This window comes from Stutzerimonas stutzeri (assembly GCF_000219605.1).
Classification (GTDB): domain Bacteria; phylum Pseudomonadota; class Gammaproteobacteria; order Pseudomonadales; family Pseudomonadaceae; genus Stutzerimonas; species Stutzerimonas stutzeri.
Genome location: NC_015740.1, coordinates 2,782,872 through 3,007,177, shown reverse-complemented (window position 1 = coordinate 3,007,177; position 224,306 = coordinate 2,782,872). Strand labels below are relative to the sequence as shown.

Annotated in this window: 206 protein-coding genes, 2 tRNA genes and 4 pseudogenes (2 of these 212 cut by a window edge); 138 read left to right on the top strand and 74 right to left on the bottom strand. The window is 63.6% G+C overall.

Translation table 11 applies throughout. The annotated features are described in order from the left end of the window. The 4 genes and pseudogenes from PSTAB_RS13895 to PSTAB_RS22150 form a co-directional block, all read left to right on the top strand. Nucleotides 1–111 carry the 3' portion of a ZIP family metal transporter gene (locus PSTAB_RS13895; protein ID WP_013983411.1) on the top strand. 648 nt of this gene lie to the left of the window's left edge, so 111 of the gene's 759 nt are visible here — the last part of the coding sequence; the start codon falls outside the window, past its left edge; the stop codon is at nucleotides 109–111. Between the two features lie 294 nt (nucleotides 112–405). Then, nucleotides 406–1,845, top strand: coding sequence for an apolipoprotein N-acyltransferase (lnt, locus tag PSTAB_RS13890; protein WP_009686176.1), 1,440 nt, complete (start codon nucleotides 406–408; stop codon nucleotides 1,843–1,845). 53 nt (nucleotides 1,846–1,898) lie between these two features. Then, complete coding sequence (gene lspA / locus PSTAB_RS13885) at nucleotides 1,899–2,420, top strand: signal peptidase II (RefSeq protein WP_008930575.1); 522 nt, start codon at nucleotides 1,899–1,901, stop codon at nucleotides 2,418–2,420. A 128-nt stretch (nucleotides 2,421–2,548) separates the two neighbouring features. Then, nucleotides 2,549–3,360, top strand: a pseudogene (locus PSTAB_RS22150) (ISL3 family transposase); the annotation flags it as partial. A 115-nt stretch (nucleotides 3,361–3,475) separates the two neighbouring features. Here PSTAB_RS22150 and PSTAB_RS21940 read toward each other — a convergent pair. Continuing rightward, complete coding sequence (locus tag PSTAB_RS21940) at nucleotides 3,476–3,673, bottom strand: DNA-binding protein (RefSeq protein ID WP_148263441.1); 198 nt, start codon at nucleotides 3,671–3,673, stop codon at nucleotides 3,476–3,478. Between the two features lie 39 nt (nucleotides 3,674–3,712). Here PSTAB_RS21940 and PSTAB_RS13870 point away from each other — a divergent pair, with 39 nt between their 5' ends. Further along, on the top strand, nucleotides 3,713–4,693 hold the full coding sequence (locus tag PSTAB_RS13870) for an IS5-like element ISPst7 family transposase (RefSeq protein WP_013983409.1): 981 nt from the start codon (nucleotides 3,713–3,715) through the stop codon (nucleotides 4,691–4,693). A gap of 35 nt (nucleotides 4,694–4,728) precedes the next feature. Here PSTAB_RS13870 and PSTAB_RS21725 read toward each other — a convergent pair whose 3' ends face one another. Beyond that, nucleotides 4,729–4,884, bottom strand: a complete 156-nt coding sequence (locus tag PSTAB_RS21725; RefSeq protein WP_158307521.1) for a hypothetical protein — start codon at nucleotides 4,882–4,884, stop codon at nucleotides 4,729–4,731. 389 nt (nucleotides 4,885–5,273) lie between these two features. Next, nucleotides 5,274–6,023, bottom strand: a complete 750-nt coding sequence (locus PSTAB_RS13865) for an SOS response-associated peptidase family protein (protein ID WP_013983407.1) — start codon at nucleotides 6,021–6,023, stop codon at nucleotides 5,274–5,276. A gap of 82 nt (nucleotides 6,024–6,105) precedes the next feature. Between PSTAB_RS13865 and PSTAB_RS13860 the strand changes: the two genes are divergently transcribed. Beyond that, complete coding sequence (locus tag PSTAB_RS13860) at nucleotides 6,106–6,537, top strand: LexA family protein (RefSeq protein ID WP_011914412.1); 432 nt, start codon at nucleotides 6,106–6,108, stop codon at nucleotides 6,535–6,537. After that, nucleotides 6,524–7,804, top strand: a complete 1,281-nt coding sequence (umuC, locus tag PSTAB_RS13855) for a translesion error-prone DNA polymerase V subunit UmuC (RefSeq protein WP_041771793.1) — start codon at nucleotides 6,524–6,526, stop codon at nucleotides 7,802–7,804. The genes PSTAB_RS13860 and umuC overlap by 14 nt, the downstream gene beginning before the upstream one ends. A 40-nt stretch (nucleotides 7,805–7,844) precedes the next feature. On the opposite strand, the gene PSTAB_RS13850 is transcribed toward umuC, so the two are convergent. Beyond that, a complete protein-coding gene (locus PSTAB_RS13850; protein WP_013983404.1) occupies nucleotides 7,845–8,198 on the bottom strand; it encodes a hypothetical protein in 354 nt (117 codons plus the stop codon). After that, complete coding sequence (locus PSTAB_RS13845) at nucleotides 8,195–9,139, bottom strand: integrase domain-containing protein (protein ID WP_068982038.1); 945 nt, start codon at nucleotides 9,137–9,139, stop codon at nucleotides 8,195–8,197. The genes PSTAB_RS13850 and PSTAB_RS13845 overlap by 4 nt, the downstream gene beginning before the upstream one ends. A gap of 45 nt (nucleotides 9,140–9,184) precedes the next feature. Between PSTAB_RS13845 and istA the strand changes: the two genes are divergently transcribed. The 18 genes from istA (at nucleotide 9,185) to brxL (ending at nucleotide 36,080) form a co-directional block, all read left to right on the top strand. Further along, nucleotides 9,185–10,684, top strand: a complete 1,500-nt coding sequence (gene istA / locus PSTAB_RS13840; protein WP_148263440.1) for an IS21-like element ISPst3 family transposase — start codon at nucleotides 9,185–9,187, stop codon at nucleotides 10,682–10,684. Then, nucleotides 10,677–11,480, top strand: a complete 804-nt coding sequence (gene istB, locus PSTAB_RS13835) for an IS21-like element ISPst3 family helper ATPase IstB (protein WP_011911830.1) — start codon at nucleotides 10,677–10,679, stop codon at nucleotides 11,478–11,480. Before istA ends, istB begins: the two co-directional genes overlap by 8 nt. A 166-nt stretch (nucleotides 11,481–11,646) precedes the next feature. Beyond that, the gene (locus PSTAB_RS13830) at nucleotides 11,647–12,921 is read left to right on the top strand and encodes a hypothetical protein (RefSeq protein WP_013983401.1); all 1,275 of its coding nucleotides are present in this window, start codon (nucleotides 11,647–11,649) and stop codon (nucleotides 12,919–12,921) included. A 26-nt stretch (nucleotides 12,922–12,947) separates the two neighbouring features. Continuing rightward, complete coding sequence (locus tag PSTAB_RS13825) at nucleotides 12,948–13,646, top strand: hypothetical protein (RefSeq protein WP_013983400.1); 699 nt, start codon at nucleotides 12,948–12,950, stop codon at nucleotides 13,644–13,646. Continuing rightward, the gene (locus PSTAB_RS13820; protein WP_013983399.1) at nucleotides 13,639–14,625 is read left to right on the top strand and encodes a hypothetical protein; all 987 of its coding nucleotides are present in this window, start codon (nucleotides 13,639–13,641) and stop codon (nucleotides 14,623–14,625) included. Before PSTAB_RS13825 ends, PSTAB_RS13820 begins: the two co-directional genes overlap by 8 nt. Before the next feature lie 183 nt (nucleotides 14,626–14,808). Beyond that, a complete protein-coding gene (locus PSTAB_RS13815; RefSeq protein WP_013983398.1) occupies nucleotides 14,809–16,287 on the top strand; it encodes a Fic family protein in 1,479 nt (492 codons plus the stop codon). A 138-nt stretch (nucleotides 16,288–16,425) separates the two neighbouring features. Continuing rightward, nucleotides 16,426–18,399: a BREX-1 system adenine-specific DNA-methyltransferase PglX gene (gene pglX, locus PSTAB_RS13810; RefSeq protein WP_013983397.1), complete on the top strand. Its 1,974-nt coding sequence runs from the start codon at nucleotides 16,426–16,428 to the stop codon at nucleotides 18,397–18,399. Then, nucleotides 18,396–20,015 carry an AAA family ATPase gene (locus PSTAB_RS13805; protein WP_013983396.1) on the top strand — a complete coding sequence of 540 codons (1,620 nt, stop codon included), beginning with the start codon at nucleotides 18,396–18,398 and terminating at the stop codon, nucleotides 20,013–20,015. The genes pglX (PSTAB_RS13810) and PSTAB_RS13805 overlap by 4 nt, the downstream gene beginning before the upstream one ends. Then, entirely contained in the window at nucleotides 20,012–20,215 is a 204-nt protein-coding gene (locus tag PSTAB_RS13800; RefSeq protein ID WP_013983395.1) for a hypothetical protein, read from the top strand. The genes PSTAB_RS13805 and PSTAB_RS13800 overlap by 4 nt, the downstream gene beginning before the upstream one ends. After that, nucleotides 20,212–23,208 carry an RNA-directed DNA polymerase gene (locus PSTAB_RS13795; RefSeq protein WP_013983394.1) on the top strand — a complete coding sequence of 999 codons (2,997 nt, stop codon included), beginning with the start codon at nucleotides 20,212–20,214 and terminating at the stop codon, nucleotides 23,206–23,208. The genes PSTAB_RS13800 and PSTAB_RS13795 overlap by 4 nt, the downstream gene beginning before the upstream one ends. Next, nucleotides 23,205–24,995 carry a BREX-1 system adenine-specific DNA-methyltransferase PglX gene (gene pglX, locus PSTAB_RS21600; RefSeq protein ID WP_148263417.1) on the top strand — a complete coding sequence of 597 codons (1,791 nt, stop codon included), beginning with the start codon at nucleotides 23,205–23,207 and terminating at the stop codon, nucleotides 24,993–24,995. Before PSTAB_RS13795 ends, pglX (PSTAB_RS21600) begins: the two co-directional genes overlap by 4 nt. 4 nt (nucleotides 24,996–24,999) lie before the next feature. Further along, entirely contained in the window at nucleotides 25,000–26,832 is a 1,833-nt protein-coding gene (locus tag PSTAB_RS21855; protein ID WP_013983392.1) for a cold-shock protein, read from the top strand. A 123-nt stretch (nucleotides 26,833–26,955) separates the two neighbouring features. Then, entirely contained in the window at nucleotides 26,956–29,166 is a 2,211-nt protein-coding gene (locus tag PSTAB_RS13785; protein WP_148263416.1) for an ankyrin repeat domain-containing protein, read from the top strand. A gap of 97 nt (nucleotides 29,167–29,263) precedes the next feature. Continuing rightward, complete coding sequence (locus PSTAB_RS13780; protein WP_013983390.1) at nucleotides 29,264–29,503, top strand: hypothetical protein; 240 nt, start codon at nucleotides 29,264–29,266, stop codon at nucleotides 29,501–29,503. Then, nucleotides 29,500–30,726: a B12-binding domain-containing radical SAM protein gene (locus PSTAB_RS13775; protein ID WP_013983389.1), complete on the top strand. Its 1,227-nt coding sequence runs from the start codon at nucleotides 29,500–29,502 to the stop codon at nucleotides 30,724–30,726. Before PSTAB_RS13780 ends, PSTAB_RS13775 begins: the two co-directional genes overlap by 4 nt. Nucleotide 30,727: 1 nt before the next feature. Beyond that, on the top strand, nucleotides 30,728–31,300 hold the full coding sequence (locus PSTAB_RS13770; protein WP_013983388.1) for a dTMP kinase: 573 nt from the start codon (nucleotides 30,728–30,730) through the stop codon (nucleotides 31,298–31,300). 98 nt (nucleotides 31,301–31,398) lie between these two features. Continuing rightward, nucleotides 31,399–34,026: a BREX-1 system phosphatase PglZ type A gene (pglZ, locus tag PSTAB_RS13765; RefSeq protein WP_013983387.1), complete on the top strand. Its 2,628-nt coding sequence runs from the start codon at nucleotides 31,399–31,401 to the stop codon at nucleotides 34,024–34,026. A gap of 14 nt (nucleotides 34,027–34,040) precedes the next feature. Further along, a complete protein-coding gene (gene brxL / locus PSTAB_RS13760; RefSeq protein ID WP_013983386.1) occupies nucleotides 34,041–36,080 on the top strand; it encodes a protease Lon-related BREX system protein BrxL in 2,040 nt (679 codons plus the stop codon). Nucleotides 36,081–36,533: 453 nt separating this feature from the next. Here the strand turns inward: brxL and PSTAB_RS13755 are convergent, their stop codons facing one another. Continuing rightward, nucleotides 36,534–37,223: a hypothetical protein gene (locus PSTAB_RS13755; RefSeq protein ID WP_041771791.1), complete on the bottom strand. Its 690-nt coding sequence runs from the start codon at nucleotides 37,221–37,223 to the stop codon at nucleotides 36,534–36,536. Between the two features lie 627 nt (nucleotides 37,224–37,850). Here PSTAB_RS13755 and PSTAB_RS13750 point away from each other — a divergent pair. Both PSTAB_RS13750 and PSTAB_RS13745 read left to right on the top strand, forming a co-directional pair. Further along, on the top strand, nucleotides 37,851–40,214 hold the full coding sequence (locus PSTAB_RS13750) for a DNA polymerase II (RefSeq protein ID WP_041771965.1): 2,364 nt from the start codon (nucleotides 37,851–37,853) through the stop codon (nucleotides 40,212–40,214). A 72-nt stretch (nucleotides 40,215–40,286) separates the two neighbouring features. Then, the gene (locus tag PSTAB_RS13745; RefSeq protein WP_013983384.1) at nucleotides 40,287–40,595 is read left to right on the top strand and encodes a hypothetical protein; all 309 of its coding nucleotides are present in this window, start codon (nucleotides 40,287–40,289) and stop codon (nucleotides 40,593–40,595) included. Nucleotides 40,596–40,649: 54 nt separating this feature from the next. On the opposite strand, the gene PSTAB_RS13740 is transcribed toward PSTAB_RS13745, so the two are convergent. The 3 genes from PSTAB_RS13740 to PSTAB_RS13730 are packed head-to-tail and all read right to left on the bottom strand — an operon-like array spanning nucleotide 40,650 to nucleotide 43,797. After that, entirely contained in the window at nucleotides 40,650–40,994 is a 345-nt protein-coding gene (locus PSTAB_RS13740) for a YdbL family probable chaperone protein (protein WP_013983383.1), read from the bottom strand. An 8-nt stretch (nucleotides 40,995–41,002) separates the two neighbouring features. Further along, nucleotides 41,003–41,194 carry a YnbE family lipoprotein gene (locus tag PSTAB_RS13735; RefSeq protein WP_013983382.1) on the bottom strand — a complete coding sequence of 64 codons (192 nt, stop codon included), beginning with the start codon at nucleotides 41,192–41,194 and terminating at the stop codon, nucleotides 41,003–41,005. A gap of 38 nt (nucleotides 41,195–41,232) precedes the next feature. Further along, complete coding sequence (locus PSTAB_RS13730; protein WP_013983381.1) at nucleotides 41,233–43,797, bottom strand: intermembrane phospholipid transport YdbH family protein; 2,565 nt, start codon at nucleotides 43,795–43,797, stop codon at nucleotides 41,233–41,235. A 545-nt stretch (nucleotides 43,798–44,342) separates the two neighbouring features. On the opposite strand from PSTAB_RS13730, the gene PSTAB_RS13725 reads away from it, so the two are divergent. Together PSTAB_RS13725 and PSTAB_RS13720 are read left to right on the top strand one after the other, a co-directional pair. Continuing rightward, the gene (locus PSTAB_RS13725) at nucleotides 44,343–44,690 is read left to right on the top strand and encodes a tetratricopeptide repeat protein (RefSeq protein ID WP_017244955.1); all 348 of its coding nucleotides are present in this window, start codon (nucleotides 44,343–44,345) and stop codon (nucleotides 44,688–44,690) included. A gap of 68 nt (nucleotides 44,691–44,758) precedes the next feature. After that, the gene (locus PSTAB_RS13720; RefSeq protein ID WP_013983379.1) at nucleotides 44,759–46,231 is read left to right on the top strand and encodes a DNA recombination protein RmuC; all 1,473 of its coding nucleotides are present in this window, start codon (nucleotides 44,759–44,761) and stop codon (nucleotides 46,229–46,231) included. 15 nt (nucleotides 46,232–46,246) lie between these two features. Here the strand turns inward: PSTAB_RS13720 and PSTAB_RS13715 are convergent, their stop codons facing one another. Then, nucleotides 46,247–47,494 carry an MgtC/SapB family protein gene (locus tag PSTAB_RS13715; RefSeq protein WP_013983378.1) on the bottom strand — a complete coding sequence of 416 codons (1,248 nt, stop codon included), beginning with the start codon at nucleotides 47,492–47,494 and terminating at the stop codon, nucleotides 46,247–46,249. A 292-nt stretch (nucleotides 47,495–47,786) separates the two neighbouring features. Next, nucleotides 47,787–51,254, bottom strand: a complete 3,468-nt coding sequence (locus PSTAB_RS13710) for a hybrid sensor histidine kinase/response regulator (RefSeq protein ID WP_013983376.1) — start codon at nucleotides 51,252–51,254, stop codon at nucleotides 47,787–47,789. A 277-nt stretch (nucleotides 51,255–51,531) separates the two neighbouring features. Between PSTAB_RS13710 and PSTAB_RS13705 the strand changes: the two genes are divergently transcribed. The 4 genes from PSTAB_RS13705 to PSTAB_RS13690 all read left to right on the top strand — a co-directional run bounded on the left by PSTAB_RS13705 (nucleotide 51,532) and on the right by PSTAB_RS13690 (nucleotide 54,691). Continuing rightward, nucleotides 51,532–52,092 (top strand): GNAT family N-acetyltransferase, encoded by a 561-nt coding sequence (locus PSTAB_RS13705; protein ID WP_013983375.1) that lies wholly within the window; start codon nucleotides 51,532–51,534, stop codon nucleotides 52,090–52,092. A gap of 153 nt (nucleotides 52,093–52,245) precedes the next feature. Then, complete coding sequence (locus PSTAB_RS13700) at nucleotides 52,246–52,962, top strand: AzlC family ABC transporter permease (protein WP_011913881.1); 717 nt, start codon at nucleotides 52,246–52,248, stop codon at nucleotides 52,960–52,962. After that, entirely contained in the window at nucleotides 52,959–53,285 is a 327-nt protein-coding gene (locus tag PSTAB_RS13695; RefSeq protein ID WP_011913880.1) for an AzlD domain-containing protein, read from the top strand. Before PSTAB_RS13700 ends, PSTAB_RS13695 begins: the two co-directional genes overlap by 4 nt. After that, on the top strand, nucleotides 53,282–54,691 hold the full coding sequence (locus PSTAB_RS13690) for an MFS transporter (protein WP_011913879.1): 1,410 nt from the start codon (nucleotides 53,282–53,284) through the stop codon (nucleotides 54,689–54,691). The genes PSTAB_RS13695 and PSTAB_RS13690 overlap by 4 nt, the downstream gene beginning before the upstream one ends. 40 nt (nucleotides 54,692–54,731) lie before the next feature. Here PSTAB_RS13690 and rdgC read toward each other — a convergent pair whose 3' ends face one another. Next, a complete protein-coding gene (gene rdgC, locus PSTAB_RS13685) occupies nucleotides 54,732–55,652 on the bottom strand; it encodes a recombination-associated protein RdgC (RefSeq protein WP_013983374.1) in 921 nt (306 codons plus the stop codon). 215 nt (nucleotides 55,653–55,867) lie between these two features. On the opposite strand from rdgC, the gene PSTAB_RS13680 reads away from it, so the two are divergent. The 3 genes from PSTAB_RS13680 (at nucleotide 55,868) to PSTAB_RS13670 (ending at nucleotide 57,024) form a co-directional block, all read left to right on the top strand. Then, nucleotides 55,868–55,943, top strand: a tRNA-Val gene (locus PSTAB_RS13680). A gap of 13 nt (nucleotides 55,944–55,956) precedes the next feature. Beyond that, nucleotides 55,957–56,033 (top strand) — tRNA-Asp (locus PSTAB_RS13675). Between the two features lie 256 nt (nucleotides 56,034–56,289). After that, on the top strand, nucleotides 56,290–57,024 hold the full coding sequence (locus PSTAB_RS13670) for an FKBP-type peptidyl-prolyl cis-trans isomerase (protein ID WP_011913877.1): 735 nt from the start codon (nucleotides 56,290–56,292) through the stop codon (nucleotides 57,022–57,024). Between the two features lie 70 nt (nucleotides 57,025–57,094). On the opposite strand, the gene bfr is transcribed toward PSTAB_RS13670, so the two are convergent. After that, complete coding sequence (gene bfr, locus PSTAB_RS13665; RefSeq protein ID WP_011913876.1) at nucleotides 57,095–57,565, bottom strand: bacterioferritin; 471 nt, start codon at nucleotides 57,563–57,565, stop codon at nucleotides 57,095–57,097. Nucleotides 57,566–57,758: 193 nt separating this feature from the next. Next, nucleotides 57,759–57,977 (bottom strand): bacterioferritin-associated ferredoxin, encoded by a 219-nt coding sequence (locus PSTAB_RS13660; protein WP_013983373.1) that lies wholly within the window; start codon nucleotides 57,975–57,977, stop codon nucleotides 57,759–57,761. Nucleotides 57,978–58,235: 258 nt separating this feature from the next. On the opposite strand from PSTAB_RS13660, the gene PSTAB_RS13655 reads away from it, so the two are divergent. Further along, nucleotides 58,236–59,426 carry a GGDEF domain-containing protein gene (locus PSTAB_RS13655; RefSeq protein WP_013983372.1) on the top strand — a complete coding sequence of 397 codons (1,191 nt, stop codon included), beginning with the start codon at nucleotides 58,236–58,238 and terminating at the stop codon, nucleotides 59,424–59,426. Between the two features lie 41 nt (nucleotides 59,427–59,467). Further along, nucleotides 59,468–60,007, top strand: a complete 540-nt coding sequence (locus PSTAB_RS13650) for a YaeQ family protein (protein WP_013983371.1) — start codon at nucleotides 59,468–59,470, stop codon at nucleotides 60,005–60,007. A gap of 21 nt (nucleotides 60,008–60,028) precedes the next feature. Here PSTAB_RS13650 and PSTAB_RS13645 read toward each other — a convergent pair whose 3' ends face one another. From PSTAB_RS13645 to PSTAB_RS13625, 5 genes are all read right to left on the bottom strand, one after another. Beyond that, nucleotides 60,029–61,249 (bottom strand): NRAMP family divalent metal transporter, encoded by a 1,221-nt coding sequence (locus PSTAB_RS13645; RefSeq protein WP_013983370.1) that lies wholly within the window; start codon nucleotides 61,247–61,249, stop codon nucleotides 60,029–60,031. A 107-nt stretch (nucleotides 61,250–61,356) separates the two neighbouring features. Then, nucleotides 61,357–62,154 carry a putative hydro-lyase gene (locus tag PSTAB_RS13640; protein ID WP_013983369.1) on the bottom strand — a complete coding sequence of 266 codons (798 nt, stop codon included), beginning with the start codon at nucleotides 62,152–62,154 and terminating at the stop codon, nucleotides 61,357–61,359. 5 nt (nucleotides 62,155–62,159) lie between these two features. Next, nucleotides 62,160–63,086: a 5-oxoprolinase subunit C family protein gene (locus PSTAB_RS13635; RefSeq protein ID WP_013983368.1), complete on the bottom strand. Its 927-nt coding sequence runs from the start codon at nucleotides 63,084–63,086 to the stop codon at nucleotides 62,160–62,162. Then, the gene (pxpB, locus tag PSTAB_RS13630; RefSeq protein WP_013983367.1) at nucleotides 63,083–63,790 is read right to left on the bottom strand and encodes a 5-oxoprolinase subunit PxpB; all 708 of its coding nucleotides are present in this window, start codon (nucleotides 63,788–63,790) and stop codon (nucleotides 63,083–63,085) included. The genes PSTAB_RS13635 and pxpB overlap by 4 nt, the downstream gene beginning before the upstream one ends. Further along, nucleotides 63,787–64,536: a 5-oxoprolinase subunit PxpA gene (locus PSTAB_RS13625; protein ID WP_013983366.1), complete on the bottom strand. Its 750-nt coding sequence runs from the start codon at nucleotides 64,534–64,536 to the stop codon at nucleotides 63,787–63,789. Before PSTAB_RS13625 ends, pxpB begins: the two co-directional genes overlap by 4 nt. Before the next feature lie 180 nt (nucleotides 64,537–64,716). Between PSTAB_RS13625 and PSTAB_RS13620 the strand changes: the two genes are divergently transcribed. The 11 genes and pseudogenes from PSTAB_RS13620 to PSTAB_RS13570 all read left to right on the top strand — a co-directional run bounded on the left by PSTAB_RS13620 (nucleotide 64,717) and on the right by PSTAB_RS13570 (nucleotide 76,836). Continuing rightward, nucleotides 64,717–65,244, top strand: a complete 528-nt coding sequence (locus PSTAB_RS13620; protein ID WP_013983365.1) for a winged helix DNA-binding protein — start codon at nucleotides 64,717–64,719, stop codon at nucleotides 65,242–65,244. Nucleotides 65,245–65,270: 26 nt separating this feature from the next. Next, nucleotides 65,271–66,986, top strand: a complete 1,716-nt coding sequence (recJ, locus tag PSTAB_RS13615; protein ID WP_013983364.1) for a single-stranded-DNA-specific exonuclease RecJ — start codon at nucleotides 65,271–65,273, stop codon at nucleotides 66,984–66,986. Between the two features lie 128 nt (nucleotides 66,987–67,114). After that, nucleotides 67,115–69,208: a molybdopterin oxidoreductase family protein gene (locus PSTAB_RS13610; RefSeq protein WP_013983363.1), complete on the top strand. Its 2,094-nt coding sequence runs from the start codon at nucleotides 67,115–67,117 to the stop codon at nucleotides 69,206–69,208. Between the two features lie 93 nt (nucleotides 69,209–69,301). Further along, nucleotides 69,302–70,411: an NADH:flavin oxidoreductase/NADH oxidase gene (locus PSTAB_RS13605; RefSeq protein ID WP_013983362.1), complete on the top strand. Its 1,110-nt coding sequence runs from the start codon at nucleotides 69,302–69,304 to the stop codon at nucleotides 70,409–70,411. 34 nt (nucleotides 70,412–70,445) lie between these two features. After that, nucleotides 70,446–71,162, top strand: a complete 717-nt coding sequence (locus PSTAB_RS13600; protein ID WP_013983361.1) for a tellurite resistance TerB family protein — start codon at nucleotides 70,446–70,448, stop codon at nucleotides 71,160–71,162. Nucleotides 71,163–71,286: 124 nt separating this feature from the next. After that, a protein-coding gene (prfB, locus tag PSTAB_RS21325; RefSeq protein WP_100218733.1) for a peptide chain release factor 2 occupies nucleotides 71,287–72,382 on the top strand; the annotation gives its coding sequence in 2 pieces (ribosomal slippage) (nucleotides 71,287–71,358 and nucleotides 71,360–72,382; 1,095 coding nt in all). A gap of 63 nt (nucleotides 72,383–72,445) precedes the next feature. Further along, nucleotides 72,446–73,948 (top strand): lysine--tRNA ligase, encoded by a 1,503-nt coding sequence (lysS, locus tag PSTAB_RS13590; RefSeq protein WP_013983359.1) that lies wholly within the window; start codon nucleotides 72,446–72,448, stop codon nucleotides 73,946–73,948. A 90-nt stretch (nucleotides 73,949–74,038) separates the two neighbouring features. Further along, on the top strand, nucleotides 74,039–75,334 hold the full coding sequence (locus PSTAB_RS13585; RefSeq protein ID WP_011913860.1) for a flavohemoglobin expression-modulating QEGLA motif protein: 1,296 nt from the start codon (nucleotides 74,039–74,041) through the stop codon (nucleotides 75,332–75,334). An 8-nt stretch (nucleotides 75,335–75,342) separates the two neighbouring features. Next, nucleotides 75,343–75,645: pseudogene (locus tag PSTAB_RS13580) on the top strand (Bax inhibitor-1 family protein); the annotation flags it as partial. A gap of 57 nt (nucleotides 75,646–75,702) precedes the next feature. Then, nucleotides 75,703–76,449, top strand: coding sequence for a TIGR00266 family protein (locus tag PSTAB_RS13575; protein ID WP_013983357.1), 747 nt, complete (start codon nucleotides 75,703–75,705; stop codon nucleotides 76,447–76,449). Between the two features lie 60 nt (nucleotides 76,450–76,509). Next, nucleotides 76,510–76,836, top strand: coding sequence for a hypothetical protein (locus PSTAB_RS13570; RefSeq protein WP_013983356.1), 327 nt, complete (start codon nucleotides 76,510–76,512; stop codon nucleotides 76,834–76,836). An 85-nt stretch (nucleotides 76,837–76,921) separates the two neighbouring features. On the opposite strand, the gene PSTAB_RS13565 is transcribed toward PSTAB_RS13570, so the two are convergent. The 3 genes from PSTAB_RS13565 to PSTAB_RS13555 form a co-directional block, all read right to left on the bottom strand. Beyond that, nucleotides 76,922–77,704: a lipotoxin F family OmpA-related lipoprotein LptF gene (locus tag PSTAB_RS13565; protein WP_011913855.1), complete on the bottom strand. Its 783-nt coding sequence runs from the start codon at nucleotides 77,702–77,704 to the stop codon at nucleotides 76,922–76,924. A 50-nt stretch (nucleotides 77,705–77,754) separates the two neighbouring features. Next, the gene (locus tag PSTAB_RS13560; RefSeq protein WP_011913854.1) at nucleotides 77,755–78,147 is read right to left on the bottom strand and encodes a DUF4398 domain-containing protein; all 393 of its coding nucleotides are present in this window, start codon (nucleotides 78,145–78,147) and stop codon (nucleotides 77,755–77,757) included. A 279-nt stretch (nucleotides 78,148–78,426) separates the two neighbouring features. Beyond that, a complete protein-coding gene (locus tag PSTAB_RS13555; RefSeq protein ID WP_011913853.1) occupies nucleotides 78,427–78,768 on the bottom strand; it encodes a hypothetical protein in 342 nt (113 codons plus the stop codon). Nucleotides 78,769–79,024: 256 nt separating this feature from the next. Between PSTAB_RS13555 and ppc the strand changes: the two genes are divergently transcribed. From ppc to PSTAB_RS13520, 7 genes are all read left to right on the top strand, one after another. Continuing rightward, nucleotides 79,025–81,664, top strand: coding sequence for a phosphoenolpyruvate carboxylase (ppc, locus tag PSTAB_RS13550; protein WP_011913852.1), 2,640 nt, complete (start codon nucleotides 79,025–79,027; stop codon nucleotides 81,662–81,664). 242 nt (nucleotides 81,665–81,906) lie between these two features. Beyond that, the gene (gene adk / locus PSTAB_RS13545; RefSeq protein WP_011913851.1) at nucleotides 81,907–82,554 is read left to right on the top strand and encodes an adenylate kinase; all 648 of its coding nucleotides are present in this window, start codon (nucleotides 81,907–81,909) and stop codon (nucleotides 82,552–82,554) included. A gap of 131 nt (nucleotides 82,555–82,685) precedes the next feature. Beyond that, entirely contained in the window at nucleotides 82,686–83,363 is a 678-nt protein-coding gene (gene tsaB / locus PSTAB_RS13540; protein WP_013983355.1) for a tRNA (adenosine(37)-N6)-threonylcarbamoyltransferase complex dimerization subunit type 1 TsaB, read from the top strand. Between the two features lie 64 nt (nucleotides 83,364–83,427). Continuing rightward, on the top strand, nucleotides 83,428–83,772 hold the full coding sequence (locus PSTAB_RS13535; RefSeq protein ID WP_041771789.1) for a hypothetical protein: 345 nt from the start codon (nucleotides 83,428–83,430) through the stop codon (nucleotides 83,770–83,772). Nucleotides 83,773–83,783: 11 nt separating this feature from the next. Beyond that, nucleotides 83,784–84,641 carry a DUF72 domain-containing protein gene (locus PSTAB_RS13530; RefSeq protein WP_080564992.1) on the top strand — a complete coding sequence of 286 codons (858 nt, stop codon included), beginning with the start codon at nucleotides 83,784–83,786 and terminating at the stop codon, nucleotides 84,639–84,641. Nucleotides 84,642–84,709: 68 nt separating this feature from the next. Beyond that, complete coding sequence (locus PSTAB_RS13525; protein ID WP_013983352.1) at nucleotides 84,710–85,402, top strand: extensin-like domain-containing protein; 693 nt, start codon at nucleotides 84,710–84,712, stop codon at nucleotides 85,400–85,402. A 71-nt stretch (nucleotides 85,403–85,473) separates the two neighbouring features. Further along, nucleotides 85,474–86,250, top strand: coding sequence for a class I SAM-dependent methyltransferase (locus tag PSTAB_RS13520; RefSeq protein WP_013983351.1), 777 nt, complete (start codon nucleotides 85,474–85,476; stop codon nucleotides 86,248–86,250). A gap of 30 nt (nucleotides 86,251–86,280) precedes the next feature. On the opposite strand, the gene PSTAB_RS13515 is transcribed toward PSTAB_RS13520, so the two are convergent. Then, entirely contained in the window at nucleotides 86,281–86,916 is a 636-nt protein-coding gene (locus PSTAB_RS13515) for a TetR/AcrR family transcriptional regulator (RefSeq protein ID WP_011913845.1), read from the bottom strand. A gap of 94 nt (nucleotides 86,917–87,010) precedes the next feature. On the opposite strand from PSTAB_RS13515, the gene PSTAB_RS13510 reads away from it, so the two are divergent. Then, nucleotides 87,011–88,111: an efflux RND transporter periplasmic adaptor subunit gene (locus tag PSTAB_RS13510; protein ID WP_041771963.1), complete on the top strand. Its 1,101-nt coding sequence runs from the start codon at nucleotides 87,011–87,013 to the stop codon at nucleotides 88,109–88,111. A gap of 5 nt (nucleotides 88,112–88,116) precedes the next feature. Continuing rightward, complete coding sequence (locus PSTAB_RS13505) at nucleotides 88,117–91,188, top strand: efflux RND transporter permease subunit (protein WP_013983348.1); 3,072 nt, start codon at nucleotides 88,117–88,119, stop codon at nucleotides 91,186–91,188. Nucleotides 91,189–91,220: 32 nt separating this feature from the next. Here the strand turns inward: PSTAB_RS13505 and PSTAB_RS13500 are convergent, their stop codons facing one another. Beyond that, nucleotides 91,221–91,781: a TetR/AcrR family transcriptional regulator gene (locus tag PSTAB_RS13500; protein WP_013983347.1), complete on the bottom strand. Its 561-nt coding sequence runs from the start codon at nucleotides 91,779–91,781 to the stop codon at nucleotides 91,221–91,223. 133 nt (nucleotides 91,782–91,914) lie between these two features. Here PSTAB_RS13500 and PSTAB_RS13495 point away from each other — a divergent pair, with 133 nt between their 5' ends. From PSTAB_RS13495 to PSTAB_RS13485, 3 genes are all read left to right on the top strand, one after another. Continuing rightward, entirely contained in the window at nucleotides 91,915–92,508 is a 594-nt protein-coding gene (locus PSTAB_RS13495) for a glutathione S-transferase family protein (protein WP_013983346.1), read from the top strand. 5 nt (nucleotides 92,509–92,513) lie between these two features. After that, nucleotides 92,514–93,296, top strand: a complete 783-nt coding sequence (locus PSTAB_RS13490) for an MBL fold metallo-hydrolase (RefSeq protein ID WP_193384067.1) — start codon at nucleotides 92,514–92,516, stop codon at nucleotides 93,294–93,296. Between the two features lie 132 nt (nucleotides 93,297–93,428). Continuing rightward, a complete protein-coding gene (locus PSTAB_RS13485; protein WP_013983344.1) occupies nucleotides 93,429–94,769 on the top strand; it encodes a sensor domain-containing protein in 1,341 nt (446 codons plus the stop codon). Between the two features lie 9 nt (nucleotides 94,770–94,778). Here the strand turns inward: PSTAB_RS13485 and mapR are convergent, their stop codons facing one another. Together mapR and ccoG are read right to left on the bottom strand one after the other, a co-directional pair. Beyond that, nucleotides 94,779–96,188, bottom strand: coding sequence for a GntR family transcriptional regulator MpaR (gene mapR / locus PSTAB_RS13480; RefSeq protein ID WP_013983343.1), 1,410 nt, complete (start codon nucleotides 96,186–96,188; stop codon nucleotides 94,779–94,781). Between the two features lie 34 nt (nucleotides 96,189–96,222). Further along, the gene (gene ccoG, locus PSTAB_RS13475) at nucleotides 96,223–97,641 is read right to left on the bottom strand and encodes a cytochrome c oxidase accessory protein CcoG (protein WP_013983342.1); all 1,419 of its coding nucleotides are present in this window, start codon (nucleotides 97,639–97,641) and stop codon (nucleotides 96,223–96,225) included. Between the two features lie 301 nt (nucleotides 97,642–97,942). Between ccoG and PSTAB_RS13470 the strand changes: the two genes are divergently transcribed. The 6 genes from PSTAB_RS13470 (at nucleotide 97,943) to mdoH (ending at nucleotide 106,606) form a co-directional block, all read left to right on the top strand. Further along, on the top strand, nucleotides 97,943–98,308 hold the full coding sequence (locus PSTAB_RS13470; RefSeq protein WP_013983340.1) for a CidA/LrgA family protein: 366 nt from the start codon (nucleotides 97,943–97,945) through the stop codon (nucleotides 98,306–98,308). Continuing rightward, on the top strand, nucleotides 98,305–99,015 hold the full coding sequence (locus tag PSTAB_RS13465) for an LrgB family protein (protein WP_013983339.1): 711 nt from the start codon (nucleotides 98,305–98,307) through the stop codon (nucleotides 99,013–99,015). The genes PSTAB_RS13470 and PSTAB_RS13465 overlap by 4 nt, the downstream gene beginning before the upstream one ends. Nucleotides 99,016–99,159: 144 nt before the next feature. Then, nucleotides 99,160–99,939 (top strand): PhzF family phenazine biosynthesis protein, encoded by a 780-nt coding sequence (locus PSTAB_RS13460; RefSeq protein ID WP_013983338.1) that lies wholly within the window; start codon nucleotides 99,160–99,162, stop codon nucleotides 99,937–99,939. Between the two features lie 96 nt (nucleotides 99,940–100,035). Next, nucleotides 100,036–102,327, top strand: a complete 2,292-nt coding sequence (bglX, locus tag PSTAB_RS13455) for a beta-glucosidase BglX (protein WP_041771962.1) — start codon at nucleotides 100,036–100,038, stop codon at nucleotides 102,325–102,327. A 183-nt stretch (nucleotides 102,328–102,510) separates the two neighbouring features. After that, entirely contained in the window at nucleotides 102,511–104,037 is a 1,527-nt protein-coding gene (locus PSTAB_RS13450; protein WP_014597168.1) for a glucan biosynthesis protein G, read from the top strand. A 10-nt stretch (nucleotides 104,038–104,047) separates the two neighbouring features. Beyond that, a complete protein-coding gene (gene mdoH, locus PSTAB_RS13445; RefSeq protein WP_013983334.1) occupies nucleotides 104,048–106,606 on the top strand; it encodes a glucans biosynthesis glucosyltransferase MdoH in 2,559 nt (852 codons plus the stop codon). A 43-nt stretch (nucleotides 106,607–106,649) separates the two neighbouring features. Here mdoH and PSTAB_RS13440 read toward each other — a convergent pair whose 3' ends face one another. Continuing rightward, entirely contained in the window at nucleotides 106,650–106,991 is a 342-nt protein-coding gene (locus PSTAB_RS13440) for an FKBP-type peptidyl-prolyl cis-trans isomerase (RefSeq protein ID WP_013983333.1), read from the bottom strand. Nucleotides 106,992–107,220: 229 nt separating this feature from the next. On the opposite strand from PSTAB_RS13440, the gene PSTAB_RS13435 reads away from it, so the two are divergent. Continuing rightward, nucleotides 107,221–107,919 carry a pirin family protein gene (locus PSTAB_RS13435; RefSeq protein ID WP_013983332.1) on the top strand — a complete coding sequence of 233 codons (699 nt, stop codon included), beginning with the start codon at nucleotides 107,221–107,223 and terminating at the stop codon, nucleotides 107,917–107,919. A 70-nt stretch (nucleotides 107,920–107,989) separates the two neighbouring features. Continuing rightward, on the top strand, nucleotides 107,990–108,589 hold the full coding sequence (wrbA, locus tag PSTAB_RS13430; protein ID WP_011913828.1) for an NAD(P)H:quinone oxidoreductase: 600 nt from the start codon (nucleotides 107,990–107,992) through the stop codon (nucleotides 108,587–108,589). 38 nt (nucleotides 108,590–108,627) lie between these two features. Here the strand turns inward: wrbA and PSTAB_RS13425 are convergent, their stop codons facing one another. After that, on the bottom strand, nucleotides 108,628–109,113 hold the full coding sequence (locus PSTAB_RS13425; RefSeq protein ID WP_011913827.1) for a GNAT family N-acetyltransferase: 486 nt from the start codon (nucleotides 109,111–109,113) through the stop codon (nucleotides 108,628–108,630). A 177-nt stretch (nucleotides 109,114–109,290) separates the two neighbouring features. On the opposite strand from PSTAB_RS13425, the gene PSTAB_RS13420 reads away from it, so the two are divergent. Further along, a complete protein-coding gene (locus PSTAB_RS13420; RefSeq protein WP_011913826.1) occupies nucleotides 109,291–109,830 on the top strand; it encodes a DUF3087 domain-containing protein in 540 nt (179 codons plus the stop codon). A gap of 12 nt (nucleotides 109,831–109,842) precedes the next feature. Here PSTAB_RS13420 and PSTAB_RS13415 read toward each other — a convergent pair whose 3' ends face one another. The 6 genes from PSTAB_RS13415 to PSTAB_RS13390 all read right to left on the bottom strand — a co-directional run bounded on the left by PSTAB_RS13415 (nucleotide 109,843) and on the right by PSTAB_RS13390 (nucleotide 114,525). Next, nucleotides 109,843–110,499, bottom strand: coding sequence for a c-type cytochrome (locus PSTAB_RS13415; RefSeq protein ID WP_011913825.1), 657 nt, complete (start codon nucleotides 110,497–110,499; stop codon nucleotides 109,843–109,845). Nucleotides 110,500–110,509: 10 nt separating this feature from the next. Next, nucleotides 110,510–111,412: a copper resistance protein B gene (locus PSTAB_RS13410; RefSeq protein WP_041771786.1), complete on the bottom strand. Its 903-nt coding sequence runs from the start codon at nucleotides 111,410–111,412 to the stop codon at nucleotides 110,510–110,512. Continuing rightward, nucleotides 111,402–111,719, bottom strand: coding sequence for a hypothetical protein (locus tag PSTAB_RS13405; protein ID WP_013983330.1), 318 nt, complete (start codon nucleotides 111,717–111,719; stop codon nucleotides 111,402–111,404). The genes PSTAB_RS13410 and PSTAB_RS13405 overlap by 11 nt, the downstream gene beginning before the upstream one ends. Nucleotides 111,720–111,730: 11 nt before the next feature. Next, nucleotides 111,731–113,515: a copper resistance system multicopper oxidase gene (locus PSTAB_RS13400; protein WP_013983329.1), complete on the bottom strand. Its 1,785-nt coding sequence runs from the start codon at nucleotides 113,513–113,515 to the stop codon at nucleotides 111,731–111,733. A 279-nt stretch (nucleotides 113,516–113,794) separates the two neighbouring features. Then, complete coding sequence (locus PSTAB_RS13395; RefSeq protein ID WP_011913821.1) at nucleotides 113,795–114,241, bottom strand: DUF411 domain-containing protein; 447 nt, start codon at nucleotides 114,239–114,241, stop codon at nucleotides 113,795–113,797. 20 nt (nucleotides 114,242–114,261) lie between these two features. Continuing rightward, nucleotides 114,262–114,525 carry a heavy-metal-associated domain-containing protein gene (locus PSTAB_RS13390; protein ID WP_013983328.1) on the bottom strand — a complete coding sequence of 88 codons (264 nt, stop codon included), beginning with the start codon at nucleotides 114,523–114,525 and terminating at the stop codon, nucleotides 114,262–114,264. Between the two features lie 209 nt (nucleotides 114,526–114,734). On the opposite strand from PSTAB_RS13390, the gene PSTAB_RS13385 reads away from it, so the two are divergent. Both PSTAB_RS13385 and PSTAB_RS13380 read left to right on the top strand, forming a co-directional pair. Next, nucleotides 114,735–115,418, top strand: a complete 684-nt coding sequence (locus PSTAB_RS13385) for a heavy metal response regulator transcription factor (RefSeq protein ID WP_013983327.1) — start codon at nucleotides 114,735–114,737, stop codon at nucleotides 115,416–115,418. Next, nucleotides 115,415–116,779 carry a heavy metal sensor histidine kinase gene (locus PSTAB_RS13380; protein WP_013983326.1) on the top strand — a complete coding sequence of 455 codons (1,365 nt, stop codon included), beginning with the start codon at nucleotides 115,415–115,417 and terminating at the stop codon, nucleotides 116,777–116,779. The genes PSTAB_RS13385 and PSTAB_RS13380 overlap by 4 nt, the downstream gene beginning before the upstream one ends. Here the strand turns inward: PSTAB_RS13380 and PSTAB_RS13375 are convergent, their stop codons facing one another. Together PSTAB_RS13375 and PSTAB_RS13370 are read right to left on the bottom strand one after the other, a co-directional pair. After that, on the bottom strand, nucleotides 116,780–118,102 hold the full coding sequence (locus PSTAB_RS13375; RefSeq protein WP_013983325.1) for a sensor histidine kinase: 1,323 nt from the start codon (nucleotides 118,100–118,102) through the stop codon (nucleotides 116,780–116,782). Further along, nucleotides 118,099–118,776 carry a response regulator gene (locus tag PSTAB_RS13370; protein WP_013983324.1) on the bottom strand — a complete coding sequence of 226 codons (678 nt, stop codon included), beginning with the start codon at nucleotides 118,774–118,776 and terminating at the stop codon, nucleotides 118,099–118,101. Before PSTAB_RS13370 ends, PSTAB_RS13375 begins: the two co-directional genes overlap by 4 nt. Before the next feature lie 138 nt (nucleotides 118,777–118,914). Between PSTAB_RS13370 and dsbD the strand changes: the two genes are divergently transcribed. From dsbD to dsbG, 3 genes are read left to right on the top strand one after another with little or no spacing between them, the layout of a single operon-like run. Continuing rightward, nucleotides 118,915–120,651, top strand: a complete 1,737-nt coding sequence (gene dsbD / locus PSTAB_RS13365) for a protein-disulfide reductase DsbD (protein WP_013983323.1) — start codon at nucleotides 118,915–118,917, stop codon at nucleotides 120,649–120,651. Then, on the top strand, nucleotides 120,651–121,466 hold the full coding sequence (locus PSTAB_RS13360; RefSeq protein ID WP_013983322.1) for a TlpA family protein disulfide reductase: 816 nt from the start codon (nucleotides 120,651–120,653) through the stop codon (nucleotides 121,464–121,466). The genes dsbD and PSTAB_RS13360 overlap by 1 nt, the downstream gene beginning before the upstream one ends. Further along, on the top strand, nucleotides 121,463–122,230 hold the full coding sequence (dsbG, locus tag PSTAB_RS13355; RefSeq protein ID WP_013983321.1) for a thiol:disulfide interchange protein DsbG: 768 nt from the start codon (nucleotides 121,463–121,465) through the stop codon (nucleotides 122,228–122,230). Before PSTAB_RS13360 ends, dsbG begins: the two co-directional genes overlap by 4 nt. A gap of 106 nt (nucleotides 122,231–122,336) precedes the next feature. On the opposite strand, the gene PSTAB_RS13350 is transcribed toward dsbG, so the two are convergent. Continuing rightward, nucleotides 122,337–123,008, bottom strand: a complete 672-nt coding sequence (locus PSTAB_RS13350) for a DUF4197 domain-containing protein (RefSeq protein ID WP_013983320.1) — start codon at nucleotides 123,006–123,008, stop codon at nucleotides 122,337–122,339. 145 nt (nucleotides 123,009–123,153) lie between these two features. Between PSTAB_RS13350 and PSTAB_RS13345 the strand changes: the two genes are divergently transcribed. Next, entirely contained in the window at nucleotides 123,154–123,618 is a 465-nt protein-coding gene (locus PSTAB_RS13345; RefSeq protein WP_013983319.1) for an N-acetyltransferase, read from the top strand. Here PSTAB_RS13345 and plsB read toward each other — a convergent pair. The 6 genes from plsB to PSTAB_RS22145 form a co-directional block, all read right to left on the bottom strand. After that, a complete protein-coding gene (gene plsB / locus PSTAB_RS13340; RefSeq protein ID WP_013983318.1) occupies nucleotides 123,576–126,077 on the bottom strand; it encodes a glycerol-3-phosphate 1-O-acyltransferase PlsB in 2,502 nt (833 codons plus the stop codon). The genes PSTAB_RS13345 and plsB overlap by 43 nt on opposite strands. A gap of 165 nt (nucleotides 126,078–126,242) precedes the next feature. Next, nucleotides 126,243–126,611, bottom strand: coding sequence for a hypothetical protein (locus PSTAB_RS13335; RefSeq protein WP_041771785.1), 369 nt, complete (start codon nucleotides 126,609–126,611; stop codon nucleotides 126,243–126,245). After that, complete coding sequence (locus PSTAB_RS13330; RefSeq protein WP_013983316.1) at nucleotides 126,577–127,281, bottom strand: class I SAM-dependent methyltransferase; 705 nt, start codon at nucleotides 127,279–127,281, stop codon at nucleotides 126,577–126,579. Before PSTAB_RS13330 ends, PSTAB_RS13335 begins: the two co-directional genes overlap by 35 nt. Before the next feature lie 67 nt (nucleotides 127,282–127,348). Beyond that, nucleotides 127,349–128,137, bottom strand: coding sequence for a class D beta-lactamase (blaOXA, locus tag PSTAB_RS13325; RefSeq protein WP_068982036.1), 789 nt, complete (start codon nucleotides 128,135–128,137; stop codon nucleotides 127,349–127,351). 36 nt (nucleotides 128,138–128,173) lie between these two features. Further along, nucleotides 128,174–128,743, bottom strand: coding sequence for a GNAT family N-acetyltransferase (locus tag PSTAB_RS13320; protein ID WP_013983314.1), 570 nt, complete (start codon nucleotides 128,741–128,743; stop codon nucleotides 128,174–128,176). A 77-nt stretch (nucleotides 128,744–128,820) separates the two neighbouring features. After that, nucleotides 128,821–129,519, bottom strand: coding sequence for a GNAT family N-acetyltransferase (locus tag PSTAB_RS22145; protein ID WP_418080425.1), 699 nt, complete (start codon nucleotides 129,517–129,519; stop codon nucleotides 128,821–128,823). A gap of 30 nt (nucleotides 129,520–129,549) precedes the next feature. Here PSTAB_RS22145 and PSTAB_RS13310 point away from each other — a divergent pair, with 30 nt between their 5' ends. From PSTAB_RS13310 to PSTAB_RS13295, 4 genes are all read left to right on the top strand, one after another. After that, entirely contained in the window at nucleotides 129,550–130,473 is a 924-nt protein-coding gene (locus PSTAB_RS13310) for an ABC transporter ATP-binding protein (RefSeq protein ID WP_013983312.1), read from the top strand. Then, nucleotides 130,470–131,201 (top strand): ABC transporter permease subunit, encoded by a 732-nt coding sequence (locus PSTAB_RS13305; protein WP_013983311.1) that lies wholly within the window; start codon nucleotides 130,470–130,472, stop codon nucleotides 131,199–131,201. The genes PSTAB_RS13310 and PSTAB_RS13305 overlap by 4 nt, the downstream gene beginning before the upstream one ends. A 10-nt stretch (nucleotides 131,202–131,211) precedes the next feature. Beyond that, on the top strand, nucleotides 131,212–133,047 hold the full coding sequence (locus tag PSTAB_RS13300; RefSeq protein WP_013983310.1) for a Gldg family protein: 1,836 nt from the start codon (nucleotides 131,212–131,214) through the stop codon (nucleotides 133,045–133,047). A gap of 198 nt (nucleotides 133,048–133,245) precedes the next feature. Beyond that, nucleotides 133,246–133,455, top strand: coding sequence for a cold-shock protein (locus PSTAB_RS13295; RefSeq protein WP_003293422.1), 210 nt, complete (start codon nucleotides 133,246–133,248; stop codon nucleotides 133,453–133,455). A 123-nt stretch (nucleotides 133,456–133,578) separates the two neighbouring features. Here the strand turns inward: PSTAB_RS13295 and PSTAB_RS13290 are convergent, their stop codons facing one another. Genes PSTAB_RS13290 through dapE form a run of 3 tightly spaced genes read right to left on the bottom strand, consistent with a single transcriptional unit; the run spans nucleotide 133,579 to nucleotide 135,958 of the window. Then, nucleotides 133,579–133,950 (bottom strand): hypothetical protein, encoded by a 372-nt coding sequence (locus tag PSTAB_RS13290; protein WP_013983309.1) that lies wholly within the window; start codon nucleotides 133,948–133,950, stop codon nucleotides 133,579–133,581. A 59-nt stretch (nucleotides 133,951–134,009) separates the two neighbouring features. After that, a complete protein-coding gene (locus tag PSTAB_RS13285; RefSeq protein WP_013983308.1) occupies nucleotides 134,010–134,816 on the bottom strand; it encodes a putative RNA methyltransferase in 807 nt (268 codons plus the stop codon). Further along, nucleotides 134,810–135,958 carry a succinyl-diaminopimelate desuccinylase gene (gene dapE / locus PSTAB_RS13280; protein WP_013983307.1) on the bottom strand — a complete coding sequence of 383 codons (1,149 nt, stop codon included), beginning with the start codon at nucleotides 135,956–135,958 and terminating at the stop codon, nucleotides 134,810–134,812. The genes PSTAB_RS13285 and dapE overlap by 7 nt, the downstream gene beginning before the upstream one ends. A 128-nt stretch (nucleotides 135,959–136,086) precedes the next feature. Here dapE and tcdA point away from each other — a divergent pair, with 128 nt between their 5' ends. The 4 genes from tcdA (at nucleotide 136,087) to PSTAB_RS13260 (ending at nucleotide 140,472) form a co-directional block, all read left to right on the top strand. Continuing rightward, nucleotides 136,087–136,920 carry a tRNA cyclic N6-threonylcarbamoyladenosine(37) synthase TcdA gene (gene tcdA, locus PSTAB_RS13275; protein WP_013983306.1) on the top strand — a complete coding sequence of 278 codons (834 nt, stop codon included), beginning with the start codon at nucleotides 136,087–136,089 and terminating at the stop codon, nucleotides 136,918–136,920. Between the two features lie 309 nt (nucleotides 136,921–137,229). Further along, entirely contained in the window at nucleotides 137,230–138,312 is a 1,083-nt protein-coding gene (locus PSTAB_RS13270) for a porin (RefSeq protein WP_019405778.1), read from the top strand. A gap of 175 nt (nucleotides 138,313–138,487) precedes the next feature. Next, nucleotides 138,488–139,183: a DUF2057 family protein gene (locus PSTAB_RS13265; protein ID WP_013983304.1), complete on the top strand. Its 696-nt coding sequence runs from the start codon at nucleotides 138,488–138,490 to the stop codon at nucleotides 139,181–139,183. 158 nt (nucleotides 139,184–139,341) lie between these two features. After that, on the top strand, nucleotides 139,342–140,472 hold the full coding sequence (locus PSTAB_RS13260) for a GNAT family N-acetyltransferase (protein ID WP_013983303.1): 1,131 nt from the start codon (nucleotides 139,342–139,344) through the stop codon (nucleotides 140,470–140,472). 9 nt (nucleotides 140,473–140,481) lie between these two features. Here PSTAB_RS13260 and PSTAB_RS13255 read toward each other — a convergent pair whose 3' ends face one another. The 3 genes from PSTAB_RS13255 to PSTAB_RS13245 all read right to left on the bottom strand — a co-directional run bounded on the left by PSTAB_RS13255 (nucleotide 140,482) and on the right by PSTAB_RS13245 (nucleotide 142,492). Further along, on the bottom strand, nucleotides 140,482–140,904 hold the full coding sequence (locus PSTAB_RS13255; protein ID WP_013983302.1) for a DUF6306 domain-containing protein: 423 nt from the start codon (nucleotides 140,902–140,904) through the stop codon (nucleotides 140,482–140,484). Between the two features lie 97 nt (nucleotides 140,905–141,001). Then, a complete protein-coding gene (locus PSTAB_RS13250) occupies nucleotides 141,002–141,556 on the bottom strand; it encodes a peptidylprolyl isomerase A (RefSeq protein ID WP_013983301.1) in 555 nt (184 codons plus the stop codon). A 27-nt stretch (nucleotides 141,557–141,583) separates the two neighbouring features. Then, nucleotides 141,584–142,492, bottom strand: a complete 909-nt coding sequence (locus tag PSTAB_RS13245) for a LysR family transcriptional regulator (protein ID WP_013983300.1) — start codon at nucleotides 142,490–142,492, stop codon at nucleotides 141,584–141,586. A 60-nt stretch (nucleotides 142,493–142,552) separates the two neighbouring features. Here PSTAB_RS13245 and PSTAB_RS13240 point away from each other — a divergent pair, with 60 nt between their 5' ends. Then, entirely contained in the window at nucleotides 142,553–142,873 is a 321-nt protein-coding gene (locus tag PSTAB_RS13240; RefSeq protein ID WP_013983299.1) for a hypothetical protein, read from the top strand. 43 nt (nucleotides 142,874–142,916) lie between these two features. Here the strand turns inward: PSTAB_RS13240 and PSTAB_RS13235 are convergent, their stop codons facing one another. After that, on the bottom strand, nucleotides 142,917–143,345 hold the full coding sequence (locus PSTAB_RS13235) for an anti-virulence regulator CigR family protein (RefSeq protein ID WP_013983298.1): 429 nt from the start codon (nucleotides 143,343–143,345) through the stop codon (nucleotides 142,917–142,919). A 150-nt stretch (nucleotides 143,346–143,495) separates the two neighbouring features. Here PSTAB_RS13235 and PSTAB_RS13230 point away from each other — a divergent pair, with 150 nt between their 5' ends. After that, the gene (locus PSTAB_RS13230; protein ID WP_013983296.1) at nucleotides 143,496–144,827 is read left to right on the top strand and encodes a DEAD/DEAH box helicase; all 1,332 of its coding nucleotides are present in this window, start codon (nucleotides 143,496–143,498) and stop codon (nucleotides 144,825–144,827) included. Nucleotides 144,828–144,843: 16 nt separating this feature from the next. Here PSTAB_RS13230 and PSTAB_RS13225 read toward each other — a convergent pair whose 3' ends face one another. After that, nucleotides 144,844–145,140, bottom strand: a complete 297-nt coding sequence (locus PSTAB_RS13225) for a hypothetical protein (RefSeq protein WP_013983295.1) — start codon at nucleotides 145,138–145,140, stop codon at nucleotides 144,844–144,846. A gap of 142 nt (nucleotides 145,141–145,282) precedes the next feature. On the opposite strand from PSTAB_RS13225, the gene PSTAB_RS13220 reads away from it, so the two are divergent. Further along, nucleotides 145,283–145,663 (top strand): hypothetical protein, encoded by a 381-nt coding sequence (locus tag PSTAB_RS13220; RefSeq protein WP_011913787.1) that lies wholly within the window; start codon nucleotides 145,283–145,285, stop codon nucleotides 145,661–145,663. A 5-nt stretch (nucleotides 145,664–145,668) separates the two neighbouring features. Here PSTAB_RS13220 and PSTAB_RS13215 read toward each other — a convergent pair whose 3' ends face one another. Continuing rightward, entirely contained in the window at nucleotides 145,669–146,523 is an 855-nt protein-coding gene (locus PSTAB_RS13215) for a LysR substrate-binding domain-containing protein (protein WP_013983294.1), read from the bottom strand. A gap of 97 nt (nucleotides 146,524–146,620) precedes the next feature. On the opposite strand from PSTAB_RS13215, the gene PSTAB_RS13210 reads away from it, so the two are divergent. After that, complete coding sequence (locus PSTAB_RS13210; protein WP_013983293.1) at nucleotides 146,621–146,851, top strand: DUF1127 domain-containing protein; 231 nt, start codon at nucleotides 146,621–146,623, stop codon at nucleotides 146,849–146,851. 8 nt (nucleotides 146,852–146,859) lie between these two features. Here the strand turns inward: PSTAB_RS13210 and PSTAB_RS13205 are convergent, their stop codons facing one another. The 5 genes and pseudogenes from PSTAB_RS13205 to PSTAB_RS13185 form a co-directional block, all read right to left on the bottom strand. Next, nucleotides 146,860–147,615: a sulfite exporter TauE/SafE family protein gene (locus PSTAB_RS13205; RefSeq protein ID WP_013983292.1), complete on the bottom strand. Its 756-nt coding sequence runs from the start codon at nucleotides 147,613–147,615 to the stop codon at nucleotides 146,860–146,862. Between the two features lie 168 nt (nucleotides 147,616–147,783). Beyond that, on the bottom strand, nucleotides 147,784–148,341 hold the full coding sequence (locus tag PSTAB_RS13200; protein WP_013983291.1) for a Tll0287-like domain-containing protein: 558 nt from the start codon (nucleotides 148,339–148,341) through the stop codon (nucleotides 147,784–147,786). A gap of 103 nt (nucleotides 148,342–148,444) precedes the next feature. Next, nucleotides 148,445–150,427 (bottom strand): bifunctional tRNA (5-methylaminomethyl-2-thiouridine)(34)-methyltransferase MnmC2/FAD-dependent 5-carboxymethylaminomethyl-2-thiouridine(34) oxidoreductase MnmC1, encoded by a 1,983-nt coding sequence (gene mnmC / locus PSTAB_RS13195; protein WP_013983290.1) that lies wholly within the window; start codon nucleotides 150,425–150,427, stop codon nucleotides 148,445–148,447. Nucleotides 150,428–150,493: 66 nt separating this feature from the next. Next, nucleotides 150,494–153,246, bottom strand: a pseudogene (locus tag PSTAB_RS13190) (response regulator). A gap of 96 nt (nucleotides 153,247–153,342) precedes the next feature. Beyond that, nucleotides 153,343–153,969: a trimeric intracellular cation channel family protein gene (locus tag PSTAB_RS13185; RefSeq protein ID WP_013983289.1), complete on the bottom strand. Its 627-nt coding sequence runs from the start codon at nucleotides 153,967–153,969 to the stop codon at nucleotides 153,343–153,345. Nucleotides 153,970–154,106: 137 nt separating this feature from the next. On the opposite strand from PSTAB_RS13185, the gene PSTAB_RS13180 reads away from it, so the two are divergent. The 7 genes and pseudogenes from PSTAB_RS13180 to PSTAB_RS21745 all read left to right on the top strand — a co-directional run bounded on the left by PSTAB_RS13180 (nucleotide 154,107) and on the right by PSTAB_RS21745 (nucleotide 161,673). Then, nucleotides 154,107–155,000 (top strand): HTH-type transcriptional regulator ArgP, encoded by an 894-nt coding sequence (locus PSTAB_RS13180; RefSeq protein WP_011913779.1) that lies wholly within the window; start codon nucleotides 154,107–154,109, stop codon nucleotides 154,998–155,000. A gap of 103 nt (nucleotides 155,001–155,103) precedes the next feature. Further along, on the top strand, nucleotides 155,104–156,006 hold the full coding sequence (cysM, locus tag PSTAB_RS13175) for a cysteine synthase CysM (RefSeq protein ID WP_013983288.1): 903 nt from the start codon (nucleotides 155,104–155,106) through the stop codon (nucleotides 156,004–156,006). A 42-nt stretch (nucleotides 156,007–156,048) separates the two neighbouring features. Beyond that, the gene (gene rlmD / locus PSTAB_RS13170; RefSeq protein ID WP_013983287.1) at nucleotides 156,049–157,401 is read left to right on the top strand and encodes a 23S rRNA (uracil(1939)-C(5))-methyltransferase RlmD; all 1,353 of its coding nucleotides are present in this window, start codon (nucleotides 156,049–156,051) and stop codon (nucleotides 157,399–157,401) included. Nucleotides 157,402–157,506: 105 nt separating this feature from the next. Continuing rightward, nucleotides 157,507–159,750 (top strand): annotated as a pseudogene (relA, locus tag PSTAB_RS13165) (GTP diphosphokinase). Nucleotides 159,751–159,918: 168 nt separating this feature from the next. Further along, nucleotides 159,919–160,749 (top strand): nucleoside triphosphate pyrophosphohydrolase, encoded by an 831-nt coding sequence (gene mazG / locus PSTAB_RS13160; protein WP_013983285.1) that lies wholly within the window; start codon nucleotides 159,919–159,921, stop codon nucleotides 160,747–160,749. A 114-nt stretch (nucleotides 160,750–160,863) separates the two neighbouring features. After that, nucleotides 160,864–161,403, top strand: coding sequence for a DUF2058 domain-containing protein (locus PSTAB_RS13155; RefSeq protein WP_013983284.1), 540 nt, complete (start codon nucleotides 160,864–160,866; stop codon nucleotides 161,401–161,403). A 108-nt stretch (nucleotides 161,404–161,511) separates the two neighbouring features. Beyond that, nucleotides 161,512–161,673, top strand: coding sequence for a hypothetical protein (locus tag PSTAB_RS21745; RefSeq protein ID WP_162470521.1), 162 nt, complete (start codon nucleotides 161,512–161,514; stop codon nucleotides 161,671–161,673). 61 nt (nucleotides 161,674–161,734) lie between these two features. Here the strand turns inward: PSTAB_RS21745 and PSTAB_RS13150 are convergent, their stop codons facing one another. Beyond that, the gene (locus PSTAB_RS13150) at nucleotides 161,735–163,069 is read right to left on the bottom strand and encodes an erythromycin esterase family protein (RefSeq protein ID WP_013983282.1); all 1,335 of its coding nucleotides are present in this window, start codon (nucleotides 163,067–163,069) and stop codon (nucleotides 161,735–161,737) included. 202 nt (nucleotides 163,070–163,271) lie between these two features. On the opposite strand from PSTAB_RS13150, the gene PSTAB_RS13145 reads away from it, so the two are divergent. Beyond that, on the top strand, nucleotides 163,272–163,505 hold the full coding sequence (locus PSTAB_RS13145) for a hypothetical protein (protein ID WP_011913772.1): 234 nt from the start codon (nucleotides 163,272–163,274) through the stop codon (nucleotides 163,503–163,505). Here the strand turns inward: PSTAB_RS13145 and pdeM are convergent. The 8 genes from pdeM to mfd all read right to left on the bottom strand — a co-directional run bounded on the left by pdeM (nucleotide 163,483) and on the right by mfd (nucleotide 177,046). After that, on the bottom strand, nucleotides 163,483–164,172 hold the full coding sequence (pdeM, locus tag PSTAB_RS13140) for a ligase-associated DNA damage response endonuclease PdeM (RefSeq protein ID WP_013983281.1): 690 nt from the start codon (nucleotides 164,170–164,172) through the stop codon (nucleotides 163,483–163,485). The two genes, PSTAB_RS13145 and pdeM, sit on opposite strands and share 23 nt — an antisense overlap. Before the next feature lie 31 nt (nucleotides 164,173–164,203). Next, nucleotides 164,204–166,852 (bottom strand): ligase-associated DNA damage response DEXH box helicase, encoded by a 2,649-nt coding sequence (locus PSTAB_RS13135; protein WP_080564991.1) that lies wholly within the window; start codon nucleotides 166,850–166,852, stop codon nucleotides 164,204–164,206. Between the two features lie 224 nt (nucleotides 166,853–167,076). Next, nucleotides 167,077–168,783, bottom strand: coding sequence for an ATP-dependent DNA ligase (locus PSTAB_RS13130; RefSeq protein WP_013983278.1), 1,707 nt, complete (start codon nucleotides 168,781–168,783; stop codon nucleotides 167,077–167,079). A gap of 55 nt (nucleotides 168,784–168,838) precedes the next feature. Beyond that, nucleotides 168,839–169,855: a ligase-associated DNA damage response exonuclease gene (locus PSTAB_RS13125; RefSeq protein ID WP_013983277.1), complete on the bottom strand. Its 1,017-nt coding sequence runs from the start codon at nucleotides 169,853–169,855 to the stop codon at nucleotides 168,839–168,841. A 141-nt stretch (nucleotides 169,856–169,996) separates the two neighbouring features. Then, nucleotides 169,997–170,566, bottom strand: a complete 570-nt coding sequence (locus PSTAB_RS13120; protein ID WP_011913767.1) for a hypothetical protein — start codon at nucleotides 170,564–170,566, stop codon at nucleotides 169,997–169,999. 133 nt (nucleotides 170,567–170,699) lie between these two features. Further along, a complete protein-coding gene (locus PSTAB_RS13115; protein ID WP_013983276.1) occupies nucleotides 170,700–173,021 on the bottom strand; it encodes a DEAD/DEAH box helicase in 2,322 nt (773 codons plus the stop codon). Between the two features lie 59 nt (nucleotides 173,022–173,080). After that, the gene (locus PSTAB_RS13110) at nucleotides 173,081–173,599 is read right to left on the bottom strand and encodes a peptidoglycan binding protein CsiV (RefSeq protein ID WP_013983275.1); all 519 of its coding nucleotides are present in this window, start codon (nucleotides 173,597–173,599) and stop codon (nucleotides 173,081–173,083) included. After that, nucleotides 173,600–177,046, bottom strand: a complete 3,447-nt coding sequence (mfd, locus tag PSTAB_RS13105) for a transcription-repair coupling factor (RefSeq protein WP_013983274.1) — start codon at nucleotides 177,044–177,046, stop codon at nucleotides 173,600–173,602. A gap of 159 nt (nucleotides 177,047–177,205) precedes the next feature. Here mfd and PSTAB_RS13100 point away from each other — a divergent pair, with 159 nt between their 5' ends. The 10 genes from PSTAB_RS13100 to sthA all read left to right on the top strand — a co-directional run bounded on the left by PSTAB_RS13100 (nucleotide 177,206) and on the right by sthA (nucleotide 187,648). Then, nucleotides 177,206–178,657: a glyceraldehyde-3-phosphate dehydrogenase gene (locus PSTAB_RS13100; protein WP_011913763.1), complete on the top strand. Its 1,452-nt coding sequence runs from the start codon at nucleotides 177,206–177,208 to the stop codon at nucleotides 178,655–178,657. Nucleotides 178,658–178,992: 335 nt separating this feature from the next. Further along, the gene (locus PSTAB_RS13095) at nucleotides 178,993–180,330 is read left to right on the top strand and encodes a Na(+)-translocating NADH-quinone reductase subunit A (RefSeq protein WP_013983273.1); all 1,338 of its coding nucleotides are present in this window, start codon (nucleotides 178,993–178,995) and stop codon (nucleotides 180,328–180,330) included. 3 nt (nucleotides 180,331–180,333) lie between these two features. Continuing rightward, nucleotides 180,334–181,545 carry an NADH:ubiquinone reductase (Na(+)-transporting) subunit B gene (locus PSTAB_RS13090; RefSeq protein WP_013983272.1) on the top strand — a complete coding sequence of 404 codons (1,212 nt, stop codon included), beginning with the start codon at nucleotides 180,334–180,336 and terminating at the stop codon, nucleotides 181,543–181,545. After that, nucleotides 181,538–182,326, top strand: a complete 789-nt coding sequence (locus PSTAB_RS13085; RefSeq protein ID WP_013983271.1) for a Na(+)-translocating NADH-quinone reductase subunit C — start codon at nucleotides 181,538–181,540, stop codon at nucleotides 182,324–182,326. Before PSTAB_RS13090 ends, PSTAB_RS13085 begins: the two co-directional genes overlap by 8 nt. Next, nucleotides 182,323–182,997, top strand: a complete 675-nt coding sequence (locus PSTAB_RS13080; protein WP_170910719.1) for an NADH:ubiquinone reductase (Na(+)-transporting) subunit D — start codon at nucleotides 182,323–182,325, stop codon at nucleotides 182,995–182,997. The genes PSTAB_RS13085 and PSTAB_RS13080 overlap by 4 nt, the downstream gene beginning before the upstream one ends. After that, nucleotides 182,997–183,605, top strand: coding sequence for an NADH:ubiquinone reductase (Na(+)-transporting) subunit E (gene nqrE, locus PSTAB_RS13075; protein ID WP_013983269.1), 609 nt, complete (start codon nucleotides 182,997–182,999; stop codon nucleotides 183,603–183,605). The genes PSTAB_RS13080 and nqrE overlap by 1 nt, the downstream gene beginning before the upstream one ends. A gap of 12 nt (nucleotides 183,606–183,617) precedes the next feature. After that, the gene (gene nqrF / locus PSTAB_RS13070; RefSeq protein ID WP_026006610.1) at nucleotides 183,618–184,844 is read left to right on the top strand and encodes an NADH:ubiquinone reductase (Na(+)-transporting) subunit F; all 1,227 of its coding nucleotides are present in this window, start codon (nucleotides 183,618–183,620) and stop codon (nucleotides 184,842–184,844) included. A 127-nt stretch (nucleotides 184,845–184,971) separates the two neighbouring features. Then, nucleotides 184,972–185,895, top strand: a complete 924-nt coding sequence (locus PSTAB_RS13065; RefSeq protein WP_013983268.1) for an FAD:protein FMN transferase — start codon at nucleotides 184,972–184,974, stop codon at nucleotides 185,893–185,895. Beyond that, complete coding sequence (gene nqrM, locus PSTAB_RS13060) at nucleotides 185,892–186,119, top strand: (Na+)-NQR maturation NqrM (protein ID WP_041771783.1); 228 nt, start codon at nucleotides 185,892–185,894, stop codon at nucleotides 186,117–186,119. Before PSTAB_RS13065 ends, nqrM begins: the two co-directional genes overlap by 4 nt. Nucleotides 186,120–186,253: 134 nt before the next feature. Then, entirely contained in the window at nucleotides 186,254–187,648 is a 1,395-nt protein-coding gene (gene sthA / locus PSTAB_RS13055) for a Si-specific NAD(P)(+) transhydrogenase (protein ID WP_011913755.1), read from the top strand. A 144-nt stretch (nucleotides 187,649–187,792) separates the two neighbouring features. Here the strand turns inward: sthA and PSTAB_RS13050 are convergent, their stop codons facing one another. From PSTAB_RS13050 to PSTAB_RS13040, 3 genes are read right to left on the bottom strand one after another with little or no spacing between them, the layout of a single operon-like run. Beyond that, complete coding sequence (locus tag PSTAB_RS13050) at nucleotides 187,793–188,515, bottom strand: glycerophosphodiester phosphodiesterase (protein ID WP_013983266.1); 723 nt, start codon at nucleotides 188,513–188,515, stop codon at nucleotides 187,793–187,795. Further along, complete coding sequence (locus tag PSTAB_RS13045; protein ID WP_011913753.1) at nucleotides 188,512–188,820, bottom strand: hypothetical protein; 309 nt, start codon at nucleotides 188,818–188,820, stop codon at nucleotides 188,512–188,514. Before PSTAB_RS13045 ends, PSTAB_RS13050 begins: the two co-directional genes overlap by 4 nt. A 3-nt stretch (nucleotides 188,821–188,823) precedes the next feature. Next, nucleotides 188,824–189,459, bottom strand: a complete 636-nt coding sequence (locus PSTAB_RS13040) for a PilZ domain-containing protein (RefSeq protein WP_013983265.1) — start codon at nucleotides 189,457–189,459, stop codon at nucleotides 188,824–188,826. A 32-nt stretch (nucleotides 189,460–189,491) separates the two neighbouring features. Here PSTAB_RS13040 and PSTAB_RS13035 point away from each other — a divergent pair, with 32 nt between their 5' ends. Genes PSTAB_RS13035 through PSTAB_RS13025 form a run of 3 tightly spaced genes read left to right on the top strand, consistent with a single transcriptional unit; the run spans nucleotide 189,492 to nucleotide 192,689 of the window. After that, a complete protein-coding gene (locus PSTAB_RS13035) occupies nucleotides 189,492–190,739 on the top strand; it encodes a lipoprotein-releasing ABC transporter permease subunit (protein ID WP_041771782.1) in 1,248 nt (415 codons plus the stop codon). 7 nt (nucleotides 190,740–190,746) lie between these two features. Continuing rightward, entirely contained in the window at nucleotides 190,747–191,445 is a 699-nt protein-coding gene (gene lolD, locus PSTAB_RS13030; RefSeq protein WP_013983263.1) for a lipoprotein-releasing ABC transporter ATP-binding protein LolD, read from the top strand. Further along, a complete protein-coding gene (locus tag PSTAB_RS13025) occupies nucleotides 191,445–192,689 on the top strand; it encodes a lipoprotein-releasing ABC transporter permease subunit (protein WP_026012454.1) in 1,245 nt (414 codons plus the stop codon). Before lolD ends, PSTAB_RS13025 begins: the two co-directional genes overlap by 1 nt. A gap of 12 nt (nucleotides 192,690–192,701) precedes the next feature. Here the strand turns inward: PSTAB_RS13025 and PSTAB_RS13020 are convergent, their stop codons facing one another. Further along, on the bottom strand, nucleotides 192,702–193,217 hold the full coding sequence (locus PSTAB_RS13020) for a DUF2062 domain-containing protein (protein ID WP_011913748.1): 516 nt from the start codon (nucleotides 193,215–193,217) through the stop codon (nucleotides 192,702–192,704). 145 nt (nucleotides 193,218–193,362) lie between these two features. Here PSTAB_RS13020 and PSTAB_RS13015 point away from each other — a divergent pair, with 145 nt between their 5' ends. The 8 genes from PSTAB_RS13015 (at nucleotide 193,363) to murB (ending at nucleotide 200,198) form a co-directional block, all read left to right on the top strand. Continuing rightward, entirely contained in the window at nucleotides 193,363–195,588 is a 2,226-nt protein-coding gene (locus tag PSTAB_RS13015; RefSeq protein WP_013983261.1) for a DNA internalization-related competence protein ComEC/Rec2, read from the top strand. 71 nt (nucleotides 195,589–195,659) lie between these two features. Further along, nucleotides 195,660–196,292 (top strand): MotA/TolQ/ExbB proton channel family protein, encoded by a 633-nt coding sequence (locus tag PSTAB_RS13010; protein ID WP_013983260.1) that lies wholly within the window; start codon nucleotides 195,660–195,662, stop codon nucleotides 196,290–196,292. Further along, the gene (locus PSTAB_RS13005) at nucleotides 196,289–196,717 is read left to right on the top strand and encodes an ExbD/TolR family protein (protein ID WP_013983259.1); all 429 of its coding nucleotides are present in this window, start codon (nucleotides 196,289–196,291) and stop codon (nucleotides 196,715–196,717) included. Before PSTAB_RS13010 ends, PSTAB_RS13005 begins: the two co-directional genes overlap by 4 nt. Further along, nucleotides 196,717–197,721 carry a tetraacyldisaccharide 4'-kinase gene (gene lpxK / locus PSTAB_RS13000; protein WP_013983258.1) on the top strand — a complete coding sequence of 335 codons (1,005 nt, stop codon included), beginning with the start codon at nucleotides 196,717–196,719 and terminating at the stop codon, nucleotides 197,719–197,721. Before PSTAB_RS13005 ends, lpxK begins: the two co-directional genes overlap by 1 nt. Nucleotides 197,722–197,766: 45 nt before the next feature. After that, nucleotides 197,767–197,952: a Trm112 family protein gene (locus tag PSTAB_RS12995; RefSeq protein ID WP_011913743.1), complete on the top strand. Its 186-nt coding sequence runs from the start codon at nucleotides 197,767–197,769 to the stop codon at nucleotides 197,950–197,952. Further along, nucleotides 197,949–198,713 (top strand): 3-deoxy-manno-octulosonate cytidylyltransferase, encoded by a 765-nt coding sequence (kdsB, locus tag PSTAB_RS12990; protein WP_013983257.1) that lies wholly within the window; start codon nucleotides 197,949–197,951, stop codon nucleotides 198,711–198,713. Before PSTAB_RS12995 ends, kdsB begins: the two co-directional genes overlap by 4 nt. Nucleotide 198,714: 1 nt before the next feature. Next, nucleotides 198,715–199,182 carry a low molecular weight protein-tyrosine-phosphatase gene (locus PSTAB_RS12985; protein ID WP_013983256.1) on the top strand — a complete coding sequence of 156 codons (468 nt, stop codon included), beginning with the start codon at nucleotides 198,715–198,717 and terminating at the stop codon, nucleotides 199,180–199,182. After that, the gene (gene murB / locus PSTAB_RS12980; protein ID WP_013983255.1) at nucleotides 199,179–200,198 is read left to right on the top strand and encodes a UDP-N-acetylmuramate dehydrogenase; all 1,020 of its coding nucleotides are present in this window, start codon (nucleotides 199,179–199,181) and stop codon (nucleotides 200,196–200,198) included. Before PSTAB_RS12985 ends, murB begins: the two co-directional genes overlap by 4 nt. A gap of 221 nt (nucleotides 200,199–200,419) precedes the next feature. Here murB and rne read toward each other — a convergent pair whose 3' ends face one another. After that, nucleotides 200,420–203,587, bottom strand: coding sequence for a ribonuclease E (gene rne / locus PSTAB_RS12975; RefSeq protein ID WP_193384073.1), 3,168 nt, complete (start codon nucleotides 203,585–203,587; stop codon nucleotides 200,420–200,422). Nucleotides 203,588–204,138: 551 nt separating this feature from the next. On the opposite strand from rne, the gene rluC reads away from it, so the two are divergent. Genes rluC through sppA form a run of 3 tightly spaced genes read left to right on the top strand, consistent with a single transcriptional unit; the run spans nucleotide 204,139 to nucleotide 206,744 of the window. Then, nucleotides 204,139–205,092 (top strand): 23S rRNA pseudouridine(955/2504/2580) synthase RluC, encoded by a 954-nt coding sequence (gene rluC / locus PSTAB_RS12970; RefSeq protein WP_013983253.1) that lies wholly within the window; start codon nucleotides 204,139–204,141, stop codon nucleotides 205,090–205,092. Beyond that, on the top strand, nucleotides 205,085–205,771 hold the full coding sequence (locus PSTAB_RS12965) for an HAD-IA family hydrolase (protein ID WP_013983252.1): 687 nt from the start codon (nucleotides 205,085–205,087) through the stop codon (nucleotides 205,769–205,771). Before rluC ends, PSTAB_RS12965 begins: the two co-directional genes overlap by 8 nt. Continuing rightward, a complete protein-coding gene (gene sppA, locus PSTAB_RS12960; RefSeq protein WP_011913736.1) occupies nucleotides 205,761–206,744 on the top strand; it encodes a signal peptide peptidase SppA in 984 nt (327 codons plus the stop codon). The genes PSTAB_RS12965 and sppA overlap by 11 nt, the downstream gene beginning before the upstream one ends. Nucleotides 206,745–206,760: 16 nt before the next feature. Here sppA and PSTAB_RS12955 read toward each other — a convergent pair whose 3' ends face one another. Continuing rightward, nucleotides 206,761–207,339 (bottom strand): Maf family protein, encoded by a 579-nt coding sequence (locus PSTAB_RS12955; RefSeq protein WP_013983251.1) that lies wholly within the window; start codon nucleotides 207,337–207,339, stop codon nucleotides 206,761–206,763. A 104-nt stretch (nucleotides 207,340–207,443) separates the two neighbouring features. On the opposite strand from PSTAB_RS12955, the gene PSTAB_RS12950 reads away from it, so the two are divergent. From PSTAB_RS12950 to PSTAB_RS12885, 14 genes are all read left to right on the top strand, one after another. Further along, the gene (locus PSTAB_RS12950; protein WP_011913734.1) at nucleotides 207,444–207,971 is read left to right on the top strand and encodes a YceD family protein; all 528 of its coding nucleotides are present in this window, start codon (nucleotides 207,444–207,446) and stop codon (nucleotides 207,969–207,971) included. 12 nt (nucleotides 207,972–207,983) lie between these two features. Then, nucleotides 207,984–208,166 carry a 50S ribosomal protein L32 gene (gene rpmF / locus PSTAB_RS12945; RefSeq protein ID WP_003293518.1) on the top strand — a complete coding sequence of 61 codons (183 nt, stop codon included), beginning with the start codon at nucleotides 207,984–207,986 and terminating at the stop codon, nucleotides 208,164–208,166. Nucleotides 208,167–208,169: 3 nt separating this feature from the next. Beyond that, nucleotides 208,170–209,240, top strand: coding sequence for a phosphate acyltransferase PlsX (plsX, locus tag PSTAB_RS12940; RefSeq protein ID WP_013983249.1), 1,071 nt, complete (start codon nucleotides 208,170–208,172; stop codon nucleotides 209,238–209,240). 61 nt (nucleotides 209,241–209,301) lie between these two features. Beyond that, complete coding sequence (gene fabD, locus PSTAB_RS12935; RefSeq protein ID WP_013983248.1) at nucleotides 209,302–210,240, top strand: ACP S-malonyltransferase; 939 nt, start codon at nucleotides 209,302–209,304, stop codon at nucleotides 210,238–210,240. A 14-nt stretch (nucleotides 210,241–210,254) separates the two neighbouring features. Then, a complete protein-coding gene (gene fabG / locus PSTAB_RS12930) occupies nucleotides 210,255–210,998 on the top strand; it encodes a 3-oxoacyl-ACP reductase FabG (RefSeq protein WP_011913731.1) in 744 nt (247 codons plus the stop codon). 193 nt (nucleotides 210,999–211,191) lie between these two features. Continuing rightward, nucleotides 211,192–211,428 (top strand): acyl carrier protein, encoded by a 237-nt coding sequence (gene acpP, locus PSTAB_RS12925; RefSeq protein ID WP_003283670.1) that lies wholly within the window; start codon nucleotides 211,192–211,194, stop codon nucleotides 211,426–211,428. A 164-nt stretch (nucleotides 211,429–211,592) separates the two neighbouring features. Further along, nucleotides 211,593–212,837 carry a beta-ketoacyl-ACP synthase II gene (fabF, locus tag PSTAB_RS12920; RefSeq protein ID WP_011913730.1) on the top strand — a complete coding sequence of 415 codons (1,245 nt, stop codon included), beginning with the start codon at nucleotides 211,593–211,595 and terminating at the stop codon, nucleotides 212,835–212,837. Between the two features lie 2 nt (nucleotides 212,838–212,839). Beyond that, nucleotides 212,840–213,655: an aminodeoxychorismate lyase gene (gene pabC / locus PSTAB_RS12915; protein WP_041771781.1), complete on the top strand. Its 816-nt coding sequence runs from the start codon at nucleotides 212,840–212,842 to the stop codon at nucleotides 213,653–213,655. Then, nucleotides 213,652–214,722, top strand: coding sequence for an endolytic transglycosylase MltG (gene mltG / locus PSTAB_RS12910; RefSeq protein ID WP_011913728.1), 1,071 nt, complete (start codon nucleotides 213,652–213,654; stop codon nucleotides 214,720–214,722). The genes pabC and mltG overlap by 4 nt, the downstream gene beginning before the upstream one ends. Continuing rightward, a complete protein-coding gene (gene tmk / locus PSTAB_RS12905) occupies nucleotides 214,719–215,351 on the top strand; it encodes a dTMP kinase (protein WP_011913727.1) in 633 nt (210 codons plus the stop codon). The genes mltG and tmk overlap by 4 nt, the downstream gene beginning before the upstream one ends. Then, nucleotides 215,344–216,330, top strand: a complete 987-nt coding sequence (locus tag PSTAB_RS12900; protein WP_011913726.1) for a DNA polymerase III subunit delta' — start codon at nucleotides 215,344–215,346, stop codon at nucleotides 216,328–216,330. Before tmk ends, PSTAB_RS12900 begins: the two co-directional genes overlap by 8 nt. A 31-nt stretch (nucleotides 216,331–216,361) precedes the next feature. Beyond that, nucleotides 216,362–216,718: a PilZ domain-containing protein gene (locus PSTAB_RS12895; protein WP_011913725.1), complete on the top strand. Its 357-nt coding sequence runs from the start codon at nucleotides 216,362–216,364 to the stop codon at nucleotides 216,716–216,718. A 113-nt stretch (nucleotides 216,719–216,831) separates the two neighbouring features. After that, nucleotides 216,832–217,617: a TatD family hydrolase gene (locus PSTAB_RS12890; RefSeq protein WP_013983245.1), complete on the top strand. Its 786-nt coding sequence runs from the start codon at nucleotides 216,832–216,834 to the stop codon at nucleotides 217,615–217,617. 80 nt (nucleotides 217,618–217,697) lie between these two features. Next, nucleotides 217,698–219,092 carry an amino acid permease gene (locus tag PSTAB_RS12885; RefSeq protein WP_013983244.1) on the top strand — a complete coding sequence of 465 codons (1,395 nt, stop codon included), beginning with the start codon at nucleotides 217,698–217,700 and terminating at the stop codon, nucleotides 219,090–219,092. A gap of 217 nt (nucleotides 219,093–219,309) precedes the next feature. Here the strand turns inward: PSTAB_RS12885 and PSTAB_RS12880 are convergent, their stop codons facing one another. Further along, nucleotides 219,310–220,443, bottom strand: a complete 1,134-nt coding sequence (locus PSTAB_RS12880; protein ID WP_013983243.1) for an aminotransferase class V-fold PLP-dependent enzyme — start codon at nucleotides 220,441–220,443, stop codon at nucleotides 219,310–219,312. 74 nt (nucleotides 220,444–220,517) lie between these two features. Between PSTAB_RS12880 and PSTAB_RS12875 the strand changes: the two genes are divergently transcribed. The 4 genes from PSTAB_RS12875 (at nucleotide 220,518) to PSTAB_RS12860 (ending at nucleotide 223,397) form a co-directional block, all read left to right on the top strand. Further along, the gene (locus PSTAB_RS12875) at nucleotides 220,518–221,138 is read left to right on the top strand and encodes a TetR/AcrR family transcriptional regulator (RefSeq protein ID WP_011913721.1); all 621 of its coding nucleotides are present in this window, start codon (nucleotides 220,518–220,520) and stop codon (nucleotides 221,136–221,138) included. A gap of 21 nt (nucleotides 221,139–221,159) precedes the next feature. Then, nucleotides 221,160–222,056, top strand: coding sequence for a radical SAM protein (locus tag PSTAB_RS12870; protein WP_011913720.1), 897 nt, complete (start codon nucleotides 221,160–221,162; stop codon nucleotides 222,054–222,056). A gap of 109 nt (nucleotides 222,057–222,165) precedes the next feature. Continuing rightward, nucleotides 222,166–222,780: a DUF4823 domain-containing protein gene (locus PSTAB_RS12865; RefSeq protein ID WP_013983242.1), complete on the top strand. Its 615-nt coding sequence runs from the start codon at nucleotides 222,166–222,168 to the stop codon at nucleotides 222,778–222,780. Between the two features lie 50 nt (nucleotides 222,781–222,830). Next, a complete protein-coding gene (locus PSTAB_RS12860; protein ID WP_013983241.1) occupies nucleotides 222,831–223,397 on the top strand; it encodes a DUF1285 domain-containing protein in 567 nt (188 codons plus the stop codon). Nucleotides 223,398–223,458: 61 nt separating this feature from the next. Here the strand turns inward: PSTAB_RS12860 and PSTAB_RS12855 are convergent, their stop codons facing one another. Then, nucleotides 223,459–224,306, bottom strand: partial view of an electron transfer flavoprotein-ubiquinone oxidoreductase gene (locus PSTAB_RS12855; protein WP_011913717.1) — the 3' portion only. The gene runs 808 nt beyond the window's last position; 848 of the gene's 1,656 nt are visible here — the last part of the coding sequence; its start codon lies off the right edge, out of view; it ends in the stop codon at nucleotides 223,459–223,461.

Below are 224,306 nucleotides of genomic sequence, written 5' to 3'. Positions count from 1 at the left end.
GCTCACGAGAGCGGTGACGATACGCACATCTCACCGCTGGCTTTCATAGGCGGCTTCGTCCTGTTCGTTCTGGTATCAGCGGGCTTGGAAGGGGTGGTATCGCAAAGCTAACGTACTGCTCCCCAACACAGCCACTGTCGTGCTGGCCGAATACGAAGCAGCTCCCAGCTTACGGCGCACCTAGTCGAGTCCAGAAACATTCACTTTGCCACCCTGGCCAGCCGGCCGAATGAATTGACGCAGCTTGATTAAGCGGAGCAAGAAAGCATGAGCCACAGGGTTGATCCTGGATTCGGAGGCGAGAGAGCATTGGGTGATAAGTGCGCGCTACCCTCTAGCCTATACACGGGCGTGCGCTATAAGCCGCTTCTGACAGGGGGGATGGCTCTACTTGCTGGAGGCGCCATGCCGCTTGCCTTTGCCCCTGTGGGCTGGGCATGGCTTGCGGTGATCGCTCTGGCAACATTTTTTGTCCTGACCGCGCAGTCTTCAAGGCGTCAGGCGCTGTGGTCGGCCTACCTCTTTGGCCTTGGCTACTTCGGCGTGGGTGTCTCCTGGGTCTTTATCAGCATTAGCCAGTACGGCAATGGCCCCGTGGTGGCGGTGTTAGTCACGGCGGCCTTTGTCTCGCTGCTCGCCCTCTTTCCATGGGGCGTCGCGTACCTCGTGCGCTGCCTGCGCCCTGAGATGGATGCAATGGCACTCTGGCTAGGGCTACCTGCGGCATGGGTGCTGAGTGAATGGATGCGAACCTGGTTCTTGACCGGCTTTCCCTGGCTCTTCATTGGCTACAGCCAGACCGACACCACACTTGCCACTATCGCTCCCGTCTTTGGCGTGCTTGGCGTGAGTTTACTGGTGGCACTTCTCGCTGGCGGGCTTGCCTGGGTTGTCCAGGGGCCAAGCCTGCGCCGTGCTGCGGTAGTCGGTGCCGTGTTAGTCGCTACCCTCGCCGGCTTGCAACTGCTGGATCGTGAATGGACGCAGCCAGCCGCTGACCCGATCGATGTCGTCCTCTTGCAAGGAAACATCGCGCAAGACAAGAAATGGGACCCGAGATACCGGGACATCACACTTGAGCGCTATCAGGCGCTTACCGCGCAGCATCTCGGAGCCGATATCGTGATCTGGCCAGAAGCGGCAATCCCGATGTGGCATGACCAGGCCAAAGCATATCTTGCTGAGCTTGAGGCGTTAGCCGATCAGGCAGGCACATCGTTAATGATTGGCGTCCCGGTACGCGAGGCGGAGGGCCGTACCTACAACGCCGTGGTAAGCCTCTCCGATCCCTCAGGCTTCTACTACAAACGCCACCTGGTGCCCTTCGGTGAATATGTTCCGTTTCGGGATCTTTTGGGGTCGGCCCTCGACGTGCTCGGGGCGCCCATGTCCGACTTCACACCGGGACGGGAAGCGCACGTCCTGAATGCAGCAGGGGTGCCCGTAGGGGCACTCATCTGCTACGAGGCGGTCTTTGGTGCCGAAGTCACTGAGCTTCTGCCCGAAGCGCAGTTACTGGTGAATGTCAGCAACGATGCCTGGTTCGGCAGCTCGCTCGGCCCCCTCCAGCATTTCCAGATGGCACGCATGCGTGCCATCGAAACCGGACGTGACCTTCTTCGAGCCACGAACACCGGTATCACAGCAGCCATCAATCATGAGGGCAAAGTGCTCAAGCGTGCTCCGCAGTTCGAAGTGGCCACCCTCAGCGCCGAAGTGACACCGCGAACTGGCGCGCCCCCTTATGTGCGCTGGCGGGATTGGCCTGTTCTTGGCCTGACCGCACTCGGACTCGGCCTGCTCCTGCTCCGTCGAATTCGTCGGCATCATCGGTTGGGTACATGACGCTTGTTATTTAGCAGCGAGCAAATTCTAGATTGGGTCAGGAGGAAGGGGATATGTCTACTTATGGCAGTCGGCTCGCAGAGAAAGCCCACGAGCCGGGAAAGGCGATGCGCTGGCTGTGGCTCTCGCTCCTGTTACTGTTTGTCGATCAGGCGAGCAAGTACCTTGCCAGCACCATGCTAGCGCATGGTGAAAGCGTGCCTGCCGCACCCTTCTTCAATTGGGTCCACCGCCACAATACGGGGGCGGCCTTCAGCTTTCTCGCGGATGTCGGCGGTTGGCAGCAGCCGCTTTTCATCGGACTGGCCCTGGTTATCTCGATATTACTGGTGTACTGGCTTTGGCGTTCACCACGCGTACTGAGTTATCGGCTCGCCCTCAGTGCGATCCTCGGCGGCGCGTTGGGCAATGTCGCAGATCGCTTGCGGTTAGGCTACGTAGAGGATTTTCTCGATTTTCACTATGCCCAGTGGCACTGGCCATCGTTCAACCTAGCGGACGTATGGATCTTCCTCGGTGTCGCCCTCTTTATTTGGGCGGAAATACGACATCAACCAGGCAGCCGCCGCCGCTGAATCGCCTAGCGTCTTCGCTATCGCATGCTTGACTTCCGGAATAGGCGCGTCCTGGGCCTTGATAAGGCGGCACGCCTTCATGAGCCAGCTGTACGTTCCTGATGCACGACTGCTGCCAAGGGCTCTGCTGCATCCTAACCAATCTGGAAGAGCTCACCCTGCTGGACCTGCTACCCGGTCGTCAGCAAGAGAGGGTGACAAGACGCCTCATGAGCATGGCCAACCGCCACCAGGTCGAGATCGTCAGCATGGACATGTGGAAGCCCTACCGCCGCGCCTTCCAGACGGTGCTGCCACAGGCCCGTATCGTGGTCGATAAGTTCCACGTCGTGCGCATGGCCAACGAGGCCTTAGAGAAGATCCGCAAAGGCCTAAGGAAGGAGTTGAAGCCCAATCAGCGCCGGACCCTCAAAGGTGACCGGAAAATCCTGCTGAAGCGCGCTCACGACGTTTCAGACCGCGAACGGCTCATCATGGAGACCTGGACAGGAGCATTCCCCCCAGCTCTTGGCGGCTTACGAGCACAAGGAGCGCTTCTACCATATCTGGGACTGTACCAATCGGCGTGGTGCCGAACAGGCTCTCGCCACCTGGATTGACAACATCCCTCCAGGGGCAGAAGGAGGTTTGGAAGGATCTCGTCAGCGCCGTCAGTGGCTGGCGTGAAGAGATGCTGACCTACTTTGAGACCGACATCCCGATCACCAACGCTTTCACGTAGTCGATAAACCGCCTAGCCAAGGACAAAAACCGTGATGGCCGGGGCTATTCGTTCGAGGTAATGCGAGCCCGGATGCTCTATACCACCAAGCACAAGAAGAAGGCGCCACAAGTCAAGGAATCCCCGTTTCTGGGCAGAGCCACCATGACCTACAACATGGGACTCCCCGAGCCTGAGAAGAACTTCGGTGTCGATCTATCAACCTTCTGGAAGGACTAAGGGTTGGATGGGGCTGGAAGGCCCATCAACCACTTAATCCGGATACCCGATATGCGAAGCCGCTTCCCGTTGAGCTCTACTCCGGGCGGCAGCTTCGCGTCAGTCGGGAGCGGCTTCAAGAGTGGCCGCCCAGCCAGTTTTCGATCTCCACACGGTTATAAACGATTCGGTTGGCCGGATCGGTTCGCCAGTGCTTCCCCTCCAGCCAGAGGCCGTTGGACCGATACTTTCGGGCTGCTTCCTTGCTAATGTCAAAAGTTGACTCCAACAGGTTCTGACGGAACCAGGGAAACTCTGAAGAAGACTTCCTGATTTTGGCAAGATCCCCGGACTCCACTCACCGAGTTTTCCGATGAAGCAGATGACCTTCGCCGATGCCGAGTACGCCGGCAAGCGCAAGCAGACCCGCAAAGAGCTGTTCCTGATCGAGATGGATCGGGTGGTGCCCTGGAAGGGGCTGATAGCCCTGATCGAACCGCACTACCCCAAGGGTGAAGGCGGCCGTCCGGCCTATCCGCTGATGGCGATGCTGCGGGTGCATCTGCTGCAGAACTGGTTTGGCTACAGCGATCCGGCGATGGAAGAGGCGCTGTACGAGACCACTATCCTGCGCCAGTTCGCTGGGCTGAACCTGGAGCGTATCCCCGACGAAACCACCATCCTGAACTTCCGTCGCCTGCTGGAGAAACACGAACTGGCTGCCGGCATCCTGGCCGTGATCAATGGCTACCTGGGCGACCGAGGTTTGTCGCTGCGCCAAGGCACCATCGTCGATGCCACGCTGATCAATGCGCCGAGTTCGACCAAGAATAAAGACGGCAAACGCGACCCGGAAATGCACCAGACCAAGAAGGGTAACCAGTACTACTTCGGCATGAAGGCGCACATCGGCGTGGATGACGAGTCGGGTTTGGTGCACAGCGTAGTAGGCACTGCCGCCAACGTGGCGGACGTTACCCAAGTCGACAAGTTGTTGCATGGCGAGGAAAACGTGGTCTGCGCTGATGCCGGTTATACCGGTGTCGAGAAGCGTGCCGAACATGATGGTCGTGAGGTGATCTGGCAGGTGGCGGCACGGCGCAGCACTTACAAGAAACTGGGCAAGAGCAGCCCGCTTTACAAAGCCAGGCGCAAGATCGAGAAGGCCAAAGCCCAGGTGCGGGCCAAGGTCGAACACCCGTTCCGGGTGATCAAGCGCCAATTTGGCTATGTGAAGACGCGCTTCCGTGGCCTGGCAAAGAACACCGCGCAACTGGTGACACTCTTCGCGCTGTCGAATCTGTGGATGGCTCGACGACATTTACTGACGAATGCAGGAGAGGTGCGCCTGTAATGTGGAAAATGGCTGCTGCGAGGTGCTCGCGGCGGCTAAAAACACAGAAATAAGCGGGCGATCTGATCGTTTTTGATCGGTTGACCGCTTTCAAAATCGGCGGAGGCTGAAGTCAGCCAGAAATACAGGGCTACTTCAGACCATCCCCAGAGGCCCGGCACAACCCAGGACTGATGTTTGTAAGTGTTCATATTTACCTCGTTAGTTAGGCTGACGAGATATTTATATCACCGGCATTGGCTGCTGGAAGTTGTCTAATTGAGGGAAAATTGGATTTGGAAGAATGAGCGTGGAGATCCGATGTTTTATGATGATTTGCTGTCTGAATAGGACTGGGAATTCATGCCCTCTAGCCTGGTCGCTGTATAATGCGCTTTGGGGCAGTAAGTCAGCTGTTTTGTAAGTGACTGTATTTCTCTAGTTTTCAAAATAAAAACGCCTGATGCGTGCAGAAGCTGAATGAGTTACCACTGGCTGCTGAGGTTTGGAAAGGGTGATCTGTCTGCTGGCAGCAATTGAATAGCCCCAGCGCTCCAATAGACCCTGCGTCCTAATAGCTGACTCTCGTATGAGTAGCCGGTTAATCACTACTATCATCTAATGTTGGCCGATCGATAAGTTCGGGCCCCTCATTTCGCACGTTCCCGACGTCCTTTCCCACCGGACGCCACTCGAACTCCTCCACGCACAAACCATGCTTTAGTGCGAGCTCTTCAGCCTCGCGCGGCGGTAAATCCGAGGACATCCAGTGAGCCGCGTACTCCGGCGTTAGAACCAGTGGACGCCGATCGTGAATATCGAGCATGCCGGCAGCGCTGGATGACGTAATGACAACAAAGCCGTCGCCGTCTCGCGGTTCCAGCGAGCCGCCTCGCTGAAACCGCCCGAGCGCAGCGAAAAACATCGGCTCGCCGCTACGGAGCGTGATGTAGTAGGGCTGTTTGATCTTCGGATTCTCCGCGTCCTTCTTCCACTCGTACCAACCATCAGCGGGCACTATTGCACGGCCTGTTTGCCAGATATCGCGAAAGAATCTGCTAGTCGCGGCCGTTTCCACTCTGGCATTTATCGCTGGTGGTCTCTTCCCCTGTGCCCACAATGGAGCGTAACCCCACTTGACCGGCTCCATGCGCAGGCCATCATCGTCCTGGTGCAGGAGCTGAACCAGTGATTGCGGACACACGTTGTAGCGTCCGATTGGCTCAGGATTCACGCTGCCACGCAATGGCAATGGCAATGGCAATGGCAATGGCAATGGCAAGGGCAGCTGCATCGCGATCTTGTCCAGGTACTCATAGGCGATTCGGTACTGAGCGAAACGTCCACACATGGGTGCCCCCGCACATCTGGTTCAATTGACCGGACTCTAGCTTCAGAATACTGTATATGCATACAGTTATGAGGTCTGTGCCATGCCCGTCCATATGTTGGGACCTGCTGCTCCCGCCACAATTGCACTGCCGTTTTTCAGTTTCTGCGTGCCCGCCGGATTCCCGAGCCCAGCGCAGGACCACATGGAGGGGAGCATCTCGCTCGACGAGCTGATGAACATCCGAGCTCCGCATACCTACCTGGCGCGCGCAGACGGGGAGAGCATGATCCAGGTCGGCATTTTCGACCGAGACATTCTGATCATCGACCGGGGACGGGAGGCAGAAAAAGGGGAGGTGATCATCGCAGCGCTGAATAACGAGCCTCTGGTCAAGATTTTCGACCGAGCCGGCAGCCAGGTCATTCTGCGCTCGGCTAATCCGAAGTTCCCGCCGCGGTACCTCCTCGAAAGCGAAGAACTCTACGTATGGGGCGTGGTGTCATACAGCATCCGAATCCATGGCAAGTACTGAGCGGGCCATCGCCCTCATTGATTGCAACTCGTTCTACGCCAGCTGCGAGCGTGTCTTTCGACCAGACTTGCGCCGTACGCCTATCGTCGTGCTTTCGAACAATGACGGCTGCGTGATCGCGCGCTCGGCCGAGGCAAAGCAGCTCGGTATCAAAATGGGCGTGCCGTATTTTCAGATCCGGCGCGACCTGGAGCGTTGGGGCGTTGTGGTGTTTTCCAGCAATTACGCGCTGTACGGCGACATGAGCGAGCGCGTCATGACGGTCATCGAGAGCCTGGTGCCTGCGGTTGAGGTGTACTCAATCGACGAGTCGTTTGCCGACCTTACCGGTGTGCCAGACGTCGAAGTGCTCGGCAGGCGGATCCGCGCTGAGGTACTGCGCAGCACAGGTATCCCGGTCGGGGTGGGCATTGGGGGGACCAAGACGCTCGCCAAGTTGGCGAACCATTCAGCGAAGCGCTGGCAGAAGCAGACGGGTGGGGTAGTGGACCTTCTCGACCCGGTGCGGCGCGACAAGGTGCTGCGCGTGACTGACGTCGGCGATGTATGGGGTGTCGGTCGCCGGATGACCGAGCACCTGAACAGGTTGGGCATACGTACTGCTTGGGATCTAGCTAGCGCGGATGCCTGGACCCTGCGCAAAAAATTCAGCGTGGTCATCGAGAAAACCGCACGCGAACTGCGCGGGACGCCGTGCCTCGATCTGGAGGAGGTCGCGTCACCCAAACAGGAGATCTGCTGCTCGCGGATGTTCGGCAAGCGCCTGCGCGAGCTTGAGCCAATCAAGGACGCAGTGGCGGCATATGCCGCTCGGGCCAGCGAGAAGCTGAGGGCACAGCAGTCCATGTGCAAGCGCGTCCGAATCAGCATCCGTACCGGCATGTTTAATCCCGACGAGCCCAAGTTCGCGAAAGGCGTCGTGTGTGAGCTGCCGTATCCCACCAACGACACCCGCTACATCATCCGGGCGGCGATCGCTGGGTTGGAACACATCTATCGCGATGGCTTTTCGTTCAGCAAGGCAGAGGTCCTGCTGATGGACCTCTGCCAGCGCGGCGAGTACACCGACGATCTATTCGCCCAAACCCAGCCCGCCGCGTCGGAGCGCGTTATGGGCGTGCTCGATGCAATAAACGCCAAGTGGGGCCGCAACACCCTCCGGCCCGGCCGGGTAACCACCGCGCCAGACTGGGGCATGCGACGGGAGATGATGAGCCAGAGTTTCACTACCAGGCTGGATCAGTTGTGGGTGGTGCGGTGCGACTAGGCGAGCCTCACGTCAGACGGCTAGGTTTACACACGGCCTGTTAACTGCGTCGCTTGGTTTTGATCGCCTTACAAGTCTCCGGGCGACCACCTTTCCTCGAATCCTTTGTCATGTTCAGCGCGCTTTGCCAGTGAAGGCTACCGCCTAGCGCAGCTACCAGTAGGGCCATGCTTCGCTTGTAGTCCGACCGAGTGGCATCCGCAAAGCCTTGTTTGATGAGCCACATGTCGTGTAGCCAGCAGAGATGCTTCAGTTTTACCTGTTCGGGATGTTTGAGATGCGGGAAACGCTCCGCCATGGCGTTGAGCATCACTTTGATTCTGGTCGAGTGACGCCGCTGATGGAGCGGTGACAGGCCGTTCCAGCGAATCCTGGCCAGAATATGGCTGATCACGATGACGACTCCACAGCTCTTCTGTACGGCTTCCTGCCGATATAAGCGACACTGGTTCGGTGCTCGCCGTGTCCTGACTGGAGTGCGACCTGGGCTCTCGCTTCTGTGTCTCGCCCAGCGTCAAGACTTAGCCCGCGTACGGGCGCTGGTTGGCCAGAAATCGATTCGTATACCTCAATCATTCGAGCTGCCCGGAGATCGTGAAAGCAACGAATACCGCATGCCTTCAGCACAGGGCGTGCCGTTTTTGCCACGGTATCCAAGAAGCCCTTGAAGGTCTCGTCTTCCGCCAGCAAATTGGCCGATCCGTCCGGTCGCACTTTGAGCGCGAAATAGAGAGCATGTAGTTGGCGATCGCCGATCGGAATGCGTCGGGAGGCGCATCGTCGCCCGCCTTTTGTCCCTTCTAGGATTGCCACATTGCCCGAGTTCGCTTCGCGCTTCATACGGTTTAGGTCGCCCAGGACCGCCTCGCGATACCGCATGCCAAACGCTCGGGCTAGCAGAACGACTGCAGCTGCACGCTCGTTGCCCCCGGATTTCAACTTCTCTACAACTTCTTCCACTTGGCTCCAGTTTCCACCAGGCATAACGGTTCTTACCTGACTGCGGAGGCCCACAGCTTCTGCCGGAGCGATCCAGACTGCGTGATCCCTGCGAAATCCGTGCATCACTGTATTCACGGAGGAGAGCAGGTTCTGTGCGTAGCTCAATTTCATCTGGCCAGTGGAAGCAAGGCCGTACAGTATTTCCGCATAGCTTTCGAGGTGAGGCTGTTGAATATGCCTGGCATCCACGATTTGAAAGTCGGTACGCAGAAAAGCGACGAAGCGGCAAAAACGAACATGGTGTGCATGCCTGGTTTGATGGTTGTTGCCGCTGACCGAAAACTGACCCAGTAGAGGCTGTTCTGCCGACTGAAAACTGACCCAGGTGTTCAACTGCTTCTGCTCAATTTTTGAGCAGGAGAACACAGGGTGATCAGTATGGAAATGATGGGCAAAATCCGCCGGATGTATTTCCGCGACAAGCTGTCGCTGCATGAGATAGCCAAGCGCACCGGGTTGGCGCGCAACACGATTCGCAAGTGGGTCAGAGCACCTGAGGCCAAGCCGCCGGTCTACCAACGCCGCGCGATCTTCAACAAACTCAGCCCTTTTCACACCACGCTGGAGCAGGCGCTAAAGGCCGATTCGCTGCGGCCCAAGCAACAGCGGCGCAGTGCCAAGGCGCTGTTGGCGCAAATCAAAGCCGAAGGTTATGACGGTGGCTACAGCCAGCTCACCGCGTTTATCCGTGCCTGGCGAGGGGGACAGGACAAGGCGTCGCAGGCCTTTGTGCCACTGACCTTTGCTCTTGGCGAGGCGTTTCAGTTTGACTGGAGCGAGGAAGGCTTGCTGGTCGGCGGCATTTACCGGCGTATGCAGGTGGCACATCTGAAGCTGTGTGCCAGCCGTGCGTTCTGGCTTGTGGCGTATCCGAGCCAGGGCCATGAGATGTTATTTGACGCCCATACACGCTCGTTCGGCGCCTTGGGCGGCGTGCCGCGCCGGGGCATCTACGACAACATGAAGACCGCCGTCGACAAGGTCAATAAGGGCAAAGGCCGGGCGGTGAATGCACGCTTTGCGGTGATGTGCGCGCATTACCTGCTTGATCCGGACTTCTGCAACGTCGCCGCTGGTTGGGAAAAGGGCATCGTTGAAAAGAACGTGCAAGACAGCCGCAGGCGTATCTGGCTAGACGCCCAGGACTGCCAGTTTCACTCCTTCGAGGAACTCAATGCCTGGCTGGGCCAGCGCTGCCGCGCGCTTTGGAACGAGCTGACGCACCCTCAATACAGCGGTCTGAGTGTGGCCGAAGTGCTGGAGTTGGAGCACGCTGAACTGATGCCTGTGCCAGCGCCATTCGACGGTTACGTCGAGCGGCCTGCGCGGGTCTCCAGCACCTGCCTGGTCAGCGTCGGGCGCAACCGCTACTCGGTGCCGTGTGAGTACGCGGGTAAGTGGGTCAGCAGCCGTTTGTATCCGACGCGAATCGAGGTGGTGGCTGACGACGCGCTGATCGCCAGCCATGTCCGCTTGCTGGATCGCGACCAGGTCAGCTATGACTGGCAGCACTACCTCCCGCTGATCGAACGCAAGCCCGGTGCGCTGCGCAACGGCGCGCCCTTTGCTGATCTGCCGGCGCCGCTGCGTCAGCTTAAGCACGGTCTGGGGCGTCATGCCGGCGGTGACCGGATCATGGCGCAAGTTCTGGCTGCCGTACCAGTCGCCGGGCTCGATGCGGTGCTGGTGGCTGTTGAGCTGGTACTGGAAAGCGGCAGCCTGAGCGCCGAACACATCCTCAATGTCGTGGCGCGCCTGGCCGCGACCGAACCACCACCCAGCGTCGAAACCCACTTGTCGCTCAAGGAAGCCCCCGTCGCTAACACGGCGCGCTACGACCGCCTGCGTGGCCAGGCCGAGGAGGTCGGTCATGCGTGATTTGATGGCGGAACTCAAGGAGCTGCGCCTGCACGGCATGGCCACGGCCTGGGCGGAGTTAACTGCACAGGGTGAGTCGAACACAGCCTCGTCCAAGTGGCTGCTCGAACACCTGCTGGAACAAGAGCACACAGATCGCGCCATGCGCTCGGTGAGCCACCAGATGAACATGGCCAAGCTGCCGATGCACCGCGATCTGGCCAGCTTCGATTTCAACGCCTCTAGCGCCGACGCACGCCTGATCAGCGAGCTGGCCAGCCTGGCCTTTACCGACACCGCGCAGAACGTGGTGCTGATCGGTGGGCCAGGCACCGGTAAAACCCACCTAGCCACCGCGCTGGCCGTGTCCGGCATCACCCGGCACGGTAAGCGCGTGCGCTTCTACTCCACGGTCGATCTGGTCAATCTGCTGGAGCGCGAAAAACACGACGGCAAAGCCGGGCGGATCGCCCAGGCACTGCTGCGCATGGATCTGGTCATCCTCGACGAACTGGGTTATCTGCCGTTCAGCCAGGCTGGCGGTGCGTTGCTGTTTCACCTGCTGTCCAAGCTGTACGAACACACCAGCGTGGTGATCACCACCAACCTGAGCTTCGCCGAATGGTCGAGCGTGTTCGGCGACGCCAAGATGACCACCGCCCTGCTGGATCGGCTGACCCACCACTGCCACATCGTCGAAACCGGTAACGAGTCCTATCGCCTGCAACACAGTAGCTTGGCGGCCCAGGCCAAGATCAAATCACGGGAGCGAAAGCGTAAGGGCGGCCAGGAACCGGAGGACGATGAGCCGTTCTGATTTCATGGCGACGACGGCCTGCTGCATGGCTGCATGTGGCAGGTCTTCAACAGCTGAACTGGGACAGCGAGGGAGTGGGTTCAAAAGCAGCTGCGCTGGTAGACTTATCCACAGTTGCTGGTAACAAAATCAGCAATCCGCCCTGGGTCAAATTTCAATCGGCAGGGTGGGTCAATTTTCCATCAGCGCCAACATGTCAGACATCGTCGAGCGCTTCAACAAGCGTCCGTTCGGCTGGCCTGATGGCGAAATCCTCCTGTTGATCGGCCGCCTCGCTGCCGCCGGGCGGATTTCCTTCCATGTTGCTGGCCCCAGCCTCGCATTGCCGGATGCTTTCGAATACCTGACCAACAGCCGCAAGCGTCGGGAAATCTCGGTGCAGAAAAAGCGCCAGACCGATGAGGTATTGCTCAAGAAAGCCCGCAATCTCAGTCAGGATCTGTTCAACGCCCTAGGCCCGGCCGGTGAGAAAGAGCTCTATGCCTTCTACCGCAGCCGCCTGGAAACCTGGCTCTCCGAACTCAAGAGTTACAAGAGCAAGGTTGATGTCGGTCGCTTCCCAGGCAAAAGCACAATCGAGAAGTCTCTGCTGACCCTACAGCGTCTGCTGGGCAACAGCGATAGCGTCGACTTCTTCAAGGAGGTGGTCGACAACCAGAACGACTACCTCGACCTCGAAGAGGATTACCGCGACCTCAACGAATTTTTCACCAACCAGTTGCACAGCTGGCAGCAGCTGCAACAGGCCCTGCGTCGCTTCGAAAAAAACCGCAACGCCCTGGAGAAGAATGACAGTGCCCGCAAGGCAATGGCCGAACTTCAGGCCATCGAAAGCCATGCCAGCCCATACAACCAGCTGCACAAAATCTCTGGTTTGGTAGAAACCGTTGAGACAGTCAACGTCAGCATCCTCACCGAACAGCGCGAGCAGGCGCTGGCAGCGATAGACCAGAAGATCGCCCTGCTGCAGGCCGAAATCGCCAAGAGCGGCATCGAAAGCGCTGAGCTAAGCAATCGCCTACTGCGCCCACTGCAGCTGCTTAAAGCCGAAGCCGAGACTGAAACCAGCCTGGCCCACATTTACCAACTGGAAAGCCAAACCGCCGAAGAGCGCCTGCAAGACGGCATCTTCGAGCTGGAGCGCGCCATTCAAGCCGAGGTGGATCGCCAGCAAAAGCTGCAGCAGCAAGCTGAAAAAGCCGCGCAGCAAGCGGCCCAAGGTAGCAACCAGGTCAAGGAAGAGCGCACGCCGCCTCCCGTTCCGGTCAAGCCTGTCGCCCCACCCAAGCCAGTGGTCGAAATTGCGGCCACCAGCGTTTTCAACAAGCTGGGTAATGGCGTCTACCTTGAGGCCCAGGCCGACGTGGATCGTTTCCTCAGCGCCTTGAAAGCAGAGCTAGATGCACAGATTCAACAAGGCAAACGTATTCGGCTGCGCTAGCCAGACACCAAGGATTGGAGCGTTGTATGGACAGACTGGAAAAGATAGAAGCCCGCCGACTGATTCTGAGTTGGAAGGACCGCTGGACGCAGACAACACAGCAGCGCCTCGAAGTCGAGTCGCGGCAGCTGCAGGGCGAGCTGCACGCCAAAATCGACCAAATCAGTTTTTGGGATGCACTTTTTTCCGGCCGGTATCTGCGCAACACCATTCAGCCGCTCTTTACCGAGTGGTGCCAAACCAAAGCCACGGAATTGAGAATGGCGGCAGAGCAAGACCTGCAATCAGTCGTAGCGCGAGCCATCCCCGAAGAGGATTTCACCCCCTCTCTGGACGGACATAGCAGCAAGAGCACACTGCTGGATGTAGGCACTGCAGCTATTTCAACCGGCGTTGCTGCAGCAACTATTCCAGCGGTTGTCGCCTTTTCTACAGCCACTGTATCGGTAGGTGGTCTGCTTGGGTTTCTGGGCGTCACCACGACGGTACTCGTGACACGTAACTTAATCGCCGGCCTGGTAGTCCTGGGGTTCCTATTCCTGATAGCCCTACTGCGCTTCAAAAGCATCAAGCGCAATGCCCGCAGCCGCCTGAAGGCCAGGGTCGACAAACAGATCATCAAGAAAATCCACTTCAGCAAAAAAGAACGATCACTGGCGATGGGTATGACCAAAATGCTCGAAAACACCGCGGACACGTTGATCAAGGAGCTGCGCCATGGTTGAGCAGATCCTGTTTGAGGTGCCCACAAAGTTTGCCAGCGGTATTGCCGATGGCAGCATCGTACGCATCGGTACGCTGCTCAAGGACAGTATGTCCGGTCAGATTATCAGCCACGTTCAGGAAACCGGCTTGGCGCAGAAGCTTCTCAGCAACGCCAGCCTCTTGCCGTTTTCCCCATTGAGCGCCCTGGACCTGGCGTCCTCTGGTTACGCCAACGTCCAGTTGCACCAACTCAAAACCATGGTGGAAGGGCTGCAGATGCTGCAGTACGCCAACATCGGCCTTGCCGCCACCGGGCTTGGGGTAAGCGTGTTGGGCTTTATGCTGATCAACCAAAAGCTCAAAGGGCTCGAAAGCGCCATCGCTCAGCTATCCAGCCAGATGGACAAGCACTTCCAAGAGCTGGCAGAAAAACACCTGCGGCATAAGTTCGCCAATATCTACGTGCTGTTTGAGCGGGCCGAACAGGCCTCGTTTTTACGCAGCCCAGCTCAGGAATGGCTGACCATTGAAGGCCTGCTCGCCATGGAAAGCGGCTTCCTAAGAAGCGAGATCGGCCATCACCTGACCCAGAACAGCTTCCACTACGACTGGTTCAATAAAATGACCAGCGCGCTGGCAATGTGTAATGCCGCTCGCATTCAGTGCCTGCTGCAAGCCAACGAGATGAGCGCCGCTCAGCATGCCTCCACGGTTATTGCCGATAACTACAGCGACCTGTTTGACCCGCTCAGCGCCACACAACTTGCGGCAAGAATGACCGAAGCGGAACAAGACTCGCGAGAGGATGACCTGCACCTGTTCAAGTCCAACCAAGCCAAAGCAGCGCAGGTAATGTTGGGCCTACGCGAGATGACCGATGCCGCGATGACGCAACCGTTGCTGCTCGAACATCTCGGAAGCAGAGAAATCAGTGGCCAGGCTTACCTGAACGCAGTCAACGCTCAGGATCAACATCCCATCATTCTGTTGACCCCATAATGCCGCTCTAAGGCCAAGGCATGGCGCACTCCAAAGCGCCTGCCTTATGCCAGTAAACACATCAGGATTCGTGAAATAGGCCGCCGCACAAAAAAAATGGTAATAATGCCAATCTGCGCAATAAAAAAAGGATTCGCACAAAGTTTCCTAAGCGCAAAACGGTATTCAAGAAGGAACTGAGCCATGCAACCGGTCGGGTACAACCGCCTGCTTCAGGAGTCGACAGTCAAGGCGCTGCCACCTGCGCGCCTGGCGGAAGTCCGTGCGGTCACCCGCAAGGAAGTCATCGGCCAAACCCTGGCAGTGCCCGCCAGCATGGCACCGGCCGACGACAATCTGCTCGGTCATATCCTGTTCGCTCTAAAGCACGAGGGCGTTGACCTGGCCATCCTGGCCCAGTGCCTGCCGCTGATTACTGAACCCGAGCTCCGCGCCGCTATTGAGGCCAGCCCAACCAGCCAGTACCTGCGTAAAGCTGCGTACTTGTGGGAGCACTTCACCGGTCAGTGCATCCAGCATCAGGCGGGCAACCTGCGCACCGCCTACGTGCCACTCTTTGATCCCGCTCAGTACATCACAGTTACAGGGGCGAAGAATAACCGTTGGCGCGTGCTGTTCAACGGCATCGGTAGCCTCGACTACTGCATCACCCTGCGCCGTACCGATGCGCTGCAGACGCTGCTGAATCGCAACCTGCTGCAACAAGCCACCGAGTTCAGTGAATCGCTGCCCCGCGACATCCTCAACCGCGCCCTGGCTTGGGCCTACCTGCACGAAACCCGCGATTCCTACGCAATCGAGAACGAAACCCCCAGCGAAGACAAAGCTGGCCGCTTCGTTGACTTGCTCAAGCAGGCCCACCAGCCCCGCCAGCTAGATGAAGACTATTTCGTCGAGCTGCAAAACGCCGTCATCAGTAACCCTTATGCCCAGGCTGCTGCATTTCGTCATCAGCAGAACTACCTCAGCAACGGCCTGCGCGGCACACTCGGCGTCACCTATCTACCGCCACCGCCCGAGCTCGGCCGCGAGTTGATGGAGCAGCTGATTCAACTGGCCAACCAGCCGCCCGAAGACCTCGACCCGCTGTTGCTGGCCAGCATTGTCTCGTTTGGCTTTGTGTTTATTCACCCTTTTATGGATGGCAACGGCCGCCTGTCACGCTTTCTCTTCCATCAGGTGCTCTGCCAGCGCGGCGCGCTCAAGCACGGCCTGCTGCTGCCGGTATCCGTAGCCCTGCGCCAGAACGAGGCCGACTACCTGGCCACCCTGCAGGCGTTCTCCGAACCGGCGCGGCGTTTCTGGGACGTGACCTTTATCGACGAGGGCCAGTTCGCCTTCGACTTCACCGGCCACGAAGCGCTTTACCGTTACTGGGACGGCACCGCCTGCGCCGAATTTATGCTGCGCGCCACCGAACAGGCGCTCGAACGCCACCTCAAGGAAGAAACCCAGTTTCTTAATCGCTACGACGCCATCTACCGCCGTATCGATCAGCAATTCGACATACCCAACAGCACCCTCGCGCGGCTGGTGATGTTCTGCCTCGACCAAAACGGCACGCTCTCGCAAAACCGCCGCAAGCAATACCAGCATCAGGTACCGGAAGCCGTCTTCGATGCCCTGGAATCCGCCTGGCGCGAGGTCATCAACCATGACTAAACCCGCAGAGCACCCGCAGGCCAATCAGGCAATTGGCCGCAACCGAATCAGGCAATCAGCCACCCGCCGGCCGCTTGAACAGCGGTCCGCCCAAATACCATTCAGCGCACTGAACAGCTGCCCTATTCAGGACACCCCATGAACACCAACGCCATCAAACGCTACGCCCCCAAAGCCAGGACGGCGTTCATAGCTGCCATGAGCAAGCGTGCTGCCCTGTTCGGCATTCGCGAATCCACTGTGCCGTCGCTCGGCATTGCTCCGCTGGAGATCAAGGGTGACTTGGCCCTGATCACCGATAGCACCGGTACCCAGCGAGCATTTCCTGCCAGCATCGCCCGACCGCGTGCCGCACTGGCGCAGAAGGTCGAACAGCTCGGCTTCGCCCAGACCATGGAGCAGGCCGCCTACAGCTGGTTCAACCGTCTCTGTGCACTGCGTTACATGGAGATCAAGGGTTACCTCGATCATGGTCGCCGTGTGCTCAGTGCCGCCGATGGCAATGCCGGCATGCCGCAGATCCTCGAAGACTGCCTGGACATCGAACTGGAAGGCCTCGACAAGGCCCACATCACCGAACTCAAGCTCGACGGCAATAAGGACGAGGAACTCTACCGCGAACTGCTGCTGGCCCAATGTCAGGCCCTGCATCAGGCCATGCCCTTCCTGTTCGAAGCCGTGGACGATGCCCTCGAACTGCTGCTGCCGGACAACCTGACCAAGACCGACTCGCTGATCCGCGAGCTGGTTGCTGCCATTCCTGAGGAGGACTGGCAGGACGTCGAGATCATTGGCTGGCTCTATCAGTTCTACATCAGCGAGAAGAAGGACCAGGTGATCGGCAAGGTGGTGAAGAGCGAGGACATCCCCGCCGCCACCCAACTGTTCACCCCCAACTGGATCGTCCAGTACTTGGTGCAGAACAGCCTCGGTCGCCAGTGGCTGCAGACCTACCCGGACTCGCCGCTCAAGGACAAGATGCCCTACTACGTGGCCACCGGCGAGCAGCCGCCCGAAGTGCAGGCGCAACTGGCCGCCAGCACCCCGGAGAGCATCGACCCGCTGAGTCTTAAGGTGCTCGACCCGGCCTGCGGCTCCGGCCACATCCTGGTCGAGGCCTACCAGCTGCTCAAGGAGATCTACACCGAGCGCGGTTTCCGCAGCCGCGACATTCCGCAATTGATCCTCGAAAACAACCTATGTGGTCTCGATATCGACGACCGCGCCGGCCAGCTCGCCGGCTTCGCGCTGATGATGCTGGCCCGCGAGGACGACCGCCGCATCTTCAGCCGCGAACTTAAGCTCAACGTGCTGGCCCTGCAGGAAAGCCGCCACCTCGACCTCGACGCCCTCTGGCGCGCCCTCAACCTGACCAGTGACTGGCAGCGCGGCCAGTCGCAGAACCTGTTCGACAGCGAGCAGAGCAACCTCGCCGCCGCCCAGGCCGACAACCGCTACCAACTGCTCAGGTCCACCTTGGGGCGCTTTACCCAGGCCAAGACCTTCGGCTCGCTGATCGACGTGCCCGCCGAGGATGCCCAGCCGCTCGGCGAGCTGCTGCAGAAGCTGCGCCAACTGGCCGGGGAGGGCGACTCCATGCAGAGGCCCGCCGCACAGACGCTGCTGCCCTATGTGCAGCAGGCCTGGATCCTGGCGCAACGTTACGATGCCGTGTTCGCCAACCCGCCTTATATGGGCAGCAAGGGCATGAACGCCGACCTCAAGGAGTTTGCCAAAAAGGCCTACCCCAACAGCAAGTCGGATCTGTTTGCCATTTTCATCGAGCGAGGTTTTGAGCTGCTCAAAGATTACGGCTTCAACGCGATGGTCACGATGCAGAGCTGGATGTTCTTGTCCTCATACGAGGGCTTGCGTATGAAGCTGCTGCGTGAATCGTCCATCGAGTGCATGGCGCACATGGCCAACATGGTCATGGGCATCGCCTTTGGTACCGCAGCCACCGTGTGCAAGAAAAACGGACATTCCGCGACGCTTGGAGCCTATTGCTACGTCGAGTACGAGGACATTGGTGATGACGGCAGGCCGGTCAGCTTTCCTCCTTTGAACGAGCGCAACCTCAGGGCAGCTAAAAGCGCGGACGCCACCCAATGACCATCTCAACACCGCAATTGCAGGATTGCCTGGGAGCCAGTCGCCAGCGTTTGCAGCAGGCGCTGCTGCTTTCGCTGTTGGGGCTGTTAATGCTGCTGGCGATGCAATGGCTGCCCACGCACTCCATCCTGCTGGCTGGCCAGCAGGTCGAATCCCGCTGGCTGTATGCACTCTTGCCGGCTCTGGTTCTTGTGGTCGGGCTGGTCGCATGGGGCGGCTACCTTTTCCATCGACGCCAGCGGCGCGCTTATGCGCAGGTGCTTGCCGCGCTCAACGAAGTACTGCAAGCCCAGGAGCTGTCCGCGGCCCGGCACGCGCTGGCTGCCGCCCTGCCGCAGGCCCGCAAAAGCCCGCTGACCCGGAGCGTGCTGAACGCGCTGCAGCCCAAGCTGGACCAGCACCTGGACGAGTTAACCCGCCAACATCTGTACCGGCGGCTTGTGGCCGAGGTGGCGCGCACCCGCCGCCAATGCCAGCAACGCCTGGAAGATATCAAGAGCCGGATTCCACTCATCAAGGCTGAAACCACCCTTCGCGAAACGCATAACCGTCTGCAAAAGCGGCGTGAGCAACTCAGCGACCTGTGGGAAGAGACCTACGAGAAGTTCTCCTGGTGGAACAAGATGAAGTATTCCGGTGGTCCCGATTTTAGTGGGATCGATCAGGCGATTAACCAGCTGAATTTCATGCACAGAAAGCTGAAAACGCAGCACACCGAGGATTTTGCTCGACTCAATGCACATTTTTCCGAACTCAAGAGCCGTGCCGAAGCGCGGATCACTGCCAGTCAAAAGCAGATCGAGCAATTCATCGCGCAGGAAGTGACGCGGGAACAGGACAACGAGCTACCGCTCAAGGCGGCACTCTGGCTTTCGGCCTTGTCGGTTCCGGTTTCCCTGTGGGATGACTTCACTACTGCGGGCAACATTTACGACGCGCTGCGTAGCGTCAACGGCAACTATGCGGGCATGAGTGATGCCGAAATCTGGCTGGAGACCCTGTTCCTGCCTGCCGAACAGCTGGCCGGGCTTGCCTCCCTGACCAAGGGCGCCTATTTCGAGCAGCTGGTGGCGGCGGATACCGGCGGCACCCTGTTCGAGCACTTCAACAATCCGGGCACCGACATCATCATCGACGGGCAGGCCTTCCAGCTCAAGGCCACTGCCAGTGCGGCCTACGTCAACAGCGTAGATGCCGACATCCCGGTGATCGCCACCTCGGAAGTCGCCGAACAGACCCGCGCCATCGATTCGGGCTACAGCAATATCGAGTTGGAGAACTCGGTCGATCTCACGCTCGGCGGCTCGATAGTAGATGTCAAGGATACTGGCGTTGATGCGCTGCTCGCTGGCGTCGGCGGGCTGGGCTTCTTCGCCACCATCCAGGGCATCAACCATGCCGGTGAGCGCTACAAGAACGGTGGCGATGGCGTGGAAGCTCTCTTCGAAGGCGCTGGTGTGGCCATCGAAGGCACCGCGCGAGCCCTGGTGGGCACGGCAGAGCTGGGCTACAAGGTGCTGAGCTCCAGGCCCAGTCGCTTTATCGGCCGCACCCTGCTGGCTGGACTGAAAAAACTCGATGACAAGATGATGGAGGCTGGCAAGAAGCCTGAATGAATAGCGTCAGCCCTGAAAATCACAACCATGGCCCACCTGGGGCGCGGGCCTTCGACAGCATCAGTGGTGAGGTGGTCTCGACCACTGCCTTCGTGATCGAAAATGCCGCCTACCCGAACTATGCGGGTGCCTATATCCGGCTGGTGGATGGCAAATCCGAGGCAGAGAAGAAGGCCATGTTGCTGGAGGCCATTCAGTGACGGTTTTGCTGAAGGATCTCGGCCTCGCTTACCGCAAGGCCAAGGTCGATCTCTACTACTCGACCAACCCGTCGCTGCTCGAAATTGCCGACTATGAAGACCAGTTGGCGGGCAACTTGGAGCATCTGCGGGGGTTAATCAATGGCGCAGATGAGGCCTGGGTCGAGGATGCCGAGTTTCTAGGTGGCTGGATGCTGACACCCAAAGCCATCCAGTACGATAAAGGCGAGCTGGATTCGGGGCTGATCCTCTCTTCGCCAGAAGCCGAGTGGCGCAACGTGCTTGAGGCCAATAAAAAGCCTGTAGCTCAGTTCCGCCTGATGGCTAACTGCAGCATGAACTTTCATGTGCTGTCAGCGCTATGGATGCTGGAGGTCGGCGACCTTTTCGATAAGCAGTTGAGTGCCAATGTCTATGGCAGCCGCTTGCGTCGTAACCGTCACGACCACATCAACGAGCTGGCACTGGGCTCGTTCAAGCCCTACCTGAAGCCCTTCCGAGACTGGCGTGATGGTGGCATCGAGGCCATGCGCACCGCCCTGGCGGGCAAGAAGAATGTGCTGGCCCTTACCGCCGATGTCAGCAGCTTCTATCACGAGCTGAACCCCGGCTTCATGCTGTACAAGGGCTTTCTCAAACTGGCTGGTATCAACCTGAACAAGGCTCAGACCAAGCTCCATCGCTTGTTTATCCGCGCCATGGAGGCCTGGGCAAAGGCAACGCCATTACAGAAGGGCCTGCCCGTCGGCCTGCCCGCGTCCGCCGTGGTTGCCAATGCTGCGCTGCTCAAGCTCGATCAGTTCATCGAGCAGCAAGTGGTGCCGCTGTATTACGGGCGCTACGTGGATGACATTTTGCTGGTGATGGAAAACACCAGCGGCATCAAAAGCACGGAGCAGTTCTGGGAGTGGATCTTCAGCCGAGAGGGTGGCAATGCCCTGCTCAAGAGTGACCCGGGCAAAAAGAGCATCTTGTTCGCGCCAAGCTACCTCAAAGGCAGCCGCATTGCGTTTGAAAACAGCAAGAACAAGCTGTTCATTCTCTCCGGTGCGTCCGGTGTAGCACTGGTCAACGCCATTTCCGAGCAGATCAATCGGCGTGCTAGTGAGTGGCGTGCTCTGCCGGATCTGCCGGACTCGCCCGCTAGCGTAGCCACCGATCTGCTCAAGGCCACCAATCATGCAGGTGAGCAGGCCGACAACCTGCGCAAGACCGATGCCTTGACCCTGCACCGTGCCGGTTTTGCCCTCAATCTGCGCGACTACGAAGCTTATGAGCGTGATCTACCGCCGGAGGCCTGGCAGCAGCACCGCCATGCTTTTCTCAGGGCGGTCATTAACCACTTGCTGACGCCAGCCAAATTCTTCGAGCTGGCTCAGTATCTGCCACGCATTATTCGCATGGCCATGGCCTGCGAGGACTTCGAGCAGCTCGGTCAACTCATCAGGGCGCTGGATACTCTGGTGGTAACGGTGGAGAGGGACTGCAAATTCGAGATCAAGGCGCAGTCTAATGAGGCGCCCCTAGTTGAGTGCTCGGAACGCTGGCGCCTAGCACTGGCCTTGTCAGTGTACGAAAGCATTCTGTCGGCGTTCCCATCACGGCTGAGCAAGACCGGCGCTGCAGGCTGGAAGAAACTTCTGACTGGACTCGAAGCCAGCCTGCATTATGTGGGCTCGGCACTGGGCGGTTTGCTGGACAACGTGCGCGAGCTGCAAAAAGACCAGGCGCGCCTCTTCAGTTACGACCTGGCACACATGCCCTTGCGCTTCGCTAGCCTGCCCAAGGAGATGATTAGTCAGCGCGGTATTCCGTCACGCAAGAGACTCACCAGTTCAGACACTCTGGGTCTGCTGCCTGACGAAGTAGTCGATGGCATCAGTACGCTCTCTGGTTGGCTCAACTTCAAGCACGGCACACCGAATGGTCTCATCTTCGCCACCCGACCCTTCAGCCTCAACGAGCTGTACCTGATCGCCCCCGATCCATTCAACACCCGACACTGTGACGCGTTGGGCAAGGTAGTCCGGGCTCTGCGTGGCTTCGATCTGTCTGAGGACAAGATGCCGCGCTGGGACAAGCACCCGGTACTGCATATACCAGACGGAGAGCCCAAGGCCAGACAGACCATTGCCGTGGCCAGCTGGGAAACCAGCGATCAGAGCTTTGTCGCTGCCGTCATGCGTGAACCTGAGCCGGCTAGCCGCCGCCGCTACCGGCGCCTCAATCGCCTGATCAACGAGCTGATTTCTAGGCCCGATGGTGCAGGCTACCTAGTCATGCCCGAGCTTGCCCTGCCACCGCAGTGGTTCATGCGCATCGCCGACAAGCTCAAGGGCCGTGGTATCTCCCTGATTACTGGCGTGGAATACCTTCACGTACCTAAAAGGCGCGTGCGCAATCAGGTCTGGGCCTCTCTCACCCATGATGGCCTCGGCTTCCCGTCACTGATGCTCTACCGCCAGGACAAGCAGTATCCGGCCTTGCACGAAGAGCAGGAGCTGTTCCGCCTCGCTTGCCTGGAAATGCGCCCAGCCAGCGCTTGGCAAAAGCCGCCTATCATCCAGCACGGCGACTTCCGCTTTGCCCTGATGATCTGCAGCGAGCTGACCAACATCCGCTACCGTGCAGACCTGCGCGGCAAGATCGACGCCCTGTTCGTCCCCGAGTGGAACAGCGATACCGACACCTTCAATGCACTGGTGGAGTCCGCCGCCCTGGATATCCACGCCTACATCATCCAGTGCAACAACCGCCAGTACGGCGACAGCCGCATCCGCGCACCTTACAAGGATCGCTGGAAACGCGATCTGCTGCGCGTCAAGGGCGGCAACCACGACTACTGCATCACCGGCGAGATCGACGTGCTGGCCCTGCGTCAATTCCAGTCCAGCCACCGTTCGCCCGCCAGAGACTTCAAGCCCGTCCCGGACGGGTTCAACCAGGATATGGCGCACGCGCGCAAAGCATTACCCAAGGGGAAATTGACATGAGTCAGGAACAAAGCAAGGACATGAGCCAGTATTTTTACCGGGCTTCAGCGGCGGATTTTATGAAGATTCCAGGGAGTCCGGTGGCTTATTGGGTATCTCATGAACTCAGAGCAGCATTTTCAAATGGAGAGCCATTAAAGAAAAATGGCGACACAAGACAGGGAATGGCTACGAGTGATAATGGCCGATTTCTCCGTAGCTGGTGGGAAGTGGCAATGACAAAGCTGCATACCTCCGCATCTAGTCGCGAAGAAGCAGCGCAGTGTGGTGCCAAATGGTTTCCCTACAACAAAGGGGGTGACTTTAGAAAGTGGTATGGAAATATCGAGCATGTACTAAATTGGGAAAACGATGGAGAGGAAGTAATTGGTCATGCTGCATCACTCTATGGAAGCCCCACTAGAACAATAAAAAGCATCTCAGAGTACTTCAAGCCTAGTATTAGCTGGTCGAAAATTTCCAGCGGCAACCTTGCATTACGGTACTACCCCAGCGGGTTTATTTTTGATGTGGCCGGATGCTGTATCTTCACACCAGATCATGAGTACAGATTAAAGCTAACAGGTTTCATGAACTCGTTAGTCTCTCGTCGCCTTCTTACAGCAATATCACCAACTCTTAACTTTGAAGTTGGCCACATTGCCTCTATGCCAATCATAGATTCTTTATCTCAGATTACACCCAACACAATTGAGCAGCTAATTGACCAAGCAAAATCTGACTGGGACTCCTATGAAACTTCCTGGGACTTTGTCACCCCACCCCTATTAGACACTGATGTTTTTCACCCAGTATTAAGTCGTGTTTACCAAGAAACTCGATGCAAATGGAGAAAAGAAACTCTCAAGACGCAGCTACTAGAAGAAGAAAACAATCGCGCCTTCATCACTAGTTATAGCTTACAGGCTGAGTTAGCACCTGAAGTACCATCGAATGAAGTCACCCTCACTTGTAACCCACAATACCGTTACGGGGGCAACCGCAGCGAGGAAGAGCTCGAAACCCTGCTGCAATGCGACACCCTGCGCGAACTGGTGTCCTACGCCATCGGCTGCATGATGGGCCGCTATTCGCTGGACAAGCCCGGCCTGATCCTCGCCAGCCAGGGCGAAACCCTGCAGGACTACCTGCGTCAGATCCCCTCGCCGCGCTTTGCCCCGGACGACGACGCCATCCTGCCGCTCACCGATCAGGAATGGTTCTCCGACGACGCCACCCACCGCTTTCGCGAATTCATCCGCGTGGTCTGGGGTGACGAAAACCTGCAGCAAAACCTAGACTTCGTCGCCGAGAGCCTATGCCTGCACGCCATCAAGCCCAAGAAGGGCGAGAACAGCCTCGATACCATCCGCCGCTACCTGAGCACCCAGTTCTTCAAGGACCACCTGCGCACCTACAAAAAGCGCCCGATCTATTGGCTGTTCAGCTCCGGCAAACACAAAGCCTTCGAGTGCCTGGTCTACCTGCACCGCTACAACGAAGGCACCCTGGCGCGCATGCGCACCGAGTATGTCATCCCCCTCACCGCCAAGCTTGCCAACTATGCTGCCAAGCTGGAAAAAGACCTCGAAGCCAGCACCAGCACCGCCGAGAAAAAGCGCCTAGAAAAAGAACTCACTACCCTGCACAACCAGCAGGCCGAACTCGCCGCCTTCGACGAAAAACTCCGCCACTACGCCGACCAGCGCATCAGCCTCGATCTAGATGACGGCGTGAAGCTGAACTACGGAAAGTTTGGCGATCTGCTGGCCGAAGTGAAGGCCGTAACCGGCGGAGCTTCGGAGTAAAGCAATGACAGCAAGTGCGGGAGTCGTCAAATGGTTCGGCGGTTACAATAGTGCCAAAAATACTGAAAATAAATTTGGCTTCGTGGAGTCTATAGACGGATTCGATGTATTTCTACATGAGAGTGGATGGCTTGGCCAAGGAAGGCCAACTGCAGGTCAGCTCATTCATTTTCATCTTGAAGATCATAAAGGAAAATGGATCGCAACCAGTGCCAACGACTTGGGGGAACTCCCCCTCGATGAGCTAATTGGATTGATAACCCAGAAAAGTGGTCAATCACACGTTGCGGTGTACATTAGAATTAGAGATATCATAGCCTCTTCCATCAGTCGTAATCTATCGACCCGTACAAGGTGGCAAACAGAAAGAATCATTGATCTGATGGGGCTTGATGAACTTCTATCCATGCTGTCTGACAAGCAGGATTGGTCAAAGAATATCGAGTTTCTTGCCACAAATGGCCATATTTCTCCTCTGAAGGATATTGACTGGTTATCCTTGCCAGCAGAATACATTGCTAGAAACGTTGAAGAGGCTGCAAATCATCTGCAGTCAATCGATAATAGCGAGGCTGCACGGCTTTTTAACTCGTCTCTGGGAAAATTACCCCCTGACTTGAAGCTCTTTGGCCTACTAGCGGGCTACTTGGGGAAATATGCGCGTGGTAGGGATAAAGAACTCGAATCTATCAATGAGTATGTAAAAGATATTTATTCCGGTAAAGATTTCCCGCCTGATTATATAAAAACAAAAATCAGGAGTCTTGCTCACCTAGACGGTGGCATCATGATGCACCCTGTCATCGGTCCGACGTTCAGTTACTATCAGTTCAAAAAATACCTCTATGAAAAGGACCTGAAGTTTGTCAATCTTTACGAGCGTACCGAAAGTCTTCGATCAAGAGCTGATATTTTTATACTGAAGGAAATTTTTAGCTTGGTGCTAGCTGGGAACACGCTGGACAATGTATACGACCTGTTCATGGCGAGCTTGTGGGAAGCCATTATATCCGAAAAAATCAATCCTGAGCAGGATATAGGCGAGATACTTGAACTGTTTCCGGCATGCAGCACTCTGGAAAATCCATATCAAAAAAGCCAAAAACTTTCTTGCGAAGCTGTCTACTGGAAAAAGCAGGAAATTTATCTATGTCGTGGCAAGTCTTGTCATTATCCGAAAGTGATTCCAAATACTGGCAAAAACTATACTGAATTTAATATTTATGACTGGTTTGCTCATTACGATATAAACTATTTGCATTCCGCAGAGCCGACCGAACAAGACTTCCCCATAAAGGTTGCGGGCTACCTGAACAGGTTGAGGGAGATTTTCAAAGTAATTCATTGTCGCTGCTGCTCTTCTCTGATGATTCCAGATCTGCGCTATGCGCGTGTGGAATATATGGCAGTCGAAAATGGCAAGCTGGTCAAAAAAGACATGGCACCGGCGTATCGGCTCACGGTTTTCAAATGTCCAAATCCAAATTGCGTTGAATTCCGAAAAGGTCACTATATAAATCACTGCATGGGTCAAGGATGCTACGATATTATTGATTCGCGTGATAGCTCATTGAAGTGTGATGCTGGTCGCTACATCTGCAGGAGTTGTGCGAGTTGCTGCGGAGACCACGCAAAGAGCAATCCGATTGGCCTATGTCCCGATTGTGCTGCTCCGCTTAAACTGTACGAGTCAAAAACATATGACGCCCTACGGAACAGATACAACCGCTTCGTGAAGTGCAGTGATAATAATTGTAGTTTTACAATTGAATCAGATGACTTGGTCAGGCGTTTCTATCTACCAAGTTGCGGGCCTTTAAATCGCCAACATCAATAAGTTTGGAGCTCGGGCTAGCTTGTTCGGCGTCCCGAGGGGCCAGACTTTGTGGCTGTTCAGCGCAGACAGCGGCTGACGTATTGCATATGGCTTGAATTGTGTCGCACTTAACAAGGATGTTCGATGAGCCGCGAAATAGTTCTTTTAACACCAGGCGCAGCCCTACGCATATTGATTACAGCATCTGGCTATCGTCCTTGCTTCAACAGCAGGGGTCTTGACAAGGATCTGGATGATCTGGGCCTTGAAAAGCGACCGGGCAGCAACTTCGAGTTGCTACAGGATTGCCAAGCGCAATGGCTACGAGCCATCCGAGAAGACTGCGGAGCTGACTGGAGCAACCTAATCGATTCGGCTTGGCATCGACATAGCAGTCTTTTGCGCTTATTCGCGCGCGATACCGATACAACAGCAATGATTCCAGAGCGCGCCCGCGAGGCGCTGCTCCCGCTGCTGATAATCCCCGAGTTGTCCGGCTTCATTCGTCGCGCCAGCCGTGAAATCCCTCTTCTCGACTTGAAGACCTGGTGGGAGGTGCCTTTTGTGACCTGGCTGCAGGTGGCGGCAAGCCAGAGCGGCTTGCCAGCAGCCCAGCTGCGACAGCGAGTTGTCAATCATCTCGATATTGATGAGCGCACCCTAGACCGTTGGCAGCAGGGTGAGTCGATTGGCTTAAACCTGTGGCCCTACCGGGTATCGGTACAGGCTCTGCTCACAGGCAGCAGCTTGACTGCCAAGCAGGTGGAGCGACTCACGGGCTGGCTGGTCATGGCCGTGGCGCTGCAATCCTTGTCAGCGGAGCTGCGCGACAGCATCAAGCGTGACTTTCATATGCATGACCACCGACCGCTGAAGTCCGAGCAGCAGGTTCGTGAGCAGTTGAAGCGGGAGGCTGCCGACCGCAGCAGCCTGCCTTTGCGTGATCAGGTCGCTCCTGTGCTGGCAGATCTTGATCGAATGTTTGCCGATGCCCGGGGCAATCAGCGGCAGATTCGTGATCGTCTCGATTGGCTGCAGGCTCTGTATGAGCGCGGTAGCCCGTTGGTGCGGGCGGCCCATGAGTATCTGTGGTCATGGCTATCGGCACGGTTGGCAGCCAATCTTGGTGAGAAGGACAAAGCGCTTGAGTTGTATGCCACCGCCTGCAAGCAGGCCTGGTGGCGAGCCGGCCCCAATCAGCATGCGATTCTTCGAGAGGCGCTGTGTTATGCCGTGGGTGTAGGCGATAAGGTTGGCGCCAAGCATTACTGGGACAAATGCTACCTGCTCGGATTGAACAACCCGCCGCAGCTGGAACTGGACGAGCAGGTACTGCGCCGCCTGTCCTTTGAGTTCGAGCGGCTGTTTGCGCCACAGAAGGCGGCGCAGCGTATTCCTCCCGCGATGCGTGTCGAGATGCCGGACAAGCCATTCTCCCCGTCATCCACGGATCTGAAAAAGCCCAACGCACTGCGCAAGTACGCCGATGGGCGAGTCCGTTATACGCCGCTGATGAATGCGGTGCTGTGGGGTGAGCTGGAGCACGTCAAAAGGCTCGTACAGGCCGGGGGTGACCCGAATGTGTTCATTCCCGAGTCAGGTGAGAATGCGCTGATCATGGCGCTGCGCCGAGCATATGAGCGCAAGGATCCGGAGATCTTTCAGTATCTGCTGACGCTGGATATCAGCCCGGAAACAGCCAATCGTCCAGCCTCGACCAAGCGGGAAACACCGCTGCAGATCGCCATGAATATGGCCGATTCCGTAGTTGTCGACAGGCTGATCGCGCTGGGTGCAAATGTCGAACAGGCCTGCTTTACGTCGCCCAGCGCGCTGGTTTATGCCATGGCGCTGCTGCATGACAGCATCCATGTGAGCGATCCAGCACAGTTGAAGGCCTATCTTGAGGGCCGTGTTCCGGCTGACGCCTTCGATGCCAAATGCGGTACCATTTTGGATTGCGAGCTGTCAGCCCAGCGTCAGGGCTGGCATGCGATGCTCGCTGAACCACGGAAGAAGCTGATCTTCGAGGCTGTCCGCAAGCACTTCAGTGGGTCCGCCAATGCACTCCGTGAGGTGGTCACGACGCTGCTGGCAAAGGGGGCCGATCCGAATCGACGCTATGCGGACTTCAACGGCCACCGCGACCGTTGGACGCCAACCTTGTTCGCTGCCCAGCTTGGCGATCTGGATGTACTCAAGGCGATGATTGCCGCGGGTGGGGACCCTTGGGCCTCGCTGGAAGAGGACGATTCTTTGAGCGAAAAGAATGCACTGTGGGTTGCCGTCGCCTATCAGCGGCACACCGTGGTCGAGCATCTGCTGACGCTGCTGCCACAGCGCCTCTGGCACTGACCGTGCATTTTCTGATTTTTCTTTCGGCTGGCTGTCGGGCTTCGACAGCCACCTCTGTTGCATCGTGCGCAAAACGCCACGTAACCGAGGAACCGCCATGTATTTCAGCAGGGACAAGGACATCAATCAGCTCGTGCTAGGACTTATCCAGCTTGGCTGGACCTATGCCAAGGGACGGCACTACAAGCTTTTCCCACCCAATGGCTGCGGCATGGTCATCGTGCCAACCACACCGGGCGACCGGCGTGCCTTCCAGAACTTTCGTCGTGACGTGCGACAGCGCCTGCGTGGCCACTCGGAGCGATATCGGCACGCCGGGCTGGAGGTGATGACATGAGTCTGGTCATTCTGGTATCGCTGGACTGGCGGCGCCCGCAGGATGGCAAGACCGGCCTGGGCATCGGTTCGATTGCGGCGGCCTTGCAGGCTGCGGATGTGCCGTGGCGGATAGTTGAGGCTCAGGTCAACAGCCCGAACTTCTCACTGCAGCAGGTATCCACCGAGCTGTTGCAGGCCATTGTCGAGGCTGGCCCCGGTTGCCTGGTCGGCTTCGGTACCTATGTGTGGAACGATGCTGAGGTACAGAGTCTGATCCGCCAGATCAAAGGCACTGGCATAAGGATCGTGCTCGGCGGTCCGCAGATTTCCTTTATGAGCAAAGGGCAGCTGGAAGGAACGTACCCTGGTGTGGACTATTTCGTCCGTGGCCAGGGCGAGCTGGCAATGGTCGCGCTGGCCTGCGGGGAATTGCCCGATGACTGCGGTATCCATGTCGCTGGCACGCCCGATCAGGGCAGCAAGGCAGACCACGATCTGCTCGCATTGCCCTCGCCGTACCTGCTGGGCACGGTGGCTCCACAGGCCAGCATTCGCTGGGAAACTCAGCGCGGCTGTCCTTTCAAGTGCTCCTTCTGCCAGCATCGTCAACCGGGCAATCGGCTCAGGACCCAGTGCTTTGATGCGAAGCGCCTGGAGCGTGAGCTGGCCCTGTTTGCCGCTACAGGAGTAAAGCGCATCTCGGTGCTGGATCCGATCTTTCACGCCAATCCTGGGCGGGCCGTCGAGACCCTGAACAGCATCAAGGCCGCAGGTGTGAGAGCTCAGTTCTCGTTGCAGTGCCGTTTCGAAACCTGCACCCCAGAGTTTCTGGAGGCGCTCGATGGGCTCGATGTGACGCTGGAGTTCGGTCTGCAGACGACCGTGGACGCCGAGTATCGAGCGATCGACCGGCCCAACCATATGGAAATTGTTCGTAGCAGAATTCGCGAACTGCATGAGCGGCAGATCGACTTCGAGGTTTCGCTGATCTATGGCTTGCCACATCAGACGCTGGACAGCTTCCGCTCCAGCGTGGATTGGTGCCTGCAACAGCGGGTGCCGCGCGTGCGAGCCTGGCCGCTGATGTTGCTGCGTGGCACACCGCTCCATGAGCAGAAAGCACGTTACGGATTCAGGGAAAGCGTCGACCAGCGCATCCCCATCGTGGTTGCCAGTAACAGCTTTTCGGAGGCGGAACATGCCGAAATGGCCCGAATGGCTCTGGAACTAGAGGCGAATTGATATGGGCGGTTTTATTGCAGTCGAGGGGCTGGATGGGGTCGGCAAGTCTACGGTGGTCCAGCAGCTAGCAGGGTGTTTTTCCGGCCATGCAATGAGTACGCCGGGGGCGGCACTGCGCGAGTGTCGTCAGGCCGTGCTGCACGCCTTTGCAGAGGACGAACTGGCCAAGGCGTTGTTCTATACGGCCAGCGTATCCAGCCAAGGACGGCAGGCTCGCAAAAAGGCTGAGCGTGGCGAATGGGTATTCATGGATCGCTACTGGGCTTCGACGTTCGCCTATGCCAAGGCTCGCGGTGTCACGGCTGAAATCGAGACATTGAGCCTGAGCCTGATCCAACCTGACCTGACGGTGTTGTTGCTGCTCAATGAATCGGAGCGACAACGTCGCCTGCATGCTCGCGGCGCCACGGTGGAGGACATGGAGACCCTGGATCCAATTTTTCGCCAATGCGTACTCGACGAGTTGCAGGCTCGCGCCAATCTTGTGATCGATATCACTGGCCTTAACGTGGCCGAGGTTGCAAACAGCGTCTCTGGCGCCATAAGGGCCAATGGACCTCGGACAGTCGCCTGAGTCGGGACGCAGTTCTTAGGTTGCTTCCGGTAAACTGTAGCCCCGCTCGGCGCTTCCTGCGGGGCTTTCCCTTTTGTGCGACCAAGGAATTTTCCTGGATGGACTCCAAGCAGCTGACCCAGGGCCTGCAGCAGGCTTTTTTCGCGGAAAACCACCGCATCGTGTTCTGGTACGACCCGGAGCAGAGCTTTGCCGAGGTGCTGGGCGAGCTCGACCTGCCAGAAGTGCGGGTGCTGAACATGGGGGGGGAGTCCACACTGGGCGTCAAGTTGAAGCTGGAGCTGGAGGACACCGAGGGCCGCTACCTGCTGTATTTTCCCTGTTCCGAGCCGGATGCCGAGGATGACTGGCTGCTCGACATCAAGCTGTACTCGCGCAGTTTCTATGCCGACAAGGTGTCGATGATCTTCAACGAGCTGGGCCTGCAGCAGATGAGCCTGCGCGAGCACCTGGCTCACCGGGAAAGCTTCCTCAGAAGCGCTGCGCGGGTCGCGGCGCTCAAGCGCCTGATCCAGCCGACAGCTACTGCCGAGGAGCTGGATCAGGCAATGATCGCCGTACTGCTGGGCGCGTCGGCCTGCGATATCGCCAACTTGCTCTTCACGCTGGCCGAACTGGCCGTGCGTGATGATCTGGGCCTGGAAACCAATCCGGCGGTCATTGATGAGTTGTATCAGCATCAGTTGATGCCGGCGCTGCTTCAGGCGCTGCGCGATGAAGTGGGTTATCCCGCCAGCGTGGAGGAGCTCAGTGGCGAGAAGCCGTTCAGCTTCGGCCACGTCCTTATTCGCCTGCTGGCCACCGGTTTCTGCGAAAGCATTTCCGACATCCCGAGCTGGGCGTCGGCGATTGCCATCTCGTCGGCCGGCGCGCGTGCGACCTCGCGTGCCCTGCTGTCGCGCTGGCGGGACAGTTCGCGGTTCTACAAGAGTTATGACGAGGTTTCGTCCTGGGTCGCCGATGCCCTGCGGATCCGCGAGAAGCTCGGCGAGCTGTCGCTGGAAACCCTGGCCAATGTCGCCACCTTCGAGGCGGTGGAGCGACAGATCATCATCGATCTGACCCAGTCGATTCCCGGTGCCGCGCCACGCGATCTTCAGCTGTTCTCGCGAATCATCTCGGATCGCCTGGACAACTACTGGGCCTCGCGCCACAAGGATGACGAGATCCGCCGCAAGTATGGGCTGCTGTACGGTGCCTTGATGGCGGCCATCGAGCTGTTCGGCCTACGCCTGCAGTTTGCTGCCGGCTTCCACTACGCCGACACCGAGGCGCTGTACAAGGCCTATGAAGACGAGCTCTACCGTTTCGACAGTGCTTACCGACACTACGTCGCTGCCTCGCAGCGTGCCCATGTCGAGCTGCTGAAGAGGCTCGATGAGGAAGTCGAGCAGTGTTACGCCTATTGGTATCTCGACCAGTTGGGCCGTAACTGGAGCGATTGTGTCGAGGCCGAACAGCGGCTGGAGCACTGGAAGATTGCCGGTGTGCCCAACCAGCAGGACTTCTACGAGCGTTGGGTGCGTCCGCAGTTCGAGAAACACCGCAGCAAGCGCCTGGTGGTGATCATCAGTGACGCCTTCCGTTACGAGTGTGCAGTGGAGCTGCGCGAGCGCATCAATGAAAAGCGCTATAGCGAGGCGACGCTGGCCAGCCAGTTGGGCGTGGTGCCCAGCTACACCGCGCTGGGCATGGCCTCGCTATTGCCGCACAAGACGCTCGAATACCGTGAGGGTGCAGGTGATACCGTGTTCGTCGATGGTCAGTCCACGGCCGGCACCGCGCAGCGCGACAAGATTCTGGCCCAGTACCAGGGCATGGCAGTCACCGCCGACGAGGTGAAGGGCTGGTCGCGTGATGAGGGGCGCGAGAAGCTCAAGGACAAACAGCTGGTCTATGTCTATCACGACGTGATCGACGACCGCAGCGACGGCGGCGGCCCGTCCGAGTCGGACACCTTTCTACATGTGGAAATCGCCATCGAGGAGCTGACCGAGCTGACCCGCAAGATCCTCATGCACTTCAATACCAGCACGGTACTGGTGACGGCCGACCATGGCTTCCTGTTCCAGCGCAGCCGGCTGGAGGCTGCCGACCGCACCGCGTTAGTCGACAAGCCCGAGGGGGCCTTCAAGAGCAAGAAGCGCTATGTGTTGGGGCACGTACTCCCGGAGGCCAAGGAGGTCTGGCACGGTTCGACACGCCATACGGCGGGCACCGAATCCGATACCCGCTTCTGGATTCCCAAGGGGGCCAACCGCTTCCACTTCGTCGGTGGCGCCCGCTTCGTGCATGGCGGAGCCATGCCTCAGGAGATCGTCGTGCCGGTGCTGACGGTCAACCAGCTGCGCGGCGAGAAAGCCGAGAGGCGCACCAAGCGCAAGGTCGGTGTGATTTCCCCGAAGTCGGTGCTGAAGATGGTTAACAGCATCCAGCGCTTCGATCTGATGCAAACCGAGGCAGTCAGTGAACAGGTGCTGCCGGTGACCGTGGCGGTGGCCATCTACGAGGGCGATCAGATGATCTCCAGCGAGGAGGTGGTGACCTTTGATTGCGCCACTGACTCGATGAGCGAACGCCTCAAGCAGGTACGGTTGTCGCTGTCGGGAAGCGACTTTGACCGCAAGAAGGACTACTTCCTGGTCATTCGCGACAAGGATCTGAATACCGAACTGGAGCGTTACCGCGTCACCATCGATCTGGCCTTCACCGACGACTTCTTCTGAGAGCGGACAAACGGATGACTATCGAGCTGGATAAAGACCTCGACCAGTTGCTCAACGAGCATTTCGCCGGTCGCGTGGTGCGCAAGGACCTGACCAAGCTGATTAAGGAAGGGGCGAACGTCCCCGTCTATGTGCTGGAGTACCTGCTCGGCATGTACTGCGCCTCGGACGATCCCGAAGTGATCGAGCAGGGGCTGCGCAATGTGAAGACGGTGCTGGCGGAGAACTATGTGCGCCCGGATGAGGCCGAGAAGGTCAAATCCCTGGTGCGAGAGCGCGGCAGCTACAAGGTCATCGACCGGGTGACTGTGCGTCTGAACGAGAAGAAGGACCGCTACGAGGCGTCTTTCAGCAACCTGGGCATCAAGGATGCGGAAATCTCCGCAGGGATCGTCAAGGAGTACGAAAAGCTGCTGGTCGGCGGGATCTGGGTGATTGCCACGCTGAGCTACTACCACGAGGAAGGCCAGTCCGGCTCGCCCTTCGGTGTGAATCTGCTAAAGCCGATCCAGATGCCGAACATGAACATGCAGGAGCTGTTCGCCGGCCGTGCTGCGCTGAGCACCGATCAGTGGCGCGAAACGCTGATCCGTTCGATTGGTATGGAGCCGTCGACCTTGGATGAGTCGGTGCAGTGGCACCTGCTCGCGCGCATGGTTCCCTTCGTTGAGAACAACTACAACGTCTGCGAGCTGGGCCCGCGGGGCACAGGCAAGAGCCACATCTACAAGGAATGTTCGCCCAACAGCATGCTGGTGTCGGGCGGGCAGACCACGGTGGCCAACCTGTTCTACAACATGAGCAGCCGGCGCATCGGCCTGGTTGGGCTCTGGGATGTGGTGGCCTTCGACGAAGTTGCCGGGATCAACTTCAAGGACAAGGACGGCGTGCAGATCATGAAGGACTACATGGCGTCCGGTTCCTTCGGTCGTGGCCGGGAACAGATGGAGGCCTCGGCTTCGATGGTCTTCGTCGGCAACATCAACCAGAGTGTCGAGTCTCTGGTGAAGACTAGCCACCTGCTGGCTCCCTTCCCGGAGCAAATGATCGATTCAGCGTTCTTCGACCGTTTCCACGCCTACATCCCTGGCTGGGAAATCCCGAAGATGCGTCCGGAGTTTTTCACCAACAGGTACGGTCTGATCGTCGATTACCTGGCGGAGTTCTTCCGCGAAATGCGCAAGCGCAGCTTCGCCGACGCCATCGACAGGCACTTCAAACTGGGTAACAACCTCAACCAGCGTGACGTGATTGCGGTGCGCAAGACCGTTTCCGGTCTGCTCAAGCTGCTCTATCCCCATGACCAGTTCACCAAGGAGGACGTGCGCAAGTGCCTGGAGTACGCCCTGCAGGTCCGTCGCCGGGTGAAGGAGCAGTTGAAGAAGATCGGCGGCATGGAGTTCTACGATGTGCATTTCAGCTACATCGACAACGAGACCCTCGAAGAGCGCTTCGTGACAGTGACAGAGCAGGGCGGTGGTGGTTTGATTCCCGAAGGGCGTGGTAAGCCGGGCTTCATCCATACCATCGGCCTGAGCAGCAAGGGCATGCCAGGGGTTTACCGGATCGAGCTGCAGGTCACTAAGGGCAGCGGCAAACTGGCCACCTCCGGCCTTTGGAATTCAGCCCAGGCCAGGGAGCAGGTGAAGATCGCCTTCGATTACTTCAGGGCCAATGCTTCAAGGATCAGCGCCTCAGCCAAGGTGCTAGAACACGACTTCCATCTGCACGTGGTAGAGCTGCAGAACACCGGGCCACTCACCCACATGGCATTACCCAGCCTGGTGGCCTTCGCCTCCGGCCTCCTTGGGAGACCAGCCCAGCCACAGATGGTGGTGCTGGGGGATATGAGCCTGGGCGGCAGCATCACTCCGGTGGAAAGCATCGCCGAGTGCTTGCAAGTCACCTTAGACGCAGGCGGTAAACGCGTTGCCCTGCCAATGAGTAGCGCAATGGATATCCCGACCATCCCGGCCGAGCTGTTCACTAAATTTCAGACCAGTTTCTATGCTGATCCGGTGGATGCAGTCTTCAAGGCACTGGGGGTGGATTGAATCGCCACAAACAAAGCCGATGCTTGAACTGCGGTGTGCGGAATGCATCCGTACTTTCATACTGCTTCGTCGTTGAAGGGTAGAGCGGTCCCTTCCAGGAAGTGGTGGCCGGATGTAATGGTGGAGTCGTTGCGCGAGGTGGATTGATTCCTTTCCTGGCCGGGATGCTCTTGAGTCCAGGCGACACGATTGGGTCAGAGCTAGTACGTCCTGTCAGACAACGTATATATATTTTCTTTAAAGTATTTATAGCGGATCATCGATGATCTCTAGCTAGGGATCACACGTGATCCCTAGCGGAATAACTGAAAAAAGCTGCCTGCTTTGGCACATTGCCATGACATACCCCGTTGAGCAAAAAAGTTCGCGGACGCCGAACCAGGGTACGCTTTCTGCAGTCTGAAGCCGACCCTAAGCAGGCGGCTACTTTTCAGACGATCACAGCGTGCGGCTTTATAGTTCTGGCATGTCGTAGGGGGTGTGCCACCGGTTACATTTGAACCGTTTGAGACACATGTTGAGAGTCTTCCGGGCAGATTCACCAGAGTCTATTTTCTTGTGTATTACCCAAAGCATCTCTCCCATGATCCGATCCAAGGCGCTTCCGCTCAGCCGTTCGGAAAGCTTTTCACGAAGCTGATTCCTGATGTAGTCGTAGTACCCTATGTTGGAGTGGCCTTTCGCAGATCTGAGCGTCTCTATTGGCACCTTATCTTCCCTTTCACCTTGCGGTGATTCGGGTGCAGGTGCGGAATATCCAGTTTCAGGCTGTGGTTTGGCTCTAACAGGTGCAGAGAGCAGCTCCGCCGCGACATCAGCCGGGATCAGCACCTCTGTAATGGTCACGTTAGGGCGGTTCGTATCAGCGTTGAAGCCCGTTTTGATGCGTCGGATCAGTCCAAGCTTTATTAGCGTGGCGTATGAACGTTTGACCGAGGGCGCACTGATGTGAAGCAAGCGTGCAACGTGTTCAACCGACACTTGCGACTTCCAGTTTCCAGCCATGTAGCCTTTTGCCCAGTGAAACTGGAAAACAGCCTCTGCGGTTTGGGTCAGCTTGAGGCTGCGGATGTAGAAATGCAGTGGAAAAGGCATGGACATGTAAGGCTTTGTGTCGGCTAGGGTTCGGCGGGGGTCGGGCATGACGGTGGCTCCAGATTGATATGATCAGAGCATCTCGCATGTTTCGCTTTCTGCAAGGCTGGGCCTTTTGCTATCGGAATGCCATTTGGATGCTGAGGCCAGCCAGACATCGCAAACCGGTTTCAACTAGGTTGTTATCTGGTTAGCGTTCTGCCCTTTTGATTGGCCAAGCTCCAAGAGCTACGAAAAATAATTCCCGGCGCGATTGAGCGCGTAAGGCAGAAAACCGGAGGGATGAGGTGGTGAAGTGACACGTCGGCGGCCGTGCCAGCTATGGCACGTTGATAGTATGTTGCGGCAATGACTAGGAGGGCACTGGTCAGAGATTTTAGCGCTGGATGTTTAGGGCAAATTTAGGACAAAACGCTGACCTTTGTAGGCCGTCGTAGCCCAGTTCGAATGGTAAGAAATCCCAAATATAGCGGCCTCCGCCGGTGTAGGATGTTGAGTCATAGCCTTCAAATCCCTATCTCTCCGCCATTACATATAGCCTGAACCCCTGTACTCGCGAGAGTGCGGGGGTTTTTGCTTTTCTGGGTTGGCGTTTACCGTGCGGTGCATCGGTATGCGATACGACCTGCCCGGGAGAGGACGGGCTTGCTGTTCATTCAGGTGCCGGGGACGCTGATGTCGCAGCTGCAGCAGGGTTTTATCCTGACCCGCCACTGGCGAGAGACGCCTGCGGGTACCGAGGTGAGTTTCTGGCTCGCCACCGACAATGGGCCGCGGCGGGTGTGCGTGCCTTACCGGCATTCGGTCGCCTTCTTTGCGCAGGAGCGGCGCGCTTTCGTCGAGTCCTTGCTGCGACAGGAGCCTGACGTCGAGCTGCGGCCGCTCGACCTGCACGACTTCCATCATCGCCCGGTCATGGGGCTGTACTGCCGGTCGCATCGCCGACTGATGGACTGCGCGCGGCGGCTGCGCGATGTCGGCGTGGATGTCTACGAGGCGGATATCAGGCCGCCCGAGCGTTACCTCATGGAGCGCTTCATCACCGCACCGGTGTGCTTCGTCGATGGCGCCGAGCACAGTGGCGCCTCGTTCGTGCAGCTCAAACCCGCGGCGGACTATCGTCCGAGGCTCAGGCTGGTCTCGCTGGACATCGAGACCACGGCCCGCGGCGATCTGTATTCCATTGCTCTGGAGGGCTGCGGCCAGCGTCAGGTCTATATGCTCGGTCCGGAAAACGGCGATGCTTCGGCCGTCGATTTTTCCCTGGAGTACTGCGAAAGCCGAGGGCAACTGCTGGAACGGCTTAACGCCTGGTTCGCCGAGCACGACCCGGACGCGATCATCGGCTGGAATCTGGTGCAGTTCGACCTGCGTGTACTGCATGAACATGCGCAGCGCTTGCAGGTGCCGCTGCGGCTCGGGCGCACCGGGGCGACGATGGAATGGCGCGAGCATGGCGCTCGCAGCAATCACTTTTTCGCCGCGGCCGAGGGCCGGCTGATCATCGACGGTATCGAGGCGCTACGCTCGGCGACCTGGAGCTTTTCCTCGTTCAGTCTGGAGAATGTCGCCCAGACCTTGCTGGGGGAGGGCAAGGCGATCGACAACCCCTACCAGCGCATGGCGGAGATCGACCGCATGTTCGCCGAGGACAAGCCGGCGCTGGCCCGATACAACCTCAAGGATTGCGAGCTGGTGACGCGCATCTTCGCCCATACCGAGCTGCTGACCTTTCTCCTCGAGCGGGCCACTGTCACCGGTCTAGCGGCTGACCGCAGCGGTGGTTCGGTGGCAGCGTTCGAGCATCTCTATCTGCCTTTGATGCACCGACAGGGCTTCGTTGCGCCTAATCTGGGCGAGCGCCAGGCCGAGGCGAGCCCGGGCGGTTTCGTCATGGACTCGCAGCCGGGGTTGTACGAATCGGTGCTGGTGCTGGACTACAAGAGCCTGTACCCGTCGATCATCCGCACCTTCCTCATCGACCCCGTGGGGCTGATCGAGGGGCTGCGCCAGCCGACCGATGAGGCATCGGTTGCAGGCTTTCGCGGGGCGCGCTTCTCGCGCACCCGGCATTGCCTGCCGGCCATCGTTGAACGCGTCTGGGAAGGCCGCGAGGCGGCGAAGCGCGAGCACAACAAGCCGTTGTCACAGGCGCTGAAGATCATCATGAATGCCTTCTACGGGGTGCTCGGCTCCAGTGGTTGCCGCTTCTTCGACCCCCGGCTGGCATCGTCGATCACTCTGCGTGGCCACGAGATCATGCGCCGCACGCGGGAACTGATAGAGGCCCAGGGCCATGTGGTGATCTACGGCGACACCGACTCGACGTTCGTCTGGCTGGGCCGGGCGCATTCGGACGAGGCGGCCGAACGCATCGGTCGCGACCTGGTACAGCGGATCAACGACTGGTGGCGTCGGCATCTGCGTGACGAGTATGGCCTGAGCAGTGCCTTGGAGCTGCAGTACGAAACGCACTTCCGGCGCTTCCTGATGCCGACGATCCGTGGCGCCGAGGAGGGTAGCAAGAAGCGTTATGCCGGCCTGGTCACGCGCGCGGATGGCAGCGACGGGATGGTATTCAAGGGGCTGGAAACCGTGCGCACGGACTGGTCGCCGCTGGCGCAGCGCTTTCAGCAGGAGCTGTACCTGCGCATCTTCCACCGTCAGCCGCACCAGGATTACGTGCGTGAGTATGTGCGCCGAACCCTGGCTGGCGAGTTCGACGAGCTGCTGGTTTACCGCAAGCGCCTGCGTCGCCGGCTGGACGACTACCAGCGCAACGTGCCGCCGCATGTGCGGGCGGCGCGCCTGGCCGACGAGTGCAATGACCGCCTTGGTCGTCCGCGGCAGTATCAGAACGGCGGCTGGATCAGCTACCTGATCACCGTCGCCGGCCCTGAGCCACTGGAGGCGCGTACCTCTGCCGTCGACTACGACCACTACGTGACGCGCCAGCTGCAGCCAGTGGCGGACGCGATCCTGCCCTTTGTCGGCGACGACTTCGCCTCGCTGATCGACGGGCAGCTGGGGCTGTTCTGACCGCCAGCCGGGCGTCATCTCCGGCAGGGCGGGGTCGAATGCTTGCTCCCACTTTCCTCGCCGAGGTCGCGTATGTTCCTTGTCCAGTTGCTGTTGCCGCTTTACGACAACGATCAACAGGCGTTGCCGAGGTCGCTCTTTCGCACCGTGAGCGAGGAGCTGATCGAGCGCTTCGGCGGTTTGACCACCTACAGCCGTGCGCCGGCCAACGGCTACTGGCTGGAGGACGGCGAGAACGCGGTGCGGGACGAGACGGTGGTCTACGAAGTGATGGTAGAAGAGCTGGAGCGGGACTGGTGGGCGCAGTATCGCGTCGATCTGGAGTGCAGGTTTCGGCAGAAGTCGCTGGTGGTCAGGGCGCACGGCCTGACGCTGCTGTAGGCGCTAATGGGGCGGTGGGCGCGATGGCCAGGCAGGCCCGACCATCGCCTCGGGTCACTTGCGGACCCAGTTGCCGTTGAGCTGGATGATCTGGCCGGGCGGCGTCTTTTCGATGGCCTTCTTGCCGGCGATGGCTTCGACGTCGCTGACGCTGATGCCGTTCTGCTTGGCTACGCGGTGGTACTCGGCGCGGCGAGCCTGGTTGATCTGGCTGGCAATCTCCTCGGCGTTCTTGCTGGAGCGAACCACGCCCAGATAGCCGTCGGGCTTCTCGCCGAGCATGCCGCTGGCCTTGGCTTCACCCAGGGCGGACATGGCTTCGTTGAGGGTCATCGCTGCGGCGGGCAGGGCCAGCAGGAGTGCCAGGAGCAGGCTGGTCAGTTTCAGATAGGCTTTCATGGTCGTCCTCAGAACAGTCCGCTGTCTTGGTTGATGATCGAGTCGAGCTGCTTGTCCACGCGGATATAAATCTCGTGTTCGATCTTCACGTTCAGGTTGATGTTGATCGGCTCGTTCGGCACGGCCAGTTCCACCCGCGGTGTACAGGCGCTGGCGAAGAGACCCAGCAACACGATGGTCAGCGTATGGCGCAACCGCATGGCGGTTTCTCCTGTGTCGATTTCGCGGCTGCATCGCCTTATCTGAGGCGTTCCTGCACCCGCCGTTGAATGGTTTCGCTTACCCGGTCGCTCAGCTGCAAGCTGGTCAACAGCGCCGGAATGTCCTCTTCCAGATTGATCGAGAAGTTGATCGGCCGACCACCTTCCAGGGCCGGGTTGCGGCCGTTCAGACGCAGCCCGAGGTTCAGCTTGCCGCGCTCATCATAGCGGACGTCGCTGGTGAGCAGATCATAGTGAAAATTGTGCAGGGCTTCGGTGACGATCTTCATGGCCGGATTCGCCTGGCCGAGGGCCTCGATCTTCGGCGAACGAAAGCGCAGCACGCCGCCCGGTCCTCGCGCGGCGAGCTTGCCATCCTGCACGCTCAGCCCTGCGGCGCTGCGCTGCACGTCGAAGCTGCCATCGATCAGGCCGCTGCCGCTGAGGCCTTCGGTCGGATAGGCGGCGAGCACGTCGCCCAGCTGCACGCCTTCCAGCCGGGCGCTGAGCCGTTGCTGTGGCGCCGCGAGGTCAAGGGTGCCGGCCGGCAACCAGAATCGCCCGCCAAGAATCCGGGTTTCGGCGGTCTGCCAGGTCAGGCGTCCCTGTGTCGGCTGGTCGACGGCTGCCTCGTAGTAACCGCGCAGCAGCAGCGGGCCGAAGGTGAAGCCGGGATTGATCTCGGCCAGCCGCAGCTCGCCGATGTCCAGACGAAGGCGGTCGCGCTGCAGGCCGGCTGCCAGGCGTGCGTCGAGGCCGGATATCTCGCTGCGGTCGAAGATGCCGGCCAGGCCCCGCGCATCGAGTGTCAGGCTCGCCGTTGGGTTGCCGCCGCCGGCGGGCTGCGTCAACTTGCCTTCGCCCGACAGGCGTCCGCTGCTGAGCTCAAGCGCCGCGGGCCACGCGGAGAGGCTGCGGGCGAGCGGATTGCCGGCGCGCAGGAAGATTTCCTGCAGCTTTGCGCCGACGTGCAATGGCCCGTTCCAGTGCTGCTCGACGTTCAGCGCAAGCGTCAGCCCGACGTCATTGCTTGCGGGGCCGGTGGCGTTCAGAGCTGTAGCGTCGGCTTTGAGCTGGCCGTTCCAGCGCCAGCCTTGGCTGAGCAGCTGCGGATGCTCGAGGCGACCCAGGCGTAGTTCCAGCGGCCCTTCGGTACGCCAGGCAGTTGGCTGCTCGACGTTGCGCTCGATCTGCAGTGCCAGTGTGCGCGGCAACGCCGCGCTCAGCTGACTGGCGACGAGCTCGCCGGTGGCAAGGCGTGCCAGGCTGACACGGGATGACGGCTGCAGCTGCAGTTCGAGTTTGCGGAGGTCGGCGCGTCCGGAGAAATCCAGTCTGGCGTCGAGGTTCTGCAGCGTCAGGCCATCCAGCTGCAAGCGCGTGCTGCGTGTGTGCAGACGGGCCTGCTCGATGTCCAGTGCATAAGGGGGGGAGGTCGCCAGTCGCATGCGCGCCTGCAGGTTGGACGGCGTGCCGCCCTGGGCCTCCACGCGAAGTTGCACGGGTAGCTGCCCAGGCGTCATCTCAGTGGCTACCGGCTCGACGCTTATATTCAGCTGACTCGGGCGTAGCGCGGCCGGCACGTCCGTCAGCAGGGTGGACGATGGACGCAGCTGTAGGTTTGCTTTCAGCTCCGTGGGCAACCACAGTCCATCCTGCCCTCGAGCGGCCAGGTCGAGGTCGCCCTGCAGCTCCCCGAGACCTATGACCGGCCAGGCGGCAGGAATGTGGGTGGAGAGGCGCAGTTCGCCCGCAGCGTTGCGCCAGGCATAAACGCCGTCATCGTTCTGTATCAGGGTCAGTGCCCAGCCTGCGCCGATGCGCATGTCCGTAGGCATGTCGGGGAGGGCGGCGGTTGGCGTGGCCGTCCACTCGCTGAGCCAAGCCAGCAGCCAGGGCGCCTCCGGCAGGCTGCCCATGGAAAGCGTGCCATTCCAGCGCAACGTCCTGTCGGAATGTTCCAGCTGGTGGCGGGTTTCCAGTCGTGGTTGTTCGTCGATAGCCACCGTGGCCAGTACGAGGCTTTCGCCGAGCGCGGAACCCTGCGCGTCGATGGTCAGTGACAGCCTGTGCTCGTTGCGTCGCAGGTCCAGGCGGCCGTCCAGCGGCAGCAACGATTCGCCCTTCCGCTCGAACCTCAGCGCCCCCCGTTCGTCGCAGCGTCCCTTGGCGCAGGGCAGGCTGATCCGCAGATCGGCTATGGTCAGTCGCTGCGGGAGCCAGGCGGCCCACCGTTCGTACTGTTCCAGATCCGTTGCTGGCGGCTCGCTGTCGCCGGCGGGCGGATACGAGCGAATCTCCAGCTCAAGCTGGTCGATTTGCAGCGAACGAGGCGGCAACGGGCGAAAAAAGCTGGGTAACCGCAGGGTGATGCCGGAGGCACTAGCAGCCAGATGGAGGCCGTTCTCGGGGTTCTGCGCATAGCGCACGCGCTCTGCCGAGATACCGCCTGAGGAAAGCCGTAGCCCCTGCCATTCCAGTAGTTCGATGCCCTGCTCATGCTTGAACCCTTGCCACTGGCTCCAGGCAACGGCACTCAGCACCATCAGTAGGGCGAGCAGCCCGGCGGCCAGCACGGAAACGGTTCTCCACGGTTTGGTCATGGCTGCGTCCATAAAGCGAGGGCTACAGCATAGCCGTAGAACGGGCCTGGGCGACGTGCGCCAGCGAGGTGCGATGCACGACAGCAGAGTTGCTTCGAAGTTCACCGGAACTCCGCACCAGCCCTTGTGGCCAGGCACTTTGCGACCCGTGCGCCGAACTTGTGCACATTTCCGCAATGGCTCTGTCAAGGCCTTATGACAAACAGTCGCAAACCAACGAAGCCCATAGATCGTTACTAACCAATTGAAAAATAAGCATTTTTGGCATTGGCGAAAAAACCGCCAGTTTAAGCGCAGCCCCCATGAGACGTGGCATTCGACGATTTGTCTGCTGCTTGTCCACTGACTTATCCACAGCTTCTGTGGATTACTGTCTGGTGTGATTCAGATCTAATTTTTTCGCTTTTGACAAGACTTTAACTCTCGGAAAAAAGGAGTAGAGTGCGCGACCTTATTCACCAGCCCCCCTGATGTGCATGAGAACGCGTACTTCGGCTCCCGCCTCATTTGCCTCCTCGACTCCAACGGCGCGCCTGCCCTTGCGCATGGCGCTGTGGTTGCTGGACAGCCAGCACCTGGGCCGGAACCAGGGCGTCAAGCGGATTGCCGGACGCCTCCTCAAGCAGCCTGCGCGCGAGGGTGTGGTCGAAGCGCAGAGCCGCCTTGGCCGCCTGCTGTGCTGCGAGTGCGACAGCCAGCGCGACCGTCGCATCGGATTCGAGCTGCTGCGCCAGGCGGCCCGGGCAGGTGATAGCCAGGCGCAGCTGGAGCTCGGCCGCCTGTGCGGTGAACCGGATCACCCCGAGCCGGCGAAGGCACGGCTCTGGCTGGAGCAGGCCGCGGCGCAGGGTTCGCATGAGGCGGCACGGGTTCTGCGGCAGGTCCGGGGCTGACCGGCATCCCTGCCTGACCGGCGTACAGCGGGTCGCTATACTGCCCGGCAACTTCGCCGGAGCCCTTCATGTCCCTTGATCCCCTCCATCTATTGCTCGGTCTGGCAGTCGGCCTGATCGCCCTGGCAGGGCTGTGCCTTTATCTCCAGCGCCGCCTGGTCACTGGCGAGGCCGAGCAGGCTCTGCTCGAAGAACGGCTCAGGCAGGCGATTTCGGCGCAGCAGGGCCTGACCACACAGCTGGACGGCTATCGGGTCGAGCTCGCCGAGCTGAGCGGTATCAAGTCCGAGCAGCAGGCCGAACTGGCCGCGCTGCGACGCGAGACCGAGCTGCTGCGCACGCAGCGTGGCCACGACACCGAAATCATTGCCGATCTGCAGGCCGAGCGCGACGCGCAACAGGCGGAGCTACGTCGGCTGAGCGCCGCCCATGCCGCGCTGGACGCCGAGCTGCGCGAGCAGCACAACGCGCATCAGCAGCGCCTCTCCGACCTTCAGGCCGCGCGCGACGAACTGCGTGCGCAATTCGCCGAGCTCGCCGGCCGGATCTTCGACGAGCGTGAGCAACGCTTCAGCGAGTCCAGCCATGAGCGGTTGGGACAGCTGCTCGAGCCGTTGAAAGAGCGCATCCAGGCCTTCGAGAAGCGCGTCGAAGAAAGCTATCAGCACGAGGCCCGCGAGCGCTTTTCCCTGGCCCGAGAGCTGGAGCGGCTGCAGCAGCTGAACCAGCGTCTGGGCGACGAAGCGACCAATCTGACCCGTGCCCTGCAGGGCCAGAAGACCCAGGGCAACTGGGGCGAACTGGTACTGGAGAAGGTTCTGGAGCATGCCGGTCTGGAGAAAGGCCGCGAATACCACACCCAGGTGAGTCTCAAGAGTGCCGACGGCGTGCGCTTCCAGCCGGACGTGCTCATTCACCTGCCGGGCGACAAGCAGGTCGTGGTCGATGCGAAGGTCAGCCTGACCGCTTACCAGGCGCTGACCTGCGCCGAGGACGAAGGCAGCCGTGCGCTGGCGCTCAAGCAGCATGTGCAATCGCTGCGCAACCACCTCAAGGGGCTTTCGCTCAAGGACTACCAGCATCTGGAGGGGCTGCAGAGCCTCGATTTCGTACTGCTGTTCGTACCCATCGAAGCGGCATTCGCGGCGGCCCTGCAGGCCGATCCCGAGCTCTTCCAAGAGGCCTACGGTCGGCACATCGTGATCGTCAGCCCGACCACGCTGTTGGCCACGCTGCGGGTCATCGACAGCCTCTGGCGGCAGGAGCGGCAAAGCCAGAACGCTCGGGAAATCGCGGAAAAGGCCGGTGCGCTTTACGACAAGTTCGTCGCATTCATCCAGGATCTCGACGAGATCGGCAATCGTTTGCAGCAGGTGGATCGGGCCTACCTTTCTGCGCGCAACAAGCTCAGCGACGGGCGTGGCAACCTGGTCGGCCGCGCCGAGCAGTTGAAGTCCCTCGGCGCGCGGGCCAGCAAGCGACTGCCGGGTGACTGGCTGGAGCGGGCAGGGGCCGAAGCCTTCAGCGAAGCCGGCGAGTGACGCGCGGCTGAACGTTTAACGCAACAGCAGCAGCGCAAGCCCGGTCAGCAGGCCGGCAAACATGATCGGCAGCGTGCGCACGGCCAGCTCTCGGCCGCCGATCAGAACGATCAGCATCGCCTTGACCAGGCTGTTGCTCAACGCGGCGAAGACGATGCCGCGTGCCGCTACCTCATGGGCCAGGCCGTCGCGGGCCTTGCTGGCCAGCGACAGGGTGATGGCATCGACGTCGGTCAGGCCCGCCAGCAGCGAAACCAGATAGATACCGGCGTCGCCGAACCAGCGTCGCGCGCCTTCCACCAGCAGGAGAATCAGCACCAGCAGCGCGGCGAAGCGAAGCGCCGGACCCAGCTCGAACGGGTTCTTCAGCAGGGGCTCGGCATCGCTGTCGGCAGCGCTGGCAGCGCGCAGGTAGTAAAACAACGCGCCGGCCGCGTAGATCGCACCGGCTGCGGCCAGGGGCAGGCTCAGCCCAGGCAGCAGGGCAGGATTGACGATGCCCACCTCCAGCAGCACGCGCGGGAACATCAGCGCCGAGGTCGCCAGCAGGCCGGCCGCGAGTGCGGCGCGCAGCTGTGGCGCATTCAGTCGGGCCAGGGTGATGGTCATCGCGGTGGACGAAACGATGCCGCCGAGCAGCGCCGTCACCAGCAGCCCATGGCGCGCACCGAAAGCGCGGATGGCCACGTAGGCGGCGAAGCCAATGCCGGCGATCAGCACCACCATCATCCAGGTGGTGTAGGGGTTGAGCGCCTGCCAGGGGCCGTAGCCCTGATTGGGCAGCGCCGGCAATAGCACCACCGAGATGAACAGCATCTTCAACGCGCCGCCCAGTTCGGCTTCGCTGAGGCGCTTCAGCGCCTGGTGCAGGCGGGTCTTGAGGCTCAGCAGCAGCGCCACCGCGATGGCGCAGGCGGCTGCCAGCTGACGGCTCTCCGCAACCGCCAGGCTGCCGAGCAGGAAGGTCAGCAGCAGGGCGACCTCGGTGGTCATGCCATGATCGCCGCTGCGCCGCGCATCAATCAGGTAGCCGGCGATCACCAGCAGACCCAGCACGATGAACATCGCGACCCAGGCAAACGCGCCGAGATGGGTGACGCTCACCGCAGCAAGACCGCCGAACAGGCCCGCCAGGCCGAAGGTGCGGATGCCGGCCACCAGCTCCTGGCCGGGGCTTTCACGCCCGCTCCAGCTACGCTCGGTGCCGATCAGCAGCCCGACGCCCAGCGCCGTGGCAAGGTTGAGAAAAAATTCCAGGGTCATTGGCCACCATGGTGAAGGGTGCAGTTGGCCATCAGTTTAACGGTGTCGCCGCGCGACGGTTGGCTTGGAGCAGCTGATTCGTCCCCAGGTCTTCATACCGGACTGGCTGCTTTGTGTCGCTGGCATCGGTCCGGGCCGGCCGCTTGGTGAGCAGGGCTTGCCAGGCGTGCTGATGCTCCGCGTTTCGGCGTCCCGGGCGAGCCGCTTTTCCCTTCGCCCCGGCTCGCTGGCCGGCGCGAAAGAGAAGGTCACCAGGCAAGCAGAGCCTGCCTGCCAATAAGGCCCGAGGCCATTACCTCAACGTCAGATGGCGGCTCATCAACGCTCGCAACGCCGCAGGCTTCACCGGCTTGGCGAGGAAGTCCAGGCCGCTGGCGTGAATGGCCGCCACCAGCTCAGGGCGCGCGTCGGCGCTGATCACCACACCTGGCACCGGTTCACCGAGGCGGGTACGCAGCCAGGCCATCAGCTCGGTGCCGGTCTGGCCCTCGTCCAGGTGATAGTCCACCAATACCAGCTGCGGACGGATGTCGTCCGCCAGCAGCGCTTCGCAGTCGGCGCGGTTGCTGGCGGTCCAGACCTGGCAGCCCCAGCGCGTGAGCAGGCTGTTCATGCCCACCAGAATGCTGTCCTCGTTGTCGATGCACAGCACCTGGGCGCCGGTCAGAGCGCTGTGCTGCGGCTCGCCACGCTTGACCGCCGGGCGTGGCTGGCTGACGGCGCGGGCGATCGGCACGGTGACACTGAAGACGCTACCCTTGCCCGGCCAGGAACGCACCTCCAGCGGGTGGTCGAGGACGTGGCAGAGGCCGTCGGCGATGGCCAGGCCTAGCCCCAGGCCCTTTTCGGCGCGGGTCTGGTGGCTGTCCAGGCGCTTGAACTCTTCGAAGATGACCTTGAGCTTGTCCTGCGGAATGCCCGGGCCGCGGTCCCACACCTCCAGGCGCAGCGACGAGCCCTGCCGGCGCACACCGAGCACCACTCGGCCCTTGGCATAGCGGAAGGCGTTGGTAAGGAAGTTCTGCAGTACCCGGCGCAACAGGCGGATGTCACTGTCCACGCGCAGCTTGCTGCCGTGCACGCGGAAGTTGACGCCCTGTTCGCGGGCCAGTGCGGTGAACTCGGTGCCGAGGGTGTCGAACAGCGTCGCCAGCGGGAAGGGGTTGCGATCCGGGGTGACCCGGCCGCTTTCCAGGCGCGAGATGTCCAGCAGGTCGGTGATGAGGTCCTCGGCCGAACGCAGCGCGCTGTCCAGGTGCTGTACCAGTTCCTGGGCTTCCTTGGGCAGGGCGCTCTGCTGGTGCGACAACGCGGCGGAGAAAAGGCGAGCCGCGTTGAGCGGCTGCATCAGGTCATGGCTGACCGCGGCGAGGAAACGGGTCTTGGACTGGTTCGCCGCCTCGGCGGTGCTCTTGGCCTCGATCAGTGCCTGGTTCAGTTGCGACAGCTCCTGGGTGCGTTCGCTGACGCGTTGTTCCAGGCCTTCGTTGGCGTCCTTCAGGGCACGTTCGGCCTCGCGGTACGCGGTGATGTCACTGAAACTCATGACGAAGCCGCCGCCGGGCATCGGGTTGCCGATCAGCTCGACGACCCGGCCGTTGGGGAACAGCCGCTCGGAGGTGTGGGCACGGCCCTGGCGCATCCAGTACAGGCGCTTGGCCACATGGGTATCGGGGTCGCCCGGCCCGCACAGGCCGCGTTCGGCGTTGTAGCGGATGATGTCGGCGATCGGCCGGCCGATGTAGACCAGCCCGTCCGGATACTCGAAAAGCTCCAGATAGCGGTGGTTCCACGCCACCAGGCGCAGCGACTGGTCGACCACGCTGATGCCCTGGGTGATGTTCTCGATCGCTCCTTGCAGCAGCGCACGGTTGAACTGCAGCACCTCGGAGGCTTCGCCGACGATGCGCACCACGTCGTCGACCTGCATGTCGCGGCCTTCCAGCGCCGCCTTGACCACCGCACGGGTGGAGGACGCACCGAGTACGCCGGCGAGCAGGCGCTCGGTATGCGCAATCCACTGGCCGTCGGCCTGCAGTTTGGGCGAGAAGTCCTGGCCGTGGCGGCGGGCGAAGCGCTGGAAGCTCTGCTCGGCGCGCTCGGCGCCGACGAAGCGCGATGCCAGGGTCAGCAGGTCCTCGACGCGCACGGCGAGCAGGCGCCGCGCGCCGGTGGGGGAGGTGATTTCCTGGCCGATGAAGCGGCTGGCCTGCCAGTGCTCCGCCACGTGGGTCTGAGTCAGGATCGAGACCCAGAAGAACAGCGTGGCGTTGCCGATCAGCGACAGGGTGACCCCGAGGGTCAGGCCGCTTAGGCCGAATCCGAGGCCGCCGTTGTACATCCAGCTGAGGCCCGGGAACATGTCCAGCGGCCAGCCGAGCAACGGCAGGATCAGCGTGTAGAACCAGATGGCCGCACCGGCGGTGAGGCCGGCGAACACGCCACGGCGGTTTGCCTGTTTCCAGTACAGCGCGCCGACCATGGCCGGCGCCAGCTGCGTGATGGCGGCGAAGGCGATCTGGCCGATGGTGGCCAGGGAGGCGGTGGAACCGAGCAGGCGGTAGCTGACGTAGGCCAGCAGGAGGATCGCCACGATGGTGATGCGGCGTACCGAGAGCATCCAGTGGCGGAAGGCCTCGAAGGGGCGTTCGGCTTCCTGGCGGCGCAGCAGCCACGGCAGCAGCATGTCGTTGGAAACCATGGTGGAAAGCGCCACGCTGGCGACGATCACCATGCCGGTCGCCGCCGAAGCACCGCCGATGAAGGCCAGCAGCGCGAGCCAGGGATGCAGCTCGGCCAGCGGCAGGCTGATGACGAACGAGTCCGGAGTGACGTCCGCCGGCAGCAGCATCTGACCGGCGAGGGCGATCGGCACGACGAACACGGCGGCCAGCACGAGATATAGAGGGAACACCCAGCGAGCCAGGCGGAAGTCGCGCGGCTCGATGTTTTCCACTACCGCGACGTGGAACTGCCGCGGCAGGCAGACGATCGCCATCATCGCCACGGTGGTCTGAACCAGCATCGCTGCCCAGTTGACGTTCTCGCTCCAGAAATCGGCGAGTTCAGGCGCGTCGTGGGCGCGGTTGAACAGGTCGCCGAAGCCGTTGTAAAGGCCGAAGGTGACGAATGCGCCGACCGCGAGAAAGGCCAGCAGCTTGATCAGCGATTCGAAGGCGATCGCCAGGACCATGCCGCGGTGGTGCTCGGTGACGTCGAGATTGCGCGTGCCGAAGAGAATGGTGAACAGTGCCAGGACGATCGAGACGATCAAGGCCGTGTCCCGGGTGCCGGTGCCGGCCGCCTCGATGTTGATGCCGCTCAGCACGTTCACCCCCAGCACGATGCCCTTGAGCTGCAGCGCGATGTACGGCAATACACCGACCAGGCAGATCAGCGTGACCACCACCGCCAGCAGCTGCGACTTGCCGTAGCGCGCGGCGATGAAGTCGGCGATGGAGGTGATGTTTTCCTGCTTGCTGATCATGATCATCTTCTGGATCACGTGCGGCGCGAACAGCATGAGCAGGATCGGACCCAGATAGATCGGCAGGAACGCCCACAGCTGCTCGGTGGACTGGCCGACGGCACCGAAGAAGGTCCAGCTGGTGCAGTACACCGCCAGAGAGAGGCTGTAGACCCAGGGCCGCAGGCGCGGCGACATGGAGGCGCTGTTACGGTCACCATAGAAGGCGATGGCGAACAGAATGGCCATATAGACGAGGGCGACCGCGGCGATCAGCCCGCCTGACAGCGTCATGCAAACTCCAGAAAGCGAAGGTAGATGCCAGGAGGATGGCTTCGGTTGACCGGTAAGGCGCCGAATTCAATCAGCTCTGGCGACTCTTTAATATGAGGATTGGCGAAGTTTCGCAGCAATGGCACGCCCCGTGTGCAGGGTTGCGACCAAGGTCGCATGTGTCTAGCACGGGCCTGCCAGCACCATCACCGGCTGTCCGCCGGCCACGGCATCGCGTCCACCCTGGGTTACTGTCTCGGCATCGCCGGTCCGTACCTACCGATCACAGGAGAATGTCATGCTTACCCCGCGCCCGGTAACCCTGCAGCGTGGTGCGCTGCGCCTGGAGCCGCTGATGGAGGCGGATATCCCTGAACTCGTCGCGCTGGCAGAACGCAACCGTGCAGAGCTGGTTTACATGAACGGGCCGTTGCGCCCGGACTGGTATCGCCACGCGCTGGCCGAGCAGCGCGAGGGGCGAGCGGTGGTGTTCAGCGTGCGGATGGCTGACCGACTGATCGGCACCACGCGCTTCGCCGACTTCAACATCGGCCTGCCAGCCGCCGAGCTGGGCTGGACCTGGCTGGACCAGGCGGAGCATGGCACCGGCCTGAACACCTCGATCAAGTTCCTCCTGCTGCGGCACGCCTTCGAGGAGTGGCAGCTGGTGCGTCTGCAGCTGAAGACCGCCGCCAGCAACCTGCGCTCGCAGCGGGCCATCGAGAAGCTCGGTGCCGAGCGCGAGGGGCTGCTGCGCAACCATCGGCGGCTGGCCGACGGTCGGCTGGATGACACCGTGCTGTACAGCATCACTGACCGCGACTGGCCGCAGGTCCGGCAGCGCCTGGCGGCCGACTGACTGCCCGGGCGGAGCTTCGCCTGGCGCCATCAGTTCGGTTATCGTGCGCTGCTTTGCCGCACAGCGGCTCGAATCATGCGGGGTTCCTTGGCTGTCATGCCGTCGTCTGACGAGGCGTGTAGGATTCTCGCCATGAGGTCTACAGGAGTTCCGATGTCCCGCTCGCAAGAGTTCGTCCATGGTTGCCGTGACATATTGCCCTTGATCCTCGGTGCGATCCCGTTCGGCATCATCTTCGGCACCCTGGCGGTGGGCGCCGGCCTGTCCGGCTGGCAGACCATGGGCATGTCGGCGCTGGTCTTCGCCGGCTCGGCGCAGTTCATCGCCATTACCCTGATCACCGGTGGGGTCGGTGCGGCGGTGGTGCTGCTGACGACCTTCGTGGTGAACCTGCGGCATGCGCTGTACAGCGCGGCGCTGCAGCCGTTCGTGAGGCACCTGCCTGGGCGTTGGCGCGTGCCCCTGGCCTTCTGGCTGACGGACGAAGCGTTCGCCGTGGTGCAGAACCGCTATGCCAGGGACGATGCGTCGCCGTACAAGCACTGGTACTTTCTCGGCGCCGCGCTGACGATGTATCTCAACTGGCAGCTTTCCACACTGGTCGGCGTCGCCTTCGGCCAGGCCGTGCCGGATATCGCCCGTTGGGGACTGGACTTCGCCATGATCGCCACCTTCATTGGCATCGCTGTGCCGATGATGCGAACGCGCCCACAGGTGGCGTCGGCAGTGGTCGCTGGCGGCGTGGCGCTGCTGACCTGGGAACTGCCCTACAAGCTAGGGCTAATAGCCGCCGCGCTGGCGGGAATCGTCATCGGTGTATGGCTGGAGCGCCGGGCCGAAACCGCTGCGCGACTGCAGGGGGCGCTATGAATACCTGGCTGCTGATCCTCGGCATGCTGGCAATCACCTTCGTGATCCGCTACAGCTTCTTCGCCTGGCCTGATCTGCGCTTTCCGCGCGCCATCGAACAGGGCCTGCATTACGTGCCGGTGGCGGTACTGACCGCCATCGTGGTGCCCGGAATGCTGCTGCCGGACGGGCAGTGGGCACTGAGCTGGGACAACGCTTACCTGCTGGCCGGGCTGCTGGCTATCGCCATCGCCGCGGTCAGTCGCAACCTGCTGGCGACCATTGCCGGCGGTCTGCTGAGCTTCTTCGCGCTGCGCTGGGCGCTCGGGCAGTTGCCGATATGAGCGGCGAGTCGTCGAGAACTGCTGCGCGAACGGCGCCGGTCGGAAGTGCCCAGGCGCCACGCTCGCAGTTCCGTCTGCTTGGCAAACGCCGGTTTCTGCCGTTCTTCTGTACCCAGCTGCTGGGTGCATTCAACGACAACGTGTTCAAGCAAGCCCTGATCCTGGCGATTCTGTTCAAGCTCGGTACGACCGCCGACAAGAGCCTGCTGATCAATCTCTGTGCTCTGCTGTTCATTCTGCCGTTCTTTCTCTTTTCCGCGCTGGGCGGGCAGTTGGGTGAACGCTTCGAGAAGGCCGTGCTGATCCGTCGGATCAAGTTCGCCGAAATCCTCATCATGCTGGCCGGTGCCCTGGGGATGCTGCTGGGCAACCTGCCGCTGCTGCTGGTGGTGCTGTTCTGCATGGGCACCCAGTCGGCGCTGTTCGGCCCGGTCAAGTATTCGATACTGCCGCAGCAACTGACGGAGGACGAACTGGTCGGCGGCAACGCGCTGGTTGAAATGGGGACGTTCCTGGCCATTCTCGGCGGCACCATCGGTGCGGGTGTGCTGATGGCGAGCGACGCCTATGCCGAGTGGGTGGCACTCAGCGTGGTGCTGATCGCCCTGGTCGGGTACCTGGCCAGTCTCGCGATTCCCGCCGCGACGGCCGCCTTGCCAACCTTACATATGGACTGGCGCGTGCTGCGCCAGTCGTGGCGGATTCTGCGGCTGGGCTTCGGCCAGCAGCGCGCCGTGTCACGGGCCATGCTGGGCAATTCCTGGTTCTGGTTTCTCGGTGCCACCTACCTGACCCAGATCCCGGCCTTCTCCAAGGACTACCTGGGTGGCGATGAAAGCGTGGTGACGCTGATCCTCACCCTGTTCTCGGTAGGCATCGCGCTGGGCTCCCTGCTGTGCGAGCGGCTGTCACGGCATCACGTTGAAATCGGCCTGGTTCCGTTCGGGGCGATCGGCCTGAGCCTGTGTGGTGGGCTGCTCTGGTGGCATGCCGGCGCGCATCCACAGCCTGCAGCCAGTGTGGACTGGCTGGCACTGCTGGGCGAGCCGTCGGCCTGGTGGGTATTGATGGACATCCTCGGGCTGGGAATCTTCGGCGGCCTGTACATCGTCCCGCTGTATGCGCTGATTCAGTCGCGCAGCGTGGCGCACGAGCGTTCGCGGGTGGTGGCGGCGAACAATATTCTCAACGCGCTGTTCATGGTCGGCTCGGCGATCATCGCGATCGTGCTGCTGGTCGTGCTGAAACTGTCGATACCGCAGCTGTTCCTGGTCGTCTCGCTGCTCAGCGTGCTGGTCTGCGGTGCGCTGTTCATCGATGCACCGGAGTTCATCGAGCGCTTCCTGCTCTGGGCGCTGGGCCAGCGGCTGGGCGGGATCCTGCTGACGCAGATCGGCCTGCGCTGAGGCGGAAGGGGGGAGGGGCGCCGCGCGGCGCCCCGTGCGGTCAGATGCCCTGCGGAACCTCTTCGCCGCCGAAGGCCTCGAACAGCGCCGGCAGGAACTCGCGGAAGGTCATCATCATCAGCAGGAAACTGGCGTCCTGCTGGGCGAGCGCGTCGTCACCACCGTCCTGTTCGGCCTGGTCCTGCAGCAGTTCCTCGAAGCGCAGGCGCTTGATGATCAGCTTGTCGTCCAGTACGAAGGACAGCTTGTCCTGCCATGCCAGGGACAGCTGGGTGACCTGCTTGCCGGCTTCCATATGCTGCTGTATCTCGTCGCTGGTCAGGTCCTGGCGCTTGCAGCGCACCACACCGCCGTCTTCGTGGGTGTCACGCAGTTCGCATTCGTCCAGCACGAAGAAGTCGTCCGCCGCCTTCTGAGTCTTCACCCAGTCGGTAAGCGTGGCGCTGGGCGCGATCTTCACCGTCAGCGGGCGCACCGGCAGCGAGCCGATCGCTTCACGCAGGGTGGACAGCAGGTCTTCGGCCTTCTTCGGGCTGGCCGAGTTGACCAGGATCAGACCGCGCTCGGCATCGATCGCGGCGAAGGTGCCGGACTTGCGGATGAAGGCACGCGGAAGGAAGGCCTGGATGATCTCGTCCTTGATCTGGTCGCGTTCCTTCTTGTAGACCTTGCGCATCTGCTCGGCCTCGATTTCGTCGACCTTCTCCTTCACTGCATCCTTGACCACGCTGCCGGGCAGGATACGTTCTTCCTTGCGCGTGGCGATCAGCAGAAAGCCCTGGCTGGCGTGCACCAGCGGGGCGTCTTCACCCTTGCCGAACGGCGCGACGAAACCATAGGTGCTCAGTTCCTGGCTGGCGCAGGGGCGGGCGGGTTTGGCGGCCAGTGCAGCTTCGAGAGTCTCGGCATCTAGAGCGACGTTCTGGGTGAGACGGTATACGAGCAGATTGCGAAACCACATGGCGGGGTAGATCTCCGGGGAAACAAAGGAGCGCATTATTCCTGCCTGGCTGGCTGAGGCCAACCCTGAAGCAAGTTAATGCGCAGCGGGCCGGATAAAATGGCTGGCAAACCAGGGTTTTCCTAAGTCCTTGGAACTTCTGCAAATTTTTTTTCAAAAGGGGGTTGCCAAGGTTCGGAACCCTCTCTAGAATGCGCCCCACTTCGAGAGCAAACGGGTGATTAGCTCAGCTGGGAGAGCATCTGCCTTACAAGCAGAGGGTCGGCGGTTCGATCCCGTCATCACCCACCACTCGAGGTTTAGCGCAGCGGTAGTTCAGTCGGTTAGAATACCGGCCTGTCACGCCGGGGGTCGCGGGTTCGAGTCCCGTCCGCTGCGCCATATTAGCTTCACGGGAACACTGAACGCCCTGAAGCATCGAAGAAAACGGCCTTATAGGCCGTTTTTTTTTGCCTGCTTTTCCGGGATGCCACGCCGTCCCTGTTCATGCCCCCCTGCGGCAAAATGCTACGCGCTTCCTTTCTTTGCCATCTCTTTACGATCCTAGCCGGGAGGCGCGGTAGCCAGTGCCTGGATGCGCTGCTAAGCTCGGCCATCCGCTTTCGGTAAGTCCCAACTGCGTAATTAAGGAAACAGCATGAGACTGAGACATCAACGTTTGGCACCTGCGATTGCCCTGGTCGGCCTGGTACTGGCCGGCTGCGACTCGCAGACCAGTGTCAAACTGGACACTCCGGCGCAGAAGGCGTCCTACGGCATCGGCCTGAACATGGGCAAGAGCCTTGCGCAGGAGGGCATGGATGATCTCGATTCCAAGGCTGTGGCGCAGGGCATCGAAGATGCCATCGGTAACAAGGAGCAGAAGCTGACCGACGAGCAGCTGATGGAGGCCTTCACCTTCCTGCAGACCCGCGCTGAAGAACGCATGGCCGAGATGAATGCCAAGGCGGTCGAGGCGGGCAAGAAGTTCCTCGAGGAGAACGCCAAGCGCGAAGGCGTGAAAACCACCGAGTCCGGCCTGCAGTACGAAGTCGTCAAGTCGGCCGAAGGTCGTCAGCCGACCGAGAACGACGTGGTGACCGTTCACTACGAAGGCAGTCTGACCGATGGCACCGTCTTCGACAGTTCGATCAAGCGCGGCAGTCCGATCGATCTGCCGGTTGGCGGCGTGATTCCTGGCTGGGTCGAAGGCCTGCAGCTGATGCACGTCGGTGAAAAGTTCAAGCTGTACATCCCGAGCGAGCTGGCTTACGGCGAGCAGAGCCCGAGCCCGCTGATTCCGGCGAATTCGGTGCTGGTGTTCGATCTCGAGCTGCTGGATATCAAGGGCGACGAAGCCGAGCAGCCTGCCGAGGCCGCCGAGCAGCAATAAACGGAACCGCTGGAAACGAAAACGCCCCGATCTGATCGGGGCGTTTTGCTTTGCGTCGGTTTCCGACGGATCAGTCGTCCATCTGCGACTGCAGGTAGTTCTCCAGGCCCACCTTGTCGATCAGGCCCAGCTGCGTTTCCAGCCAGTCGATGTGCTCTTCCTCGGACTCGAGGATGTCTTCCAGCAGCTCGCGGCTGCCGTAGTCGCCGACGCTCTCGCAGTAGGCAATGGCCACCTTCAGGTCCTGTACGCCACCCTGTTCCAGCTTGAGGTCGCACTCAAGCATTTCGCGGGTATTCTCGCCGATCAGCAGCTTGCCGAGATCCTGCAGGTTCGGCAGGCCTTCCAGGAAGAGGATGCGCTTGATCAGCTTGTCGGCATGCTTCATCTCGTCGATGGATTCGTCGTACTCGTGCTTGCCGAGCTTGCCGAGACCCCAGTCTTCATACATGCGCGCATGGAGGAAATACTGGTTGATGGCTACCAGCTCGTTGCCGAGGATCTTGTTGAGATGCTGAATGACCAGCTTGTCGCCTTTCATGAAGTTAGCCTGCCTGGAACGGTGGTGATTGATGCAGTCTGGCCAGCGTCGGGCGAGCTGTCAAACCTAAGTCCTTGAATGCAAAAGCCTAAATCTAGTGAGAATGGTTGCGTTCTGCATCCTGGTGTGGCAACTGGCTGATTTGCAGGCAAAAAAAAGCCGGGCAGGGCCCGGCCTTCAAGGCTTCAGTCTGTCAAGCCTGAACAAAGCTCGCGGGGTAGGCCAGGGCCGCCTGGGCGTTCTGCACGTCGCTGAGCGTTTCGCGAACGACCTGCTTGGCGACGCATGCGCATTTGCCGCACCGGGTGGCGACGCCGGTCGCTTCGCGAACCTCACGATAGCTGCAGCAGCCCTCGTAGATGGCATCGCGAATCTGGCCGTCGGTGACACCCTGGCAAAGACAGACGTACATAGAGCACTACCCGTTGAATTCGTTGACGGGAGTGATGCTAATCAGAATGAGAATAATTGTCAAAGATCGTTCGTCGGCTGGCCGATGACAGGCACTCGAACAATGTGCCGCCGCCGCGATTGCCATGCCCTGCCAGGGCCGGCGTCCGTCGGCGTCAGCTGGCTCCGCGTAGGGCGGGGGCGTAAACTGCCTGCCTTTCTGAACCTGCCTGTTGCCCGCGCCTGACGCGGGACAAGGCCGTCCCTACGGAGCCGCGCTGTGCATCTGAGCGTTCCCACCCTGACGCTGGTGGATATATATGTGCTGCTCCTGCTTGGCGTGCTGATGTTCTTCGCCTGGCGCAGCGGGCAGCGTGATGCGACGCTGGGCTTCACCTGCCTGATGCTGCTGTTCGGGACGGTTTCGACCGTGCTCGGCTGTCTGCGCGGAATGGGGATCGACGTGGTGCCGATCGTGCTCGGCAACATCGCCCTCCAGCTCGCGCTGGCCATGAACTGGACGGCGATGCGCACGTTCGTCGGTCGACCGCCGCACCTGCCCGGAATATTGGCCGGGGCGCTGCTATGGGGCGGGCTGTGCCTGGTGCCTGCGTTTTATTCATCCCTGACCGCGCGGCTATTGCTGGCTTCGGCGCTGACGGTCGTCTACACCCTGCTTGCGATGTCCGAGCTCTGGCGCAGCCGGCAGCGCCTATCGGTTTCGCTGCGGCCGGCCATGGGCCTGATGCTGCTTCACGTATCGTTCTATCTGCTGCGCATGGTGGTCGACCGCGGTCAGCCGTTCGGTGACGCCGATCAGGTGAGCTTCTCTGCCTTCGTGATCTTCGAGACGTTGCTCTATGCCATCGGCATTTCCTTCGTCACCCTGGCGATGGTTCGCGAGCGTGCCGAGCAGCAGTATCGGCACGCCTCGCTCAGTGATCCGCTCACCGGCATCGGCAACCGACGCTCTTTCATCGATGCCGGGCAGGCCCTGCTGCAGCGCTGTCGTGCGCGCGGCGAGCCGGTGACGCTGCTGCTCTGCGATCTGGACTTCTTCAAGCGGCTCAACGACACCTTCGGTCATCAGGCCGGCGATCGTGCGCTGATCGACTTCGGCCAGGTGATTGCCCGGCGAATGCGACGTCAGGACGTGTTCGGGCGGATCGGCGGAGAGGAATTCGCCTGTCTGCTGGCCGATGCCGATGCGCTTGTCGGCCGCGAGGTAGCCGAGCGTATTCGCGGCGAGTTCGCCGCCATGCCCTTCGCCGAGCAGGGGCAGCTGAGTGTCAGCATCGGCGTGGCGACCACCACCTCCCGCTACGAACTCGACGAGCTGATGTCGCAGGCGGACCGGGCGCTCTATGCCGCCAAGGCGGCCGGGCGCAACTGCACTCGCCTGGCGAATGGTGACGCCGAGGCCCAGGACGGCGCAGCGCTTACCCGCGGTGCGCCCGGGTTCGGGCTTTGAGTTAGACTGCCTGCCTTTTTTCCGACCAAGAAGCCCGCCTCATGGCCCTGCAAGCGACACCCTACAAAGTCGAGTTGAATCTCACGGACCTGGACCGTGGCGTCTATGAAAACCTGCGCTTCACGGTAGCCAGGCACCCCTCGGAAACCGAGGAGCGTCTGGGTGTGCGTCTGATCTCCTATGCATTGTGGTACAGCGAACAGTTGGCGTTCGGCCGCGGGTTGTCCGATGTGGACGAGCCGGCACTGTGGGAGAAGAGCCTGGATGGCCGCATCCTCCACTGGATCGAGGTCGGCCAGCCGGATGCCGAGCGTCTGACCTGGTGTTCGCGACGTGCCGAGCGCGTCAGCCTGCTGGCGTACGGCAACCTGCGGGTCTGGCAGAGCAAGGTGATCGATGCGGTGAAGGGGCTGAAGAACCTGTCCATCGCCAGCATCGACTCCGAGGCGCTGGCCGCGCTGGTCAAGGACCTGCCGCGTAGCCTGCAGTGGGGCGTGATGATCAGCGACGGCACCTTGTTCATCACCGACGAACGCGGCCAGTTCGAGGTATCGCTCGGCTGGCTGCTCGGCGAGCGCTGATCGCGCTCGCGTACGTGGCGGTCAGGACTGCCAGAATTCCAGCAGGGCGTTGAACGACATCACCACCCCGACCGCCGTGGCCACCATCGCCAGCAGGCCGAACACCAGCATCCAGGTCGGGTGGCGATAGCGGTCGCCGACGATTGCCGGCTTGCGCGACGCCAGCAGCACGCAGCCCAGCGCCAGCGGCAGCACCAGGGCATTCAGCGTGCCCGCCACCACCAGCACCTTCACCGGCTGTCCGACCAGGCTGTAGATGAGCGTCGAGCAGGCGATGAAGCCGATCACCATACGCTGGTTGTGGCGGCGGATGCTGTCGTGCAACGAGTACATGAAGGTGACGCTGGTGTAGGCGGCGCCGATCACCGATGACACCGAGGCGGCCAGCAGTACCACGCCGAAGATCTTGTAGCCGACCGTGCCCATCGAGTGGGAGAACACCGAAGCGGCAGGGTTGCTCGGGTCGAGGCTGAGCCCCTGGCTGACGACTCCGAGCGCGGCCAGGAACAGGCAGATGCGCACAACGCCGGTAGTGGCGATGCCGGTGACCGCCGCTCGGGTGACCAGCCTGACGTTCTCGACGCCAGTGATGCCGGCTTCCACCAACCGGTGCCCGCCGGAGAACGAGATGTAGCCGCCAACGGTACCGCCCACCAGTGTCACGATTGGCAGCAACAGGATCAGCGGATCGTCCGGGTTGAAGCTGCGATTGACCGCCTCGAGCAGCGGTGGGCTCGACTGCAGCATGGCGTAGCCGATCATGCAGAGCATCACCAGACCCAGCACCTGCATCACCGAATCCATTACGCCCTTGGCATTGCGCAGCAGGAAGATGCCGATGATCAGCACCGCGGCGATCAGCGAGCCGATCACCGGCGGGATGCCGAAGATGACGTTCATGGCCAGCCCGGCACCGCCGATGTTGCCGATGTTGAAGGCGATGCCGCCAAGCACGATGAAGGCCGAGATCAGGTGGCCGACGCCGGGGATCACCCGGTTGGCGACATCCTGGCCGCGCAGGTTGGCGACGGTGATGATCCGCCAGATGTTGAGCTGGGCGCCGATATCGATCAGCAGCGAGACCAGAATGGCGAAGGCGAAGCTCGCCAGGTATTTCTCGGTGAACAGCGAGGTCTGGGTCAGAAAGGCCGGCCCGATGGACGACGTCGCCATGATGAAGATGGCGCCGCGAAGCACGTTGCGCTGGGAGGGTGTGGCTCTTTCGGCTTGCGTAGGTTGCATTGGATACCTTCTTTTTTCTTGGCGTTGGGGCAGGTAGGGAAATGCAGCCGTGCAGCGAGTGCCCGGCAAGATTGTTGTTGTTTGGTGATGCGCAAAACCGTGTCGGGTCAGATCACCCCCAGCTGTTCGTCGCGCAGGTCGGTGATGAACATGTGCCCTGGCGCGTGGGTGATGACCAGCTCCGGCCGGGCCTGCATCGCCACCGCCTGGGGCGTCACGCCACAGGCCCAGAACACCGGGACCTCACCTTCGCGTAGCTCGGATGGCTCACCGAAATCCGGTTTGGCCAGGTCTGCGATGCCCAGCAGTCGCGGGTCGCCGACATGCACGGGGGCGCCATGCACGGAGGGAAATCGCGATGTGACCTGCACGGCGCGCACCACCTTGTTCGCAGGCATCGGCCGCATGCTCACCACCATCGGCCCGCTCAGGCGGCCGGCGGGCTGGCAGGCGATGGTGGTGCGGTACATCGGGACGTTGTGGCCGTCCTCGATGTGCCTGACTGGCACGCCGTTGGCCAGCAGCGCAGCCTCGAAACTGAAGCTGCAGCCGATGAGGAAGGCCACCATGTCGTCCTCCCAGAAGGGCGTGATGTCCTGCACCTCCTGATCGAGCTCGCCATTGCGGTAGATGCGGTAGCGCGGGAAGTCCGTGCGGATATCGGCGCCTGGCGCCGCGTGCCGTGGCTCGAAGCTCCCCGGGTCGGTGACGTCCAGCAGCGGGCAGGGTTTGGGGTTGCGCTGGCAGAACAGCAGGAAGTCGTAGGCCAGCTCACGCCGCACGATCATGAGATTGGCCTGGGCATAGCCATTGGCCAGTCCGGCGGTCGGGCCGTCGAATTCGCCCTGGCGAATCCGCTCGCGCAGTGCGGCGGGTGACAGGTCTCGGTAGGCGGTCAGGTTCATATCCATCACTCCGTGGTGGTCCGTTGCCAGCTGGCGAGCAGCCGCCGCTGCTCGCGTTGTGCGCGTTCCAACGCCACCGGCTTCAGGCGCAACACGGTGCCGGGCATGCATTGGGCCAGCTGCGCGACTGCCAATGGCGTGAGTGCGCCAAGGCGCGGGTAACCGCCGATGGTCTGGCGGTCATTGAGCAGGATGATCGGCTGACCGTCCGCCGGAACCTGAATAGCACCCAGCGGAACGCCTTCGGAGATCATGGCCGAGCGCGCGCAGCGCAGGGTCGGTCCCTGCAGGCGAACACCCATGCGGTCGGCGCGCTGGTCGACGGTCCAGTCGCTGTTGAACGCATCGAACAGGCTCTGCCCGGTGAAATCGCCGATCTGCGCCCCCAGTACCACCGATAGCCCGGCGCCGGGCAGCGGCACCAGCGCCTGCTCGGGCAGGTTGCGCATCGTCGTGGCGTGGCCGCGCCAGTGCAGTAGGTCGCCCTTGGCCAGGGGCTGGCCGTCGCCGTTCAGCCCACCGAGCTGCTCACGGCGTACCGTGGCACAGCTGCCCAGCACGGCCGGTGCGCTGAAACCGCCGGGTGCGGCGAGATAGGCACGAACACCCTGGCGCGGTTGACTGAAGATCAGTGTCTGACCTTCCCGGATGCGAAAGGCGCGCCCGGGCATGAGAGGCTCGCCATCGAGCGTCGCGCCGAGATCGGCGCCGCAGAGTGCGAGGCAGGCATCGGTCTGAGCGCGCAGGCTGAAATTGCCGAGAGTGATCTCCACCGTGGGGGCCTGCAGCGGGTTGCCCAGCAGCCAGTTGGCCCAGCCGTGGGACAGCCAGTCAACGGCACCGCCCAGGGTCACGCCGAGGTGGCGAACGCCGCTGCGGCCGGCGTCCTGCAGAGTGGCCAGGGCCCCGGCCTGTTCGATCAGCAGGCTCATGCGGAGGCCTCCTGGAAGGGCGTGTCGTCGCCGCCGAGACGGATGAACTCGGCCCGCTCGATGGGCACAAAGCGCACGCGGTCGCCGGGTTGCCAGAGGCTGAAGCCGTCCAGTTCGCGGTCGAACAGGCGAACCGGGCTGCGGCCGATCAGGTTCCAGCCGCCCGGTGACACCAGCGGATAGATGGCGGTCTGGCGGTCGGCGATGCCCAGACTGCCGGCCGGCACCTGCTTGCGCGGCGTCGCCAGGCGTGGGCTGGCGAGGCGCTCGTCGACCAGCCCGAGAAAGGCGAAGCCGGGCGCGAAGCCGAGGGCGAAGACTTGATAGATGTGCGTGCTGTGTCGCTCGATGACCCCCGCGACACCGAGGCCGCTGCGCTCGCCCAGCGCTTGCAGTTCCGGGCCGACGCTCGGGTCGTACCACACCGGTATGTCGTGCTGACGGGCACTCGTGGCCCCTGCCGGTTCCAGCCCATCGAGAGCCTGCCGTACATACTGGCGGGCCTGGTGATCGTCCAGTTGCGCCAGGTCGTACTGCACCAGCAGGGTCGTGTAGGAGGGCACCAGATCGATGAGTGCAGCACCGAACGCATCCCGCACACGCTGAGTGGCGGCCAGCATCCACGGCATATTGTCCTCGTCGATCTGATCGAACAGGCGCAGCACCAGGCTATCGATGCCGACCACCTCGATCCGCGGCGTCATGCGGGGAGTGCCTGCAGTGCGTGACGAATGCGCTGCACAGCGGCGATGGAGCCGGCGTTGTCGCCATGCACGCAGAGCGTATCGGCCTGCAGGATCAGCGCGCTGCCATCGCTGGCGGTCAATGCTTCCCCCTTGGCCAGGCGCAGGGCCTGGTCGGCCACCGTTTCGGCATCGTGGTGCACGGCACCCGGCAGGTTGCGCGAGACCAGCATGCCGGCGGCGTCGTAGGCGCGGTCGGCGAACACCTCGAACCACAGGGTGATGCCGATTTCCGCCGCCATCGCCTGGCTTTCGCTGTTGTCGCGGGTAGACATGAGCATCAGCGGCAGGCTGGCACTGTAGGCCTTTACGGCGGTCATGACCGCGCGCAGCAGCTGTGGCTGGCGCATCATGTCGTTGTAGAGCGCGCCGTGGGGTTTGACGTAGCGGACCTGCGTGCCTTCGGCGCGGCAGATGCCGTCGAGCGCACCGATCTGATAGAGCAGCATGTTCTCCACTTCGGCCGGGCTGCAGGCCATGGAGCGCCGACCGAAGCCGACCAGGTCCGGATAGGCCGGGTGCGCGCCGATGCGCACGTCGTGCTGGCGCGCCAGCGCGACGGTGCGCCGCATGATCTGCGGATCGGAGGCATGGAAGCCACAGGCGATATTGGCGCAGTCGATAAACGGCATCACCTCGGCGTCCAGGCCCATAGTCCAGGCGCCGAAGCTTTCCCCTATGTCGCAATTGAGTAACAGACGACTCACGATGGCTGCTCCTTTCGAGATGGGCCGGTGCGGCGGTCGAAGTCGATACACTGATAAAGTATCGATAAATTATCAACGTATTTTTCCTGTTGACCTCCGAAGTGACCGCGCGGACATTGCTGTATCCTTGCCGCCCACCTCGATACGATCGACTGCCGCTTCTTCAATCAGGAACTCAGAATGGTTGACGCCAAAAGCTCCCGTCCGTTGCGATCCTCGATCGTCGCCTCGGCGCATCTTGCCGAGCAGTCCCAGGAGCTGTCCGAGCTCGAGTACGGCATCATCGTCGCCAGCGCCGCGCTGATGCGCTGGATGGAGCGCTGCATGCAGGCCTGCGGCACGGTGGAAATGAATGCACTGGACGTCATGGTGCTGCACAACCTCACCAGCCGGGGGCGGGCCAAGCGACAGGCGGATATCTGCCTGCTGCTCAACGTGGAAGATACTCACACGGTCACCTATGCCTTGAAGAAGCTCGGCAAGCTGGGTCTGGTGGAAGGCGCCAAGCAGGGCAAGGAAATGTTCTATCGCACCACTGACAAGGGGCGCGCGCTCTGTCAGGAGTACGCCGACATCCGCCGCGAATGCCTGATCGCCTCGTTCGAGAACCTCAACATCGACCCCGATGAAATCCATCGTCTGGCCGGCATGCTGCGTGCCATGTCCGGGCTGTACGACCAGGCCGCTCGCGCCGCCACCTCCCTGTAAACGACCTTCACCGAGCCCGGAATTCCATGCGTATCGAACCCCGCCCCCTGCCCGAGCAGCTGCCCAACCTCGGCGAGCTGCCGCCGCTGCTGCAGCGCCTCTACGCGGCCCGTGGCGTGACTTGCGCGGAGGAACTGGACAAGGGGTTGGCGCGGTTGATTCCTTATAAGCAGCTCAAGGGCATCGATGCCGCGGTCGAGCTGCTGGTCGAGGCGCTGGAAAAGCGCCAGCGCATCCTGTTCGTCGGCGACTTCGATGCCGACGGCGCCACCGCGAGCAGCGTCGGCGTGCTCGGCCTGCGTCAGCTTGGGGCGGCGCATGTCGATTATCTGGTGCCCAATCGCTTCGAATACGGCTACGGGCTGACGCCCGAAATCGTTGCCGTCGCCTTGCAGCGCGAACCCGACCTGCTGGTGACCGTCGACAACGGCATCTCCAGCGTCGATGGCGTCGCGACGGCCAAGGCGGCCGGGTTGCGGGTGCTGGTCACCGACCATCACCTGCCCGGTCACGAGCTGCCGGCGGCCGATGCCATCGTCAATCCCAACCAGCCGGAATGTACCTTCCCGAGCAAGTGCATCGCGGGTGTCGGGGTGATCTTCTACGTGCTGCTGGCCCTGCGCGCACGGCTGCGTGACCTCGGCTGGTTCGCCCGTCAGGGCTGGCCCGAGCCGAACCTGGCCGAGCTGCTCGATCTGGTGGCGCTGGGCAGTGTCGCCGACGTGGTGCCGCTGGACGCCAACAACCGCATTCTGGTCCACCAGGGCCTGGCGCGAATTCGCGCTGGGCGGGCTCGGCCGGGGCTGCGGGCGATTCTCGAGGTCGCCGGGCGCGATCATCGGCGTATCACCTCCACTGACCTTGGCTTCATCCTCGGCCCTCGATTGAACGCGGCCGGTCGGCTGGATGACATGTCGCTGGGCATCGAATGCCTGCTCTGCGAGGACGAGGCGCTGGCGCGCGACATGGCGACCCAGCTCGACGAACTGAACAAGGATCGCAAGGCCATCGAGCAGGGCATGCAACGCGAGGCGCTGGCGCAGCTCAAGGATCTGCCCCTGGAGGACCTGCCGTTCGGCCTGTGCCTGTTCGAGCCGGACTGGCACCAGGGGGTGATCGGCATCCTCGCCTCGCGCCTCAAGGAGCGCTACCACCGCCCGACCATCGCCTTCGCCGATGCTGGCGACGGGCTGCTCAAAGGGTCGGCGCGCTCGGTGTCGGGCTTTCATATCCGCGATGCACTGGATGCGGTTGCCGCCAGGCATCCCGGCCTGATCAGCAAGTTCGGCGGGCACGCCATGGCGGCCGGGCTGTCGCTGCCACAAGCCAACTTCGGCGCCTTCGCCGCGGCCTTCGATGCCGAAGTGCGCCGCCAGCTGTGCGAGGAGGATCTCACCGGTCGGCTACTCACCGACGGCCAGCTCAGCGTCGAGGAATTCCATCTGGAGCTGGCGCGTGCGCTGCGCAACGCCGGGCCCTGGGGCCAGCATTTTCCCGAGCCGATGTTCCATGGCGTGTTCCAGCTGGTGCAGCAACGTATCGTCGGCGAGCGCCATCTCAAGCTTGTGCTCAAGAGCGAATGCGGATCGCTGACGTTGGACGGCATCGCCTTCAACGTCGACCGCGAGATCTGGCCGAACCCGACGGTGCGCTGGGCGGAGCTGGCCTACAAACTGGACGTCAACGAGTATCGCGGCCAGGAAAGCGTGCAGCTGATGGTGGCGCATATCGCCCCGCGCTGACCGATGCATGCCGGCCGACGATAGGCTGGCTGAATCGGCTGGCATTCCCCGGCGGAACGTTCGATTGTTGCCTGCGGCCGCGGCGCCTAGAGTGGCGGGACAACAACAGCGCCATGCGGGAACCCGAAATGAGCGACATCAGCGTCCATCACCGTGCCTGTCACCTGTGCGAAGCCATCTGCGGCCTGACCATCCAGACCGAAGGCGAGCGCATCCTTTCGATCAAGGGCGACCCCCTCGACAGCTTCAGCCGCGGCCATATCTGTCCGAAGGCAGTGGCGCTGCAGGACATCCAGAACGACCCTGATCGCCTGCGCCACCCGATGCGCCGCTGCGGCGATGAGTGGCAGGCCATCAGCTGGGAGGAGGCCTACGAACTGGTCGCCGAGCGCCTGGCTGAGATCCGCGAGCGCCACGGTAGTAATGCCGTGGCGATCTACCAAGGCAACCCGAGTGTGCACAACTACGGGCTGACGACCCACAGCAATTACTTCCTCGGCTTGCTGAAAACGCGCAACCGCTTCTCCGCGACCTCGGTCGACCAGCTGCCGCACCACCTGACCAGCCACCTGATGTACGGCCATGGCCTGCTGCTGCCGGTGCCGGATATCGATCACACCGATTTCATGCTGATCCTTGGCGGCAACCCACTGGCCTCCAATGGCAGCATCATGACCGTGCCCGATGTAGAGAAGCGGCTGAAGGCGATCCGCGCCCGCGGCGGCAAACTGGTGGTGGTCGACCCGCGGCGCAGCGAGACTGCAGCGATCGCCGATCAGCACTTGTTCGTGCGCCCCGGACAGGACGCGGCGCTGTTGTTCGGCCTGCTCAACACCCTGTTCGAGGAAGGGCTGACGCGTGCCAGCGAACTGCCGCTGGACGGCATCGAGGAGGTGCGCACGGCGATCGCCGCCTTCAGCGCCGAGGCGATGAGCGCCCGTTGCGGTGTTCCGGCCGAGCAGATCCGCCAGTTGGCGCGGGACTTCGCGGCGGCGGACAGGGCGGTCTGCTACGGACGCATGGGCGTTTCGACCCAGGCCTTCGGCACGCTCTGCCAGTGGCTGGTGCAGCTGATCAACCTGGTCACCGGCAACCTGGACCGGGTCGGCGGCGCGCTGTGCACCGAGCCGGCGGTGGATCTGGTGGAGACCACCAAGGGCGGCCATTTTGACGCCTGGCGTAGTCGGGTGTCGCAACTGCCCGAATATGGCGGCGAACTACCGGTAGCGGCATTGGCCGAAGAGATGCTCGAGCCTGGGGAGGGGCAGGTGCGTGCGCTGATCACCGTGGCTGGCAACCCGGTGCTTTCCACACCCAACGGGCGCAAGCTGGAGCAGGCGCTGGATGGACTAGAGTTCATGCTCAGCGTGGACTTCTACATCAACGAGACGACCCGCTATGCCGATGTGATCCTGCCGCCGACCGCACCGCTGGAGCACGACCATTACGACGCGACATTCAATCTGCTCGCCGTGCGCAACGTCACCCGCTTCAACCTGCCGGTGCTGCCCAAGCCCGAGGGCGCGCTGCATGACTGGGAAATCTTTATCGGCCTGGCCGAGGCCTACGCCGGGCGGGTGGGCGTCGAGCTCAAGCCGACCATGCCGCCGCAGCAGATGATGGACCTGGCGCTGCGCCATGGGCCATACGGCGACAAGTCCGAGCGCAAGCTGAGCCTGGCAGCGCTGGAGGATTATCCCCACGGGCTGGATCTCGGGCCGCTCAAGCCGAATCTGGCGCGGCGCCTGAAAACGCCGAACAAGCGCATCCAGGCCGCGCCGGCGCTGATGCTGGACGATCTGCAGCGTTTCGCTGCGCAGCCCCAGGCGGGTGCCGACGAGCTGTTGCTGATCGGCCGCCGCCATGTACGCAGCAACAACTCCTGGATGCACAACTACCAGCGCCTGGTGAAGGGTAAGCCGCGTCATCAGTTGCTGATGCACCCGACCGACATGGCGGCGCGGGCGCTGCAGGATGGCCAGCGGGTGCGCGTGCATTCGCGGGTCGGCGTGGTCGAGGTGGAGGCGCTGGCCAGCGAGGAGATGATGCCCGGCGTGGTCAGCCTGCCGCACGGCTGGGGCCATGCGCGGCCGGGCGTGCAGCTGGATATCGCGCGACAGCAACCGGGCGCCAGCAGCAACGACCTGACCGACGAGCGCCAGCTGGATGTCTCCGGCAACGCGGCGCTCAACGGTGTGCCGGTGCAGGTCAGCGCCGCCTGACGAGCGACTCTGCCCGCCGCGGGCTGGGCACGGGCGCGGAAACGGTCTCTACTGATGGGTGTCCAACCCGCATCCACGACAGTAGAGGCCGACATGTCCCAGCTTTTCCAGCCGCTTACCCTGCGCCAGCTCAAACTGCCCAACCGGATTGCCGTATCGCCCATGTGCCAGTACTCGGCGAAGGCGGGGATGGCAAACGACTGGCATCTGGTGCATCTGGGCAGTCGAGCCGTCGGTGGCGCCGGACTGGTGATCGTCGAGGCGACGGCGGTCAGCCCTGAGGGGCGTATTTCGCCGGACGACCTGGGTATCTGGTCCGACGAGCATGTCGAGCCATTGCGGCGGATCACCCGCTTCATCGAGGCGCAGGGCGCATTCGCCGGTGTGCAGCTGGCCCATGCCGGGCGCAAGGCGAGCACCTGGCGGCCCTGGCTCGGCAAGCATGGCAGCGTGCCGATCGCTGCCGGCGGCTGGACGCCGGTGGGGCCGTCCGCCATCGCCTTCTCGCCGGAGCATGCCGTGCCCACTGCGCTGGACGCTGCCGGTATCGCGGCGGTCGTGCAGGCGTTCGTCGAGGCGGCCGAGCGCTCATTGGCTGCCGGTTTCAAGATCGCCGAAGTGCATGCGGCCCATGGCTACCTGCTGCATCAGTTTCTTTCACCGCTCTCCAACCAGCGTCAGGATCGCTATGGCGGCTCGTTCGACAATCGCATCCGTCTGCTGCTGGAGGTCACCGCTGCGGTGCGCCAGGTCTGGCCCGAGGAGTTGCCGCTGTTCGTCCGCCTCTCGGCGACCGACTGGGTCGATGATGGCTGGAATGCAGACGAAACGGTCGAGCTTGCACGGCGGCTCAAGGATGTCGGCGTCGACCTGATCGACGTCTCATCCGGTGGCACTGCGGCCAACGCCGATATTCCGGTCGGGCCGGGCTACCAAACGCAGTTCGCCGAACGCGTGCGCAAGGAGGCGGGTATCGCCACCGGCACGGTCGGGATGATCACCGAGGCGGTGCAGGCCGAACACATCCTGCGTACCGGCCAGGCCGACCTGATCCTGCTCGCCCGCGAACTGCTGCGCGACCCGTACTGGCCGCTGCATGCCGCCGAATACCTGCGCGACGGGTCCGTGGCCTGGCCGGCGCAGTACGTACGTGCCGCCCATCGCGACACGCCGATCCGCCAGGTGCCCGAGTCGTTCGACTAGTAATCCTTTACGTCCTTCGTGTGGAGAGAATCCGATGAAAACCAGTGGCCTTCTCGATCAGCTGCTCAAGTCAGGACAGGACCTGCTACAGAAGCAGCAATCCGGCATGGGCGGCAAACCCGGCGGTGGGGGTTTGAGTGACCTGCTCTCCGGTGTCGGCGGCGGTTCGCTCGGCAAGGCGCTTTCCGGTAGTGGCAACAGCGCGCTGGCCGCCGGTGCCATGGGTCTGCTGCTGGGCAATCGCAAGATGCGCAAGATGGGCGGCAAGGCGGTGACCTACGGTGGGCTGGCGGCACTCGGCGTGCTCGCCTACAAGGCTTACAGCAATTGGCAGGCGCAGCAGGGCGCGGCGGCGCAGCAGACGCCGCAGACCATCGATCGGCTGCCGCCGGCCGAGGTCGAGGTGCACAGCGAGGGCATTCTCAAGGCACTGGTGGCAGCAGCCAAGGCCGACGGCCATGTCGATGCCCGCGAGCGTCAGCTGATCGAGGCGGAGCTGGGCAAGCTGGCCGATGCTGATCTGCAGCAGTGGCTGGAGGCCGAACTGAACAAGCCGCTGGACCCGGCCGACGTGGCCAGTGCCGCCAGCACCCCGGAGATGGCTGCCGAGATGTACCTGGCCAGCGTACTGATGGTCGACGAGGAGCATTTCATGGAGCGTGCCTACCTCGACGAACTGGCTCGCTGCCTGCAGCTCGATCCGCAACTCAAAGGCGAACTGGAAAGCCAGGTACGTGGTGTCAGTGCCTGACCAGCCATCATGAGGGCAAATCCGTTTCCTGACCGTCCGCCGGCACGCCCAGCGGGCTGTCAGCACGGGTTGGCTGAGTTATAATCGCCGGCTTTTGCACCGTCCGATTGAGAGCTGCCTACCTATGGAAATCAACCCGATCCTCAACAGCATCAAGGACCTGTCCGAGCGCACCCAGTCAATTCGGGGGTATCTTTGACTACGATCAGAAGCATGATCGTCTCGTCGAAGTAAACCGCGAACTCGAAGACCCGAACGTCTGGAACAAGCCCGAATACGCCCAGAGCCTGGGCCGTGAACGCGCTACCCTGGCGCAGATCGTCGAAACCATCGACGACCTGACCGGTAGCCTGGCCGATTCGCGCGACCTGCTGGAAATGGCCGCCGAAGAAAACGACGAAGGCGCCGTGAACGACATCGTGGCCGAAGTCGAGCGCCTGCGCGAAATTCTCGAGAAGCTCGAGTTCCGCCGCATGTTCAGCCACGAGATGGACCCCAACAACTGCTACCTCGATATCCAGGCTGGCTCCGGCGGTACCGAGGCCCAGGACTGGGCCAACATCCTGCTGCGCATGTACCTGCGCTGGGCCGACAAGCGCGGCTTCAGCGCCGAGATCGTCGAGCTGTCCGAGGGTGAGGTCGCCGGCATCAAGGGCGCCACCGTACACATCAAGGGCGAATACGCTTTCGGCTGGCTGCGCACCGAGATCGGCGTGCACCGCCTGGTGCGCAAGAGTCCGTTCGACTCCGGCGCCCGTCGCCACACCTCGTTCTCGGCGGTATTCGTATCGCCCGAGATCGACGACAAGGTGGAGATCGAGATCAACCCGGCCGACCTGCGCATCGACACCTACCGCTCCTCGGGCGCTGGTGGTCAGCACGTCAACACCACCGATTCGGCAGTGCGTATCACCCACGTGCCGACCAATACCGTGGTGGCCTGCCAGAACGAACGTTCCCAGCACGCCAACAAGGACACCGCCATGAAGATGCTGCGGGCCAAGTTGTACGAGCTGGAAATGCAGAAGCGCAACGCCGCCTCTCAGGCGCTGGAAGACAGCAAGTCGGACATCGGCTGGGGCCACCAGATCCGTTCCTACGTGCTCGACGACTCGCGCATCAAGGATCTGCGTACCGGCGTGGAACGCAGCGATTGCCAGAAGGTGCTCGACGGCGACCTCGACGGGTACCTCGAAGCCAGCCTCAAACAGGGGCTCTGAGAGCAGCCGCACGCCTCAAGCCTCAAGCACCCTATTGAACCGATTTGACCGGGACGACCCGCAATGAGCGAACAACCGCTGAACCAGCACGCCATCCAAGAGGAAGAAAACAAGCTGATCGCCCAGCGCAAGGAAAAGCTTGCCGCCGTGCGCGAGCAGGGCAATGCCTTTCCTAACGACTTCCGTCGCGACCGCTATGCAGGCGACCTGCAGAAACAGTACGCCGAGAAGACCAAGGAAGAGCTGGAAGCGGCCGCCATTCCGGTCAAGGTCGCCGGACGCATCATGCTCAACCGCGGGCCGTTCATGGTGCTGCAGGACATGAGCGGGCGCATCCAGGTCTATGTCGATCGCAAGACGCTGCCGGCCGAGCAGGTCGAGGCGGTCAAGCACTTCGACCTGGGCGACATCATCGCCGCCGAGGGCACCCTGGCGCGCTCCGGCAAGGGTGACCTGTACGTCTACATGAACAACGTGCGGCTGCTGACCAAGTCGCTGCGCCCGCTGCCGGACAAGTTCCACGGCCTGACCGACACCGAGCAGCGCTATCGCCAGCGCTACGTCGACCTGATGGTGAACGAGGAGGTGCGCGAAACGTTCCGCGTGCGCTCGAAGGTCATCGCCCACATCCGCAAGTTCCTCGCCGAGCGTGACTTCCTCGAAGTGGAAACGCCGATGCTGCAGACCATCCCTGGCGGCGCCGCGGCCAAGCCGTTCGAAACCCACCACAACGCGCTGGACATGCCGATGTTCCTGCGCATCGCGCCGGAGCTCTACCTCAAACGTCTGGTGGTCGGTGGCTTCGAGCGCGTGTTCGAGATCAACCGCAACTTCCGTAACGAAGGCGTCTCGACCCGGCACAACCCCGAGTTCACCATGCTCGAGTTCTACCAGGCCTATGCCGATTACGAAGACAACATGGACCTGACCGAGGAGCTGTTCCGCGAGCTGGCCCAGGCCGTGCTCGGCAGCACCGACGTGCCCTATGGCGACAAGGTGTTCCACTTCGGCGAGCCCTTTGCGCGCCTGTCGGTGTTCGACTCCATCCTCAAGTTCAACCCGGAAATCTCGGCCTCCGATCTCAATGACCTGGAAAAGGCCCGTGCCATCGCCAAGAAGGCGGGCGCCAAGCTGCTCGGTCACGAAGGCCTGGGCAAGCTGCAGGTGATGATTTTCGAGGAGCTGGTCGAGCACAAGCTGGAACAGCCGACCTTCATCACCGAGTATCCGTTCGAGGTCTCGCCGCTGGCCCGGCGCAACGATCGCAACCCCAACGTCACCGACCGCTTCGAGCTGTTCATTGGCGGCCGCGAGATCGCCAACGCCTATTCCGAGCTCAACGATGCCGAGGATCAGGCCGAGCGCTTCCACGCCCAGGTGGCCGACAAGGACGCCGGCGATGACGAGGCCATGCACTTCGACGCCGACTTCGTTCGTGCGCTGGAATACGGCATGCCGCCGACCGCCGGCGAGGGCATCGGCATCGACCGTCTGGTGATGCTGCTGACCAACTCGCCGTCGATCCGCGACGTGATCCTCTTCCCGCACATGCGCCCGGAACTCTGATCCATTGAGCCTCGACCCACCCGCAGTGTGCCGACTCCGGCCGTTGCGGGTATAACCTCAAGGGTACGGGGCATCCGTGAAGAGGGACTGATGAACAGCCGTAACAATCTGGACGAGTATCAGACCATCGTACGCGGGCTGTCCGACCGCATCGTCGAGGCGCAGACGCCGGTGCGCGTGCTGGACGCGGTGAAGTGGGACGACGCGACCCGCCAGGCGTTCTTCGCCGCCAAGGGCCGCGAGCTGCCCCAGATCGACCGCGCCTACTACGAAGGCCGTCCGCTGGCCTTCGACTCCAGTGCGAAGAAGCAGGAATTCCAGGACATCGAGCGCGACATCACCCGTCAGCTCGGCCAGTTCAACCCGGTCGGGCAGATCATGCGGCGCATGTGCAAGGAATACCGTATGGTCATCCGTATGCTCGAGGCGCGTGGTACGCCGGACTTCGGAATGATCTCCCAGGAGCTCTACGGCGCGGCGTCCGACGCTTTCCATGCCGGCGACCCAACCCTGGCCGACCTTGGCCTGATGCTCTCCGACTACCTGAACAACATTGCCGATCGCGGTGACCTGCGCGACGAGCCGAAGAATCTCACCGCGCCGCAGGCCGTCGAGCTGCTGCAAAAGCGCCTGGACGTGGTGTTTGGCGAAGGCGAGGGCGTGATCCGCGTCTTCGAGTCCGACGGCATCCTCGCCGATGCGGCCGCCGGGGCCGACTACATCAAGATCCGCAGCGACGCGCTGTTCAACGAGCGTGACGTGCGCGCGCTGGAGGTCCACGAAGGGCTGGTGCATGTCGGCACCACCCTCAACGGCCAGAACCAGCCGATCTGCACCTTCCTCGCCAAGGGACCGCCGTCCTCCACGGTCACTCAGGAAGGCCTGGCGATCCTGATGGAGGTGATCGCCTTCGCCTCCTATCCGACACGTCTGCGCAAGCTGACCAACCGCACCCGCGCCATTCACATGGCCGAGGAGGGCGCCGACTTCCTGGAGGTGTTTGCCTTCTTCCGCGAGCAGGGCTATGGCGACGACGAGAGCTACAGCAACGCCAGCCGCGTGTTCCGTGGCTCGACGCCCGCTGGCCTGCCTTTCACAAAGGACCTGTCCTACCTGAAGGGCTTCATCATGATCTACAACTACATCCAGCTCGCCGTGCGCAAGGGCCAGCTCGAGCAGATCCCGCTGCTGTTCTGCGGCAAGACCACCCTGGAAGACATGCGCACCCTGCGCCAGCTGGTGGACGAGGGCATGGTGGTGCCGCCCAAGTACCTGCCACCGCAGTTCCAGGACCTCAACGCGCTGTCGGCCTGGATGTGCTTCTCCAACTTCCTCAATCACCTGAGCCTGGATCGCATCGAAGCCGATTACGCCAATATTCTCTGATCCCGAACATCGGCATGATGCTGCTCGGCACGCTGTTTCCGCGCTTTTTCGCCAGCATCGCCAGCGCACTGACGATCGCGTTGCTGCTGGTGATCGTCGTCGAGCTGGTCGAGGTGTTCATCCTCGGCATCCACCACGGCGTCATCGACTGGATCGTGGTGCTGATCTTCTGCGGCTATGTGGGCGTCGACTGGGGGCGGGCTAACCAGATTCCCAAGACGCTGGACAACGCCATCGACAGTGCGGCCGCGCTCTATATGGACATCATCAACCTGTTCCTGCGTATCCTGCGCATTCTCGGGCGCAAGTAGGCGAGGCCAGCCGAGGCCGCTGTCGCCGCGCTGCAATCACAGGATCAGGAGCTCGCCGTGGCCAGTCACGAACTCGAATACGAAATCCTCGGACAGTCCGCGCAGAGCGTGGAAATCATCCTCGATCCCGGCGAGACGGTGATCGCCGAGGCTGGTGCGATGAACTACATGACCGATGGCGTGCGCTTCGAAGCACGCATGGGCGATGGGTCGGCGAGCGGTGTGCTCGGCAAGCTGTGGGGCATGGGCAAGCGGATGATCACCGGCGAATCGCTGTTCCTTACCCATTTCACCAACCAGGGCAAGGGCCGCGCGCGGGTTGCCTTTGCTGCGCCCTATCCCGGTACCGTGGTGCCAGTGGACCTTGCCAGGCTGGGCGGCGAGCTGATCTGCCAGAAGGATGCCTTTCTTTGCGCGGCCTACGGCACGCGGATCGGCATCAGTTTCAGCAAGCGTATCGGCGCCGGCTTCTTCGGTGGCGAGGGCTTCATTCTGCAGCGCCTGCAGGGCGATGGCCTGGCCTTCATTCATGCCGGCGGCACGGTGATCCGCAAGGAGCTGAACAACGAAACCCTGCGCCTGGATACCGGCTGCCTGGTGGCCTTCACGCCGGGCATCGACTACGACATCCAGCTGGCCGGTGGGCTGCGCAGCATGCTGTTCGGCGGCGAAGGACTGCTGTTGACGACGCTGAAGGGCACCGGCAGCGTCTGGATCCAGAGCCTGCCGTTCTCGCGGCTGGCCGAACGGGTCTACGAGGCGACCTACCAGGCTCGCGGCGAAACCCGTGCCGGCGGCAAATGAGCCGCCTGCGTCGCCGTCGAATTTGCCACAATGGCGCTCTTTGCCCTGATGAGATCGTCCATGTCCGAACGCAATCCCATTCCGCTCATCCTCACCGCCATCGGCAGCGTCGTCGGCACGGTCGCCGTGCTGTCGTACTACGGCTATCTGCATATCGCCAAGCCAGAGGACGCATTGCTGCTCGCCGACTACACCATGCTCAAGACCGTTCCCGGTGAGGATTACCGCGTGTCGTTGCAGCCAGCATCGCAAGTGGCGCAGTGCATCGACGGCGTGCTGGTGCTGTTCGATACCGAGCAGAAGGGGCTTACCGGCGTCCTGGTGGACAACAAGAAGCGCGCGGTGCGCTGCATGGAAGAGCCGGTGCCTGGCGGGCTGCTGCGCTGAGCGGACGGCTCTGCCCGCGGGCGCGGGCATAAGAAAACGCTCCCGACGCAGCGCTGCGTCGGGAGCGTTCGTTACGCGGGGCTGATCAGCGCATCGACGAGCGGGGCGCCACCGGCTTGTTGTCGTCGGAGATCGTCACCTCGACCCGGCGGTTCATGGCACGACCGGCCGAATCGCTGTTGCTGGCCACCGGATACTCCTTGCCGTAGCCCTGGGAGACGATGCGCTGCGGGTCCACACCCATCTTCACCAGCGCCATGCGAACCGCATCGGCACGGCGCTCGGACAGACGCTGGTTGTACTCGGCCGAACCGGTACTGTCGGTGTAGCCCTCGACGATCACCTTGCGCTCCGGGTTGTCGTTGAGGAAGTCGGCGAGCTTCTGCACGCTGCGCATGCCGCCAGGCTTGAGCTCGGCGCGGTCGTAGTCGAACAGCACGTCGCCAAAGGTCACTAGGGTGCCGCGTTCGGTCTGCTTGGCCTGCATGTCTTCCTGCAACTTGCGGATCTGCGCCTCGCGCGCCTCCAGACGTGCCTCGGCGCGCTGTGCCGAGGTCTTGCCCAGTTCCTCTTCGGCGCTGCGCAGGGCAATGGTCTGTTCGGCCAGCTCGATGCGGCGCTTGGTCAGGTAGGCCAGTTGGTCCACGGTCTTCTCGTCGGCATCGTTCAGATAGGCCTTGTTGGCCTTGTCCAGCATGTTGCCGGCGTCCTGGGTCTCCAGCGCGGCCAGCTTGCTGGCGCGAGAGTCAGCCTGCAGTGCGGAGTAGCTGCTGCGAGCGTCTTCGAGGTTCTGATTGGGCTGATTGGCGCAGGCCACCAGGCCAATGCTCAGAGCCAGAAGAGTCGGTAGGGTTACGAGCTTGTGCATGACGAATTCATCCTTTGTGCAATAAATGGAATGTCGAACCTGATGCGGGCTCAGCGAACGTTGCGCATGCCTTCTTCGCGCAGCTCACGGATTCCCTGCTGTGCGTCCTCGACGGCCTTCTGCGCCTTGGCCGCTTCGGCCTTGCGCTCGGCGACGCGGGCATCCCATTCGGCCTGTTCGGCCAGCTTGCGGGCTTGTTCGTAGTTTTCCTTCTGCATGGCCAGTTCGGCCTCTTTCCATTTTTCCTGCGCGGCACGCATCTCCACGGCGGCGTACTCGGGGCCGCCCGCGCTGACAGCGCTGCGCACAGCCGATTCGGTCACCGCAAACTGCTCGGTCGGTGGGTTGCCCGCACAGGCCGTCAGCAGCAGGCCGCCCAGTGCGATGGCTGCAAGCTTGGGTAGCTGGAATCTCGAAGCGTGGGTTGCGACAGCTTTGTTCATGGTCAGTCTCCAGTTCGAATTGCTTAACGGATAGCTACCGTCCCTGGCCGGGCAGTGGGCTGATTAGGGCACTACCGATGTCGGGACATATTTTTGTGAGGCCGGACGGCGCCAAACGTTCCGTCGAAATGGCGGGCTAGAGCGGTCGTCAGCGAAACGGAGGGGAAGCGAGGGTGCAGCGAGGGCAGTGCCACGCGGAATTCCGCGCGGCATCACGATAAGGGGAGGGCGGGCACCGCCGGCGCTGCCCGACCGCGGTCGACAACGGCGGGCGATGACTCAGCTGGCGGCGTCTGGCTCGTCCAGCATGCGCTTGAGGTGCTTGCGCGACAGCTCGAGAAAGCGCGGGGTGGGTCCCACGTCTTCATAAACCGGATCGCCCTGTTCGTCGGTCGCGATCACGTGTGTGCCGCGCACGTAGGGCAGGCTGGTTTCGACTGCTTCGAGAGCGGCGCCGACCAGTTCGCCGAGCAGCGCCTCGGTGCTGCGCTTGGGGTACATCTCGGCCAGGGCGGCCAGCCGTGCCGCGCTTTCGACATCCAGCGGGATGCTGTAGGTGGTATGGCTCATGCGGCCCTTGGCGTCGCGTTCCCAATGGCTGACAAGCTCGGAAATTCTCATGGTTACTCCTTAATGCCCGCGCACACGAGCGGTGATGGCGGTGATGACTGTGGCTTGCGTGCCGCTGCCCACGCGCGTTAGCCATCGATGCCTTGTCATGGCGGTGCGCGGTGGGCACTCTGATTGGAGATAATTTCAGCGTAGCCGTTCAGGATCGTTTGCCCAGCGAAGCGTCTGATGCATAGCGGCGAAACGGTCGTGCAAGCCTGGCGAGGCTCGCGAAACTCATGGGCTACTGGCGGGAGGAGCAAAGGTCATGGCGAAAATCATCGATGCGCGCCTGCGCGACAACGTACACCTGCTCGGCGAACTGCTGGGCAATACCATCCGCGCGCAGCATGGCGATCAGTTCTTCGACAAGATCGAGCGCATCCGCAAGGGCGCCAAGGCTGCCCGCAAGGGCTCGGCAGAGGGCGCACAGCTGCTGGCCGAAACGCTCGACAGTCTCGACGAGAGCGAACTGCTGCCCATGACCCGGGCGTTCAACCAGTTTCTCAATCTGGCCAATATCGCCGAGCAGTACCATCAGGTGCGCCGGCGCGCCGCAGGCGAGCCGGCGCCGTTCGAGATCGGGGTGTTCGCCGATCTCATCGAGCGTCTCAAGGCGGCCGGGCACGACAACGAGTTCATCGCGCGGCAGGTCAGCCGCCTGGAAATCGAACTGGTACTGACCGCGCATCCCACCGAGGTATCGCGCCGCACGTTGATCCAGAAGTACGACGCCATCGCCCAGCAGCTGGCGGCACGGGATCACACCGATCTCTCCGACGCCGAGCGGGCGAGCATCGAGTTGAGCCTGCAGCGCCTGATCGCCGAGGTGTGGCACACCGAGGAGATACGCCGCAACCGGCCGACCCCGGTGGAGGAGGCCAAATGGGGTTTCGCTGCCATCGAGAATTCGCTGTGGAAGGCGGTGCCCAACGTGCTGCGCCAGACCGACGCGACCCTGCACCGCCTCACCGGCCTGCACCTGCCATTGGAGGCCGCGCCGATCCGCTTCGCCTCCTGGATGGGGGGCGACCGCGACGGCAACCCGAACGTCACCGCGATGGTGTCGCGCGAGGTGCTGCTGACCGCCCGTTGGGTGGCCGCCGATCTCTACCTGCGCGAGATAGAAGGGCTGATTACCGCGCTGTCCATGCGCGAGGCCAGTGACGAACTGCTGCGCCAGAGCGGCGACTCGGCCGAGCCCTATCGCGTCTTGCTCAAGCCGCTGCGCCAGCGCCTGCGGGCGACACGTGAGTGGGCCCGCGCGGCCATCGAGCACGGCCAGCCAGCGCCGGCGGAAGTCCTGCAGGATTGCGCCGAGCTGCGTCGTCCGCTGGAGCTGTGCTACCGCTCCCTGCACGCTTGCGGCATGGGGGTGATCGCCGATGGCGCTCTGCTCGACTGCCTGCGTCGCCTGGCCGTGTTCGGCCTGTTCCTGGTGCGGCTGGACATTCGCCAGGATGCGGCCCGTCATGCCGCCGCGCTGGCCGAGATCACCGATTACCTCGGGCTAGGCGACTATCAGCAGTGGGATGAGCAGAAGCGCCTGGACTGGCTACAGCACGAGCTGGCCAATCGGCGCCCGCTGCTGCCGGCGCATTACCACCCATCCGCCGATACCGCCGAAGTGCTCGCCACCTGTGCGGTGATCGCCGAAGCGCCAGCGGCGTCGCTGGGTTCCTATGTCATCTCCATGGCTCACGCGGCCTCCGATGTGCTCGCCGTGCAACTGTTGCTCAAGGAGGCCGGCCTGCAGCGACCGATGCGCGTGGTGCCGCTGTTCGAGACCCTCGATGACCTGAACAACGCGGCACCGACCATCGACCGTCTGCTTTCCCTGCCGGGCTATCGCCAGCGCCTGCATGGCCCCCAGGAAGTGATGATTGGCTACTCCGATTCAGCGAAGGACGCCGGTACCACGGCGGCGGCCTGGGCCCAGTACCGGGCCCAGGAACAACTGGTGGAGGTCTGTCGCGAGCACGGCGTCGAACTGCTGCTGTTCCACGGCCGCGGCGGCACCGTCGGGCGCGGCGGCGGTCCGGCCCATGCAGCGATCCTGTCGCAGCCGCCGGGCTCGGTCGCCGGGCGCTTCCGCACCACCGAGCAGGGCGAGATGATCCGCTTCAAGTTCGGCCTGCCGGATATCGCCGAGCAGAACCTCAACCTGTACCTCGCGGCGGTGCTCGAAGCGACGCTGCTGCCGCCACCGCCCCCTGAACCCGGCTGGCGCGAGACGATGGATCGGCTTGCCGCCGAGGGTGTTGCGGCCTACCGCGGCGTGGTGCGCGAGCATCCGCTGTTCGTCGACTACTTCCGGCAGGCGACGCCGGAGCTGGAGTTGGGGCGCCTGCCGCTGGGCAGCCGGCCGGCCAAGCGCCGCGAAGGCGGCGTCGAGAGCCTGCGGGCGATTCCCTGGATCTTCGCCTGGACCCAGACTCGCCTGATGTTGCCGGCCTGGCTGGGCTGGGAGCAGGCGCTGCACGGGGCGCTGCAGCGCGGGGAGGGCGAGCGGCTGGCCGAGATGCGTGCGCGCTGGCCATTCTTCAGTACGCGCATCGACATGCTGGAGATGGTGCTGGCCAAGGCTGACGCCGACATCGCGCGGCGCTACGACGAGCGTCTGGTGCAGCCTGAGCTGCTTTCGCTGGGTAGCGATTTGCGTGACCGATTGTCGCAGGTCATCGAGGCGGTGTTGAGCCTGACCGGCCAGTCGGATCTGCTCGATCACAGCCCCAAGACCCAGGAGGCATTCAGTTTGCGCAATACCTACCTGGACCCGCTGCACCTGATGCAGATCGAGTTGCTGGCGCGTTCCAGGCAGCGGCAAGGCCCGGCGGAGAGCCCCCTCGAGCAGGCCCTGCTGGTCAGCGTGGCGGGCATCGCGGCCGGTCTGCGCAATACCGGCTGAGCGCAGCACGGGGCGCTGGCGGCGGCGTCGTTGCACGCCGCCGTTGTGCGCAACTCGCGTCGAATCGCCGCATTTATGAGGGCCGATAGACCTTTTCGGGACGGCTTGTGCCGCCCCGGTGCGCTGTGTATCGTGTTCAACCTTTTGTCGCATGGCGGCAAACCAGAATTTTTGATTCGCCAGCGACGAGCCGGAACGGCCCGCTGGCAATCGCCCCTTCCAAGAAACTCGAGGATTCATCCATGCGTGTGATTCTGCTGGGAGCGCCCGGTGCCGGCAAAGGTACCCAGGCAGGCTTCATTACCAAAAAATTCGGTATTCCGCAGATCTCCACGGGCGACATGCTGCGTGCGGCTGTCAAGGCTGGCACCGAACTCGGCCTCAAGGCCAAGAGCGTGATGGATGCAGGTGGACTGGTATCCGATGACCTGATCATCAACCTGGTCAAGGAGCGCATCGCTCAGCCCGATTGCGCCAACGGTTTTCTCTTCGACGGTTTCCCGCGCACCATTCCCCAGGCCGAGGCGCTGAAGGAAGCGGGCGTGCGCATCGACAACGTGATCGAGATCGCCGTCGATGACGAGGAAATCGTCGGCCGTATCGCCGGTCGTCGTGTACACCCGGCCTCGGGTCGCGTCTATCACACCGAGCACAACCCGCCGAAGGTTGCCGGCAAGGACGATGAGACCGGCGAAGAGCTGATCCAGCGCGAAGACGACAAGGAAGAGACCGTGCGTCATCGCCTGTCCGTCTACCATGCGCAGACCAAGCCGCTGGTGGACTTCTACCAGAGCCTGGCCGCCGCCGAAGGCACGCCGAAGTACAGCCGTATCGAAGGTGTCGGTTCCGTGGAAGAGATCACCGCCAAGGTCTTTGCTGCCCTGAGCTGATCATTTCGAGCGACACGCGTCGATGATGCCCGTATCCCCGGATACGGGCATTTTCGTTTCCGGCTGCGCGACGCAACCCGGTGCGTGAATACGTTAGAATCGGCGCCTTTTTCACCGACCGGAACGCCCTGATGACCACTCTGCTGGCCCTGGATACCGCCACCGAAGCCTGCTCAGTCGCGCTTTTGCATGACGGCAAGGTAGCGAGTCACTACGAGGTGATCCCGCGCCTGCACGCCCAGCGTCTGCTGCCGATGGTGCAGGCGTTGCTCGGCGAAGCCGGCGTCGCGCTGTCGGCTGTGGATGCCATCGCCTTTGGCCGCGGGCCGGGCGCCTTCACTGGCGTACGCATTGCCATCGGGGTGGTGCAAGGGCTGGCGTTCGCCCTGCAGCGCCCGGTGTTGCCGGTGTCCACCCTGGCGACCATCGCGCAGCGGGCCTGGCGCGAACAGGGCACGACGCAGGTCGCCGCGGCCATCGACGCACGCATGGACGAGGTCTACTGGGGCTGTTACCGCGAGCAGCGCGGGGAGATGCGGCTGGTCGGCAGCGAGGCCGTGTTGCCACCGGAGCAGGCCGTTCTGCCGCGCGCTGCGGACGGCGACTGGTTCGGCGCCGGCACCGGCTGGGGCTACTCCGAGCGCATACCGGTAGTGGTGCAGGGCTGCGATGCTGACCTGTTGCCCCACGCGGAAGACCTGCTGCGCCTGGCTGCGTTTGCCTGGCAGCGTGGCGAGGCGCTGGAGGCCGATCAGGCCCAGCCGGTGTACCTGCGCGACAACGTCGCGACGCCGAAAGGGATCAAATGACGCGAGCCGTTGCCAAAGCCATGGCCGCCCGTTAGAGTCGCCGGGCCTCTGATCGAGTTCAATGATGCGCGTCGATAGCTTCCTCCCTGTCCCCTATGCAACGGATCGTTCTGCCCGTACCGGCAGGGCGGCGGATAGCTATGGGGAAACGCAGCGGGCCGCACAGGCTCAGCGCGGTGTCGATTCGCGCACCGGGCAGGACTATCAGCCGCAGGCCGATCGCCCGCAGCAGCGGGTCAATTCCAGCGCGCTGGTCGAGCGCTACGCCGCCTTCCGCTATGACGAGCCGCAACCCGAGCGGCCGCTTTCCAGTCGGGTTGCCCTGGCCCTGGCCAGCTATACCAGCACCGCCAGCATGCGTATCGACCTCGATGACACCGAGGTGCTCGGGCTCGATCTCTACGCCTGAGGCGCTTCGCTCTGCTACAGCTTCCCTATTTTCTCGGTTGCCCCTCCTGGAACGAGAGCGCCTGGCTCGGCTCGCTCTACCCGCCGGGTACGCCGGCGTCCGAATTCCTGGCTGGCTATTGCGCGGTATTCAATACGGTCGAGGGCAATACCACGCTCTATGCGTGGCCGTCGGACGACAAGGTTCAGCGCTGGGCCAGCCAGATGCCGGACGATTTTCGCTTCTGCGCCAAGTTTCCCCGGGAGATCAGCCAGGCCGAGAATCTGCATGCAGCGCTGGATACGGCGCACTCCTTCCGGCGCCTGTTGCAGCCGCTGGGGCGGCGGGTAACGCCATTCTGGCTGCAGCTGCCGGCCAGCGTCGGTCCGGCCCGGCTGGCGGAGCTGGTCGCCTTCATCGAAGGCTTCGCGGCGCCGCTGGCCATCGAGGTGCGCCATCCGGCCTTCTTCGACAAGGGTGAGGGCGAGCGAGCACTCAATCGTCTGCTGCGCGATCGCGGCGTGGAGCGCATCTGTCTCGACAGTCGGGCGCTGTTCAGCTGCCAATCCCGTGATCCGGCTGTGCTGCATGCGCAGAGCAAGAAGCCACGTTTGCCGGTGCGGCCGGTGGCATTTAGTGATTCGCCGCAGCTGCGCTTCGTTGGCCACCCGCAGCTGGAAACCAACGATCCTTTTCTCGCACCCTGGCTGGACAAGGTGGCGGGCTGGATCGAGGCGGGCAAGACGCCGCACGTCTATCTGCATACGCCGGACAACCACCGCGCACCGGAACTGGCCATGCGCTTCCACCAGCTGCTGAGCGAGCGGCTGCCCGGCATGCCAGCGCTTGCCGCCGTCCGTCAGGCGCCGCAGCTGTCGCTGTTGGACTGAACGGGCCGCCTGACCAGTTTTGTAAAACACCGCGTTCAACTTCGCCGCTGCGTCGTTGCCCATAGGGTATGACCTTCGGCCGATTCTTCCTTGTTCTGCTGATGCTGCTGGCCGGCTTCGTGCTGGCGGTGCGGCAGGAACTGATCGATATCCCGCCGCGCTGGAATCCCTGGGCACCGCTGGATATTCGCGAGCCGCCGAACCTGCTGACCTCGCTCAAGCTTCGCCGCCTGCAACAGGATCGCTCCCTCTGCGAACAGGCGCTGGCCACGGCACCGCTGCGTTACACCGCTGTGCCGGACAGTACGCCGGAACCTGGCTGCCCGGTGGAGAACAGTGTGCGGGTGCAGGGTTCGGACGTGCGTTTCAACGGGCCGTTTCTGGCGACCTGCCCACTGGCGGCCGCCTATGCGATGTTCGAGATGCATGGTCTGCAGCCGGCCGCGCAGGCTGTGTTCGGCCAGCCGGTGGTGCGTATCGATCATTTCGGTAGCTTCGCCTGCCGCAACATCGCCCGCAGCAATCGTCGCAGCCAGCACGCCAGCGCCAACGCGCTTGACCTGGCCGGCTTTCATCTGCAGGACGGCACGCGCATCACGGTGGCCAGGGATTGGCAGGGCGAGGGCGACAAGGCGCGTTTCCTGCGTCAGGTGCGTGATGCGGCCTGCAAGGCCTTCAACGTGACGCTGGGGCCGGAATACAACGCGGCCCATCACGATCACTTCCATGTGGATATGGGCGGTTTCGGCATGTGCCGTTAGGTGTGCCAGCCCGGACGCCCGCAGGCCTGCTCTGGCACAATGCGCCGCTTTGAATCGATCTCGGGTGCCCCATGTCCGCAAGCAATCCTCTGGTTCGGGTCGAGCCGCTCGCGCCGTCATTCGCCGCAGTCGCTGGCCAATGGGCGCAGCGCCTGGGTTTGCCGCAGGAGCTGGCCGAGGCCGAGTTCGCGCTGCAGGTGGGCGAGGCCGGTCTGCAGCTGCAGCTGCTCGAGGCACAGGCGCCGGGGCCGGTGCGGGTGGACTTCGTAGAGGGTGCGGCGGCGCATCGGCGTCAGTTCGGTGGGGGCAGCGGGCAGATGATCGCCAAGGCAGTGGGCATTCAGCCCGGTATCCGACCTCGGGTGCTGGACGCCACCGCCGGGCTCGGGCGTGATGCTTTCGTACTGGCGACGCTGGGCTGCGAGGTCAGTCTGATCGAGCGTCAACCGTTGATCGCGGCGCTGCTGGACGACGGCCTCAGCCGCGCGGCGGCGGACGCCGACGTGGCCGCCATCGCCGCGCGGATGAGGCTGCTCGAGGGCAACGCCATCGATCTGATGCAGCAGTGGCGGGGCGAGCCGCCCCAGGTGATCTATCTCGACCCGATGTTCCCGCACCGCGACAAGAGTGCGCTGGTAAAGAAGGAGATGCGCCTTTTCCGTCCCTTTGTCGGCGACGATCTGGATGCGCCGGCGTTGCTCTCCGCTGCCCTGGAACTGGCCAGCCATCGGGTGGTGGTCAAGCGACCACGCAAGGCGCCGGCCATCGACGGCAGCAAGCCCGGCTACAGTCTGGAAGGCAAGTCCAGTCGCTACGACATCTACCCGAAGAAGAAGCTGCAGGCCTGATCCCGGCGGGCAGATGACGCAGCGCCGGATTCAGCCGCGGTAGGCGCGCAGAAAGAGGCCCACCGCATCCGCCACATGCTGATCGCTTTCCGCCTGGCTCGGTGCCTCGGCATAGCCGATCAGCAGGCGGAAATGTTGCGCGCCCTTGATCAGCGAACAGTAGTGTTCTGCGGCGCGCAGCGGGTCGTCGATGCGCAGCAGGCCCAGGCTGTCGGCCTGGCCGAACAGCTGCTGCAAATCCAATAGCAGCTGCTGCGGACCGGCGTCGAAGAACATCTTCACCAAGCCTGCGTTCTGCGTCGCCATCGCCACCATCACCCGATGCAGGCCAATGGATTCTGGGCTGTTGACCAGCTCATGGAAGGCACGGCCGATCTCCAGCAGCAGCTTCTCGATGTCGCAATCGGCCTCCACCTGAAACAGGCGCCTCGGCAGTCGCGTTTCGCAGGTGGCTTTCACCGCGGCGCAGAACAGCGCTTCCTTGTCCTTGAAATGACTGTACAGCGTGAGCTTGGAGACACCGGCTTCGCTGGCGATGGCCTCCATGCTGCTGCCTTCGTAGCCGTTGCCGAGGAACAAGACTTGCGCCGCAGCAAGGATCGCCTCGCGCTTGGCAGGGTCCTTCGGGCGGCCGGGGCCGGGCGAGGGTGAATGATTCTCTATCATGGGCGTTTTAATACTGGACTGGCTGGTACGCTATTTTTACTATACCGCGCAGTATAAGTATTCCAATCCGCTTCGCGACAGAGAGACCTTCATCGTGTTCCGACATGTCCTGTCCTTCGCCTCCGTGCTTGGCTTAGCGCTCACTCTGACCGCCTGTGGTAACGGCGAGCCGCCGCAGCAACTGCCGCGGCCGGTCATGGTCGTGCATCCGCAACCGGCCAGCGAAGCGCGCGAGAGCTACCCCGGCGAAGTGCACGCGCGCTACGAGCCTGAACTGGCGTTCCGCATCGGCGGCAAGGTCGTCGAACGCCTGGTCGAAGCGGGCGACCGTGTGCGCAAGGACCAACCTCTGGCACGCCTCGATCCGCAGGACGTGCGCCTGCAGCTGGACGGCATGCGTGCCCAGGTGGCCGCAGCGGAAGCCAACCTGCGGGTGGCCAAGGCGGAGTACGACCGCTATCAGGCGCTGCTCGGTCGTCAGCTGGTCAGCCAGTCGCAGTTCGACAATGCCGACAATGCCTACCGCGCCGCGACGGCCCGACTGCAGCAGGCGCGGGCTGAGTTCGACGTGGCCAGCAACCAGGTCGATTATGCGGTGCTGCGGGCCACCCGCGATGGGCTGATCGCCCAGCGCCGCATCGAGGTCGGCCAGGTGGTGGCGGCCGGTCAGACGGCCTTCGTGCTGGCGGCCGATGGTGAGCGCGAGGTCGCCATCGACCTGCCGGAGCAGTCGCTGGAGCGCTACCGGGTCGGTCAGGAAGTGGAGGTCGAACTCTGGTCGCAGCCGGGCCGGCAATACCGCGGCCAGATTCGCGAGCTTTCGCCGGCGGCGGACGCGCAGTCGCGGACCTATTCCGCCCGCGTCGCCTTCACCGAACAGGAAGTGCCCGCCGAGCTGGGGCAGAGCGCGCTGGTGAGCATCCGCCGTGACGGCGACGTTGCGCTGGCGGTGCCGCTCTCCGCACTCAGCGCCGAACAGGGCAGGGCGTACGTCTGGCGGCTCAGACCCGACTCCACCGTGGAGCGTGTCGAGGTCCGTACCGGTGCGTTCGGTGAGCAGCTGGTGCCGGTGCTTGATGGGCTCGCTGCCGCTGACTGGATCGTGCTGGCCGGAGGGCAGATGCTCAGCGACAACCAGCCGGTGCGGCCGGTCGATCGCCACAACCGCCCCGTCGAGCTGGCTGCCCAGGAGTAACCGCGATGCGCTTCAATCTTTCCGCCTGGGCGCTGCAGAACCGACAGATCGTCGTCTACCTGATGCTGCTGCTGGCCCTCGTCGGTGCGCTGTCCTACAGCAAGCTCGGGCAGAGCGAGGACCCGCCGTTCACCTTCAAGGCCATGGTCATCCAGACCCAGTGGCCGGGCGCGACGGCCGAAGAGGTTTCACGCCAGGTCACCGAACGCATCGAGAAGAAGCTGATGGAGACCGGCGAGTACGAGCGCATTGTCTCCTTCTCACGGCCGGGCGAGTCCAACGTCACCTTCATGGCGCGCGACTCGATGCGCTCGAAGGACATTCCCGACCTCTGGTACCAGATCCGCAAGAAGATCGGCGACATTCGCCACACGCTGCCGCCGGGCGTACAGGGACCGTTCTTCAATGACGAGTTCGGCACTACCTTCGGCAACATCTACGCGCTGACTGGCGAAGGGTTCGACTACGCGATCCTCAAGGACTATGCCGATCGCATTCAGCTGCAACTGCAGCGGGTGAAGAACGTCGGCAAGGTCGAGCTGATCGGCCTGCAGGACGAGAAGATCTGGATCGAGCTTTCCAACGTCAAGCTGGCGACCCTCGGCGTTCCGCTGGAAGCCGTGCGTCAGGCGCTGGAGGCCCAGAACGCGGTGAGCGCCGCCGGTTTCGTCGAGACCATCAGCGACCGAGTGCAGTTGCGCGTGACCGGTAGTTTCGAGACGGTCAAGGAGATTCGCGACTTCCCCATTCGCGTCGCCGGTCGCACGTTCCGCATCGGTGATGTGGCCGAGGTGCATCGCGGTTTCAACGACCCGCCTGCGCCGCGGATGCGCTTCATGGGCGAGCCGGCCATCGGCCTGGCGGTGTCGATGAAGAGTGGCGGCGACATCCTGATACTGGGCGAGGCGCTGCAGCAGGAGTTCGCCCGGCTGCAGCAGGAACTGCCGGCCGGCATGCAGCTGCGCAAGGTCTCGGACCAGCCGGCGGCGGTGAAGACCAGCGTCGGCGAGTTCGTCAAGGTGCTGATCGAGGCGCTGGTGATCGTACTGCTGGTGAGCTTCTTCTCGCTCGGGGTGCGCACCGGTCTGGTGGTGGCGCTGTCGATTCCGCTGGTGCTGGCCATGACCTTCGCCGCCATGAACTACCTCGACATCGGCCTGCACAAGATTTCCCTCGGCGCGCTGGTGCTGGCGCTGGGGTTGATGGTGGACGACGCGATCATCGCGGTGGAGATGATGGCCATCAAGATGGAGCAGGGCTATGACCGGCTCCGCGCCGCCAGCTTCGCCTGGACCAGCACTGCGTTCCCGATGCTGACCGGCACGCTGATCACCGCCGCCGGTTTCCTGCCCATCGCCACCGCCAACTCCAGTACTGGCGAGTACACCCGTTCGATCTTCCAGGTCGTGGCGATCTCGCTGATCGCCTCCTGGATCGCTGCGGTGATGTTCGTGCCGCTGATCGGGGAGAAGCTGCTGCCGGACATGGCCAAGGCGCACAAGCAGAGCGGCGGCGACGGCCACGATCCGTACGCCACGCCGTTCTACCAGCGCGTGCGGCGCGTGGTGACGTTCTGCGTGCGCCGCCGCAAGACCGTCATCCTGCTCACCCTGGTGATCTTTGCCGCCGCCGTGGTGCTGTTCCGCCTGGTGCCGCAACAGTTCTTCCCCGCGTCCGGCCGTCTGGAGCTGATGGTGGACCTCAAGCTGGCCGAAGGCGCCTCGCTGAAGGCGACCGAAGCGGAGGTGGCGCGGCTGGAGCAGATGCTCAAGGAGCGGGCCGGCATCGACAACTACGTGGCCTATGTCGGCACCGGCTCGCCGCGTTTCTATTTGCCGCTGGATCAGCAGCTACCGGCGACCAGCTTCGCCCAGTTCGTCGTGCTGGCCGACAGCATCGAGTCCCGCGAGGCATTGCGCAGCTGGCTGATCGAGCGCATGCGCGAGGACTTCCCGAGCCTGCGCGGCCGCGTGACGCGGCTGGAGAACGGCCCGCCGGTGGGTTACCCGGTGCAGTTCCGTGTCACCGGCGAGCACATCGATGTGGTGCGCGGGCTGGCGCGGCAGGTCGCCGCCAAGGTCGGCGAGAACCCGCACGTGGCCAACGTCCATCTGGACTGGCAGGAGCCAAGCAAGATGGTGCGCCTGAACGTCGATCAGGATCGCGCCCGTGCGCTGGGCGTGAGCACCGCGGAGCTGTCCGGCTTCCTGCGGCGAACCTTCATCGGCAACAGTGTCAGCCAGTTCCGTGAAGACAACGAGCTGATCGAGATCCTCCTGCGCGGCACCGAGCGTGAACGGCTCGAGCTGTCCATGCTGCCGAGCCTGGCGATCCCCACCGAGAGCGGCCGCAGCGTACCGCTGTCGCAGGTGGCGACGCTGGAGTACGGCTTCGAGGAAGGTGTGATCTGGCACCGCAACCGCCTGCCGACGGTCACCGTGCGTGCCGATGTCTACGGCGACGAGCAGCCGGCGGCATTGGTGCGGCAGATCGAGCCGACCCTGGCGGACGTCCGTGCGCAGTTGCCTGGCGGCTATCTGTTGGAGGTCGGCGGCACGGTGGAGGATTCCGAGCGCGGCCAGCGTTCGGTGAACGCCGGCCTGCCGCTGTTCGTCATCGTCGTGATGACCCTGCTGATGGCGCAGCTCAAGAGCTTCTCGCGCTCGGCCATGGTCTTTCTCACCGCGCCGCTGGGCATCATCGGTGTTGCATTGTTCCTGCTGCTGTTCGGCCAGCCGTTCGGCTTCGTGGCGATGCTCGGTACCATCGCGCTGTCGGGAATGATCATGCGCAACTCGGTGATCCTGGTGGATCAGATCGAGCAGGACATCGGTGCCGGGCAGGCGCGCTTCAGCGCCATCGTCGAGGCCACCGTGCGCCGCTTCCGGCCGATTGTGCTCACCGCGCTGGCGTCGGTACTGGCGATGATCCCGTTATCGCGCAGCATCTTCTTCGGGCCGATGGCGGTGGCGATCATGGGCGGGCTGATCGTCGCCACCGCGCTGACGTTGCTCTTCCTGCCGGCGCTGTACGCGGCCTGGTTCCGGGTTCGCGAAGGCGAGGCCAGCGCCCACTGACGGCGCCTATCGGGCGCGCCCGACAGGCGCGCTCAGATGTCTGCGGCGTTCAGCAGGCATTCGGCGGCGGCCTTGGCGTTCAGGGCCTGCTCGCCGGGCCCCTCGATGTGCGCCATGCTCAATGCCCCTTCGAGCAGGTACTGCAGCTGCCGCGCCAGCTGCAGCGGCTGCGGCGCGTCCAGACGCTCCAGCAGCTCGCGCAGATAGTCGAGCAACTCCGCCTTGTAGGCCGACGAGCGACGATGGATCGGATGATCCCGATCGTGATACTCCGCCGCAGCGTTGATGAACAGGCAGCCGCAGAACGCATCGTTGCCGTGAATCATCCCGTGCAGCCCATCGAAAATGCCCAGTAGCGCTTCGCGCGGCGGCAGCCTGGCGGCCCGTTCCCGCAGGCGCGTCAGCATCAGTTCGTGACGGGCGTCCAGCACGGCGAGAATCAGCTCGTCCTTGGACTTGAAGTGCTTGTACAGGGTCATCTTGGCCACTCCGGCCTCGGCCAGGATGCGGTCGATGCCGGTGGCGTGATAACCCTCGCGATAGAACAGATTCTCTGCGGTGTTGAGCAGCTGGTCGCGCTTGTTCGATGCCATGGTTACCTCCTGCGGTTCGACCATTATGCGGGGGCGTTCGTCGCACGCTCCAGCTGTCGTTCCTTCGTGGTGCTTGCAGTGTACAGACAGGTCTGTCTATTATCCAGTCACACCCATCGCAGAGGGCAACACCATGAAGCTCCATGACCTGACGCTGTCCGGCAATTGCCACAAGGTTCGCCTGTTCCTGAGCCTGATCGGCCAGCCGGTCGAGCGGGTGCCGGTGAACCTGCTGGCCGGCGAGCACAAGCAGCCGGCGTTTCGCGAGATCAACCCGCGCGGGCAGATTCCGGTGCTCGAAGACGGCGAATTTCGACTGGGAGACTCCCAGGCGATCCTGGTCTATCTGGCCCAGCGTTATGCCCCTGAGTGGTACCCGCAGGACGCCGAGACCCAGGGCCGCATCGCCAGCTGGCTGAGCTTCGCTGCCAACGAGGTGCAGCACGGTCCGGCTACCCTGCGTCTGGGCAAGCTGTTCGGTCGGCCCATCGACGAGTCGCTGGCCCAGGCGCGTGCCGCCAGCGCCTTGCGCTTGCTCGAACGGCATCTCGCGCAGCACGCCTGGCTGGCGCAGACGAGCGCGCCGACCATCGCCGATATCGCCGTCTACCCGAACGTTGCGCTCGGAGGCGATGGCGGGCTCGATCTGCAGGCATATCCGGCGCTGCAGGCGTGGTTCGCGCGCATTCGCGCGTTGCCCGGCTATGCCGGCATGCCGGGGTTGTAGCCGCCATGAACGCACATAAGGTGTGGATGCTCGGTGGGCGCATCCGGCGGCTCGGCGCATTGCTGTTGCTTGCGCTGCTGGCGGCAGTGGCGTCGGCCAACGCCGTAGCGGAAGGGTTGCGCTTCAGTCTGGTGAGGACGGCGCAGAGCGAGAGTGGCGACTTCCTGCTGCGCCGCGGCGGTTGGCAGCCTCAGCCACAGACCCAGCACATCGCCATTCTGATCGAACATCGAGGTACCCGTCTGCTGTTCGGCACCGGGCTGGGGCGGCAGATCGACGAGCAGCTGGACGCCGAACTGCCGTGGCGATCCAAGCGCTACGGCGAGGTACAGCCGGTACGCGACCAGCTGGAGCGAGATGGCCTGGCGGTCGACCGCATCGTGCTGGGCTGCGTGCGCTGGGAGCATGCCTCCGGATTGGTCGACTTTCCGGGCGTGCCGGTGCTCGCCAGTCCGGACAGTCTCGACTACCTGCAGACGGCGACGCCACCAGCGGTACTGCCGAGCCAGTTCCGCCATCCGATCGACTGGCAGCCCCTGCAGTTCGATCCACGGCCTTATTTCGGGCACGCGCAGAGCCTGGACCTGTTCGGCGACGGACAGCTGGTGCTGGTACCGCTGGCCGGACACGGCGCGGTTGGCCTGTACCTGACCCTTGCCGATGGTCGTCGCTTTTTCTTCCGCGGCGACCGGCCCGAGCAGGACGTCGGCGGTGCGCAAGGCATTGCGACGTTGCGCGATGCCGACACCCAGGCATCGCTCGGCTACTACCCGCACTGGGTGCAGTGAGATGGAGGGCTGAAAAAATCAGCACGGCCAGGGAAATATGGGCGATGCTTGAAGCAGGGCAATGGGCGATCACTCGATCCACGAAGTGTCGATCGCCCGGCCCGTGCCCAATGGCCGAGTAGGTTCGCCGCCGTGAAGACAGATAGCTGCGCGCCCCTGGCAAGTGTCGTCGATCTGCTGCTGGACGCGATCTGCGTCGTCGATGCGCAAGGCAACTTCGTTTACGCCAGCGCCGCGTGTGAGCGCATCTTCGGCTATACGCCGCAGGAGATGCTCGGCAAGCGGATGATCGAGATGGTCTATCCCGAAGACCGTGAACGGACCATGGCCGCGGCCCGCTCGGTCATGGCCGATCAGCCGCTGCTGCACTTCGAGAACCGTTACGTGCGCAAGGACGGCGGCGTAGTGCACATCATGTGGTCGGCCTGCTGGTCGACCGATAACAAACTGCGCATCGGCGTGGCGCGCGACATCACCCAGCGCAAGCAATCCGAAGCGATGCAGGCGGCGCTCTATTCCATTTCCGAAGCGGCGCATGGCGCGAAAGATCTGGCCGCGCTGTATCAGCAGATTCATCAGACCATTGCGCAGCTGCTGCCGGTGGACGATTTTATCGTTGCCATCCGCAATACTGCCAGCGGCGAACTCGCCTATCCCTACCAGGCGCTGGCGCTCGACGCGACTGCTCTGCCGGCGGAGCCTGCGGCGTCTCTGTGCTTTTCCGTTCTGCATGGCGCACAAGCGTTGCGCTTCAACGCCGACTCAATGCGTGCGCTGGCGCTCCCGCTCGGTGACGGGGATCTCCACGCCTGGTGGTTGGGTGTGCCGCTCAACTCTAGCGAGGGCGTGATCGGCGTCCTGTTGCTCAAGAGCACCGCGGCGCCCTACACCGAGAAGGATCAGGAGCTGTTGCAGTTCGTTTCCACCCAGGTGGTCACGGCAATCGAGCGCAAGCAGCTCTATGCGCGTCTGGAGCGCATGGCGCAGTACGACGAGCTCACCGGTCTGCCGAACCGCGCGTGCTTCCGCGATCGACTGAGCACGGCGCTGGCACGGGTGCGGCGCAACGGCGGGCGCATCGCCTTGCTCTACCTGGACCTGGACCGGTTCAAGCAGGTCAACGACACCTACGGGCATGGCGGCGGTGATCGGCTGCTGCAGACCGTCGCCGAACGCCTCGGCGGTTGCGTGCGGGACACCGATACGGTGGCGCGGCTGGGCGGTGACGAGTTCGTGGTATTGCTGGAAAGCATCATCGACGCGGAGGACGCCCAGCGGGTGGTGGCCAAGATCCGCGACGCCTTTGAGGCGCCGTTGCCGATTGCCGGACACAGCCTGGAGATCGGCATGAGCATTGGTATCGCCCTCTACCCGGAGGACGGCGAAGTGGAGGCGCAGCTGCTCAAGCAGGCCGATGAGCGCATGTACCTGATGAAGAGCGGCCGCGGGCAGCTACCGGTGGATTGCGCCTGAGTCAGACGCTCAGAAGGACTTCAGCATCCTGCCCAGCAGCTCCATCGCCTGCTCGCTGCGGGCGTCCCATGGATGGCCATGGTTCAGCCGCGCGCAGTTGCGAAAGCGCTGGGTGGCCGAGAAGATCGGCCCCGGCGCCAGGCTGATGCCCTGGGCCAGCGCCAGTTGCAGCAGCTGCAGCGAGTCCACCTGCTCGGGAAATTCGAACCAGAGAAAGTAGCCCCCAGAAGGGCGCGTAACCCGCGTGCTCGCCGGGAAATGGCGCGCGGCGGAGGCGAGCATCGCGCCCTGCTGCATCTCCAGTGCGTGGCGCAGCTTGCGCAAGTGGCGGTCGTAGCCGCCATGTTGCAGATAGTCGGCAATGGCGGCTTGCGCCGGCACGGAAGGGGAGATGGTGGTCATCAGCTTCAGCCGGGTGGTCTGCTCGGCGTAGCGGCCGCCGGCGACCCAGCCGACCCGGTAGCCGGGCGCCAGGCTCTTGGAAAACGAACCGCAATGCATCACCAGGCCTTCGCGATCATGGCTCTTCACCGGCTTTGGGGGCTCCCGGGTGAAGTACAGCTCGGCGTAGACGTCGTCCTCGATCAGCGGCACCTGATGGCGCTGCAACAGCTCATACAGCTGCTGTTTCTTCGCCTCGCCCATGCTCGCACCCAGCGGGTTCTGCAGGCTGCTCATGAACCAGCAGGCCTTGATCGGCAGATGCGCGAGGCGGTCGGCGAGAATCTCCAGATCGATGCCTTCGCGCGGGTGGACGGGAATCTCCACCGCTTTGAGCTTGAGCCGTTCCAGCACCTGCAGCGTGGCGTAGAACGCCGGCGACTCGATCGCTACCAGGTCGCCCGGTTCGGTTACCACCTGCAGGCAGAGGTTCAGCGCTTCCATCGCACCTGTGGTGATCACCAGCTCGTCCATCGGCAGCATCACGCCGCTGACCATGTAGCGCAGGGCGATCTGCCGGCGCAGGTCCGGGTTGCCCGCTGTCATCTCGGCGATCACTTCGCGTGCCGGCATGTCGCGCACGCTTTGCGCCATCGAGCGTGCGAGCCGTTGCAGGGGAAACAGCTCGGGGCTGGGAAAGGCCGAACCGAAGGGTACGGTGGCCGGATCGCGCAGCGAGGCGAGCACGGAGAAGACCAGTTCGCTGACGCCCACCTCGGTGGTTTCCGCCGGGCGGGTGCTGATGTCCGGTTCGTGAAGCGGGCGCTTGACATGTTCGCGAACGAAATAGCCCGAACGCGCCCGCGCCTGGATCAGCCCGCGGTCTTCCAGCAGGTAGTAGGCCTGGAACACGGTGGACGGGCTGACGCCATAGGTGCGGCTGGCGTGGCGCACCGAGGGCACCTTTTCCCCGGGGGCGAGCACGCCGCTGCGGATCAGTTCGGCAATCTCATCGGCGAATTTCTCGTAGCGCTTCATCGTGTCCGGGCCGTGGCGGTTGGGCATGGCCAGTCTACTGGCGTAGCGCCGCGATGGGGGCGACGAAGGTGCTCGGTGTGCTCACCCGACTGTCCGGCTTGACCAGGTCGCTGACCTCGAAGCGCAGCTCGCGGCTGAAGTCGCGGGCGTTGTCGAGCAGTGCCACGCTGACCGGCAGATCGGCGATTTCGCCCGGAGCCAGCGCGATCTCGCGCGGGCCCTGCAGCTCGAAGGGGCCGCCGTCCAATGCCAGCGCGTAGCGGCGCGGCTGCTGCGTCTTGTTGATCAGCTTGAGGCGATACATGTTCTCGATCTGGCCCTGCATGTTCTCGCGGTACAGCGTGCGGTCGCGGGTGACGTCCAGCTGCAGCTGTGGCCGCGCGTCCAGTGCCCAGATGAAGGCTGCGATCATGGCGGTCAGCGCCACGGCATAGCCGACCAGCCTTGGACGAAAGAAGCGGGTGATGCCGCCCTTGAGCGCACGTTCGGAGGTGTAGCGCAGCAGGCCGCGGGCGTAACCCATCCGGTCCATGACGCTGTCGCAGACGTCGATGCAGGCGCCACAGCTGATGCAGTCCAGCTGCAGGCCGTCGCGGATATCGATGCCGGTGGGGCAGACCTGCACGCACAGCGTGCAGTCGACGCAGTCACCGAGGCCCTGGGCTTGCGGATCACTGCCCTTGCGCCGGGCGCCGCGGTTCTCGCCGCGGGCTGTGTCGTAGGAGACGAGAAGGGTGTCGGCGTCGAACATCACGCTCTGGAAGCGCGAGTAGGGGCACATGTGCAGGCACACCTGTTCACGCAGCCAGCCGGCATTGATGTAGGTCGCGGCGGTGAAGAACAGCAGCCAGAAGGCGGTGGTGGCACCGATCTCGAAGCGGGCAAGGCCGGCCACCAGTTCGCGTACCGGGGTGAAATAGCCGACGAAGGCCAGCGCCGTGGCCAGGCTGATGGCCAGCCACAGCGTGTGCTTGGCGGCACGGCGCAGCAGCTTGGCGGCGGACCAGGGTGCAGCATCGAGCTTGATGCGCTGCAGGCGGTCGCCTTCGGTGATCTTTTCCACCCACATGAACATCCAGGTCCAGGTGCTCTGCGGGCAGGCGTAGCCGCACCAGATGCGCCCGGCCAGCACGGTGATAAAGAACAGGCCGAACGCGGCGATGATCAGGATCGCCGAGAGCAGGATGAAATCCTGCGGCCAAAAGGTGGCGCCGAAGATGTGGAACTGCTGCCGGTCCAGGTCCCACAGCACCGCCTGACGCCCGTTCCAATTCAGCCAGACGGTGCCGAAGTAGAGCAGCATCAGCAGGGCGCCGCCCAACAGGCGCAGGTTGCGGAAACGTCCGCTGAAACTGCGCGTGTGGATGGGCCCGCCGCTCTGGGCGGGGGTCAGGCGGATCGGTTGGCTGGGATCAACGGTTTCGATGATCTGCGCGGGTATGCGGTCGGTCATTAGGCTTCGCCCCATAGGCATTTCAGGCGAGGCGGATGATCCCTGCCGGTGGTGCTGCATAACAGACTCAGATGAACAGCCAAAATACAGATCAGATGAGCATCGGTTGCCTGCCCTGCAACGACTTCGGACAATGGGTTGACCTGTATCAGTGGAACGTTTCGGGATCGGCTGATCTGCTTTTTTAGTGCCAATCTGCATCTGTTGCGCCGCTGCCAACGCAGCCATAGTCGAAACCTTTTGCCACGCACTGAGGAGCTGTCGTCATGATTTCTGACCTGCCGCCAATGGAGCACCGCCGATGATTCTCAAGGGCCTGATCTGGCTGGTGTTGCTGCAACTGCTCGGCAACCTGATCAATCTGGTGCTGCTTCCGGCATTGCCTGGGCCGATCATCGGCATGCTGTTGCTGTTCGGCCTGTTGCTGCTGCGCCGCAGCATTCCGGAGTCTCTGGAGAAGACCGCGGCCTTGCTGCTGCAGTATCTGCCGCTGCTGCTGATCGTGCCGGCCGCCGGCATCATGACCAGCGCCGGTGCGCTGCGGGATGACCTGCCGGCCATCGCCGCCGGGCTGGTGCTGTCGTTGCTGATTACCGTGCCGTTCTGCGGCTGGCTGATGCAGCGTCTGATTAGCCGGCTCGACGGCCAGCGGGAGGATCAGGCATGAGCGTATTCGACTGGCGCACCGCCTGGGCGGCCGTCGTGGTGCATCCGCTGTTCGCCGTGGCGCTAACGCTGATCGCTTTCCAACTCGCGCTGATGCTCTACCGGCGCAGCGGCTGGCTGGTGCTGCAACCGGTCATGGTGGGCATGCTGCTGGTGGTCGGCACACTGACCCTGGTGGACCTCGACTATGTGCGCTACCGCGACGGCGCTGCGCTGGTCGCCATGCTGCTGGGGCCTGCCACCGTGGCGCTGGCGGTGCCGCTGCATCGTCACCTCAAACGGATTCAGCAATTGTTCTGGCCGATCGTCATTACCCTGGCGGTCGGCGGCGTGCTCAGCGTGGTACTGACGCTGGCGATCGCCTGGGCATTGGGCGCAGAGCTGCCGGTGCTGATGAGCCTGGCGCCGAAGTCCGCGACCATGCCCATCGCCATGCTGGTGGCCGAGCAGCTCGGCGGCCTGGCCTCGCTGGCGGCAGTGTTCGTCATGCTGACCGGCGTCATCGGCACCGCGTTGGGACCGCTGCTGCTGCGCTGGGCCGGGGTCGAGCATCCCGCGGCGCGGGGCCTGAGTTATGGCCTCAACGCCCATGCCATCGGTACCGCAAGGGCGCTGGAGGAGGGTGATGAGTGCGGCGCCTTCGCTGCGCTGGGCATGAGCCTGCTGGGCATTCTGATCGCGCTGCTGCTGCCGTTCGCCCTCGGTTGACGCCGCCTGCCGGGCATTCCCGTGCAGGCCGCGGCGGTGGCGGCGTTGCGACCCTCACGCGCCACTGGCTAGCACCCCGTCAGACCCGTTAGAGTAGGCGGCGGTCGCTTGACCGTGCACAGGGTGCAAACCATGAAATTGCGGATGTTCCAGGTCGATGCTTTCACCGCTGAACGTTTCCGGGGCAATCCCGCGGCGGTGATACCCTTGCAAGCCTGGCTGCCGGACGAGCTGATGCAAGCCATCGCCGCCGAGAACAACCTTTCCGAGACGGCCTTTTTCGTTCGCGAGGCGGACGGGGCCTTTCACATCCGCTGGTTCTCGCCGCTCACCGAAATCGATTTCTGTGGCCATGCCACGCTGGCCAGCGCCTTCGTGCTGCTGGAACAGGGGCTGGCCCGCGCGCCGCTGACCTTTCGTGCCGCTGCCGTGGGCGATCTGGCCGTGCAGCGGCGTGCTGACGGGCTGCTGGAAATGAGTTTTCCCAATCGCGCGCCGGAGCCGGTCGCCGAGCCGCCGGCCGCGTTGCTGCAGGGGCTCGGGCTCGCGCCGGAAGCGGTGCTGCGCAATCGCCAGGCATGGTTCGCCGTCTACCGCGACGAGCAGCAGGTGCGCGCTCTGGCGCCAGATCTGCAGGCGTTGCGCACGCTGGCACCGCTGGATGTGGTGGTGACCGCGCCAGGGCGCGAGCAGGATTTCGCCTCCCGCTATTTCTGGCCGGCCAATGGCGGCGCCGAGGACCCGGTCACCGGTTCCATCCATGCCGGGCTCGCGCCGTACTGGGCCGAGCGGCTGGGGCGCAACGAACTGGTGGCGCTGCAGGCATCGGCGCGCACGGGCATCCTGCACTGCCGGGTCGAAGCGGACCGTGTGATGGTGGCCGGGCAGGCGGTGCTCTACCTCGACGGCACCATCGAACTCTAAGACGAATTCAAGGGCGCATTGCGTACGGTCCGTGACCTGCGCGATGGGTGTGCCTGTGTGTGGCTGGTCGGTTGAAACGAGAATGGGGTTGTGATGATGAAAAGGCTGTTGCCGTTTGTCCTGCTTGCCGGCGCGATGAGTCCGTTCGCCTGCGCGGCGGCGCCGGCCCTGCCGCTGGACGACCGACAGGCACTGATCGAGACCCTGCTCGAGCGCATGACCCTGGCGGAGAAGATCGGCCAGCTGCGGCTGATCAGCATTGGTGGCGACATGCCGCGCGAGCGCATCGTCGAGGAGATCGCGGCCGGCCGCATCGGTGCCACTTTCAATTCGGTGACCCGAGCCGACAACCGCCCCATGCAGGACGCGGCCTTGCGCAGCCGACTGGGCATTCCGATCTTCTTCGCCTATGACGTGGTTCATGGCCATCGCACCATCTTCCCCATCAGCCTGGCCCTGGCTTCAAGCTGGGACCTCGACGCCATCGCCCTGAGCGGTCGGGTTTCGGCCATCGAGGCCAGTGCCGACGGCCTCGATCTGACCTTCGCGCCCATGGTGGACATCACCCGCGACCCGCGCTGGGGGCGGACGTCCGAGGGCTTCGGCGAAGATCCGTACCTGGTCTCGCAGATCGCCGGCACGCTGGTGCGCGCCTATCAGGGCGAGCGCCTGAGCGCCGCGGACAGCGTGATGGCCAGCGTCAAGCACTTCGCCCTGTACGGTGCGGTGGAGGGCGGGCGTGATTACAACGTGGTCGACATGAGCCCGCAGCGCATGTACCAGGATTACCTGCCGCCCTACCGTGCGGCGGTGGACGCCGGCGCCGGTGGCGTGATGGTGGCGCTGAACACCGTCAACGGCGTGCCGGCCAGTGCCAACCGCTGGCTGTTGCGTGACCTGCTGCGCGACGACTGGGGCTTCCGCGGGCTGAACATCAGCGATCACGGCGCCATCGATGAACTGCTGCGCCATGGCGTGGCCCGCGATGGCCGCGAGGCCGCGCGCCTGGCGATCGAGGCCGGCATCGACCTGAGCATGCACGACTCGCTCTATCTGCAGGAGCTGCCCGGCCTGGTCGAACGCGGCGAAGTGCCCCTCGAGCTGATCGACCAGGCGGTCGGCCGTGTGCTCGGCGCCAAGTACGACCTGGGTCTGTTCCATGATCCCTATCGCCGCATCGGCCGGGCGGTGGACGATCCCGCCGAGGTCAACGCCGAAAGCCGCCTGCACCGCGAGGCGGCACGCCAGGTCGCGCGCGAGTCCCTGGTGCTGCTGGAAAACCGCGGGCAGACGCTGCCACTGCGCAGGGATGCACGCATCGCGCTGGTCGGGCCGCTAGCCGATTCCCCCGTCGACATGCTCGGCAGCTGGTCGGCAGCCGGCGTGGCAGCGCAGGGCGTGACGCTGCGCCAGGGCCTCGAACGAGCGCTTGGCAAGGACGGCCGGATCATCCACGCGCGCGGCGCCAATGTTACCGACGATGCCGGCATGATCAAGTACCTGAACTTCCTCAACTGGGACCGCCCGGAGGTGGTCCAGGACCCGCGTCCGCCGCAGGCGATGATCGACGAAGCGGTGCGTGCGGCGCGCGAGGCCGATGTGATCGTCGCGGCTCTGGGCGAGGCCCGTGGCATGTCCCACGAATCGTCCAGCCGGACCAGTCTGACCTTGCCGGCCAGCCAGCAGGCGCTGCTCGAAGCCCTGGTCGCCACCGGCAAGCCACTGGTGGTGGTGCTGATGAATGGTCGCCCGCTGCAGCTGGGGTGGGTCAGGGAGCATGCCGATGCGCTGCTGGAAACCTGGTTCACCGGAACCGAGGGCGGCAATGCCATCGCCGATGTGCTGTTCGGCGCGCACAACCCTTCGGGCAAGTTGCCGATCTCCTTTCCGCGTTCGGTGGGGCAGATTCCCACCTACTACAACCATCCACGGTTGGGCCGCCCCTATGTCGAGGGGCGTCCGGGCAACTACACCTCGCAATATTTCGAAGAGCCCAACGGCGCGCTGTACCCATTCGGCTACGGCCTGAGCTATACCGAGTTCGAACTGTCCAAACCGCAACTTTCCCAGCGCGAATTGAAACGTGGGCAGCGCCTGGAGGTCAGCGTAACGGTAAAGAACAGCGGAGCGCGCGCCGGCGCGACGGTCGTGCAGCTTTATCTGCAGGACTTGGTCGGCTCCAGTGTGCGACCGGTGAAGGAGCTCAAACGCTTCGAAAAGATCCGGCTCGAGCCGGGCGAGACGCGGGTGGTGCGCTTCACTCTGGGCGAGGACGACCTCAGGTTCCACGACGCCCGGCTCGACTACGTGGCCGAGCCAGGTGAATTCGAAGTGCAGCTGGGGCTCGATTCGCGAGCCGTGCAGAGCGAGCGCTTCGAGCTGTTGTAAGAAAATTTCTGTATGGAGAAACGCCTGCAGTCCGGCAACGCCGTCGCACCTGTCGCGCGCGGCACAGCGGCTGGGCTCGGGTGGTTCACCACAGCGAAGCAGAGCGAACTCTGCACAAACGTGTAATTCGGAGGCGGTGTGTTACGCATTTTTCAACGGAAGACGGGTACCCATCCGGCGCGCATGCTGGCAGGGCTGGCAGGTGGGTTGTACATGCTGATGGCCGGCAGTGCGCTGGCGTTCAGCCTGGATGATGTGGCCAAGCAGGCGCAGGAACTGGCGTCCCGCGGCTATGAGGAACCGGCGAGCAACCTGCCGGAAGAGTTTCGCCGAATGGCCTTTGCCGATTACCAACGGCTGCGCTTCGACCCCGAACATGCCTACTGGAAGGATGCCGATACACCGTTCCACCTGCAGTTCTACCATCAGGGCATGCACTTCGACACGCCGGTACGCATCAACGAGATCACCGCAACGGACGTCCGCGAGATCCGCTATGACCCGGCCATGTTCCAGTTCGACGGCGTCGAGGTCGATCCCGCCGCGCTGGAAGGTCTGGGCTTCGCCGGTTTCAAGGTGCTCTATCCGCTGAACAAGAAGGACAAGCAGGACGAGGTGATGACGCTGCTCGGTGCGAGCTATTTCCGCATCGTTGGCAAGGGCCAGTGGTATGGCCTGTCCGCACGCGGGCTGGCGATCGACACGGCGCTGCCGGTGGGTGAGGAGTTTCCCCGCTTCCGCGAGTTCTGGGTGGAACGGCCGCAGCCCGACCGGCGCAACCTGGTCATCTACGCGCTGCTCGACTCGCCGCGTGCCACCGGCGCCTACCGCATGGTGCTGACGCCGGGCAAGGACAGTACGCTGGACGTGCAGGCCCGGGTGTACCTGCGCGAGCCGGTGGGCAAGCTGGGCATCGCGCCGCTGACCAGCATGTACCTGTTCGGGGCGAACCAGCCCAGCGATTCGCTGAATTTCCGCCCGCAGCTGCACGACTCCGAGGGGCTGGCGATCCACGCCGGCAACGGCGAGTGGCTCTGGCGCCCGCTGAACAACCCGCGTCGCCTGGCGGTCAGCGCGTTCAGCGTGGAGAATCCGCGTGGCTTCGGCCTGATGCAGCGCACCCGGGAGTTCAACCGCTACGAGGACCTGGACGACCGCTACGAGCTGCGCCCGAGTGGCTGGGTGGAGACGCGCGGTGACTGGGGCAAGGGGCATGTCGAGCTGGTGGAGATCCCGACGCCCGACGAAACCAACGACAACATCGTCGCCTTCTGGTCGCCCGAGAAGCAGCCGGAGCCCGGTCAGCCGCTGGACCTGGAGTATCGCCTGCACTTCTCCATGGACGAACCGAGTCTGCACGATCCGCAACTGGCCTGGGCACAGCAGACCCGCGTGTCGGCCGGGGACGTCAAGCAGGCCAACCTGATTCGCCAGGCCGATGGCAGCACCGCTCTGGTGGTGGACTTCGTCGGGCCGGTGCTGGCCAAGCTGCCCGAGGATGCGCCGGTCACCACTCGCGTCAGCGTCGATGACAACGCCGAGCTGGTGGAGAACAACCTGCGCTACAACCCGGTCAGCAAGGGCTGGCGCATGACTCTGCGGCTCAAGGTGCGTGATCCGCGCCGGCCGGTGGAAATGCGTGCGGCGCTGGTCGATGGTGAAAAGACCCTTTCCGAAACCTGGACCTACCAGATTCCTCCCCATGAATAAGCAGGACGCAATGAACCGCATGGCTGAAGGCTATTGCGATGGCCTGGCGCTGAACGACGTCGAGGACCCGGCCAGATACCGGCAGGCCGCGGAGCAGGGCGGTCTGCTCGCCCTGCATGACGAAATGTCCGCCGCGACGACCGCCGAGCGCGGCCCGTCGCGGCGTCTGCTGGACTCCGTGGTGACCCGGCTGCGCATGGGCTGGGGCGATCTGTTCGACCGCGCCGGCATCATCCGTGAGGACCATCAGGGCCGCCCCTATCTGCAATCCACCCCGCCGATCGTTCGCACGCGGATGGTGCCGGAGCCCTGGCACACCAACATCCTACGTCGCGGTTGGCGCCGGCTGCTGGGGCGCAAGACTCCGCGGCGCACCTTCGAACCCAGCCCGCAGCCGCTCGACGAAGCACGCTGGCGGCGCGTCGCGGCGCTGCGGCGCAGCGCATTGCTGATTCTGATGCTCGGCCAGACCGCGTTCGCCACCTGGCAGATGAAGGCGGTGCTGCCGTACCAGGGCTGGTCGCTGGTGGACCTGCAGGACGTTTTCGTGCAGCCGCTGGCCGAATCGGCACGGCAGATCCTGCCCTACGTGGTGCAGACCAGCATCCTGCTGCTGTTCGCGCTGCTGTTCTGCTGGGTATCGGTGGGCTTCTGGACCGCGCTGATGGGCTTCTTCCAGCTGCTGCGTGGCAAGGACCGCTATAGCATCTCGGCCAGCAGTCCGGGCAACGAGCCGATTCCAGCCGAGGCGCGCACCGCGCTGGTGATGCCGATCGCCAACGAGGACGTGCCGCGGGTCTTCGCCGGTCTGCGCGCGACTTACGAGTCGCTCAAGGCCACCGGTGAGCTGGAGCATTTCGATATCTTCGTGCTCAGCGACAGCAACGACCCGGACACCTGTGTCGCCGAGCAGCAGGCCTGGGTCGAGCTGTGTCGCGCGGTGGATGGTTTCGGCCATATCTTCTATCGCCGCCGCCGGCGTCGGGTGAAGCGCAAGAGCGGCAACATCGACGACTTCTGCCGGCGCTGGGGCAGCAGCTACCGCTACATGGTGGTGCTCGATGCCGACAGCGTGATGAGTGGCGAATGTCTGACCAGCCTGGTGCGGCTGATGGAGGCCAACCCCAACGCCGGCATCATCCAGACCGCTCCCAAGGCCTCGGGCATGGACACCCTCTATGCGCGCCTGCAGCAGTTCGCTACCCGCGTTTACGGGCCGCTGTTCACCGCCGGGCTCAATTTCTGGCAGTTGGGCGAGTCGCACTACTGGGGTCACAACGCGATCATCCGGGTCAAACCCTTCATCGAGCATTGTGCGCTGGCGCCGCTGCCCGGCACCGGCTCCTTCGCCGGCGCGATCCTCTCGCACGATTTCGTCGAGGCGGCGCTGATGCGACGTGCCGGCTGGGGCGTGTGGATCGCCTACGATCTGCCGGGCAGTTACGAAGAGCTGCCGCCCAACCTGCTCGACGAGCTCAAGCGCGACCGCCGCTGGTGCCATGGCAACCTGATGAACTTCCGTCTGTTCATGGTGCGCGGCGTGCACACGGTGCATCGTCTGGTGTTTCTGACCGGAGTGATGTCCTACCTGTCGGCGCCGCTGTGGTTCCTCTTCCTGCTGCTGTCCACCGGCCTGCTGGCCATCCATACGCTGATGGAACCGGAGTATTTCCTGCAGCCCAACCAGCTCTATCCATTGTGGCCACGCTGGCATCCGGAGGAGGCTATCGCGCTGTTCTCGGCGACCATGACGCTGCTGTTCCTGCCCAAGCTGCTCAGCGTGCTGCTGGTCTGCATCCAGGGCGCGCAGGCCTATGGCGGTCGGTTGCGGGTGGTGCTGTCGATGCTGATCGAGACGCTGTTTTCGGTGCTGTTGGCGCCGGTGCGCATGCTCTTTCACAGCGTGTTCGTCACCGCGGCATTCCTCGGCTGGTCGGTGCAGTGGAAATCGCCGCAGCGCGGCGATGACGCGACGCCCTGGGGTGAGGCGCTGCGCCGGCATGGTTCGCAGATCGTCATCGGCGTGCTCTGGACGGCACTGGTCGCCTGGCTGGATGCGGCCTTCCTCTGGTGGCTGGCGCCGATCGTGGTGTCGCTGATCCTCTCGGCGCCGGTGTCGGTGATCACCAGCCGTACCGGCCTGGGCCTGGCCGCCCGGCGGTGCAAGCTGTTCCTGATTCCCGAGGAGTACGCGCCGCCTACCGAGCTGGCCAACACCGACCGCTACCAGCAGCAGAATCAGGCGAACGCGCTGCGCGAGGGCTTCCTCGTCGCCGTCGTCGACCCGCTGTACAACGCCCTGGTCTGCGCCATGGCGCGCGCTCGTCACGCCAAGGTGGTGCCGGCCGCGGAGCACCTGCGCGAGCAGCGTCTGGCGGAGGTACTGGCGGCGGGGCCGGCGGCTGCGAAGGGCGAGGCGGCGCGCTGGCGACTGCTCAACGATCCCGATGGCATGGCGTTGCTGCACCGCCATGTGTGGGACGACCCGGCAGGTGCCAACTGGCTGGCGCGCTATCGGGAGGAGTACCCCCAGGGTGTTCCTCACCAGGCGCCGGCCAGCGCGAGCTGAAATCGCAGCGCCATGCGGTGCGCGAACCGCATGGCGCTGCTGATCAGTCGTCCCGGGTCAGCACTTCGAGCAGCTCGATCTCGAAGTGAAGGTCCGAGTTCGGCGGAATGTGCGCGCCGATCTGCCGCTCGCCATAGCCCAGATGAGCCGGCACGAAGAGCCTGCGCTTACCGCCGACTTTCATTCCCATCAGGCCGATATCCCAGCCCTTGATCACGCGCCCGGTGCCTATCACGCACTGGAACGGCTTGCCGCGCGTGTAGGAGCTGTCGAACTCCGTGCCGTCGCTCAGCGTGCCGCGGTATTGCGTCGTGATGAGTGCGCCTTTTACGACCGCCTTGCCTTCGCCGAGGTGCACGTCCTCGATTTGCAGTTCCTGGTTCATGTTCCGCCCTGGTTAGTTGAAACAGGGCGCCGTTTTGGCAGGTAAACCGATTGCGCGCAACCGCTTGCGTGAGTGCAGGGCGCGCGTTGGATGAGTGCAGCGAGATAGATCGATTAATTCGATTTTTATTGGCGCAAATTTGCGTACATGCCGATGAAGAATAAATAGATCATCTGGCTCACTCGGTTCTGCCGGCTAGCCCGGCCGACCCACTCATTCGGAGGCTCAGATGATCGAACGTCGTCCCCATGCAGAACTCGGCCACGCCCGGCACGGGTGGCTGAACGCCCGTCATCACTTTTCCTTTGCCGACTATCACGATGCCCAGCGCATGCGCTGGGGCCGGTTGCGTGTCTGGAACGACGACAGCATCGCCCCGCATTCGGGCTTCGAGCCCCACGGGCATCGCGACATGGAAATCATCACCTACGTGCGCCAGGGCGCGATCACTCACGAAGACAGCCTGGGCAATCGCGGGCGCACCGTTGCCGGCGACGTGCAGGTGATGAGCGCCGGCAGCGGCATCGTCCACAGCGAGTACAACCTGGAAGACGAGGAGACACGCATCTTCCAGATCTGGATTCACCCGCAGCAGACCGGTCTGCCGCCGACCTGGGGCACCCGCAGATTCCCCAGCGGCGAGCGTGCCGGGGCGTTCGTCACCCTGGCCAGCGGCCTGCCGGGCGACGACGAGGCCTTGCCGATTCGTGCCGAGGCCCGTCTGGCAGCGGCTACGCTTGAACAGGGGCAGAGCGCCGATTACCAGATCGCCGAAGGGCGCCGCGTCTACCTGGTGCCCGCGAGCGGGCAGATCGAGGTCAACGGTGTCACCGTCTCCGCCGGGGATGGCGTGGCCGTGCGCGATGAGGCACGGCTGACCGTCCGCGCGCAGGAGAACAGCGAAGTCGTGCTGGTCGAGTCGCGCTGAACGCCGCCGACGCTCGGCTATCACAACCCAAGGTTTACCCGCACACATTCACCAAAAGAGGAAAGACAAGATGGCGAAGATTCTCGTGCTGTATCACTCGATGTACGGCCATATCGAAACCATGGCCAACGCGGTGGCAGAAGGCGCCCGTCGTGTGCCGGGCGCCGAGGTGGTCATCAAGCGCGTACCGGAGACGATGCCGGAAGATGCCTTCCGCAACGCTGGCGGCAAGGTCGATCAGGCAGCTGATATCGCCGATCCGAACGAATTGCCGAACTACGATGCGATCATCTTCGGCACGCCGACCCGCTTCGGCAACATGTCCGGACAGATGCGCAACTTCCTCGACCGCACCGGCGGCCTGTGGGCCAAGGGCGCACTGCACGGCAAGGTCGCGAGCGTATTCACCTCCACGGGCACCGGTGGCGGGCAGGAAATGACCATCACCTCCACCTGGACCACCCTGGCGCACCACGGCATGGTCATCGTGCCGACCGGCTACGGTATCAGCGAGTTCTTCGACATCTCCGAGACCAACGGTGGCACGCCTTATGGCGCCTCGACCATCGCGGGCGGCGACGGCTCGCGTCAGCCATCGGAGAAGGAACTGGCCATCGCGCGCTTCCAGGGCGAGCATGTGGCGAAGATCACCAGCAAGCTCGCCGGCTGATCCCCCCGGCCGGACGGCGTCCGCCGTCCGGCATCCCGTCAGGCCTCCAGCAGCAGGCCGTACATCAGTTCATCGACATAGCCATCCTCGCCGGCGCGCTTGTAGGCCGCCCGCTGCGTTCCCTCGTGCACGAAGCCGAAGCGCTGGTAGAAGGCGATCGCCCGCGGATTGTCGGCCTCCACGCTGAGCTCAACGCGGCGGATGCCGCTGGCGGCCAGCCGGTCGAGGGCGTCCTGCATCATCCGTCGGGCCAGTCCGCTGCCCTTGGCCTGCGGTGCGACCGCCAGCGTGCCCAGGTAGGCGACATGAGCCGCGCGACCGAGGTGCCGCTGCACCTTGTAGAAGCCCTGTACCTGCCCATGCTCCTCGAACACGTAGAAGCTGCCGCTTTCGAACAGCGGCTCGAACACCTTGCCGAAAGCTTCGCGTGGCATGGGGTCGAAACCGAGGTAGGGCACCACATCCGGGTGCATGTAGATGTCGTAGACCCGTTGCTGGTCGGCAGGTATGGCGAGGCGGCGCATGGACAGTTCCCGTGGGGCGGTGGCTGCAGCATAGCGGCTGAACCTGCGACGGGGCGATGTCTGGCGTAGGGCGATTCGCGAGAGCGTGCGAAGCGCTGCGCTGCGTCAGCCGCGCGTGGGCCAATGGGGTGATAATGCGCGGCGCCTGCCATCCATTTCAGCCGAGGACAACGCCCCGTGGTGCTATTCGAGATCGTTCCGCGCAGCCCCGAAACCTACCGTCGCGAGACCCGCCGCAGCACGCTGATCGTCGCGGCCACCTTCGCCATTCTGGCCATGGGCCTGTCGGGCCTGGCGGTCGCGCTGTTCGGCGAGCCGGGCGGCGACAACCTGCGGCTGAACATTGGCGGGGTCGTCGCGGGGCTGGCACTGACCGTCGCGCTGGTGCGGCTGCTGTACTGGCAACAGCCGTGGATGGCTTCGGCGGCCTATGGCTGGCGGCTCAAGCGCAGTCTGATGCGGGTGACCAACATGATGCATCAGGTCAGGGCCGGCGTGAGCGCGGGCGATCCCGCGGCAATCAAGCTGCTGCGCTTCTATCATCTTGGGCTGACGCAGATGCACCAGCTCGATGGCAATCTCACCGGGCTCAGTGATTCGGTCGCCGAAATCGACCGTCACCGCGAGGCGATGGAGGCGCTGGGCATGGACATCGAACAGAACCGGCTCGAGTCCGAGTGGCTCGAACGGGTCGGCAGGATCGAGGCGAAACGCTGAGCCAGGTGTGCGTCAGTGCTGGTGACGACTGCCGTCGGAATGCCGATGCACCTTCGCATCTGTCTCGCCCTGCTCGGAAGCGCCGTGGTGATCGCCGGTCTGGCTGGAATGCTGGCCGCTGTGATCATGCATGTCCGTTTCGCCGCCGCCGTGCTGGTGGCCGTCGCTGGAGGCCACCAGCGCCTGGTATTCCATGGGAGTGAGCGACGGCAGCTGCTCGACAAAGGCGACCAGCGACCAGATGTAGTGGTCCTCCATGAATCGGCCCCACGCCGGCATGCCGGTGGATTTGAGCCCATGCTTGATGACCCAGAAGGTCGCGGCCGGGTCGCCGTCGCGGGTAGCTTCGGCCAGCGCTGGTGGGGCGGGGTAGAGGCCCTGGCTCAGCTCGGTTGGCGCGACGCCCGGCGCCAGGTGACAACCGACGCACATCGCCGCGTAGTTGCCCGCGCCGGAGCGCATCTGTTCCGCCGAGCCCAGCGGCGGCACCTCGATGTCCCGGGCGCGCACGGCTACGGCGCGTTCGCGGGCCGTCTCCAGCACGGCATGCAGCGGTGCGCTGTGCGGGTCGTCAGCGCCGACGTCGATGATGCCGGAGTACAGCACCAGCGCCGCGCCGGTCACCACCGCCAGGGCACTCAGCGCCAGCGTCGCCAGGACTGTTCTCATGCCGTACCCCTCAGAACCAGAAGCGGATGCCGGCCACCAGGCGGGTGTCGCTGACATCCTCGCCTTCGGCACGCAGCAGGTCGGCGGTGTTGCCGTAGGCACGGTTCCAGGTCACGCCGACATAAGGCGCGAACTGGCGGCTGATCTCGTAGCGCAGGCGCAGCCCTAGACTGGCGTCGCTGAACCCTGCGCCGACGCCGCGCGCCTCGTCGTTGCGCCCGTGCAGGTTGAGCTCGGCAGTGGGCTGCAGCACCCAGCGCTGGGTCAGCAGGATGTCGTACTCGGCCTCCAGACGCAGTGCGCTCTGGCCGCCTTCGCCGATGAACGCGGTCGCCTCGGTTTCCAGGCCGAACAACGGCATGCCCTGCACGCCAAAGGCCGCCCAGGTCTGCGGCGAGCCGGGTTTGAAGTCCTGGCGCACGCCGGCGACGGTTTCCCACCAGGGACCGATGGCGTGGCTCCACAGCAGCTGCAGTTCCGCTTCCTCGGTGTGGCCATTGGTACGCTCGCCCTCCGAGCGGAACGCCAGACGGTCGATGTCGCCACCGACCCAACCGGAAATGTCCCAGGCCAGCGCGCTGCCCTCGTCGGCGTCCTGCCACTCAAGCTGGTCGGCGAGAAACAGGAAATTCGTCCCGCCCTGGTGCATGTGATGGGCCGGCAGGCTGGGGAACGCCGCGGCGCGATCCGCATCGCTGATGGCTGGGATGGGCGTGCGCGGCTCCTGTCCCGGCGGGTGCGCCATCGAGCCGTGGTCCATGTGGCCGTGATCGGTTCGCCCATGATCCCTGTGCTCGTGCGCTGCCGGCGCAGCATGGCCGGCATGGCCGGAGTGGTCCATGTTCTGCTGCGCCTGACTCGCCGCCGTGACCAGACTCAGCGCGACGGCGACGGGGAGCGGCTTAATGCGCATGCGGATTGCCCTGCTCGGCGTCCTTGGGCATGTCCTTGTCCACCGATCCGCCGCCCATGCCGCCATGATCCATGTGGCCGTTGCCCATGTGCTGCTCGTGCATGTCCTTCATCTTGTCGTGGTCCATGCCCTGCATCATGCCGCCCTGTTGCGTCTTGGGCTGCGTGGTCTGCGGGGTGGCCTGTTCGGCCGGGTCGTTCTCGGCATGATGACCGTCATGTTCGCTCTGCTGCGCCTGGACCGCGTTCAGGCCGAGGGAGGCGGCCAGGCCGAGGGCGAGCAGGGTGGTTTGCTTGAGGGTTTTCATAGGCTTCTCCGTCATTCCTCTACGCGGACTTCACGGAACATTCCGAGGTCCATGTGCATCAGCATGTGGCAGTGGTAGGCCCAGCGGCCGAGGGCGTCTGCTGTGACGCGGTAGCTGCGTTTCGAGCCCGGCGGCATGTCGATGGTGTGCTTGCGCACCAGGAAGTCGCCGTGTTCGTCCTCCAGGTCACTCCACAGCCCGTGCAGGTGAATGGGGTGGTGCATCATGGTGTCGTTGACCAGTACGAAGCGCACCCGCTCGCCGTACCGGAGGCGGATCGGCTCGGCGTCGGCGAAGGGAATACCGTCGAACGACCAGGAGAAGCGCTCCATGTGGCCGGTCAGGTGCAGTTCGATGGTGCGGCCCGGTTCGCGGCCATCCGGGTCGGCGAAGGCGCTGCGCAAGTCGGCATAGGTCAGCACGCGCCGGCCGTTGGCGCGCAGGCCGATGCCCGGGTCATCCAGCTTGGCCACCGGCATCATGGTCTGCATGTCCACCAGAGGGTTGTTGGTCTCGCTGGCCGGATGTGCCTGCATCCTGCTGCCATCCGAGCCCTGGCCCATGGCGGCATGGTTCATCTGGCCGTGATCCATCGCGCCATGGTCGCCGTGTCCGGCATGGGCGTCATGGCCCTGCGCAGGCGTTGCGGCAGCCTGGCCATGGGCGGCGTGATCGCCATGACCCATGTCGTCCATGGTCAGTTCGGGGCGCGGATCGGGGTTGGGCACCGGGGCCTGCAGGCCTTCGCGCACGGCCAGCGTGCCGCGGGCGTAGCCGCTGCGGTCCATGGCCTGGGCGAAGAGGGTGTAGGCGTGCTGGCTGCCGTCCGGCTCGACGATCACGTCATAGGTTTCCGCCACCGCCAGGCGAATCTCGTCGACCGTTACCGGCTCGATGTTCTGCCCGTCCGCGGCGACCACGGTGAGCTTGAGGCCGGGGATACGGAAGTCGAAGTAGCTCATCGCCGAGCCGTTGATCAGGCGCAGGCGGATGCGCTCGCCGGGCCGGAACAAGCCGGTCCAGTTGGCATCCGGGGCCTGGCCGTTGAGCAGGTAGGTGTAGGTCGCGCCGCTGACGTCGGCGAGATCGGTGGGCGACATGTTCATCTTCGCCCAGGCCCAGCGGTCGCTGAAGGTCTTGCGCCAGCCCTGGTCGGCGACATCGTTGATGAAGTCGCCGACGGTGCGGCGGCCCTGGTTGTAGTAGTCGGCCTGCTTCTTCAGCTTGGCCAGCACGCGCGCCGGGCTCTCGTCGGTCCAGTCGGAGAGAAACACCACATAGTCTCGCTCGTAGGCGAACGGCTCCGGCTCCTCGGGATCGATGATCAGCGGGCCGTAGACGCCGAGCTGCTCCTGGAAGCCCGAGTGGCTGTGATACCAGTAGGTCCCGCTCTGCTTGACCTTGAAACGGTACTCGTACATGCCGTCCGGCGCGATGCCGGCGAAGCTGAAGCCGGGCACGCCGTCCATGTTGGCCGGCAGCAGGATGCCGTGCCAGTGGATCGAGGTCTCCTGCGGCAGGCGGTTGCGCACGCGCAGGGTCACGGTGTCACCCTCGCGCCAGCGCAGCAGCGGGCCGGGAATGCTGCCATTGATGGCCATGGCGGTGCGCCGGCGGCCGGTGAAGTCGACGCTCATGGAGTCGATGGTCAGGTCGAATTGGCTGCCGCTGAGTACCGTCGGCTGGCCGGGGCTGGTCAGCGCCCAGACGGGCTGGCGCCACAGCCCGAGTCCGGCGAAGGCGCCGCCTGCGGCGAGGCTTTTGACGAAGGTGCGCCGAGAGCTGGTCGAGTGCATGCTGGTCCTGTTCATGTGCGATGTGGCTGCGCTGGACAAACAGTCGCAGCAGTCCTGTCGCTCACCATAGCGCGGCGCATCTGACGACAAGCTGAGCCGAACATTACGGTTCTGTCAGCTTGCTGGCCGGGAGGCTTTTGACGGCAGCTTGACAGGGTAAGCGAGCGGGCCGTTTGGTCTGTCACCGCGCCTGGCGACGACACCTGCGGCCGGATGGCGGCAGACAGGGTGCCTGCCGAGGGTCGGCCCGTGCGCTGCCGCCCGCCAGGCGAGCTTCTTTCAGCGAAGTGGCTGGCTGCCGAGATAGTCGCCCAGCGCCAGGTCGCGGCCCTGACTGGTCAGCCCGATCACCTGATAGCGCTGGTGCGGTTGGCCGTAGTCCATGCCCGGCGAGCCGGCTGGCATGCCCGGTACGGCGACTCCGGCCAGATCGTCGCGCTGCTGCAGCTCGCGGATCGCCGCCACCGGCACGTGGCCTTCGACGAACTTGCCGCCAATCACGCCGGTATGGCACGAGCCCAGGCGCGGCGGCACGCCGAGGCGCTCCTTGACCGGCAGCATGTTGACTTCCACATGGTCGCGCACCTCGAACCCATTGGTTTCCAGATACTTGATCCAGTCCTTGCAGCAGCCGCAGTTGGCGTCCCGGTGTACATCGATGACCTCGGCGGCCTGAGCCGCCCCGGACATCAGCAGTGCGGCGAGTACGGTGAGATGAGGTTTCATGCGTTTCTCCAGATCTGAGTTCAGCTGCAGCAGCAACCGCCGCTACATCCACCGGTGCGTGCGGCCGAGGCGCTGCGACGGTCGAGGGTTTCGGCGGGGTATCCGGCTTCGGCGAGCGCTGCGATCAGGTTTGCGTCATCGGCACTGCCGTCGATCCGAACCAGGCCGCCGGCCAGGTCCACTTCGACGCGTTCGACACCCTCCAGCGTCTGCAGCGCCGCGGTGACATGCCTGACGCAGCCACCGCAGCTCATGCCGGTGACCTTGAGTCGAATACTGTTCATGGGTGGTTCCTCGCTTGCCAGTTCCAGGGAGCTGGCGCGATGCTCGACCTTGACGCCATGGCAAGGTCAAGCCTGATGTGCTGGGCCTCACGCTAACGCGAGCGGCCTGACGGGAGGCTGAGCGCAAGATTACTTTTCTGTCAGCTTCGTGGCGCAGCGGTGTGCGGCGCTGCCACACTTGCACCGTCCACCACCGATGGAATATCCGCATGAAACTGCTGGTCGCCGAAGACGAGCCGAAAACCGGCACCTACCTGCAGCAGGGGCTGAGCGAGGCCGGCTTCACCGTCGACCGCGTCACCAGCGGCACCGATGCGCTGCAGCACGTGTTGAGCGTGCCCTACGACCTGCTGATCCTTGATGTGATGATGCCGGGTCTGGACGGCTGGGAAGTGCTGCGACTGGTGCGTGCCTCGGGCAACGAGGTGCCGGTGCTGTTCCTCACCGCGCGGGATCGTGTCGAGGACCGGGTCAAGGGGCTGGAGCTGGGAGCGGATGACTACCTGGTCAAGCCGTTCGCCTTTTCCGAGCTGCTGGCGCGGGTACGCACCCTGCTGCGGCGCGGCAATGCGACGGCGCTGCAGACCCAGCTGCAGGTGGCCGACCTGCAGGTCGACCTGCTCAAGCGTCGCGCCACGCGCGCCGGTCAGCGCATCGACCTGACCGCCAAGGAGTTCGCCCTGCTGGAACTGCTGTTGCGCCGGCGCGGCGAGGTGCTGCCCAAATCGCTGATCGCCTCGCAGGTGTGGGACATGAACTTCGACAGCGACACCAACGTCATCGAGGTGGCGATCCGCCGGCTACGGGCGAAGATCGACGATGGCTTCGAACCCAAGCTGATCCATACCGCGCGCGGCATGGGCTACATGCTCGACGAGCCGGACGCGCCATGATCCGGCTGTCGCTCACCGCGCGGCTGAGCCTGATGTTCATGCTTGCGGTCACCGGCGTGCTGGCGGCGGCCGGCTATTTCTTCGGCCAGCTCAGCGAGCATCACTTCGATGAGCTGGACCGCCACACGCTGCACGAGAAACTCGAGGCGAGCCGACGTCTGCTGACCGGCCTGGACGACCTGGAGCACTTCGAGCGCGTGCGGCCGCAGCTGCAAGTGCTGTTGGACGGCCATAGCGAGATGCGCGGCTTCGTTTTCGACGAGGCCGGCACACAGCTCTTCCCCCGACCGGAGCAGCAGGCGGCGGAGCCGTCGCTGCTCATGCTGATCGGCGAGAACGAGGGTGAACTGACGCTGGAGGGCCGCGTCTGGCGGGGCGAAGCGGGGCATGTCGAGGTGGGAGGGCGGCGCCTGACGCTGCTGGTCATGCTCGATGTGACCGCGCACAAGGCCTTCTTCCATACCTTCAGCGGCTGGCTCTGGGCGGCGCTGGTGCTGTGCGCACTGCTCAGCGGGCTGCTCGGCTGGCTCCTGGTGCGCAGCGGGCTGCGGCCGCTGCGCGAGGTCACCCAGGTGGCGGCCTCGGTCTCGGCCAAGTCGCTGCGCGAGCGCATTCCCGATGACTCGACGCCGGCAGAGCTGCAGCAGCTGGTACAGGCCTTCAACGCGATGCTGGCGCGTCTGGAAGACGCCTTCGTGCGACTGTCGAACTTCTCGGCCGACATCGCCCACGAGCTGCGCACGCCACTGAGCAACCTGATGACCCACACCGAGGTGGCGTTGACGCGCGGGCGTTCGCTGGAGCAGTACCAGGACAACCTGCATTCCAACCTTGAGGAACTGCAGCGCATGTCGCGGATGATCGACGACATGCTGTTCCTCGCCAAGGCCGACAACGGCCTGATCGTTCCCGATGCCAAGCCGGTGGCGCTGGAGCAGCTCTGTACGCAACTGCTCGACTACTACCAGCTGCCGGCGGACGAGCGCGGCGTGCGCTTCGAGCTGTCCGGTGCCGGCACGATTCAGGGCGATCTGCTGATGCTGCGCCGGGCGCTATCGAACCTGCTGTCCAATGCGCTGCGCTACACCCCCGACGGCGAGCGCATCCGGGTGGCCATCGAGCGCGGCGCGGGCCAGGTGACGCTTGAGGTGAGCAATCCCGGCGCGACCATCGCGACCGAGCATCTGGAGCGCTTGTTCGACCGCTTCTATCGGGTGGATCCGGCGCGCCGCGAAGGCAGCCCGAGCAATGCTGGCCTGGGGCTGGCGATCACCCGTTCGATCGTTCAGGCCCATCAGGGTCGTATCCATTGCACTTCCGCGCAGGGCCGGACGTCTTTCATGCTGGAATTCCCGAACTGATCAGCGCTGCAACGGCACCGTCAGTGATACGCGCAGGCCGTCGGCCTGGCTGTCGAAGGCGAGGGTACAATCGCAGCGTTGCGCGATCGCCTGGACAATGGCCAGGCCCAGGCCGCTGCCACTGCTGGCGGCGTGTCGCCAGAAGCGCCGGGTCAGGTGCTCGAGATGCTCGGCGGCGATGCCCGGCCCCTGGTCGCGTACTTCGAAGCGTACTCGCCCGGCTTCAGGCTGCAGAGACAGCGTGACGGCGCTGCCCGGCGCGGTGTGGCGCTGGGCATTCTCCAGCAGGTTGCGCAGCGCGGCGATGGCCAGCACCGGGGGCATGGCCAGCGGCGTGTCGGGCAATTCCGCCGGGATCTGCAACAGGATCGGGGCGCCGTCCCCGCCACTGGCGTCCTGAATCGCCAGCCGCGCGACCTCGGCGGCCGTGCACTGCAGGCCATCGTCGAAATCCAGACTGCCTTCCACCCGGGCCAGCAACAACAGCTGTTCCAGTGTGCGCTGCAGGCGATCGGCACCAGCTTCGGCGTTGGCCAGCGCCTGTTCGGCAGCGGCGCCTTCGGTCATGCGTGCCACCTGCAGGTGGGTCTTGATCGCCGTCAGCGGGCTGCGCAGCTCGTGGGCGGCGTCACCGGTCAGTCGGCGTTCGCGTTCGATGGCCTGGGCGATGCGCTGGAACAGCTGGTTCTGCGTCTGCACCAGCGGCAGCAGCTCCGCCGGCAGACCTTCGACCGGCAAGGGTTCGAGGGAATCGGCGCTGCGTCGGGACAGGGCCTCGCGAATCCTGCGCAGGGGCGCCAGCCCACGGCCCAGGCCAAGCCAGAGCAGACCCAGGCTGCCGAGCAGGGCGACCGCCACGGGCAGCGCCGCCGCCAGCAGCACCGAGCGTTTCAGCGCGGCACGCTCATCCAGGCGATCGGCCGTGGTGATGCGCAGTTCGCCTTGCACCAGCGTGAAGCTGCGCCAGGGCACGCCGTCGATCAACTGGTCGCGAAAGCCGCTCTGCTCGGCGTCCAGCTGCTGGTCGGGCGCACTGTGGCTGCGCGCCAGCACCTCGCCACGCAGCGAGCTGACCTGGCAGGCCAGGCCGTTAGGGATGCCCAGTTGCTCGGCGCTCAGACGCTGCGGCGGGCCGTCGCCGGGCACCGGCTGCGGCAACTGCACCAGCAGGCCGGCGACCATGCGCGCCGAGGCCGCCAGGCGCTGGTCGAGCGAGAGCATCATCTGGCTGCGCAGATCGACCAGCATCCAGGTCGCAGCCAATGCCCAGAGCAGCACGAAGGCCGAGCCGAGCATCAGGGTCAGGCGCAGGCGCAGGCTCATGGCGCGTCCTCGTCGCCTGCGAGGCCGAGGCGGTAGCCGAGGCCTCGGACGGTTTCGACGATGCCGCTGCCGAGCTTGCGGCGCAGATGGTGGATATGCACGTTCAGAGCGTTGCTCTCGACGTCGTCGGCAAAACCGTAGACCGCGTCCTTGAGCTGCTCGCTGCTGAGCACCCGGCCCTGGTTGTTGAGCAGTGCCTGCAGCAGTGCCTGTTCACGGCGCGACAGGTCGACGAGGCGGCCGTCCAGGCGTGCTTCGCAGCGGCTCGGGTCGTAGCTCAGCCGGCCATGTTCGATGAGGTTGACGCTGCGCCCGGACATGCGCCGCATCAGCGTGTGTAGGCGCGCGGCCAGCTCGCGCAGGTCGAACGGCTTGAGCAGGTAATCGTCGGCACCCGCCTGCAGGCCGGTGACCCGGTCGCTGACCGCATCGCGCGCGGTGAGCACCAGCACCGGCAGCTCCAGGCCCTGCTGGCGCAGGCGTCGCAACAGGGCGAGGCCGTCTTCGTCGGGCAGGCCGAGGTCGAGGATCAGCACATCGAAGTGCGCCGCACGCAGCAGGGCTTCGGTAGCCGCCGCGGTCGCGGCATGGTCGACAATCAGGCCCTGGGCGTTGAGCCCGGCGACGATACCGCTGGCGATCAGCGCGTCGTCTTCGGCAAGCAGCACGTGCATGGGGAGGGTCCGCAGAAAATGCTCAAGGGTGGACCTTAGCGATTAAGGCAGCGTTATGCAGCTCGTGCCATGGCGTTAATGGCGCGTTAATCCCGCCCCGGCATGCTGCGCGGCAGTCATTTCTCGGCCAGGACTCGCATGCGCATATTGGTTCTTCTGTTGTTTCTGCTGACGCCCGGCTTGGCGCTGTCGGCCGGTGGTCTGTTTGGCGGCGGCTCGCAGGGTGATTTTCTGCCGGTGGACGAGGCATTCGCGCTGACGGTCAGTCGGCAGGAGAACGGCGCGACGCTGCTGCACTGGCGGATCGCACCGGGCTATTACCTCTATCAGCAGCGTCTGCAGTTCGACGGCCTGCCGCCGGAGCGCCAGCCGCCGCTGCCCGAGGGGGAGCCCTACAGCGACGAGTTCTTCGGCGACTCGCAGATCTACCGCGACAGTCTCGAACTGCTTATCCCGCCGGGCATGGAAAACAACGTGCGTCTTGGCTGGCAGGGCTGCGCCGATGCCGGGCTCTGCTATCCACCGCAGACCCGTGAAGTTTCGCTGAGCGGTGACGGCTCCACCTCGACAGCCTCCGCGCAGGCCGAAGATCAGGCATTGGTCAGCGGCCTCGAAAACCAGGCTCTGGTGTGGAGCCTGCTGGTGTTCTTCGGCCTCGGCCTGTTGCTGGCCTTCACACCCTGTTCGCTGCCGATGCTGCCGATCCTGGCGGGCATCGTGGTCGGCAGCGGTGCCACCTCGCGCCGTGGTTTTGCCCTGGCGGCGACCTACGTGGTCAGCATGGCGCTGGTCTACGCCGGGCTCGGTGTGCTGGCGGCGCTGCTCGGCGCCAACCTGCAGGCGGCGCTGCAGCAGCCCTGGTTGCTGACGGGTTTCGCCGTGTTGTTCGTGCTGCTGGCGCTGCCAATGTTTGGTTTGTTCGAGCTGCAATTGCCGGTGGCGCTGCGTGATCGCCTGCAGCGTGTCGGTGATCGCCAGCGCGGGGGTAGCCTCGCCGGCGCTGGCGCGCTGGGCGTGTTGTCGGGCCTGCTGGTCGGCCCCTGCATGACCGCACCGCTGGCCGCCGCGCTGCTGTTCATCGCACAGAGCGGCAGTGCGCTGCAGGGTGGCCTGGTGCTGTTCGCGCTGGGCCTGGGCATCGGCACGCCGTTGCTGTTGCTGGTGACGGTTGGCCAGCGCTTTCTGCCCAAGCCGGGCGCCTGGATGGATCGGGTCAAGGTGGTTTTCGGTTTCCTCTTCCTCGCGGCGGCGCTGTTCGTTGCGCGTCCGTTGCTGGCCGACTGGCTGTGGCTGGGCCTGTGGGGCGCGCTGCTGGTGGTGCTCGCCATCGCCTTGCTGCATGTGGCGCAGGCGGTGCAACGCCAGCGCGTACTTTGTCAGGCAAGCGGCGTGCTGCTGGGGCTGTGGGGCGCGGCGATGCTGCTGGGTGCCGCCGGCGGCGCGGATGATCCGCGTCGTCCGCTGGCGATCTATGCCGGCGGCGTGGCGACGGCCACGGCTGTCGAGTCCCACGCGCTCGGTTTCAGCGACCCTGCGGTGCTCGATCGCGAGCTGGCGGCAGCCAAGGCGCAGGGCCAGTGGGTACTGGTCGATTACTACGCCGACTGGTGCGTCTCCTGTAAGGTCATGGAGAAGGAGGTCTTCGGCAATGCCGAGGTGCAGGCGAGCCTGGACGGTGTGCGCGTGCTGCGCCCCGACGTGACCCGCAGCGACGCCGCCAGCCGCGAATTGCTGGACCGCTACCAGGTGCTCGGCCCGCCGACGCTGCTGTGGATCGGCCCGGATGGCGTCGAGCGTCGCGATCGCCGCATCACCGGCGAGATCGGTGCCGGGGGCTTTCTGCAGAACTGGAACCAGACCCGGGAGCGAGGTTGATGCTGACTGTGAATATCGGGCCGCTGGCCCTGGCGGTGCCCCATGTATTGCTGCTGGGCAGCCTGCTGCTGGCGACCTTGACCGGCTGGTGGGTCGGCCGGCGCAGCGAGCGCAACCCGGAGCGGCAGCTGTTTCGCCTGCTGCTGGTGGCGCTGCTGGTGGCACGCCTGGCCTTTGTCGCGCTGTACTGGGCGTACTACCGGGATGACTGGCTAAGCGTCATCGATATCCGCGACGGTGGCTTCATCGCCTGGCCCGGGCTGGTCGCTGCGCTGGCGTTGGGCATCTGGTGGGGCTGGCGCGACCGCGAACTGCGCAAGCCGCTGGGTATCGCGCTGACGGTGGGAATCCTCAGCTGGGGCTTCAGTAACCTGGCCTGGCATTCCTTCGAGCAAGGCACGCGGTTGCCGGACATGGCCCTGCGCGACAACCAGGGGCGGCCGGTTGCGCTGGAGGACTACGCCGGCCAACCACTGGTGATCAACCTCTGGGCGACCTGGTGCCCGCCGTGCCGGCGCGAGATGCCGGTACTCGCCGACGCCCAGGCACGGGAAAGCGACACCCTGTTTCTGTTCGTCAATCAGGGCGAGGGGGAGGGGGAGATCAACCGCTTCCTGGAAACCGCAGGGCTGAGTCTCGATAACGTCCTGCTCGACAGTGGCGGGCGCCTCGGGCAGCACGTGGGCTCCACGGCGCTGCCGACCACGCTGTTCTACAACGCCGATGGCCGCCAGGTCAGCAGTCATCTTGGTGAACTCTCGCACGCCAGCCTGGCGCGCGCGCTGGAAAAACTGAAAGAGGAAGCTGCGCAGTGATTCGATTCAAGCCGTTACCCTACCTGCTGGCCGGCGTCAGCCTGCTGGCCCTGCCCATGGCGCAGGCCGAGGAATTGCCGGAGGCGATCAAGGCCGTCGAGGCGCGTGGCGCCGAGGTCGTCGGCCGTTTCGAGGCACCCGGCGGGCTCAAGGGCTATGCCGCGCGTTACAACGGGCAGGGCATGGCGCTGTATCTCACCCCGGATGGCGAGCACGTGCTGATCGGTAGCCTGCTCGATGCAAAAGGCGATGACCTGACCCGCGCGCACCTGGAGAAGCTGGTCTACGAACCCCTGGGCAAGGAAATGTGGACGCGCATGGAGAACAGCACCTGGATCGCCGACGGCAAGGCCGACGCGCCGCGCATTATCTACATGTTCAGCGACCCTAATTGTCCGTACTGCAATATGTTCTGGAAGCAGGCCCGGCCCTGGGTCGAGTCGGGCAAGGTGCAGCTGCGGCACATCATGGTCGGCATGCTGCGCGCCGACAGTGCCGGCAAATCCGCCGCGCTGCTCAGTGCCAGGGATCCTCAGGCAGCGCTCAATGAGCACGAGGCGGCCGGCAAGGCGAGCAAGCTGAAGGCGCTGGAGAAGATCCCGGCAGCACTGGAAAAACAGCTCACCGACAACCTGATGCTGATGAGCGAACTGGGCGCCCAGGCGACTCCGGCGATCTTCTACCTCGACGACAACGACCGTCTGCAGCAGCACCAGGGCGCGCCGCGCCCCGATGCGCTGGATACCATCATGGGGCCGCGCTGACGCGGCGCTAGGGATGCGTGGAAAAGCGCTGCGCGCGTTTTCCACCCAATAGACACCGGGTGGATGGTTGAAGCCATCCACCCGGTAGGCGACTCGCTAGTACGCATCAAAGCGCGCCGAATACCTTCTTCGCCAGGCTGGTGGCCGCCGCGGCGGGATTCTTGCGAATGCTCGCCTCCTGCTCGGCAATCACCGTGAACAGGCCGTTGAGCGCCTGTTCGGTCACATAGCTTTCGATATTGGCGTAGTTGCCGTTCAGCCCCGCCGGCACCTTGGCCGCCACCGCGTTGTACTGCTGCGCCAGGCCGACCTGGTCGGTGGCCTGCTTGACGATGGGCAGGAACCTGGCGCGGATCTGTTCGCGGCTGGATTTGTTCAGGTACTGGGTAGCCGAATCGTCACCGCCAGCGAGAATCGCCTTGGCGTCCTGCACGGTCATCTTGCGCACGGCATCGAGCAGCAGCTGCTGGGCCTCGGGCACGGCCTTCTCGGCGGCGAGGTTCATGCTGTTCTCCAGCTGCTCGACCTGCGCGCCCATGCCGAGCATCTTCAGCATCCGCGAAGCCTTGCCGATGTTGCCCGGCAGCTCGATGCGCACGTCCGGATAGCTGCTGAAGCCGCCAGGGCGGCCGAGCTGCTGCACGGCGACCTTGGCGCCCTGGCTCAAGGCATCCTTGAGGCCGGCGCTGGCGTCACTCTGGGTCAGGTCGGCGAGAGATAGGGCGAAGGCGCTGGCGGACAGGAGCAGGCCGGCGACTAGCGTGGTGATGCGATACATGGTGATTACCTTGCTGGCAGGTGGAGTGTGTCTGGCGTCTTAACGCCGCTGGGTTCTTGCATTGATGCTAGTGGATTACCGGCGGCGCGACATCCCGGCGACGATGCGCTACCGTCCTGCCCTTCGCCGTTCTGGAGAGCCGTACATGATCCGCCCCAACCGCCCCGATGACCTGGAAACGCTGCTGGGCATCTGGCTCGAGGCATCCTGCCGTGCCCATGATTTCGTCGAGCGCGGCTTCTGGGAGGCGCGGCTGGATGACATGCGCAACCTCTATCTGCCCGCTGCGCAGACCTGGGTCTACGAGCGGGATGGCACGGTGGTCGGCTTCGTGTCGCTGCTCGATGACGTCCTGGCCGCTATCTTCGTGGCGCCAACGGAGCAGGGCCATGGCATCGGCTCGGCGCTGCTCGAGCACGCCAAAGGCCTGCGCGAGCGGCTGAGCCTGACCGTTTATGCCGCCAACGGCGCCAGTATCGCCTTCTACCATCGCCACGGTTTCCAGATCGCAGGCGAGCAGCTGGACGCGCACACCGGCCACCCGGAGCGGGTGATGACCTGGCAGCGTCAGGCGTCGGTTGCAGGCGGCGGTGAATCGCTTTCGTCGTGATGACGCTCCAGCGCGACCTGACGGATCGACAGGCGAATCTCCGCCGGTAGCACGCGCTTGGCCGCGCCCTCGGCCAGTTCCGCGAGCTTTTCGTGATAGCCGAGTCGGCCGTTTTCGTCGGGGCTGACCACGCCTTGTTCCTGCATGCTCTGGATGAAATGGCGGAACAGCGCCTTGTCGAAGAACTCCGGCGCGTTGAGCCCGTGGAGAATCGACAGGCGTTGGGCCATGACCGTGCAGAGGTTCTCCAGTTCCTCGGCGCTCAGGCTGTGCTGGCCGCTGTTGAGCAGCAGCGAGGTGGCCATGTAGAAACGTTGCAGGGTCTGCACTACCACCCGCGCCAGCAGGGTGAGCAGCACGAACTGCCGCGAACTCGGCGCCGGGCGCACGTAGTGGTTGCCGTCCACCTTGAGCAGGCCCCGCTCGACGAAGGCCGCCAGCCACTGATCGACCACCGCTTCCAGCTCCTCGACCTCCCAGCGCATGAACAGCTCGGCACGCAGATAGGGGTACAGCGCCTCGGTGAAACGCTGGATCTGCTCGCGGCTGATGCGAGAGCTGCTCTGGAAGAAGCTCGCCAGCAGTGCGGGCAGGGCGAAGATATGCATCACGTTGTTGCGGTAGTAGGTCATCAGGACGGCATTCTGCTCGTCCAGATAGAGGATGTTGCCCAGCGCGTCCTTCTGCTCGGCGAGCAGGTCGAGGCTCTTCACGTAGGCGATCAGCGCGTTGCCGTCGCCCTCCGGCAGCGTCGTGTGTGGCGAGTAGGGCACCGCGCGCAACAGCGCCTGATACAGATCGAGGATGCGTGCCAGGGACTGCTGGTCCAGCGCCTGACGGCTGGTGGAGAGCATCGCCAGCGCCACCAGATTGACCGGGTTGACCGCCGCCGCCTCGTTGAGGCGCTGGGCGATGCGCTCGGCCAGGTGGTTGGTGGCGTCGTTCAGCCACTGCGGGCGATAGTCCGGCGCATAGGCCTGCTGGCGCCAGCCGGGTTGCTCCTGCTCAAGGAATTCGTTGAGCTTGAGCGGCTCGCCGAAGTTTACCCAGACCTGCCCAAAGCGCTGCTTTAGGGCGCCGATGACCTTGAAAATGTCGAAGATCGACTCCTTCTTCTTCGCCGCGCCGCGCAATTCGCCGAGGTAGGTGCGGCCCTCCAGCACCCGCTCGTAGCCGATGTAGACCGGCACGAAGAGGATCGGCAGGCGCGACGAGCGCAGGTAGCTGCGCAGGGTCAGCGCCAGCATGCCGGTCTTGGGTTGCAGCATGCGGCCGGTACGCGAACGCCCGCCTTCCACGAAGTACTCGACGGGGAAGCCGCGGGTGAACAGGTTGTGCAGGTATTCGTTGAACACCGAGGTGTACAGCGGGTTGCCCTTGAACGAGCGGCGCATGAAGAAGGCACCGCCGCGGCGCAGCAGGCTGCCGATCACCGGCATGTTGAGGTTGATGCCGGCGGCGATGTGCGGCGGGGTCAGGCCGTTGCGAAACAGCAGGTAGGAGAGCAGCAGGTAATCGATGTGGCTACGGTGGCAGGGCACGTAGATCACTTCGTAGCCGCGGACGGCGTCCTGCAAGGGCTCGATATGGTTGACGCGGATGCCGTCGTAGATCTTGTTCCAGAACCAGGACAGCACAACCTCGAGAAAGCGCACCGCCGTGTAGGCGTAGTCCGAGGCGATCTCGTTGCCATAGCGCAGCGCCTTGGCCTCGGCCTTCTCGATGGTGATCTTCTCGCGTTCGGCTTCCTCGCGAATCGCCTGGCGGACCTGCGGTGCGTGCACCAGGCCCTTCACCAGATTGCGCCGGTGCGACAGGTCCGGCCCGATCACCGCGGTTTTCTGGTTGCGGAAGTGCACCCGCAGCATGCGATGGACCATGCGCAGTGTGCGCTCGTGCCCCTTGTTCTGGGCGATGAGTTCGTTGAGCTGGATCGGCGCGGAGAACTGCACGCGCGTCTTGCGCCCCAGCACCAGGATGCTGAGCAGCTTGCGCAGGCGCCCGGTGACCGCCCAGCTGTCGGCGAACAGCAGCTTCCAGGCGCTGGTCTCGCGATTCGGCGACTGCCCCCAGAACACGCTGACCGGAACGATCTGCGCGTTCTCTACCGCGTTGTGCTCCAGCGCGCCGACCAGCCGCACCAGCGCCGGTGGCGCGACCAGGCGGGTACGCCGGCCGAACCAGCTGGGTGCCGGATTGAGGAAGAAGAAGGCGGCCGGCTCCACCAGTTCGCCCACCGCCACATCGGCCACCGGGCGTGGCAGCCCGGCCTTGCTGCACTCGGCATCGAGCACGGCGAGATCGCTCAGCGAGGGTTGCTGCAGCACATAGAACACCGGCTTGCTGCGATCCAGCTTGAGGGTGAAGGCGGACTGGTTGATGGTCTCCGAGCGCACCCAGGTGTACAGCACACGGCGCACCAGGGAGAAGATCAGACGGCGAACGGGGGAGCGGGTCATACGGCGGATTCGACTGTGGAAGGGGCGGAGCCCTCGAAGGCGGCAAGTGTGCCCCAAGCGAGGTGGGCGGGCAAAACCTGCGCTGCTCGGTTGGGGCCCGATCGGACCGGCAACTGCCCGGCTCGTTACCTGCGATGGCTCGCTAGGCAGCCGTTTCGAAGCGCGTCAACGGCTACGAAGACGCGCGCCGGCATAGGCCCCGGCGAGAAACAGCAGCGACCAGAGCAGCAGAAACGCGAAGCCCACGGCGAGCAGCGGGCTGAGGGGCAGGAACAGGAGCAGGTACAGCATCTGGCCGACGATGACCCCCAGGTACAGTGCCCAGCGTGGTCGCGGCACGATGAAGCCGGCCAGCGCACCTGCTGTAAACAGTGCACCACTGTAGTACAGGCCGTCGCCGTCCCAGGGTTCGGCCTGACCACTGGCCCAGGGCGACAATGCCCAGATGAAAGCGCCGGCGAGAGAGGCAATCAGCAGCGCCTGCACGACCGGCCGGGCGCTAGGGCGCATCGGCTCGCCGCGCGTACCACGCATGGATCAGCCCGGCCTGGTAGAAGGGCACGGGGCAGGCAAAGCCGCCGGCCTCGATGATGGACGCGACCTGCTCCGGGGGCAATATCGCCACGTCACGGTCATAGGCGGCACGCATCTGCTCCAGGCCTGCCGCGGGAATGCCGGCGAGGGTCATCATGTTCAGCCAGGTTTCCAGCAGCGCCGCATACGCTGGCGTGGTGAGGTCCGCTGCCAGGTCAGAGCTGGCCAATAGCGCTCCTGGGCCGAGTCGGGCGGCTATGTCACGAAAGAAGCCGATGCGTACGTCGCGCTCGAGAATGAACTGGGATACCAGCAGGGAGGTTGCCGCGTCGAAGGGGGCCTGCTCAGGCAGTGTCTCCAGGTAGCCCTCATGGAACTGGCAGCGCTGTTCGATTCCGGCTCGGGTTGCCTTGTCGCGAAGGACGTGCAGCATCGCGCCCGATGGCTCCACTGCGGTGAAGGTCCAGCCGGGTCGGCACTGGGCCAGGTGCAGAATTTCCTCGCCGGTGCCGGCGCCGATGCACAGTACCCGCGCGTCGGCCGGCAGCGGCGCGAACACCGCCTCCAGAAGAAAATGCAGGGCGTTGCGAATGGGCGCGGTTCTGGCCCAGCGCTCGTCGTAGCTGGCGGCCTGTTGATCGAATACCGCTTTGATCTCGTCGCTGCGCATGGCGGCTCCGTTTGGTGTGGTGTGGAACGCGGCGTCGCCGGGTTGCTGCGGCGGACCATTGGAAGAATCACTGGGCCGGGAGTATGCCCTTCGCCCGCAGCGCATCCAGCGCGATCCGCTGGCGCAGGGGCAGATCGGTCGCATCGCGGGTGTCCAGATTCAGCGCGAACAGCCAGGTGTCGGCGCCGGCTTCAACATAGCCGATGTACCAGCCGATGCCAGGATTGTCGCGAGCCGCCCAACCGGTCTTGGCATACAGGCTATAAGCCGGCGTGCTGTCGACGCGCATGATGGTCCTGAGGGTGTCGTAGCTCTTCGCCCGGTACGGCAGGCTGCGCGCGACCACCTGGCGCAGCAGACCCACCTGTTGTTCGGCGCTGACGCGCAGCGAGCCATCGAGCCAGAACTCGGTGACGTTGACAGGTTCGTGCAGCTGCCCGTAATGCGCCTGGCGGATGTGGCGCAGATAGGCCGCCGCGCCCACCCGCCGGGCCAGCCTCTGGTAGCACCAGACGCAGCTGACCCTGAATGCGCTCTTCAAGGTCTGGTCGCGGTTCCAGTCCTCGATCTCGTAACGGGTGCCGTCCCAGGAGATGATCTCGTCCGCCCCGGCGATGGCGCCTTCCTCCAGAGCGATCAGAGTGTTCAGCACCTTGAACGTGGACGCAGCGGGAAAAGCCGTGCCGGCGCGTTCATCGTTGTGGACGAAGCGCTGGCCCGTGGCGACGGACTCGATGACCAGTGTCCCCTCGACCCCCGCGCGTTCGAACAGACGGGCAATTGCCCCGTCCTCCGCATGGGCGAAGCCGGAAGCAGCGAGCAGCAACAGGGAGAGCAACAGGACGGGCATGACCAAGACCAGGTTGTAGGTGGGAGCGTGTTCGGAAGGGGCTCAGTCGCCTGCAATCCGCTGCGCCCGATAGTCCACCTGCGAAAGACGGTACAGGCAGTGTGCGCGAAGTGGATGACCGATGGGTATGCTCGGATGCTCGAAGCGGCTCGCCTCGCGCATGCCGATTCGTTGCATGACCGCGCGCGAACGCTGATTGCCGAGCGTGGTGAAAGACACGATTTCCGCCAAATCCAGCCTGTCGAAGCCCACCTCGAGCGCACCGCGCGCGGCCTCCGTTGCCAAACCTCTGTGCCAGTGCTGGACGGCCAGGCGCCAGCCGATCTCCACGCAGGGCGAAAAGGGCAGCTCGGCGATCGGTATATGCAGGCCGAGGAAGCCGATGAACTCGGCGGATGCCTTCAGCTCCACGGCCCAGAAGCCCCATCCTCGCTGCTCGATCAGCGCCTGGCAGCGATCGGCCAGCGCATCGCTCTCGTCGCGCTCGAGCGGGGCAGGGAAATACTCCATGACCCGCGGGTCTGCGTTCAGTTCGGCAAAGGGCGCCCGGTCGCTCGGGCGCCATTGCCGCATGAACAGGCGTTCGGTTTCGAACTCGATCGGGCTCGGCATTGCAGTGCTCGGATCAAAGGAGGAGGCTGTTGCTCGCAGCTCCGTTTGCAGCAAGGGCGGCGGCGACTTGGCCGCGGCTAACCGGAATCACCTGAATAGCTGAGCGTGAGGCGCAGCATGTCCATGTGGCGGATCCCGTCCTCGATGATCGGCTCGGGGTAGTGCTCGACGAAGAAGTCTCGTTCTATTCGCGTTACGCGAAAGCCCTGGCGTTGATAGAACGCCAGTTGATAGCCGAACGACCCCGTGCCCACTTCGAGCCGGCCGGTGCCCAGCCTGCGGTAGTGCTCGATGATCCATTCCAGCAGTGCCGTGCCGTAGCCCGCTTTCTGCCGGGTGGGTCGTACCGCGATATTCATCAGCTCATGCGCGCCTTCGCCGATCGGCCGCACGACACCGATGCCGACGACCGTTCCGTCGAGCGATGCGGCGAAGCACGTCGAGTCCGCCAGATACGAGCGCACCTTGCTCGGCGAAGGATCGGCGAGCAGCAACAGCTCCATTGGCGCCAGCGAGGCAGGAATTTCTCCGAAGCGTAGGGACATGTGTCGGTAACCACCTTGAGAGGCGGCGTGATCAGGCAGATCGATCGCCGCTTTCCATGGATTCGAGAACGTACTCCAAGCGCTGTGCGGGGTCCATTGCATCGCTTGGAGGCTTGGCGGCAACGTCCGGCAAACGTTGCCGCCAAGCCGCGTGGTTGCATTCGTCCAGTAGCTGTTCTTATAGTTCCGCCGGCATTTTTGCAGGGCCTGGCTCGGGTCGCGCGGCGGCACGCCAGGCCTTGTGCGCACTGGTGAGAGCCCATGATTGAAATAAGCAACCTGACCAAGCGTTTTGCCCAGCACACCGCGGTCGACGACCTGTCGTTCCAGGTCCAGCGCGGAGAGGTGCTGGGGTTCCTCGGCCCCAATGGGGCCGGCAAGTCCACCACGATGAAGATGCTGACCGGCTTTCTCGCGCCGACATCCGGCACTGCCCGCATCCTCGGTCACGACATCCGCACCCAGACCCTCCAGGCCCAGCGGCTGATCGGCTATCTGCCCGAAGGCGCACCTTGCTATGGCGACATGACGGTGCGTGGCTTTCTCGAGTTCATCGCCGAAGTGCGCGGTTTTCGCGGTGCGGACAAGCGTCAGCGGGTCGATGCAGCTGTCGCCCAGGTGGAATTGCAGAAGGTGCTGGGGCAGAGCATCGAGACGCTGTCCAAGGGCTTCAAGCGGCGTGTCGGTCTGGCCCAGGCGATCCTGCACGACCCTGACGTGCTGATCCTCGACGAGCCCACCGATGGGCTCGATCCGAACCAGAAGCATCAGGTGCGCCAGCTGATCCAGGGGCTGGCGCAGGACAAGATCGTCATCATTTCCACCCATATTCTCGAAGAGGTGAGTGCGGTCTGCACCCGCGCGGTGGTGATCGCCAATGGCCGGCTGGTGGCCGATGGCACGCCGCTGGAGCTGGAAAGCCGCTCGAAGCATCACCAGGCGGTCACGCTGGTCAGTGATGCGCCGCTGGACGAAGTCGCCCTGGCGGCCTTGCCGGGTGTCGCCGGTGTCGAGCGCAACGAGCGCGAGCACAGCCTGACCGTACTGGCGCAGCCCGGGCACGTGATCTTCCCGCAGGTCAACGCGCTGATCGCCCAGCAGGGCTGGGCCGTCACCGAGCTGGACGTGGAGCGCGGCCGGCTGGATGAGGTGTTCCGTAACCTGACGCGAGGGGAAGCGCTATGAGCCAGTTGCCGGTCATCTTCAAGCGCGAGCTGGGCAGCTATTTCGCCACGCCGCTCGCCTATGTGTTCATCGTGATCTTCCTGGTGCTGTCCGGGGTATTTACCTTCTACCTGGGCGGTTTCTACGAGCGCGGCCAGGCGGACCTGACGCCCTTCTTCAGCTTTCATACCTGGCTCTACCTGTTCCTGGTACCCGCTATCGCCATGCGCCTGTGGGCTGAGGAGCGCAAGTCCGGTTCCATCGAGCTGCTGATGACGCTGCCGATCACCCGCTTCGAGGCGGTCGCCGGTAAGTTCCTCGCCGCCTGGGTTTTTGCCGGGATCGCGCTGCTGCTGACGTTCCCGATGGTCATCACCGTCAATTACCTGGGTGAGCCGGACAATGGCGTGATCGTCGCTGGCTATCTTGGCAGCTGGTTGCTGGCCGGTGCCTTTCTGGCCATCGGCTCCTGCATGTCGGCGCTGGCGAAGAACCAGGTGATCGCCTTCATCCTCTCGGTGGCGGTGTGCTTCCTGTTTATCGTCAGCGGCCTGCCGATGGTGCTCGATGCGCTGGCTTGGGCGCCGCAGTGGCTGATCGATGCGGTGGCTTCGCTGAGCTTCCTGATCCGTTTCGACTCCATCAGCAAGGGCGTGATCGACCTGCGTGACCTGCTGTATTTCGTCACGTTGATCGTCGCCTGGCTGGCGGCCACCGCCGTGGTCGTCGATCTGAAGAAAGCCGCCTGAGGGAACAGACATGAAACGAGTCATCTATTCCGGTGCCGGGCTGCTGCTGATCGCGCTGGCATTCCTGCTGTTCAACGGGCTGACCGGCACGCTGCTGACCAATGCCCGGCTGGACCTGACCGAGCAGAAGCTCTACACCATTTCCGAAGGTACCGAGCGCATCCTCGAGGGGCTGCAGTCACCCATCGAGCTGCATTTCTTCTATTCGGACGAGACCGCCAAGGACCTGGTCGCGTTGCGCAACTATGCGCGTCGGGTCGAGGAGATGCTGCGTGCCTATCAGCGCGCCTCTGGCGGCAAGCTCAAGCTGCACGTGATCGATCCGCAGCCGTTCTCCGAGGAAGAAGACCGCGCCGCCGAGTTCGGCCTGCAGGCGGTACCGCTCAACCAGGGCGGTGACAAGGTCTACTTCGGGCTGGCCGGCACCAATGCCGAGGGCAATACGCAGATCATCCCGTTCTTCCCGCTGGATCAGGAGGAGTTTCTCGAGTACGAGGTCAGCCGCCTGGTTCAGAGCCTGGCGACTGCCGAGCTGCCGGTGGTGGGTGTGCTTTCCGGCCTGCAGCTGACCGGGGGCTTCGACATGCGCACGCAGCAGGCGACGCCGCCGTGGATGGTGCTGGAGGAAGTCCGCCAGCTGTTCCATATCGAGAGCCTGCAGCGCGATGTCGATCTGATCCCCACCAATGTATCGGTGCTGCTGCTGATCCATCCGAAGGATCTGCCCGAGCAGACGCTGTTCGCCATCGACCAGTTCGTGCTGCGCGGTGGCAAGCTCCTGGTGTTCCTCGATCCGCATAGCGAGATCGATCCGGGCATGGGCATCGGCCCGGGCGAGTTCGGCGAGGAGCGTGTCTCCGATCTGGAACCGCTGTTCAAGGCCTGGGGCGTGCGCATGCTGCCGAAGAAGGCGCTGGCCGATGCCGCTTACGGCATGTCGGTGGGCATGGGCGCCGAGCGCCGGCCGGTTCGGCATGCCGGCTGGCTGAGCCTGCCGCGCGCCGCGCTGGACCAGGATGACGTGAGCATCGCTGCGCTGGAGAACATCACGCTTGGCAGTGCCGGCATTCTCGAACCGCTGGAAGGGGCGACCACGCGCTTCACCCCGCTGATGCGCAGCTCCGAATACGCCATGCCGGTGGATGCCGAACGCTTCGCCACACTGGATAACCCGGAGACCCTGCTACTCGGCTTCGAGCCCACCGGCGAGCGCTATACCCTGGCAGCGCGTATTCAGGGCCCGGCCAAGACGGCATTCCCCAATGGTATCGAAGGGCGCGAGAAGGGCATCCAGGAGAGCCAGAACATCAACGTCATCGCGGTGGCTGATACCGACATGCTGGCCGACCGCATGTGGGTGCAGGTGCAGGACTTCTTCGGTCAGCGCGTTCCGCAGCCCTGGGCGGACAACGGCGCCTTCGTGATCAACGCGCTGGATAATCTCTCCGGCACCGATGCGCTGATCAGCGTGCGTTCGCGCGGTCGCTTCACCCGTCCGTTCACGGTAGTGGAAACCTTGCAGCGCCAGGCCGAGGATCGTTTCCGCGAGAAGGAGGAGGTGCTGCAGCAGCGCCTGGCCGATACCGAGCAGAAGCTGGCCGACCTGCAGAGCCCGGACCCCGAACAGGCACTGGAGCTCACGGGCGAGCAGGAGCAGGCGTTGCGCCAGTTCCTGCAAGAGAAGGTGCGCATCCGCAAAGAGCTGCGCGAGGTGCGCTACCAGCTCAACGCCGATATCGAGGCGCTGGGACGTACGCTGAAGTTCGCCAATATCGCGCTGGTCCCGCTGGTACTGACGCTGGGCGTGCTCGCGCTGTGGCTGTGGCGTCGCCGCCGTAGTGCCTGACGCTGGCCGGCACGGCGGCCACGGCCGTCGTGCAGACGGACAATGCGAGACGGAAAAGGGGCTGACAGCAGAAATCCTTGGCTTATACTCCGGCGACGGCTGCTTTCGAGTCGCATTTGCAAGCTGACGAATGCACGAGGGCCAGGCTGTGCAAACCCTCTTCCGAGGAATAACAAAAAGCGAGTTGGAGAAGTGGTAATGGCTGAGCGCGAAACCGGGACCGTCAAGTGGTTCAACGATGCAAAAGGCTATGGATTCATTCAGCGGGGTAATGGCGCCGACGTGTTCGTGCATTACCGCGCCATTCGTGGCGAAGGCCATCGCTCGCTGGCCGAGGGGCAGCAGGTGGAATTCTCGGTGATCCAGGGCCAGAAAGGCCTGCAGGCCGAGGACGTCGCCGGCCTCTGACTCCGGTCGCAGAAGAACGAAGCCCGTCCTGATGACGGGCTTTGTTTTTTGGCGACGCTCCGCTGCAGACCACCAAGGGCCAATCTGCTGGTTCCTGGTGGGTGTTTCACAACCCGGGTGCGATCAACCCGTGCGCCAGACGATTTCTTCCTCGCCGTCGGCACTGACGCGAATCCAGCGGTCGGCCTCTTCCTCGGCTTCCTCTTCCTGCCAGCCACCCGGTGCGCAGCGGATTTCCACACCCAGGGCCTGATGTGCCGCGCGCGCACAGGCCAGGTCATCGGCCCAGGGCGTGGCGTCGCTTTCCAGGAGCAGGCAGTGCCATTTGCCGACCGCCTTGGGCAGCCAGGTCACTGGAATCCCGGCGGCGTTGCACTTGAAGGTCTGGCCTTTCTGCTGCCAGGCGGAGCAGGGGCCGATGGCCTCTGCCAGCCACTCGCCGACGGCTTCCTGGCTGGCATCCCTGAGGTAGATCTCGATATCGGGTTGACGCATGGGCGACTGCCTTCTGTGTTGTGCCTTGGCCTGCCTCGCATGCTATCGAGGCGTTTGCCTTAGGAAATTCGTTCGATCCAGTCGTAGCGTATCGCAACCCGCACCGTCAGCGGCGTGTCGATAACGGCGGCGCGGCGCTCGGCGCTGGCGCGCCAGCCATGCGGGGTCATCGCCAGGAGGTCGGCGCGGGGCTGGGCGTCGTCCAGCTGCAGTTGATAGCTGAGGGTTTCGCTGTGGGTCAGGCGCATGCCGTCCGGAATCAGCGACAGGTGTTTCTCGTCATCGTAGTCGCGTACCTCGTCGTAGAGCCGCGCGCGCAGCTCCCACAGGTGCTCGCGGGTCGGGCCCATGCGCAGCAGCCCGCCGCCGGGCGAGAGCAGGCGTCGTGCTTCCTGCCAGTCCAGCGGGCTGAACACGCTGGCCAGCAGGTCGCAGCTGGCATCGGCCAGCGGCACGCGGGCCATGCTCGCCACCAGCCACTCGAGTTGCGGGGCGCGTTTGCAGGCGCGCTTGATCGCCTCGCGGGAAATGTCCAGTGCATAGCCTTCTGCATCCGGCAGCGCGGCGGCCAGTTGGGCGGTGTAGTAGCCTTCGCCACAGCCGATGTCCAGCCAGCGTTGCGGCGCGCGCTCGGCGGCCAGCTCGGCGAGGCGTCGGGCCAAGGGCGCGTAGTGGCCGCCGTCGAGAAAGCGTCGCCGTGCTTCGACCATGGCCTGGTTGTCGCCCGGATCGCGGCTGTTCTTGTGCTGCACGGGGAGCAGGTTCAGGTAGCCCTGACGCGCGCGGTCGAAACGGTGGTTGGCCGGGCAGGCTACGTCGTTGTCCACCGCGCTCAGCGGCGCCTGGCAAATCGGGCAGATCAGCATGCCAGCAGGTTCACCAGGGTCTGGTAGTAGATGTCGGTCAGCACATCGAGATCGCTGGCCAGGATGTGTTCGTCGACCTGGTGGATGGTGGCATTGACCGGGCCGAGCTCGACCACCTGGGTACCCAGGGTGGCGATGAAGCGTCCGTCCGAGGTGCCGCCGCTGGTGGACGGCGTGGTTTCGCGGCCGGTGACGCTGCGGATGGCCTTGGCCACGCCGTCGAGCAGCGCGCCCGGTTCGGTCAGGAATGGCAGGCCGGACAGTGCCCAGTCCACGTTCCAGTCCAGACCGTGCTTGTCGAGGATCGCCGCGGTGCGTTGCTGCAAGCCTTCGACTGTCGACTCGGTGGAGAAACGGAAGTTGAACACCGCTTCCAGCGTGCCGGGGATGACGTTGGTGGCGCCGGTGCCGGCGTTCAGGTTGGAGATCTGGAAGCTGGTCGGCGGGAAAAACTCATTGCCATCGTCCCAGTGTTCGGCAGCCAGCTCGGCCAGTGCCGGCGCGGCCAGGTGGATCGGGTTCTTCGCCAGATGGGGGTAGGCCACATGGCCCTGCTGACCGCGAACGGTGAGCGTACCGCCCAGCGAGCCGCGGCGACCGTTCTTCACCACGTCGCCCACCAGGCTGGTGCTCGAGGGTTCGCCGACGATGCACCAGTCCAGGCGCTGGCCGCGCTCGCGCAGGCGTTCGACCACCGCCTTGGTACCATGGTGCGCCGGGCCTTCCTCATCGCTGGTGATCAGGAAGGCGATCTGTCCCTTGTGGTCCGGATGGTCGGCGGTGAAGCGTTCCACTGCCACGACCATGGCGGCCAGGCTGCCTTTCATGTCTGCCGCGCCGCGACCGTGGAGCATGCCCTGTTCGTCGATGCGCGCACTGAACGGCGGGTTCTGCCAGGCCTGCAGCGGGCCGGTGGGAACCACGTCTGTATGGCCGGCGAAGCACAGCACCGGGCCTTCGTTGCCGCGAATGGCCCAGAAGTTCTCCACGTCCTCGATGTGCATCGGCTCGATGGCGAAGCCGCAAGCCGCCAGGCGCTGGCTCATCAGCTGCTGGCAGCCTTCGTCCAGCGGCGTCACGGAGGGGCGGTTGATCAGCTCGCAGGCCAGTTCGAGGGTCGGGGAGAGGGCGGGGGCGGTCATCACGGCTCCGGTACGGCGGGGAAAAGGCGCCATATTAAAGCAAAGCCGGGGCTGCGGTGACGGCCGGATGCAGTGGTCGGCACGCGGCGAGGTCTTATAATCGCCAGGTTTTTCTCCGGGGAGTCGGCATGTCTATCGATGAACAGCGTTTCGGCGGCATTGCCCGTCTGTATGGCCGGCTCGGTCTGGAGCGGCTGGCGGCGGCTCATGTGGCGGTGGTCGGCATCGGCGGTGTCGGCTCGTGGGCGGCCGAGGCGCTGGCACGCAGCGGCGTCGGCGAGATCAGCCTGTTCGACCTGGACGATGTGTGTATCACCAACACCAACCGGCAGATCCATGCGCTGGAGGGTGCGGTGGGCAAGCCGAAGGTGGACGAAATGGCCGCGCGCATCCGTGCCATCAACCCGGCATGTCGGGTTCATGCCGTGCCCGACTTCGTCACCCGCGAAACCATGGCCGAGTACATCACAGAAGGCTTGGACTGCGTCATCGACTGCATCGACAGCGTGCCGGCCAAGGCGGCGCTGATCGCCTGGTGCAAGCGCCGCAAGATCCAGATCATCGCGACCGGCGGGGCGGGCGGGCAGGTGGACCCGACGCAGATTCAGGTCGCCGATCTGAACAAGACCTTCAACGATCCGCTGGCGGCCAAGGTGCGCTCGCTGCTGCGTCGCGAATACAACTTCTCGCGCACGCCGGGGCGCACCTACAGCGTGCCCTGTGTGTTCTCCACGGAGCAGTTGCGCTACCCGAAGCCGGACGGCGGCGTCTGCCAGAGCAAGAGTTTCGTTGGCGAAGGCGTCAAGCTCGACTGCGCTGGAGGGTTCGGTGCGGTCACCATGGTCACTGCTAGTTTCGGCATGGTGGCGGCGGCGAAGGCGGTCGACAAGCTGGTCGCCGGTGCACGTCGGCCGAGCGAACGTAATGTGTTAGCCATGACAGCTAATTCTGCTGGCCCCTAGTTGTGTCAGGCGCCGGTTTCAGCACTGCTACCTCCTGACTTTCTCGAATTCGCATCTGACGGAAGTTCGTCATTCCTGTCGGCGATAGTTCTGATAGGGCGCGCCTGGTTCGATTTTTCGGCTTGTCTTATGTGCCTGCGGCGTGTCTAGCACTCGGGTTGCAGGAAGTTCCGTTGACTTAAAATATTAATAAAACAGCAAGCGCTCTGTAATGCGGGGCTCCCATACTCCGCTTCGATCAAACCAACCAAGCTTACGTCACTTGTAAACGGCGTTGATTAAATCCCAATGGAGCTCTGGAGCTTTCTGATGAAGAAGAAGTTGATTGCGGTTGTTGTGAGTGCTGCGGCCGTAATGCCTGTTCTGGCTGCGGCAGACGTCAATATCTACGGTCGTGTGCATGTTTCCACCGACTTCCTGGACGATGGTGCCGACTACTCCGAGACCAATATTTCAAGTAACTCTTCGCGCCTGGGTTTCAAGGGTGATCATCAGATCAATCCTGACCTGAAAGCATTCTTCCAGGTGGAGCAGCAGATCAACTTCACTACCGGTAGCGGAGATTCTGACAGTACCAACTTCGCCACTCGCGATACATTCGTAGGTTTGGCAGGTGATTTTGGCTCCGTACAGCTGGGACGTTTCGATAGTCCTTTCAAAGTGGCGCGCGGTCCGGCCAACCTCTTCGGTGATCAGGTCGGTGACATGCGCAACCTGACTCGTGTTGGCAATGCCCGATTCGACGAGCGATATGACAACACAGTTCAGTACACCACACCGAGTTTTGGCGGCTTCAACGCAGTGCTCGCCTATTCCGTACATGAAGGGCAGTGGGTCGAAGAAAACGAAGATTCCGACGGCATCAGCGTTGCGCTGAACTACGTTGGTGGTCCGCTCGAGGCATCCCTGGCGTATGAAACCGTGGAGGAAGACACCTCCCGTGGCGAGCGTGATGGCATTCGTGCTGCCGCTGCCTACAAGTTGACCGACGAATTCAAACTCGTCGGCTTCTATCAGACCGTCGACTACGATGGCTTCGAAGGTACCTCCGCAGCCCTGCGTGACCAGCTCTCTTCGAAGACCTATGGTCTGGGTGGCGAATTTAAGGTTGCCTCCAATACAGCTCTCAAGGCCATGTGGATGACTCGAGACGCCGATGCATCCAACTATGACGCCGATATGTGGGTAGTCGGCGTAGAGCACAAGTTGGACAAGGCTGTTCGTGTCTATGCCAACTACGCCGTCCTTGATAATGACGACAATGTCGCGCTGACTCCATGGAGCCAGGCTCGCTCCGCCAATCCGACTGGTCAGTCTATCAACGATGGCGTGAACGAAGCCCTCGGCGAAAAAGCGTCCGGACTTTCTGTCGGTCTGCGTTACGACTTCTAATCTTCTATAAGATCGGAAATATTAAGCCGGGACGCTCAGTTTAGGGTGCCCCGGTTTTTTTGTAATCAAAGTGAGATATTTCACTTCTACTGTGGCTCTCTACCTGCAGTGTCGCAGGGTTGCCAGCTCTGGTGGATAACCAGCTTAGCCCGCTTATTCTGTTCAAGGAGTCTCCATGCGTTGTATTTTCTGGGTTGCCGTTGTCGGCCTGTTATCGGGTTGTGCACAACAGTCCCACGTGAAGTTGTACCCCGGCTCCGAGCTGCCAAAGGCGCAAGTAGTGGTGGTTGAAGTACCCGATACTCTTGAAGTGATGAGCATCAATGGCCAAGAGCTGCCTTTGGCTAACTCGCGGTTCGGCACAAAGAACAAAACGCTGCATCTGCAGCCCGGTAAATATCGTATCAATGCCTACTACAAGAACGGCTTTGATATCGGCGGAGGCCTGAGTCACGAAATCGTCCGCACGCGCGGAGCGGTGTACAGCCTGGATGGTCGTGCTGGTGACGTCTGGAAGCTGGAATACAACGAGCCGGCCAACTTGCAAGAAGCTCGCGCGATGAAGGACACTTTCGCCGGCTGGTCGAAGAACCAGCTCACCGGCGAACGCATCGAGACGACAGTCGGAGCAGAACCGACTTCCGCTGTGAACCAGCTTCTGGGCGGTAACTCCAGCGCGGTTGCGCAGACCACTGTCGAGCCGCTCGATAGCGCGCAGACCCACTCGAATGTTGGCGTACCTGTCCCATCTCGAGCAGCACCGTCCCAGACCTTGCCTCACAGCGACGCGACGCTCAACACACTGCAGCAATTGTGGCTGATGCTAAGCCCGGAAAGCCGTAAGGCATTCCTCGACTGGACTCAGCAGTAAGCCGAGTGCGTGCATTTGCACTTACAGAGCAGGTTCGCAGGTAACCCGTCTGAAACGTGCATCCGGTAAATTCCCGTGTGTATGCTCCTTTGCCCCGTCGCTTGACGGGGTTTTTTATGCGCTTTTTTTCATAGCGCAGGTGAGCCAGACTGGTCGGCATGCACATTCAGACCATTTCCAGAATCGCCGAGCTTGCTTCCATAGCATGGGACGCCATGCTGTCCGACACTCAACCCTTTGTCCGTCACGCCTTTTTATCCACCCTGGAAGATAGTGGCAGTGTGGGAGGGCGCAGCGGCTGGCAGCCAGCGCATTTGGTCCTACGCGACCCGCACGGCGAATTGCGCGCAGCACTTCCGCTGTACCGCAAGAGCCACTCGTACGGTGAGTATGTTTTCGACTGGGCCTGGGCTGACGCATGCCAGCGCGCCGGTATCGGTTATTACCCGAAGTTGCTCTGTGCAGTGCCGTTCACGCCAGTCGCCGGTGGTCGCCTGCTGGGCGACGCGGAAGGAGCGGGCCTCTTGATCGATGCGCTCACCGAGGGACTGGATCGAAACGAAACGTCTGGATTGCACATCAACTTCACCGAGCCTGCCGCCGACCGTCTTGTCGCAGGCCGGGAAGGCTGGCTGGAACGCATCGGCTGTCAGTTTCACTGGCACAACCGCGGCTATCGTGATTTTCAGGACTTCCTCGATGCGCTGACGTCGCGCAAACGCAAGCAGATGCGCAAGGAGCGAGAGCAGGTCACGGCTCAAGGCATCTCGTTCGAATGGCGAGAAGGGCACGAGCTCAGCGAGGCGGAATGGGATTTCGTGTATGCCTGTTACGCCAATACTTACCACGTACGCGGCCAGACGCCGTACCTCACGCGTATTTTCTTCAGCCTGCTGGCCGAGCGCATGCCAGAGGCGATCCGCGTCGTATTGGCTGTTCAGGGCGTAAGGCCTGTCGCCATGGCGTTCAGCCTGTGTGACGACAGCGGACTATACGGCCGATACTGGGGCTGCCTGGCGGAGTTTGACCGTCTGCACTTCGAGACCTGTTTTTACCAGGGCATCGACCAGGCCATTGCGGACGGCCTGCAGCGCTTCGATGCCGGCGCGCAGGGCGAGCACAAGCTGATCCGGGGCTTCGAACCGGTGATCACGCGCTCCTGGCATTACCTGCAGCACCCCGGTTTGCGAGCCGCGGTGACGGATTTTCTGCAGCAGGAGCGCGTCGGTGTGCTGGCCTATGCCGAGGCGGCGCGGCAGGCGCTGCCGTACCGGCAGGCCGGCAGCTAGCCACTTGCGTCAGGCGTGGGACGCGGCGCTGTTTTCCTCGTGGATATCCAGCATGCGCTGCAATTCGCTGCGCAGCAGCGGATCCTGGCAGCCTGGCAGATACTCGCGCAGCTTACGGATCACCCATTGCTGACCCTTGTCGATGAACGGCAGACGTTCATCCAGCGACTCGATCGCCATCGCCTTGCCGTAGAAGGCGCCGGTGTCCTTGTTGGGCTCCACGCCCAGATGCTGAAGGCAGTTGAGCAGCAGCTTGCAGCTCTCGATCTCGCCCTGGCGAATCTGCTCGAGCAGCTGCCGCTGTTCCGGGTCAGTGGCCTGTTGCAGCGATTCGCCGGCAACCTTGGCGCCCGCGCGTTCGGCGCTGAGCAGGTCCTGCAGCAGCTGGGCTTCGCCTTCCGGGGTGTTCAGTGGGCTTTGTGGTTCGGTCATGTCGCGATCTCCTGTCGGTTGAGGGTTTCGCACGCTGGCGGCAGCCGGGTATGTGCCGGCAGAAATGAAAAGGGCCGGTGAACCGGCCCTTCGGGGATCAGAGCTTCTTCGCGGTGATGATCTTCACCGGAGTCAGTGGCACGTTCTGCATCATGGCGCGGTTGCCTGTGGGGACCTGGGCGATCTGGTCGACGACCTCCATGCCGCGCACCACCTTGCCGAACACCGCGTAGCCGAAATCGCGGCTGCCGTGGTCGAGGAAGTCGTTGTCGCGGTGGTTGATGAAGAACTGGCTGGTTGCCGAGTTGACGTTCTGCGTACGGGCCATGGCCACGGTGCCGCGCACGTTGTGCAGGCCGTTGTCGGCCTCGTTCTTGATCGGCGCCTTGGTGGGCTTCTGGTTCAGCCCTTCGCCGAAGCCGCCACCCTGGATCATGAAGCCTGGGATGACGCGGTGAAACACGGTGCCGTCGTAGAAACCGCTATCGACGTAGGCGATGAAGTTCTCGACGCTGATCGGTGCCTTTTCCGCCTCGAGTTCCAGTTCGATTTCACCCAGGCTGGTGGTCAGCAGCACGCGAGGATTTTCGGCAGCGAACAGGTTGCCGGCCAGCAGTACGGAACAGGCGGCGAGGGCGATGCGTTTCAACATGATGTTTTCCTGATGTTGGGGAAGCTGTCAGCCGGCCAGCGAGTTGGCCTGTCCGGCATCGTACGTCTTGATCAGCTCGATGAGAATCCGGGTGGCCGGGCCGAGCGGTTTGTCGTGGTTAGTGTAGAGATAGAACAACGGCCGGCGAATGCTGCCTTGGACCAGTGGCAGCGGCTTGAGCACGCCTTCGGCCAGCTCGCGGCCGATCAGGTGACGCGGCAGCCAGGCGAAGCCCAGACCACTGCTGACGAATGCCACGGAGGTGGCGAGGCTGCCCACCGTCCAGCGCTGCTCGGCGCCCAGCCAGCCGGCGTCGCGCGGCTGCCGCAGGCCGCTGTCGCGCACCACGATCTGCATCTGACTCTGCAGGTCCTGCACGCTGAGCTTGCGTCCCAGTTGATGCAGGGCGTGGTCGGCATGGGCGACGGCGACGAACTCCACGGTGCTGAGCTCGCTGCCCAGATAGCCAGTGATGTCCAGGCCGCTGATGGCCAGATCCGCCGTGCCGTCCTTGAGCACTTCTTCCACGCCGGACAATACCTCCTCGCGCAGCCGAACCCGGCAGCCACGGCTCTTGGGCATGAAGTCGCTGAGGGCGCGGATCAGCTTGGCGCTGGGGTAGGCGGCATCGACCACCAGGCGCACCTCGGCTTCCCAGCCTTGTTCCATGTGGTGCGCCAGTTCTTCCAGCTGACTGGCCTGTGTGACCAGCTGTCGCGACCGGCGCAGCAGCACTTCTCCTGCCTCGGTCAGCACTGCCTTGCGCCCGTCTATGCGCAATAGCGGCACGCCGAGCTGCTCCTGCATGCGCGCCACGGTGTAGCTGACCGACGACTGCGACCGATGCAGCGCTTCGGCCGCCTGGGCGAAGCCGCCGTGATCAATGACCGCCTGCAGGGTGCGCCACTGATCGAGGGTCACACGGGGCACTTTCATTCCTTCGGTTCCTTTAGCAAGGTCTGTTACGCTGGCCCTTCTGTCGAGGAGCCCCGTCAAATGAAAACAATCGGTTACCTGCTCTTTGCCCTGTTGCCAGTCGCGGCCAGCGCCGCCACCTATCCCGTGGACATCGATCAGCAGCTCAACGGCGCCGAAGTCACCGTAACGCCGCAGGTCATCGACCGCGATCTGGCCGGCCTGCTGCTGCACAACTACGGGGAGACGGCGGCCGTGTGTACGGCCGTGTTCCAGAACGGCCCGGAAGCACCGCGCACCCGACGCACGGAGCTGCAACCCGGTGAGCGCAAGGCGCTGACGTCGAAATTCAAGCGCGACGTGATCCGGCTGCGCATCAAGCTGACCTGCGAGCCGAAGTAGCTCGGCGGGCCAAGGCAACCGCCCCGACCCCGGCCGTCCGGCATCAATCCAGTACGTTCTCCAGGATTTCGTAAACGATGCCTGTGGCGATGGCCACCAGGATCACGTCACGCCCCAGCTGCTTCCATTCATAGCCTTCGTAGCGTGGCAGATGGCCGAGCAGGCGATTGTCCAGGCTCTTGGCAATGCCCGGCGGCAATGGCTTGCCACGCGCCAGGTTCTTCTGAATGCCCGGCGGCAGGGAAGAGGCCGGCGCGAGCAGATCACGGTGGTTGCGCAGGGTGATGCGCACCGCTCCGATGTCCACGGACGGGCCATGGTGACGATGGTACTGCTGCGCTGGCGCCTGCCCGCGTTCAGCCTTGTTCTTGCTGTTGCCGGGGTGGTCGTTCGGCTGCGCCGTCGCTGTCACCGCCGAGAGTGCCAGTGAAAGCGCGCCGGTGAGCAGCGCGATCCGCTTCGTCGAATTCATGCGAACCTCCTGAGGCATTAAGCCGTTTCGCTTCTGTCAGCTTAGCCGTTGTTGGCGGGGGAAAACATGCCGGTGGTTACAGAACGCGCCTTTGCCCGGCAGACGGGTTAACCTATGCCATTCGTTTTTTCGACCTCCGAGGTAGCTCCCTTGTTTGACCAATTCGCCCTGCACGAACGCCTGCTCAAGGCCGTCGCCGAACTCAAATTCGTCGAGCCGACCCCGGTGCAGGTGGCGGCGATTCCGCCGGCGCTGGAAGGGCGCGATCTGCGTGTGACGGCCCAGACCGGCAGTGGCAAGACGGCTGCGTTCGTGCTGCCAATGCTCAACCGGCTGATCGGCGATGCCCAGCCGCGGGTCGATGTACGCGCGCTGATCCTGTTGCCGACCCGCGAACTGGCCCAGCAGACCCTCAAGGAAGTCGAACGCTTCTCGCAGTTCACCTTCATCAAGTCCGGTCTGATCACCGGTGGCGAGGACTTCAAGGTCCAGGCCGCGATGCTGCGCAAGGTGCCAGACGTACTGATCGGCACGCCGGGCCGGCTGATCGAGCATCTCAATGCCGGCAGTCTGATCCTCAAGGATGTCGAGATTCTGGTGATCGACGAGGCCGATCGCATGCTCGACATGGGCTTTGCCGAAGACATGCAGCGCCTGGTGGGCGAGTGCGAAAAGCGCCAGCAGACCCTGCTGTTCTCTGCCACCAGCGGGGGCGCCGGGCTGCGCGAGATGGTCGCCAAGGTGCTGCGCGATCCGTTGCACCTGCAGCTCAACCGGGTCAGCGAACTGAACGAGGCGACCCGGCAGCAGGTCATCACCGCCGACGATGTGGCACATAAGGAAAGGCTGGTGCACTGGCTGCTGGCCAACGAGAGCTACCAGAAGGCGGTCATCTTCACCAATACCCGCGCCCAGGCCGACCGCCTGTACGGGCACCTGGTGGCCAGCGACATCAAGGTCTTCGTGCTGCACGGGGAGAAGGACCAGAAGGAGCGCAAACTGGCCATCGAGCGGCTCAAGCAGGGCGGCGTGAAGGTGCTGGTGGCCACCGATGTGGCCGCCCGTGGCCTCGATATCGAAGGCATGGACCTGGTGATCAACTTCGACATGCCGCGTTCGGGTGACGAGTACGTGCACCGCATCGGCCGTACCGGGCGCGCCGGCGCCGAAGGGCTGGCGATCTCGTTGATCTGCCACAACGACTGGAACCTGATGTCCAGCATCGAGCGCTACCTCAAACAGCGCTTCGAGAAGCGGGTGATCAAGGGGCTGAAAGGCACTTATCAGGGTCCGAAGAACCTCAAGGCGTCAGGCAAGGCCGCTGGCAGCAAGAAGAAAAAGGTCGACAAGAAGAAAGGAGTGGAAAAGAAGTCCAAGCCTGCCGGCAAGCGCCCGAACGGTGCCAAGCGGGAGGCGCCATCACCCGTGGTCAGCCAGGACGGCATGGCGCCGCTCAAGCGCAAGAAGCCCGCAGCCGAGTGACCCTCGGCTGATTCACCTAGCGTTGCGTGTCGGCCGGCGGGGTGTCGGCTTCGCGCTCCGCTTGCTCGATCTGCTGCAGACGTTTGTCATAAGCCTCGCACTCGTCGCCGAGCTGATCGGCGCTGCGCTTGGCGTCCATCTGACGGATTTCCTCGTTGATTTCCTTGGCGCGCTCCGGATTGCTCTCGGTCAGCTGGTTGACGCGCTTGGCCAGTTCGTCCGCCTTGGCGTTCACCTCGTCGGTTGTGCAGGCCGCGTGCACGGCCGGGCTGGCCAGCAAGGCTGCGGTCAGGGTCATCGTCAGCAATTTCATGGCTCGATCCTCCTCAAACGGTCTGAACGGTGGATCGCAGCGCAGCCGCTTTAGTTCAGCGGCGAACCGCCTGCCGCCGGGAAGGGTCGGAATGCTTAGACGCCTCGTTCGAGAGCGGATACCTGTCACGGGAGGAAAGGCCATGAGCTACAACTGGGATCTGATCCAGCGCCTGCTGCACGAAGTCCAGGCCAGCGCCAACGACACCTTCAAACCACGTCGCTACGCCGAAGAGCATGCCGCACAGCTGGAAAGCGAGGGCAAACCGATGCCGAATCTGGACAGCCTACGTGCCGAGGCCGCCGACTACGAAAGCCTGTTGTTCGAAGGCGGCTTCATCGTGGCGCGCCCGGAAGAGCAGGGCGGCAATGGCGAGAACTTCGTGCTGACTGAGCGCGGAGAGCGGCTGCTGGGGATGCTCGACGACCCGCAGACCGCAGGAGCCCGCCAACGGCTGGCCGACAAGGGCGAGGCCGCCCTGGTACCGGAAGTGTTCGACGAGCTGGCCGCTACGCGGCCCTGAGCCCGCTACAGACGGAAACCCTCGACGATGTACTCGGCGAGGGTCTCGCTGACCGGCGAACGCTGCTGCGGGTTGCGCAGCAGCACGATGCTGGTTTGCGGTAGCGCCGGCAGCCCATCCGCCTCGCCCAGAATGCGCAGGTCCGCCGGAATCAGGCTTTGCAGCTGGGCGGTGAGCGCCAGCCCGGCGCCGACGATGGCCATGATGGCCGCGAGGCTGGGGCTGCTATAGGCGATCCGGTAATCGATCTCGCGGGCGTCCAGCGCGTTGCACACCCAGGCGCGGCAGAAGCAGTCGGTATTGAAAGTGGCCAGCGGCAATGGGCGCTGGTCGTCCAGGTTGAAGCCCGGAGCAGCCGCCCACACCACGTACTCTTGACGCAGCAGCTGGCCGATCTCCGTACCCGGCTCACGAGTGATGATGCTCAGGTCCAGATCGCGGCGCTGCAGCAGCTGGCTCGACGGCTCGCAGTGCACCTCCACCTGGACCAGTGGGTAGGCCTGGGCGAAGCGGGCCAGGATGCCCGGCAGAAAGCGCATCACATAGTCGTCCGGCGTGCCGATCCGGACCGCGCCGACCATGTGCGGCTGACGCAGCGTGGTCATGACCTCGCCATGCAGCTTGAGAATGCGTCGGGCATAGCCCAGCAGGATCTGCCCCTCGGCAGTCAATCTGACCTGGCGGCCGCTGCGTTCGAACAGCGGTCGTTCGAGCACATCTTCTTCCAGGCGCTTCATCTGCATGCTGATCGCCGACTGGGTGCGGTTGACCGCGGCTGCGGCCCGCGTAAAGCCGCTGTGATCGGCAATGGCGACGAAGCTGCGCAGCAGTTCGGTATCGATGTTCGGGTAGCTCGCCATTCATCAATCCTCAAGATGCCAGGCATCAGAAACATTCGTTGGATTGATCATAATCGCCGCGCGAGACTGGCGCCAATCCAAACAGGAGGGCGCTGTGATGAATATGCAGAAGATCGTTTCGCACAGGCTTCATCTACCCGAAGCCGCTCGGATTGCCGGACCTGCGTTGCTGAAGCAGGGCTGGTTGAAGCTGCGGCGCTGGCACGAGCTGGCACGGCAGCGGCGGCAGCTGGCCAGTCTGAGCGACGAGATGCTCAAGGACATCGGCCGCAGTCGTGCCGACATCGAGTGGGAGGCCAGCCGGCCGTTCTGGGATGAACCGCGCTAGCGCCGAACTCAATGGCCCAGCAGCAGCTTCTGTATCCCCAACGACAGACTGACGAGCACCAACATCAGTGCGAACAGCCGCTGAAGGAGGCTGCTGTTGAGGTACTGCGCGAGGCGATTGCCGGACAGCACGCCGAACGCGCCACCCAGGGCCAGCCCTCCCAGCAATGCCAGCGGCGGCTCGGCATCGGTCAGGTAGAGCAGAAAGCCGCCGCCGCTGACGACAGCGATCACGGCCATGGATGTCGCCATCGCGCTGAGCAGTGACAACGAGGTGAACCAGAGCAGTGCCGGGACGATGAGGAAGCCGCCCCCGACACCCATCAGGCCCGACAACAGACCGACACCCAGGCCTATGCCGAGCAGTGCCGGGTAGCGGTCCTCGGCGTTTTCCTTGGCCGGCAGGCTGGCACCGCGCCACATCCGCCAGGCCGACCAGAGCACCAAGAGGCAAAAGCCGATGATCAGTGCGCGCTCGGGAATGAACTGGCCCAGCCATTGGCCGGCGGCATTGCCGGGCAGGCCGCAGAGCGCCAGCAACACCACCGGGCGCCAGGCCACCTGGCCCAGCCGCGCCCGCGGAATGGCGCCGATGAGCGCAGACATCGCCACTGCGCCGAGGCTGACGCCGATGGCATCGCGCAGCGGCAGGTGCAGGCTTAGCAGCAGCGGCAGCGCCACCAGAGAGCCGCCGGCACCGGTCAGGCCGAGCAGCAGCCCGAGGATCAGGCCAATGCCCAGCGCTTCGAGCAGCAGTACATCCATCAGGCGCAAGCGGCCGAAAGGGAAGCAATGCGGAGGGTGGTATCTGGCTGCATGAATACTCCATCGTGAGCGCTCGTCTCCATCGTTGGTACGTCCGCTTTGATGAGCGTTCCCCACGAGGATGCCGGGCCGTGGCGGTGCGCGACCGCCCGCGGAGTGTAAAGCCTATCAGGGCGCCAGGGCACGGCTCAGGGTGAATGCGCCACGCAGATCGCCTTCGCGGAAGCCGCGCGCCTGGTCCTGCGGGTAGTGCTTGTCGAGCAGCTGCAACAGTTCCGGTTTGATGTTCTCGCCATGGCAACCCAGGCAGGCCTCGGCGGTGCCGATTGCCTGCATGTAGCGATATTCGCCGGCAACCACTTCGCCATGGCTGAGCTGTTGAACAGGCTCACCGGCAGCGGCGCGCTGGGCGAACTGCTCCAGCACACGACGCTCCCAGGCATCCGGTGCGTTGTCCGGATTGCGCAGTTTGAGGGCGGTGCGGCCGACGGTCCAGGGCGCCTGGCTGTGCTGGGCGGCAATGCTCGGCGCCAGGGACTGACAGGCTTCGACCGCCTGCGCCGGGCCGCCATCGGCCATCGCCTGTTTGACGGTGCCGAGCAGCTGTTGCTGGAACGGGGCGATCAGGCCGACGGCCTCGACGCGCAGTTGCTCCGGATCGGCCGCAGGGGCCGCTTGGGTGCCGAGGGAAAACAAGCCGAGAGCGAGCAGAGACAGGGTTTTCATGGGACCTACGCCGGTTGCTTTGTATAGTGGGGGGAGTATCTTTCGGCGCGCGCCTCGATGCAAGCCGTCACCGGCAGGGTGACGGCTTGCGCTGTCTGCTCGTTCAGGTGCCGCGAATCAGCTTGCGTAGCAGGAAGCGGTTGGGATGGCAGGCTTCTGCCACTTCCCGTGGCAATGGTAGCGGCTCGTCATCCAGCCAGGCCGCAAGCAGCTCGCCGGAGAGCGGCGCGCTGATCATGCCGCGCGAGCCGTGGGCGGTGTTCACATAGAGGCCGTCCAGCCAGGGGCAGACGGCCTGCACGGACTGCCGGGCGTTCCTGGCCAGCGCCGCGTAGGTTTCGGCGAAGCGCTGCGGGTCGGCCAGCGGCCCGATCAGCGGCAGGTAGTCCGGGCTGGTGCACCGGAACGCGACGCGGCCCTGCAGGGCTTCGGTGCGCTGCGGATCGGCCTGCAGGCGTTGGTAGAGGTCAGTCGAGATCTGCTCGAGCATCTCCAGGTTCGCCTGGTGCTCGGCGACACTGGGGGCGTCGCCGCTCTGCTGGAAATTGAAGCTCGCGCCCAGGGTATGGGTGCCGTCTCGTGGCGGTGCAACGTAGCCCTTGGCGCACAGCACGGTGCGCAACTGGCTGCTGCGGCTCGTGGCGGGGAGGGCAGAAATCTGCCCGCGGATGCGTTTAAGCGGTAGCCAGGCGCTCTGCTCGAAGCGCGCCGCATCGGCTGCGCCAGCGAGCACCACGACCGGTGCCTCGGCCAGCACGCCCTCACCGCCGAGCACCTGCCAGGCCTCACCGTGGCGGCGCAGATCGAGGGCCTCCCGATGCCGCAGCAGCTCGATACCCGGTCGCTGCAGCAGCCAGCGGCACAGCGCGGGTGGATGGGCCCAGCCGGCATCGGGATAGAACAAGCCACCTTCGGTCAGGGCCACGCCGGCCAGTGCTTCGGCGGCGTCGCGTTCGAGCGGATGAACCAGTGAGGGCGGAAAAGCCTCCGCCAGCTCAGCCTGGCGTTGGCGTTCCTTGTCGTCGTAGATCAGCTGCAGCACACCACAGGCTTGCCAGTCCTGGCCCTGCTGCAGGTGGCCGAGCAGTCGGCGGGTATAGCTGAAGCCACCGACCACCAGCTTCGACAGCGCGGTGCCGTGAGCCGACAGCTTGAGGTAGAGCACCCCCTGCGGATTGCCGGAGCCCTCCTGCGCGGCGTCGGCATGGCGCTCCAGAACGCTGACCCGCCAGCCACGGGCGGCCAGCGCGGCAGCCGTGGCGCAACCGGCCAGGCCGGCGCCGATCACCACGGCACGGCGGTCGCGGACGGTACGGCCTGGCCGGGCGAACCAGGGCTTGTCTGCCACCTGCGCAGTGCTCGATTGCAGGCGACCGCGCAGGATCTCGCGCTTGTGGCCGTATCCCGGCACACGCTGCATGTCGAAGCCAGCCTCGCTCAGACCGCGACGCACGAAACCGGCGCTGGTAAAGGTGCCCAGAGTGGCGCCCGGTGCGGATAGCCGGGCCATTTCACTGAACAGTGCCGGTTGCCACATCTGCGGATTCTTCGCCGGCGCGAAGCCGTCGAGAAACCATGCATCGATGCGTGCGTCCAGGCTGGGCAGACATTCCAGCACGTCGCCGATTAGCAGGGTCAGCACCACTCGCCCGCCAGCGAAGACCAGGCGCTGATAGCCCGGATTGAGCGCGACGTATTGTTCGAGCAGTTGCTCGGCCTGGGCCTGCAGCTCCGGCCACAGGGCCAGCGCGCGCTGCATGTCGGCGAAGGTTAGCGGGTGCTTTTCGACGCTTACGAAATGCAGCCGCGCCCGGGCACTGGCGCTGCGTTCGAACAGTTGCCAGGCGCAGAGGAAATTCAGCCCTGTGCCGAAGCCGGTTTCACCGATGACCAGACACTCGTCGGGCTGCATGGCGGCGAAGCGGCGGGGCAGATCGTTCTGCGCCAGGAATACGTGCTCGGTCTCGGCCAGCCCGCTGGCGCGGGAGAAATACACATCGCCATAGTGGCGGGACTGCGGCAGGCCGTTCTCGTCCCAGTCGAGCTCGGCGTGCTGGAAGGCGTCTTGGGCGGGGTGATCGTTCATCATGGTTCCTGATCGGTCAGGGGCGGCGCGAAAGGAGGAGGGCCGGGCAATGCCCGGCCCGGTCGGTCAGCCGTTGGCGTGGATTTCCTGCTCCAGCCGGCCGATGGCAGCGTCGAGTTCATCCAGCGCCGCCTCGCTGTCCGGATGGTTCTGCTTGAGCAACGTTTCGCTCTGCTGACAGGCGTTGCGCAGCTGCGGGACCCCGCAATAGCGCGTCGCGCCATGCAGGCGGTGCACGCGCTCGATCAGAGCCTGGCGGTCACCGGCCAGTCGCGCCTCGCGGATCGTGCGGCGATCGCCTTCCAGCGACTGCAGCAGCATGCCGAGCATGTCGTCTGCGAGGTCTGCCTTGCCCGCGGCCAGGCGCAGGCCTTCCTCCTGATCGAGCACCTTGAGGCTCTGCTCCGCTGTTGGCGATGCCTCGGCGATGCGCTGCGGCTGACTGCGCAGGGCCAAGCCGGTCCACTTGAGCACGACCTGCGCCAGCTGGCGATCGCTGATGGGCTTGGTCAGGTAGTCGTCGAGGCCGCTCTGCAGCAGCGAGCGCTTCTCGTTGGCCAGGGCATGGGCGGTCAACGCGACGATCGGCAGCGGCGTGCTGCTGCTGGCCTGCTCCCATTGGCGAATGGCTTCGGTGGTCTGGCGACCGTCCATGCCCGGCATCTGCACGTCCATCAATACCAGATCGAAGCTGTGTTGCTTGACCGCCTCCAGCGCGGCAGGGCCGTTGTCCACCGCCACCACGTCGGCACCCATGTCGCCGAGCAGGGTCTTGACCAGCAGGAGGTTGGCCGGATTGTCGTCGACGCAGAGCACCCGGGCGGCGCGGCTGGGCGCGGCAGCGGCGGGCTCGGCGTAGGCCTGGTTGGGCCGCACCAGCTCCACCAGCACGCGCTGCAGCTTGCGTGTGCAGGCTTGCCCTGCAGCTGGGTGTAGCTGTGCGCTTCGGGCAGCGCATCGTGATAGCTGGCCTGTTCGGTAGTCGGGCAGAGCACCACGCATTTGCAGCCGAGCGCCTCGATCTCCGCCAGTCGGCGGCTGAGCGCCTGTGGCTCGATCTCGCGGTTGGTAACACCGAGCACGGCCAGATCGATCAGTTCACTGCTCTGGCGGCGTGCGCTGATGGTGCTCTGCATCTGGTCGAGCGTGTCGAAGGTCTGCACCTCGAGGCCTAGGCTGTGCAGCTGGTGCTGCAGGGCCTGACGAGCCAGCGGGTGCTGCTCCAGCAGGGCGATGCGGCGTCCCTGGAGGGCGGGGTGGGGCAGGTCTTCGGCATCATCGCGGGCCTTGGGCAGGCTGAGGCTGATCCAGAACTCGGAGCCCTCGTCCGGGATGCTGTCGACACCGATCTCGCCACCCATCTGCTCGATCAGCCGCTTGGAGATGACCAGGCCGAGGCCGGTGCCGCCGGGCTGGCGCGACATGGAGTTGTCCGCCTGGCTGAAGGCCTGGAACAGCGCGCGCAGGTCCTGATCGGTCAGGCCGATGCCGGTGTCCTGCACGCTGATGCGCAGCTGGGCGCGCTCGCCATTGTCGTCCTCGACCATGGCGCGCACGGCGATGGTGCCTTCGTTGGTGAACTTGATGGCGTTGCTGATCAGGTTGGTCAGCACCTGCTTGAGGCGCAGCGGGTCGCCGACCAGCGACAGCGGCGTGTCGCGATAGACCAGGCTGACCAGCTCCAGCTGCTTGGTATGTGCCGCCGGTGCGAGGATGGTCAGGGTGTCCTCGATCAGGTCGCGCAGGTTGAACGGAATGGTATCCAGCACCAGCTTGCCGGCCTCGATCTTGGAGAAGTCGAGAATCTCGTTGATGATCCCGAGCAGGCTGTCGGCGGATTTCTCGATGGTGCCCAGGTAATCCTGCTGGCGCGGCGTCAGGTCGCTCTTCTGCAGCAGCTGGGTGAAGCCGAGGATGCCATTGAGAGGGGTGCGAATCTCGTGGCTCATGTTGGCCAGGAACTCGGACTTGATACGGCTGGCCTCCAGCGCCTCCTTGCGTGCCAGGTCCAGCTCGATGTTCTGGATCTCGATGGTTTCGAGATTCTGCTGCACGTCCTCGGTGGCCTGGTCGATGCTCTGCTGCAGTTCTTCGCGGGCGCTGAGCAGCGCCTCGGCCATGCGGTTGATGCCGGACGCCAGCTCATCCATTTCATGGCTGCCCAACGGCGGCAGGCGGGTTTCCAGATGGCCGTCCTTGAGCTGGGCGACCGCGGCCTTGACGCGCTGCAGCGGCAGGCTGATGGCGCGGCTCATGCGCAGCGCGAGCAGCGCGGTGATGATCAGCCCCGCGCCGACCAGGAACAGGCTGGTCAGCAGGCTGCGATAGCCGCGCAGCAGGGTGTTGTGGTGTGACAGTTCCAGCTCCAGCCAGCCGATGAGCTTTTCTTCCGGCCCGCGGGCTTCGTCGGCGAGGTTGAGGTGACGGCTGAGCACCGGCATCAGGATGCGCGTATGGTCCATGCTGCTGACGCGGGTCAGCCCTTCCGGATCGCCCGGTGGTGGCGGGGTCAGCATGCGCGGCCCGGCATGCACCCGCTGCACGCGCTCGGGGTCGAGGATGGTCACTGCGCGAACGTCGGCCTGGTCCAGCACCTGGGTCAGGATGCGCTGCAGGCGTTTGTCGTAGCCCAGGTTCATCGCCGGGGCGGCCAGCGGCGCGAGCTGCTCGGCAATCAGTTGGCCACGCTCGTCGAGCTGGTGGCGCATTTCCGACAATTGCATCCAGGTGAAGTAGGCGCCGAGTACCACTGCCAGCAGGGTGCTGGGCAGCAGCGTGAGCATCAGCACGCGGCCACGAATTCCTAGGTCTTTCAGCACATCCATTCACCGATCCGGGATTGCGAGCGCGCTAGTGTAGCGGCTCGGACGTGGCGAATCTGCTGGTGCGATCAAGCCCGGTCGCCGCACCTTCGATCATTCAAGGCCGCGGATGTCCTTGCCGTTGAAGTCCGGCAGCTTCCAGCTGAACGTCATCGCCAGCACGCGGAACAGGAAGCCACTGCCCAGCGCGGCGAGGGTGGCCAGGGTGGTGTTGATTTCCAGCCAGAGCATGCCGACATAGAACACTCCGGTGAACAGCGCCACGGTGGCATACAGCTCGCGTTGCAGCACCATCGGCACCTGGTTGCAGAGCACGTCGCGCATCAGGCCGCCGAAGATGCCGGTGATCACGCCGGCCAGTACCACGATGGACGGATGCGCGCCCATGCCCATGGCGACATCGCAGCCGATCACGGTGAATGCCACCAGGCCCAGACCGTCCACCAGCAGGAAGACCATGCGCAGGTGATGCAGGTGGCGCGCGATGAAGCCGGTGACGATCGCCGCGCCGATGGTGAAGGTGAGGTACTCCGGGTGGGCGATCCAGCCGACCGGGTAGTGGCCGAGCAGTACGTCGCGGGCCGTCCCGCCACCCAGTGCCGTCACCGTGCCGAGCAGGCAGATGCCGAACAGGTCCATGCCGCGGCGCATGCCCATGATGGCTCCGGACATGGCTTCAGCCGTGATGGCGATCAGGTAGATGGTGTGCAGCAGTTCCACGACGACTCTCCGAGGCTACGCTGCCCGCGGTTGGGGCGGGGCAGCTCGATGCGCGCGATTATGGGGCAAGCATGGCATTATTTGTCGTAGCTAAGTATTTTTAGGCCATACAAACATTTTCTTATCTGGCGGACGGCATGAATCTCGACCCAAAGCAGACCGAGGCGTTTCGCAGCGTTATCCGTACCGGCAGCTTCGAGCAGGCAGCGCAGCGCCTGCACCTGACCCCGCCGGCCATCTCGCAGCGGGTTCGCGCGCTGGAGAGCGCGCTCGGCAGCGCGCTGGTCGTGCGCAGCCGGCCATGTCGGCCCACCGAAACTGGGCAGCGTCTGCTGCAGTACCTCAAACGTGCCTCGTTGCTGGAAGCCGACCTGCTGGCCGATCTGGCCGAACGCAGCGATGCCCCGCTGGTGGTGGTCGCGGCGCTCAATGCCGACAGCCTGGGTACCTGGTTCTTCCCGGCCCTCGCCGAGGTGCTGATCCGCGAGCGGGTGCTGCTGGACCTGACGGTGGAGGACCAGGATCACACATACAGCCTGCTGGAGACCGGCCTGGCGATCGGCTGCATCAGCACCGAGCCCAAACCGATGCGCGGCTGCAGCGCCAGCCCGCTGGGCAGCATGCGCTACCGCCTGGTGGCCTCCAGCGAGTTTCGCCAGAAGCACTTCGCCAACGGGCTGACCCGCAACGCCGCGCGCAAGGCGCCGGTGGTGGCCTACACGCGCAAGGACACCCTGCAGTCGTCGTTCCTGCTGCGTCGCTTCGGCCTGCCCGAAGGTGCCTATCCCTGTCATTACGTACCGGGTGCCGAGCCCCACTTCAGCGCGATCCGCTACGGCCTGGGCTACGGCATGGTTCCCGAACTGTTGCTGCATGAGGCGCTACGCGCTGGCGAGGTGGTCGATCTGGCCGCCGACGAACCGCTGGAGATCGCGCTCTACTGGCATACCTGGAAGGTGCAATCGCCGCGAATGGAACATCTGTCGCGGCAGATCATCGAGGCGGCGCCGAAGATCCTGGCGCGACCCTGAGCGGGTTCGTCTGTTGCGGGCGCGACGCCGCGTGGCCGATACGTCTGCCCGTCGTCGAGTGTTGCCGGTATCATGTCGACCTTCTCAGATGCCGTGCGACGCCATGACTACACACTATCCGACCATTGCCGACTGCATCGGCAACACCCCGCTGGTTCGCCTGCAGCGGATGCCGGGTAAGACCAGCAACACCATCCTGGTCAAGCTCGAGGGCAACAACCCGGCCGGCTCGGTCAAGGACCGCCCGGCACTGTCGATGATCAACCGGGCGGAGCTGCGCGGTGATATCCAGCCGGGCGATACGCTGATCGAGGCGACCTCCGGCAACACCGGTATCGCCCTGGCCATGGCGGCCGCGATCAAGGGCTATCGGATGATCCTGATCATGCCGGACAACTCCAGCGCCGAGCGCAAGGCGGCGATGACCGCCTATGGCGCCGAGCTGATCCTGGTGACAAAGGAGCAGGGCATGGAAGGCGCCCGCGACCTGGCGCTGCAGATGCAGGCCGAGGGACGCGGCAAGGTGCTCGATCAGTTCGCCAACGGCGACAACCCGGAAGCCCACTACAGCAGCACCGGCCCGGAGATCTGGCAGCAGACCGCTGGCAGCATCACCCATTTCGTCAGCTCGATGGGCACCACCGGCACCATCATGGGCGTGTCCCGCTACCTCAAGGAGCAGAATCCGGCGGTGCAGATCGTGGGCTTGCAGCCGATGGAAGGCGCGGCGATCCCCGGCATCCGCCGTTGGCCCCAGGAATACCTGCCGAAGATCTTTCAGGCCGAGCGGGTCGATCGCGTCGTCGACATGTCCCAGGACGAGGCTGAGCAGACCATGCGCCGCTTGGCGCGCGAGGAGGGCATCTTCTGCGGTGTGTCCTCCGGCGGCGCGGTGGCCGCGGCTCTGCGTCTGTCGCAGGAAGTGGAGAATGCGGTGATCGTGGCGATCATCTGCGATCGCGGTGACCGCTATCTGTCGACCGGCGTTTATGACGCTCCCAATTGAACGGCTTGCTGGCCGGCATTCCCATAACCCAGGGGGCCGCTGATGGCCAAACGTAGCGGCGCTCTGCGCTTTCAACCCAGCGGCGGCGAGCGCAAGCCCCAGGTGCCGGTTGGCAAGAAGCAACGGCTGAGCATCGAGCGGCTCGCCCATGACGGCCGTGGCATCGCCTTCGTCGAGGGGCGCACCTGGTTCGTCGAAGGCGCATTGCCTGGTGAAACCGTCGAAGCGCGCGTGTTGAACGCGCGTAGCCAGATCGTCGATGCCCGCTGTGAACGGGTGTTCGAACCCAGTGCGGTGCGCCAGCACGAGCCATGCCCCTTCGCTCGCCGTTGTGGCGGCTGCACCCTGCAGCATGCCGCCATCGACGATCAGCTGGCACTCAAGCAACGCACCCTGGGCGAGCAGCTCGCTCGCCTGGCCGAGCTCGAGCCGGAACGCTGGGCCGAGCCGTTGACCGGTCCGGCTTTCGGCTATCGACGTCGAGCCCGGCTGGCGGTGCGCTGGCACACCAGGGACAAGCGCCTGGAGGTGGGCTTTCGTGCCACGGCCAGCCAGGACATCGTCGCCATCGACCAGTGCCCGGTTCTGGTACAGCCCTTGCAGACGCTGCTGCCGGGGTTGCTCGAGGCCTTGCACGGGCTGACAAAGCAGCAGGCCATCGGCCATGTGGAGCTGTTCAGTGGCACCGCCGAGGCCGTGTTGATCCGCCATACCGCGCCGCTGCCGGAGATCGACCTGGTGCGCCTGCGGGCCTTTGCCCGCGCCCATCAGGCACAGCTCTGGTTGCAGGGCGAGGGCGAGCCGCAAGCCGATGTGCCCGGGCAGGCGCTGGGCTACCGCCTTGAGGCCTGGGACCTGGAGTTGGCCTGGCGGCCGGGAGATTTCGTTCAGGTCAATGCGCCGGTGAATGAGGCGATGGTAGCCCAGGCACTGAGCTGGTTGGGCGCCAGCGCGGGGGAGCGGGTGCTGGACCTGTTCTGCGGGCTGGGCAATTTCAGCCTGCCGCTGGCGCGTCAGGGCGCGCAGGTGCTGGGGGTGGAAGGTGTCGAGGCGATGGTGGCGCGGGCGCAGGACAACGCGCAGCGCAACGGCCTCGAACAGGTGCACTTTTATCGGGCGGACTTGTCGAAGCCGCTTGCCGACGCACCCTGGGCGCGCAGCGGGTTCGATGCCGTGCTACTTGATCCGCCCCGTGACGGTGCGCTGGAAATCGTCCGGCAGATGACGCAGCTCCAGGCGCGCCGCGTGGTCTATGTTTCATGCAATCCGGCCACCCTGGCGCGCGATGCGCGCGAGTTGGCCAGCCAGGGCTTCCGCCTCAAGCGTGCCGGGCTGCTGGACATGTTCCCGCAGACGGCCCACGCCGAGGCCATGGCGTTGTTCGAGCGGGATTGACGCTCGGCGCAGTATTTTTTGACAGGCGACTGGCCTGTGGTTCAACCGACCGGCACGCAGAATGCCGGCGTTCATGGCGCAGATGCTGCGCAGAAGGGAAGGTAGATGGTACAGGTCAGAGCGGTTCAGCCGATCAATACGGACGGCAGCATCAACCTGGATGGCTGGCTCGATCATGTGTTGGGGATGGACCCGGCACTCGACCGTGCGGCGCTGAAGGAGGCCTGCGAGTTCGCCCGCGAAGCGGAACAGCAGGCCAATGCCGCGCAGAACCTCTGGAGCGAAGGCACCTCCAGCTATCAGATCGGCCTGGAGATCGCCGAGATCCTCGCTGACCTCAAACTGGATCAGGACAGCCTGGTCGCTGCGGTCATCTACCGCGGCGTGCGTGAGGGCAAGATTCAGCTGGCCGATGTGCACCAGCGCTTCGGGCCGGTGGTGGCCAAGCTCATCGAAGGTGTGCTGCGCATGGCGGCGATCAGCGCCAGCCTCAACCCGCGCGAATCGCTGGTGCTCGGGTCCCAGGCGCAGGTGGAAAACCTGCGCAAGATGCTGGTGGCCATGGTCGACGACGTCCGCGTCGCGCTGATCAAGTTGGCCGAGCGCACCTGCGCCATCCGCGCGGTGAAGCTGGCCGACGACGAGAAGCGCCAGCGTGTCGCCCGCGAGGTCTTCGACATCTACGCACCGCTGGCCCACCGCCTCGGCATCGGCCACATCAAGTGGGAGCTGGAGGATCTGTCCTTCCGCTACCTCGAGCCCGAGCAGTACAAGCAGATCGCCCAGCTGCTGCACGAGCGTCGCCTCGATCGCGAGCAGTACATCACCAATGTCGTCCAGCAGCTCAAGGACGAACTGACCGCGGCCGGCATCCAGCCGGAAATCGACGGACGCGCCAAGCACATCTATTCCATCTGGCGAAAAATGCAGAAGAAGGGCCTGCAGTTCAGCCAGATCTACGACGTTCGCGCCGTTCGCGTGCTGGTTCCGGAAGTGCGTGACTGCTACACCGCGCTGGGTATCGTGCACACCCTGTGGCGGCACATTCCCAAGGAATTCGACGATTACATCGCCAACCCCAAGGAGAATGGCTATCGCTCGCTGCATACCGCGGTGATCGGCCCCGAGGGCAAGGTGCTGGAGGTGCAGATCCGCACCCACGCCATGCACGAGGAGGCCGAACTGGGGGTCTGCGCGCACTGGCGCTACAAGGGTACCGACGTCAATTCCGGTTCGGACCACTACGAGGAAAAGATCGCCTGGCTGCGTCAGGTGCTCGAATGGCACGAAGAGCTGGGCGACATCGGCGGCCTGGCCGACCAGTTGCGCGTCGACATCGAGCCTGATCGCGTCTATGTGTTCACTCCGGATGGCCATGCCATCGATCTGCCCAAGGGCGCGACACCGCTGGATTTCGCCTACCGGGTGCACACCGAGATTGGCCACAACTGCCGCGGGGCGAAGGTCAACGGCCGCATCGTCCCGCTCAACTACAGCCTGCAGACCGGTGAGCAGGTGGAGATCATCACCAGCAAGCACGGCTCGCCGAGCCGCGACTGGCTGAACCCCAACCTGGGTTACATCACCACGTCACGGTCGCGGGCAAAGATCGTTCACTGGTTCAAGCTGCAGGCGCGCGACCAGAACGTCGCTGCCGGCAAGGCGCTGCTGGAACGCGAGCTGAGCCGCCTGGACCTGCCGCCGGTGGATTTCGACAAGCTGGCCGAGAAGGCCAACCTGAAGAACGCCGAGGACATGTTCGCCGCCCTTGGTGCCGGCGACCTGCGCCTGGCGCATCTGGTCAACATGGCCCAGCAGCTGGTCGAGCCGTAGCGCGGTTACGATCAGCTGGAGCTGATCCCGCGGCGTTCCGCGCCACACAAGCCCGGCAAGCGTGGCGATGTGCAGATCCAGGGCGTCGGCAACCTGCTGACGCAGATGGCTGGCTGCTGCCAGCCGCTGCCGGGCGACCCGATCGTCGGCTACATCACTCAGGGCCGCGGTGTCAGCATCCACCGCCAGGACTGCCCGTCGGTGCTGCAGCTGGCCGGTCGCGAGCCGGAGCGGATCATCCAGGTCAGCTGGGGCCCGGTGCCGGAGAAGACCTATCCGGTCGAGATCATGATCCGCGCGTACGATCGTGCCGGTCTGCTGCGTGATATCTCGCAGATGCTGCTCAATGAACGCATCAACGTGCTGTCGATGAACACCCGTTCGAACAAGGAAGACAGCACCGCACAGATGACGCTGACCATCGAGATCCCGGGGTTGAATGCCTTGGGGCGCCTGCTCAGCCGTATTTCGCAGCTGCCGAATATCATCGAGGCCAAGCGTCAGCGCGCTTCCTGATCATTCCGAACGGCTGCGCTCGATCCGGCGTAGTTGAAGGCCTACCGAAAAATGCGCATTGGCACCAGCCAACTCCGCTTTTTCGGTAGGCGTTCGCCGGGCCGGCTCTTCGCTCGGGGCGCCCGGTGCTGAGCGACCGTCGACAGCCAAGTCTCCTTGAGGAATCCCATGTATCAACTCCCCGACCTGCTGCACCTGATGGCCCGGCTGCGCGATCCGCAGCACGGGTGCCCCTGGGACCTGCAACAGGACTACGCGAGTATCGTCCCACACACGCTGGAGGAGGCCTACGAAGTGGCCGATGCCATCGAAAGTGGCGACTTCGAGCATCTCCCCGGCGAGCTGGGCGATCTGCTGTTCCAGGTCGTCTACTACAGCCAATTGGCCCGGGAGGAGGGGCGCTTCGACTTCGCCACGGTGGTCGATGCCATTACCCGCAAGCTGGTGCGCCGACACCCGCATGTCTTTCCGGATGGTGACCTGTACGGCTCGCCGGAACTTCCGCGGCTCGATGAGGCGGCGATCAAGCGGCGCTGGGAGGAGATCAAGGCCGAGGAGCGCGCCGAGAAAGCCGCCGCGCCCGAGCAGCTGTCTCTTCTCGATGACGTTCCCAGCGCATTGCCGGCGCTCAGTCGCGCGGCGAAGCTGCAGAAGCGCGCCGCCCAGGTGGGCTTCGACTGGCCCGAGGCGCTGCCGGTGGTGGACAAGGTGCGCGAAGAACTGGACGAAGTGCTGGAGGCGATGAGCGAAAACGATCCGCAGGCCATCGCCGAAGAGCTGGGCGACCTGCTGTTCGTGGTGGTCAACCTGGCGCGCCATCTCAAGGTCGATCCGGAAAACGCCCTGCGTGCGGCCAACGGCAAGTTCGAGCGGCGCTTCCGCTTCATCGAACAGGCCTTGCGGGACGCGGGACGACCCATCGAGAATTGCGACCTCGAAGAGCTGGACGCCCTCTGGGGCGAAGCCAAGAAGGCCGAGCGGTCGCCGTCCTGCGGCTGAAGACGGCGCGCAGAGGTGGATGTCGTCTTGCGCATCCACCACAATGCCGCTCGGCGCCGCGAGGATTCGCAGCCACCGCGCCCATTTGAATTCACCCAAAAGACGAGCCGAAACATGAGTCTTTCCCTCCGTGACCAGCTGCTCAAAGCCGGGCTGGTCAACGAAAAGCAGGCCAAGCAGGCCGTCAAGCAGAAGCAGAAGCAGCAGCGCCTGGAGAAAAAGGGGCAGGTCGAGAAGGACGACTCCCAGCGCCAGGCCGCGTTGCAGGCCCAGGCCGAGAAGCTCGCCCGCGACCAGGAGCTCAACCGTCAGCAGCAGGAGAGGGCGGAGCAGAGGGCCCGCGCCGCGCAGATCAAACAGCTGATCGAGACCAGCCGCCTGCCGAAGCTGACCACTGAGGACTACTACAATTTCGTCGACGACAAGAAGGTCAAGCGCCTTTCGGTCAACAAGCTGATGCGTGAAAAGCTGGCCAGTGGCTCGCTGGCGATCGTGCGGCACGGCGGCGGCTACGAGGTCATTCCGCGCGAAGCGGCGCTGAAGATCCAGGAGCGTGACCCGCAGCGCGTGGTGCAGCTCAACATCCGCACCGAAGAACCGGATGCCGACGATCCATACGCCGCCTATCAGGTTCCGGACGACCTGATGTGGTAAGCGCCGCGGGTGGGCGTGGCCTCCGACGGAAGGTGGGATAGAAACGCCTCGCCCGGCCCTCTACTACAGACCTGCCCGCTGCCGCGGGTGCATGCAGTGGAGGACATCATGCCCGCTCAATCGCTTCGTTATACCCCCAATGCTGACAGCCAGTACTGGCGCGCCGCCGGCGTGCCGGGCGATCCGGAGGAGCCGGGAGTGCCGACCCAGCCATCTGAGCCTGGTGAGCCCACCGTGCCGGATCAACCACCACCCGCGCCGGTGGCATAAGCCGGCTGTTAGTCTCTTCATGCATGACTGCGTCGCAGCGCTCCGGTGCCGCGACGCAGGCTTACTCCCCGAACGGGTAGGTATCCGGCACGACGCTCGCGTCGATGTCCTGCGGGCCGATGGGCGTCACCGCCTGCGTCTGCTCCAGCCAGATCAGCGCGTCGAACTGCTCGGCCAGGATGGCGCGAAAGTAATGACTCTGCCGCTCCGTCAGAGGACGGTAGATGACGCCGATCGCACGCTCCAGTCGTGGATGGCTGAGTGCCTCGCGCAGCTTGCCCTGATCATCCCGCCAATCGGTCAGTGATGCCGGCACGCCGGCCCGCAGAAACAGCTGCTCCCAACTGTCGGGCCGCGACGGGATGACCTGCTTGCGCCGCATCGGCTCGTCCCAGTTGTCCGCCGCGGCGACCTCGCCGCGGTCGGTCGCCATGCCGATCAGCACCGCGTCGCGGCCGAAGGCCGTGCGGCAGAGTTCGCCGATATTGAACTCGCCACCCCAGCCCATCGAGGTCGCCGCGGCATTGCCGATGTGCGAGTTGTGCGCCCAGACCACTGCCTTGGCATCCGCGCCGCGATGATCGAGCAGGGCACGCAGCGTATCGAACATGTGCCGGTCGCGCAGATTCCAGGACTCCGTCGAGCCGCGGTACATCGCCCGATAGTAGTGCTCCGCGGCAAGCACCACCCGCGCGTTGCGTTCGGCATTGAAGAAGCGCTCGCCGTCCTGGTCGATGTACGCCAGGCGCTGGGTGAGCAGAGCCTGCAGTTGTTCAATGACGGCGTTTTCGCAGGAAGGCTGGCCGAGCATGACGTTGCGGCCGTAGTCGGCCGGGTCTTCCTGCCAAGGGCTCAGGCAACCATAGCGCCGCCGGGCAGCGGCGGCGGCCGCCGGATCGGTGCGATCCAGATAATCCAGCACTTCGCGCATCGAGCTGCCGAGGCTGTAGACGTCCAGGCCGCGAAACTCGACGCGTTGTTCGGCGGTCAGCGCGGCATTGTGCTCACGCAGCCAGCGCACGAAGCCGTCGACCTCGCGATTGCGCCACATCCAGCTCGGGAAGCGCTTGAAGGCATTTTCGGCCCAGGCGACGGGCTCGCGCTGCCGACAATGGCAGTCGATGCGCGCGGCATCGGGCCAGTCCGCCTCGACCGCGACGATGGAGAACCCGTGCTGTTCGATCAGCCGCCGGGTGATCGCGGCGCGGGCCCGATAGAACTCGGAACTGCCATGGCTGGCCTCACCGATCAGCACGACCCGCGCGTCGGCGTAGCGCTCGAAGGCGTCGGCGAAGCGCGGCTCGTCCAGGGCGGGCAGGGGCTCGGCATGCTGGCGCAGCAGGGCGACCAGCTGATCCTCGGATGGCTCGGATGAATGTGCACGGGAGGCGCTCATGGGGTCGGACTCATTCTTCTCGTCGAACAAGGACACCACGGATGACTGGCCATCCGGAGTGTTGTTCCTCGTCCTGCAATTAAAGCTGCTAACTTTGAGGTGAGGGACCGAACTGCCGACGCCGGATGGGTCTAAAAACTTACAAAAACCAAAATGGGCGTTATTACGTTCACACGGGTTTCTTTAAGGCGAGGGGCATTCCATGACGACCTGGATCATTGCGTACAACAAAGACGGCAACACTTCGATGCTGAAGATCGACTCCGAACACCAGCCGGACATCGACGATGCGGTCGAACTGGTGACGCGCAAGGCGGAAGAGCTCTATCCGGATCAGGAAAGCGAGCACGAGCACGATCCCGATCTCGAGGACACTCCCGCCACACGCCTTGCCGAACGCTACGGCATCACCATCACCGGTATATCCCAGGCCTGACCGGCGCCGAGTGCGCCACCGGCCACACGTCTCCATCCCCCACCACATAGATTCGCCAGCTGTCTTCGGTTGCCACCGTCATCGTGCCGGTGAAGCTGCCGAAGGCTGGCAGCAGGCTGAGTCGTTCGCCGATGCAGAAGCAGGGCAGGCGCAGGCGCTGGCGCCCGCGACCCTGTAGCGGGAAGGCAGGGTGAACGTGGCCCGCCAGCACGTGGTGGCTGGGGTGCGGCTGCGGTTCGTGCTGCAGCGCGTACGGGCCGAGCAGCAGTGGCTCGTTCACTACGTCGATGCCGAGCTGGGCCGGCGGGTCTCCTGCACGGCGGTCGTGGTTGCCGCGCACCAGTGTGATGGCCAGCTGGGGATGGCGCGAGCGCCATTCGGCCAGGCGCGCAAGTGTGGCCGGCGCATGGGATTCGGGTGCGTGCAGGAAGTCGCCGAGAAAGATCAGCTGGCGGCAGCAGTATCGGGCCAGCAGGCCGTCCAGCTGGCGCAGGTTGGCATCGGTGGTGCCATGGGGCACAGGCTGGCCGAGGCGACGATAGGCTGCGGCCTTGCCAAAATGGATGTCGGCCACCAACAGAGCCTGCTGTGCGGGCCAGTAGATCGCCTTTTCCGCCAGCAGCCAGAGTGTGGCGCCGGCCAGTTCGATGGGCTGGTAGGCGTTCATGATCCGTCGGTTCGTCCTGTGGTTCGGTTCATCAGGCGGGTTTGGCCTTCCTCGTGCGCGGCGTGCCGTCCTTGCGTGCGCGCGGCTTGCGTGGTCGCGGGGCGTCGCGCTCGATGGTGAGCGTCGATTGTGGCTCGGGCTGGTAGCCGCCGGGACCAGCAGCCTTGTCCAGCTCCGCCACCATGCGGCGGATGCGGTCGGCGAGCTTCTCCGAAGTCATGCTTTCGCGAAAGCGCTCGACCATCAGCGGAAAGGCCAGCGGGGTCGCGCGTCGCACCTGATGGACGTCCAGACGGCGCTGTTGCAGGCGTTGCAACGTCTGCTGCAAGCGCTCGACTTCCAGCTCCTGGCGCAGCACCTCTTCCTCGGCCTGGGTCAGCAGCAGATTGCCCGGATCGTACTGGCGGAACACATCGAAGAACAGGCCACTGGAAGCCTGCAGCTGACGCGCGCTCTTCTGCGCACCCGGGTAGCCGGAAAATACCAGCCCGGCGATGCGCGCGATCTCGCGAAAACGACGGCGCGCCAGCTCACTGGCATTGAGGCTGGCGAGCACGTCGTGCAGCAGGTCGTTTTCGCTGAAAAGCTCCGGCGTCAGCCAGTGCAGCCAGTCCACCTCGGTGGCCGAAAGCAGTTCGAAGCCATAGTCGTTGACCGCGATGGAAAAGGTCAGCGGCTGCCGTTGGCCCATGCGCCAGGCCAGCAGGCTGGCCAGGCCCAGGTGCACATGGCGCCCGGCGAAGGGGTAGAGGAACAGGTGCCAGCCTTCGCGGGACTTCATCACCTCGGCCAGCAAGGTGGTCTTGGTGGGCAGCGCCGACCAGTCCATCTGGACGCGAAGCAGCGGTTCGACCAGGCGCATTTCGGGGGTGGTGAACTGCTCGCGCGAGGCAGCACCGAGCTGCTCGACCACGGCATCGGCCAGCTCGCTGGATAGCGGCATGCGCCCGCCGTTCCAGCGCGGCACGGCAGCCTTCTTGCCCGTCGCGCGGCTGACGTAGGCGGTCATGTTCTCGACCCGCACCAGCTCCAGCAGGCGGCCGCCGAAGAGGAAGTTGTCGCCGGGGCGCAGGCGCGCGATGAAACCTTCCTCGATGCTGCCCAGCGAACGCCCGCTGCCGCCCTTTGCCCAGAACTTCACCGTCAGGCTGGCGTCGCTGACGATGGTGCCGATGCTCATGCGATGGCGCAGCGCCACGCGGCGACTGGGCACTTTCCAGAGGCCGGTTTCATCCGGCTCGACCCGTTGATAGTCGGGGTAGGCGGTCAGCGAATGCCCGCCATGGCGGACGAAGGCCAGCGCCCATTGCCAGTGCTCGTCGGTCAGCTCCCGGTAGGACCAGGCCTGGCGCACCTCGGCGAACAGCTCATCCGGGCGGAAGCCGCCGCCCAGGGCCATGCTCACCAGGTGCTGCACCAGCACGTCGAGCGGGCGATGCGGTGCGCTGCGGGCCTCGATGCGGCGCTCGGCGATGGCCACCTGGGCGGCGGCGGCTTCCACTACCTCTACGCTGTGGGTGGGCACCAGGGTGACCCGCGAGGTTCGCCCCGGCGCGTGTCCGGAGCGGCCGGCGCGCTGCATCAGCCGCGCCACGCCCTTGGGCGAGCCGATCTGCAACACCCGCTCGACCGGCAGGAAATCCACGCCAAGATCCAGGCTGGAGGTGCAGACCACCGCTTTCAGCGCGCCCTGCTTGAGGCCCAGCTCGACCCAGTCGCGCACCTCGCGTGCGAGCGAGCCGTGGTGCAGGGCGATCAACCCGGCCCAGTCCGGCCGCGCATCCAGCAGCGCCTGATACCAGATTTCCGACTGCGAACGGGTATTGGTGAACACCAGGGTGGTCGCGGCGGAGTCGATCTCTTCGACCACCTGCGGCAGCATGCGCAGGCCGAGATGACCGGCCCAGGGGAAGCGCTCGATGCTCGGCGGCAGCAGGGTGTCGACGCGCAGGTCCTTGTCCACCTTGCCCTGCACCAGCCTGCCGCTGCCGGGGTGCAGCAGCACGTCCAGCGCGTGGGGCTGGTTGCCGAGGGTGGCGGAAAGGCCCCAGACGATCAGCTCCGGCATCCACTGGCGCAGGCGCGCCAGCGCCAGTTGCAGTTGCACGCCGCGCTTGTTGCCCAAGAGCTCGTGCCATTCGTCCACCACCAGCATGCGCAAACCGGCGAAGGCCTGGCGTGCATCGGCGCGGGTCAGCAGCAGGGTCAGGCTTTCCGGCGTGGTGACCAGCGCGCTGGGCAGACGCCGTCCCTGCCGCGCACGCTCGGCACCGCTGGTATCGCCGGTGCGCAGGCCGATGCTCCAGCCGATGCCGAGGTCGTCCAGCGGCGCCTGCAAGGCGCGGGCGGTGTCGGCGGCCAGGGCGCGCATCGGGGTGATCCAGAGCACCGTCAACGCCGGCTTGTCCGTCGCGGTGGGAGAGGGTGCCTTGGTCGCAAAGCGATTCAGGGCTCCGAGCCAGACGGCGTAGGTCTTGCCGGAGCCGGTGGTGGCATGCAGCAGGCCCGATTCGCCATCGCCTATCGCTTGCCAGACCTCCTGCTGGAACGGGAAGGGTCGCCAGGCACGGCTGGAAAACCAGCCCTCAGCGAGGCTCTCGGCCCCGTCCCTAGCCCCCGGCCCCTCTCCCGGAGGGAGAGGGGAGTGATCATGTGGCTCCCCGGCATCTTCGTCTGGCACGGCTCCGCTCTTGCGCCCTCTCCTTTTGGGAGAGGGCCGGGGTGAGGGTTGACTCACCTCGGCGCTGTCAGCCGTTTCCCTCACCCCCAGCCGCTCTCCCGCAGGGAGAGGGGCGTGATCGTGTGGCAGCTCGGCATTCTTGCTTGGCACGACTCCGCTCTTGCTCCCTCTCCCTCTGGGAGAGGGTTGGGGTGAGGGCTGAGCGGGTGCGGGGTGCCTTGGTTTCATCCCAGCAGTTCCTTCAGCGTCTCCAGCGTATCGGCTTCGTCAACCGGCTTGTCGAGCCGCCAGCGCAGCATGCGTGGGAAGCGCACGGCGATGCCGCTCTTGTGGCGGCTGCTGGCGGCGATGCCTTCGAAGCCGAGTTCGAACACCAGGGTCGGGGTGACGCTGCGCACCGGGCCGAACTTCTCCACGGTGGTCTTGCGCACGATGGCGTCGACCTTGCGCATTTCCTCGTCGGTGAGGCCGGAATAGGCCTTGGCGAAGGGGACGAGCTTGCGCTCAGGGTCGCCCGGCTCGCCGTCCCAGACGGCAAAGGTGTAGTCGGTATAAAGGCTGGCGCGGCGGCCATGACCGCGCTGGGCATAGATCAGCACGGCATCGACGGAGTAGGGGTCGATCTTCCATTTCCACCAGACGCCGACGTCCTTGGTCCGGCCGACGCCGTACTGGGCCGCGCGCGCCTTGATCATCATGCCTTCCACGCCCAGCTGGCGGGAGGCTTCGCGCTGGCGGGCCAGGTCCTGCCAATCCGCTCCGCTTACGAGTGGTGAAAGCATCAGCTGCGGGCTCGGGCATTGGCCCACGACCGCCTCGAGCTGCTGGCGGCGTTCGCGGTGCTCGCGCTGCCGCCAGTCGTCGCCCTGCCATTCCAGCAGGTCGTAGGCGAGTACTGCGACCGGGGCATCCTGCAGGACCTTGGCGGTCAGGTTCTTGCGGCCGATGCGCTGCTGCAGCAGGGCGAAGGGCTGCACGCCGAAGCCATCGGCGCTGGGCTCGCCGGTGCTGGCGTCGTCGAACAGCTCGCCGGCCAGGGTCTCCGGGGCATGCTTCCAGACCAGGATCTCGCCATCGATCACCGTGCCGTCGGGCAGGCAGCGGGCCAGTTCGCACAGCTCGGGAAAACGCTCGCTGACCAGCTCCTCACCGCGCGACCAGACCCAGATCTGCCCGTCGCGCTTGACCAGCTGGGCGCGGATGCCATCCCACTTCCATTCGATGAACCAGTTGTCCGGCGCGCCAAGCAGTGTGTCGAACGTGTCCACCGGGGCCTGCAGCGCATGAGCGAGAAAGAACGGGTAGGGCTGGCCACCGCGCTGGGCATGCTCATGCTCGGATTCTTCGGCGATCAGCGCGCGATAGCCCTCGGCGCTGGGTCGGTGGGACAGGTCGGTGTAGCCGACCAGGCGCTGCGCGACACGCTTGGGGTCGAGGTCGGCCAGCGAGGCCAGCGCGCGGGTGACCAGCAGCTTCGAGACGCCGACGCGAAAGGCGCCGGTGATCAGCTTGATGCAGACCATCAGGCTGAGCCGGTCCAGCTGTGCCCAGAGCGCCGGCAAGCGTTCGGCCAGCTCCTCCGGCGGCAGGCCGCGCAGCGGTAGCAGTCGGTCCTGCATCCACACGGCCAGCCCGTCCTCGGAGCTGTGTTCGGCCTCGGGCATCAGCAGCGAGATGGTCTCGGCCATGTCGCCGACCGCCTGGTAGCTTTCCTCGAACAGCCATTCGGGCAGGCCCGCCGCCTGCATGGCGGTTTCGCGCAGGACGCGGGTCGGGACCAGTTGACGCGGGCGACCGCCGGCCAGGAAGTAGACCGCCCAGGCAGCGTCGGCCGGATCGGCCTCGCGAAAATAGTCGCGCATCGCGGCCAGTTTGGCATTGCTCGACGTGGTGGCGTCCAGGCGGCTGTAGAGCGTGGCGAAGGCTTTCATGCGGCGCCTCCGCTTCGGTGGTCGCCGCGGCACGGGAAAGCGGCGTGGCCTTCGATCATGCGGTGCCCTCCGTCGCGGTATCGTCCTCTTCGCCGTATTCGGTGGCGAAGGCCTGGGCATCGAGGCCGCGCATTTCGCGCAGGTAGCGCACCAGCACCGCAACGGAGCCGTGGGTGACCATCACCCGTTCGGCGGCGGTCTGCTCGATGGCCCAGAGCAGGCCTGGCCAGTCGGCATGGTCGGAAAGCACGAAGCCGCGGTCGACGCCGCGGCGACGGCGGGTGCCGCGCAGCATCATCCAGCCGCTGGCGAAGGCATCGGCGTAGTCGCCGAAACGGCGCATCCAGGTGCTGCCGCCAGCCGAGGGCGGGGCGAGGATGATGGCCTGCTTCAGGCGCGGATCACCCTTCTTCAGGTCACCGGCATACACCGTCGGCGGCAGGTGGATGCCGCCCTCGCGATAGACCTTGTTCAGCGGCTCTACCGCGCCATGCACGACGATGGTGCCGATGCTTTCATCCAGGCCGTGCAGGATGCGCTGCGCCTTGCCGAAGGCATAGCAGAACAGCACGCTGGCGCGCCCGGCCGCGGCGTTGGCGCGCCACCAATCGTTTATCTCGCGGAAAACCTCGGTTTGCGCCGGCCATTTGTAGATCGGCAGGCCGAAGGTCGATTCGGTGATGAAGGTATGGCAGCGCACCGGCTCGAACGGCGCGCAGGTGCCGTCCGGCTCGACCTTGTAGTCGCCCGAGGCGACCCACACCTCGCCCTTGTATTCCAGGCGCACCTGAGCCGAGCCAAGTACATGACCAGCGGGATGAAAGCTGAGCTTTACGCCGTGATGCTCGATGGATTCCCCATAGGCCAGTGTCTGCAGCGGCATGTCGGCGGCGATGCGCGAACGCAGGATGCCTTCGCTGTCGCTGGAAGCCAGGTAATGGCCCATCCCCCAGCGTGCGTGGTCGCCATGGGCGTGGGTTATGACGGCGCGATCGACCGGCCGCCAGGGGTCGATATAGAAGTCACCGGGCGGGCAATACAGCCCTTCGGGGCGGGCAACGACAAGATCCATGAGTACAGGCGCTTTGCGGGCTTGTAGGTTTGGAGCATGGCGCAGCGCTGCGAGTTCGCCCGATCAGCGCGAGGTGGGCCGAAGCCCACCCTACCGGTCGCTGTAAATGGCCGGGCGGCTGTTTCTTGCGGTGGGCTGCGATCAGTCCGCCAGCTTGAGGTGCGATATGTCCGGCTTGGGCCCGTCGACGGCGCGCGGCATCTCGCCCATGTCGCTGCCCACCGGAGCCAGGCTGAATTGCGAGAGGTCCACGCGCGGGGCCTCGGGTTCGGGACGGGCGTCCTGCAGGTCGACGCCAACCGGTGCGATACCGAAGTCCGGCGCCTCGACGTCGCTGAAGGCGGCCATGTATTCATCCCGCGGCGTCACCTTCAGTGCGCCAGGTGTCTCGCCGGGCCGAGCCGTTGCAGGTGCGGTGCTCGCAGGGGTAGCGACAGGCGTGGCGGGTGGTGGCGGCGCCAGCTCGATTTCCTCGACATCCACCGGCATCGGTTTGACCTCGACCTGGGCACCGGCGCGCTCCATGGCCTGGCGGTATTTTTCCACCGCAGCGAAGTCCAGGTTCTGCTTGATCACGATGCGGCGCCCGGAGAACAGCAGCGCGATGCGCTGGGCATCGGCCTGGAACAGCCTGGTCAGGTTGGCTTCGACCTGTTCGAGCTTCGCGCCGGGGAGCAGCTGGCCGGAAAAGGCAATCTCGTAGAGGCTCATGGGTTGCTCCTTGTAGCGCTGGCGGGTGGGGACGGCCATGCCGTCGTCTGGTGAGAAGTTAAACGAGGTGGCGATGATCTGGCAAAGCGCGAAATGCTGCGCTTGTCGGCGTCACAACTTCGCCAGGCATGGCTCAAGGCAGCGGCGCGAAGAGCGCTTCGATGTCCTGCTCGGCCAGCTGCCAGCCGCCTTCACCGCTGCCCTCCAGCACGCCGGCGGCCAGCTCGGCCTTGCGCGCCTGCAGCTCGCGGATACGCTCCTCGACGGTGCCGCGGGTGATCAGACGATAGACGAACACCGGCTTGTCCTGACCGATGCGATAGGCGCGGTCGGTAGCCTGGTTCTCGGCAGCGGGGTTCCACCAGGGATCGTAATGGATCACCGTGTCGGCGGCCGTCAGGTTCAGTCCGGTGCCGCCGGCCTTCAGGCTGATGAGAAACAGCGGCACTTCGCCGGCCTGGAAGCGTTCGACCGGCATGCGTCGATCATCGGTCTCGCCGGTCAGCTTGACGTAGGTGATGCCGCGCTTGAGCAGCGCCTGTTCAATCAGCGCCAGCATCGAGGTGAACTGGGAAAACAGCAGCACGCGGCGTCCTTCGCTCATCAGCTCGTCGAGCATGTCCAGCAGGCTGTCCAGCTTGCCCGAGCTGCTGCCGCGAGACGTCGCAACGGCATCGCCCTTGAGCAGGCGCAGATCGCAGCAGACCTGCCGCAGCTTGAGCAGCGCCTCGAGGATGACCATCTGGCTGCGCGCCAGGCCCTTGCGCTCGATTTCATCGCGGACCTTGCGGTCCATGGCCAGGCGTAGCGTCTCGTAGCGTTCGCGCTGGGCGGGCGACAGCTCGACCCAGTGGGCGAACTCGTTCTTGGCCGGCAGCTCGGTGGCCACCTGTTCCTTTGTGCGGCGCAGCAGGAACGGCCGGAGGCGCGCGCGCAGATGTGCCAGACGGGCCTCGTCGCCATGCTTCTCGATGGGGTTGCGGTAATCCTGGGTGAAGCGCCGCGCATCGCCGAGCCAGCCGGGCATGAGGAAGTGGAACAGCGACCATAGCTCGCCCAGGTGGTTTTCCAATGGCGTGCCGGTCAGGCACAGCCGTTGCCGGGTCTGCAGCTCGCGCACCGCCTGGGCGGCCTTGCTGGAGGGATTCTTGATGTGCTGCGCCTCGTCAAGGATCAGCAGATGCAGCGGTTGCTCGCGCAGCACGGCGATGTCGCGTGTCAGCAAGGCGTAGCTGGTCAGCAGCAGGTCGTGATCGGCGATCCCGGCGAAGTGCTTCTGCCGGCCACTGCCGGTGAGCGTCAGCACGCGCAGGTGCGGGGCGAAACGGCTGGCTTCGTCCTGCCAGTTGGGGATCAGGCTGGTGGGCATCACCACCAGCGCGGGGCGGTCCAGGCGTCCGGCCTGCTTTTCGGCGAGGATGTGTGCCAGGCTCTGCAGTGTCTTGCCGAGGCCCATGTCATCACCGAGGATGCCGCCGGCGCCCAGCTCGCGCAGGGTCTGCATCCAGGCCAGGCCCTGCAGCTGGTAGGGCCGCAGGGTGGCGTTCAGCGAGGCGGGTGGCTGGCCGGGCTGGGCGCCAGGGCTGTGCAGGCGTCGAGCGAATGCACGCAGCTGCTCGCCCCCGCGCCAGTGCGGCGCCAGGCCTTCCAGGCCGGCCAGGCGCGCGCCGTCGGCCTTGCTCAGACGCAGCGCGGGGCCATCCATCGGCTCGCGCATATAGAGTTCGCCAAGCGTCGCCAGGATCGGCTTGATGCGGGAGAAGGGCAGAGCCACCTGCAGCGGTTGCCCGTCGCGTCGCTCCAGCTGCACGCGCAGCTGCTCGTCATCGCCCCGCTGGGCCAGTGCCCGCGGCGTGAGCAGCTGAGGGCTCTGGCGGATCAGGCGCAGGAGCACGGGCAATATGCCGATGCGCTGGCCGTCGACGACGACACCGAGGTCGAGGTCGAACCAGTCTTCCGCCGCGGACTCGTCGATCTCGGCGTACCAGGCGTCGATGGCGGTCAGGTCGTAGGCGAAGCCCGGGTGAATGTCGATCTGCCAGCCCTGGCGACGCAGCTCCGGCAGCTGCTGCTGGACGAACCTGATCCAGGCTTCTTCGCCGGGCAGCTGGAACATCTCCGCCGACTCCTTCGGCAAGGCCAGGCTCTGGCGCAACGCGGGACGGAAGCCCAGCTGCTCCAGCTGCTTGCGCAATGCCTGCTCGGCCTGCGGCTGGCGGGCGATGAGCTGGAGCTCGTCGTCCGCCGGATGGCGAATGCGCTCGCCGTCGCGCTTGCCATGCACGCGCGCTGAGCCATAGAGAAACGCCAGGCCCGCCCGGTGCTGGTATTCGCTGACCATGCGCCGGTTGCCGGGTTGGTAGTTGGTCGCCAGATGGCTGCCCAGGCTGAGCAGCGGCACCGGTGCGAGATCGTCGATCCGCCGCTCCGGGCGCGAAGGCAGTGCTGGGGCCACGGTTCAGGCCCCCGCTGCAGGGATGCGATGCCGCCGCCGGGGCCGCAAAGGCGACAGGCTCATAGCCGTCTGAGCTCGATCAGCAGCCCGAGGCTGTCGTGATCGATGTAGGTCAGCCGGCCGGGTACCAGGCGGACCCGCTGCGTCAGGCGTTCGCTGGCGAGCAGCTGGCCGTACTCGCCGAAGCGGTTGACCCAGAACGTCATGTCCGTCTGCATGTAGCGGCCCGGTCGCAGCTTCAGCGTGCCCTGGATCGGATAGTGTTCGAAGTGGCGCTGGCCCTGGTGAATGGCGATGGCCGGGCCGTCGTCGCTGACCGGCTGCTGCCAGGCGCGGTGCAGCAGCACCTGATAACCCTGCTCCGGGGTCAGCCGGGCGGCGATGTGCTCCAGCGCCGGCTGCCGCTCGGCGCGGGGCTCCAGCGGCCGGGCTTGCCGTGCCCAGTCGTAAGGCGCGTGCTGGCTGGCCTCCAGCGGCGTGGCGTGGCGGAACAGGATCAGCTCGACGCGATACAGCGCCTCGGCGTGCACCTGCGGCGCCAGCCACAATAACAACAGGGCCAGATAGCGACGCGGCATCTAGGAACCTTGCTCGTTGGGCGCCAGCCGCTCAAGCAGCGCTTCCAGGGTGTTGAAGCGCTCCTCGGGACGCTCCATGGGCACCTGGAACTTGAACAGCGTGGCGCCTTCGAACTTGTAGCGGTTCGGCTGGCTCTGGATCAGCTTGATCAGCACCATCGGGTCAACCGAAGTGTCGGCCGAGAACTCGATGCGTCCGCCCTGCGGGCCGGCGTCGATCTTGGTGATGCCCAGCTTTTCGGCCTGCAGCTTGAGCAGGGTCAGGCGCACCAGGTTCTTGGTCGGTTCGGGCAACAGGCCGAAGCGGTCGATCATCTCAACCTGCAGTTCCTTCAAACCGTCCTCGTCGGCGGCGTTGGCGATGCGCTTGTAGAGAATCAGGCGCGCATGCACGTCCGGCAGATAGTCCTCGGGGATCAGTGCAGGCAGGCGCAGGTTGATCTCCGGGCCGCCACCGAGCGGCTGCTCCAGGTTTGGCTGTTCGCCCTTGCGGATGGCCTTGACGGCGCGCTCGAGCATTTCCATGTACAGGGTGAAGCCGACGGCCTGGATCTGCCCGCTCTGGCCTTCGCCGAGCAGCTCGCCGGCACCGCGGATTTCCAGGTCGTGGGTGGCCAGGACAAAGCCGGCACCGAGGTCCTGGGCGTTGGCGATGGCTTCCAGACGCTTCTGCGCATCATCGGTCATGGCCTTGCGCGGTGGGGTGAGCAGATAGGCATAGGCCTGGTGATGGCTACGGCCGACGCGGCCGCGCAGCTGGTGCAGCTGGGCCAGGCCGAACTTGTCGGCGCGCTCGATGATGATGGTGTTCGCGCTGGGCACATCGATGCCGGTTTCGATGATGGTCGAGGCCACCAGCACGTTGAAGCGCTTGTGGTAGAAATCGCTCATCACCTGCTCGAGGTCGCGTTCGCGCATCTGTCCGTGGCCGATGGCGATGCGTGCCTCGGGTACCAGTGCCTGCAGGTCGGCGGCGCACTTCTCGATGGTCTTGACGTCGTTGTGCAGGTAATAGACCTGGCCGCCACGCAGCAGCTCGCGCAGCAGCGCTTCCTTGATGGTCGGGTTGTTGGCCTCCATGACGAAAGTGCGCACCGACAGCCGGCGCGCCGGTGGCGTGGCGATGATCGACAGGTCGCGCATGCCGGCGATGGACATGTTCAGCGTGCGCGGAATCGGCGTGGCGGTCAGGGTGAGGATGTCCACCTCGCTGCGCAGCGCCTTGAGCTGCTCCTTCTGGCGCACACCGAAGCGGTGTTCCTCGTCGATGATGACCAGGCCCAGGTTGCTGAACTTGACATCGTCCTGCAGCAGCTTGTGGGTGCCGATGAGGATATCGATCTTGCCGTCGGCCAACTCGGTGATGGCGTTCTGCACTTCCTTGGCGGACTTGAAACGGCTCATCACCTCGACCCGCACCGGCCAGTCGGCGAAGCGGTCGCGGAAGCTGTTGTAGTGCTGCTGGGCGAGCAGGGTGGTGGGCACCAGCACCGCCACCTGCTTGCCGCCGTGCACGGCAATAAAGGCGGCGCGCATGGCGACTTCGGTCTTGCCGAAGCCGACATCGCCACACACGAGACGGTCCATCGGCTTGGCCGACAACAGGTCCTCGCGCACCGCGTCGATGGCGACCTGCTGGTCCGGCGTTTCCTCGAAGGGGAAGCCGGCGGCGAAGGTTTCGTAGTCGACCTGCGGGTCCTTGAAGGCATAGCCCTGGCGCGCGGCGCGGCGGGCGTAGATGTCGAGCAGTTCTGCAGCCACGTCGCGCACCTGCTCGGCGGCCTTGCGCTTGGCTTTCTGCCAGGTTTCCGAGCCGAGCTTGTGCAGTGGCGCCAGGGCGTCGTCGCTGCCGGTATAGCGGGCGATCAGATGCAGGCTGGCGACCGGCACGTAGAGTTTGGCCTCGTCAGCGTACTGCAGTAGGAGGAATTCCTGCGCCTGGCCTTCGATTTCGAGGGTGACCAGCCCCTGATAGCGGCCGACCCCATGATCGATATGCACCACCGGCGCGCCTTCGCGCAGCTCGGTGAGGTTCTTGATGACGTTGTCGCCGCCGTCGCGACTCTTTTCGCGCCGCCGGCGTTGCATGACGCGCTGGCCGAACAGCGGGCTTTCCGCGACCAGGGCGACTTCGTCCAGCAGCAAGCCTTCGTCGAGCGGGGCGATGGCGATCGCCAGGCGCTCCTCGCTGGCGAGGAACCCGCCCCAGCCTTCGACTTCCTGCGGGCGCAGCTTCAGGCGCGCCAGCAGCTCCAGCAGCACTTCGCGGCGCCCCGCGGATTCGGCGGTGAACAGCACGCGCCCCGGGAAACCGTCGAGGAACTGGCGCAGCTTGCCCAATGGCTCGCTGGCCTTGGATTCGATCGCCAGTTCCGGCAGGGGCTGCGCAGGGAAGCGCTCGCGGCCGATGCCGGGTTCCACGTCCTGCTGGCTGGCAACCACGCGCGGCCACAGCTTGAGCCGGGCGAAGCAGTCTTCCACCGGCATGAACAGCTCGGCCGGCGGCAGCAGCGGGCGCTCGGGGTCGACGCGGCGCTCCTCGTAGCGATTGCGCACGTCATTCCAGAACTGCTCGGCGGCCTGCTCGATGCCGGGCAGGGAAAACACCTGGCTGTCTTCGGGCAGATAGTCGAAGAGGGTTGCCGTCTCCTCATAGAAAAGCGGCAGGTAGTATTCGATACCGGCGGGCGTGATGCCGGTGGACAGGTCCTGGTAGATCGGGCAGCGACGGAAGTCGACGTCGAAACGCTCGCGGAAACGTGCGCGGAAGCCGGTGACCGCTTCCTTTTTCAGCGGAAATTCCCGGGCTGGCAGCAGACGGATCGACTCCACCTTGTCGATGGAGCGCTGATTCTCCGGATCGAAGGTACGCAGGGTTTCGATCTCGTCATCGAACAGGTCGATACGGTAGGGCAGGGCGCTGCCCATGGGGAACAGATCGATCAACGCGCCACGCACGGCGAACTCGCCATGTTCGTAGACCGTGTCCACGCAGCGATAGCCGGCCGCTTCCAGACGCAGGCGCATCTGCTCGACATCCAGCTTCTGCCCAACATCCAGCACCAGGCTCGAACCGAGCAGAAAGCGCTTGGGCGCCAGCCTGTGTAGGGCGGTGGTGATCGGCACTACCAGCACGCCATGGCTCAGTTCAGGCAGCTGGTAGAGCGTGGCGATACGCTGGGAAACGATGTCCTGGTGCGGCGAGAACAGGTCGTAGGGCAGCGTTTCCCAATCCGGAAAATGCAGAACCGGCAGCTCCGGAGCGAAGAAGGCGAGTTCTTCCTGCAGGCGCTCGGCGCTCTGGCTGTCGGCGGTGAGGAGGAGCGTGAAGCGTTTGGCGTTGCTGGCTGCTTCGGCAATCGCCAGGCTCAGCGCGGCTCCTGGAAGATTGCCCCAATGTTGCTTGCCGCTGGCGGCAGGCAGAGGGGGAAGGCGCAAGACGGACACGAGTGGGCGTGGCTCCGATGGAAAAAATAGGCCGCCGGGATTGTAACTATCGAGGCGCTTGGCTGTCAGTGTTTCGTCCGCTGCAGATTGCCGGCGCTAGGGTGCGCCGTCATAATGTAGCCCCTTTTCTCAGCCCCTACATGTTGGAAGGAACTGCCCGTGACTCAGAAGCCCGACCAGTGTCTTGGTGAATGGATTGACCGCGAAGCCCTCGCCGAAGCGATGATTCCGCTGATTGGTCAGCTGTATCGCAACAACAACGTGGTGACTTCGATCTACGGCCGTGGCCTGATCAACCGTTCGGTGATCGCCATCCTCAAGGCGCACCGTTTCGCCCGTCACCGCATCGCCGACGAGACCGAGCTGTCGGTGCACGACACCTTCCAGATCCTCAAGACCATGAGCGAGATGAACCTCGGCGCCGCCTCGGTCGATCTCGGCAAGCTGGTCGCCAAGTACAAGGACGCCGGCAACGGCCGCAGCCTCGAGCAGTTCGTGCGCGAAGAGCTGGCCGAGGTCGCCGACAAGCGTCACGCTGCTACCGGGCACAAGGGTACTGACGTCGTGCTGTACGGTTTCGGCCGCATCGGCCGCCTGCTGGCGCGCATCCTGATCGAGAAGACCGGTGGTGGCGACGGCCTGCGCCTGCGCGCCATCGTCGTGCGCAAGGGTTCCGACAACGATCTGGTCAAGCGCGCCAGCCTGCTGCGTCGCGACTCGGTGCATGGTCCCTTCGATGGCACCATCACCATCGATGAGGCGAACAACACCATCACCGCCAATGGCAACCTGATCCAGGTGATCTACTCCAACGATCCGGCCTCGGTGGACTACACTCAGTACGGCATCGAGAACGCTCTGCTGGTGGACAACACCGGCAAGTGGCGTGACGCCGAAGGTCTGGGTCAGCACCTCAAGTGTCCGGGCGTCGCTCGCGTGGTGCTCACTGCACCGGGCAAGGGCGAGCTGAAGAACATCGTGCATGGCATCAACCATGGCGACATCACTGCCGATGACAAGATCATCTCCGCGGCGTCCTGCACCACCAATGCCATCGTGCCGGTGCTCAAGGCGGTGAACGATCAGTACGGCATCGTCAACGGCCACGTCGAAACCGTGCATTCCTACACCAACGACCAGAACCTGATCGACAACTTCCACAAGGGCAGCCGCCGTGGCCGTAGCGCTGCGCTGAACATGGTCATCACCGAGACCGGCGCCGCCACTGCAGCTGCCAAGGCGCTGCCGGTGCTCAAGGGCAAGCTGACCGGCAACGCGATCCGCGTGCCGACGCCGAACGTTTCGATGGCCATCCTCAACCTGAACCTGGAGAAGGCCACCAGCCGCGACGAGATCAACGAGTACCTGCGCCAGATGGCCATGCACTCTGACCTGCAGAAGCAGATCGATTTCGTCAACTCGCAGGAAGTTGTATCCACTGATTTCGTTGGTTCTCGCCATGCTGGCGTAGTGGACGCCGAGGCGACCATCTGCAATGACAACCGCGTCGTGCTGTACGTCTGGTACGACAACGAGTTCGGTTACAGCTGCCAGGTGGTGCGTGTGATGGAAGACATGGCAGGGGTCAACCCTCCGGCCTTCCCGCGCTAAGCGTCGCGGTGGCAAGCAGAAACGGGAGCCCTGGCTCCCGTTTCGCGTTTCTGGCGCACCGGTTCGAGCGTAAATCCTGCGAGGTTGAGCGGTCGGTGATCAGGGGCCGGGTGCGGTCGGGATAATTTTGCTTCTCTTGTCTCGAGTCAAAAATCCGCAACACCTGGGTGGTCAGTCAAGGCATACGACCTCTATAATCGGGCGGATTTTTGACCTGGGTCCGCGACATGGTGTCGCGCCAATAACGTATTGGTGCGCGCAGTGCAATCCTACTTTGCGCCATGCCGCCGGGCCTGCCAAAAAAAGCTTTCTAAAATCAGTGGTTAGGCAAACCGATGATCAATATAAAACGAGGGCTTGACTTGCCCATAGTCGGCGCGCCGACGCAGCGTATCGAGGCCGGAAGGCCCGTACGCAGCGTCGCCGTCATCGGCTTCGACTATCCGACCATGAAGCCCACCATGGCTGTGCAGGTCGGTGATCGGGTCAAGCTGGGGCAGATCCTTTTTTCCGACAAGAAGTCCGAAGGCGTTCACTACACGGCGCCCGGTGCTGGCGTCGTCAGTGCAGTGCACCGCGGTGAAAAGCGCGTGCTGCAGTCGGTGGTCATCGACCTCGAGGGCGATGACGAAATCACCTTCGCGAGCTACTCGTCCGACCAGCTGGAAGGCCTGAGCAGCGAACAGGTGCGCGAGAACCTGCAGCAGTCCGGCCTGTGGACCGCACTGCGCACGCGTCCGTTCAGCAAGGTGCCGGCGGTCGATGCGCTGCCTAACTCCATCTTCGTGACAGCCATCGATACGCATCCCTTGGCGGCCGATCCTGCGGTGATCATCGCCGAACAGGCAGAAGCCTTCGAGGCAGGCCTCAAGGTGCTCGGCAACCTGGCCAAGGTGTTCCTGTGCAAGGCCCCTGACGCGTCGCTGCCCGGCGAATCCCTGGCCAAGGTGCAGGTCGAGGCCTTCAGCGGCCCGCATCCGGCGGGCCTGGCCGGTACCCATATCCATTTCCTTGATCCGGTGAGTGCAAGCAAGAGCGTCTGGACCATCGGTTATCAGGACGTGATCGCCGTCGGCAAGCTGTTCACCAGCGGACGCCTGTGGGTCGAGCGCGTCGTCGCTCTGGGCGGCCCCGTCGTCGAGAATCCTCGCCTGGTTCGCACCCGCCTCGGTGCCAACCTCGACGAGCTGACTGCCGGCGAACTGCAGCCTGGCGCCAATCGCGTCGTATCCGGCTCGTTGCTGGGCGGCCGTACCGCCCATGGCGCGTTCGCCTATCTCGGTCGCTACCACCAGCAGGTGTCGTGCCTGCGCGAGGGCAAGGAGCGCGAGATGCTGCACTACATGCGTGCCGGCGTGGAGAAGCACTCCATCCTCAACATCTATATCTCCAAGCTGATGGGTGGCAAGAAGTTCGCGTTCTCCACGTCCACCAACGGCAGTCCGCGCGCCATGGTGCCGGTGGGCAACTACGAGGAGGTCATGCCTCTGGACGTGCTGCCGACCCAGCTGCTGCGTGCCTTGATCGTGGGCGACACCGAGGTGGCGCAAAAGCTTGGCTGCCTTGAGCTGGATGAAGAAGATCTGGCGCTGTGCACCTACGTCTGTGCTGGCAAGTACGAATACGGCCCGATCCTGCGGGACAATCTGACCCGCATCGAGAAGGAGGGGTAAGGCATGGGCATTCGCGCATTCCTCGACAAGATCGAGCATCACTTCGAAAAGGGTGGCAAGTACGAAAAGTGGTACGCGCTGTACGAAGCCGCCGATACCTTCCTTTATCGTCCGGGCAGCGTCACCAAGACCACCGCGCACGTGCGTGACGGCATCGACCTCAAGCGCATGATGATCACCGTCTGGTTGTGCACCTTCCCGGCGATGTTCTTCGGCATGTGGAACACCGGTTACCAGGCCAACCTGATCTATGCGCAGAGCCCCGATCTGTTGGCGGCGCAGGAAGGCTGGCGCTTCGCGCTGATCGGCGCGCTGGCCGGCTTCGACCCGGGCAGCCTGTGGGATAACTTCATCCAGGGTGCGGCCTACTTCCTGCCGATCTACGCGGTGACCTTCATCGTCGGCGGTTTCTGGGAAGTGCTGTTCGCCTCGATCCGCAAGCATGAAGTCAACGAAGGTTTCTTCGTGACCTCGGTGCTGTTCGCCCTGATCCTGCCGCCGACCATCCCGCTGTGGCAGGTCGCGCTGGGCATCAGCTTCGGCGTCGTGATCGGCAAGGAAGTCTTCGGCGGTACCGGCAAGAACTTCCTCAACCCGGCGCTGACCGCGCGGGCCTTCCTGTTCTTCGCCTATCCGGCACAGATGTCCGGTGATGCCGTGTGGACCGCGGTCGATGGCTATGCCGGTGCAACCGCGCTGAGCCTGGGCTTCGCAGGTGGCATCGAGAATGTGATCAGCAGCGGCATCACCTGGATGGACGCCTTCGTCGGCACCATTCACGGCTCGATCGGTGAAACCAGCACCCTGGCCATCTTCATCGGCGGCGCCGTCCTGATCGGCAGCAAGATTGCCTCCTGGCGCATCGTCACCGGCGTGATGCTGGGCATGATTGCGCTGAGCACGCTGTTCAACCTGATCGGCTCCGAGACCAACCCGCTGTTCGGCATGCCCTGGTACTGGCACATGGTCGTCGGTGGCTTCGCCTTCGGCATGATCTTCATGGCGACCGACCCGGTGTCGGCCTCCATGACCAATACCGGCAAGTGGGTGTTCGGCATCCTCATCGGTGTTATGGTCGTGCTGATCCGCGTGGTCAACCCCGCCTTCCCGGAAGGCATGATGCTGGCGATCCTGTTCGCCAACCTGTGCGCACCGTTGATCGACCACTTCGTCATCCAGGCCAATATCAAGCGGAGGCTGGCACGCAATGTCTAGTCAAAAAGAATCCACCGTCCGTACATTGACGGTTGCCTTGCTGGTCTGCCTGGTCTGCTCGGTATTCGTTGCTGGCGCAGCGGTAGCGTTGCGCCCGACGCAACTGGAGAACCGCCAACTGGACAAGCAGCGCAGCATCCTGGCGATCGCCGGGCTGGGCGAGGCGGGCATGTCCGCCAATCAGGTCAAGGCGCTTTATAACGAGCGAATCATTGCCAGGCTGGTCGATCTGGAAACCGGCACGTTCAGCGACGAGTTCGATCCGCAGACCTTCGACCCGCTCGTGGCTGCGAAGGATCCGGCACTCTCCGAGGCGCTTCCCGGTTCGGAAGACATCGCTTCCATCAAGCGCCGTGAGCGTTACAGCACTGTTTATATAGTGGAAGAAGACGGCCAGCTCGACACGCTGATCCTGCCGGTGCGGGGTTATGGTCTGTGGTCCACGCTGTACGGCTTCATGGCCGTCAAGGGTGACCTGGATACCATCGCCGGCTTTGGCTTCTACCAGCATGGCGAAACCCCCGGTCTCGGTGGCGAAGTCGATAATCCGAAATGGCGTGGTCTGTGGACGGGCAAGGAGTTGTTCGATGACAACGGCAAGCTGGCCATACAGATCGTCAAGGGCAACGTAGATCCGCAGAGCGCCAAGGCAGATCATCAGGTCGACGGCCTGGCGGGCGCGACCCTGACCAGCAACGGCGTGAACAACCTGTTGCACTTCTGGCTGGGCGAGAACGGCTTCGGCACCTTTATCGCTAAACTGCGCACAGGGGAGGCATGAGCATGTCGCAACCCACTATCAAACAAGTTCTGTTCGATCCGATATTCAATAACAACCCCATCGGCCTGCAGATCCTCGGCATCTGTTCGGCCCTGGCGGTCACCTCGAACCTGAAGACCGCGCTGGTGATGTCCATTGCCTTGACGCTGGTCACCGGGTTCTCGAACCTGTTCATCTCGATGATCCGCAGCCAGATCCCCAGTTCGATCCGCATGATCGTGCAGATGGTGATCATCGCCTCGCTGGTGATCGTGGTCGATCAGGTGCTCAAGGCCTATGCCTATTCGCTGTCCAAGCAGCTGTCGGTGTTCGTCGGCCTGATCATCACCAACTGCATCGTGATGGGCCGGGCGGAAGCATTCGCCATGCAGAACCCGCCCGTGGTGTCGTTCTTCGACGGTATCGGCAACGGTCTGGGCTACAGCGCCATGCTGATCGTCCTGGGGGTCATCCGCGAGCTGTTCGGTGCCGGCAAGCTGATGGGTTACACCATCATTCCGGTGGTCAACGATGGCGGCTGGTATCAGCCCAATGGCTTGTTGCTGCTTCCCCCTTCGGCCTTCTTCCTGATCGGCCTGATCATCTGGGGCATTCGCACCTGGAAGAAGGAGCAGCTTGAAAAACCCTCGTTCAAGATGGCCCCGCAAGTCTCTAACAAGGAGGCTTACTAATGGAGCATTACATTAGCCTGTTCGTCCGCGCCGTGTTCATCGAGAACATGGCCCTGGCGTTCTTCCTCGGCATGTGTACCTTCATCGCCATCTCGAAGAAGGTGGAGACGGCCATCGGTCTGGGCATCGCGGTCATCGTGGTGCAGGCCATTACCGTACCGGCCAACAACCTGATCTATGCCTACCTGCTCAAGGCTGGGGCTTTGTCCTGGGCCGGATTGCCGGACGTCGATCTGAGCTTCCTCGGCCTGCTCAGCTACATCGGCGTGATCGCGGCAATCGTGCAGATCCTCGAGATGCTGTTGGATAAATACGTACCCAGCCTCTACAACGCGCTCGGTGTGTTCCTGCCGCTGATTACCGTGAACTGCGCCATCATGGGTGGCACGCTGTTCATGGTCGAACGCGACTACAACCTCGGCGAGAGCGTGGTGTATGGCGTGGGCTCGGGTCTGTCCTGGGCGCTGGCCATCGCGCTGCTGGCGGGTATTCGCGAGAAGCTCAAGTACAGCGATGTTCCGGATGGGTTGCAGGGGTTGGGTATCACCTTCATCACCATCGGACTGATGTCGCTGGGCTTCATGTCTTTCTCTGGCGTACAGCTGTAAGGACGGAACGAACTGATGAGTTACGAAATTTTCCTCGCCATCGGTATGTTCACCGCCATCGTGCTTGCGCTGGTGGTGATCATCCTGGCTGCGCGCGCCAAGCTGGTATCCAGCGGCGACGTGTCCATCGAGATCAACGGTGAGCGAACCATCACCGTTCCGGCCGGCGGCAAGCTGCTGCAGACGCTGGCTGCCAACAACATCTTCCTCTCGTCCGCCTGTGGCGGCGGCGGTACCTGCGCGCAGTGCAAGTGCATCGTCGAGAGCGGTGGCGGCGAGATGCTGCCCACCGAGGAGTCGCACTTCACCCGTCGTGAGGCCGGTGAGGGATGGCGTCTGTCCTGCCAAACCCCGGTCAAGGCGGACATGAAGATCGAGGTCCCGGAAGAAGTCTTCGGCGTGAAGAAGTGGGAGTGCACGGTGGAGTCCAATCCCAACGTGGCTACCTTCATCAAGGAGCTGACGCTTCGTCTGCCGGAAGGCGAGAACGTCGACTTCCGCGCAGGCGGCTACGTCCAGCTGGAGTGCCCGCCGCACGAAGTGCGTTATCGGGATTTCGACATCCAGGAGGAGTATCGCGGCGACTGGGACAAGTTCGATCAGTGGAAGTACGTATCGAAGTGCGACGAGACCGTCATTCGTGCCTACTCCATGGCCAACTATCCGGAAGAGCGCGGTCTGGTGAAGTTCAACATCCGTATCGCCTCGCCGCCGCCGGGTCGTGACGATGTGCCGCCGGGCAAGATGTCGTCCTACGTGTTCAGCCTCAAGCCGGGCGACAAGATCACCGTCTACGGACCCTTCGGTGAGTTCTTCGCCAAGGACACCGACGCCGAGATGGTCTTCATCGGTGGTGGTGCCGGCATGGCGCCGATGCGTTCGCACATCTTCGATCAGCTCAAGCGTCTGAAGTCCAAGCGCAAGATGAGCTTCTGGTACGGTGCGCGTTCCATGCGCGAGGCCTTCTACGTCGAAGAGTACGATCAGCTGCAGGCCGAGAACCCGAACTTCGAGTGGCATCTGGCGCTGTCCGATCCGCTGCCGGAAGACAACTGGGACGGCCCGACCGGCTTCATCCACAACGTGCTGTACGAGAACTATCTGAAGGACCATCCGGCCCCGGAGGATTGCGAGTTCTACATGTGCGGCCCGCCCATGATGAACGCCTCGGTCATCAAGATGCTCACTGACCTGGGTGTGGAGCCGGAGAACATCCTGCTCGACGACTTCGGCGGCTAGCATGATCCGAGCTTCACTCAGATCCATTGCTGTCGCGTCTCTCCAGCCCGTCATCGCTGTCGCTCTCGCGACAGCCCTGACGGGCTGTCTGTTTCAGGACAAGGTCGAAGCCTTCACCGGGCCGACCATGGGCAGTACCTATACGATCAAGTACGTGCGCAGCGGCGATGTTCCGGCCAAGGAAGTCCTGCATGGCGAGGTCGAGGCCATCCTCGCCGACCTCGACAAGCAGCTGTCGACCTATCGCAGCGATTCCGACGTCGAGCGTTTCAATGCCTTGCCGGGTGGAGCCTGTGAGCCGATGCCGCAGGCGGTGCGCGAATTGGTCGCAGCGGGCGACCAGCTGTCGGCGGACAGCGACGGCGCATTCGACCTTACACTCGAGCCCTTGCTCAACCTTTGGGGCTTTGGCCCGCAGGGGCGCAGCGAGCGTGTTCCGTCTGAGGAAGAGATTGCCGAGGCGCGAGCGCTGACGGGCCACCGACATCTGCGTATCGAAGGCGATCAGCTGTGCAAGTCGGTCGCGCTGCAACTGGACTTCAACAGCATTGCCGCGGGATATGCGGTGGACCGTGTGATCGATCGCCTGAAAGAACTGGGCGTGCGCAGCTATCTGGTGGAGATCACCGGAGAGCTCAAGGCCGAAGGCCGCAAACCCGACGGATCGCCCTGGCGCGTCGCCATCGAGGCCCCCCGGGACGACCAGCGCGTAGCGCAGAAGATCATCGAGCTCGACGGAATGGGCGTCTCGACTTCCGGCGACTATCGCAACTATTTCGAGCTGGAAGGGCGGCGCTATTCACATACGCTGAACCCGCTGAGCGGCCGGCCGATCGAGCATCACCTGGCTGCGGTCACGGTGATCGACAGGTCGACCTTGCGTGCGGATGGGTTGTCTACCGCGCTGATGGTGTTGGGCCCCGAGCAGGGTCTGGCGCTGGCTGAGCGTAACGCCATCGCCGCGTTTTTCGTCGTCCGTGAAGGGCAGGGTTTCGCAACAACGAGCACCAAGGCTTTCAATGAGCTGTTTGGTGCGGGAGTAGAGCAATGACCTGGTTACTGGTTTTCCTGGTAATGGTACTTGTCGTGGCCGGCATGGCCATCGGCGTGATCATGGGGCGCAAGCCCATCGCGGGGTCCTGTGGTGGCATCGCCAATCTGGGCATTGAGAAGGAATGTTCGATCTGCGGCGGAAGCCGCGAGAAATGCGAGGAAGTGAACGAGGCGAAGCGCTCGGGCAATACGGACCTCGCCTACGACGCCACCAAGCGCTGAACCCTTGGGGCGTGGCGAGCTGGCCGGTCCAGGCGGGATGGCGGCTGAGAGGCCGCGCGCAGAACCTTTGCGTTTCGGCTTCGGCGAATTTGTTGACAGCAGCGGCGTACCTCGCTGCGTTTTCAGGAGTGTATATGGCGGTCTATAACTACGATGTGGTGGTACTGGGTTCTGGTCCAGCCGGGGAGGGCGCGGCGATGAACGCCGTCAAGGCGGGACGCAAGGTCGCCGTGGTAGACAACCGTCCGCTGGTCGGGGGCAACTGCACGCACCTGGGCACCATCCCGTCCAAGGCGTTGCGCCATTCGGTGCGGCAGATCATGCAGTACAACACCAACCCGTTGTTTCGCCAGATCGGCGAGCCGCGCTGGTTTTCCTTTCCGGATGTTCTGAAAAGCGCCGAAAAGGTCATCAGCAAGCAGGTCACCTCCCGTACCAGCTATTACGCGCGCAATCGCATCGACACCTTCTTCGGTACTGCCAGCTTCTCCGACGAGCAGAGCGTGGAAGTGGTCTGCCTCAACGGCATGGTGGAAAAACTGGTCGCCAACCAGTTCGTCATCGCCACCGGCTCGCGCCCCTACCGGCCGGCCGATATCGATTTCAACCATCCGCGCATCTACGACAGCGACACCATCCTGACTCTGAGCCACACGCCGCGTCGGATGATCATCTACGGTGCCGGTGTCATCGGTTGCGAGTACGCATCGATCTTCAGCGGCCTGGGTGTACTGGTCGATCTGATCGACAACCGCGAGCAGCTGCTCAGCTTCCTCGACGACGAGATTTCCGATGCGCTGAGCTACCACTTGCGTAACAACAACGTGCTGATTCGCCACAACGAAGAGTACGAGCGGGTCGAGGGGCTGGAGAACGGCGTGATCCTGCACCTCAAGTCTGGCAAGAAGATCAAGGCAGACGCCTTCCTCTGGAGCAACGGGCGTACCGGCAATACCGACAAGCTCGGCCTGGAGAACATCGGTCTGAAGGCCAACAGCCGCGGCCAGGTGCAGGTCGACGAGCACTACCGCACCGAGATCGGCAACATCTATGCGGCCGGTGACGTGATCGGCTGGCCATCGCTGGCAAGCGCCGCCTACGACCAGGGTCGCTCGGCCGCGGGCAGCATTGTCGAGAACGATTCATGGCGTTTCGTCGATGACGTGCCGACGGGCATCTACACCATTCCGGAGATCAGCTCGATCGGCAAGAACGAGCGTGAGCTGACCCAGGCGAAGATTCCCTACGAAGTGGGCAAGGCATTCTTCAAGAGCATGGCGCGGGCGCAGATTTCCTTCGAGCCGGTAGGGATGCTGAAGATCCTGTTCCATCGCGAAACCCTTGAAGTGCTGGGTGTGCACTGCTTCGGTTACCAGGCGTCGGAGATCGTCCACATCGGTCAGGCGATCATGAATCAGAAGGGCCCTGCCAACAGCATCAAGTACTTCGTCAACACCACCTTCAACTACCCGACCATGGCTGAAGCCTATCGGGTGGCGGCGTTCGACGGGCTCAACCGGCTTTTTTGAGCGGCTCCGGCCGGCGGCCTGAGCCGGCTGGAGAGGGCTGGGACTCCCGGGATTGGCACTGGCCGAACCGGGAGAGCTTCTGATCAGGTGAGACGATCCGGCAGCGCCTGTGCTGCCGAGTCGCCGCAGGCGCAGGTTTAACGGTCAGGCCTGCGCCAATGTGCTCACCGCCAGGCCCGGATAGTCGGTGATCAAGCTGTCCACGCCGAAGTCCGCCAGGCGCCGCATCAGCGCCGGTTCGTTCACCGTCCAGACCGAAACATGCAAGCCCTGCTTTCTTGCCTTCTCCAGGCGTTCCGGGGTGCACAGCGTCCACTTCAGTGCCAACAGATCACAACCATGCTGACGGGCCACCTTGAGCGGGTCGAGCCAGTTGTATTCTGCGACCAGTCCTCGTGAGATTTCCGGTGCCAGTCGATTCAGAGCCCGCAGGACCTCCCGTGAACTGGAGGTGACCGTGATTCGCTCCTTGAGCTGATAACGCTCGGCCAGCTCTTTGATCGCCATTACCGTGCGTGCGGCGCGAACCCGCGAAGCACTCTTGACTTCGAGCTGCCAGTGCTCGAAATCGCACTTCTCGAACAGCTCGCTCAGCCGTGGAATGGGGCAGGGCGTCTTCCAACCCGTGCCGCCCTGGCGGGCGTCGTACTTCACCAGTTCTGCGGCGTCGTGCTGGGCAACCTTGCCTCGGCGACCGGTGGTGCGCTTGAGCGTCGGATCATGGATGACCATCAACTCGCCATCGCGGGATAGGTGCAGGTCCAGCTCGCAGCGGCGTACGCCATGCTGCAGGCATTGCTCGAAGCTCGCCAGGGTGTTCTCCGGAGCTTCGCCCTTGGCGCCGCGGTGGCCGTAGATGAGTGTCACGGTTGTTGATCTTCCTTCACGGGTGGTTGAGCGCGCTGGTGGTGACGGACGCTGTTGATGACTCGGTCGCGTTCGAAATATACGGAGAATTCCCGATAATCCCAGCGGGTGATCGGCGGCTGGCCAACGGCCGGGTGCTCCTCGTCGGCGAGCCCGAAACGGTCCAGAACCTTGATCTTGGAGTCGCCACGCGCAGGCATCGCCATCTCGGGCTGGCCTTGCTGGCCGACGGGTATGCGAATTTCTTCGGCGAACAGCGACGGGCTGAATGTCAGTGTGAACAGCAGGGTCGCCAGGCGGCGCATTGGTCAATCTCCTTGCAGGCTTTCCAGGGCCAGGCGCCTCTCCAGCGCCTGTTTCTGCAGGATATGCCGAGCAAGCAATTGTCGCTGTGCATCAGTCAACGCTTCGAACTCGGTGCCGATGTCGTAGCGCCCGTCCTGCATCGCGGTGCTGTAGATCACCCGTGCCGGCAACAGCAGGCCGAGCCCTTGCGGCAGCAGGACCAGCTTCAGCGTGACGACCTCGCCTTCCGCCAATGGCTGTTTGCTGACGAAGCTGATGCCGCCTTCGGAAAGCACCACCGGCTGCGGTGCGCTCTGATCCTTCAGCAGGTCCTGCGCCAATGCCTGCCCCAGCAGCTCGATTCGCTTGTTCTGTACCTTGAGGTAATTGGCCAGCGTGCGGTTGCTCTCGGCAATCTGGCGTAACAAGTGCTGTGCTTCGAAATCCAGCTGGTGAAGCTCCCCGAGCAGGCTGAACAGCGCAGGCAGAGGCTCGCTTCCGGCGGGGTGGTCGTGGCTCGCCGGGATGATTTCCAGTGCCACGCGATCCTCGATACGGTAGTATTCGCGGCGTTCTTCAGTGTCTTGTGTCGGCATGGCGATACCCGGGTAGCGTTGATGGCCAGAGTGTATCAGGCCCCGCGGTGGCGTCAGCTGCATGTTGTTTTCCCCGCCAGCGAACCCGTCGATCTATGTTCAGACCGCTGTCCGTGTACATCGGGGCGCGCTATACACGCGCCAGACGTCGCAGTCTCTTCGTCTCCTTCATTTCCCTGACATCCATGATCGGGCTCGCACTTGGCGTGCTGGTGATGATCGTCGTGCTGTCGGTGATGAATGGCTTCGATCATGAGATGCGCACTCGCGTGCTGGGCATGGTGCCCCACGCGACCATCGAAAGCCCGACGCCGATCAACGATTGGCAGGCACTGGGCGCACGCCTCGAACAGCATGCCCAGGTGCTGGCCTCCGCGCCCTTCATCCAGAGCCAGGGGCTGCTCACCCATCAGGGCCAGGTGACCAAGATCCTGATCAATGCGGTCGAGCCCCAAGCGGAGCGACAGGTGTCGATCATCGACCAGTTCTTCCGCGAAGGCTCGCTGGATGATCTCAAGCCCGGCGAGTTCGGCATCGTCATTGGCGACAAGGCAGCCGCCAAGCTCGGCGTTGCGGTCGGCGACAAGATCACCTTCGTCGCCCCGGAAGTGACCGTGACCCCCGCGGGCATGTTTCCGCGCATGAAGCGGTTCACGGTCACCGGCATCTTCCATGTCGGTGCCGGCGAGATCGACGGTTACGTCGCCCTGGCCAACATTGCCGACATGGCTCGCTTGCAACGCTGGCAGCCGGATCAGGTGCAGGGGCTGCGCCTGCGCTTCGCCGATCTGTTCCAGGCGCCGCGTATCGCCTGGGAATTGGCCGGTCAGCTCGGTGACGACTTCTATTCCCGCGACTGGACCCGCACCCACGGCAACCTCTACCAGGCGATCCGCATGGAGAAGGCCATGATCGGGCTGCTGCTGCTGCTGATCGTCGCGGTCGCGGCCTTCAACATTATCTCCACGCTGGTGATGGTGGTGACCGACAAGCGCGGCGACATCGCCATCCTGCGCACGCTGGGCGCTACGCCGAAGCAGATCATGGCGATCTTCATGGTCCAGGGTACGGTGATCGGCGTGGTCGGCACCTTGGTCGGCGCACTGCTCGGCATGTTCGCTGCCGTCAATGTCAGCAGCTGGATCGCCGCGCTGGAGCGGCTGATCGGGCACAAGTTTCTGAGTGCCGACGTGTATTTCATTGACTACCTGCCGTCCCAGCTGATGGCGGCCGATGTGATCCAGGTCTGCGTCGCCGCGCTGATCCTGAGTTTCCTCGCGACCCTGTATCCGGCCTGGCGTGCCGCGCGCACCCAGCCGGCAGAGGCGCTACGTTATGAGTGAGCGGGTTATGAACGAGCTGTCTTCGCAAAAGCAGGCGGTGCTGAGTTGCCGCAACCTGGGCAAGCGCTACGAGCAGGGCCCCGAATCGGTGGAGGTCCTGTCCGGGCTGCAACTTGAACTGTTCCCCGGGCAGCGCGTGGCCATCGTCGGCAGCTCCGGCTCGGGCAAGAGCACGCTGCTGAACCTGCTCGGTGGGCTCGATACGCCGAGCGAGGGCAGCGTCTGGCTGGCCGGCGAGGAGTTGTCGGCGTTGAACGAGAAGGATCGCGGGCTGCTGCGCAACCGCGCATTGGGCTTCGTCTATCAGTTCCATCACCTGCTTGCCGAGTTCACCGCGCTGGAGAACGTTTGCATGCCGCTGCTGATCGGGCGCACGCCGATCCCGGAAGCGCGGCAGCGAGCGTCGGCTCTGCTGCAGCGGGTCGGCCTCGGCCATCGCCTGGAGCACAAGCCTGCGGAGCTGTCCGGTGGCGAGCGACAGCGCGTGGCCATCGCTCGGGCATTGGTCAACGAGCCGGCACTGGTATTGCTCGATGAGCCAACCGGCAACCTGGACCATCACACCGCGCAAGGCATTCAGGATCTGATGCTCGAACTCAGCACCTCGCTGCATACCGCTTTTCTCGTGGTTACCCACGACCGCCAGCTTGCCGCCCAGATGGACCAGGTGCTGCGGCTGGAAGACGGGCGCCTGGTGGCCGAATGATGTTCAGGCCTATCAGCGTTTTCATCGGCAGCCGCTACACCCGTGCCAAGCGGCGCAATCATTTCATTTCGTTCATCTCGCTGACCTCGTTGATTGGCCTGGCGCTGGGTGTGCTGGCGATGATCATGGTCCTGTCGGTGATGAATGGCTTCCAGCGTGAAATGAGCGCGCGGATTCTCGGGATGGTGCCCCACGCGACGGTCATCGGTGAGCAGCCGCTGGATGACTGGCAGGCGGTTGCCGCGCGTCTGTCGGCACACCCGCAGATCGTCGGCATGGCGCCGGTGACGCAGCTCGAAGGCATGCTGTCGTTCAAGGGCAGCATGCAACCGATCCAGATCAGCGGCATTGATCCACAGGCGGAGGCGCAGGTGTCCATCGTTGGCGAGCGTCTGGTCGGCGGCAGCCTGGATGCGCTCAAGCCTGGCGAGTACGGTGTGATCATCGGTCTGATGACCGCGCGCCGGTTCGGGCTGAAGCTGGGCGACAAGCTGACGTTGATCGTCCCTGAGGTCAGTTCGTCTCCCGGTGGCGTCACGCCGCGTATGCAGCGGCTGAACGTGGTCGGGGTGTTCAAGGTGGGCGCCGATCTGGACGGCAGTCTGGGGATGATCCATCGCGCCGACGCCGCGCAGATCCATCGCTGGATGCCGCAACAGGTTCAGGGCGTGCGGCTCAAGCTTGACGACCTCTACCGTGCGCCGGAGGTGGCCGCACAGGTACAGGCTACGCTGGGCAAAGGCTACCGCGTGGAGGACTGGTCCTACACCCAGGGCAGCCTGTTCAGCGCGATGAAGATGGAAAAGACCATGATCGGCCTGCTCCTGATGCTGATCGTCGCGGTAGCGGCGTTCAATATCATCGCCACCCTGATCATGGTGGTCGCCGACAAGCGTGCCGACATCGCCATTCTGCGGACGCTGGGGGCGACGCCGCGGCAGATCATGGCGATCTTCATGGTCCAGGGCAGCATCATCGGCTTCAGCGGCACCGTGATCGGCGTGATCCTGGGTGTGCTCGGCGCGCTGAACGTCAGCGACCTGGTGACCTGGCTGGAACGGCTCTCCGGACAGCACATCTTCAGCTCCGACGTCTATTTCATCAGTACGCTGCCTTCGGAACTGCGTCTGGATGACGTGGTGCTGGTATCGCTGGCGGCGCTTACCCTGAGCTTTCTCGCCACGATCTACCCGGCCTGGCGCGCCGCGCAGACCCAGCCTGCCGAGGCCCTGCGCTACGAATGACCGGCTCGGCCGTCAACGACGGCCGTTCTGCCGCCGCCGCCAGCTGCGGCCAACCCACCACCGCCAGTAGGCTTGGGTGAATACATAACCGAGCACCGCCAGCACCAGCCCGCTGACCAGGGAGCCCAGGTACAGCGGCTGCCAGTTGTGCTGCAGCATGTAGCGTACCCAGGCCAGGCTCAGTTCTGCCGGCATGCTGGAGGCCGGGGTGTCCAGCAGCCAGGTGCCGATCTTGTAGTTGCAATAGAAGACCGGCGGCATGGTCAGCGGGTTGGTCAGCCAGACCAGCCCCACCGCGATCGGCAGATTGGCTCTGGAGGGCAGGGCGCAGACGGCCGCCGCGAGCATCTGCATCGGCATCGGGATCATGGCCCAGAACAAGCCGATCGCCATCGCGCGGGATACCGAATGTCGATTGAGATGCCAGAGATTGGGATCGTGAATCAGCGCGCCGAGAAAACGCAGGGACTTGTTAGTCTTGATGCGATCGGGGTGCGGCATGTAGCGTTTGAAAAAACGACGCGGCATGAAGGTTCTCTGAAGGCAGCAGCCGGGCGATTATGCCTTGAATCGCGGTGCGACGCTGACAGTAGTTTTGTGACATTACGTCTACGCCTGCGACAGATTGCCCCGCTTCGATAACGGTCCGGAAAGGATTTCTGGAGACTGAAAAATGCGCACATGGATGCTTGCGCTCGCCGCGGGTCTGGTCCTGCCACGCTTCCTTCCTGCCTTGCCCGCGCAGTGGTTCTGTGCGGCGCTGGCGGCTGTCGGACTGCTGCTCCTGCTGCGTCACCGCTGGGTGGCGCCGGGCTTTTTTCTGCTGGGTTTGAGCTGGGCCTGCTACCAGAGCCAGAGCGCCATCGACGACCGCTTACCGGCGTCCATGGACGGTCGTACGTTTTGGATCGAGGGACGGGTAGTGGGGTTGCCCAGCCGTATCGGCAATGTGGTGCGCTTCGAGCTCGACGACATCCAATCGCGCCATGCCGGGTTGCCATCGAAGGTGCGGCTGTCCTGGTATGACGGTCCGCTGCTGCAAGCCGGCGAGCGCTGGCGCCTGGCGGCGCGACTGAAGCGACCGCATGGCATGGTCAATCCCCACGCCTTCGATTACGAAGCCTGGTTGCTGGCGCGACGCATCGGCGCCGCGGGCACGATAAAGGCGGGCGAGCGCCTGACGGCGTCGGCGGCAAGCGACGGATGGCGCGATCAGCTTCGGGCGCGGCTCATGGCCGTTCCGGCATCCGATCGGCAGGGCGCCATCGCGGCACTGGTGGTGGGTGACGATTCCGGTTTGAGCCGCGGCGACTGGCAGGTGTTGCAGGACACCGGCACCGTCCACCTGATGGTCATCTCCGGACAGCACATCGGCATGCTGGCGGGGCTGCTCTATGGTCTGGTCGCATTGCTGGCTCGCCTGGGTGCGTGGCCGCGGCGGTTGCCCTGGTTGCCCTGGGCGTGCGGGCTGGCGTTAAGCGGTGCGCTGGCCTATGGCTGGCTGGCCGGTTTCGATGTACCGGTGCGTCGTGCCTGCCTGATGGTGACGGTGGTGCTTGTCTGGCGATTGCGCTTTCGCCATCTGGGTGTCTGGTTGCCGCTGCTGCTGGCGCTCGATGGTGTCCTGCTGTTCGATCCCCTGGTCACATTGCAGCCGGGGTTCTGGCTGTCGTTTGGAGCGGTGGCGGTTCTGGCATTGGCGTTCTCGGGGCGGCTCGGCTCATGGCGCTGGTGGATGGCCCTGACCCGGGCGCAGTGGGCGGCCACCCTTGGTCTGCTTCCGCTGTTGCTGGCCCTCGGATTGCCGGTAAGTGCGAGCGGGCCGCTGGCCAATCTGCTTGCCGTACCCTGGGTGAGTCTGACCGTGCCCTTTGCGTTGCTCGGTACGCTCCTGCTGCCCCTGGCCGGGGTTGGCGAAGCGCTGCTGTCGGTGGTCGGCTATTCGCTGGCATTGCTGTTCGACGTCCTGGCGGCGATAGCCAATTGGCAACCCGCCTGGATTGCGGTCGGCCTGCCCGTCTGGGCGCTGGCGTTAATCGGGCTGGGCGTCCTGTTGCTGTTGCTGCCCGCGGGTATTCCGCTGCGTTCGCTGGGTTTGCTGCTGCTGTTGCCGCTGGCGTTCCCGCCTCGTGTCGAGGTGCCAGACGGCCGGGCGCAGGTCTGGGTATTGGATGTGGGGCAGGGCCTGGCGGTGCTTGTACGCACCCGCGAGCATGCACTGCTCTACGATGCCGGGCCGAAGCAGGGCGACTTCGATACGGGCGAGCGGGTGGTCGTCCCTTCGCTCCGGACCCTTGGCGTGACTCGGTTGGATCTGCTGTTGCTGAGTCATGCCGATAATGATCATTCGGGCGGTGCGGACGCGGTTCAGCGGTTGCTGAGGGTTGATCGGGTGGTCAGTGGCGAGCCGTCGCGCCTTGCGCCTGATCTGGGCGCCGAACGTTGCGAAAGCGGTAGCAGCTGGCAGTGGAACGATGTGCGCTTCAGTCTGTGGCAATGGCAGATGGCACGCGACAGCAATCAGCACTCCTGCGTGCTGCAAATCGAGGCCAATGGTGAGCGGATCCTGCTCACCGGCGACATCGACCAGGCCGCGGAGCGGGCATGGCTGGCAAGCGGACAGCGCACCCCATCGCACTGGCTGTTGCTGCCCCACCATGGCAGCCGCAGCTCGTCGTCAGAACCGTTTCTGCGCGGCGTCGCCTCCCATGCCGCGCTGATCTCGCGCAGCCTGCACAATGCCTTCGGACACCCACACCCAAGCGTGGTCGAGCGGCTCGAGATCCTCGATATCCGGGCCTACGACACCGCCTTGCATGGCGCAATCCGCATAGAGCTGGGAAGCTTTTCGCCTCCTCGGCTACAACGTTCGCAGCGACGATTCTGGCGGGAAAAATGAGAACGGCGGCCGTCGGCGACCCGGCGACCCTATGCTAGAGTGGCGCCACTTTTTCGAGGGGGATTCATCTCGTGTGGGAGCTGGTCAAAGCAGGCGGCTGGATAATGCTGCCAATCATCCTGTGTTCCATCGCAGCCGCCGGCATCATCGCCGAGCGCCTATGGACGCTGCGTCCGAGCCGTGTCACACCTCCGCATCTGCTAGGCCAGGTCTGGAAGTGGATCAAGGACAAGAAGCTCAGCAACCAGAAACTCAAGGAGCTGCGCGCCGACTCCCCGCTGGGTGAGATCCTCGCCGCCGGCCTGAGCAATTCCAAGCGTGGTCGCGAGATCATGAAGGAGTGCATCGAGGAGGCCGCCGCCCGCGTCGTTCACGATCTGGAGCGCTATCTCAACGCCCTGGGCACCATCGCCGGCATTGCACCCTTGCTCGGTCTGCTGGGGACCGTGCTGGGCATGATCGAAATCTTCAGTGCCTTCATGGGCTCGGGCATGGCCAACGCACCGCTTCTCGCAGGAGGCATCGCCAAGGCGCTGATCACCACCGCTGCGGGCTTGATGGTCGGTATCCCCGCGCTGTTCTTCCATCGTTTCCTGCAGCGTCGCGTCGACGAACTCGTCGTCGGCATGGAGCAGGAGGCGATCAAGCTGGTGGAAGTGGTGCAGGGCGACCGCGATGTCGATCTCGGTGAGGAGAAGGCGTGAAATTCCGTCGCAAACCCCGGGAGAACGTGGAGATCGGACTCGCACCGCTGATCGACGTGGTGTTCATCCTGCTCCTGTTCTTCGTGGTCACCACCACCTTCACCCGTGAAACGCAGCTCAAGGTCGACCTGCCAGAAGCGGCCAGCGGCACACCGCCTCAGGATGCCGAGGTTCGCCAGCTGGAAGTGCTGATCGATGTGGCTGGCAATTATTCGCTCAATGGCAAGGCGCTGCTCAAGAGCGATCTGAATTCGCTGATGGCCGCGCTGAGCAAGGAGTCCGGCGGCGACAACCGGTTGCCGATGGTCATCAGCGCCGATGGCAAGACGCCGCACCAGGCGGTCATCACGGCGATGGATGCCGCAGGCAAGCTCGGCTTCGCCCAGCTGCGGATCACCACGGTCGAGGCGCAGGCGTCGCCCTGATGTCCGTCGCCGAGCGCCTGCAACGTGCCTGGTATCAGGGGCATCCGGCTTTGTGTCTGCTGGCGCCCCTGGAGCTGCTGTACCGGCGAGTGGTCGAAGCCAGGCGCCGGCGTTTCCTCGAAGATCCGAACACCTCCTATCGTGCTCCTGTTCCGGTTGTCGTCGTCGGTAACATCACCGTCGGTGGCACGGGCAAGACGCCGCTGATCCTCTGGTTGATCGAACACTGTCAACGTCGCGGGCTGCGTGTCGGGGTCGTCAGCCGTGGCTACGCTGCCGAGCCCCCGACGCTGCCGTGGCGGGTTCGCGCCGAGCACCCGGCACAGCACTGCGGCGATGAGCCTCTGCTGATCGTTCAGCGTACGGGGGTTCCGTTGATGATCGATCCTGATCGCGCGCGCGCCGTTCGTGCTCTGCTCGAGCAGGAGCCGCTCGATCTGATCCTCTCCGACGACGGTCTGCAGCACTACCGTCTGGCGCGCGATCTCGAACTGGTGCTGATCGATGCCGCGCGTGGGCTTGGCAACGGCCGCTGCCTGCCGGCTGGCCCCCTGCGTGAGCCGCCTGAGCGGCTTGGCGAGGTGGATGCCGTACTGTTCAACGGCGCCGCCGCCGATACCGTCGAAGGGTATGCGTTCAGCCTTCAGCCGGTTGGCCTGGTCGAGCTGAGTACCGGTCGACGTTGGCCGCTGGATCACTACCCGGCCGGCCAGCAGTTGCATGCGGTGGCGGGTATCGGCAACCCGCAGCGTTTCTTCGACACGCTCGAGACGCTACACTGGCGACCGATTCCGCACGCCTTCGCCGATCACGCCGATTACAGCCCGGAGCAGCTGAAGTTCAGCCCCGAGCTGCCACTGGTGATGACCGAGAAGGACGCGGTGAAATGCCGGGCGTTCGCACCCCCGGGTTGGTCGTATCTGCAGGTGCAGGCCGTGCCCTCCACGGCGTTCGTAACCTGGTTCGACGATCAGCTGGCGCGATTGCTGCCCGATCTCTCTTAAGCCGCTCGACCTGCCGCCGCGGTCGATCGCTTCCAAGGACTGCGCATGGATACCAAACTGCTCGACATTCTGGCCTGCCCACTATGCAAGGGGCCGTTGAAGCTCGCCGAGGACAAGTCGGAACTGATCTGCAAGGCCGATGGCCTGGCCTTTCCCGTGCGTGACGGCATCCCGGTAATGCTCGAGAGCGAAGCGCGTACTCTGGATGTGGATGAGCGTCTGGACAAATGAGCACCGCCTATACCGTCGTCATTCCGGCCCGCTACGCATCGACCCGATTGCCCGGCAAGCCGCTGCAGGACATCGCCGGCAAGCCGATGATCCGACACGTCTGGGAGCAGGCGCGCAAGAGCGCGGCTCAGCGTGTAGTGATTGCCACTGATGATCAGCGCATCGTCGATGCCTGCACAGCGTTTGGCGCAGAGGTCGTGCTGACCCGCGCCGAGCATAACTCCGGCACCGATCGTTTGGCCGAGGTGGCCGAGCAGCTTGGGCTGCCTGGCGATGCCATCGTGGTCAACGTGCAGGGCGACGAGCCGATGATTCCGCCGGCTGTAATCGACCAGGTCGCCGCCAATCTGGCGGACCATCCGGAGGCTGCCATCGCTACGCTGGCCGAACCTTTGGCGGATGCTCAGGCGCTGTTCAATCCCAATGTTGTCAAGGTGCTCTCGGATATCAACGGCCTGGCGCTGACCTTCAGCCGAGCGCCGCTGCCCTGGGCGCGTGACAGCTTTGCCGTGGACCGCAGCCAGCTACCGCCCGGAGTCCCTTACCGGCGGCACATCGGCATCTATGCCTACCGTGCTGAATTCCTGGCCGACTTCGTGTCCTGGGGCCCGTGCTGGCTGGAGGATACGGAGTGTCTGGAGCAGCTGCGTGCGCTCTGGCATGGGCGGCGCATCCATGTTGCCGATGCCGTCGAAACTCCTCCCGCCGGGGTCGACACGGCTGAGGACCTGGATCGGGTTCGCCGTTTGCTGGGTGGCTGACATGAAGGTGCTGTTCGTCTGCATGGGCAATATCTGCCGTTCGCCCACGGCCGAGGGTGTGTTTCGCCAGCGGATCGAGCAGGCCGGCCTTGGCGCGCGAGTCGAGATCGATTCCGCCGGAACCGGCGACTGGCATGTCGGCAAGGCGCCAGACCAGCGGGCGTGCGAGGCGGCGAGACGGCGTGGTTACAGGCTCGACGCCTTGCGCGCCCGGCAGGTTTCCATTGCGGACTTCCAGCGCTTCGATCTCATCCTGGCAATGGATCACGACAATCTGGCACGGCTGCAGGCTCTGCGCCCGAAACACGGCGCCAAGGCGGAAGTCGACCTGCTGCTGCGTCGCTACGGGCTTGGCTGCGACGTAGTGCCCGACCCTTACTATGGCGAAGCAGACGGCTTCGACAACGTGCTGAATCTCATCGAAGAGGCCAGTGATGCGCTGCTCGCCGAGATAAAGGGGCGACTGTGAGCCTTACCATAGAAGCAAACCGCTCCCTCAAGCCATTCAACACCTTTGCCGTAGACCAGCGTGCCCAATATTTCGCCGAGGCGCTCAGTGATGCCGATGTGTATGAGGCGATTGCCCGTGCGCGCCAGCTTGGGGTGCCGCTTCTGCCGCTCGGTGGCGGAAGCAACCTGCTACTGACTCGCGATGTGCCGGCCCTGGTGCTGCACATGGCCAGTCGAGGCAAGCGGATCATCGACGAGTCGGCCGCTCAGGTGATCGTCGAGGTGGAGGCCGGGGAGCCCTGGCATCCCTTCGTGCTCTGGAGTCTGGAGCAGGGCCTGATGGGGCTGGAAAACCTGAGCCTGATCCCCGGGACCGTGGGCGCTTCACCGATTCAGAACATCGGTGCCTATGGGGTCGAGATCAAGGATGTCTTCTCCGGTCTCACGGCGCTGGATATCGAAACCGGGGCGCTTCGGGACTTCGCGCTGGCCGACTGCGCATTCGCCTATCGCGACAGCGTTTTCAAGCAGATGCCGGGGCGCTATCTGATCCTGCGGGTGCGTTTCGCTCTGCGCCGCCAGGCCCCGTTGCATCTCGAATACGGCCCGATCCGCCAGTGGCTGGCGGAGCAGGGGATCGTCGAGCCCACGGCTGTGGATGTCAGCCGTGCGGTCAGCGCCATTCGCAGTGAAAAGCTGCCGGACCCGCGGGAGCTGGGCAATGCCGGGAGTTTCTTCAAGAATCCGCTGGTGAGCGCCGAGACGGCGCATGCACTTCGCGCGGCTTATCCCGATCTTGTCGCCTATCCGCAGGACGCTGGCTTGGTAAAGCTCGCTGCCGGCTGGCTGATCGAAAGAGCTGGCTGGAAGGGGTTTCGCGATGGCGACGCCGGCGTTCATCGGCTGCAGGCGCTGGTGCTGGTGAACCATGGACAGGCTACCGGCGAGCAGCTGCTGGAGCTGGCGCGACGGATCCAGGCCGACGTGCTCGAACGCTTCGATGTCTGCCTGGAAATCGAGCCGAACGTGCTCTGATCGGTGGTCGATGGCCTGGAACCGGCCTGGATGGGCAACGTTCGCCGGTCCCAATGAGATAGCGGTACCTGACGCCCGATGCAATGCAACGGGCGTTCTTGTATCTGCCGCTACGTTCGCCGGGGCTCCTCTGCGCTAGAGCTAGATGCAACGCATCCTCAGGGCTGGACGAAAACAAAAAAAGAGATGCCGAAGCATCCCTTTTTCAACACCCGTGCCGCTTAGCCTTGCGGCTTCTCACGGTTGTCCGGTTCGGTGCCTTGAGCAGGCTGCTCCGATTCCTCGGCAGCAGGCTGAGGCGCCTCGTCGAGTGCTGGCGCTACCGGCTTGTGCTCGCTTGCATCGTCGGCAGGCACTTGCTCGGCAACCAGTTCGGTCGACTGTTGCTCCACTGCGGGCTGCTGCTGGGCAGGCACAGGCTCTATCGTCTGCTCGGGCTGAGCGTCTGCTGCCTGCTGAGCGACGGGCAGCTCCGGCTGCGTGTCCACGACCGGCTCGCTGGCGACGATCTCAGGGCTCGCCAGCGGTTGCTCCGCTGCGGCCTTGGCTTCGGCTTCAGCTGCCTCCTTGGCCAGGCGCTCGGCTTCGCGTTGACGGCGACGAACCTCGCGCGGATCGTTCGGTGCGCGGCCGCTCGGCGTCAGCGTCGGGGTGGCAGCCAGTGTCGCTTCGGGCTTCTCGACAATAGGCTCCGGGACGGGCTGGGGCGCTGCTTCCGGCTGGGCGACCTGCGCTACCTCTTGCGGCGCTTCCTCGGCCGGCTGTACCGGAATATCGGTCGGCGCCTCGGCTGGTGCAGGTTCTTCGCTGGCTTTGCGCTCGTCGATGCCTTCGCTCGCAGCAGGCTGGGCGACTGGCGCGTGTTCGACGATCGTAGCGACGCCTTCGCTGCTGGTCTGAATCACCGTGTCTTCGGCCAGCGTCGCCTGGGGCGCGGCTTCGGTGTCGGCGGTGTTCGCGGCCAGGGCGGCGGCAGTAGCGGCGATGGCGATTTCCTCGGTCTTCACCGGGGCATTGCTCTCGTCGGCGTCTTCGATTTCGTTGCCGTTGGCATCGCGCTGGCGTTCGCGACGGTTGCTGCGACGACGCTGACCACGGGAGCGACGACGTGGTCGCTCGCTGTCGTTGCCTTCCGCGCCTTCGTTGGCTTCCTGAGCATCTTCGGTCTCGCCGATTTCCAGGGCCTGCTGCAGCAGTTCATCCGCAGGCGCAGCCTGCTGTTCGGCGCGCGGCTTGCGCTCTTCGCGCGGGGCGCGGGGCTCGCGGGGCTGGCGCTCGGCCTGCTCCTCCTGCGCTACTGTCGGTGCTTCGTCGATAGGAGCACGCAGTTCACGCTTGCGCTCTTCGCGGGGCTTGCGCTCTTCTCGCGGGGCACGCTCGCGACGTGGCTGGGCTTCAGCGGCCTCTGCCTGCTCGCGGGGCTTGCGCTCCTCGCGCGGCGGGCGTGGCTGGCGCTCTTCACGCGGCTGACGTTCTTCGCGAGCCTGGCGCTCCTCGCGGGGTTGCCGTTCTTCACGCGGCTGACGCTCTTCACGCGGTTTGCGCTCCTCGTCACGCCCATTGCGGGAATCGCGGCGGCGATTCTGTTGACGGCCGCTGCGGCGCTCGTCGTTGCGCTGCGGACGGGCGGATGCCGGCTTCTTCTCCACTTGCGCCGCGGCCTGGGGCTCTTCGGCCTTGCCCGCGAACAGACCAACCAGCGATTTGATCAGGCCCTTGAACAGGCTTGGTTCCTGCGCGGGCGTGGCCACGGGCGCTTCCGCAGGCGCCGGCGCGGCGCTGGTGGCGGGTGCGCTACGCTGCGGTGCGGTCTTGACCGCGGCCTCCTGGCGAACCAGGGTGCGAGTCGAACTGACCGGCTGGACTTCTTCGGTCTCGCTCTGGCTCATTTCGTAGCTGGCCTGGCCGGCGATGATCTCCGGGCTGTCGTCACGCAGGCGCTGAACTTCGAAGTGCGGCGTTTCCAGGTGGTCGTCCGGCAGGATGAAGATGCGCGCGCGGGTGCGCAGTTCGATCTTGGTGATGGCGTTGCGCTTTTCATTGAGCAGGAACGCCGCGACCTGGAAGGGCACGCGGGCGCGGACTTCGGCGGTGCGATCCTTGAGGGCCTCTTCTTCGATCAGGCGCAGGATCGCCAGTGACAGCGATTCGACGTCGCGGATGATGCCCTGGCCGTTACAGCGCGGGCAGACGATGCCGCTGGTTTCGCCCAGGGAAGGGCGCAGGCGCTGGCGAGACATTTCCAGCAGGCCGAAACGCGAAATGCGGCCGACCTGAATGCGCGCGCGGTCGGCTTCCAACGCTTCGCGCATCTTTTCTTCGACGGCGCGCTGGTTCTTGGCCGGGGTCATGTCGATGAAGTCGATCACGATCAAACCGCCGATGTCACGCAGGCGCAGCTGGCGGGCGATTTCCTCGGCCGCTTCCAGGTTGGTCTGCAGTGCGGTCTCTTCGATGTCGCCGCCTTTGGTGGCGCGCGCCGAGTTGATGTCGATGGACACCAGGGCTTCGGTCGGGTCGATGACGATGGAGCCGCCGGAAGGCAGTTTCACTTCACGCTGGAAGGCCGTTTCGATCTGGCTTTCGATCTGGAAGCGGTTGAACAGCGGCACGCTGTCTTCGTACAGCTTGATCTTGCTGGCGTACTGCGGCATCACCTGCTGGATGAAGCTCAGCGCCTCGTCCTGCGCCTCGACGCTGTCGATCAGCACTTCGCCGATGTCCTGGCGCAGGTAGTCGCGGATGGCGCGAATGATGACGTTGGATTCCTGATAGATCAGGAATGGCGCGGCGCGATCCTGGGAGGCGTCTTTCACCGCGGTCCAGAGCTGCAGCAGGTAGTCGAGATCGCACTGCAGTTCTTCGCTGGAGCGGCCCAGGCCGGCGGTGCGCACGATGAGGCCCATGTCGGCTGGAATATTCAGGCCATTGAGCGCTTCGCGCAGCTCATTGCGCTCTTCGCCCTCGATGCGGCGCGAAATGCCGCCAGCGCGCGGATTGTTCGGCATCAGCACCAGATAACGGCCGGCGAGGCTGATGAAGGTGGTCAGGGCCGCACCCTTGTTGCCACGTTCTTCCTTTTCGACCTGGACGATGACTTCCTGGCCTTCGCGCAGCACATCCTTGATGTTTACGCGGCCTTCAGGCGACTTGCTGAAGTACTCGCGGGAGATTTCCTTGAGGGGGAGGAAGCCGTGCCGTTCGGCACCGAAGTCAACGAAGGCGGCTTCGAGACTGGGCTCGACGCGGGTGATCTTGCCCTTGTAGATGTTGGCTTTCTTCTGTTCGCGGGCACCGGATTCGATGTCCAGATCGAACAGGCGTTGGCCGTCGACCAGTGCGACACGCAACTCTTCAGGCTGAGTTGCGTTAATTAGCATTCTTTTCATGTAGTACCGTCGGTTTCCGTGGCATCCGGAAACGGCGTTCGGCACACACGACTCTCGCGGTCGGTGTCAGGTGAGTCAGGAATGGTTGTAAGGCACTCCAGTGTCCAGCGATGTGCGGCCAAATGGACCGGCGTCGCGACGACGTCTCCTGCTTGCTGTCGGAACAGAAGCAATGGTTCGGGAGGAGGAATCAGGCATCGGTAGCGGACGGAATGGAGCGTCTGTGAAAGCCTTTGCTACGCAATCCGATGCTGTGCATCTCCACCCAACACGCATACTTTGAAAATCGGGTGCCGCTCGCAGAATCCGGGGAGCGGGTTGTTATCGCGATTCCCCAGTGGGGGCACGCATCATGTCTTCAAGGCTTGTTTCGCAACTTCACCGCTACTTGAGGGAAGCTCCGTCGGACGGCCTCACGTCCTCGAACATTTTTGCCAGTCAGGGCGGGCGTATCATTGGCCTCCCGTGACCTGGCCGCTTTTGGCGGCGTTCGCGACTATAACAGCAATGTTTAAGTGCTTCAATTCCATGAAAATTGGTATGATGCCGCGATGACCAATACCCCCTCCCAGACCTCCGGTGTGCAAATACTCGAGGTCGCGCCGGAACTTGCCGGCCAGCGCATCGACAACTTCCTTCGTACCCAGCTCAGAGGCGTTCCCAAGACGCTGATCTACCGCATCCTGCGCAAAGGCGAGGTGCGGGTGAACAAGGGGCGGATCAAACCCGAGTACAAGCTGCAGGCCGGCGATCTCGTGCGCGTGCCGCCGTTGCGTCTGGCCGAGCGAGACGAGCCCGAGCCGCTGGCCCAGGGGCTGCTGGAGCGGCTGGAGAGTGCCATCGTCTACGAGGACAAGGCGCTCATCGTGCTGAACAAGCCGGCCGGCATCGCCGTGCACGGCGGCAGCGGGCTGTCCTATGGCGTGATAGAGGCGTTGCGCCAGCTCCGCCCGGACGCCAAGGAGCTTGAACTGGTCCATCGCCTCGATCGGGATACGTCCGGCCTGCTGATGGTCGCCAAGAAGCGCAGCATGCTGCGCCATTTGCATCAGGCGCTACGTGGCGACGGTGTGGACAAGCGTTACATGGCGCTGGTGCGCGGCCGCTGGGATACCTCGAAGAAGCAGGTCAGTGCGCCGCTTCTGAAGAATACCCTGCGTTCCGGAGAGCGCATGGTCGAAGTGACCGAGGACGGCAAAGAGGCGCTGACGCTGTTTCGTGTGCTGCGTCGTTTCGGTGATTTCGCGACGCTGGTCGAGGCCAAGCCGGTGACCGGGCGTACACACCAGATTCGTGTGCATGCACGCCATGCGGGGCACAGTATCGCCGGGGACAGCAAGTATGGTGACGAGGACTTCACTCGCGAGGTTCGCGAGTTGGGTGGCAAACGTCTGTTTCTGCATGCCTATGCGCTGAAGGTGCCCCTGCCGGATGGCGGGGAGCTGTCGCTGGAGGCACCGGTCGACGAGGTGTGGGCTCGCACGCTGGAGCGTCTCGGTGAGTAACTACAAGGTTCTGATATTCGATTGGGATGGCACCTTGGTCGATTCGATCGGGCGTATCGTCGAATCGATCCATGTTGCAGCTCGGTCCTGTGGCCTGCCGCAAGTCGACGACACGGCGGTCAAGGGCATCATCGGGCTGGCGCTACCTGAGGCCGTCGAGGTGCTGTACCCGGGACAGGTCGATGCGGCGCGGGTCGAGGCGTTTCGCCACCATTACGGTGAACATTACCTGGGGTTGGAAGCTCAGCCTTCCATGCCGTACCCAGGTGTCACCGAAGCACTCTCGGAGTTCCGCGAGGCCGGTTATCTGCTCGCGGTGGCGACCGGCAAAGGGCGTCGTGGGCTCGATCGCGTCCTGGCGGGGCAGGGGTGGGAAGACTTGTTCGATATCACGCGTTGCGCGGATGAAACGGCAAGCAAGCCTGATCCTCTGATGATTCACGAGATCCTCGCGCATTGCGGTGTCCGCCCGGAGCGGGCGCTGATGATCGGGGATTCGGTGTTCGATCTGCAGATGGCTCATCGCGCTGGGGTGGACAGCGTTGCGGTTGGCTACGGTGCGCAGCCGCTGCATGTTCTGCAGCAGTACGAGCCGCGCCTGGGGATCGATCATTTTTCGGAGCTCGGCAGTTGGCTGCGCTCCATGGCTGGTTCTGAGGTGAATGCATATGTCGGATGAATGGAAAGCTCCGGTGGATGAGTCCAAGGACGATCGCAGCAGCTGGAAGTTGCTGGAAAAGACCCTGCTTGCGGGCGTTCAGGAGCAGCGGCGTGCTCGGCGGTGGGGAATATTCTTCAAGCTTTTGACTTTCATCTATTTGTTCGGAGCGCTGGCGCTGTTTTCGCCGGCGCTGCAGCTAGGGAAAGGCAAGGCTGCGCGGGAGAGTCATACCGCGGTGATCAACGTGCGCGGAATGATTGCCGATGAGGAATCCGCGAGTGCGGATAACATCGTGGGCGCCTTGCGTGCGGCCTTCGAGGACGCCAATACGAAGGGTGTGATCCTGCGCATCAACAGCCCTGGCGGCAGTCCGGTTCAGTCGGGCTACATCTATGACGAGATTCGTCGCTTGCGCGGCGAGTACCCGGCCATCAAGGTCTATGCGGTGATCACCGATCTGGGTGCTTCGGGTGCCTATTACATCGCCAGTGCGGCCGATGAGATCTACGCGGACAAGTCCAGTCTGGTCGGCTCGATCGGAGTGACCGCGGCCACCTTCGGTTTTGTCGATACCATGGAGAAGCTCGGTGTCGAGCGTCGTGTGTATACCGCGGGCGAGCACAAGGCGTTTCTGGACCCGTTTCAGCCAGAAAAGCCGGAGGAGACCCGGTTCTGGCGAAGTGTTCTGGCGACCACTCATCAGCAGTTCATCGATAGCGTCAAGCGTGGGCGCGGTGAGCGTCTCCAGGATGCGCAGCATCCGGAGTTGTTCTCAGGGTTGATCTGGTCCGGCGAGCAGGCACTGGAGTTGGGGTTGGTCGACGGTCTGGGCAGTACCGCCTACGTCGCACGCGAGGTCGTCGGCGAGCCGGAGATCGTTGATTTCACGGTGAAGGAGTCGCCATTCGATCGTTTCACCAAGAAACTGGGAACCAGCGTCGCCGAGCGTCTGGCGATTCTTGCTGGGCTGCAGGGGCCGGCGCTGCGCTAGCTGTGGATGGGCGTCGTCAGGGAATGTCGATGCCTTCGTTCAGTAGCATGTCTACCAGGCGAATCAGCGGCAGCCCCACCAGGCTGGTGACGTCCTCGCCTTCGGTCGAGCGGAAAAGGCTGATGCCCAGTCCTTCGGCCTTGAAGCTGCCGGCGCAGTCGAAGGGTTGTTCTGCTTTCAGGTAGCGTTCGATGCGTGCCTCGTCGAGCGTCCGGAAGTGCACGATGAAAGGCACGCAGTCGGTCTGGATGGTTCCGGTTTCGCTGTTGAGCAGTGCCAGTCCGGTGAGAAAGGTTACCTTGCTGCCACTGGCGGCCTGTAATTGCAGCTTCGCGCGTTCGAATGTGTGCGGTTTGCCGAGAATGTCCCTGCCCAATACTGCAGCCTGATCGGAGCCAATGATGAGATGGCCGGGGTAGTGCTCGGCCAGTGCTCTGGCCTTATGCTCGGCAAGGCGGCGCACCAATTGCTCGGCTGTCTCGCCTGGTAACGGAGATTCGTCGATGTCCGGTGCGCAGCTGGTGAAAGGCAGTTGCAGGCGGGACAGCAGTTCCCGACGATAACGAGAGCTGGATGCGAGAAGCAGGGGGCGCATGTTTCCTCCTTTATATATAGCGGCTGGCATTGTATGCGCTGCGTCGTGAAGCTGGGCGGAATTCCTTTGACAGGTGACAGGCACGTCCCTAGAATGCCGCGCTTATGTTGAAAGGACCGATACCTCCGCACGTAGATCCGCGCAAGCTCGCAGACCGAGCGGCCACTCTTGAGGGTGCGCTGCAGTTGTCGCAGCTCAAGCGGCTCACCGATCCTCTCGAAGATGATCAGGGTGTGGTGCGCGCCAGTTTTGCCTTCGGGCGCGACGAGCAGCGTACTGTGGTTATCCACAGTCAGCTCGACGTTGAGGTCAAGATGATCTGCCAGCGTTGTCTGGAGCCGGTTGTTCTGCCAATTCACAGCGAGTGCGATTATGCCGTTGTGAATGAAGGCGCGAGCAGCCTGCACCTGCCCAAAGGCTATGACGTGCTGGAAGTGGGAGAGGATCCTCTGGATCTGCTGGCGCTGGTCGAAGACGAGCTGTTGCTTGCTCTGCCGATTGTTCCACTCCATGACCCTGAAATTTGCCAGCCGCCGGTTGGGCCAGATGAGCCTGAGCCGAGTGAGGACGAGGTAACGCGGTCCAACCCGTTCAGCGTACTGGCGCAGTTAAAGCGTGACCCAAACGTTTAGGAGTTGATCCAAATGGCTGTTCAGCAGAACAAAAAATCCCGTTCCGCCCGTGACATGCGTCGTTCGCACGACGCGCTCGAGCCGAACGCTCTGTCCGTGGAAAAGAGCACCGGTGAAGTTCACCTGCGTCACCACGTTTCCCCGGACGGTTTCTACCGTGGTCGCAAGGTGATCGACAAGGGCGCTGACGAGTAATCCTTGTCCGCTCCGGTCATCGCGATCGACGCAATGGGTGGGGACTTCGGTCCCCACTGCATTGTTCCGGCCAGCCTTTCCTGCCTGGCTGAAAACCCCTCGCTGCATCTGGTCCTCGTCGGCCAATCCTCTCTACTCGAACAGCTGGTCGCCAAGCATCCCGGTGTCGATCGTGCGCGCCTGAAGATCGTCGATGCGCCCGAAATGGTTACGATGGACGAGCGGCCCGCTCAGGCCTTGCGCGGCAAACCACGTTCCTCGATGCGTGTAGCGCTCGAGCAGGTGCGTGACGGTGGTGCGCAAGCCTGCGTGAGTGCCGGCAATACCGGCGCGCTGATGGCGTTGGCGCGCCAGGTGCTGAAAACCCTTCCAGGTATCGACCGTCCGGCCATGGTGACCGCACTTCCGACGCGGGGTGCTCCGTGCCTGTTGCTGGACCTCGGTGCAAATGTCGACTGTCCGGCCGAGCAGCTCTATCAGTTCGCGGTGATGGGGGCCGTGGCGGCGGAATCCCTGGGCAGGCAGCAGCCTCGGGTCGCGCTGTTGAATGTCGGCACCGAAGAAATCAAGGGCAATCAGCAGGTCAAGCTCGCGGCTGCGTTGCTGCAGCAGGCGGCTGGCCTCAACTATCGTGGTTTCATCGAGGGCGATGGGCTGTATCGCGGCGAAGCAGACGTCGTGGTATGCGATGGTTTCGTCGGTAACATCTTGCTCAAATCCAGCGAGGGTCTGGCTGGCATGCTGGTCGCCAAGGTCGAGGCGCTGTTCAGGCGCTCGATTGCAGCACGTATCGTTGGTGCTGTTGCGTTGCCGCTGTTGCGTCGATTGCGCGCGGAGCTCAATCCGGCGCAGTACAACGGTGCTAGTTTTCTGGGCCTGCAGGGAATCGTGGTCAAGAGTCACGGCAGTGCTGGCGCTGATGGATTCAAGGCGGCCATTCGCCGCGCAGCGCAGGATGTCGAGCATGATCTTCCCGCGCAGCTACGAGACCGTCTCGGGCAGTTTTTCAGGGTCGATGGGTCATCCGGTGGGACGGATGATGTGACCGCTCGAGATGGCTGGCCATCCAACTGAAATTCGGTACGCCTGCATGGGCGTGTTCTTCAGACGAACAGAACCATAAGAGAGCCGTTTCATGTCCGCATCACTCGCTTTCGTCTTTCCCGGTCAGGGTTCGCAATCGCTCGGCATGCTGGCCGAGCTTGGTGCTCAGCAGCACGTCATCATCGACACCTTCGCCGAAGCGTCCGCTGCGCTGGGTTATGACCTCTGGGCGCTGACTCAGCAGGGGCCGGAAGAGCAGCTCAATCAGACCGACAAGACCCAGCCGGCTATTCTTGCAGCCTCTGTCGCGCTCTGGCGCCTGTGGCAGGCAGAGGGTGGTCCGCGACCTGCCTTCGTTGCCGGGCATAGCCTCGGCGAGTATTCGGCGCTGGTAGCTGCCGGTAGCCTGCCGTTCGCCGATGCAGTCAAGCTGGTCGAGCTGCGCGGGCAGCTGATGCAGCAGGCGGTGCCGGCCGGCCAGGGCGGTATGGCAGCGATCCTTGGCCTCGAAGACGCCGATGTATTGGCCGCATGCGCCGAAGCCGCACAGGGTGAGGTGGTCAGTGCGGTCAACTTCAACGCGCCGGGTCAGGTAGTGATCGCTGGTAGTGCTGCGGCCGTGGAGCGCGCCATCGAGGCGTGCAAGGCCAAGGGGGCCAAGCGCGCAATGGCGCTGCCGGTCAGTGTACCGTCGCATTGTGATCTCATGCGCCCAGCGGCCGAGCGCTTCGCCGCGTCGGTCGAGGCAATCGCCTGGCAGGCGCCGCAGATTCCGCTGGTACAGAACGTCAGCGCGGCCGTGGTGGCCGATCTGGATGCGCTCAAGCGCGATCTGCTGGCGCAGCTGTACAGCCCGGTGCGCTGGGTCGAATCCATGGTGGCCCTGGGTGACCGCGGAGTGACTTCGCTGGTCGAGTGCGGCCCCGGCAAGGTTCTGTCCGGTCTCAACAAGCGCTGCGTCAAAGGCGTCAGCACCTACAATCTCGATACCCCCGAAGCCTTTGCCGCGACTCGTGACGCATTGGCTTGAACAAGGAGAATGCTATGAATCTGCAAGGTAAGGTGGCGCTGGTAACTGGCGCGAGCCGCGGGATCGGCCAGGCCATTGCCCTTGAGCTGGGTCGTCAGGGCGCAATCGTGATCGGCACTGCAACCACATCGTCTGGTGCGGAGCGCATCGCCGAAACGCTGAAGAACAACGGCATCGAAGGTGCCGGTCTGGTGCTCGACGTCGGTAACGACGAATCCGTCAGCAGCACCCTGGAGCACATTCAGCAGCATCTCGGGCAGCCGGCGATCTTGGTCAACAATGCCGGGATCACACGCGATAACCTGATGCTGCGTATGAAAGATGATGAATGGTATGACGTCATCAATACCAATCTGAACAGTCTGTATCGCCTTTCCAAGGCCGTGCTGCGTGGCATGACCAAGGCGCGTTGGGGGCGGATCATCAATATCGGTTCGGTGGTTGGTGCCATGGGTAACGCCGGGCAGGTAAACTACGCCGCAGCCAAGGCCGGTCTGGAGGGTTTCAGCCGTGCATTGGCTCGTGAGGTCGGTTCGCGTGGTATCACGGTGAACTCCGTGGCGCCTGGTTTCATCGATACCGACATGACTCGCGAGTTGCCGGAAGCCCAGCGTGATGCGCTCCTGGGGCAGATTCCCCTGGGACGTCTCGGTCAGGCCGAAGAGATTGCCAAGGTCGTCGCGTTTCTTGCATCGGATGGTGCTGCCTATGTCACTGGTGCAACGGTGCCGGTGAACGGCGGCATGTACATGAGCTGAGTGTGACGCCAAACGCAGGAGGACAGTCAAACGGCTGTCTTTAAATTAGCTATAAAACTGCAGCTGGTTTATAGACAGATGGTTGAAGGGCAGGCCATGCTTGCCTGCTTCCAACTTGAAATGCGGAAAACGCTTTCTATACACTACCGCGCAGACCAGCTGCCTGATTTTTCCATAGGAGTGAAAACAAGGTATGAGCACCATCGAAGAACGCGTCAAGAAAATCGTTGCCGAGCAACTTGGCGTTAAAGAAGAGGAAGTAACCAACAGCGCTTCCTTCGTCGAAGACCTGGGTGCCGACTCTCTTGACACCGTTGAGCTGGTGATGGCTCTGGAAGAGGAATTCGAGACCGAGATCCCGGACGAGCAGGCTGAGAAGATCACCACCGTTCAGGAAGCCATCGATTACATCAACGCGCACGCGCAGTAAGTTGTAATCCGCTCGGAATCAAGAAAGCCGCACTGCCTTGATCGGGTAGTGCGGCTTTTCTTTGAGAGGGATTTTATCGAGGCTGCGGGCGCTTGCCTTGCGCTCGAACCGTTCCTGTCGCGGCAGGACTGAGCCAAGTACGTTTAGGTATAGGAGTAATTGCTGTGTCGCGTAGACGCGTCGTAGTCACCGGGATGGGCATGCTTTCGCCTCTGGGTAACGATGTGCCAAGCAGCTGGCAGGGTATTCTTGCTGGTCGCAGTGGCATCGGCCTGATCGAGCACATGGATCTTTCTGCCTACTCCACTCGTTTTGGCGGGTCGATCAAAGGTTTCGATGTCGAGCAGTATCTGCCCGCGAAGGAAGCTCGCAAGCTCGACCTCTTCATTCAATACGGCCTCGCTGCCAGCTTCCAGGCCGTGCGTGACTCGGGCCTGGAGATCACCGACGCCAATCGTGAGCGCATCGGCGTAGCGATGGGCTCCGGCATCGGCGGCCTGACCAATATCGAGAACAGCTGCAAGGCGCTGATCGAGCAAGGGCCGCGGCGCATTTCGCCGTTCTTCGTGCCTGGCTCCATCATCAATATGGTGTCCGGTTTCCTGTCGATTCACCTGGGTTTGCAAGGCCCCAACTATGCGATCGCCACCGCCTGTACCACGGGCACCCATTGCATCGGCATGGCGGCACGCAACATTGCCTACGGTGAAGCCGACGTGATGGTTGCCGGTGGTTCCGAGATGGCTGCCTGCGGGCTCGGTATCGGTGGCTTCGCCGCGGCGCGTGCGTTGTCCACTCGCAACGATGACCCGGCCGCCGCGAGCCGTCCCTGGGACAAGGGGCGCGACGGATTTGTGCTGTCCGATGGTGCCGGTGCGCTGGTGCTCGAGGAGCTCGAGCATGCCAAGGCGCGTGGCGCCCGCATCTATGCCGAGTTGATCGGCTTCGGCATGAGCGCCGACGCGTTTCACATGACCTCGCCGCCCGATGACGGCGCCGGTGCTGCCCGTTGCATCCGCAATGCGCTGAACGACGCTCAGCTGAACGTCGAACAGGTGCAGTACATCAATGCCCACGGTACCTCGACGCCAGCCGGCGACAAGGCCGAAGCGGCGGCCATTCGCAGTGTGTTCGGTGACCACGCCTACGAGCTGTCGGTGAGCTCGACCAAATCGATGGTCGGTCACCTGCTCGGTGCAGCCGGTGCCGTGGAAGCAATCTTCAGCGTACTGGCCATTCAGGACCAGGTGGCGCCGCCGACCATCAACCTGGAGGAGCCGGACGAGGGCTGTGACCTTGACTTCGTGCCGAACCAGGCCAAGCCGCGGCCGATCGATGTGGTCGTCTCCAACTCGTTCGGGTTCGGCGGAACCAACGGTTCGCTTGTGTTCCGCCGGTTCGCCGAGTGACGTTGAGCTGGTTGAACGGGCAGCCCGCCGATGGACTGCCCGTTCACGATCGCGGACTGGCCTATGGCGACGGGTTGTTCGAAACGATCCGCGTGACGGGCGGCCGGGCGCGTCTGCTGGAGCGGCATGTCCAGCGCCTGGCCGAAGGCGCGCAGCGCCTCGCCATTCCCCTCGACATCGATGAGTTGCGCACTGAGCTGCTGCAGTTCTGCCAGGCGCTCGGCCAGGGCGTCGCCAAGCTGATCGTCACCCGTGGCACTGGCCAACGCGGCTATGCACTGCCACAGCCGTGTCGGCCGCAGCGTCTGCTGCTCGGCTCGCTGCTTCCGGCCTACCCAGCCCAGCATGCCGAATGTGGCATTCGGCTCTTCCCTTGTGACACACGGCTGGCCGAGCAACCGCGGCTTGCGGGGGTCAAGCATCTGAATCGTCTCGAGCAAGTGCTGGCGCGTGCCGAGTGGCAGGATCCGGCTTTTGCCGAAGGGCTGATGCGGGATATGTCCGGGCGCGTGATCGAAGGCGTCTTCAGCAACCTGTTCCTGATTACCGAGGGCCACTTGCGAACGGCCTCGCTTTCTCGCTGCGGTGTCGCCGGCGTAATGCGCGCCGAGATCATGGCGCGCGCCGCCGGCCTTGCGCTGCCAGTCAGCGAGTGCGATATCAGCTACTCGGAACTGCTGCAGGCCGATGAGGTTTTTGTCTGCAATAGCCTCTACGGCATCTGGCCGGTCACGGGTTTGGCCGAGCGCGTCTGGTCGGTCGGTCCGCTGACCCGTAAACTGCAGACCGTTGTTGCCGACCTGTTGAGTGATTCGTGATCCGTAAACTTCTTGCCTTGCTGCTGACGCTGTTCGTGTTGGCGGCGATTGCGCTCGGGCTGTTCGCCTGGAAACAGCATGCTGCGCTGGAACAGCCCTTGGCTGTCACCGATGAGGCTCTTCTGCTCGAGGTGAGGCCCGGCGATACGCCCAGCGGTGTGTTTCAACGGCTGGAGGCGGAGGGCGTGCTGGATGACGCATTCTGGCTGCGCCTCTACTGGCGCCTGAATCTGTCCGGGCAGAGCTTGCACAGCGGTGAGTATCGTCTCGCGCCGGGCATGACTGCGCGGGACATGATCGGGCTCTGGCAGCGGGGCGAAGTCGTGCAGTACAGCCTGACCCTGGTTGAAGGATGGAACTTCCGCCAGCTGCGCAGCGCGTTGCAAAACCAGACCAAGCTGGAACAGACGCTGGATGGCCTGTCCGATGCCGACATCATGGCGAAGCTCGGCGCGCCGGAGCTGCATCCGGAAGGGCGGTTCTTCCCCGATACCTACCGATTTACCCGCGGAACGTCCGACCTGGACCTGTTGCGCCGTGCCTTCACGCGCCTCGAGCAGGTGCTCGAGGAAGAATGGCAGCAACGTGCGCAAGGGTTGCCATACAAGGATGCCTATCAGGCTCTGATCATGGCCTCGATCATCGAGAAGGAAACGGGAGTGCCGGAGGAGCGGGGCGAGATATCCGGCGTCTTCGTCCGTCGACTGGAGCGTGGCATGCTTCTGCAGACAGACCCGACGGTGATCTATGGCATGGGTGAAGCCTACAAGGGGCGTATCACCCGCACCGACCTGCGCACGCCGACCCCATACAACACCTATACCAACGCAGGGCTGCCGCCGACGCCGATCGCCATGGTCGGACGCGAGGCGATTCGCGCCGCGCTGAACCCGGTCGACGGCTCCAGCCTGTATTTCGTCGCCCGGGGCGATGGCAGCCACGTCTTCAGCGACACCCTCGAGCAACATAACCGTGCGGTGCGCGAGTATCAGCTCAAGCGCCGCGCCGACTACCGCTCCAGTCCGCCGCCCCGGCAGGCCCCGGTCAATAGCGAGAACGCTCAATGAAAGGACTCTTCGTCACCCTCGAAGGCCCCGAAGGCGCGGGCAAGAGTACCAATCGCGAGTACCTCGCCGAACGCCTGCGGGCACGGGGGCTGGATGTGGTGCTGACCCGAGAGCCCGGGGGCACGCCACTGGCCGAACGCATTCGTGAACTGTTGCTGACGCCTGCGGACGAACCGATGGCAGTGGATACCGAGCTGTTGCTGGTGTTCGCCGCGCGTGCGCAACACTTGGCGCAGGTCATCCGTCCTGCGCTGGCACGAGGGGCGGTGGTGTTGTGCGATCGCTTCACTGATGCCACCTATGCCTATCAGGGGGGCGGTCGCGGGCTGTCGCTCGAGCGGATCGCACAGCTGGAGACCTTCGTGCAGGGCGATCTGCGTCCTGATCTGACGCTGATCTTCGATCTTCCGGTGGACGTGGGGTTGGCACGAGCCGCTGCGCGAGGACGTCTGGATCGTTTCGAGCAGGAAGGCATGCGCTTCTTCGAAGCGGTGCGCAGCGCCTATCTTCAGCGCGCGGAAGCGGCACCTTCGCGCTATCGGGTGATCGACGCGGGCCAAGCGCTCAATGCGGTTCAGTGCGATGTCGAGGCGCTGATCCCTGAGCTGTTGGTGCGCCTCGATGACTGACGTGCTTCCCTGGCAGGTCGATCTCTGGCGGCAGCTGGCGGGGCGCGCCCAGCATGCGCATGCGTACCTGCTACATGGTCCCGCCGGCATCGGCAAACGGCTGCTGGCCGAGCAGCTGATGGCGCTGCTGCTCTGCCAGCGGCCGGTCGAGGCCCGCGCCTGCGGCGAATGCAAGGCCTGCCAGCTGCTTGCCGCACAGACCCATCCGGATCACTACGTCCTCGAGCCCGAGGAAGTCGACAAGGCCATCCGGGTCGATCAGGTCCGCGATCTGGTCGGTTTCGTTACCCAGACGGCGCAGCTGGGTGGGCGCAAGGTGATCCTCCTGGAGCCCGCCGAGGCAATGAACCTGAATGCGGCCAATGCCTTGCTGAAAAGCCTGGAGGAACCGTCCGGTGACACGGTGCTTCTGTTGATCAGTCATCAGCCCAGCCGTCTGCTGCCGACGATCAAGAGCCGCTGCGTCCAGCAGGCCTGCCCGTTGCCAGGTCGCCAGCAAAGCCTCGACTGGCTCGCCGCGCGCCTACCCGAGCTTGGCCCGGAGCTTCGCGAACAGTTGCTGACGCTCGCCGCCGGGTCGCCGCTGGCGGCGCTGAAGTTGCACGAGCAGAAGGTGCTGGAGTTGCGCGCCCAGGTGGTCGACGGGGTGAAGAAACTGCTCAAGCAACAGCAATCGGCCAGTCAGCTCGCCGAGGGCTGGAACGCGTTACCACTGATCCTGCTCTTCGACTGGTTCTGCGAATGGGCGCATCTGATCCTGCGTTACCAGATGGCCGGCGATGAAGCCGAGCTGGGCGCTGCCGATATGCAGAAGGTGCTGCAGTATCTCGCGCAGAAATCCTCGCAGCAAAAAGTGATCGCCCTGCAGGACTGGTTGCTCGAGCATCGGCAGAAAGTGCTGGGCAAAGCCAACCTCAACCGTGTGTTGCTTCTCGAAGCGCTGCTGGTGCAGTGGGCAACGCTGCCCGGCGCGGGCTAGAATCGACCGGAACTTTCGTTAGGAACACCGCATGAGCCTGCCAGCAAATCTTGGTCCGCGTAACGGCATCCTGTCCCTGACCATCAAGGACAAGTCGGTGCTCTATGCCGCGTTCATGCCCTTCATCAAGAATGGTGGGTTGTTCATTCCGACCAACAAGAGCTACAAGCTCGGCGACGAAGTGTTCATGCTGCTGAACCTGATGGACGAGCCGGAGAAGATTCCGGTGGCTGGCAAGGTGGTCTGGATCACCCCCAAGGGCGCCCAGGGCAGTCGTGCCGCAGGCATCGGCGTGCAGTTCAACGAGGGTGACAACACCGCGCGCAACAAGATCGAAACCTATCTGGCCGGCGCGCTGAAGTCCGATCGTCCTACCCATACCATGTGAGGGTCGGCGTCCCGGTGCCGTACGTCAGGCGTCGTTGTACCGCCTACCTTTTCTGATTCCCCGCCATTTGCTCTACAATCGCCCCCTTTCCGCGATAGCAAGTTGCGCCCTCCATGCTGGTAGATTCCCACTGTCACCTTGACCGACTCGACCTGACCGCCCATGACGGGTCGCTCGATGCAGCGCTCGATGCTGCCCGAGCGCGAGGGGTCGGACACTTCCTGTGCATCGGGGTCAGCGCCGACAACGCGTCGGCGGTCAAATCGCTGACCGAGCGTTACGCCGATGTTGACTGTTCCATCGGTGTACACCCGCTCGATCTGGAGCCGACCAGTCAGCCGGCATTGGACTGGCTGCTGAGCGAGCTGCAGCATCCGCATGCCGTTGCCATCGGCGAGACCGGGCTGGACTACCACTACGAGCCCGAGGCGGCCGAACTCCAGCAGCAGTCGTTCCGCCTGCATCTGGAGGCTGCCCGACTGACCGGCAAGCCGGTCATCGTGCACACCCGCGAGGCACGCGCAGACACCCTGGCGCTGTTGCGTGAAGCCAGCTTGCCCCAGGCCGGGGTGCTGCATTGCTTCACTGAGGATTGGGAGATGGCCAGGGCCGCTCTGGATCTTGGTTTCTACATCTCGCTTTCGGGCATCGTCACCTTCCGTAATGCCGACGCGCTGCGTGACGTCGCCCGGCAGGTCCCTGCCGATCGCCTGCTGGTGGAGACCGATTCGCCCTATCTCGCACCGATTCCCCACCGTGGCAAGGCCAATCTGCCGCAGTACGTGCGCGAGGTGGCCGAGTTCCTGGCGCCGCTGCGGGGTGTTTCTTTCGAACAGCTGGCGGAGCAGACCACCGCCAACTTCAGGTCGCTTTTTCCGCTTGCCCGGGTTCGCGGCTGAAAGGTCGCGGTTTCCGTGCTTGCAACCTGCCTGATCTGCCGCGCGCTGCGCACTTCGTACTTTATCCGCAAGGTGGCGTAATGACCGCTGAGACGCTGCATACCGGGCCGTTGCAACGAGGCCTGAAAAACCGCCATATCCAGCTGATTGCCCTAGGCGGGGCGATCGGCACCGGCTTGTTCCTGGGGTCCGCCGGGGTGCTGAAGAGCGCCGGCCCGTCCATGATCCTGGGCTACGCCATCGGCGGCTTCATCGCCTTTCTGATCATGCGTCAGCTGGGGGAAATGATCGTCGAAGAACCGGTAGCCGGTTCCTTCAGTCATTTCGCGCACAAGTACTGGGGAGGCTACGCAGGCTTTCTGTCCGGCTGGAACTACTGGGTGCTTTATGTGCTCGTGGGCATGGCAGAGCTGACCGCGGTGGGCAAGTACGTGCAGTTCTGGTGGCCGGACGTGCCCACCTGGGCGACTGCCGCGGCGTTCTTCGTGCTGATCAATCTGATCAACCTGAGCAACGTGAAGGCGTTTGGTGAAACCGAGTTCTGGTTCGCCATCATCAAGGTCGCCGCCATCATCGGCATGATCCTGCTCGGATTGTTCCTGCTGGTGAGCGGGCAGGGCGGCGAGCAAGCGAGCATCAGCAATCTCTGGAGCCACGGCGGGTTCTTTCCCAACGGTTTCAGCGGCATGGTGCTGGCGCTGGCGATCATCATGTTCTCCTTCGGTGGTCTGGAGCTGGTCGGCATCACGGCGGCAGAGGCGGCCGATCCGAAGACGGTGATACCGAAGGCGATCAATCAGGTCGTCTACCGCATCCTGATCTTCTATATCGGTGCTCTGACCGTGCTGCTAGCGCTCTATCCGTGGGATGCGCTGCTGCAGACGTTGGGGGCGGCGGGTGATCCCTACAGCGGCAGTCCCTTCGTCCAGATCTTCTCGCTGATCGGCAGCGATACGGCCGCGCATCTGCTCAATTTCGTGGTGCTCACCGCCGCGCTGTCGGTCTACAACAGTGGCGTGTATTGCAACAGCCGCATGCTCTACGGCCTGGCCGAACAGGGCGATGCGCCGCGCAGTCTGATGAAGATCAACGCTCGTGGTGTGCCGGTGCTCGCCATTGGCGTCTCGGCTGTGGTGACGCTGCTCTGCGTGCTGGTGAATTATCTGCTGCCACGGGGCGCGCTGGAGTTGTTGATGTCGCTGGTGGTTGCCGCGCTGGTGATCAACTGGGCGATGATCAGCCTGGCCCACCTGAAATTCCGACGGGCAATGCAGCGCAAGGGTGTGGTACCGAGCTTCAAGGCGTTCTGGTTCCCGCTCAGCAATTACCTGTGCCTGGCCTTCGTCAGCGGTATCCTGGTGATCATGCTGTGGATTCCCGGCATTCGTCTGTCGGTATTCGCCATTCCGTTCTGGGTCGGCTTCCTCTGGCTGTGTTTCCGGTTGCGGGCGCGCGTCGGTGCTGCGTCGACTTGATCGGTTTACGAGCGCGCAAAAAAAACCCGGATTCCTGAGAAACCGGGCCAAGACCATTAGGAGTATGAAATCGCAATCCAGGCGACCTCATCTGGCCAGGCAGTGGGGGGATTGCCTAGCCAGTGACTCAAGTATTAACGCTGCATTAGCGGTCTGCTGGCGGATTTCCGCGCTTTTTAAACGCATTTGGAATACATGTCTCGCTGGCTGATCGCCGTCAGTGACTTGCCAGCTCATGCAGAAGCGCCAGGGTTTCATCGATGACGCGCTGCGGCGTGTAGAAATGCGGAGAGAAGCGAATGCCGCCGCCACGCAAGGCGCAGACGACTTGCGCCGCCTTCAGCCGCTCGAAGAGCGCTGCATTGTCCCAGCCATGCAGGCGGAAGGTGAGGATGCCGGCCCGACGCTCGGCTGTTGTCGGCGACAGGATGTCGACTCCCCCCAGATCGCCTAATCCCCGACACAGCCATTCGACGCGTTCGTCGAGGGCTGCGGCGACCTGCTCCATGCCCACTTCCTCCAGCAAGGAAAGACTGGCCTCGAGCGCCATCGCCCCGAGCAGATTGGGACTGCCGCATTCGAAGCGTCGTGCGCTGCGGGCCGGTTCCCAGTCCGTGCGATCGTAATCGCCGGCGTGTTCCAGCATGTGCCAGCCGTACTCGTGCAGCTTCAGCTGATCGCGCAGGTCGCTCCGGCAATAGAAGACGCCGAGCCCCTCGGGGCCGAGCATCCACTTGTGGCCGTCGGCCATGGCGAAAGCGCAGCGACTCTGCTGCACATCGAAGGGCTGGGCGCCAAGCTGCTGGATCGCATCGATGCACAGCAGCACACCGCGCTGCTCGCAGCCTTCGCCCAGACGTGCAAGATCCAGGCGCAGGCCGCTGGCGTACTGCACCGCGCTGATCGCCATCAGTCGTACCCGCGGCCCGCAGGCCGCCAGCAGGTCGCCTTCCGGATCGGCACCCTTAAGGCTGACTTGAACGACCTCCACGCCGAATGGCTGCAGCGCCTCCCAGACGACACGGTTGGATGGAAATTCTTCATCGCTGATGACGATGCGATCACCGCTTTTCCAGTCCAGGCCAAAGGCGACAAACGACAGTGCTTCGGACGTGTTCTTGACCAGTGCCACGTCGGCGCTGGTCGGTGCGTTGAGCAGGCGCGTAAGGCGCTGGCGCAGGCTGCGCTCGACCGTAAGCCATTGCGGATAGTCACGTGCGCCGAGGGTAGCGTTCTGCTCGGCAAAGGCACTGACGGCACTGGCGGCTCGCCGAGGCCAGGGCGCGACGGCAGCATGGTTGAGATATCGCAAACCGACTATTTGCGGAAATTCGTCATTTATGTGAATCATCGCTGGATGCCCCGTGCATTTGATGACCGGTTAGGCATAATGACCGCCTCGATTTCTCATCTAAGCAGCCTCCTATGCAGAATGAACCCCGTAAGGTCCGCGAATTTCGTCGCCGCGAACAGGAAATCCTCGATACCGCGTTGCAGCTCTTTCTCGACCAGGGAGAGGATAGCGTCACGGTCGAGATGATTGCCGATGCGGTGGGCATCGGCAAAGGCACCATCTACAAGCACTTCAAGTCGAAGGCCGAAATCTACCTGCGGCTGATGCTCGACTACGAGCGCGACCTGAATCAGCTGCTGCATTCCCCGGATCTTGATCGCGACAAGGAAGCGCTTTCGCGCGCCTATTTCGAGTTCCGCATGCGCGACCCGCAGCGTTACCGTCTGTTCGACCGCCTCGAGGAGAAAGTGGTCAAGGGCAACCAGGTCCCGGAGATGGTCGAGCAGCTGCACAGCATCCGCGCATCCAACTTCGAACACCTGACCCAGCTGATCAAGGGGCGTATCGCCGAGGGCAAGCTCGAAGACGTGCCACCGTATTTCCATTACTGCGCCGCCTGGGCTCTGGTGCACGGCGCGGTCGCGCTGTATCACTCGCCGTTCTGGAGCAATGTGCTGGAGGATCAGGACGGATTCTTCCAGTTCCTGATGGATATCGGTGTGCGCATGGGCAACAAGCGCAAGCGTGATTGACGTCGGCGCAGGCGAAGCACAATGAGCATGAGCGAGTTTCCCGTCCGCTATATCGAGCCGGTTTTCCGGCCGCCGAGCGAAGCGCATTCACTGATCCTGCCGGTGACCAACGGCTGTTCGTGGAACGCCTGCACGTTCTGCGAGATGTACACCGCGCCGCAGAAGAAATTCCGCGCCCGCGATGAGGTGGAAGTGCTCGAAGAGATTCGCCGCTGCGGCGAGCAGCTGATCGTTCAGCGGGTGTTTCTGGCCGATGGCGATGCGCTGGTGCTGCCGACTCGCAGGCTGCTGAAGATCCTGGAGCAGATTCGCCAGTGCCTGCCGGAGGTGCAGCGCGTGTCCAGCTACTGCCTGCCACGCAATTTGCGCAAGAAGTCGGTCCAGGAGCTGCGTGAGCTGGCGGACGCCGGGCTTGGCATGGCCTACGTTGGCGCGGAGTCCGGTGACGACGAGGTGCTGGCGCGGGTCAACAAGGGCGAAACCTACGAGTCGACCCTGAGCGCGCTGGACAAGCTTGGCCAGGCGGGAATCACCCGTTCGGTGATGATCCTCAATGGCCTTGGCGGGCGGGCGCTGAGCCGGCAGCATGCGCGCAATTCGGCACGCCTGATGAACGCAGCGCAGCCCGAGTTTCTTTCCACGCTGGTGGTCAGTTTCCCGCAGGGTTATGCGCGTTTTCGCCAGGGATATGAAGACTTCGAGCCGCTACCGCTTTCCGACCTGCTTGTTGAGCTGGAATGGCTGCTGGGCGATCTCCAGTTGCGTGACACGGTGTTCCGCAGCGACCACGCCTCCAACTATCTGGTGCTCAAAGGCACGCTGGGAGCCGACAAGCCGCGCCTGATGCGCCAGCTGCGCGAGGCGATCGACGATCCCCGTGCCGCGCCTTTGCGCCAGGAGTGGCAGCGCGGGCTGTGAGCGGCAGACGCGCTGGTACCAGCGCCATCGGCCGGCCGACCTGGCGTGGATGCTGCATTGCCGGTGCGATTGCCGGTTTTCCGTCACCGGCCTCTGGAGGGTGAAATCCATGCGTTTTCTATTAGTAGGCGTGCCAGGTTTGCTGGTATTGCTTGCCCTGGCTGGCTGCATGAAAGTCAGCGACATGGCCGAGGGCACCCGCTACCACCTGAGGGATGCCGGTATTCTCGATCACAGCGAGACACGCCGGGCCAGTTCATGGCGTCTGCAGCCGGATTCCTTCATCTATATTGCGCAGGGCCATTTCGTACCCCCCGGTGATGTCTATCCGCGGCCGAATGTCGTGGCGGAGGAAGCCTTCAATGGCTTCGTCGAATATTTCCCGCTGGTGCGCCGCGCTCGCGAGCCGGCCGGGCTGGAGGAAGCCATGACGCAGGCCTCTGCGGTCGGCGCCCATTACCTTCTGTATCTGCGCTACGCAGCGGCGGACGATCGCATCGGCAGCTTCGACGAGCTGAACGAGCAGCGCGCACTGGATCGGCTTGGCGTGGATTCCGGCGTGGTGCAACTGATGCTGATCGAAACCGGCACGCACTATCTGGTCGATACCGCGCGCATTCGCAGCCGTGGCGGGCTGCTCGGCATTTACGATGCCAGACCCGAGCATCTCCTGCGGCCGCCTTTGCAGGACTATGCTCGTCGGTTACTGGGTCTGTCACGCTGAGGGATGTGGCAGTATCGAAGCCGACATAGCTGCGAAGCGAGGAGAACGGGATGAACGAGACAGGCAAGGCGGGAGACCTGCTGGCCCAGCTCTCGGCGGGCGAGAAGAAGGGGCTGCCGCCGGTGCATTTGTGGAACCCGCCATTCTGCGGCGACCTCGACATGCGTATCGCACGAGACGGTACCTGGTTTTACCAGGGCACGCCTATCGGACGTCCGGCGATGGTTCGTCTGTTCTCCACAGTGATTCGACGCGACGGCGATGATTACTTCCTGGTTACGCCGGTGGAAAAGGTCGGGATCCAGGTCGAAGATGCGCCCTTCGTCGCGGTGCGGCTGGACGTGAGCGGGGAGGGCGAAGCGCAGTTGCTGCGTTTCGTCACCAATGTCGACGATGTGGTGGAGGCCGGTCAGGAGCATCCGCTGCGCGTCAGCCTCGACCCGCAGACTCAGGGACCATCGCCGTACATTCACGTGCGCGCCAATCTCGAGGCGCTGGTTCATCGCAACGTGTTCTATCAGCTGGTGGATCTGGCCGTGCCGGGTGATGTGGACGGCGAGAGCTGGCTCGGCGTGTGGAGCGGCGGTGTGTTCTTTCCCATAGGACGTACCGAGTAGCGTCGCGGTATACCGGTTTCAACGGCATAAAAAAGGCTCCCGAGGGAGCCTTTTTCGTTGCTTACATGTTGGGGTAGTTCGGCCCGCCGGTACCTTCCGGCGCGACCCAGGTGATGTTCTGCGCCGGGTCCTTGATGTCGCAGGTCTTGCAGTGCACGCAGTTCTGCGCGTTGATCTGGAAGCGCTTGCTGCCATCGTCGTTGCTGACCACTTCGTAGACGCCTGCCGGGCAGTAGCGCTGAGCCGGCTCGTCGTACAGCGGCAGGTTCTTGTCGATCGGGATGCTTGGGTCGGTCAGCTTGAGGTGAACCGGCTGGTCTTCCTCATGGTTGGTGTTCGAGAGGAACACCGAGCTGAGCTTGTCGAAGCTCAGTTTGCCGTCCGGCTTCGGATACTCGATCTTCTTCGACTCGGCGGCCGGCTTGAGGCACGCGTAGTCCGGCTTTGTGTCGTGCAGCGTGAAGGGAATCTTGCCGCCGAAGATGTTCTGGTCGATGAAGTTGAACGCGCCACCCTTGATTGCGCCCCACTTGTGAATGGCAGCGCCGAAGTTGCGGCTCTTGTACAGCTCGTCGTACAGCCAGCTGTTCTTGAAGCCTTCTTCGTAGGCGCTCAGCTCGTCACCACCTTCGCGACCGGCCAGCAGCGCGTCCGCCGCAGCTTCGGCGGCCAGCATGCCGGACTTCATCGCGGTGTGGCTGCCCTTGATCTTGGCGAAGTTCAGGGTCCCGGCGTCGCAGCCGATCAGTGCGCCGCCGTTGAAGACCATCTTCGGCAGGCAGTTCAGGCCACCTTTGGCGATGGCGCGGGCGCCGTAGGAAACGCGTTTGCCGCCCTCCAGGTACTGCTTGATCACCGGGTGGTGCTTGTAGCGCTGGAACTCGTCGAACGGCGACAGGTGAGGGTTGC

Excerpts from the sequence above, each read along its gene's own strand:
- lnt (WP_009686176.1), top strand. The coding sequence starts at position 406 with ATGCCGCTTGCCTTTGCCCCTGTGGGCTGGGCATGGCTTGCGGTGATC.
- lspA (WP_008930575.1), top strand. The coding sequence starts at position 1,899 with ATGTCTACTTATGGCAGTCGGCTCGCAGAGAAAGCCCACGAGCCGGGA.
- PSTAB_RS13870 (WP_013983409.1), top strand. The coding sequence starts at position 3,713 with ATGAAGCAGATGACCTTCGCCGATGCCGAGTACGCCGGCAAGCGCAAG.
- PSTAB_RS21725 (WP_158307521.1), bottom strand. The coding sequence starts at position 4,884 with ATGAACACTTACAAACATCAGTCCTGGGTTGTGCCGGGCCTCTGGGGA.
- PSTAB_RS13865 (WP_013983407.1), bottom strand. The coding sequence starts at position 6,023 with ATGTGTGGACGTTTCGCTCAGTACCGAATCGCCTATGAGTACCTGGAC.
- PSTAB_RS13860 (WP_011914412.1), top strand. The coding sequence starts at position 6,106 with ATGCCCGTCCATATGTTGGGACCTGCTGCTCCCGCCACAATTGCACTG.
- umuC (WP_041771793.1), top strand. The coding sequence starts at position 6,524 with ATGGCAAGTACTGAGCGGGCCATCGCCCTCATTGATTGCAACTCGTTC.
- istA (WP_148263440.1), top strand. The coding sequence starts at position 9,185 with ATGGAAATGATGGGCAAAATCCGCCGGATGTATTTCCGCGACAAGCTG.
- istB (WP_011911830.1), top strand. The coding sequence starts at position 10,677 with ATGCGTGATTTGATGGCGGAACTCAAGGAGCTGCGCCTGCACGGCATG.
- PSTAB_RS13825 (WP_013983400.1), top strand. The coding sequence starts at position 12,948 with ATGGACAGACTGGAAAAGATAGAAGCCCGCCGACTGATTCTGAGTTGG.
- PSTAB_RS13820 (WP_013983399.1), top strand. The coding sequence starts at position 13,639 with ATGGTTGAGCAGATCCTGTTTGAGGTGCCCACAAAGTTTGCCAGCGGT.
- PSTAB_RS13815 (WP_013983398.1), top strand. The coding sequence starts at position 14,809 with ATGCAACCGGTCGGGTACAACCGCCTGCTTCAGGAGTCGACAGTCAAG.
- pglX (WP_013983397.1), top strand. The coding sequence starts at position 16,426 with ATGAACACCAACGCCATCAAACGCTACGCCCCCAAAGCCAGGACGGCG.
- PSTAB_RS13805 (WP_013983396.1), top strand. The coding sequence starts at position 18,396 with ATGACCATCTCAACACCGCAATTGCAGGATTGCCTGGGAGCCAGTCGC.
- PSTAB_RS13800 (WP_013983395.1), top strand. The coding sequence starts at position 20,012 with ATGAATAGCGTCAGCCCTGAAAATCACAACCATGGCCCACCTGGGGCG.
- pglX (WP_148263417.1), top strand. The coding sequence starts at position 23,205 with ATGAGTCAGGAACAAAGCAAGGACATGAGCCAGTATTTTTACCGGGCT.
- PSTAB_RS21855 (WP_013983392.1), top strand. The coding sequence starts at position 25,000 with ATGACAGCAAGTGCGGGAGTCGTCAAATGGTTCGGCGGTTACAATAGT.
- PSTAB_RS13785 (WP_148263416.1), top strand. The coding sequence starts at position 26,956 with ATGAGCCGCGAAATAGTTCTTTTAACACCAGGCGCAGCCCTACGCATA.
- PSTAB_RS13780 (WP_013983390.1), top strand. The coding sequence starts at position 29,264 with ATGTATTTCAGCAGGGACAAGGACATCAATCAGCTCGTGCTAGGACTT.
- PSTAB_RS13775 (WP_013983389.1), top strand. The coding sequence starts at position 29,500 with ATGAGTCTGGTCATTCTGGTATCGCTGGACTGGCGGCGCCCGCAGGAT.
- PSTAB_RS13770 (WP_013983388.1), top strand. The coding sequence starts at position 30,728 with ATGGGCGGTTTTATTGCAGTCGAGGGGCTGGATGGGGTCGGCAAGTCT.
- pglZ (WP_013983387.1), top strand. The coding sequence starts at position 31,399 with ATGGACTCCAAGCAGCTGACCCAGGGCCTGCAGCAGGCTTTTTTCGCG.
- brxL (WP_013983386.1), top strand. The coding sequence starts at position 34,041 with ATGACTATCGAGCTGGATAAAGACCTCGACCAGTTGCTCAACGAGCAT.
- PSTAB_RS13755 (WP_041771791.1), bottom strand. The coding sequence starts at position 37,223 with ATGCCCGACCCCCGCCGAACCCTAGCCGACACAAAGCCTTACATGTCC.
- PSTAB_RS13750 (WP_041771965.1), top strand. The coding sequence starts at position 37,851 with ATGTCGCAGCTGCAGCAGGGTTTTATCCTGACCCGCCACTGGCGAGAG.
- PSTAB_RS13745 (WP_013983384.1), top strand. The coding sequence starts at position 40,287 with ATGTTCCTTGTCCAGTTGCTGTTGCCGCTTTACGACAACGATCAACAG.
- PSTAB_RS13740 (WP_013983383.1), bottom strand. The coding sequence starts at position 40,994 with ATGAAAGCCTATCTGAAACTGACCAGCCTGCTCCTGGCACTCCTGCTG.
- PSTAB_RS13735 (WP_013983382.1), bottom strand. The coding sequence starts at position 41,194 with ATGCGGTTGCGCCATACGCTGACCATCGTGTTGCTGGGTCTCTTCGCC.
- PSTAB_RS13730 (WP_013983381.1), bottom strand. The coding sequence starts at position 43,797 with ATGACCAAACCGTGGAGAACCGTTTCCGTGCTGGCCGCCGGGCTGCTC.
- PSTAB_RS13725 (WP_017244955.1), top strand. The coding sequence starts at position 44,343 with ATGGCGCTGTGGTTGCTGGACAGCCAGCACCTGGGCCGGAACCAGGGC.
- PSTAB_RS13720 (WP_013983379.1), top strand. The coding sequence starts at position 44,759 with ATGTCCCTTGATCCCCTCCATCTATTGCTCGGTCTGGCAGTCGGCCTG.
- PSTAB_RS13715 (WP_013983378.1), bottom strand. The coding sequence starts at position 47,494 with ATGACCCTGGAATTTTTTCTCAACCTTGCCACGGCGCTGGGCGTCGGG.
- PSTAB_RS13710 (WP_013983376.1), bottom strand. The coding sequence starts at position 51,254 with ATGACGCTGTCAGGCGGGCTGATCGCCGCGGTCGCCCTCGTCTATATG.
- PSTAB_RS13705 (WP_013983375.1), top strand. The coding sequence starts at position 51,532 with ATGCTTACCCCGCGCCCGGTAACCCTGCAGCGTGGTGCGCTGCGCCTG.
- PSTAB_RS13700 (WP_011913881.1), top strand. The coding sequence starts at position 52,246 with ATGTCCCGCTCGCAAGAGTTCGTCCATGGTTGCCGTGACATATTGCCC.
- PSTAB_RS13695 (WP_011913880.1), top strand. The coding sequence starts at position 52,959 with ATGAATACCTGGCTGCTGATCCTCGGCATGCTGGCAATCACCTTCGTG.
- PSTAB_RS13690 (WP_011913879.1), top strand. The coding sequence starts at position 53,282 with ATGAGCGGCGAGTCGTCGAGAACTGCTGCGCGAACGGCGCCGGTCGGA.
- rdgC (WP_013983374.1), bottom strand. The coding sequence starts at position 55,652 with ATGTGGTTTCGCAATCTGCTCGTATACCGTCTCACCCAGAACGTCGCT.
- PSTAB_RS13670 (WP_011913877.1), top strand. The coding sequence starts at position 56,290 with ATGAGACTGAGACATCAACGTTTGGCACCTGCGATTGCCCTGGTCGGC.
- bfr (WP_011913876.1), bottom strand. The coding sequence starts at position 57,565 with ATGAAAGGCGACAAGCTGGTCATTCAGCATCTCAACAAGATCCTCGGC.
- PSTAB_RS13660 (WP_013983373.1), bottom strand. The coding sequence starts at position 57,977 with ATGTACGTCTGTCTTTGCCAGGGTGTCACCGACGGCCAGATTCGCGAT.
- PSTAB_RS13650 (WP_013983371.1), top strand. The coding sequence starts at position 59,468 with ATGGCCCTGCAAGCGACACCCTACAAAGTCGAGTTGAATCTCACGGAC.
- PSTAB_RS13645 (WP_013983370.1), bottom strand. The coding sequence starts at position 61,249 with ATGCAACCTACGCAAGCCGAAAGAGCCACACCCTCCCAGCGCAACGTG.
- PSTAB_RS13640 (WP_013983369.1), bottom strand. The coding sequence starts at position 62,154 with ATGAACCTGACCGCCTACCGAGACCTGTCACCCGCCGCACTGCGCGAG.
- PSTAB_RS13635 (WP_013983368.1), bottom strand. The coding sequence starts at position 63,086 with ATGAGCCTGCTGATCGAACAGGCCGGGGCCCTGGCCACTCTGCAGGAC.
- pxpB (WP_013983367.1), bottom strand. The coding sequence starts at position 63,790 with ATGACGCCGCGGATCGAGGTGGTCGGCATCGATAGCCTGGTGCTGCGC.
- PSTAB_RS13620 (WP_013983365.1), top strand. The coding sequence starts at position 64,717 with ATGGTTGACGCCAAAAGCTCCCGTCCGTTGCGATCCTCGATCGTCGCC.
- recJ (WP_013983364.1), top strand. The coding sequence starts at position 65,271 with ATGCGTATCGAACCCCGCCCCCTGCCCGAGCAGCTGCCCAACCTCGGC.
- PSTAB_RS13610 (WP_013983363.1), top strand. The coding sequence starts at position 67,115 with ATGAGCGACATCAGCGTCCATCACCGTGCCTGTCACCTGTGCGAAGCC.
- PSTAB_RS13605 (WP_013983362.1), top strand. The coding sequence starts at position 69,302 with ATGTCCCAGCTTTTCCAGCCGCTTACCCTGCGCCAGCTCAAACTGCCC.
- PSTAB_RS13600 (WP_013983361.1), top strand. The coding sequence starts at position 70,446 with ATGAAAACCAGTGGCCTTCTCGATCAGCTGCTCAAGTCAGGACAGGAC.
- lysS (WP_013983359.1), top strand. The coding sequence starts at position 72,446 with ATGAGCGAACAACCGCTGAACCAGCACGCCATCCAAGAGGAAGAAAAC.
- PSTAB_RS13585 (WP_011913860.1), top strand. The coding sequence starts at position 74,039 with ATGAACAGCCGTAACAATCTGGACGAGTATCAGACCATCGTACGCGGG.
- PSTAB_RS13570 (WP_013983356.1), top strand. The coding sequence starts at position 76,510 with ATGTCCGAACGCAATCCCATTCCGCTCATCCTCACCGCCATCGGCAGC.
- PSTAB_RS13565 (WP_011913855.1), bottom strand. The coding sequence starts at position 77,704 with ATGCACAAGCTCGTAACCCTACCGACTCTTCTGGCTCTGAGCATTGGC.
- PSTAB_RS13560 (WP_011913854.1), bottom strand. The coding sequence starts at position 78,147 with ATGAACAAAGCTGTCGCAACCCACGCTTCGAGATTCCAGCTACCCAAG.
- PSTAB_RS13555 (WP_011913853.1), bottom strand. The coding sequence starts at position 78,768 with ATGAGAATTTCCGAGCTTGTCAGCCATTGGGAACGCGACGCCAAGGGC.
- ppc (WP_011913852.1), top strand. The coding sequence starts at position 79,025 with ATGGCGAAAATCATCGATGCGCGCCTGCGCGACAACGTACACCTGCTC.
- adk (WP_011913851.1), top strand. The coding sequence starts at position 81,907 with ATGCGTGTGATTCTGCTGGGAGCGCCCGGTGCCGGCAAAGGTACCCAG.
- tsaB (WP_013983355.1), top strand. The coding sequence starts at position 82,686 with ATGACCACTCTGCTGGCCCTGGATACCGCCACCGAAGCCTGCTCAGTC.
- PSTAB_RS13535 (WP_041771789.1), top strand. The coding sequence starts at position 83,428 with ATGCGCGTCGATAGCTTCCTCCCTGTCCCCTATGCAACGGATCGTTCT.
- PSTAB_RS13525 (WP_013983352.1), top strand. The coding sequence starts at position 84,710 with ATGACCTTCGGCCGATTCTTCCTTGTTCTGCTGATGCTGCTGGCCGGC.
- PSTAB_RS13520 (WP_013983351.1), top strand. The coding sequence starts at position 85,474 with ATGTCCGCAAGCAATCCTCTGGTTCGGGTCGAGCCGCTCGCGCCGTCA.
- PSTAB_RS13515 (WP_011913845.1), bottom strand. The coding sequence starts at position 86,916 with ATGATAGAGAATCATTCACCCTCGCCCGGCCCCGGCCGCCCGAAGGAC.
- PSTAB_RS13505 (WP_013983348.1), top strand. The coding sequence starts at position 88,117 with ATGCGCTTCAATCTTTCCGCCTGGGCGCTGCAGAACCGACAGATCGTC.
- PSTAB_RS13500 (WP_013983347.1), bottom strand. The coding sequence starts at position 91,781 with ATGGCATCGAACAAGCGCGACCAGCTGCTCAACACCGCAGAGAATCTG.
- PSTAB_RS13495 (WP_013983346.1), top strand. The coding sequence starts at position 91,915 with ATGAAGCTCCATGACCTGACGCTGTCCGGCAATTGCCACAAGGTTCGC.
- PSTAB_RS13490 (WP_193384067.1), top strand. The coding sequence starts at position 92,514 with ATGAACGCACATAAGGTGTGGATGCTCGGTGGGCGCATCCGGCGGCTC.
- mapR (WP_013983343.1), bottom strand. The coding sequence starts at position 96,188 with ATGAAGCGCTACGAGAAATTCGCCGATGAGATTGCCGAACTGATCCGC.
- ccoG (WP_013983342.1), bottom strand. The coding sequence starts at position 97,641 with ATGACCGACCGCATACCCGCGCAGATCATCGAAACCGTTGATCCCAGC.
- PSTAB_RS13470 (WP_013983340.1), top strand. The coding sequence starts at position 97,943 with ATGATTCTCAAGGGCCTGATCTGGCTGGTGTTGCTGCAACTGCTCGGC.
- PSTAB_RS13465 (WP_013983339.1), top strand. The coding sequence starts at position 98,305 with ATGAGCGTATTCGACTGGCGCACCGCCTGGGCGGCCGTCGTGGTGCAT.
- PSTAB_RS13460 (WP_013983338.1), top strand. The coding sequence starts at position 99,160 with ATGTTCCAGGTCGATGCTTTCACCGCTGAACGTTTCCGGGGCAATCCC.
- bglX (WP_041771962.1), top strand. The coding sequence starts at position 100,036 with ATGAAAAGGCTGTTGCCGTTTGTCCTGCTTGCCGGCGCGATGAGTCCG.
- PSTAB_RS13450 (WP_014597168.1), top strand. The coding sequence starts at position 102,511 with ATGCTGGCAGGGCTGGCAGGTGGGTTGTACATGCTGATGGCCGGCAGT.
- mdoH (WP_013983334.1), top strand. The coding sequence starts at position 104,048 with ATGAACCGCATGGCTGAAGGCTATTGCGATGGCCTGGCGCTGAACGAC.
- PSTAB_RS13440 (WP_013983333.1), bottom strand. The coding sequence starts at position 106,991 with ATGAACCAGGAACTGCAAATCGAGGACGTGCACCTCGGCGAAGGCAAG.
- PSTAB_RS13435 (WP_013983332.1), top strand. The coding sequence starts at position 107,221 with ATGATCGAACGTCGTCCCCATGCAGAACTCGGCCACGCCCGGCACGGG.
- wrbA (WP_011913828.1), top strand. The coding sequence starts at position 107,990 with ATGGCGAAGATTCTCGTGCTGTATCACTCGATGTACGGCCATATCGAA.
- PSTAB_RS13425 (WP_011913827.1), bottom strand. The coding sequence starts at position 109,113 with ATGCGCCGCCTCGCCATACCTGCCGACCAGCAACGGGTCTACGACATC.
- PSTAB_RS13415 (WP_011913825.1), bottom strand. The coding sequence starts at position 110,499 with ATGAGAACAGTCCTGGCGACGCTGGCGCTGAGTGCCCTGGCGGTGGTG.
- PSTAB_RS13410 (WP_041771786.1), bottom strand. The coding sequence starts at position 111,412 with ATGCGCATTAAGCCGCTCCCCGTCGCCGTCGCGCTGAGTCTGGTCACG.
- PSTAB_RS13405 (WP_013983330.1), bottom strand. The coding sequence starts at position 111,719 with ATGAAAACCCTCAAGCAAACCACCCTGCTCGCCCTCGGCCTGGCCGCC.
- PSTAB_RS13400 (WP_013983329.1), bottom strand. The coding sequence starts at position 113,515 with ATGCACTCGACCAGCTCTCGGCGCACCTTCGTCAAAAGCCTCGCCGCA.
- PSTAB_RS13395 (WP_011913821.1), bottom strand. The coding sequence starts at position 114,241 with ATGAAACCTCATCTCACCGTACTCGCCGCACTGCTGATGTCCGGGGCG.
- PSTAB_RS13390 (WP_013983328.1), bottom strand. The coding sequence starts at position 114,525 with ATGAACAGTATTCGACTCAAGGTCACCGGCATGAGCTGCGGTGGCTGC.
- PSTAB_RS13385 (WP_013983327.1), top strand. The coding sequence starts at position 114,735 with ATGAAACTGCTGGTCGCCGAAGACGAGCCGAAAACCGGCACCTACCTG.
- PSTAB_RS13380 (WP_013983326.1), top strand. The coding sequence starts at position 115,415 with ATGATCCGGCTGTCGCTCACCGCGCGGCTGAGCCTGATGTTCATGCTT.
- PSTAB_RS13375 (WP_013983325.1), bottom strand. The coding sequence starts at position 118,102 with ATGAGCCTGCGCCTGCGCCTGACCCTGATGCTCGGCTCGGCCTTCGTG.
- PSTAB_RS13370 (WP_013983324.1), bottom strand. The coding sequence starts at position 118,776 with ATGCACGTGCTGCTTGCCGAAGACGACGCGCTGATCGCCAGCGGTATC.
- dsbD (WP_013983323.1), top strand. The coding sequence starts at position 118,915 with ATGCGCATATTGGTTCTTCTGTTGTTTCTGCTGACGCCCGGCTTGGCG.
- PSTAB_RS13360 (WP_013983322.1), top strand. The coding sequence starts at position 120,651 with ATGCTGACTGTGAATATCGGGCCGCTGGCCCTGGCGGTGCCCCATGTA.
- PSTAB_RS13350 (WP_013983320.1), bottom strand. The coding sequence starts at position 123,008 with ATGTATCGCATCACCACGCTAGTCGCCGGCCTGCTCCTGTCCGCCAGC.
- PSTAB_RS13345 (WP_013983319.1), top strand. The coding sequence starts at position 123,154 with ATGATCCGCCCCAACCGCCCCGATGACCTGGAAACGCTGCTGGGCATC.
- plsB (WP_013983318.1), bottom strand. The coding sequence starts at position 126,077 with ATGACCCGCTCCCCCGTTCGCCGTCTGATCTTCTCCCTGGTGCGCCGT.
- PSTAB_RS13335 (WP_041771785.1), bottom strand. The coding sequence starts at position 126,611 with ATGCGTGGTACGCGCGGCGAGCCGATGCGCCCTAGCGCCCGGCCGGTC.
- PSTAB_RS13330 (WP_013983316.1), bottom strand. The coding sequence starts at position 127,281 with ATGCGCAGCGACGAGATCAAAGCGGTATTCGATCAACAGGCCGCCAGC.
- PSTAB_RS13320 (WP_013983314.1), bottom strand. The coding sequence starts at position 128,743 with ATGCCGAGCCCGATCGAGTTCGAAACCGAACGCCTGTTCATGCGGCAA.
- PSTAB_RS13310 (WP_013983312.1), top strand. The coding sequence starts at position 129,550 with ATGATTGAAATAAGCAACCTGACCAAGCGTTTTGCCCAGCACACCGCG.
- PSTAB_RS13305 (WP_013983311.1), top strand. The coding sequence starts at position 130,470 with ATGAGCCAGTTGCCGGTCATCTTCAAGCGCGAGCTGGGCAGCTATTTC.
- PSTAB_RS13300 (WP_013983310.1), top strand. The coding sequence starts at position 131,212 with ATGAAACGAGTCATCTATTCCGGTGCCGGGCTGCTGCTGATCGCGCTG.
- PSTAB_RS13295 (WP_003293422.1), top strand. The coding sequence starts at position 133,246 with ATGGCTGAGCGCGAAACCGGGACCGTCAAGTGGTTCAACGATGCAAAA.
- PSTAB_RS13290 (WP_013983309.1), bottom strand. The coding sequence starts at position 133,950 with ATGCGTCAACCCGATATCGAGATCTACCTCAGGGATGCCAGCCAGGAA.
- PSTAB_RS13285 (WP_013983308.1), bottom strand. The coding sequence starts at position 134,816 with ATGCTGATCTGCCCGATTTGCCAGGCGCCGCTGAGCGCGGTGGACAAC.
- dapE (WP_013983307.1), bottom strand. The coding sequence starts at position 135,958 with ATGACCGCCCCCGCCCTCTCCCCGACCCTCGAACTGGCCTGCGAGCTG.
- tcdA (WP_013983306.1), top strand. The coding sequence starts at position 136,087 with ATGTCTATCGATGAACAGCGTTTCGGCGGCATTGCCCGTCTGTATGGC.
- PSTAB_RS13270 (WP_019405778.1), top strand. The coding sequence starts at position 137,230 with ATGAAGAAGAAGTTGATTGCGGTTGTTGTGAGTGCTGCGGCCGTAATG.
- PSTAB_RS13265 (WP_013983304.1), top strand. The coding sequence starts at position 138,488 with ATGCGTTGTATTTTCTGGGTTGCCGTTGTCGGCCTGTTATCGGGTTGT.
- PSTAB_RS13260 (WP_013983303.1), top strand. The coding sequence starts at position 139,342 with ATGCACATTCAGACCATTTCCAGAATCGCCGAGCTTGCTTCCATAGCA.
- PSTAB_RS13255 (WP_013983302.1), bottom strand. The coding sequence starts at position 140,904 with ATGACCGAACCACAAAGCCCACTGAACACCCCGGAAGGCGAAGCCCAG.
- PSTAB_RS13250 (WP_013983301.1), bottom strand. The coding sequence starts at position 141,556 with ATGTTGAAACGCATCGCCCTCGCCGCCTGTTCCGTACTGCTGGCCGGC.
- PSTAB_RS13245 (WP_013983300.1), bottom strand. The coding sequence starts at position 142,492 with ATGAAAGTGCCCCGTGTGACCCTCGATCAGTGGCGCACCCTGCAGGCG.
- PSTAB_RS13240 (WP_013983299.1), top strand. The coding sequence starts at position 142,553 with ATGAAAACAATCGGTTACCTGCTCTTTGCCCTGTTGCCAGTCGCGGCC.
- PSTAB_RS13235 (WP_013983298.1), bottom strand. The coding sequence starts at position 143,345 with ATGAATTCGACGAAGCGGATCGCGCTGCTCACCGGCGCGCTTTCACTG.
- PSTAB_RS13225 (WP_013983295.1), bottom strand. The coding sequence starts at position 145,140 with ATGAAATTGCTGACGATGACCCTGACCGCAGCCTTGCTGGCCAGCCCG.
- PSTAB_RS13220 (WP_011913787.1), top strand. The coding sequence starts at position 145,283 with ATGAGCTACAACTGGGATCTGATCCAGCGCCTGCTGCACGAAGTCCAG.
- PSTAB_RS13215 (WP_013983294.1), bottom strand. The coding sequence starts at position 146,523 with ATGGCGAGCTACCCGAACATCGATACCGAACTGCTGCGCAGCTTCGTC.
- PSTAB_RS13210 (WP_013983293.1), top strand. The coding sequence starts at position 146,621 with ATGAATATGCAGAAGATCGTTTCGCACAGGCTTCATCTACCCGAAGCC.
- PSTAB_RS13205 (WP_013983292.1), bottom strand. The coding sequence starts at position 147,615 with ATGGATGTACTGCTGCTCGAAGCGCTGGGCATTGGCCTGATCCTCGGG.
- PSTAB_RS13200 (WP_013983291.1), bottom strand. The coding sequence starts at position 148,341 with ATGAAAACCCTGTCTCTGCTCGCTCTCGGCTTGTTTTCCCTCGGCACC.
- mnmC (WP_013983290.1), bottom strand. The coding sequence starts at position 150,427 with ATGAACGATCACCCCGCCCAAGACGCCTTCCAGCACGCCGAGCTCGAC.
- PSTAB_RS13180 (WP_011913779.1), top strand. The coding sequence starts at position 154,107 with ATGAATCTCGACCCAAAGCAGACCGAGGCGTTTCGCAGCGTTATCCGT.
- cysM (WP_013983288.1), top strand. The coding sequence starts at position 155,104 with ATGACTACACACTATCCGACCATTGCCGACTGCATCGGCAACACCCCG.
- rlmD (WP_013983287.1), top strand. The coding sequence starts at position 156,049 with ATGGCCAAACGTAGCGGCGCTCTGCGCTTTCAACCCAGCGGCGGCGAG.
- mazG (WP_013983285.1), top strand. The coding sequence starts at position 159,919 with ATGTATCAACTCCCCGACCTGCTGCACCTGATGGCCCGGCTGCGCGAT.
- PSTAB_RS13155 (WP_013983284.1), top strand. The coding sequence starts at position 160,864 with ATGAGTCTTTCCCTCCGTGACCAGCTGCTCAAAGCCGGGCTGGTCAAC.
- PSTAB_RS21745 (WP_162470521.1), top strand. The coding sequence starts at position 161,512 with ATGCCCGCTCAATCGCTTCGTTATACCCCCAATGCTGACAGCCAGTAC.
- PSTAB_RS13150 (WP_013983282.1), bottom strand. The coding sequence starts at position 163,069 with ATGAGCGCCTCCCGTGCACATTCATCCGAGCCATCCGAGGATCAGCTG.
- PSTAB_RS13145 (WP_011913772.1), top strand. The coding sequence starts at position 163,272 with ATGACGACCTGGATCATTGCGTACAACAAAGACGGCAACACTTCGATG.
- pdeM (WP_013983281.1), bottom strand. The coding sequence starts at position 164,172 with ATGAACGCCTACCAGCCCATCGAACTGGCCGGCGCCACACTCTGGCTG.
- PSTAB_RS13130 (WP_013983278.1), bottom strand. The coding sequence starts at position 168,783 with ATGAAAGCCTTCGCCACGCTCTACAGCCGCCTGGACGCCACCACGTCG.
- PSTAB_RS13125 (WP_013983277.1), bottom strand. The coding sequence starts at position 169,855 with ATGGATCTTGTCGTTGCCCGCCCCGAAGGGCTGTATTGCCCGCCCGGT.
- PSTAB_RS13120 (WP_011913767.1), bottom strand. The coding sequence starts at position 170,566 with ATGAGCCTCTACGAGATTGCCTTTTCCGGCCAGCTGCTCCCCGGCGCG.
- PSTAB_RS13110 (WP_013983275.1), bottom strand. The coding sequence starts at position 173,599 with ATGCCGCGTCGCTATCTGGCCCTGTTGTTATTGTGGCTGGCGCCGCAG.
- PSTAB_RS13095 (WP_013983273.1), top strand. The coding sequence starts at position 178,993 with ATGATCAATATAAAACGAGGGCTTGACTTGCCCATAGTCGGCGCGCCG.
- PSTAB_RS13090 (WP_013983272.1), top strand. The coding sequence starts at position 180,334 with ATGGGCATTCGCGCATTCCTCGACAAGATCGAGCATCACTTCGAAAAG.
- PSTAB_RS13085 (WP_013983271.1), top strand. The coding sequence starts at position 181,538 with ATGTCTAGTCAAAAAGAATCCACCGTCCGTACATTGACGGTTGCCTTG.
- PSTAB_RS13080 (WP_170910719.1), top strand. The coding sequence starts at position 182,323 with ATGAGCATGTCGCAACCCACTATCAAACAAGTTCTGTTCGATCCGATA.
- nqrE (WP_013983269.1), top strand. The coding sequence starts at position 182,997 with ATGGAGCATTACATTAGCCTGTTCGTCCGCGCCGTGTTCATCGAGAAC.
- PSTAB_RS13065 (WP_013983268.1), top strand. The coding sequence starts at position 184,972 with ATGGGCAGTACCTATACGATCAAGTACGTGCGCAGCGGCGATGTTCCG.
- nqrM (WP_041771783.1), top strand. The coding sequence starts at position 185,892 with ATGACCTGGTTACTGGTTTTCCTGGTAATGGTACTTGTCGTGGCCGGC.
- sthA (WP_011913755.1), top strand. The coding sequence starts at position 186,254 with ATGGCGGTCTATAACTACGATGTGGTGGTACTGGGTTCTGGTCCAGCC.
- PSTAB_RS13045 (WP_011913753.1), bottom strand. The coding sequence starts at position 188,820 with ATGCGCCGCCTGGCGACCCTGCTGTTCACACTGACATTCAGCCCGTCG.
- PSTAB_RS13040 (WP_013983265.1), bottom strand. The coding sequence starts at position 189,459 with ATGCAGCTGACGCCACCGCGGGGCCTGATACACTCTGGCCATCAACGC.
- PSTAB_RS13035 (WP_041771782.1), top strand. The coding sequence starts at position 189,492 with ATGTTCAGACCGCTGTCCGTGTACATCGGGGCGCGCTATACACGCGCC.
- lolD (WP_013983263.1), top strand. The coding sequence starts at position 190,747 with ATGAACGAGCTGTCTTCGCAAAAGCAGGCGGTGCTGAGTTGCCGCAAC.
- PSTAB_RS13025 (WP_026012454.1), top strand. The coding sequence starts at position 191,445 with ATGTTCAGGCCTATCAGCGTTTTCATCGGCAGCCGCTACACCCGTGCC.
- PSTAB_RS13020 (WP_011913748.1), bottom strand. The coding sequence starts at position 193,217 with ATGCCGCGTCGTTTTTTCAAACGCTACATGCCGCACCCCGATCGCATC.
- PSTAB_RS13015 (WP_013983261.1), top strand. The coding sequence starts at position 193,363 with ATGCGCACATGGATGCTTGCGCTCGCCGCGGGTCTGGTCCTGCCACGC.
- lpxK (WP_013983258.1), top strand. The coding sequence starts at position 196,717 with ATGTCCGTCGCCGAGCGCCTGCAACGTGCCTGGTATCAGGGGCATCCG.
- PSTAB_RS12995 (WP_011913743.1), top strand. The coding sequence starts at position 197,767 with ATGGATACCAAACTGCTCGACATTCTGGCCTGCCCACTATGCAAGGGG.
- kdsB (WP_013983257.1), top strand. The coding sequence starts at position 197,949 with ATGAGCACCGCCTATACCGTCGTCATTCCGGCCCGCTACGCATCGACC.
- PSTAB_RS12985 (WP_013983256.1), top strand. The coding sequence starts at position 198,715 with ATGAAGGTGCTGTTCGTCTGCATGGGCAATATCTGCCGTTCGCCCACG.
- rne (WP_193384073.1), bottom strand. The coding sequence starts at position 203,587 with ATGAAAAGAATGCTAATTAACGCAACTCAGCCTGAAGAGTTGCGTGTC.
- rluC (WP_013983253.1), top strand. The coding sequence starts at position 204,139 with ATGACCAATACCCCCTCCCAGACCTCCGGTGTGCAAATACTCGAGGTC.
- sppA (WP_011913736.1), top strand. The coding sequence starts at position 205,761 with ATGTCGGATGAATGGAAAGCTCCGGTGGATGAGTCCAAGGACGATCGC.
- PSTAB_RS12955 (WP_013983251.1), bottom strand. The coding sequence starts at position 207,339 with ATGCGCCCCCTGCTTCTCGCATCCAGCTCTCGTTATCGTCGGGAACTG.
- PSTAB_RS12950 (WP_011913734.1), top strand. The coding sequence starts at position 207,444 with ATGTTGAAAGGACCGATACCTCCGCACGTAGATCCGCGCAAGCTCGCA.
- rpmF (WP_003293518.1), top strand. The coding sequence starts at position 207,984 with ATGGCTGTTCAGCAGAACAAAAAATCCCGTTCCGCCCGTGACATGCGT.
- fabD (WP_013983248.1), top strand. The coding sequence starts at position 209,302 with ATGTCCGCATCACTCGCTTTCGTCTTTCCCGGTCAGGGTTCGCAATCG.
- fabG (WP_011913731.1), top strand. The coding sequence starts at position 210,255 with ATGAATCTGCAAGGTAAGGTGGCGCTGGTAACTGGCGCGAGCCGCGGG.
- acpP (WP_003283670.1), top strand. The coding sequence starts at position 211,192 with ATGAGCACCATCGAAGAACGCGTCAAGAAAATCGTTGCCGAGCAACTT.
- tmk (WP_011913727.1), top strand. The coding sequence starts at position 214,719 with ATGAAAGGACTCTTCGTCACCCTCGAAGGCCCCGAAGGCGCGGGCAAG.
- PSTAB_RS12900 (WP_011913726.1), top strand. The coding sequence starts at position 215,344 with ATGACTGACGTGCTTCCCTGGCAGGTCGATCTCTGGCGGCAGCTGGCG.
- PSTAB_RS12895 (WP_011913725.1), top strand. The coding sequence starts at position 216,362 with ATGAGCCTGCCAGCAAATCTTGGTCCGCGTAACGGCATCCTGTCCCTG.
- PSTAB_RS12890 (WP_013983245.1), top strand. The coding sequence starts at position 216,832 with ATGCTGGTAGATTCCCACTGTCACCTTGACCGACTCGACCTGACCGCC.
- PSTAB_RS12885 (WP_013983244.1), top strand. The coding sequence starts at position 217,698 with ATGACCGCTGAGACGCTGCATACCGGGCCGTTGCAACGAGGCCTGAAA.
- PSTAB_RS12880 (WP_013983243.1), bottom strand. The coding sequence starts at position 220,443 with ATGATTCACATAAATGACGAATTTCCGCAAATAGTCGGTTTGCGATAT.
- PSTAB_RS12875 (WP_011913721.1), top strand. The coding sequence starts at position 220,518 with ATGCAGAATGAACCCCGTAAGGTCCGCGAATTTCGTCGCCGCGAACAG.
- PSTAB_RS12870 (WP_011913720.1), top strand. The coding sequence starts at position 221,160 with ATGAGCATGAGCGAGTTTCCCGTCCGCTATATCGAGCCGGTTTTCCGG.
- PSTAB_RS12865 (WP_013983242.1), top strand. The coding sequence starts at position 222,166 with ATGCGTTTTCTATTAGTAGGCGTGCCAGGTTTGCTGGTATTGCTTGCC.
- PSTAB_RS12860 (WP_013983241.1), top strand. The coding sequence starts at position 222,831 with ATGAACGAGACAGGCAAGGCGGGAGACCTGCTGGCCCAGCTCTCGGCG.